Annotated in this window: 141 protein-coding genes, 3 tRNA genes and 1 pseudogene; 70 read left to right on the forward strand and 75 right to left on the reverse strand. The window is 69.6% G+C overall.

Annotated features, from left to right (window positions below; genetic code table 11):
* Positions 1-405 precede the first annotated feature (405 nt).
* The 3 genes from ldtR to MKK54_RS13645 form a co-directional block, all read right to left on the reverse strand.
* Positions 406-918 carry a transcriptional regulator LdtR gene (gene ldtR / locus MKK54_RS13635; protein WP_244011559.1) on the reverse strand — a complete coding sequence of 171 codons (513 nt, stop codon included), beginning with the start codon at positions 916-918 and terminating at the stop codon, positions 406-408.
* A 164-nt stretch (positions 919-1,082) separates the two neighbouring features.
* Positions 1,083-1,550 (reverse strand): DUF6163 family protein, encoded by a 468-nt coding sequence (locus MKK54_RS13640; protein WP_279597358.1) that lies wholly within the window; start codon positions 1,548-1,550, stop codon positions 1,083-1,085.
* Complete coding sequence (locus tag MKK54_RS13645) at positions 1,538-2,617, reverse strand: enoyl-CoA hydratase/isomerase family protein (protein WP_244011561.1); 1,080 nt, start codon at positions 2,615-2,617, stop codon at positions 1,538-1,540. The genes MKK54_RS13640 and MKK54_RS13645 overlap by 13 nt, the downstream gene beginning before the upstream one ends.
* A 222-nt stretch (positions 2,618-2,839) precedes the next feature.
* On the opposite strand from MKK54_RS13645, the gene hemB reads away from it, so the two are divergent.
* The 4 genes from hemB to MKK54_RS13665 all read left to right on the forward strand — a co-directional run bounded on the left by hemB (position 2,840) and on the right by MKK54_RS13665 (position 5,851).
* On the forward strand, positions 2,840-3,910 hold the full coding sequence (gene hemB / locus MKK54_RS13650) for a porphobilinogen synthase (RefSeq protein WP_244011563.1): 1,071 nt from the start codon (positions 2,840-2,842) through the stop codon (positions 3,908-3,910).
* Complete coding sequence (locus tag MKK54_RS13655) at positions 3,907-4,317, forward strand: hypothetical protein (protein ID WP_244011565.1); 411 nt, start codon at positions 3,907-3,909, stop codon at positions 4,315-4,317. The genes hemB and MKK54_RS13655 overlap by 4 nt, the downstream gene beginning before the upstream one ends.
* 90 nt (positions 4,318-4,407) lie before the next feature.
* Entirely contained in the window at positions 4,408-4,896 is a 489-nt protein-coding gene (locus tag MKK54_RS13660; RefSeq protein WP_244011567.1) for an RDD family protein, read from the forward strand.
* A gap of 208 nt (positions 4,897-5,104) precedes the next feature.
* Positions 5,105-5,851 (forward strand): arginyltransferase, encoded by a 747-nt coding sequence (locus MKK54_RS13665; protein WP_244011569.1) that lies wholly within the window; start codon positions 5,105-5,107, stop codon positions 5,849-5,851.
* Between the two features lie 17 nt (positions 5,852-5,868).
* Here the strand turns inward: MKK54_RS13665 and MKK54_RS13670 are convergent, their stop codons facing one another.
* Positions 5,869-8,010: a TonB-dependent receptor gene (locus MKK54_RS13670; protein ID WP_244011570.1), complete on the reverse strand. Its 2,142-nt coding sequence runs from the start codon at positions 8,008-8,010 to the stop codon at positions 5,869-5,871.
* A 528-nt stretch (positions 8,011-8,538) separates the two neighbouring features.
* Between MKK54_RS13670 and purB the strand changes: the two genes are divergently transcribed.
* From purB to MKK54_RS13695, 5 genes are all read left to right on the forward strand, one after another.
* Positions 8,539-9,846: an adenylosuccinate lyase gene (gene purB, locus MKK54_RS13675; protein ID WP_244011572.1), complete on the forward strand. Its 1,308-nt coding sequence runs from the start codon at positions 8,539-8,541 to the stop codon at positions 9,844-9,846.
* A 58-nt stretch (positions 9,847-9,904) separates the two neighbouring features.
* Positions 9,905-10,765 carry a D-amino-acid transaminase gene (locus tag MKK54_RS13680; protein ID WP_244011574.1) on the forward strand — a complete coding sequence of 287 codons (861 nt, stop codon included), beginning with the start codon at positions 9,905-9,907 and terminating at the stop codon, positions 10,763-10,765.
* 253 nt (positions 10,766-11,018) lie between these two features.
* Positions 11,019-11,366 (forward strand): hypothetical protein, encoded by a 348-nt coding sequence (locus MKK54_RS13685; RefSeq protein WP_244011576.1) that lies wholly within the window; start codon positions 11,019-11,021, stop codon positions 11,364-11,366.
* A 158-nt stretch (positions 11,367-11,524) separates the two neighbouring features.
* On the forward strand, positions 11,525-12,817 hold the full coding sequence (locus MKK54_RS13690) for an adenylosuccinate synthase (protein WP_244011578.1): 1,293 nt from the start codon (positions 11,525-11,527) through the stop codon (positions 12,815-12,817).
* Positions 12,818-12,977: 160 nt separating this feature from the next.
* Positions 12,978-14,474 carry a histidine kinase gene (locus tag MKK54_RS13695; RefSeq protein WP_244011580.1) on the forward strand — a complete coding sequence of 499 codons (1,497 nt, stop codon included), beginning with the start codon at positions 12,978-12,980 and terminating at the stop codon, positions 14,472-14,474.
* 104 nt (positions 14,475-14,578) lie between these two features.
* On the opposite strand, the gene rpoH is transcribed toward MKK54_RS13695, so the two are convergent.
* The gene (gene rpoH / locus MKK54_RS13700) at positions 14,579-15,469 is read right to left on the reverse strand and encodes an RNA polymerase sigma factor RpoH (RefSeq protein WP_244011582.1); all 891 of its coding nucleotides are present in this window, start codon (positions 15,467-15,469) and stop codon (positions 14,579-14,581) included.
* 236 nt (positions 15,470-15,705) lie between these two features.
* Positions 15,706-16,674, reverse strand: coding sequence for an RluA family pseudouridine synthase (locus MKK54_RS13705; RefSeq protein ID WP_244011811.1), 969 nt, complete (start codon positions 16,672-16,674; stop codon positions 15,706-15,708).
* A gap of 227 nt (positions 16,675-16,901) precedes the next feature.
* On the opposite strand from MKK54_RS13705, the gene MKK54_RS13710 reads away from it, so the two are divergent.
* Positions 16,902-16,976: transfer RNA gene (locus MKK54_RS13710), tRNA-Glu, on the forward strand.
* A gap of 324 nt (positions 16,977-17,300) precedes the next feature.
* A complete protein-coding gene (locus MKK54_RS13715; protein WP_244011584.1) occupies positions 17,301-17,459 on the forward strand; it encodes a hypothetical protein in 159 nt (52 codons plus the stop codon).
* Between the two features lie 45 nt (positions 17,460-17,504).
* On the opposite strand, the gene MKK54_RS13720 is transcribed toward MKK54_RS13715, so the two are convergent.
* Both MKK54_RS13720 and MKK54_RS13725 read right to left on the reverse strand, forming a co-directional pair.
* Positions 17,505-18,404 carry a metallophosphoesterase family protein gene (locus tag MKK54_RS13720; protein ID WP_244011586.1) on the reverse strand — a complete coding sequence of 300 codons (900 nt, stop codon included), beginning with the start codon at positions 18,402-18,404 and terminating at the stop codon, positions 17,505-17,507.
* 88 nt (positions 18,405-18,492) lie between these two features.
* Positions 18,493-18,972, reverse strand: a pseudogene (locus MKK54_RS13725) (VIT1/CCC1 transporter family protein); the annotation flags it as partial.
* 304 nt (positions 18,973-19,276) lie between these two features.
* Between MKK54_RS13725 and MKK54_RS13730 the strand changes: the two are divergent.
* The 3 genes from MKK54_RS13730 to lpxK all read left to right on the forward strand — a co-directional run bounded on the left by MKK54_RS13730 (position 19,277) and on the right by lpxK (position 22,437).
* A complete protein-coding gene (locus MKK54_RS13730) occupies positions 19,277-20,026 on the forward strand; it encodes a lysophospholipid acyltransferase family protein (RefSeq protein WP_244011588.1) in 750 nt (249 codons plus the stop codon).
* A gap of 5 nt (positions 20,027-20,031) precedes the next feature.
* Positions 20,032-21,339: a 3-deoxy-D-manno-octulosonic acid transferase gene (locus MKK54_RS13735; RefSeq protein ID WP_244011590.1), complete on the forward strand. Its 1,308-nt coding sequence runs from the start codon at positions 20,032-20,034 to the stop codon at positions 21,337-21,339.
* Positions 21,340-21,453: 114 nt separating this feature from the next.
* On the forward strand, positions 21,454-22,437 hold the full coding sequence (gene lpxK, locus MKK54_RS13740; protein WP_244011813.1) for a tetraacyldisaccharide 4'-kinase: 984 nt from the start codon (positions 21,454-21,456) through the stop codon (positions 22,435-22,437).
* Positions 22,438-22,460: 23 nt separating this feature from the next.
* On the opposite strand, the gene MKK54_RS13745 is transcribed toward lpxK, so the two are convergent.
* Complete coding sequence (locus MKK54_RS13745) at positions 22,461-22,682, reverse strand: DUF2093 domain-containing protein (RefSeq protein WP_244011592.1); 222 nt, start codon at positions 22,680-22,682, stop codon at positions 22,461-22,463.
* Between the two features lie 153 nt (positions 22,683-22,835).
* Here MKK54_RS13745 and MKK54_RS13750 point away from each other — a divergent pair, with 153 nt between their 5' ends.
* Genes MKK54_RS13750 through deoA form a run of 4 tightly spaced genes read left to right on the forward strand, consistent with a single transcriptional unit; the run spans position 22,836 to position 26,134 of the window.
* A complete protein-coding gene (locus tag MKK54_RS13750) occupies positions 22,836-23,255 on the forward strand; it encodes a cytidine deaminase (RefSeq protein ID WP_244011593.1) in 420 nt (139 codons plus the stop codon).
* The gene (locus MKK54_RS13755; protein WP_244011595.1) at positions 23,248-24,078 is read left to right on the forward strand and encodes a purine-nucleoside phosphorylase; all 831 of its coding nucleotides are present in this window, start codon (positions 23,248-23,250) and stop codon (positions 24,076-24,078) included. Before MKK54_RS13750 ends, MKK54_RS13755 begins: the two co-directional genes overlap by 8 nt.
* Positions 24,078-24,824 carry a deoxyribose-phosphate aldolase gene (gene deoC, locus MKK54_RS13760; RefSeq protein ID WP_244011814.1) on the forward strand — a complete coding sequence of 249 codons (747 nt, stop codon included), beginning with the start codon at positions 24,078-24,080 and terminating at the stop codon, positions 24,822-24,824. The genes MKK54_RS13755 and deoC overlap by 1 nt, the downstream gene beginning before the upstream one ends.
* Positions 24,821-26,134, forward strand: coding sequence for a thymidine phosphorylase (gene deoA, locus MKK54_RS13765; protein WP_244011597.1), 1,314 nt, complete (start codon positions 24,821-24,823; stop codon positions 26,132-26,134). Before deoC ends, deoA begins: the two co-directional genes overlap by 4 nt.
* Positions 26,135-26,187: 53 nt before the next feature.
* On the opposite strand, the gene MKK54_RS13770 is transcribed toward deoA, so the two are convergent.
* From MKK54_RS13770 to dnaK, 4 genes are all read right to left on the reverse strand, one after another.
* The gene (locus MKK54_RS13770; RefSeq protein ID WP_244011599.1) at positions 26,188-26,529 is read right to left on the reverse strand and encodes a hypothetical protein; all 342 of its coding nucleotides are present in this window, start codon (positions 26,527-26,529) and stop codon (positions 26,188-26,190) included.
* Positions 26,530-26,658: 129 nt separating this feature from the next.
* Positions 26,659-27,294, reverse strand: coding sequence for a class I SAM-dependent methyltransferase (locus tag MKK54_RS13775; protein WP_244011601.1), 636 nt, complete (start codon positions 27,292-27,294; stop codon positions 26,659-26,661).
* A gap of 179 nt (positions 27,295-27,473) precedes the next feature.
* A complete protein-coding gene (gene dnaJ, locus MKK54_RS13780; protein ID WP_244011603.1) occupies positions 27,474-28,634 on the reverse strand; it encodes a molecular chaperone DnaJ in 1,161 nt (386 codons plus the stop codon).
* A gap of 145 nt (positions 28,635-28,779) precedes the next feature.
* A complete protein-coding gene (gene dnaK, locus MKK54_RS13785) occupies positions 28,780-30,693 on the reverse strand; it encodes a molecular chaperone DnaK (RefSeq protein WP_244011605.1) in 1,914 nt (637 codons plus the stop codon).
* A 495-nt stretch (positions 30,694-31,188) separates the two neighbouring features.
* On the opposite strand from dnaK, the gene MKK54_RS13790 reads away from it, so the two are divergent.
* A complete protein-coding gene (locus tag MKK54_RS13790) occupies positions 31,189-32,157 on the forward strand; it encodes a hypothetical protein (RefSeq protein WP_244011607.1) in 969 nt (322 codons plus the stop codon).
* Positions 32,158-32,202: 45 nt separating this feature from the next.
* Here the strand turns inward: MKK54_RS13790 and MKK54_RS13795 are convergent, their stop codons facing one another.
* Positions 32,203-32,811, reverse strand: coding sequence for a YqgE/AlgH family protein (locus tag MKK54_RS13795; protein ID WP_244011609.1), 609 nt, complete (start codon positions 32,809-32,811; stop codon positions 32,203-32,205).
* A 209-nt stretch (positions 32,812-33,020) separates the two neighbouring features.
* Here MKK54_RS13795 and MKK54_RS13800 point away from each other — a divergent pair, with 209 nt between their 5' ends.
* The gene (locus MKK54_RS13800) at positions 33,021-33,503 is read left to right on the forward strand and encodes a peroxiredoxin (RefSeq protein WP_244011611.1); all 483 of its coding nucleotides are present in this window, start codon (positions 33,021-33,023) and stop codon (positions 33,501-33,503) included.
* 276 nt (positions 33,504-33,779) lie between these two features.
* Here MKK54_RS13800 and thrB read toward each other — a convergent pair whose 3' ends face one another.
* The 3 genes from thrB to MKK54_RS13815 all read right to left on the reverse strand — a co-directional run bounded on the left by thrB (position 33,780) and on the right by MKK54_RS13815 (position 37,414).
* Entirely contained in the window at positions 33,780-34,751 is a 972-nt protein-coding gene (gene thrB / locus MKK54_RS13805) for a homoserine kinase (RefSeq protein ID WP_244011613.1), read from the reverse strand.
* An 88-nt stretch (positions 34,752-34,839) separates the two neighbouring features.
* Entirely contained in the window at positions 34,840-35,841 is a 1,002-nt protein-coding gene (gene ispH / locus MKK54_RS13810) for a 4-hydroxy-3-methylbut-2-enyl diphosphate reductase (RefSeq protein WP_244011615.1), read from the reverse strand.
* Positions 35,842-35,968: 127 nt separating this feature from the next.
* The gene (locus MKK54_RS13815) at positions 35,969-37,414 is read right to left on the reverse strand and encodes a PLP-dependent aminotransferase family protein (RefSeq protein ID WP_244011617.1); all 1,446 of its coding nucleotides are present in this window, start codon (positions 37,412-37,414) and stop codon (positions 35,969-35,971) included.
* 131 nt (positions 37,415-37,545) lie between these two features.
* Between MKK54_RS13815 and MKK54_RS13820 the strand changes: the two genes are divergently transcribed.
* From MKK54_RS13820 to MKK54_RS13830, 3 genes are all read left to right on the forward strand, one after another.
* Positions 37,546-37,902 (forward strand): DUF1127 domain-containing protein, encoded by a 357-nt coding sequence (locus MKK54_RS13820; RefSeq protein ID WP_244011619.1) that lies wholly within the window; start codon positions 37,546-37,548, stop codon positions 37,900-37,902.
* 177 nt (positions 37,903-38,079) lie between these two features.
* Positions 38,080-40,005 carry a monovalent cation:proton antiporter-2 (CPA2) family protein gene (locus tag MKK54_RS13825; protein ID WP_244011621.1) on the forward strand — a complete coding sequence of 642 codons (1,926 nt, stop codon included), beginning with the start codon at positions 38,080-38,082 and terminating at the stop codon, positions 40,003-40,005.
* Positions 39,998-41,434, forward strand: coding sequence for an MATE family efflux transporter (locus tag MKK54_RS13830; protein ID WP_244011623.1), 1,437 nt, complete (start codon positions 39,998-40,000; stop codon positions 41,432-41,434). The genes MKK54_RS13825 and MKK54_RS13830 overlap by 8 nt, the downstream gene beginning before the upstream one ends.
* Before the next feature lie 19 nt (positions 41,435-41,453).
* On the opposite strand, the gene MKK54_RS13835 is transcribed toward MKK54_RS13830, so the two are convergent.
* Entirely contained in the window at positions 41,454-41,741 is a 288-nt protein-coding gene (locus MKK54_RS13835) for a hypothetical protein (RefSeq protein ID WP_244011625.1), read from the reverse strand.
* Positions 41,742-42,155: 414 nt separating this feature from the next.
* On the opposite strand from MKK54_RS13835, the gene MKK54_RS13840 reads away from it, so the two are divergent.
* Positions 42,156-43,139, forward strand: coding sequence for a hypothetical protein (locus MKK54_RS13840; RefSeq protein ID WP_244011627.1), 984 nt, complete (start codon positions 42,156-42,158; stop codon positions 43,137-43,139).
* Between the two features lie 37 nt (positions 43,140-43,176).
* On the opposite strand, the gene MKK54_RS13845 is transcribed toward MKK54_RS13840, so the two are convergent.
* A complete protein-coding gene (locus MKK54_RS13845; protein ID WP_244011628.1) occupies positions 43,177-43,380 on the reverse strand; it encodes a DUF2934 domain-containing protein in 204 nt (67 codons plus the stop codon).
* Between the two features lie 358 nt (positions 43,381-43,738).
* Between MKK54_RS13845 and MKK54_RS13850 the strand changes: the two genes are divergently transcribed.
* Together MKK54_RS13850 and MKK54_RS13855 are read left to right on the forward strand one after the other, a co-directional pair.
* Entirely contained in the window at positions 43,739-44,989 is a 1,251-nt protein-coding gene (locus tag MKK54_RS13850; RefSeq protein ID WP_244011630.1) for an efflux RND transporter periplasmic adaptor subunit, read from the forward strand.
* A gap of 28 nt (positions 44,990-45,017) precedes the next feature.
* Positions 45,018-48,188: an efflux RND transporter permease subunit gene (locus MKK54_RS13855; RefSeq protein ID WP_244011632.1), complete on the forward strand. Its 3,171-nt coding sequence runs from the start codon at positions 45,018-45,020 to the stop codon at positions 48,186-48,188.
* A gap of 117 nt (positions 48,189-48,305) precedes the next feature.
* Here the strand turns inward: MKK54_RS13855 and mutL are convergent, their stop codons facing one another.
* Positions 48,306-50,243 carry a DNA mismatch repair endonuclease MutL gene (mutL, locus tag MKK54_RS13860; protein WP_244011634.1) on the reverse strand — a complete coding sequence of 646 codons (1,938 nt, stop codon included), beginning with the start codon at positions 50,241-50,243 and terminating at the stop codon, positions 48,306-48,308.
* Positions 50,244-50,321: 78 nt separating this feature from the next.
* Positions 50,322-51,350, reverse strand: a complete 1,029-nt coding sequence (locus MKK54_RS13865) for an SIS domain-containing protein (protein WP_244011636.1) — start codon at positions 51,348-51,350, stop codon at positions 50,322-50,324.
* A 300-nt stretch (positions 51,351-51,650) separates the two neighbouring features.
* On the opposite strand from MKK54_RS13865, the gene MKK54_RS13870 reads away from it, so the two are divergent.
* A complete protein-coding gene (locus MKK54_RS13870; protein ID WP_244011638.1) occupies positions 51,651-53,414 on the forward strand; it encodes an outer membrane beta-barrel protein in 1,764 nt (587 codons plus the stop codon).
* 28 nt (positions 53,415-53,442) lie between these two features.
* On the opposite strand, the gene MKK54_RS13875 is transcribed toward MKK54_RS13870, so the two are convergent.
* The 5 genes from MKK54_RS13875 to MKK54_RS13895 form a co-directional block, all read right to left on the reverse strand.
* A complete protein-coding gene (locus MKK54_RS13875) occupies positions 53,443-54,045 on the reverse strand; it encodes an AprI/Inh family metalloprotease inhibitor (protein ID WP_244011641.1) in 603 nt (200 codons plus the stop codon).
* 195 nt (positions 54,046-54,240) lie between these two features.
* A complete protein-coding gene (locus MKK54_RS13880) occupies positions 54,241-55,485 on the reverse strand; it encodes a cytochrome P450 (protein ID WP_244011643.1) in 1,245 nt (414 codons plus the stop codon).
* On the reverse strand, positions 55,482-56,774 hold the full coding sequence (locus tag MKK54_RS13885) for an NAD(P)/FAD-dependent oxidoreductase (RefSeq protein ID WP_244011645.1): 1,293 nt from the start codon (positions 56,772-56,774) through the stop codon (positions 55,482-55,484). Before MKK54_RS13885 ends, MKK54_RS13880 begins: the two co-directional genes overlap by 4 nt.
* The gene (locus tag MKK54_RS13890) at positions 56,771-57,067 is read right to left on the reverse strand and encodes a ferredoxin (protein ID WP_409564181.1); all 297 of its coding nucleotides are present in this window, start codon (positions 57,065-57,067) and stop codon (positions 56,771-56,773) included. Before MKK54_RS13890 ends, MKK54_RS13885 begins: the two co-directional genes overlap by 4 nt.
* 139 nt (positions 57,068-57,206) lie before the next feature.
* Positions 57,207-57,980, reverse strand: a complete 774-nt coding sequence (locus tag MKK54_RS13895) for a DUF3750 domain-containing protein (RefSeq protein WP_244011648.1) — start codon at positions 57,978-57,980, stop codon at positions 57,207-57,209.
* A 181-nt stretch (positions 57,981-58,161) separates the two neighbouring features.
* On the opposite strand from MKK54_RS13895, the gene MKK54_RS13900 reads away from it, so the two are divergent.
* Both MKK54_RS13900 and MKK54_RS13905 read left to right on the forward strand, forming a co-directional pair.
* Entirely contained in the window at positions 58,162-60,300 is a 2,139-nt protein-coding gene (locus MKK54_RS13900) for a TonB-dependent receptor (RefSeq protein WP_244011649.1), read from the forward strand.
* A gap of 139 nt (positions 60,301-60,439) precedes the next feature.
* A complete protein-coding gene (locus MKK54_RS13905) occupies positions 60,440-60,694 on the forward strand; it encodes a hypothetical protein (RefSeq protein ID WP_244011651.1) in 255 nt (84 codons plus the stop codon).
* Between the two features lie 110 nt (positions 60,695-60,804).
* Here the strand turns inward: MKK54_RS13905 and MKK54_RS13910 are convergent, their stop codons facing one another.
* Positions 60,805-61,179: a DUF6481 family protein gene (locus tag MKK54_RS13910; RefSeq protein ID WP_244011653.1), complete on the reverse strand. Its 375-nt coding sequence runs from the start codon at positions 61,177-61,179 to the stop codon at positions 60,805-60,807.
* Positions 61,180-61,392: 213 nt separating this feature from the next.
* Entirely contained in the window at positions 61,393-61,602 is a 210-nt protein-coding gene (locus MKK54_RS13915; protein ID WP_055952791.1) for a cold-shock protein, read from the reverse strand.
* 616 nt (positions 61,603-62,218) lie between these two features.
* Between MKK54_RS13915 and MKK54_RS13920 the strand changes: the two genes are divergently transcribed.
* Positions 62,219-64,171, forward strand: coding sequence for an autotransporter assembly complex protein TamA (locus MKK54_RS13920; protein ID WP_409564183.1), 1,953 nt, complete (start codon positions 62,219-62,221; stop codon positions 64,169-64,171).
* Between the two features lie 47 nt (positions 64,172-64,218).
* Positions 64,219-68,577 (forward strand): translocation/assembly module TamB domain-containing protein, encoded by a 4,359-nt coding sequence (locus MKK54_RS13925; RefSeq protein WP_244011655.1) that lies wholly within the window; start codon positions 64,219-64,221, stop codon positions 68,575-68,577.
* A 3-nt stretch (positions 68,578-68,580) separates the two neighbouring features.
* On the opposite strand, the gene MKK54_RS13930 is transcribed toward MKK54_RS13925, so the two are convergent.
* Entirely contained in the window at positions 68,581-68,769 is a 189-nt protein-coding gene (locus tag MKK54_RS13930; protein ID WP_244011656.1) for a hypothetical protein, read from the reverse strand.
* Positions 68,770-68,904: 135 nt separating this feature from the next.
* On the opposite strand from MKK54_RS13930, the gene MKK54_RS13935 reads away from it, so the two are divergent.
* The 3 genes from MKK54_RS13935 to MKK54_RS13945 all read left to right on the forward strand — a co-directional run bounded on the left by MKK54_RS13935 (position 68,905) and on the right by MKK54_RS13945 (position 70,225).
* Positions 68,905-69,408, forward strand: a complete 504-nt coding sequence (locus tag MKK54_RS13935) for a peptide deformylase (protein ID WP_244011657.1) — start codon at positions 68,905-68,907, stop codon at positions 69,406-69,408.
* A gap of 113 nt (positions 69,409-69,521) precedes the next feature.
* On the forward strand, positions 69,522-69,929 hold the full coding sequence (locus MKK54_RS13940; RefSeq protein ID WP_244011658.1) for a hypothetical protein: 408 nt from the start codon (positions 69,522-69,524) through the stop codon (positions 69,927-69,929).
* Positions 69,926-70,225 (forward strand): hypothetical protein, encoded by a 300-nt coding sequence (locus MKK54_RS13945; RefSeq protein ID WP_244011659.1) that lies wholly within the window; start codon positions 69,926-69,928, stop codon positions 70,223-70,225. Before MKK54_RS13940 ends, MKK54_RS13945 begins: the two co-directional genes overlap by 4 nt.
* A 223-nt stretch (positions 70,226-70,448) precedes the next feature.
* Here MKK54_RS13945 and MKK54_RS13950 read toward each other — a convergent pair whose 3' ends face one another.
* From MKK54_RS13950 to MKK54_RS13995, 10 genes are all read right to left on the reverse strand, one after another.
* Positions 70,449-70,658: a hypothetical protein gene (locus MKK54_RS13950; protein ID WP_244011661.1), complete on the reverse strand. Its 210-nt coding sequence runs from the start codon at positions 70,656-70,658 to the stop codon at positions 70,449-70,451.
* A gap of 192 nt (positions 70,659-70,850) precedes the next feature.
* A complete protein-coding gene (locus tag MKK54_RS13955) occupies positions 70,851-71,525 on the reverse strand; it encodes an HAD family hydrolase (protein WP_244011663.1) in 675 nt (224 codons plus the stop codon).
* Positions 71,526-71,620: 95 nt separating this feature from the next.
* Positions 71,621-71,908: a hypothetical protein gene (locus MKK54_RS13960; protein ID WP_244011666.1), complete on the reverse strand. Its 288-nt coding sequence runs from the start codon at positions 71,906-71,908 to the stop codon at positions 71,621-71,623.
* Positions 71,909-72,113: 205 nt separating this feature from the next.
* Positions 72,114-72,641: a DUF2934 domain-containing protein gene (locus tag MKK54_RS13965; protein ID WP_244011668.1), complete on the reverse strand. Its 528-nt coding sequence runs from the start codon at positions 72,639-72,641 to the stop codon at positions 72,114-72,116.
* 79 nt (positions 72,642-72,720) lie between these two features.
* A complete protein-coding gene (locus tag MKK54_RS13970) occupies positions 72,721-72,981 on the reverse strand; it encodes a hypothetical protein (RefSeq protein WP_244011670.1) in 261 nt (86 codons plus the stop codon).
* 162 nt (positions 72,982-73,143) lie between these two features.
* Positions 73,144-73,545, reverse strand: a complete 402-nt coding sequence (locus MKK54_RS13975; RefSeq protein WP_244011672.1) for a hypothetical protein — start codon at positions 73,543-73,545, stop codon at positions 73,144-73,146.
* Positions 73,542-73,955, reverse strand: coding sequence for a hypothetical protein (locus tag MKK54_RS13980; RefSeq protein ID WP_244011674.1), 414 nt, complete (start codon positions 73,953-73,955; stop codon positions 73,542-73,544). Before MKK54_RS13980 ends, MKK54_RS13975 begins: the two co-directional genes overlap by 4 nt.
* A 234-nt stretch (positions 73,956-74,189) precedes the next feature.
* On the reverse strand, positions 74,190-74,633 hold the full coding sequence (locus tag MKK54_RS13985; protein ID WP_244011677.1) for a hypothetical protein: 444 nt from the start codon (positions 74,631-74,633) through the stop codon (positions 74,190-74,192).
* Between the two features lie 65 nt (positions 74,634-74,698).
* Entirely contained in the window at positions 74,699-75,967 is a 1,269-nt protein-coding gene (locus MKK54_RS13990; protein ID WP_244011679.1) for a class I SAM-dependent RNA methyltransferase, read from the reverse strand.
* Positions 75,964-76,710: a TlyA family RNA methyltransferase gene (locus MKK54_RS13995; protein WP_244011680.1), complete on the reverse strand. Its 747-nt coding sequence runs from the start codon at positions 76,708-76,710 to the stop codon at positions 75,964-75,966. Before MKK54_RS13995 ends, MKK54_RS13990 begins: the two co-directional genes overlap by 4 nt.
* A gap of 248 nt (positions 76,711-76,958) precedes the next feature.
* On the opposite strand from MKK54_RS13995, the gene MKK54_RS14000 reads away from it, so the two are divergent.
* On the forward strand, positions 76,959-78,503 hold the full coding sequence (locus MKK54_RS14000) for a CHAD domain-containing protein (protein ID WP_244011682.1): 1,545 nt from the start codon (positions 76,959-76,961) through the stop codon (positions 78,501-78,503).
* 18 nt (positions 78,504-78,521) lie between these two features.
* On the opposite strand, the gene rlmB is transcribed toward MKK54_RS14000, so the two are convergent.
* A complete protein-coding gene (rlmB, locus tag MKK54_RS14005) occupies positions 78,522-79,349 on the reverse strand; it encodes a 23S rRNA (guanosine(2251)-2'-O)-methyltransferase RlmB (protein ID WP_244011684.1) in 828 nt (275 codons plus the stop codon).
* A 160-nt stretch (positions 79,350-79,509) separates the two neighbouring features.
* Between rlmB and MKK54_RS14010 the strand changes: the two genes are divergently transcribed.
* A tRNA-Glu gene (locus MKK54_RS14010) sits at positions 79,510-79,585 on the forward strand.
* A gap of 391 nt (positions 79,586-79,976) precedes the next feature.
* On the opposite strand, the gene MKK54_RS14015 is transcribed toward MKK54_RS14010, so the two are convergent.
* From MKK54_RS14015 to MKK54_RS14025, 3 genes are read right to left on the reverse strand one after another with little or no spacing between them, the layout of a single operon-like run.
* On the reverse strand, positions 79,977-80,714 hold the full coding sequence (locus MKK54_RS14015) for a haloacid dehalogenase type II (protein WP_244011687.1): 738 nt from the start codon (positions 80,712-80,714) through the stop codon (positions 79,977-79,979).
* A gap of 28 nt (positions 80,715-80,742) precedes the next feature.
* Positions 80,743-82,269: a cation acetate symporter gene (locus MKK54_RS14020; protein ID WP_244011690.1), complete on the reverse strand. Its 1,527-nt coding sequence runs from the start codon at positions 82,267-82,269 to the stop codon at positions 80,743-80,745.
* Positions 82,266-82,643, reverse strand: coding sequence for a DUF485 domain-containing protein (locus MKK54_RS14025; protein ID WP_244011692.1), 378 nt, complete (start codon positions 82,641-82,643; stop codon positions 82,266-82,268). The genes MKK54_RS14020 and MKK54_RS14025 overlap by 4 nt, the downstream gene beginning before the upstream one ends.
* Positions 82,644-82,844: 201 nt before the next feature.
* On the opposite strand from MKK54_RS14025, the gene MKK54_RS14030 reads away from it, so the two are divergent.
* Positions 82,845-84,479, forward strand: coding sequence for a sigma-54 interaction domain-containing protein (locus MKK54_RS14030; RefSeq protein ID WP_244011694.1), 1,635 nt, complete (start codon positions 82,845-82,847; stop codon positions 84,477-84,479).
* A 42-nt stretch (positions 84,480-84,521) separates the two neighbouring features.
* Here the strand turns inward: MKK54_RS14030 and MKK54_RS14035 are convergent, their stop codons facing one another.
* The 11 genes from MKK54_RS14035 to MKK54_RS14085 all read right to left on the reverse strand — a co-directional run bounded on the left by MKK54_RS14035 (position 84,522) and on the right by MKK54_RS14085 (position 99,390).
* Positions 84,522-86,474 (reverse strand): aconitate hydratase, encoded by a 1,953-nt coding sequence (locus MKK54_RS14035; RefSeq protein ID WP_244011696.1) that lies wholly within the window; start codon positions 86,472-86,474, stop codon positions 84,522-84,524.
* Positions 86,475-86,627: 153 nt separating this feature from the next.
* Entirely contained in the window at positions 86,628-87,950 is a 1,323-nt protein-coding gene (locus tag MKK54_RS14040) for an MFS transporter (protein ID WP_244011698.1), read from the reverse strand.
* A 166-nt stretch (positions 87,951-88,116) separates the two neighbouring features.
* A complete protein-coding gene (locus MKK54_RS14045) occupies positions 88,117-89,037 on the reverse strand; it encodes a hydroxymethylglutaryl-CoA lyase (protein ID WP_244011700.1) in 921 nt (306 codons plus the stop codon).
* A complete protein-coding gene (locus MKK54_RS14050; RefSeq protein ID WP_244011702.1) occupies positions 89,034-90,251 on the reverse strand; it encodes a CaiB/BaiF CoA transferase family protein in 1,218 nt (405 codons plus the stop codon). The genes MKK54_RS14045 and MKK54_RS14050 overlap by 4 nt, the downstream gene beginning before the upstream one ends.
* A 114-nt stretch (positions 90,252-90,365) precedes the next feature.
* Entirely contained in the window at positions 90,366-91,280 is a 915-nt protein-coding gene (locus tag MKK54_RS14055) for a LysR family transcriptional regulator (protein WP_244011703.1), read from the reverse strand.
* A 233-nt stretch (positions 91,281-91,513) separates the two neighbouring features.
* The gene (locus MKK54_RS14060) at positions 91,514-92,410 is read right to left on the reverse strand and encodes an FkbM family methyltransferase (RefSeq protein WP_244011704.1); all 897 of its coding nucleotides are present in this window, start codon (positions 92,408-92,410) and stop codon (positions 91,514-91,516) included.
* A gap of 112 nt (positions 92,411-92,522) precedes the next feature.
* Positions 92,523-94,349: a glutamine--fructose-6-phosphate transaminase (isomerizing) gene (gene glmS, locus MKK54_RS14065; RefSeq protein ID WP_244011706.1), complete on the reverse strand. Its 1,827-nt coding sequence runs from the start codon at positions 94,347-94,349 to the stop codon at positions 92,523-92,525.
* An 83-nt stretch (positions 94,350-94,432) separates the two neighbouring features.
* Entirely contained in the window at positions 94,433-95,344 is a 912-nt protein-coding gene (locus tag MKK54_RS14070) for an NAD-dependent epimerase/dehydratase family protein (RefSeq protein WP_244011708.1), read from the reverse strand.
* A gap of 4 nt (positions 95,345-95,348) precedes the next feature.
* Positions 95,349-96,095 (reverse strand): sugar phosphate nucleotidyltransferase, encoded by a 747-nt coding sequence (locus tag MKK54_RS14075; protein ID WP_244011710.1) that lies wholly within the window; start codon positions 96,093-96,095, stop codon positions 95,349-95,351.
* Between the two features lie 433 nt (positions 96,096-96,528).
* Entirely contained in the window at positions 96,529-97,851 is a 1,323-nt protein-coding gene (locus MKK54_RS14080) for an SLBB domain-containing protein (RefSeq protein WP_244011712.1), read from the reverse strand.
* Positions 97,852-97,938: 87 nt separating this feature from the next.
* The gene (locus MKK54_RS14085) at positions 97,939-99,390 is read right to left on the reverse strand and encodes a hypothetical protein (protein ID WP_244011714.1); all 1,452 of its coding nucleotides are present in this window, start codon (positions 99,388-99,390) and stop codon (positions 97,939-97,941) included.
* Positions 99,391-99,764: 374 nt separating this feature from the next.
* Between MKK54_RS14085 and MKK54_RS14090 the strand changes: the two genes are divergently transcribed.
* From MKK54_RS14090 to MKK54_RS14170, 17 genes are all read left to right on the forward strand, one after another.
* Positions 99,765-104,771, forward strand: coding sequence for a putative Ig domain-containing protein (locus MKK54_RS14090; RefSeq protein ID WP_244011716.1), 5,007 nt, complete (start codon positions 99,765-99,767; stop codon positions 104,769-104,771).
* Between the two features lie 414 nt (positions 104,772-105,185).
* Positions 105,186-105,965 carry a LuxR family transcriptional regulator gene (locus MKK54_RS14095; RefSeq protein ID WP_244011718.1) on the forward strand — a complete coding sequence of 260 codons (780 nt, stop codon included), beginning with the start codon at positions 105,186-105,188 and terminating at the stop codon, positions 105,963-105,965.
* Between the two features lie 308 nt (positions 105,966-106,273).
* Positions 106,274-107,239, forward strand: a complete 966-nt coding sequence (locus tag MKK54_RS14100; RefSeq protein ID WP_244011720.1) for a hypothetical protein — start codon at positions 106,274-106,276, stop codon at positions 107,237-107,239.
* Entirely contained in the window at positions 107,236-108,150 is a 915-nt protein-coding gene (locus MKK54_RS14105; protein ID WP_244011722.1) for a hypothetical protein, read from the forward strand. The genes MKK54_RS14100 and MKK54_RS14105 overlap by 4 nt, the downstream gene beginning before the upstream one ends.
* A complete protein-coding gene (gene pelF / locus MKK54_RS14110; protein ID WP_244011724.1) occupies positions 108,147-109,703 on the forward strand; it encodes a GT4 family glycosyltransferase PelF in 1,557 nt (518 codons plus the stop codon). The genes MKK54_RS14105 and pelF overlap by 4 nt, the downstream gene beginning before the upstream one ends.
* The gene (gene pelG / locus MKK54_RS14115; protein WP_244011726.1) at positions 109,691-111,091 is read left to right on the forward strand and encodes an exopolysaccharide Pel transporter PelG; all 1,401 of its coding nucleotides are present in this window, start codon (positions 109,691-109,693) and stop codon (positions 111,089-111,091) included. Before pelF ends, pelG begins: the two co-directional genes overlap by 13 nt.
* Positions 111,084-112,010, forward strand: coding sequence for an endo alpha-1,4 polygalactosaminidase (locus MKK54_RS14120; protein ID WP_244011728.1), 927 nt, complete (start codon positions 111,084-111,086; stop codon positions 112,008-112,010). Before pelG ends, MKK54_RS14120 begins: the two co-directional genes overlap by 8 nt.
* A 125-nt stretch (positions 112,011-112,135) precedes the next feature.
* Positions 112,136-113,134, forward strand: a complete 999-nt coding sequence (locus MKK54_RS14125; RefSeq protein WP_244011730.1) for a GDP-mannose 4,6-dehydratase — start codon at positions 112,136-112,138, stop codon at positions 113,132-113,134.
* Positions 113,135-113,231: 97 nt separating this feature from the next.
* Complete coding sequence (locus MKK54_RS14130) at positions 113,232-114,116, forward strand: MipA/OmpV family protein (RefSeq protein ID WP_244011732.1); 885 nt, start codon at positions 113,232-113,234, stop codon at positions 114,114-114,116.
* A gap of 147 nt (positions 114,117-114,263) precedes the next feature.
* Complete coding sequence (locus tag MKK54_RS14135; RefSeq protein WP_244011734.1) at positions 114,264-115,418, forward strand: SDR family oxidoreductase; 1,155 nt, start codon at positions 114,264-114,266, stop codon at positions 115,416-115,418.
* Positions 115,415-115,741, forward strand: coding sequence for a DMT family transporter (locus tag MKK54_RS14140; protein WP_244011736.1), 327 nt, complete (start codon positions 115,415-115,417; stop codon positions 115,739-115,741). The genes MKK54_RS14135 and MKK54_RS14140 overlap by 4 nt, the downstream gene beginning before the upstream one ends.
* Before the next feature lie 410 nt (positions 115,742-116,151).
* Positions 116,152-117,435 (forward strand): efflux RND transporter periplasmic adaptor subunit, encoded by a 1,284-nt coding sequence (locus tag MKK54_RS14145; protein ID WP_244011738.1) that lies wholly within the window; start codon positions 116,152-116,154, stop codon positions 117,433-117,435.
* A gap of 49 nt (positions 117,436-117,484) precedes the next feature.
* Entirely contained in the window at positions 117,485-120,646 is a 3,162-nt protein-coding gene (locus tag MKK54_RS14150; RefSeq protein WP_244011740.1) for an efflux RND transporter permease subunit, read from the forward strand.
* Between the two features lie 111 nt (positions 120,647-120,757).
* Positions 120,758-122,326, forward strand: coding sequence for an efflux transporter outer membrane subunit (locus MKK54_RS14155; protein WP_244011742.1), 1,569 nt, complete (start codon positions 120,758-120,760; stop codon positions 122,324-122,326).
* An 89-nt stretch (positions 122,327-122,415) separates the two neighbouring features.
* On the forward strand, positions 122,416-122,625 hold the full coding sequence (locus MKK54_RS14160) for a hypothetical protein (RefSeq protein WP_244011744.1): 210 nt from the start codon (positions 122,416-122,418) through the stop codon (positions 122,623-122,625).
* A 191-nt stretch (positions 122,626-122,816) separates the two neighbouring features.
* The gene (locus MKK54_RS14165; RefSeq protein ID WP_244011746.1) at positions 122,817-123,326 is read left to right on the forward strand and encodes a ferritin-like domain-containing protein; all 510 of its coding nucleotides are present in this window, start codon (positions 122,817-122,819) and stop codon (positions 123,324-123,326) included.
* A gap of 286 nt (positions 123,327-123,612) precedes the next feature.
* A complete protein-coding gene (locus MKK54_RS14170) occupies positions 123,613-124,869 on the forward strand; it encodes a hemolysin family protein (RefSeq protein ID WP_409564184.1) in 1,257 nt (418 codons plus the stop codon).
* A 21-nt stretch (positions 124,870-124,890) separates the two neighbouring features.
* Here MKK54_RS14170 and MKK54_RS14175 read toward each other — a convergent pair whose 3' ends face one another.
* The 3 genes from MKK54_RS14175 to argC form a co-directional block, all read right to left on the reverse strand.
* Complete coding sequence (locus MKK54_RS14175; protein WP_244011748.1) at positions 124,891-126,045, reverse strand: MFS transporter; 1,155 nt, start codon at positions 126,043-126,045, stop codon at positions 124,891-124,893.
* A gap of 435 nt (positions 126,046-126,480) precedes the next feature.
* On the reverse strand, positions 126,481-127,023 hold the full coding sequence (locus tag MKK54_RS14180) for a MucR family transcriptional regulator (RefSeq protein ID WP_244011822.1): 543 nt from the start codon (positions 127,021-127,023) through the stop codon (positions 126,481-126,483).
* Between the two features lie 1,041 nt (positions 127,024-128,064).
* Positions 128,065-129,009: an N-acetyl-gamma-glutamyl-phosphate reductase gene (argC, locus tag MKK54_RS14185; RefSeq protein ID WP_244011750.1), complete on the reverse strand. Its 945-nt coding sequence runs from the start codon at positions 129,007-129,009 to the stop codon at positions 128,065-128,067.
* A gap of 213 nt (positions 129,010-129,222) precedes the next feature.
* On the opposite strand from argC, the gene MKK54_RS14190 reads away from it, so the two are divergent.
* Positions 129,223-129,726, forward strand: a complete 504-nt coding sequence (locus tag MKK54_RS14190; protein WP_244011752.1) for a hypothetical protein — start codon at positions 129,223-129,225, stop codon at positions 129,724-129,726.
* A 15-nt stretch (positions 129,727-129,741) separates the two neighbouring features.
* Here the strand turns inward: MKK54_RS14190 and MKK54_RS14195 are convergent, their stop codons facing one another.
* The 4 genes from MKK54_RS14195 to MKK54_RS14210 form a co-directional block, all read right to left on the reverse strand.
* Positions 129,742-129,993 carry a hypothetical protein gene (locus tag MKK54_RS14195; RefSeq protein WP_244011754.1) on the reverse strand — a complete coding sequence of 84 codons (252 nt, stop codon included), beginning with the start codon at positions 129,991-129,993 and terminating at the stop codon, positions 129,742-129,744.
* An 81-nt stretch (positions 129,994-130,074) separates the two neighbouring features.
* Positions 130,075-130,554 (reverse strand): 30S ribosomal protein S9, encoded by a 480-nt coding sequence (gene rpsI, locus MKK54_RS14200; RefSeq protein ID WP_244011756.1) that lies wholly within the window; start codon positions 130,552-130,554, stop codon positions 130,075-130,077.
* A 2-nt stretch (positions 130,555-130,556) separates the two neighbouring features.
* On the reverse strand, positions 130,557-131,018 hold the full coding sequence (rplM, locus tag MKK54_RS14205) for a 50S ribosomal protein L13 (RefSeq protein WP_056184577.1): 462 nt from the start codon (positions 131,016-131,018) through the stop codon (positions 130,557-130,559).
* 229 nt (positions 131,019-131,247) lie between these two features.
* Positions 131,248-131,688: a PaaI family thioesterase gene (locus tag MKK54_RS14210; RefSeq protein ID WP_244011758.1), complete on the reverse strand. Its 441-nt coding sequence runs from the start codon at positions 131,686-131,688 to the stop codon at positions 131,248-131,250.
* A 44-nt stretch (positions 131,689-131,732) separates the two neighbouring features.
* Here MKK54_RS14210 and MKK54_RS14215 point away from each other — a divergent pair, with 44 nt between their 5' ends.
* Positions 131,733-132,155: a CoA-binding protein gene (locus MKK54_RS14215; protein WP_244011760.1), complete on the forward strand. Its 423-nt coding sequence runs from the start codon at positions 131,733-131,735 to the stop codon at positions 132,153-132,155.
* A 208-nt stretch (positions 132,156-132,363) separates the two neighbouring features.
* On the opposite strand, the gene MKK54_RS14220 is transcribed toward MKK54_RS14215, so the two are convergent.
* Positions 132,364-134,490 carry an ATP-dependent nuclease gene (locus tag MKK54_RS14220; protein ID WP_244011762.1) on the reverse strand — a complete coding sequence of 709 codons (2,127 nt, stop codon included), beginning with the start codon at positions 134,488-134,490 and terminating at the stop codon, positions 132,364-132,366.
* Between the two features lie 305 nt (positions 134,491-134,795).
* Positions 134,796-136,136, reverse strand: coding sequence for an MFS transporter (locus MKK54_RS14225; RefSeq protein ID WP_409564182.1), 1,341 nt, complete (start codon positions 136,134-136,136; stop codon positions 134,796-134,798).
* A 209-nt stretch (positions 136,137-136,345) separates the two neighbouring features.
* On the opposite strand from MKK54_RS14225, the gene MKK54_RS14230 reads away from it, so the two are divergent.
* The 4 genes from MKK54_RS14230 to MKK54_RS14245 all read left to right on the forward strand — a co-directional run bounded on the left by MKK54_RS14230 (position 136,346) and on the right by MKK54_RS14245 (position 139,692).
* Entirely contained in the window at positions 136,346-137,626 is a 1,281-nt protein-coding gene (locus MKK54_RS14230) for an O-acetylhomoserine aminocarboxypropyltransferase (RefSeq protein ID WP_244011764.1), read from the forward strand.
* A gap of 100 nt (positions 137,627-137,726) precedes the next feature.
* The gene (locus tag MKK54_RS14235; protein ID WP_244011766.1) at positions 137,727-137,885 is read left to right on the forward strand and encodes a hypothetical protein; all 159 of its coding nucleotides are present in this window, start codon (positions 137,727-137,729) and stop codon (positions 137,883-137,885) included.
* 62 nt (positions 137,886-137,947) lie between these two features.
* Entirely contained in the window at positions 137,948-138,352 is a 405-nt protein-coding gene (locus tag MKK54_RS14240; protein ID WP_244011767.1) for a response regulator, read from the forward strand.
* 44 nt (positions 138,353-138,396) lie between these two features.
* On the forward strand, positions 138,397-139,692 hold the full coding sequence (locus tag MKK54_RS14245) for an O-acetylhomoserine aminocarboxypropyltransferase/cysteine synthase family protein (RefSeq protein WP_244011769.1): 1,296 nt from the start codon (positions 138,397-138,399) through the stop codon (positions 139,690-139,692).
* A gap of 68 nt (positions 139,693-139,760) precedes the next feature.
* On the opposite strand, the gene MKK54_RS14250 is transcribed toward MKK54_RS14245, so the two are convergent.
* From MKK54_RS14250 to MKK54_RS14260, 3 genes are all read right to left on the reverse strand, one after another.
* Positions 139,761-142,106, reverse strand: coding sequence for a putative bifunctional diguanylate cyclase/phosphodiesterase (locus MKK54_RS14250; protein ID WP_244011771.1), 2,346 nt, complete (start codon positions 142,104-142,106; stop codon positions 139,761-139,763).
* 36 nt (positions 142,107-142,142) lie between these two features.
* Entirely contained in the window at positions 142,143-142,928 is a 786-nt protein-coding gene (locus MKK54_RS14255) for an RNA methyltransferase (RefSeq protein WP_244011773.1), read from the reverse strand.
* Between the two features lie 61 nt (positions 142,929-142,989).
* Complete coding sequence (locus MKK54_RS14260) at positions 142,990-143,538, reverse strand: formaldehyde-activating enzyme (protein WP_244011775.1); 549 nt, start codon at positions 143,536-143,538, stop codon at positions 142,990-142,992.
* Positions 143,539-143,844: 306 nt separating this feature from the next.
* Here MKK54_RS14260 and MKK54_RS14265 point away from each other — a divergent pair, with 306 nt between their 5' ends.
* The 4 genes from MKK54_RS14265 to MKK54_RS14280 all read left to right on the forward strand — a co-directional run bounded on the left by MKK54_RS14265 (position 143,845) and on the right by MKK54_RS14280 (position 147,835).
* The gene (locus MKK54_RS14265) at positions 143,845-144,459 is read left to right on the forward strand and encodes a TadE/TadG family type IV pilus assembly protein (RefSeq protein ID WP_244011777.1); all 615 of its coding nucleotides are present in this window, start codon (positions 143,845-143,847) and stop codon (positions 144,457-144,459) included.
* A gap of 7 nt (positions 144,460-144,466) precedes the next feature.
* The gene (locus MKK54_RS14270) at positions 144,467-145,123 is read left to right on the forward strand and encodes a TadE/TadG family type IV pilus assembly protein (RefSeq protein ID WP_244011779.1); all 657 of its coding nucleotides are present in this window, start codon (positions 144,467-144,469) and stop codon (positions 145,121-145,123) included.
* 11 nt (positions 145,124-145,134) lie between these two features.
* Positions 145,135-146,484 carry a pilus assembly protein TadG-related protein gene (locus MKK54_RS14275; RefSeq protein ID WP_244011781.1) on the forward strand — a complete coding sequence of 450 codons (1,350 nt, stop codon included), beginning with the start codon at positions 145,135-145,137 and terminating at the stop codon, positions 146,482-146,484.
* A 139-nt stretch (positions 146,485-146,623) separates the two neighbouring features.
* Complete coding sequence (locus MKK54_RS14280) at positions 146,624-147,835, forward strand: NADP-dependent isocitrate dehydrogenase (protein ID WP_244011782.1); 1,212 nt, start codon at positions 146,624-146,626, stop codon at positions 147,833-147,835.
* 70 nt (positions 147,836-147,905) lie between these two features.
* Here MKK54_RS14280 and MKK54_RS14285 read toward each other — a convergent pair whose 3' ends face one another.
* The 4 genes from MKK54_RS14285 to MKK54_RS14300 all read right to left on the reverse strand — a co-directional run bounded on the left by MKK54_RS14285 (position 147,906) and on the right by MKK54_RS14300 (position 153,583).
* Positions 147,906-148,217: a plasmid stabilization protein gene (locus MKK54_RS14285; RefSeq protein WP_244011784.1), complete on the reverse strand. Its 312-nt coding sequence runs from the start codon at positions 148,215-148,217 to the stop codon at positions 147,906-147,908.
* A gap of 54 nt (positions 148,218-148,271) precedes the next feature.
* Positions 148,272-149,903, reverse strand: coding sequence for a histidine kinase famiy protein (locus MKK54_RS14290; RefSeq protein ID WP_279597361.1), 1,632 nt, complete (start codon positions 149,901-149,903; stop codon positions 148,272-148,274).
* A gap of 186 nt (positions 149,904-150,089) precedes the next feature.
* Positions 150,090-152,366, reverse strand: a complete 2,277-nt coding sequence (gene glgX, locus MKK54_RS14295; RefSeq protein WP_244011786.1) for a glycogen debranching protein GlgX — start codon at positions 152,364-152,366, stop codon at positions 150,090-150,092.
* Between the two features lie 161 nt (positions 152,367-152,527).
* Positions 152,528-153,583: a phosphatase PAP2 family protein gene (locus MKK54_RS14300; protein ID WP_244011788.1), complete on the reverse strand. Its 1,056-nt coding sequence runs from the start codon at positions 153,581-153,583 to the stop codon at positions 152,528-152,530.
* A gap of 199 nt (positions 153,584-153,782) precedes the next feature.
* On the opposite strand from MKK54_RS14300, the gene MKK54_RS14305 reads away from it, so the two are divergent.
* Positions 153,783-154,505, forward strand: coding sequence for an SHOCT domain-containing protein (locus MKK54_RS14305; protein WP_244011790.1), 723 nt, complete (start codon positions 153,783-153,785; stop codon positions 154,503-154,505).
* 54 nt (positions 154,506-154,559) lie between these two features.
* The gene (locus MKK54_RS14310) at positions 154,560-155,627 is read left to right on the forward strand and encodes a spore photoproduct lyase family protein (RefSeq protein ID WP_244011792.1); all 1,068 of its coding nucleotides are present in this window, start codon (positions 154,560-154,562) and stop codon (positions 155,625-155,627) included.
* A gap of 59 nt (positions 155,628-155,686) precedes the next feature.
* Here MKK54_RS14310 and MKK54_RS14315 read toward each other — a convergent pair.
* Positions 155,687-155,776: transfer RNA gene (locus MKK54_RS14315), tRNA-Ser, on the reverse strand.
* A gap of 301 nt (positions 155,777-156,077) precedes the next feature.
* On the opposite strand from MKK54_RS14315, the gene MKK54_RS14320 reads away from it, so the two are divergent.
* The 3 genes from MKK54_RS14320 to flhA all read left to right on the forward strand — a co-directional run bounded on the left by MKK54_RS14320 (position 156,078) and on the right by flhA (position 160,406).
* Positions 156,078-156,731, forward strand: a complete 654-nt coding sequence (locus tag MKK54_RS14320) for an ABC transporter ATP-binding protein (protein WP_244011794.1) — start codon at positions 156,078-156,080, stop codon at positions 156,729-156,731.
* 106 nt (positions 156,732-156,837) lie between these two features.
* Positions 156,838-158,082, forward strand: coding sequence for a capsule biosynthesis protein (locus MKK54_RS14325; RefSeq protein ID WP_244011795.1), 1,245 nt, complete (start codon positions 156,838-156,840; stop codon positions 158,080-158,082).
* 173 nt (positions 158,083-158,255) lie between these two features.
* A complete protein-coding gene (flhA, locus tag MKK54_RS14330; protein WP_244011797.1) occupies positions 158,256-160,406 on the forward strand; it encodes a flagellar biosynthesis protein FlhA in 2,151 nt (716 codons plus the stop codon).
* 60 nt (positions 160,407-160,466) lie between these two features.
* On the opposite strand, the gene MKK54_RS14335 is transcribed toward flhA, so the two are convergent.
* The 4 genes from MKK54_RS14335 to fliI all read right to left on the reverse strand — a co-directional run bounded on the left by MKK54_RS14335 (position 160,467) and on the right by fliI (position 164,429).
* Positions 160,467-161,177, reverse strand: coding sequence for a L,D-transpeptidase (locus MKK54_RS14335; RefSeq protein WP_244011799.1), 711 nt, complete (start codon positions 161,175-161,177; stop codon positions 160,467-160,469).
* A 194-nt stretch (positions 161,178-161,371) separates the two neighbouring features.
* A complete protein-coding gene (locus MKK54_RS14340) occupies positions 161,372-162,421 on the reverse strand; it encodes a lysylphosphatidylglycerol synthase domain-containing protein (RefSeq protein ID WP_244011801.1) in 1,050 nt (349 codons plus the stop codon).
* Positions 162,422-162,576: 155 nt separating this feature from the next.
* Entirely contained in the window at positions 162,577-162,984 is a 408-nt protein-coding gene (gene fliJ, locus MKK54_RS14345; protein ID WP_244011803.1) for a flagellar export protein FliJ, read from the reverse strand.
* 89 nt (positions 162,985-163,073) lie between these two features.
* Entirely contained in the window at positions 163,074-164,429 is a 1,356-nt protein-coding gene (gene fliI / locus MKK54_RS14350; protein WP_244011805.1) for a flagellar protein export ATPase FliI, read from the reverse strand.
* A gap of 421 nt (positions 164,430-164,850) precedes the next feature.
* Between fliI and MKK54_RS14355 the strand changes: the two genes are divergently transcribed.
* Positions 164,851-165,309 (forward strand): response regulator (locus tag MKK54_RS14355; RefSeq protein ID WP_244011807.1); only part of this gene is annotated, 459 nt, incomplete at its 3' end.

The raw sequence follows: 165,309 nt of genomic DNA on the forward strand, positions 1-165,309 counted from the left end.
GCTGCCGCGACCTCGAAGCCCAACCAGACATCCGGCGCTCCAACACACTCTGCCATTGTTGGCCACAGCCTGCCAGACCGAACTAATCAACCGCAAACGGTATCATACGGCCTCCGGTAGATTACGTCGGACAGCTGACGAGACGGAGCGCGGCTCCCCTCTCCTGGAAGGAGAGGGACAGGGTGAGGTGCGTGACCTCCCCGCAGATGGACTACACCTCACCCCAACCATCTCCTTCCAGGAGAGGGAGCCCGTCGCGATCCAGTGATCCGAAGTGATCAGCCGGAACCAGTATGAGACTGTTTCCGGTCAGTTCGGTGATGGGGTGACACGACGGGCCCCTCTCCGGGAAGGAGAGGGGCCCGTCGTGTCTGATCGTCCCGAAGGGATCGACCGGAGCCGGTCTCAGAGGCGGTAGCGGATCTGGTCGGTCCAGAAGCGCTCGAGGCGGCTCAGCGCCACGTTGAGGCGGCCGAAATCGTCGTCCGAGATGCCGCCGATCGGCTGGATGGTGCGGGCGTGCTTGTCGTACAGGGTCTGGATGATGTCGTGGACCTGGCGGCCCTTGTCGGTGAGGCTGATGCGCACTGAGCGGCGGTCCGTCTTCGAGCGGGCGTGGTGCAGGTAGCCCGCCTCGACCAGCTTCTTCACGTTGTAGGAGACGTTCGAGCCCAGGTAGTAGCCCTTGGTGCGCAGCTCGCTCGCGGTCAGTTCCTTGTCGCCGATGTTGTAGAGGAGCAGCGCCTGGACGCTGTTCACGTCCCCCCGGTCGCGGCGCTCGAACTCGTCCTTGATGACGTCAAGCAGGCGGCGGTGCAGGCGCTCCACGAGGTGCAGGGCTTCGAGATACGAGCCGTGCGCCGGGGCGGTCTCGGGAGCCGTGTTGGTTTCGCTAACCTTGGCAGCCTGGGACTTCATCATGGGCCTCGTCAGGTCTCTGTGCTTCAGGGCCGGTGTTCTTCGCCACCGCTCATGAAGCCAACCTAGGAGTCGCAGATGAAAGACGGTTTAAGCGATAGGATGAATTTGCGATTTACCTCTATGGGTAAATGCAAGATGAAGCGATCGGCGTAACGCCCCGTTTACCGGGTTTCCCGGGCCGCCAGGAAAGACAAGATAAAATACAACGCAATAATTCCGCCCTGTAGTGCCAGGTATGGCGGAGACATCGGCAGCAATTGCGGTGTCAGGACTGCGAGGGTGAGCGCGCTCGTGGCCGCCAGCAGCCAGACGACGCCGCCCCAGGCGCTGGTGAGCCAGAGCCCGACCGCCGCCATCGCGTCGATCACCGCGAAGTAGACGATGACGCTCTGGCGTCCGATCGGCTCCGATTCGAAGGGCCGGGCGCCGGGCAGCACGTCGAGGATGCTGGCCCAGGTCGCCACCGCCTTGGCCAGCCAGAACAGGGCGGTGAGGCGCATGAACCAGATCAGCACCACGTCCCAGCCGGTCTGCGGCGCCTGCGGGGCCCGCTCGATCCGGTCGCTCCCGCCCTCGCCGCCGCGCGGCCGGGCCTCGCGGGGGCCGCCCACCTTCGTCAATCCGCGCAATGCGTGCCTCCGGTGATCTCGAATCGTGGTTCGGGGCCCGCGCCCGGCGCGAAGGCCTCGGCGATGGTGCCGGGGGCGACGCGCTCCAGGGTGGCGGGGTTCCAGGCGGGCGCGCCGTCCTTGTCGATCAGCGCGGCGCGCACGCCCTCGAAGAAGTCGGGCCCGCGCATCAGGGCGCTGACCATGCGGTACTCGGTCAGCATCGCCTGCGGGAAGCTCAGGTCCGCGCCCCGGCGCATCTGCTCGCGCACCAGCACGAGGCTGGTCGGCGAGCGCGTGCGCATCAGGGCGGCCGTCTCGGTCGCGAAGGCGGACCCGTCCGCGTCGAGGCGCGCCAGGATGCCGGGGACGGTCTCGGCCGAGAAGCAGGCGTCGATGCGGCCGCGCTCCGTCACCAGCACCTCCGCCTCCGGTACCGCGCGGGCATGGGCGGCGAGCACGGTGTCGACCGCCTCGCCCGTGCTCAGCGCCTCCACGACGGCGTCGAAATCGGCCGCCGCCGCGTGGTGCGTGGCGAGCCCCACGGCGTGCGCGTCGCCCGGTCCGATGCGGGCGCCCGTGAGGGCGAGGTAGGTTCCGGTCAGGCCGGGCAGGCGCGGCAGCGCGTAGGTCATCCCGACATCGGGAAACAGGCCGATCCCGACCTCGGGCATCGCGAAGCTGTAGCTCTCCGAGGAGACCCTGTGGCTGCCATGCACCGAGATGCCGTTGCCCCCGCCCATGACGAGGCCCTCGATCAGGCTGATCACGGGCTTTGCGAACTGCTTCACGGTGGCGTCGAGGCGGTACTCGCTGCGCCAGAACGCATCCACCGCCGCGTGGTCGCCGCCCTGCGCGAAGGCGTGGATCTGGCGGATGTCGCCCCCGGCGCAGAAGGCGCGGCCGCCCCGTCCGCGCAGGATCACGCGCGTCACGTCCGCGTCGCCGGCCCAGGCCTCGAGTTGCGCCTGCATGGCCCGCAGCATCGCCAGCGTCAGGGCGTTGAGCGCGCGCGGCCGGTTCAGCGTCACGAGGCCGACCGCGCCGCGCCGTTCGAACAGGATCTCCGCTTCGCCCGGATCCGCCATCACCCCTCCCGTCCGGCAACCTCTCCCGACCGGCAACCTCTCCCGACCGGATCGTCCGCTTAGACGAGGTTTTGCCGCGCGGCGTCAATCGAGGCGATGGCGGGACCGGCGGGCGTCGCCTGCGTCCGCATCGCGGGTTTCGAAGCGTTTTGCGAATGTGATAGGCCCAGCCGGCCCGCCCGTGCCCCGGGTCCGGGCCGAGAACCATCGAGTCCGATCACGATGACCCACAATCCCGCGACCGATCCCGCGACGCCGCGGCCCCTCGCCGTCGAGACCGCGCAGGAATCGGCCCGCCCGGCGGCGCTGGGCATCACCCAGCGCCCGCGCCGTAACCGCAAGGCCGAATGGTCGCGCCGCCTCGTGCGCGAGCATACGCTCACCGTCGACGACCTGATCTGGCCGCTGTTCGTGATCGAGGGATCGGGGCGGCGCGAGCCGATCGCGTCGATGCCGGGCGTCGAGCGTCTCAGCGTCGACGAGGTGGTGCGCGACGCCGAGCGGGCCGCCCGCCTCGGCATCCCGGCGATCTCGTTCTTTCCCTACACCGAGCCGTCCTTGCGCGATCCCACGGGCTCGGAATCGCTGAACCGCGAAAACCTCGTCTGCCGGGCGGTGCGCGCGGTCAAGCGCGCGGTGCCGGAACTCGGCCTGATGACCGACGTCGCCCTCGACCCCTATACCAGCCACGGCCATGACGGCCTGCTGGAGGACGGCGCCATCCTCAACGACGAGACCGTGGCGCTCCTCGTCGAGCAGAGCCTGATCCAGGCGGAGGCCGGCACCGACATCATCGCCCCCTCCGACATGATGGACGGGCGCGTCGGTGCCATCCGGGCCGGCCTCGACCGGGCGGGCTTTCGCGACGTGCAGATCATGGCCTACGCGGCCAAGTATGCGTCCGCCTTCTACGGCCCGTTCCGCGATGCCATCGGCACCCGGGCGGCCCTCGTCGGCGACAAGCGCACCTACCAGATGGACCCGGGCAATTCCGACGAGGCCATCCGCGAGGTCGCCCTCGACATCGCCGAGGGCGCCGATTCCGTGATGGTGAAGCCCGGCCTGCCCTATCTCGACATCATCCGCCGGGTGAAGGACGAATTCGCGGTGCCGACCTTCGCCTACCAGGTGTCCGGCGAGTACGCGATGATCGAGGCCGCCGCCCGCAACGGCTGGCTCGACGGGGACCGGGCCATGGTCGAGAGCCTGCTGGCGTTCAAGCGCGCCGGCGCCGACGGCGTGCTGACCTATTACGCCCTGCGCGTCGCCGAGCGGCTGCGCGCCGGCGCGTGAGGCGCAGGCCGTCCGCCCTCGGGCCTCTGGCTCTGGTGGGCTCGCTGCTCCTGAGCCTCGCCGCCTGCGAGAGCTCGGTGGACCGCCAGCGCGCGACGATCTGCCGGCGCGTCGTGCCCGCGCTGGCGCCTCCGGACACCGCGATCCGGCTTCTCCGGGTCGGCCCCGGCCCCGGCCCGGACGCGGTGCGGGTCGATTACGCCGTGACGGGGCGGCCGGGTCAGGCCGCGCGCCAGCGCTGGGTCGCCTGCGGGTTCGGGCCGGGGGCCGAACTTCTCGGCCTCGCCACCGAGAGCGGCCCTGTCAGCGGCCCCAACCTCTATCTCCTGCGCCACTACTACCTCGACACGCCGGAAGCGGCCGCCGCCGATCCCGGAAAGGCGCCGGCCACCGGCGAGGCGCACTGACGGGCGATCTTGAGACTCGGCTGCCGCGCGCCCATCTCTGGCGTCGGAACGCAGCCGCTCCATCCCGCGAGCGTCGCCGAGGAGCGCCCCATGCGCGAGACGCAGAATCCCTACGCCGATCGTGTCCAGACCGGCTACGCCCCCCAATTCCCCGTGCCCGCCGTGCGGGGCAGTCTCGGCGCGCGCTGCGTCGCCTATTTCCTCGACATCCTGTTCATCTTCGGCTTCACCGCGCTCCTCACCCTGGCGATCACGGTGATCGGCGTCCTCACCTTCGGGCTCGGCTGGACGCTGTTCGCGATCCTGCCCGCCAGCGGCATCCTGTACAGCGCGATCACGGTGGGCGGCGCTGCCCAGAGCACCTGGGGCATGCGCATGATGGGCCTGCGCGTCGTGGCCCCCGAGAGCGGGGCCCGGGTGGACTATCTCACCGCCGCGATCCACGCGCTGCTGTTCTACGTGGCGGTCGCCTCCGCGTTCCTGCTCTGGGTCCTCGATGTCGGCATCGGCCTCGTGCGGGCCGACCGTCGCCTCGGTCACGACCTGCTCCTCGGCCTCGCCGTGGTGCGGGCCGGCTGACGCAGCCGCGAAGAGCGCGGGTCCGCCGGGGAGGCAAGGTCTCCGAAAGGCGCGCGCGCACCGTCTTGCGTGCGACCTCGGGCGCGACAAAGGTTCCGCGTGAAATCGTCTGGGATGCCGCGCGGGGTGTTGAGCCGGCCAGCGTTGCGGATACACTCAAGTCTCGGGGCGCGTTTCGCGTCCCCGCGCGCGGCGAGCGACGGACAGCGTGACGAGCCATTCCCGTGACACCCCGCAATTCTACCTGACGGCGCCCTCCGCCTGCCCCTACCTGCCGGGGCAGGAGGAGCGGAAGGTCTTCACGCACCTCGTCGGGCGCCGGGCCCGGGACCTCAACGAGATCCTCACGCAGGGCGGCTTCCGCCGCTCGCAGACCATCGCCTACCGGCCGGCCTGCGAATCCTGCCGCGCCTGCATCTCGGTGCGGGTGGTGGTGGCCGATTTCCTGCCCTCGGGCAGCCAGCGCCGCATCCTCCAGCGCAATGCCGACCTCGTCGGCAACCCGGAGCCCAACCGCCCGGCCTCCGAGCAATACGCCCTGTTCCGGCGCTACCTCGACGCCCGCCACGGCGATGGCGGCATGGTCGACATGACCGTGCTCGACTACGCGATGATGATCGAGGACAGCCACGTGGACACCCACCTCGTGGCCTATCGCCGGCGCGGACCCGACACCGCGATCAACGGGCGCGGCACCGGACCGACCGTCGCCCTCTGCCTCACCGACGTCCTCGCCGACGGCCTGTCGATGGTCTACTCGTTCTACGATCCGGCCGAGGCGCACCGCTCGCTCGGCACCTACATGATCCTCGATCACATCCGGCGCGCGGCCGACCTCGGCCTGCCCTACCTCTATCTCGGCTACTGGGTCGAGGGCTCGCGCAAGATGGACTACAAGGCCCGCTTCACCCCGCAGGAGCGCCTGATGGGGCCGGGCTGGCAGCGGGTGGACTGAGCCACCCGCCGAGCGCCTCAGAACTTGGCGATGATCTGCGCCCGGATGGTGCGGGGCGCGCCGGTCGTGATGTTCTGGTTGTTGTCCGCCGTGTAGATGTAGCGCCGGTCGAACAGGTTCTCGATGTTCACCTGCGCCCGGACCGACTCGGAGATGTTGTAGAACAATCCGAGGTCGAAGCGGGTGTAGCCCGGCAGCCGCACGGTGTCGTCGGAGGTGGCGAAGGTGTGGGTCTGGTGGATCACCCCGATGCCGATGCCGAGTTCCGGCGTGATGTCGAACTTGTTCCAGAGCGAGACGCTGTTGAACGGCACCAGCCCGACCGTGTTGCCCTTCACGATGGTGGCCGAGGTCGCGCTGTCGATGCGGGCATCCGTGAAGGCGTAGCCGCCGGCGATCTGCCACCAGTCGGTGACGTAGCCGTTGGCGCCGATCTCGGCGCCTTGCGTGTTGGTCCGGCCCGACAGGATGAAGAAGCCCGCATTGTTCGGGTCGGCGAGGCGCTGGTTGGTGCGGTCGAGGTTGTACAGGGCGCCCGTGACCTGGAAGGTCGGCGTGACGTCGTACTTCACACCGACCTCGAGGTTCTGGAACCCTTCCGGCTTGGCGATGGCGAGGCCCGGCGTGAACACGCCGATCTGGTCGCCCGAGGACGGCAGGTAGGAGACGCTGTAGCTGCCGTAGAAGGCGAGGTTGGCCAGCGGCTTGATCACGAGGCCGGCGCGCGGCGAGACGAGGTTGTCGACCCGGTCGTTGGAGAGCGCCGTCACGCGGCTGCGGGACGAGAAGTCGAAGTAGTCGTAGCGCAGGCCACCGACGATCTGGACGTACTCGTTGAGGTCGATCTGGTCCTGGGCATAGGCCGCGGCGAGGCCGAGGTCGTAGCGGAAATTGGCGTCCGTGGTGCCGTTGTTGCGGAAGGTCACCGGCGCGCGGGTGATCGGCGACATCGGGTTCACCACCACGCTGGTGACGAGGCTGTTGCCGGTGTTGAAATAGGCCGTCTGCCGGAAGGCGAGGCCTTCCTGGTAGCCGAGCTCGAAGCCGGCGAGCAGGGTGTGCTTCACGTCGCCGGTGAGGAACTTGTAGGTGAAGTCGTTCTGGTTGAAGTAGTTGGTCCGGTCGGTCTCGTTGCGATAGCCGGAGATCGGCACCTGGGTGCCGGCGGCGTTGACCGGCGCCCCCGGCAGGGTGTTGGCGTAGAAGCGGTTGTAATCGGCAAAGCGCAGCTGGTTGCGCATCTGCACGCCGGACTCGAAGGTGTGGTCGAGGGTGGCCGTGGCGATGTTGGCGTCGACGCGCGTGGTGTTGACGTCCGGGTTGCCGAAGAAGGTCCGGATGTTGTTCCGGTAATTGTACGGCCGGCCGTTCTGCGAGGGGATGCCCCGATCCGGGAAGCGGTCGTCGTGGAAGAACTCGTAGGAGAGCTTCAGGGTCGTCGCCGGGCCGAGGAGGAAGGTCATGGTCGGGTTGACGCCGTAGCGGCGCAGATCCCCGAACTGGCGGTAGGTCTGGCTGTCCTCGAACACGCCGTTGAGGCGGAAGAACACGCTGTCGCTGATCCGGTCGCCGACGTCGACGGCCACGCGCTTCTGGTTGAACTGGCCGCCGCCGGCCACGATCTGGCGCACGCGCAGGCCGTCGGCCTCCTTGAGGACGCGGTTGATCACGCCGCCGCCGCCGCCGCGCCCGAAGATCAGCGAATCCGGGCCCTTCAGCACCTCGATGCGCTCGATGTTGTAGAGGTCGCGGAAGTACTGGACATCGTCGCGCACGCCGTTGACGTAGAAATCCGCGTTGGTCTTCTGGCCGCGGATCACGACCTCGTCGCGGTTGCTCTCACCCTGCGCCGGAATCACGCCGGGCACGTAGCGCAACTGGTCGGTGAGGTTCTGGAAGTTCTGGTCCCGGATCTGCTCCTGGCTGACGATCGTGATCGATTGCGGCGTGTCGAGAAGGGGCGTGTCGGTCTTCGTCGCGCTGCGGGTGGCGCGGGTCAGGTAGCCGACCGTGTTCCCGCGCAGGCCCTCGACGCTGAGCTGGTCCAGCGTCACCGCGGTGCCGCTGGCCGGCACGATCGCCTGTGCCTGCGCGGACGTCGTCAGGGCGGTCCCGCACATCAGGGTTGCCAGGATCCTGGAGGTTGCTCCAATGTTCATCGATCGATCCGCCTGCTCGCGACACGTGTCTTGTTGATCTTGCGCTCCCGATCACGTTCAGGAGCGATGAGGCCCCTTGAACGGGAACGGAGTGGGCGAGCAAGCGGACGGAACGGGCAATACGGATGTTTAATTTCGATCGATTCTAAGAATCGATGGAAACTCGACGGCAACACGTTCCTGATGTTCAGCAAAAACGTTTCCGATTTTAGTCCTGGATTTATTCTAAATTCGGTTGATCGTGCGGGGCCTGTTGTCTTGTTGCAACAGTCTTGTAAGCGCACGGAGAACCGTACGGAGGCTGGAGAACGCGGTGCCGCCGGACGACCGGGTCTCGGCGCGGGACGCGCGACCGACGCTGCGTGGCCTTCCCGCCCGGGCGCCGTTGGCTAAGAGGACCCGCTGCGCGAACTTCGCGATCGCGGCCTTGCACGTTCCGCCGGCGTCCCGCGTTGAGCACGCCCGCCGCACATGCTAGGCGCCGACCATCCTGATTGCTTTTCCCGACGCGTTGACCCGAGGCGCCGCATGATCCCCCGCTACAGCCGCCCCGAGATGACCGCGATCTGGTCCCCCGAATCGCGTTTCCGGATCTGGTTCGAGATCGAGGCGCACGCCACCACGGCGCTCGCCGAACTCGGCGTCGTCCCGAGGGAGGCCGCCGAGGTCATCTGGGCGAAGGGCCGCGACGCCGTCTTCGACGTGGCGCGCATCGACGCCATCGAGGCCGTGACCAAGCACGACGTCATCGCCTTCCTGACGCACCTGGCCGAGATCGTCGGCCCCGAGGCGCGCTTCGTCCACCAGGGCATGACCTCGTCGGACGTGCTCGACACCTGCCTCAACGTGCAGCTCGTGCGTGCGGCCGACCTCCTGATCAAGGATGTCGACGCGCTGCTCGCCGCCCTCAAGCGCCGGGCCTTCGAGCACCGGATGACCCCGACCATCGGCCGCTCGCACGGCATCCATGCCGAGCCGGTCACCTTCGGCCTGAAGCTGGCGCAGGCCTATGCGGAGTTCGAGCGGGCGCGGGCCCGCCTCGTCGCCGCGCGGGACGAGGTCGCCACCTGCGCCATCTCGGGCGCGGTCGGCACCTTCGCCAACATCGACCCGCGCGTGGAAGAGTACGTCGCCAAGGCCATGGGCCTGACGCCGGAGCCGGTCTCGACGCAGGTCATCCCGCGTGACCGCCACGCCATGTTCTTCGCGGTGCTGGGCGTCGTCGCCTCGTCCGTGGAGCGCCTCTCCATCGAGGTGCGCCATCTCCAGCGCACGGAGGTGCTGGAGGCCGAGGAGTTCTTCTCCGAGGGGCAGAAGGGCTCGTCGGCGATGCCGCACAAGCGCAACCCGGTCCTCACCGAGAATCTCACCGGCCTCGCCCGCATGGTGCGCAGCTACGCCCTGCCGGCCATGGAGAACGTCGCCCTCTGGCACGAGCGCGACATCTCGCATTCCTCGGTCGAGCGCATGATCGGCCCCGACGCGACGATCACCCTCGACTTCGCCCTGGGCCGCCTCACCGGCGTCATCGACAAGCTGCTGATCTATCCCGAGACCATGCGGCGCAACCTCGACAAGCTCGGCGGCCTCGTCCACTCGCAGCGGGTGCTGCTGGCCCTGACCCAGGCCGGCGTTTCGCGCGAGGACGCCTACCGCCTCGTGCAGCGCAACGCGATGCCGGTCTGGCGCGGCGAGGGCGACTTCCTGGCGCTCCTCAAGGCCGATGCCGACGTGACCGCCGCGCTCAAGCCCGAACAGATCGAGGAATGCTTCGATCTCGGCTACCACTTCAAGCACGTGGACACGATCTTTTCGCGGGTCTTCGGGGAAGCCTGACCCCGATCCGCTCGGATCCCGCGTCCACCATGACCCCCGGCGAAAAGAGGTGAGCCCCGTGTCCAACGCCCGCATCGTCTACCTGAACGGCGCGTTCCTGCCCTTCGCCGAGGCGCGCGTTCCGATCATGGACCGGGGCTTCCTCTTCGCCGACGGCATCTACGAGGTCTCGGCGGTGCTCGATCGCCGCCTCGTGGACAACGAGGCCCACCTCGCGCGCCTCGACCGCTCGCTGGGCGAGATCGACATCGCCAACCCGCACACCCTGGCCGAGTGGATCGGCCTGCAGACCGATCTCGTCGCCCGCAACGGGCTGACCGAGGGCCTCGTCTACATGCAGGTGACGCGCGGCGTGTACGAGCGCGATTTCGCCTACCCGCCGGCCGGGACCGCGCCGACCGTGATGATGTTCACGCAGGCCAAGACCGTGGCGGCGAACCCGCTGGCCGAGACCGGCGCCCGGATCATCACCGTGCCGGACCTGCGCTGGAAGCGCCGCGACATCAAGTCGGTCGCTCTGCTGGCCCAGGTCCTGGCCAAGCAGCAGGCCGCCGCCGCCGGCGTCGCCGAGGCCTGGATGGTCGAGGACGACGCCGTCACCGAGGGCTCGTCCTCCACGGCCTTCATCGTCACGAAAGGCGGCGCCCTGGTCACCCGGCCGCTCTCCACCGCGCTCCTGCCCGGCATCACCCGCAAGGCCGTCCTCCGGCTGGCCGAGGAGGCCGGCCTCGCCCTGGAGGAGCGCCTGTTCAGCGTCGCCGAGGCCAAGGCGGCTGCCGAGGCGTTCTACACCAGCGCCTCCGCCTTCGTGATGCCGGTCGTCGCCATCGACGGGCAGCCGGTCGGCGAGGGGCGCCCCGGACCGCATACCCGCCGGCTGCGCGAACTCTACCTCGACCTGGCGCGCGCGGGCGCCTGATATCTGTTCCGGTTGCTTCCTTCGGGACGATCAGACGCGAAGGGCTCCCTCTCCTTCCAGGAGAGGAGACCCGCGAGTCACCCCATCACGGAACGGATCAGGCTGAAACAGTAACAGTATGAGTGGCGCCCGGACGGTGCCTGAGCGGTCCCGGAACGGGACCGCCGCGGCAGGACCATCGTCCCAGCACAGGAACGCTTCGGCGCCCGCTTCCGTTCTCCCTCCAACTTCGAATCCGAGACAGGGAGATCTCATGCGCTCGATCCTCACACTCGCGGCCGGCATCGGCCTGCTCGCCGGCGGCGCCCTCGCGCAGTCCCCCGAGGCTCCCCTGAAGGGGCGCGACACCGATCCGGCCCTGCCGCCGCCGAACCAGACCATCCCCGACAAGATCCGGCCGCAGGACGGGACCGCCGACAAGGGCGCGAGCGACAAGGGGACCCTGAGCGACAGGCTGGAGAAGAGCGACGGCGTCATCAAGCCGCCGGGCAACACGGCCCCCGGCATGGTGGTGACGCCGCCCGACCCGAATCCGGGCTCGATGCCGGTGATCAAGCCCGGCGACCTGCCCGGCCGCCAACCCGGAACCGAGGCCCGCTGAGCGGGGCCTGCCGAGACGGCATACCCGGCCGGCGGCCCCGTAGCGGGACCCTTGCTTGATTTCCGCGCACGGATCGCGGAAAGACCCGATGACAGCGAGAACGGTCCGCCCGACAGGCCGGGCCGCTTTCGCGCGGAGCACGCACGGGTCTTATGTGAATGGCAAACGTCGTCGTCGTAGGCGCCCAGTGGGGTGACGAAGGCAAGGGCAAGATCGTCGACTGGCTCTCCGAGCAGGCCGACGTCGTGGTCCGCTTCCAGGGCGGGCACAATGCCGGCCATACGCTCGTGATCGACGGCGTCACCTACAAGCTGGCGCTGCTGCCCTCCGGCGTCGTGCGCGGCGGCAAGCTCTCGGTGATCGGCAACGGCGTCGTGGTCGATCCGTGGCACCTCGTCGACGAGATCGCCCGGCTCCAGGCGCAGGGCGTCGAGATCTCGCCCCGCACCCTGCGCATCGCCGACAACGCCACCCTGATCCTGCCGCTGCACCGCGAGCTCGACCATTTCCGCGAGACCTCGAACGCGGGCCTCAAGATCGGCACGACGAAGCGCGGCATCGGCCCGGCCTACGAGGACAAGGTGGGCCGCCGCGCCATCCGCGTCGTCGATCTGGCCGACGAGACCACGCTGGAATCGAAGATCGAGCGCGTGCTCACCCATCACAACGCCCTGCGCCGGGGCCTCGGCATCGCCGAGGTCGATGCGGGCGCGCTGCTGGCCGAGCTGAAGGCGATCGCCCCGACCATCCTGCCCTACGCCGAACCGGTCTGGAAGCTCCTCGACGACGAGCGCCGGGCCGGCAAGCGCATCCTGTTCGAGGGCGCGCAGGGCGCGCTCCTCGACGTCGATCACGGCACCTATCCGTTCGTGACGTCCTCGAACATCGTCGCCGCTCAGGCCGCCACGGGCTCGGGCATGGGCCCCTCGGCCATCGGCTACGTGCTCGGCATCGCCAAGGCCTACACCACCCGCGTCGGCGAGGGCCCCTTCCCCACCGAGCTCTTCGACGAGATCGGCGAGACCATCGGCGCCAAGGGCCGCGAGTTCGGCGTCAACACCGGGCGCAAGCGCCGCTGCGGCTGGTTCGACGCCGTGCTGGTGCGCCAGACCGTGCGGACCTCCGGCATCGACGGCATCGCGCTGACGAAGCTCGACATCCTCGACGGGTTCGAGACCATCAAGGTCTGCACCGGCTATCGCCTCGAGGGCCAGGTGCTCGATCACCTCCCCGCCAACCAGGCGGCCCAGGCCAAGGTCGAGCCGATCTACGAGACCATCGAGGGCTGGTCCGGCACCACCGCCGGCGCCCGCTCCTGGGCGGATCTGCCCGCGCAGGCGATCAAGTACGTGCGCCGGATCGAGGAACTGATCGGAGCGCCGGTGGCACTGCTCTCGACCTCGCCGGAGCGCAACGACACCATCCTCATGCACAACCCCTTTGAGGACTGACGCGGTTTCTCCTTGATGGGAGCGCGGCCGCGTGAGGATGATGCGGCCGCGTCGACATGGGCCGTGCGGCGGCCCGCCGTGTCGCGCGGGGCGCCGTCCCGTGGGATGGCGGGACTGGGCGGCCCGTCGGCCGCCGACGGAAGCGCGGACCTGAGGCACGATGGCCGATTATTATCCCTTGCTGGCACGGGCGCTCGACGCCATGCCGGACCGCTCGCCGGCCCTGCGTCAGGCCGTGTACGAGCGTGCCCGCGGCGCGCTCATCGGCCAGCTGCGCTCCCTCGATCCGCCCCTGTCGGAAGACGACATCGACCTGGAGCGCAACGCCCTCGAGGCGGCGATCCTGCGCCTGGAGCAGGACCACCGGGCGCCCGAGCCCACGCCGCCCCCACCGGAGGCCCCGCCCCCGGAACCCGCGCCGTTCGTTCCGCATCCGGCGAACGACACCACGGACCTGCCGGAGCCGAGCCGGCCCGAGGTGCGTGCTCCCGAGGCCACTCCCCCCGAGGTCACGTCTCCCGAGCCTGCTGCCCTCGCTCCCGAGCCCGTCCCGACCGAGGCGAGCCTGCCCAAGGCGACGCTGCCGCCGGTCACCGCCGAACCGCCGGAGGCCCCGGCGCGGCCCGCGCTCGAACCGGCGCCGGCTCCCTCCGAACCCGTCGTCCGCATCCAGGCGCGCAAGGGCAAGGCCCCGCCCTTCGTGGCCGCCGGCCCGGCGGAGGCGGGTGATCCCGCCGGGGAATCCGGGGAGAGCGCCCCCGATGCGGCGAGCCTCGATGGGGCCGGCCAGCGCCAGCGTCCGCGCATCGACGTGGTGGCGCCGCGCGAGGGACGCTCGCGCCTGCTGCGGAACCTCGCCGTGGGCAGCGTGCTCATCCTGGTGATCGGCCTGATCGCCGTCGCGGCCTTCCTCCTGCGCGACAAGCCCGCCGACCTCCAGCCCGTCGCGACGGGGACCCAGGAGAACGCCTCGGACGGGTCGGAATCCAAGTTCGCCGATCGGGTCGGCGGCGGCGCGGCGCCGGCCGAGCGCCCGGCCCAGGCGCGGCGCTCGGCACCGGCCGCGAGCCCCACGGCCGTTCCGGCGCCGAGCGAGCCCGATCTCGCCATCGCCCAGCGGGCGCTGCTCTACGAGGAGAACGCCAGCGGGGGCGCGGGCGCTCCGCCCAACACGACGCAAGGGCGGGTGACCTGGCGTCTCGACACGGTGCCGGGTGAGCAGGGCCAGCCACTCGAGACGGTGGTGCGCGCGAACGCCGACTTCCCGGATGCCGGCCTGGCCTTGGCACTGACCCTGCGCCGGAACCTCGACGCCACCTTGCCGGCCTCGCACACGATCGAACTGGTCTTCACCCCGAGCGGAACCGCGGGCGCCCAGCGGAACGTGCAGGATATCGGATTGCTTCAGGGCAAGGACGAGGAGGGCGCGCGCGGCTCGCCCGTCTCCGGCCTGCCCGTGCGGGTCCGCGAGAACCTGTTCCTCATCGGCCTCTCCTCGCTGCCCAGCGACGTCGAGCGCAACACCGACATCCTCCTGCGCAAGAACTGGTTCGACGTGACGCTGAAGTTCAATTCGGGCCTGCGCGGCGTCATCGCCCTGGAGAAGGGCAGCGCCGGGACGCAGGTGCTCCAGAAGGCCTTCGACCAGTGGCGCTGAACCGCCGATAGTGTTTCCGCCACATCCTTGCCGCGAACGAAAAGGCCCCCGGGATCGCTCCCGAGGGCCTTTTTCATGGGGTTGTCGCCGCGTCGGATCGCGGGTCAGGCATGGGCCTCGGCGCGCGGCGCCTCGCGGCTGGCGAGGTTGCGCTTGACCGCCTCCTGGATCTTCTCGAAGGCCCGGACCTCGATCTGGCGCACGCGCTCGCGGGAGACGCCGAACTCGCCGGACAGGTCCTCGAGCGTGATCGGGTCGTCCGCCAGGCGGCGCGCCTCGAAGATCCGGCGCTCGCGCGGATTGAGCACCGAGAGGGCGTCGCGGAGGGCGGAGAGGCGGTTCTGCCCCTCCTCCTCGCGGGCGAGCACGGTCTCCTGGCTCGGGCTGTTGTCCACGAGCCAGTCCTGCCACTCGCCCTCGCCCTCCTCGCGCAACGGCGCGTTGAGCGAGGTGTCGCCGGACAGGCGGCGATTCATGTCGATCACCTCCTGCTCGGGCACGCCGAGCTTGACGGCGATCTGCGCGACCTGATCCGGCTTGAGGTCGCCCTCGTCGAGGGCCGAGATCCGGCCCTTGGCCTTGCGCAGGTTGAAGAACAGCTTCTTCTGGTTGGCGGTGGTGCCCATCTTCACGAGGGACCACGAGCGCAGGATGTATTCCTGGATCGCCGCCTTGATCCACCACATGGCGTAGGTGGCGAGCCGGAAACCCTTGTCCGGCTCGAAGCGCTTGACCGCCTGCATCAGCCCGACATTGCCCTCCGACACGACCTCGCCGATCGGCAGGCCGTAGCCGCGATAGCCCATGGCGATCTTGGCCACGAGGCGCAGGTGCGACGTGACGAGGCGATGCGCGGCGTTGCGGTCCCCCTTCTCGCGCCAGTCCTTCGCGAGCGTGAACTCCTCGTTCGGCTCGAGCATCGGGAACTTGCGGATCTCGTCGAGGTAGCGGGAGAGGCCACCCTCGGTGGCGAGCACTGGCAATGCGCCGGCCATGATCTTACCTCCTTGTATGGACCCCCGATGGGCGGTCGCAAGCGAACCGCCGCTCCCTTGAGCCGGCCGTCCGATTCCCCATCCTAGCGGGAAAGCGGTGGGCTCGGAAAGGCGACGCGCAGTACGAAGTTCTTCGTCAACGCGCGGGATCTCGCTTGGGGCCTGTCATGGCACGAAAGGCCGCAGCCGGGCGTGTCCTGGCGCACGCCCGTGCCGCCTTGACTGTGGCGGCCCCGCTACGCCCCGGCTCGCAGCTGTCCCACCAGGTCGGCCATGTCCGGCGGCAGCGGGCTCTCGAAATGCAGGGTCTCGCCGCTGCGCGGATGCGCGAAGCCGAGCACGCTGGCATGGAGCGCCTGGCGCCCGAGGGTGTCGAGGGCCGCGCGGGCTTGCGCCGACAGCCGGCTCGCCTTGGTCTTGAAGGCCCCGCCATACACCCCGTCCCCGAGGAGCGGATGGCCGCGATGGCTGAGATGCACGCGGATCTGGTGCGTGCGCCCCGTTTCCAGGATGCAGCGGACGAGGGCGACCGGCGCGGCCGAACCCAGGACCTCCTCGACGCGGTAATGCGTGATCGCCTCACGCCCCGCCTCGCCGCGCACCACCGCGATCTTCTCGCGGTTGCGCACGCTGCGCGCGAGCTTCGCCTCGATCGTGCCGAGGCGGGGTTCGGGCACGCCCCAGGCCAGGGCGAGATAGGCCCGCTCCAACGGCCCCGTGCGGCCGTGGTCGGCGAATTGAGCCGTCAGCCCCGCATGGGCGAGGTCGTTCTTGGCCACCACCAGAAGCCCGCTCGTATCCTTGTCGAGGCGGTGGACGATGCCGGGCCGCCGGACGCCGCCGATGCCCGACAGGCTCACCCCGCAATGGGCGATGAGCCCGTTCACCAGCGTGCCGGATTCGTGGCCCGGGGCCGGATGCACCACGAGGCCGGCCGGCTTGTCGATGACCACGAGGTCGTCGTCCTCGTAGACGATGACGAGGTCGAGGGATTCGGCCACCGGGTCCGGCGCCACCGCCTCCGGCATCACCACGGCGAGTTCGGCGCCCGCGCCGACCTTCACGGCGGGGTCCAGGCTGACGGCGCCGTTCCAGCGCACGTGGCCGGCGCGGATCAGGTCCTGAAGGCGCGAGCGCGAGACGTCCGGAAAGGCCCGCGCCAGGGCGCGGTCCAGGCGCTCCGGGCTCGCGTCCTCGCCGAGGATCGCGCGGCGGTCGGTTCCACCACGGTCTTCCCCACCCTGTTCGTCCGTGGCCTGCCGATGGTCTTCCGTTGCCTGCAAGGGACGGTCCTTCGATCCAAAAATGTCGGTTGGGCGACGATGGCGCGATTTCGGGTCTTGTGGCGCCGCGCGACCCTCGCTATACGATCGCCCATCGGCCGGGAAGCACGGATCGCAGCGGCGATCCCCGACACGCCTCCCACCGGTCCGCGCCCATCGTCTAGCGGTTAGGACAGGTCCCTCTCACGGATCAGACCGGGGTTCGATTCCCCGTGGGCGCGCCAACAACTCCTTTCCCATCTCTGACATGTCATCCGATTCGCGCCAAGCTGCTGCTTGGTCAGGCGCGACGGGGACCATGCGTGTTGCCGGTCGCACGGCACGATCCGGCTGTGCCCGATGCGATGCTGCGCCGCGCACGCGGCACTTGGCTGGAATGGTTCGTTGTTTTTTGAATAAGACCGATCTTCCAGACTGCGTGCTGCACTGCGAAATGCGAAAATAGTCTGCGTAGTCGCGTCGAGGACTTGCGTAGTCTCTACGTCGGGTTAAAATTTCCCCTCCGCCGAAAGATTTCACGTCTAACCTTTTTTGACAGGGTGACAGCCATGTCCAACGTGATTCGCGTGAAGCCGACCCAGGACGGCACCTACACGGTTTATCGGGGCGAATCCGTCCTCGTCAGCGGCCTGACCCGCCTCCAGGCGGAGCGCTACGAGGCCAGCCTCGCGGCGCAGGCCAACGCGCCCGCTCTCCTGGGCGCCTGACGCCCTCGCAACCATGACGCCGCGCACGCGCGCCCGCATCGGGGCTCAGGCGCGCGTGAGCCGAAGCGGCCCCAGATCCGCGATGGTGCCGGTCTCCGTGAGACCGCGCTCGACACCCGCGACGGCGTAACCCGCCGCCTCGCGGGTGATCGTATAGAGGTGGTAGCTCGCGCGGTGGTGGCGGGCATCGCCCCGGGCCGACGCGGAGGCGGCGCCCACCACGGGCACCGAGGCCCCGTTCGGACCCGGCACGAAGGCGACGCTGCGCACGTGGTTGTGTCCGTGCAGGATCAGCTCCGCCCCCACCCGCCCGATCATGGCCGTGAAGACCGCCGCGTCCTTCAACGCACGGACGGGCGTGGTGCCGCCCGGATGCGCGGGATGGTGGATCATCACCACCCGGCAGGGCGGCTCCGCCTCGGACGCCAGGGCGCTCAGCAGGGCTTCGGTCGCGGCGATCTGCTGGGGCCCGAGCCGGCCGCTGGCCGCGAAGGGCTTCGTCGGAATGGCCGAAGACAGCCCGATCAGGGCCACGTGTCCGCGTCGGCGCAGATAGGGGAAGTGCCCCTGATGGCCGTCATCGCCCGCGGTCCAGGCGCCACAGGCATGGAGCAGCCCTTCCAGCGAGCCACGCACGTAGGCGTCGTGGTTGCCCGGCACGAAGCTCACGACGTCGGGCGCGCCGAGGGCCTCCAGGAAGACCTTCGCGGTCGACCACTCGCTGGGCAGGCCGATGTTGCACAGGTCGCCCGTGCAGGCGACGTGGTCGTGCGCCTGCGCCCTGAGATCCGCCACGAGGGCGGCGAGCACTTCCATGTCGTGCGCGTCCTTGCGGCCGCGCTGCCAGTTCACGTAGCCGGTGGCGCGTTTGCTCAGGAGCTGGCGCAGGCGCGGGCGGGTCAGCGGCCCCACATGCGGGTCGGTCAGATGGGCGAGTCGGAACATCGTCCCCCATTGGAAGGTCGGCGATCGATCGGGTCGCGCCCGCCATCGCCCCAACCGGCCCCGGGGGTCAACCCGGCGGGGCCGATCCTCAGGCGCTGCCGATCGCGATTCCGGCGAGCAGAACCAGGGCACCGCCGAGCATGACCTGCAGCGCCGCCCGCCAGAACGGCGTCGCCATGTAGCGCGTCCGGATCGCCGAGATCAGCACCAGTTCCAGCACCACCACGACGATGGCCAGCCCCGTCGCGAGGCCGAAGGCGTTCGGCCAGGAATCGGGGATCGCGTAGGGCAGCGTGTGGCCGAGCCCGCCGAGCGTGGTCATGACGCCGCAGACGAGGCCGCGCATCCACGGCGTGCCGCGCCCGGTGATGGTGCCGTCGTCGGACAGGGCCTCGGTGAAGCCCATGCTGATCCCCGCGCCGATCGAGGCCGCGAGGCCGACCAGAACGGTCGCGCCGTTGCTGTGGGTCGCGAAGGCGGCGGCGAAGATCGGCGCGAGCGTCGAGACCGAGCCGTCGATCAGGCCCGCGAGGCCGGGCTGCACGTAGCGCAGCACGAAGGCGCGATGGGCCTCCTCCGGTGACAGGGGCAGGCTCTCGGACGATGGGGCAGCGGGGTTCGCGATCATGGCAAGGGTCCAGTCTGGATTCATTCCAATCTATAGATTGGAATGAATATAAACAAGACGCCGGATGCCCGTTCGGCCGCCTTTCGAGCCGCATGGCCGCCGTTGCGCGGCGGCGCCGATCGGCGCTAGACAACCGCCGGCCCCGGATTGCCCGCTCATGGGGGGCGGCGCGCGATGGCCCTCGCGGACCTCGCGGGATGCCGGCCGCGATGCCCCGTGACCTCAGCGACGCGAAAGCGAAGTGATGAGCCTCGTCAAACGCATCGGCCGCGCGCCCGCGGTCCAGCAGGTTCTCGGCATCCTGGCCGGCGCCTACCTGCGCCTCGTGCGCCGGACCAACCGCTTCACGGTGGAGCCGGCCGGGCCCGATGCCTGGCTCGACGGCCTCAGCCCGTTCATCGCCGGCATGTGGCACGGCCAGCACACGATGATCTCGTTCATGAAGCGGCCGCACGACCGCATCGCCACGATCATCTCCCGCTCGGCGGACGGCAACGTGAACACCATCGCGCTGACCCGGATGGGCGTGCGCGTCATCCGCGCCTCGGGTGCCCGTGGCCGCGTGGTCCGGGATGCCAAGGCCAAGGGCGGGGCCGAGGGCCTGCGCGCCATGCTGCGCGCGCTCAAGGCCGGCGAGAGCGTGGCCTTCAGCGCCGACGTGCCCAAGGTCTCGCGCCGGGCGGATGCGGGTATCCTCACCCTGGCGCGCTTCTCCGGCCGGCCCATCCTGCCCGTCGCGGTGGTGACAAGCCGGCACTGGCGCTTCGACAGCTGGGACCGGGCCTGCCTCGGCCTGCCCTTCGGCCGGGGCGCGATGGTCTACGGCACCCCGATCCACGTGCCCCGCGACGTGGAGCCCGAGGCCTTCGAGGCCCTACGGCGCCAGTTGGAGGCCGAGATGAACCGGGTCCACGACCGGGCCTACACCCTCGTCGGCCGGCTCGACCGCGTGGGCGGACACGAGCGCACCGCCCCGTCGGCGCTTCCCGCATGAGGTCCATGGCGAAGGCCCCTCCCCTCACGGCGATCCTCCGGGCCTATCGCTACGGCCTCTACCTCGGGGAGCCGGCGCTCGCGGGTCTGCTCGCCTGGCGCTCGCGGCGCGGCAAGGAAGACCCCGGACGGCTCGCCGAGCGGCGCGGCCTGCCCGGCCGGGCGCGGCCGTTGGGGCGCCTCGTCTGGATGCACGGGGCCAGCGTCGGCGAGGCGCTGTCCCTCGTGGGCCTCGTCGACGGCATGATCGCGCGCGGCTTTTCGGTGCTGGTCACCACGGGCACGCGCAGCGCGGCCGACCTGATCGGGCGTCGGCTGCCGGCCGGGGCCGTCCACCAGTACATGCCCCTCGACGCGCCGCGCTGGGTCGACCGCTTCCTCGACCATTGGCGCCCCGACCTCGCGCTGGTGGCCGAATCCGAGATCTGGCCCAATACCGTCGTGTCCCTGCACGGACGCGGCATCCCCCTCCTCCTCGTCAATGCGCGGATGTCGGAACGCTCGTCCCGGGGCTGGGCGCGCTCGCCGCGCACCGCCGAGGCGCTGCTGGCGCGCATCGCCATCTGCCTCGCGCAGACCGACGACGACGCCGACCGCTTCCGCCGCCTCGGGGCGCCGCGCGTCAGCATCTCCGGCAATCTCAAGTACGATTCCGAGGTGCCGCCGGCGGATGGCCAGCAATTCGCGCATCTGCGCGATCTCATCGGCGAGCGCCCGGTCTGGGTCGCGGCGAGCACGCATCCGGGCGAGGATGCCATGGCGGCCCGCGCCCATGCGCGCCTGCGGACGCGCTGGCCCGACCTCCTCACCATCGTCGTGCCGCGCCATCCCCATCGCGGCGGCGACGTCGCGGCCTGCGCCGCCACCGAGGGCTTGCGCAGCGTCCGGCGCTCGCAGGGCGGACGGCCTCATGGCGGCGTCGACCTCTACGTGGCCGACACCCTGGGCGAACTCGGGCTGTTCTACCGCCTGAGCCGGATCGTCTATCTCGGCGGCTCCCTGGTACCGCATGGCGGGCAGAACCCGATCGAGCCGACGCGCCTGCGCGCCGCCGTGCTGCACGGGCCGCACATCCACAACTTCACCCAGGTCTACCGGGCCCTCGACGCGGCCGGCGGGGCGCTGGCGGTGGCGGATGCGGACGACCTCGCCGCGACGCTGAACGACCTGCTCGCGGATCGCCCCCGCATCGAGGCCATGTACCGGGCCGGCGCGGCCGCGCTGAAGCCCTTCGAGGGGGCCGTGTCCCGCACCCTCTCGGTGCTCGATCCCTTCATCGCCCAGATGAACCTCAAGGCCATGGCCGCGTCATGACGGCCGGTCTCGCTCAGCCCGCCCGGCGTATGAGCGAAGCCCGAATCCGCCATCCCGAAGGGATCGACCGGATCTGGCATGAGACCGGCAGGATACCGGCATGAGCGCGGCCTGATGCGCCCGCCCGCCTTCTGGGACGCAGAGGCCGGCCACCCCGCCGCGCGCTTCCTCGCGCCCCTCGGCGCCCTCTATGGCCGCCACACGGCGGCGCGCATGGACCGCCCCGGCGCGACGGCGCCCTGCCCCGTGCTCTGTATCGGAAATTTCGGTCTCGGCGGCGCCGGCAAGACGCCGACGGCTCTCGCCGTCGCGGCGCTGCTGCGCGATCTCGGCGCGCATCCGGCCTTCCTGACGCGGGGCTATGGCGGGCGCCTCTCCGGTCCCCTCCGGGTCGAGCCGGGCCGTCATCGCGCGCACGAGACCGGCGACGAGCCCCTCCTGCTCGCCCGCGTCGCGCCCACCATCCTGGCGCGGGACCGGCCGGCGGGCGCCCGCCTCTGCGTGGCGCGGGGCGCCGACGTCATCGTGATGGATGACGGCCTGCAGAACCCGAGCCTGACCAAGAACCTCTCGCTCGCCGTCGTCGATGCCGGGGCCGGGCTCGGCAACGGGCGTCCCTTTCCGGCGGGCCCCTTGCGGGTGCCGCTCGCCCGGCAATGGCCGCATGTCCACGGCCTCGTCGTGATCGGCGCGGGCGCGCGGGGGGAGGCCGTGGCCGAGATGGCGCGCCGGCGCGGCTGTCCGGTCCACCGCGCCCGGCTGGTTCCGGGCGCCGATCTCGCCGGGCGGCGCGTGCTGGCCTTCGCGGGCATCGGCCGCCCGGAAAAATTCTTCGCGAGCCTGCGCGAGGCCGGAGCGGAGGTGGTCGCCACCCGCGCCTTCGCGGACCACCACCCCTACGGCGCCCGCGACACCGCCGGCCTCGCGGACGAGGCGGCGCGGCGCGGCCTCGACCTCGTCACCACGGCGAAGGACCATGTCCGCCTGGAGCCCGCCTTCGCCGCGTGCGTGTCGGTGCTGCCGGTCGCCCTGCGCTTCGCGGAGGAGGCCGCGCTCCTGGCGCAGCTTCGCGCGCTCCTGGCGCTGCGATCAGGCTGATCCTTGACGTCCGAAGACGAGTCTCAGACCGGGCGCCCGACCTCGGCGAGGCGCTTCATCACGGCCTCGGGGCTGACATAGGCCTCCTGCAGAGCGGCGCTCCAGTAGCGCAGGGCGTCGAGGTCGATCGGCTCGCCGGTGACCGCGCAGCGCACGAAGCTGCCGGGCTTGACCACCCGCATCGTGCCGTCGCCGTACTCGACCACCGCCTCGCCGGAAGCCCCGCGCTCGAAACGTCCCAACATGATCTTGCCCGCCTCTCGGCCGTTCACCCGTTCGCCCCCGTCTTAGGAGCCCGGCGCGCCGCTGTCGATCACGACACCCTCGACAGGTCCGGCGCGGGGTGCCTTAAGTCGCCCGATGCCGCAACGCCTCTCCCTCGCACGAACCCCGTTCGCATGAGCCCGGACCTGATCCGCCTGTTCGAGGCCGCGCGCGCCGCGCAAGGCCGAGCCTACGCGCCCTACTCGCGCTTTCCCGTTGGCGCGGCCCTGCGCGACGAGACGGGCGCGGTCCATGCCGGCTGCAACGTCGAGAACGCCGCCTATCCGGTCGGCACCTGCGCCGAGGCCGGGGCCATCGCCGCCATGGTGGCGGCGGGCGGCCGGGCGATCTCCGAGATGCTGGTGCTCGGCCCGGGGCCCGGCCTCGTGACGCCCTGCGGCGCCTGCCGCCAGCGCATCCGCGAATTCGCCGGTCCCGCCGCGCGGATCCACGTCGCCGATGGCGCGGGCGTGCGCGCCGCCTTCACCCTCGCGGCGCTGCTGCCGGATTCCTTCGGCCCGGAAAACCTCGGTTCCGAGGTCGCTCATGGCTGAGCCCGAGCCCGGAATCGCGGCCGCCGCCGGGCTCCTGCGGGCGCGGGGGCTCGAAGGACCGTTCGCCTGCGCCATCGTCACCGGCACGGGGCTTGGCGGCCTCGCGCGGAACCTCGAAGCGCCGGTCTCGGTGCCCTACGCGCAGATCCCCGGCTTTCCCGAGCCGGGCGTCAGCGGCCATGGCGGGCGCCTGCATGCCGGCCGCCTCGCCGGACGGCGGGTCCTGGTGTTCGAGGGCCGGGCGCATGCCTACGAGACGGGGGACGCGTCCGTGATGCGGGTGCCCCTCGGCGTCGCGCGGGCACTCGGCGCGGGCACCCTCCTCCTCACCAACGCCTCCGGCTCGCTGATGCCGGAGGTCGGGCCGGGTGCCATCGTGGCGCTCAGCGACCACATCAACCTGTCCGGCCTCAACCCGCTCGTCGGCGAGACCAGCGATGCCCGGTTCGTGCCCATGGTGGGCGCCTACGATCCGGAGCTGCGGGCCCATCTCCACGCGGCGGCGGCCGAGGCCGGCATTCCCCTGCGCGCGGGCATCTATGCCTGGTTCTCGGGGCCGAGCTTCGAGACGCCGGCCGAGGTGCGCATGGCCGGCCGCCTCGGGGCCGATCTCGTCGGCATGTCGACGGTGCCGGAGGTGATCCTGGCGCGCTTCTACGGATTGCGCGTCGCCGCGCTCTCGGTGGTGACCAATCTGGGCGCCGGCATCGGCGACGGCGACCCCCATCATGCGGAGACCAAGGCGGCGGCCGCGCGGGCGGGGGACGACCTCGCCCGCCTCGTCACCGCCTTCGTCGGCCGCCTCTCAGCGAGTGCCTCATGATGGACGAACCCGCCGTCGCCCGGCGTGCCCTGCCCCTCCTCGACCTCACCGATCTCGGCGAGGCCTGTTCGGAGGCCGCGATCGACACCCTGTGCCGCGACGCCCGCGCGAGTGCCGTGGCGGCGGTGTGCGTCTGGCCCCACTATGTCGGCCGTTCGGCCCGGCTGCTCTCCGGTTCGCCGGTGCGGGTCGCCACGGTGATCAACTTCCCCGCCGGGGGCGACGACGTCGAGCGTGCCGTGGAGGACACCGCCGAGGCGATTCGCGACGGTGCGCACGAGATCGACCTCGTGCTGCCCTATCGGGCCTTCCTGGCGGGCGACGCCGCGACGGCCCGCGCCATGGTGGCGGCCGTCCGCGAGGCCTGCGACGGCGACCGGCTGCTCAAGGTCATCCTCGAGACCGGCACCCTGCGGAGCGCGGAGGCGATCGACGCGGCGAGCCGCCTCGCCATCGCGGCGGGCGCCGACTTCATCAAGACCTCCACCGGCAAGAGCCCGGTCTCGGCCACGCCGGAGGCCGCCGAGGCCATGCTGCGGGCCATCCGCGACCGGGCGGGCGAGCGGATCGTCGGGCTCAAGGTCTCGGGCGGCCTGCGCACCGTCGCCGACGCCGCGCGCTACCTCGACCTCGCGGACCGGATCATGGGGCCGGCCTGGGTCTCACCCCGCACGTTCCGCCTCGGCGCCAGCAGCCTGCACGCGGCCCTGGTCGAGGCCGCACGGCCCTCGGGGGCCGCACGGTGAGGCTGCCGCAGGAGCTGATCCGGGCCAAGCGCGACGGAGCCGAGCTTCCGCCCGAGGCGATCGCCGCCTTCGTCGCCGGGCTCACGGACGGGCGCGTCACCGAGGGGCAGGCGGCGGCCTTCGCCATGGCGGTGTACTTCCGGGGCCTGTCCCTGGCCGAGCGCGTGGCGCTCACCCGCGCCATGACGGAATCCGGCACGGTGCTGGCCTGGGACCTGCCCGGCCCCGTCCTCGACAAGCATTCCTCCGGCGGCGTCGGCGATGCGGTCAGCCTCGCCCTCGCGCCGATGGTGGCGGCCTGCGGCGGCTACGTGCCGATGATCTCCGGGCGCGGGCTCGGCCATACCGGCGGCACCCTCGACAAGCTCGGGAGCATCCCGGGCTACGACGCGACCCCCGACCTCGACCGCTTCCGCCGCGTCACGGGGCAGGTCGGCTGCGCCATCATCGGCCAGACCCCCGACCTCGCCCCGGCGGACCGGCGCCTCTACGCCATCCGCGACGTCACCGGCACGGTGGAATCGCTCGATCTCATCACGGCCTCGATCCTCTCGAAGAAGCTCGCGGCGGGCCTCGACGGTCTCGTCATGGACGTGAAGACGGGTTCGGGCGCCTTCATGGCGGACCGGGACGCGGCGCGCGGCCTCGCGGCCAGCATCGTCGGCGTGGCCGAGGGCGCGGGCCTGCGCACGGTGGCGCTGATCACGGACATGGACTCGCCCCTGGCCTCGGCGGCCGGCAACGCCCTGGAGGTGGCCTACACCCTCGATTACCTCACCGGCCGCGCCCGCGAGCCCGCCTTCCACGCCGTGACCCTGGCGCTCGGCGCCGAGATGCTGGTGACGGGGAGGCTCTGCCCCGACGTGGCCGAGGCCTCCGCCCGCCTGGAGACGGCCCTGGCCTCCGGCCGCGCCACGGAGATCTTCGCCCGGATGGTCGCGGCGCTCGGCGGTCCGGCCGATCTCGTGGAGCGCGGCGCGCGTCACCTGGCCCCCGCGCCCGTCATCCGCGTCGTGGCGGCGGAAACGAGCGGGTTCGTCGCTTCGGTGGAAACGCGGGATCTCGGGCTCGCCGTGATCGGGCTCGGGGGCGGGCGCACGCGCCCGCAGGACGCCATCGACCCGAGCGTCGGCCTGACCGGCCTGCCCCGCCTCGGCGCACCGATCGAGCGGGGGCACCCCCTCGCCACGATCCATGCCCGCGATGAGGCCTCCGCCGACCGGGCCGAGGCGACCCTGCGCGCGGCCTACCGGATCGGCGAGACGGCGCCCGCGCAGACACCCGCGATCCTGGAACGGATCGCGGGTTAGCGGGCGCGCGGGCTGAGCGAGTCCGTCTCCGCTTCGATCAAACGGAGCCGGTCTCAGTAATCGTAGCGACCGTGCCCGCGATGATGATGATGGTGGTGATGGTGGCGATGACCCCAGCCACGATGGTGGTCCCAGCCGTGGTGGCGGCGGTGGCTCCAACCGTCGTGGCGATGGCCCCAGCCGCCGTGGCGCGGGCCGTCGTGGTGGCGTCGATGGCCCCAACCCTCGTGATCGCCCCGATACTGCACCGGCGTGATCTCGGCATGCGGGGCGGCGGCGAGGGGAAGGCCCGGCGCGGCGCTCGCGCTGCCCGAAGCGGCGAGGCCGCCCGCCAGAACCATGGCGGCCAGCAGCGCCCTGGCGCCCCGCAGCGTGCGCGTGCGTGATGTGGTCATGGGAAAAATCCCTCCTGTCCCGGTCGCCGGAAGATTCAGGCAGCGCCGGCGCGGCGCGTCCTCGGCATCCGGGATAGCGCAGGGGGACTGAACGCGGCCTGAGACCGGCCTTCAGCGGAGGTTCGGTTTTCAGGGCCGGCGATAGACCCAGACGCGGGCGGGCGGCAGGTTCAGCCAGACCCGGTTCGAGCGGCTGGCCGTGTAGGTGCCGGCATCGCAGCGGGCGGGGATCGGCGGCACCACCGCGTAGGTGAACTGCACGAAGGGCGCGCTCGGATGCATCATCGCGTGGGCGGTGTTCAGAAGGTCGAGGCGCTGCTCCAGGGGCTTGGTGAAAAGCGGCAGGCTCGACACCATGGCGGCCGCCTTCTCCGAGACCACCGACCCGAGGGTCTCGCGGATGTCGTAGGCGTCGCCGCGCACGATCGTGGCGCGCGGGAAGCGCTTGGCGAGGAGCTTGCAGAAATCCGGGTTGTACTCGACCAGGATCAGCCGCTCCTGCTCGATGCCGCGCCTGACCAGGGCCTCGGTCACCGGACCGGTGCCGGGCCCGAGCTCGATCACGGGGCCGCCCACGCGCGGATCGACGTAGGAGGCCATCGTGCGGGCGAGCATCTTACCCGAGGGCGTCACGGCGCCGGTGACGAGGGGCCGCTCGAACCAGGAGCGCAGGAAGCGCGCCTCGTCCTCCAGCGGGTCCCGTCGCGTACGGTTGGCACCGGAGGCGAGGTCGGCTTTGGCGCTGGAGCGGCGTAGCGGCGGCAAGACCCTATGTCCTCAGATCACGGGTTGGGAAGGAAAGGCTAGACGACGAAGCTCACCGGCAGTCAAGCGAGCATCCACAGAACGCGCCCGACCGCCGACCGGGATCGCGCGAGCGGTGCCGGACCGCCACATGCGATAACCGGATCCGCGACCGTTTGATCCGCGGGTCGCCACGTCGCTTATGGCCGCGCCGTGCCGCCGAGCCCATCGAAGAACACCTTCACCTTGGAGAAGAAGCCCGCGCTCTCCGGGTGATTCTCGTCCGACGCGGACTGATCGAATTCCTGGAGGAGTTCGCGCTGGCGCTTCGAAAGGTTCTGCGGCGTCTCGACGAAGACCTGGATGTAGAGGTCGCCGACGTCGCGCGAGCGCAGCACCGGCATGCCCTTGCCCTTGATGCGGAACTGCTTGGCGGTCTGCGTGCCGGCCGGGATGCGGACCTGGGTCTGGGAGCCGTCGATCACCGGAACGGTGATCTCGCCGGCGAGGGCCGCCGTCACCATCGAGATCGGCACCCGGCAGAACAGGTCCGCGCCGTCGCGCTGGAAGAACTCGTGCGGCTTGATCGAGAGGAAGACGTAGAGGTCGCCCGCAGGGCCGCCACGCAGGCCGGTCTCGCCCTCGCCGGCGAGGCGGATGCGCAGGCCGTCATCGACGCCCGCCGGCACGTTGATCGAGAGGGTGCGCTCGCGCGTGACCCGGCCGGCGCCGCTGCAGGCCGCGCAGGGATCGTCGATCATCTCGCCGCGCCCGTGGCAGTTCGGGCAGGTGCGCTCGATGGCGAAGAAGCCTTGCGCCGCGCGGACCCGGCCGTAGCCGCCGCAGGTCTGGCAGGGGCGCGGTTTCGAGCCGGCCTTGGCACCTGAGCCCGAGCAGACCTCGCAGGTGACCGAGGTCGCCATCTTGATGGTCTCGGCCTTGCCGGCGAAGGCCTCCTCCAGGGAGATCTCGAGGTTGTAGCGCAGATCCGCGCCGCGCTCGCGGCTCGGGCCACCCCGCGCGCCGCCCCGCTGCCCACCGGGCGCGGCACGGCCGTCGCCGAAGAAATTGTCGAAGATGTCCGACATGAAGTCGCCGAACTCGTTGCCGAAGCCCGGTCCGCCGCCGCCGCCCTGCTGGAAGGCGGCATGGCCGAATCGATCGTAGGCGGCCCGCTTCTGGCCGTCCGAGAGGCACTGATAGGCCTCGTTGATTTCCTTGAACTTGAGTTCGGCCTCCGCATTCCCCGGATTGCGGTCGGGGTGATAGCTCATGGCGAGCTTGCGGAAGGCGACCTTCAGTTCTCCGTCGGTCGCGGTCTTGGAGACGCTCAGAATCTCGTAATAGTCCCGCTTCGACATTCCCGTCCTCAAAGTCCCCCGGCGCGCCGACCCACCGGGACTGCGCCGTCTTCCGTCCCAATTCCGCGCGCCGAACTACGCCCGCCCGGCGTCACCGGACATGGCACGGGGCCGGATCGCTCCGGCCCCGCGTTCAGAGCAGGCCTTATGCCCGCTTCTTCTGGTCCTTGTCATCGACTTCCTGGAAGTCGGCGTCGATGACGTCGTCCTTCTTGGCCTCGCCGGCCGGCGCCTCGGCTCCGGCCTCACCGGCCTGATTGGCCGCGTACATGGCCTCGCCGAGCTTCATCGAGGCCTGCATCACGTCCGTGGTGCGCGCCTTGATGACCTCCACGTCCTCGCCCTCGAGGGCGGTGCGCAGAGCGGTGATGGCGGTCTCGATCGCGCCCTTGTCGTCGGCCGAGACCTTGTCGCCGTACTCCTTCACCGACTTCTCGGTGGCGTGGACGAGGCTCTCGCCCTGGTTCTTCACCTCGACGAGTTCGCGGCGCTTCTTGTCCGCCTCGGCATTGGCCTCGGCGTCCTTCACCATCCGGTCGATGTCGGCGTCCGACAGGCCGCCCGAGGCTTGGATGCGGATCTGGTGCTCCTTGTTCGTCGCCTTGTCCTTGGCCGTCACGTTGACGATGCCGTTGGCGTCGATGTCGAAGGTCACCTCGATCTGCGGCATGCCGCGCGGGGCCGGCGGAATGCCCATGAGGTCGAACTGGCCGAGCATCTTGTTGTCGGCCGCCATCTCGCGCTCACCCTGGAAGACCCGGATGGTGACGGCGTTCTGGTTGTCCTCGGCCGTCGAGAAGGTCTGGGACTTCTTCGTCGGGATGGTGGTGTTGCGGTCGATGAGGCGGGTGAAAACGCCGCCGAGCGTCTCGATGCCGAGCGACAGCGGGGTGACGTCGAGGAGCAGCACGTCCTTGACGTCGCCCTGGAGCACGCCGGCCTGGACCGCCGCGCCGATGGCCACGACCTCGTCGGGGTTGACGCCCTTGTGGGGCTCCTTGCCGAAGAAGGACTTCACCACTTCCTGGATCTTCGGCATGCGGATCATGCCGCCGACGAGTACCACCTCGTCGATCTCGGAGGCCGAGACGCCCGCATCCTTGAGGGCCTTGCGGCAGGGCTCGATGGTGCGCTGGACGAGATCGTCCACGAGGCTCTCGAACTTCGCGCGGCTGAGCTTGAGCGCGAGGTGCTTCGGGCCGGAGGCGTCCGCCGTGATGTAGGGCAGGTTGATCTCGGTCTGGGTCGCCGAGGACAGCTCGATCTTGGCCTTCTCGGCGGCTTCCTTCAGGCGCTGCAGGGCGAGCTTGTCCTTCGTCAGGTCGATGCCCTGCTCGCGCTTGAACTCCGCCGCGAGGTACTCGACCACGCGGTTGTCGAAGTCCTCACCGCCCAGGAAGGTGTCGCCGTTGGTGGACTTCACCTCGAACACGCCATCGCCGATCTCGAGGATCGAGACGTCGAAGGTGCCGCCGCCGAGATCGTAGACCGCGATGGTGCCGGACTTGCGCTTGTCGAGGCCGTAGGCGAGGGCCGCCGCCGTCGGCTCGTTGATGATGCGCAGCACTTCGAGGCCGGCGATCTTGCCCGCGTCCTTGGTGGCCTGGCGCTGGGCGTCGTTAAAGTAGGCGGGCACCGTGATGACAGCCTGCGTGACGGGCTGGCCGAGATGGGCTTCCGCCGTCTCCTTCATCTTCTGCAGGGTGAAGGCGGAGATCTGCGAGGGGGAATACTTCTTGCCGTCCGCCTCGACCCAGGCATCGCCGTTGTCGCCGCGCACGATCTTGTAGGGCACGAGGCCCTTGTCCTTCTGCGTCATCGGATCGTCGTAGGTGCGGCCGACGAGGCGCTTGATGGCGAAGAAGGTGCGCTCGGGATTCGTGACGCCCTGGCGCTTGGCCGGCTGGCCGACGAGCCGCTCGCCCTCGTCGGTGAACGCGACGATGGACGGCGTGGTGCGCGCGCCTTCCGAATTCTCGACGACCTTGGGCTGCGTGCCTTCCATGACGGCCACGCAGGAATTGGTGGTGCCGAGGTCGATACCGATAACTTTACCCATGGTGGGATCCCTCTGTTGTCGTTTGGTCAAGCAGACCGCCGAGCCCCGAAGCAGCTCGGCCCATGGCTGTGCAAAACTGAATGTGTGAGAACGGGGTTGGGCACCGGTTCGCACCCCGGATCGGTGCGGAGCCGGGTCTTAATCCCGCGTCTCGGCCGATATAAGAAGGGTGGTGCGGGGCCGCAAGACGAAGCGCGCCACGCGGCGCATCCGATCTCGCCTGCCCGCGTTATCCCTTTCATTCACCTGATGGAATGGGCGCCGTGCGTCCGGCATTCCCGCGCCCCGGCACGGGGCCGAACCGCCGGCGCCTCCCGATCGTCCGACCGAAGCGCCCGTCCGCCGCCCCCATCGCGGGATGGTTCACAATGATATGCCCGCCATGGCGGGATCGCTCTCACACATGGTAAGCGTGTGGTGAAAGTGCGTAAGTGTGCGGTAACGTGCTTGGCTGCGCATCCGTACGCCTCTCCTGTCACAGGCCCGAAAGTCTCGATGCGTCCGACCCGCGTGCTTCTCCTCCTGCCGGTGCTGGCCTTCGTGCCCCAACCGGCCTCCGCGCAGTCGTTCTTCGAGGAGTTGTTCGGGATCGGTCGGGCGGCCAAGCCGCCGGTGCCGCCGCGCGGCGTGCCGGGCGTTCCCACGGCGCCGCCCCCCGGCGCGCCGGGCGAGGCCCCGCCCCCGGCGGCCGAGGTCCCGAAGGCGCCGCCCGTGCCGAGGCAGCCCGTGGTGCTCAAGGCGCCGGCCGAGGACAACGTGACGGGCCAGGAACTGATGCTCAACGGGCTCACCGGCAGCCTCAAGCTGGAGAAGGCGGGGGCCGGCACCACCGCCCGGATCACCCTGCCGGGCAACAAGATCTCGCAGCCTGTCGAGGCCTGCAAGGTGCCGCTCAACGGCGGCGCGCCGGTGGCGCTCTCGTCGGAGGGGCGTCCGGAGGGGGTCGGCCGCTTCGAGGTGGCGGGCGGCGCCTGCCCGTTACGGCTCGACGTGCTCGACGGCGCCGTCCTGGTGCGGACGCTGTCCGGCGCGGTCTGCACCTTCGCGGCCGCCGATTGCGCCACGACGCCCACCGGCCTGTGGGGGCCGGCCGCCGCGACCCTGATCCCGCGCGCGGGCGAGTTCGAGGGCGCGCGCGGCGGCGCCGACCGGGCGGTGCGCGAGAACTACAAGCTGATCAGCCAGCGCGTGCGCGGGGCCGACCTGCGCCCGGTCGTCACCGAGCAGGCGGCCTTCTCGTCGGACCGCGAACAGCTCTGCCGGACCTATGCCCGCGAGGGCGCGCACGGGTTCTGCAACCTGCGCTTCACCGAGGCGCGGGCGCTGGCCCTCGCGACGCGGCTGGGCGTCAACACGAGCGTGGCGACCCCGAGCGCGTCGGCCGCGCCGCCGCGTCCGCGCCGCAAGGCCCCGGTCGAGGGCATGAACCCGGATGCCGGCGGCGCGCCGTTCACGGAGCAGTAGGACCGCGCGGACCGGTAGGATCGCAGGGCGCGCTCGCCCCGCCGCTCAGCTATGGCCGGCGCTGACCGAGAGCATCGCCAGATCGATGCCGTTGTTGCGCAGGGTCCGCTCGTACCTGGCGTCGAGGGCGGTGTGGAAGATCATGTCCGGGTCGGCCGGGCAGACCAGCCAGCCATTGGCCAGGATCTCGTTCTCCAGTTGGCCCGCCTGCCAGCCGGCATAGCCGAGGGCGAGCACGGCGCTGGCGGGCCCGTCCCCGGCCGCGATGGCCCGCAGGATGTCCACCGTCGCGGTCAGGCAGATGCCGTCGTCGATGATCAGGGTCGACTGGTCGATGTGGAAATCGTCCGTGTGCAGGACGAAGCCGCGCTTGGCGTCCACCGGGCCGCCCATCAGCACCGGCATGTGGCCGACGCGCTCGCGCAGGCGGATCGCGTCGGTCTCGCTCGCGATGTCGAGCTGGATCAGCAGGTCCGGCATGTTGAGGTCGGAGACCGGCTTGTTCAGGATGATCCCCATCGCGCCGTCGGCGGAGTGGGCGCAGAGATAGATCACCGAGCGCGAGAACCGGGAATCCGTGAGCCCCGGCATCGCCACCAGAAACTGACCGTCGAGATAGGCGGGATCACCCGCGCGGGGCCGGGAGGTCTGCATCGCGCCATGCTACGCCGGCGCGCGGCGTTGTCCAGGGCGGGACACGCTCCCGGCGACGCGTTCCGGAACATGCCGCACCCCGGAGAAGCGGCCTCCCGCAACTCGACAGGCCAACCCCCGCGAGCTAGACGCTTCGACCACAGGCTGGCGGGACTCGACCCCGCGCGGCCCCCCAGTTCGAACCCCCTACGATCTTCAGGAGACGACGGATGACCATCCAGGTTGGCGACCACCTCCCCCAGGTGACGTTTCGCGTGAAGGGCGCGGAGGGGCCGGAGCCCAAGACCACCGACGACCTCTTCAAGGGACGCCGCGTCGTCCTCGTCGGCGTGCCCGGCGCCTTCACCCCGAGCTGCCACCGCAACCACCTGCCGGGCTTCGTCGAGAAGCAGGCCGAGATCAAGGCGCGCGGCGTCGACGCCATCGCGATCACCTCGGTCAACGACGTGTTCGTGCTCGACGCCTGGCAGACGGCGAGCGGCGCCGAGGGCCTGGAGTTCCTGGCCGACGGCAATGCCGAGTTCGCCAAGGCCATCGGCCTCGACATGGACGGCGCCGGCTTCGGCCTCGGGCCGCGCTCGAAGCGCTACGCCATGCTGGTCGAGGACGGCGTGGTGCGCGTGCTCAACGTCGAGGATTCCCCGGCCAAGACCGAGATCTCCGGCGCCGAGGCCCTGCTCAAGGTGATCTGAGCCCCATATCGGCTCCCTCTCGACACCGGAGGGAGCCGGTCCGGCCAAGCGCGGCCCGGGTTTCAGACCGGCTCGGTTTGATCGCTTCGATTGGGATGGACGCGCCGCGCTCCATCTCCTTCCAGGAGAAGGGATCCGCGCTCGTCACCCGCCGAATGGTTCGCGAGCGGCGTTCGGCGACCGTGTCGTGTTCGGATTCCAGGCTCCGCCGCGCGGCCCTGGGATGACGGCGGTGGCGTGGCACCGAAGCCGTCAGCCGAACAGCCGAATAGCCTATCAGCCCGCCGCGCCCCGGCCGTAATCCTCCGCCCGCGTCGCGTTGCGGTGGAAGGTCAGCCGCCGGTCGTATTCCAGCGGGTCCTTCGGCTGCACCAGCGCCCCCGGCGGCACGTCGAGCCAGTCCACGAGACGGGTCAGCAGGAAGCGCAGGGCCGCGCCCCGGCACAGGATCGGAAGGGCCGCGACCTCCTCGGGCGTCAGCGGGCGCACCGCCTCGTAGCCGGCGATCAGGGCCGCGCCCCTGTCGCGGTCATACGTGCCGTCCGCGTCGAAGCACCAGGCGTTGAGGCAGATCGCGAGGTCGTAGGCGAAGGCGTCCGTGCAGGCGAAGTAGAAGTCGATCAGGCCCGACAAGTCGTCGCCGATGAAGAACACGTTGTCGGTGAAGAGGTCGGCGTGGATCACGCCCGAGGGCAGCCCGGCGGGCCAGCCGGCCCGGAGCGCGGCGAGATCGCCGCGCACGCGCGCGGCGAGGCCGGGCGAGACCGTGTCGGCCTGCGCTTCCGCGCCCCGGAACAGCGGGCCCCAGGCTTCCACCGAGAGGTTGTTGTCCCGGCGCATGCCGAAATCGCGGCCCGCCGCGTGCAGCCCGGCCAGCGCTCGCCCGAGGGCGCGGCAATGGTCGGCGCCGGGGCGCTTGACCGAGACCCCGTCGAGGAAGCTGACGATCACCGCCGGCCGGCCGCAGAGCTCGCCCAACGCCACGCCCGCGCGGTTGCGGACCGGCTGCGGACAGGCGAGCCCGCGCGCAGCGAGATGCTCCATCAGGTTGAGGAAGAACGGCAGGTCGTCCACCCGCACCCGCTTCTCGTAGAGGGTGAGAATGTAGGAGCCGGCGGTGGTGTGCAGGTAGAAATTAGTGTTCTCGACGCCCTCGGCGATGCCCTTGTAGGAGAGCAGTGTGCCGATCTCGTAGGCGGAGAGGAAGGCGGTCAGCGCCTCGTCGGAGACCTCGGTGTAGACGGCCACGGCGCTTCGCTTGGATTCTCGGGGGTAAGAAAAGGACAAGGGCGCCGAACGGCGCCCCTGCGATGCTTCGGGCCGTGAAGGCGGCCGATTACTCGGCCGCTTCGCTGCGCAGCTCACGCGGCAGCGGGAAGGACATGTCCTCGACCACCGTCGAGACCGTGTCCACCGTCACGGTGTAGCGGGCCGCGAAGGCATCGATGATCTCCTCCACCAGCACCTCCGGCGCGGAGGCGCCGGCGGTCAGGCCGAGCTTGCGGATGCCCTCGAAGGCCGGCCAGTCGATCTCCTCGGCGCGCAGCACGAGGCGGGTGATCGGGCAGCCGACGCGCTCGGCGACCTCGCGCAGGCGCTGCGAGTTCGAGGAGTTCGACGAGCCGACGACGATGACCGCGTCGACCAGCGGCGCCACCTGCTTGACCGCCTCCTGGCGGTTCGTGGTGGCGTAGCAGATGTCGTCCTTGTGCGGCCCGGTGATGGTCGGGAACTTCTCCTTGAGCGCCGCCACGATGTGCCGGGTGTCGTCCACCGACAGGGTCGTCTGCGTCACCCAGGCGAGGTTGTCGCGGTTCTCCGGCTCCAGGGCGGCGATCTGCTCCAGATCCTCGACCAGGGTGATCGAGCCCTTGGGCAGCTGGCCCATGGTGCCGACGACCTCCGGATGGCCGGAATGGCCGACGAGCAGCACGTGGCGGCCGCGCTTGTGGTGGATCTCGGCCTCGCGGTGGACCTTGGTCACCAGCGGGCAGGTGGCGTCGATGGTGGTGAGCCCGCGCGAATCGGCGTTGTGCGGCACCGTCTTGGCGACGCCGTGGGCCGAGAAGATCACCGGGGCGGAGCCGTCCGGAACCTCGTCGAGCTCGCGCACGAAGACCGCGCCCTTCCGCTTCAGGCTCTCGACCACGTACTTGTTGTGGACGATCTCGTGACGGACGTAGACCGGGGGTCCGTAGATGGCGAGCGCGCGCTCCACCACGTCGATGGCCCGCACGACGCCGGCGCAGAAGCCGCGCGGCGCACAGAGCAGGATCTCCAGGGGCGGCTTCACCGCGTCGCCCGGAACGGAGGTGGTCGTCAGATTCGCGTCGCTCATGATAGCCGGGATGTGGCGAGGCGGGGTCGCCCCTGTCAACCGCCTATACCGTAAAACCCGCGTGCTGGCACCCGCGCCCGCGCGAAACCGGGGTGGCGTGGCGCGCAGGCCCCGTATCGGGCGCGGGTCATGCCGCCGATCCGGCCAACCGCCCCGGCACCGGGACGCTCGCGGCCAGCGCCGCCTCCAGCAGCGGGATCATGCGCGGATCGGTGCATTGGGCCACGTTGAAGCGCAGGAAGGCGTTGCCGAGCGACGACATGCTGAAGGCCCCGCCGGGCGCCAGCACCAGGCCCCGCGCCAGGGCGTTGCGGGCGACCTCCGCCGAATCCATGCCGTCCGGCAGCCGCATCCACAGGAAGAAACCGCCGCTGGGCTCCAGCCAGGCGCGCAATCCGCACGCTTCCAGGCGGCGCAGGGCCGGCGCCATGGTGCGAGCGAGCTTTTCGCGCACCTCCGCGATGTGCCGGCGGTAGGTCCCGTCCGTGAGCAGGGTGTGCATCAGCGTCGCCGAGAGCAGGCCGCTGCCCAGGCTCATCGCGAGCTTGAGGTCGACGAGCGGCTCCACCCAATCCTCGCGCAGCACGACGAAGCCGCAGCGGATCGCGGCCGAGAGCGTCTTCGAGAAGCTGCCGACCTGGATCACCCGTTCCAGCCCGTCGAAGCCGGCCAGGCGCGGCGAGGGCTCGCCCTCGAAATCCCCGAAGATGTCGTCCTCGACGATGAGGGTGTCGTGCGCCTCCGCGAGCTTGAGGACGCGGTGCGCCACCGCCGGGGCCAGGGTCGCCCCGGTGGGATTATGGAGCGCCGAGTTGGTCAGGTAGAAGCGCGGCCTGTGCTCGGCCATGAGGTCCGCGAGGGCGCCGAGATCGGGGCCGGACGGCGTCAGCGGCACGCCGACGATCCGCGCCCGGTGCGCCCGCAGCAGGGCGTGGTAGTTGAAGTAGCAGGGGTCGTCCACCAGCACGGTGTCGCCCGGTTCGAGCAGGAAGCGGCAGAGCAGATCCACCGCCTGCGTCGCCGAATCGACCAGCACGACCTGGTCGGCCTCCGCCTCGATGCCCTTCTCGGCAAGGCGCCGGGCGATCTGCGCGCGTAAAGGTGGGAAACCCAGCGGCTGATCGTGCGCGACGAGGTTCGCCTCCGGCCCGCGCGCGAGGTGCCGCAGGCCCCGGCGGATCGCCGCGTTCGGCATCCAGGCGGCCGGGAGCCAGCCTGAGCCCGGCAGGACGAGGTCGGGGCCCGCCTGCATCGATTGCCGGGTGATCCAGAGCGGGTCCACCGCCCGGTCGAGCTGCGGCCCCACCGTCTTCAGGCAGAGCGGGCGCGTCTTGCCGGCGACGTAGAAGCCCGAGCCCCGGCGCGCCACGATGGCGCCCTCGGCCCCGAGGCGGTCATAGGCCTCCACCACGGTGGATTTCGACACGCCCATGGTCTCGGCGAAGGCCCGCACGGAGGGCAGGCGCGCGCCGGGCATGAGCGTGCGCCCGGCGATCCGCTGGGTGATCGCCGCCGCGACGGTCTCGACCAGGGTCGGCGCGGCGCCGGGTGCGGGGCGGGATGCGGCCTTCATCTGTCCTGCTCCTCGTCCCGGACAATTCTGGCCAACCGTACTGGACTGTGCCTGTCGTGGCCAGCCCGGACCGGGCATCCCATCGGACATCGGCGCCTCAGGAGATCGGGCGCCGGGCAGGGACGCACATCATGGACGCTATCACCCCATCGACGACAGAATCGAATTCCACCGGCGCCGGCCGTGCCGTGCTGGCGCGCGCCAAGGCTCGGCTCAAGCGCTGGATGGCGGCCGCCGCCGAGGGTATGTCGCGCGCCGCGATCAACCGGCGCGTGGTCCGCCAGCTCTCCGCGATGTCCGACCGCGAACTCAAGGATATCGGCCTCGTGCGCCAGGATGTCCTCGATTCCGAGACGCTCCTGCTGGAGGGCGACGCGTCGAGCTTCCTGATCGGCCGCCGCGAGGAGCGCCGGTCGGGGCGCCGCATCCCGACCGGGCAGTGGCCGCCGCGAAGCCCCGCGGACCAGTGGCCGCCGCGAACGCGTTGAGGTGCTGATTCGCACGACGGGACTCGACCGTCGGAGTTGTCGGGGCTCGCCGACGTGACGGGCGGGCCCCCTATGGTTAAGAAGGGGCCGCCCGGCATACTGGATCGGATTCGATCGACCTCGGCCTTCCCGGCCCCGAACCCCTCCAGCCTTCGGATTTCCAAGCCCCGGATCGTCATGGCGAGCGCTGCGACCCACGTCAGCTTCCTTCCGCCCGTGCTGACGTTCCTGTCGGCGGCGGTGATCGGCGTGCCGATCTTCCGCCTCATCGGTCAGAGCGCGGTGCTCGGCTACCTCGTGGCCGGGGTGGTGATCGGCCCGTTCGGCTTCTCGCTGATCGCCGAGCCCGAGACGGCGGCGAGCGTCGCCGAACTCGGCGTCGTCCTTCTGCTCTTCATCGTCGGGCTCGAACTCCAGGTCTCGCGCCTCGTCTCGATGCGGCGCGACATCTTCGGGCTCGGCACGGCCCAGCTCCTCGTCTGCTCGGCGGCGCTCGCGGGGGTCGGCATCCTGATGGGCGCCAAGCCCTCGGCCAGCCTCGTCATCGGCATCGCGCTGGCGCTCTCGGCGACCGCGGTCGCCCTGCAACTCCTGGAGGAGCGCGGCGACATGGGCACGCCCTATGGCGGGCGGGCCTTCGCGGTGCTGCTGTTCCAGGACATCTCCGTCGTCGCCATCCTGGCCCTGATGCCGCTCTTCGCCTCCTCCGGCGGCGGGGGCGGCGACGGCTGGCTGCTCGCGGCCCTGCAATCGACCGGCACGGTCGGGGCCGCGATCCTCGCGGTGGTGCTGGTGGGGCGCTACGGCCTCAACCCGTTCTTCGGCCTGCTCGCGGCCAGCGGCGCCCGCGAGGTGATGACGGCGGCGGCCCTCCTCGTGGTGCTCGGCACCGCGATGCTGATGGAGCATGTCGGCCTGTCGATGGCGATGGGGGCGTTCCTGGCCGGCGTGCTGCTCGCGGAATCGAATTTCCGCCACCAGCTCGAGGCCGATATCGAGCCGTTCCGCGGCATGCTGCTCGGCCTGTTCTTCATGAGCGTGGGCATGTCCATCGACGGCGGCCTGCTTCGGGCCGAGTGGCCGACCCTGCTCGGGGCGACGGCGGGCGCGATCCTGCTCAAGGTCGCCCTGGTGGCCGGCCTGTTCCGCCTGTTCGGCTCGCCCTGGCTCGACGCGGTGCGCGGCGGGGCCATCCTGGCGCCGGCGGGCGAGTTCGCCTTCGTGCTGCTGCCGGCCGGCGGCGAACTCGGCCTCGTCGATCCGGCGAGCACGCGCTTCGCCGTGGCCCTCGCGGCCCTGACCATGCTGGTCGGCCCCGTGGCGGCCAAGGCCCTCGACACCGTGCTCGCCCGGCGTCCCGAGGGGCCGGAGGCGACGCCGGAGGCGATCGAGAGCACGGAGGCCCGCGTCCTCGTGGTCGGCTTCGGCCGTTTCGGCCAGATCCTGACCCAGGTGCTGCTCGCGGAAGGCATCAGCGTCACGGTCATCGACAAGGACGTGGAGCAGATCCGCAGCGCCTCGCGCTTCGGCTTCCGCATCTATTACGGCGACGGCACGCGCCTCGACGTGCTGCGCGCCGCCGGCATCGGCCGGGCCGAACTGCTCTGCATCTGCGTCGACGACGGTGAGGCGGCCCTCAAGATCGTCGACATCGTCCACGAGGAATTCGCGAGCGTGCGCACCTACGTGCGGGCCTACGACCGCATGCACGCCGTCGAGCTGATGAACCGGGACGTGGATTTCCAGCTGCGCGAGACCGTCGAATCCGCCCTCGCCTTCGGGCGCGCCACCCTGGAGGGCCTCGGCCTCGGCGCCGAGGCGGCGGCCGCCACCGCCGAGGACGTGCGCAAGCGCGACGTCGCCCGCCTCGTGCTGCAGCAGGCCGGCGCCCTGCCCGAGGCCATGGCCTGGGCGCGCGGCGTCTCCGAGATCAAGCCGGAACCGCTCACCGAGCCGCAGCGCCCCTCCCGCGCCCTCAACGCCGAGACCCGCGACATCATCGGGTCGAAGACGCGGGAGGCGGCCACCCGCACCCTCGAAGCCCAAGGCGCGCATCCGGGCCCCCATCGAGGCGCCCACGAGGACGCCGCGTCGGATGCCTGAGGCGACCCGAGATTCCGCCCGCTTCGTGCAGGGTTCGATCCTGCGCCACGTGGTGACGATGAGCGCCACCGGCTCGGTGGGGCTGATGGCGATCTTCGTCGTCGACTTCCTGTCGCTGCTCTACGTCTCGAAGCTCGGCGACCCGAGCCTGACCGCGGCGGTGGGCTTCGCCACCATCGTCCAGTTCTTCGCGATCGCCATCAACATCGGCCTGATGATCGCGGCCGGCGCCCTGGTCTCCCGCGCCGTCGGCGCCGGGGACGCGGAGGGCGCCCGGCGACTGGCCACCTCCGGCACCCTCCACGGCATCGTCGTCTCGGGGTTCCTCGTCCTGGCGATGCTGCCCGTCCTGCCGAGTTTTCTCGGCTGGATCGGCGCCGATGCCGAGACCCTGCCGGTGGCGACCCGGTTCCTCTGGATCACCCTGCCCTCGAACCTCCTGATGGGACCGGGCATGATGTTCTCCGGCCTGCTGCGCGCCGTGGGTGCCGCGCGCCAGGCCATGTACGTCACCCTCGGGGGCGCGATCGTCACCGCCGGGCTCGATCCGCTGCTGATCTTCGGGGCGGGGCTCGGGGTCGACGGGGCCGCCATCACCACCTGCGTCGCCCGCGCCACCTTCGCCCTGGTCGGCCTCTGGGGCGTGCGCCAGCACCGTCTGCTCGCCCGCCCGAACCTCGCCCACGTCGTCGCGGACGCGCCCGTGATGATGCGCATCGCGCTGCCCGCCGTGCTCACCAACCTCGCGCCCTCGGTGGCCAGCGCCTTCATCGCCCATGCGCTGGCGAAGTTCGGCGCGGTGGCGGTGGCCGGCAACGTTGTCGTCGACCGGCTCACCCCCGTCGCCTTCGGCGGCCTCTTCGCCATGTCGGGCTCCATCGGCCCGATCCTCGGCCAGAACTGGGGCGCGGGCCGCTTCGACCGGATGCGCGGCGTCCTGCGCGACGGCACCCTGGTCACCGCCGCCTACGTCCTGGTGGTGTGGCTCGCCCTGGCCCTCGGGGCCGGCCCGCTGACGCGGCTGTTCGCCCTGGATGGCGTGGCGGCAGAACTCTTCGCGTTCTTCTGCCACGTGAGCGGCGGGGTCTGGTTCTTCACCGGGCTGCTGTTCCTGGCCAACGCCTCGTTCAACAACCTCGGGTTTCCGTTCTATTCCACGGCCCTGAACTGGGGCCGCGCCACCCTCGGGACGGTGCCGCCCGCCCTCCTGGGCGCGCATCTCTACGGCCCGAAGGGCGTCATCGCGGGGGTGGGCTTCGGCTCCGTCCTGTTCGGCCTGACCGCCATCGTGCTCGCGTTCCGGACCGTCGCCACGCTGGAGCGCCGCGCGGTGCCGCCCGCAGAGGCGATCGAGGCTGCCGAGACGCCGAACCCCGGTCCCGATGCGGCCCGGGCCGCCGCCCCGGCGCAGTCGGGCGCCCTGGTCTGAACCCGGGCGCCGCGATCCGTCAGTAGCTGTAGCTGCGGCGCGACGGTCCCTGCGCCGGGCCGTACCCGGTGTCGCGCTGCTGGACCCGCGAGCCGTAATCGATCTCGCGCTGGCGCCGGGCCTGCCGGTTCGCGAGGTAGCGGCCGCCGAGGCACCCGGCCACCGCGCCGACGACGCCGCGCTCGGCGAGGTAATGTCCGGCGATCCCCCCGATGATGGCGCCCTTGATGCAGCCCTTGGCCTCCGCCGCGCCGACGCTGCCGAAGGTGAGGAGGGCGAGGGCCGAGGCTGTCGCGATGATCCGCATGGTGTTCTCCCGATCTGATGCGTGGAGAGAACATCGCCCCGTCCGCCGCGTTCCCCCGACCGGACCGCTCCCACCGCGCGATGGCGCGCCGGCCGGGATCCGGGCTCGCCGTCGCGCTTAGCGTCTCTCACAAAACTCCCGCTGCGCTGCCGTGCCCAGAGTGAGGGCCGACGGTGGTCGGGAGTTTTGTGAGGCACTCTTAATCCGGGAATTGCCGAATTCTCCCGCCCTGTGTCGGAAGCGCAGCAGCGGAGCCGTGCATCCGCGTGTCTAAGTGTCTCTCACGAAACGCCCGCTGCGCCGCCGTGCCCGGAGTGAGGACCGGCGGCGGTCGGGCGTTTCGTGAGGCACTCTTCAGAGGGCATGGACGGACGGTCAGTCGCCGACCGACGGTGCACGACAGGAAGTCTTCCCATGTCTTCGAGCTGCGTGCCTCAGGTCGGGTTCCGACTGCGCTGGATGACGTTCGGCCTCGTCATGGTGCTGGCCGGCCCGGCATGGGCGGGCGGGCAGGACGGCTCGAAGGGCCAGGACAAGCCGGCCGCGTCCGAGGCCGATCGGGGTGGATCGGGCGGGGCGTCGAAGGATGTCGACACGGAGCACCTGTTCGGCTTCACCGAGGGGGCGGATGCCGGCGAGAAGGGCGAGCAGGAGGTCGTGGTCGACACGATCTCGCGCCTCGGCAAGCGCGCGGCCGGTCCCGGCTCGCGGTACCAGGTGCTCGACACCAAGCTCGGCTACCAGTTCGATCCCATCGACCGGCTCAGCATCGAGATCGGCGCCTTCGGCAACCTGCGGCGGGTCCGCAGCGTCGTGGATCTCGACGACAAGTCCTACGGCACCTTCGACGGCGTCTCGCTCGAGGTGAAGTACCAGTTCCTGAAGGGCTCGCGGGACCAGCCCGTCGGGTTGGCGGTGGAACTGCGTCCCCGCTTCAGCCGTGTCCTGCCGATCGAGGGCAACGGCGCCGACATCTTCGACATCGAGAGCGTCCTGCAACTCGACGTCCAGCTGGTGCCGGACAAGCTCTGGTACGGCGGCAACCTCAGCTTCGAGCCGGCGGCCGGGCGCCAGCGCGGCGGCGGCCCGGGCTACCGCTCCTCGACCGTCCTGTGGTCGAACGCCCTCGTCGGGCGGGTCGGGGAGAACACCTATTTCGGGCCGGAGGTGCGCTACCAGCGCGGCTACGACGGCACCTTCCTGAACCAGCTTGAGGGCGAGGCGCTCTTCGTCGGACCCGCCCTCCATCATCGGTTCACCGAGAAGGCCTGGCTCACGCTCGCCTATTCCGGCCAGGTCTGGGGCCGCGACACCGGTCCGGCCCTGGCCGGACGCGCGCTCGGCCTGAACCAGTTCGAGCGCCACAACGTCCGGGTCAAGTTCGGGATGGAGTTCTGACCCCGGTTCCGGTTGATCGAAGCGGAGACGGGATCGCTCAGGCGTTCGGCGCCGCATCCGGATCGGGCGGCCGCCCGGTCTCCGGGTTTCGGTCCGCCCGGCCCTCGCGCTGCGCTCGCAACTCCCGTTCGGCCATCAGCCAGAGTTCGATGCTGAAGCCCTCCGGCCGATGATGGCGCTCCCACAGGTCGTAGGCCCGCTCCCGGATCTCGTGAAAGGTGATCGTCTCTGAGGAAAGCATGGAACTCGACCCTGGCGGGCCAGCCGCACGGAGAATTGATCCGATCGTCGAGCGGAGCGGCGGCGTCGCACCGGCCGGATCGGACCCATCCCATCGCACGAGGACCGGGCCGTTTCCTTCACACAGAGCAACCCGTTCCGTCTCGCACGGGTCCCGCCCGGCCGGAGACAGGCCCCGCGATTTGTCGCCGTGGCGCCTTGTTTTCGACGACAACCTTCATCAATGCGTCAGACACGGACGTTAATCCCCGACTGTCATCCCCCTCCTGGAGCCATCAGGCCGTACGGCATCGATCTGGAATGCGGCCCGCTCCGCAGCCGGTCGAGGCAGGTCGCGGAGGCTCGCGAGACCTCGTCGCATGCGTGAAACCGACCGTTCGCTTGTCCCGCTCTCCGGTCTCAGGAAGCGCACGCAAGTCGTGATTCTGTCGGCCCTCGCGCTGGCGGTCGGCGCCGGCGCCTTCTGGCTGCCGGGCACCTTCGCGCAAGCCGTGGCGCCCACCAACGCGGCCGGTCCCCCGTCCGCGCCGGATTCCGCCTTCGTCCTGACGCCGGACCAGCTCGCCGCCGTCACCGTGGTGCCGGTGGAGCAGCGCCTGTTCTCCGAGGAGATCGGCACCGAGGGCAAGATCGGCGTCGACGAGTACCAGGCCACCCCGGTCTTCTCGCCCTATCCGGGCCGCGTGGTCTCGATCTTCGCGCGCACCGGCGAGCAGGTGAAGCAGGGCCAGCGCCTGTTCTCCCTCCAGGCCAACGAGATGGTGCAGGCGCAGAACGACTATCTCGCGGCCCTGAACGCCCTCAACAAGGCCCGCTCGCAGCTCGCGCTCTCACAGGCCGCCGAGAAGCGCCAGCGCGACCTCTACGAAACGCGCGTGACCACGCTGCGCGAGCTCCAGGCCGCGCAGAACGACCTGACCTCGACGACCAACGACGCCCGCACGGCGGAGGTCGGCCTGGAGGCCGTGCGCAACCGCCTGCGCATCCTCGGGCTGCGCGACGAGGAGGTGGCCAACCTCCAGAAGGGCTCGATCAACCCCGAGACGACGATCAACGCGCCGCTGAACGGCACCATCATCCAGCGCAAGATCGGCCCCGGCCAGTATGTCGGCAGCGGCGGCGGCGACCCCTCCTACATCATCGGCGACCTCTCGAAGGTGTGGCTGATCGCGCAGTTGCGCGAGCCGGACGCGGCGCGGGTGGACCTCGGGGACCGGATCAAGTTCCGCGTGCTCGCCTTCCCCGAGATCGTCTTCGACGGCCAGATCAACTTCATCGGGGCCTCCGTCGATCCGGCCACGCGACGCATCACCGTGCGGGCCGACATCGACAACACCCGGGGCCTCCTGAAGCCCGAGATGTATGCCAGCGTGCGCATCATCAACGAGCGCGAGAGCCTCTCGCAATCGGTGCCCCGGGCCGCCGTGGTGCTGGAGGGCGCCAAGGCCAGCGTCTGGGTGCTGGGCCCCGGCAACGCGGTGGAGAGCCGCCGGGTCCGGACCGGCATCATCGACGGCGGCAACATCGAGATCCTCCAGGGGCTCGCGGTCGGCGAGCGGGTGATCTCGCGCGGCTCCCTGTTCATCGACCGTATGTTGACGCGCGGCTGATCCGTCGCCACGCGGGGAAAGACCCTTCATGAACGGCTTCGTGAACCTCGCCCTGCGCCAGCGCGCGCTGGTGGTGCTCGCCTTCGTGCTGCTGCTCGTCTGCGGGCTGGTGGCGTTCCGCAGCCTCAACATCGAGGCCTATCCGGACCCGACGCCCCCGATGATCGACGTGATCACGCAGGCGAACGGACTCTCGGGCGAGGAGATCGAGCGCTACGTCACCGTGCCGATCGAAGTCATCACCTCGGGCCTGCCCAACCTGAAGCAGGTCCGCTCGGTCTCCCTCTACGGCCTCTCGGACGTGAAGCTGCAATTCGGCTTCGAGTTCAGCTACCGCGAGGCCGAGCAGCAGGTGCTCAACCGCCTCGCCCAGCTCGACGCCCTGCCCAACGGCGCCAAGCCGACCATCTCGCCGGTGAGCCCGATCGGCGAGATCTTCCGCTATAAGATCACCGCGCCGGCGGGCTACAGCGTGCTGGACCTGAAATCCCTGCAGGATTGGGTCCTGCGCCGCCGCTTCCGCGCCGTGCCGGGCGTGATCGACGTGATCGGCTGGGGCGGCAAGACCAAGACCTTCGACATCGCCGTCGACCTCGACCGGCTGATGGCCTACGGGCTCACCCTCCAGGGGGTCGTGAAGACCCTCAACGACAGCAACCTCAACGTCGGCGGCAACCGCATCAACCTCGGCACGCAATCGGCCGTGGTGCGCGGCGTCGGCCTGATCCGCTCCACCGACGATATCGGCGAGACGGTGCTGACCCAGTCCGGCGGCGCCCCCGTCCTGGTGCGCGACGTCGCCACCGTGACGATCGGGCACCAGCCGCGCCTCGGCATCGCGGGCATGAACGACGACGACGACATCGTGCAGGGTATCGTGCTGATGCGGCGCGGCGAGGAGAGCACGCCGACGATCGAGGCCGTGCAGGCGGAGGTGTCGCGCATCGAGGCCATGGGCCTCCTGCCCCCCGGCGTGCGGATCGAGCGGATCTACGACCGCGCCGACCTCATCGCGGTCACCACCCACACCGTCCTGCACAATATGCTGGTCGGCATCGTGCTGATCCTCATCGTGCAGTGGCTGTTCCTGGGCAACCTGCGCAGCGCCCTCATCGTGGTGGCGACGATTCCCTTCGCGCTGTTCTTCGCCGTCATCATCCTCGTGGTGCGGGGCGAATCCGCCAACCTCCTGTCCGTCGGCGCCCTTGATTTCGGACTGATCGTCGACGGCACCGTGATCATGGTCGAGGCGATCTTCCGGCGCCTGTCGGGCCACGGCGCGCCGGCCGGCGAGGTGCCCGCGCCGGGCCTGGCCGGAAAGCTGAAGCGCATCGTCCTGGCGTCGGGCGACGTCAGCCGCTCGATCGTGTTCGCCGCGATCATCATCGTGACGGGATTTCTCCCGCTCTTCACGCTCACGGGCGTCGAGGGCCACATCTTCGGGCCGATGGCGCAGACCTACGCCTACGCCCTGCTCGGCGGCCTGATCGCGACCTTCACGGTGACGCCCGTCCTGTCCGCCTACCTGCTGCCCGACCATGTCGAGGAGGTCGAGACGATCCTGGTGCGCACCCTGGAGCGGCTCTACCGGCCGGCGATCCGGGCGGCGCTCGGCAACCGGCTCCTCACCCTCGGCCTCGCGGCGATCCTGACCGTGGGCGTCGGCCTCGCCGGACGTCAGCTCGGCCTCGAATTCCTGCCCAAGCTCGAGGAGGGCAATCTCTGGCTGCGCGCCACGATGCCGGCGACGATCTCGCTGGAAGAGGGCAACCTCTACGTCAACCGCATCCGCCGCATCATCGCCGCCGTGCCGGAGGTCGAGAGCGTGGTCTCGCAGCACGGCCGGCCCGACGACGGCACGGACGCGGCCGGTTTCTTCAACGGCGAGTTCTTCGCGCCCCTGAAGCCCGCCGAGGCCTGGCGCCCGGGCGTGACCAAGGACCGGATGGTCGGCGACCTCCTCGACAGGCTGCGCGTGGAGTTCCCCGGCGTCGAGTTCAACGTCTCGCAATATCTCCAGGACAACGTCGCCGAGGCGGTCTCGGGCATCAAGGGCGAGAACTCCTTCAAGGTGTTCGGGCCCGACCTCGAAACTCTCACGGAGGTCGCCAACCGGGTGGAGGCGACGTTGCGCAAGGTGCAGGGCGTGACCGATCTCGGCGTGTTCACCTCGCTCGGTCAGCCGACCGTGCAGATCGACGTCGACCGCATCCGCGCGGCGCGCTACGGCCTGACCCCGGGCGACATCAACGCGACGGTCCGCACCGCCATCGGCGGCGACAGCGCCGGCGACCTCTACGACAGCGGCTCCGACCGCCACTATCCCATCGTCATCCGCCTCGCCGAGCAGTTCCGGCAGAGCGTGGCCTCGATCCGCGCCCTGCGCATCTCGGGCCAGGGCCCCAACGGCACGCTGATGCAGGTGCCGCTCAGCGAGGTCGCGCAGGTCGCCCTCGTCTCCGGGCCGGCCTACATCTACCGGGAGGGCCAGGAGCGCTACCTCCCGGTCAAGTTCAGCGTCCGCGACCGCGATCTCGGCAGCGCGATCCTGGAGGCGCGCGAGCGCGTGGCCCGGGAGGTGACGCTGCCGCGCGGCTACCGGCTCGAACTCGTGGGCGAATTCAACAACATGCAGGGCGCCCTGGCGCGCCTCTCCGTGACGGTGCCGATCGCCATCGGGCTGATCGCGATCCTGCTGTTCGTGAATTTCGGCTCCGTGATCGACATGCTGCTGGCGCTCAGCGTCATCCCCATGGCGGTGGCGGGCGGCGTGCTGGCGCTCGTCGTCACCGAGACGCCGTTCAGCGTCTCGGCCGCGATCGGCTTCATCGCGCTCCTCGGGATTGCGGTGATGGATGGGATCATCGTGCTCTCGCACTACAACGGCCTGATCGCCGAGGGCGAGGCGCGCCTGCGGGCGATGATGCGCACCTGCCTGACCCAGATGCGCCCGGTGGTGATGACCTGCGTGGTGGCGGGCGTCGGCCTCCTGCCGGCGGCCTTCTCCAACGGCGTCGGCTCGCAGGTGCAGAAGCCCCTGGCGCTGGTGGTGGTCGGCGGTATGAGCCTCGCGCCGCTGCTGATCCTGCTGATCCTGCCGGTCCTGATCGTGACCTTCTCCCGGCGGCGCCCCGCGACCGACGGGGTCGAGACCGCCGGGGCCGGACATGACGTCCGGCCGGCGCACGTTCCGGTCTGATACGATTTCCGCCTGATCAGTTCGGTGTGGGGTGCCTCGCGGGCTCCCTCTCCTTCCAGAAGGGGAGCCCGTCGCGTCTGATCGCCCCGAAGGGAGCAACTGGATTTGATCTGAAGGCTAGCGCCGGCCGAACAGCCGCTCGATGTCGTGGAGCTTCAGCTCCACGAAGGTCGGGCGGCCATGGTTGCAGGTGCCCGCCAGCGGCGTCGCCTCCATCTCGCGCAGGAGCGCGTTCATCTCCTCCGGGCGCAGGCGGCGTCCGGCCCGGATCGAACCGTGGCAACTCATGCGCGACAGGATCGCGTCCAGGCGCCGCCCGAGAGGGCCGCCGCCCGCATCGGTCCCGTCCGGGCTGTCATCCTCGAGTCCGCTCTCGTCGAGCGCGTCGAGGATGTCGGTGACGAGGGTCCGGATCGAGGCACCCGCGAGCGCCGCCGGCACCTCCCGCACCAGCACCGCGCCGGTGCCGAACGCCTCCAGGGTGAGGCCGAGGCGGTCGAGGTCGGGGGCCGCTGCCACCAGGCGCTCGGCATCGCCCGGCGCCATCTCCACCACGTCGGGAATCAGCAGGCCCTGGCGGGCGATGCCGCCCCGTGCCCGCTCGCGCTTCAGGCGCTCGTAGACGAGGCGCTCATGCGCCGCGTGCTGGTCGACGAGGACGAGCCCGTCCGCGGTCTGGGCGACGATGTAGGTCTCGTGAAGCTGTGCCCGGGCCGCGCCGAGGGGGTGGGCGCCGGTCTCGGTCGATTCCGGCTCGGCCTCCGGGCGGACATCCGCCGAGGGGCGCGCGAAGTCGGCGCGCGCGCCGGCGTGGTGCGAGAAATCATGTTGGAAGGCCGCCTGCGGCGTCTCGGCGAGGCCCGCGAAGGCGGGCGCGCGCGACGGCGCTTGGCGATCGTTGGACGGCGCGCCGAAGGAGGGCAGTCCCCGGGGCGGGCTGGGGGCCGGAGCCGGATAGGCGCCCGCACCCGTGTGGACCGCGAATCCCGCCGGCCGAAGGGCGTCCAAGGTGCGGGCGGCGCCGGTGGTGGAGCCGCGCAGACCCGCCTGCCGCAGGGTCTCGTGGATCGCGCTGACGATCAGCCCCCGGATCAGGCCGGGGTCGCGAAAGCGCACCTCGGTCTTGGCAGGGTGAACGTTGACGTCGACGAGGGCCGGATCGCACTGGATCGCCAGGGCCAGCACGGGATGGCGGTCCGAACTCATCGTGTCCGCGTAGGCGCCGCGCACGGCCCCGAGCAGCAGCCGGTCGCGCACCGGGCGCCCGTTGACGCTGAAGTGGATCTGATTGGCCGCGCCCCGGTGGTAGCTCGGCAGGCCGATATGCCCGGACAGCGCGAAGCCCTCGCGCGCCATCGCCAGGGCCAGGGCATTGGCACCGAAATCCGCGCCGAACACGCCCGTCAGCCGGCGCAGGGTCGCTGCGGGACCCGGATCGGCCTCGGCGGGGAACACCTGGGGGCTGCCGCTCTCGGTCCGCAGCACGAGCCGGATCCCCGGCTGCGCCACCGCGAGGCGGCGCAGGATGTCGCCGATCGCGGCGGTCTCGGCGCGGTCGGATTTCAGGAACTTCAGTCGCGCGGGTGTGGCCGAGAACAGGTCGGACACCTCGATGCGGGTGCCGCGCGCGCTCGGGGCCGGGCGGACCTCGCCCTTCACGCCGGCATCCACCGTGAGGGTGGCGCCCGCGTCGGCCTGCGCCGTCCGGCTGGTGAGGGTCAGGCGCGCCACGGCGCCGATCGAGGGCAGCGCCTCGCCGCGAAAGCCGAGGGTGTCGATGCGGGTGAGGTCGCCGCCGGGCAGCTTCGAGGTGGCGTGGCGCTCCACCGCCAGGGTCAGGTCCTCGGCGCTCATGCCGGCTCCGTCGTCGACGACCCGGATCAGGCGGCGGCCGCCGCCCTCGATCGTCACCTCGATGCTGCGCGCGCCCGCATCGATGGCGTTCTCCACGAGCTCCTTGACGGCGGAGGCGGGCCGCTCGACCACCTCGCCCGCCGCGATGCGGTCGACGAGGATCGGGTCGAGGCGGCGGACGGGGCGGGAGGCTGCGGACATCTGCCGGAGAGTATAGGCGCGGGCGCCCTCACCCGGAAGGCGCCGGTCGAGCCTGTGCGCGCCGATGCACCGGTTCCGTCAGGCGACGCCCGAGCGCAGGAGGTCGTGATAATGCACGAGGCCCACCGGGCACTCGTTCTCGACCACGATCAGGGCGGTGATCTTCATCGATTCCTGGATCTCGAGCGCCTTGGCGAGCAGCGTCTCGGGCGCGACGGTGCGGGGCCTGGCGCTCATCAGCGCCTCGACCGCGAGGCTGTCGAGGTCGCTGCGGAAGACGTTGCGGCGCAGGTCGCCGTCGGTGAGGATGCCGGCGAGGCGCCCGTCCGCCTCCACCACCAGCACCGAGCCGAAGCCCTTGGCGTCGATCTCCGCGATGGCCGCGCGCATCGGGGTGCCGCGCGCCACCACCGGCAATTGCGCGCCGGTATGCATGACCTCGCGCACCTGTCGCAGGGATGCGCCGAGGCGTCCGCCCGGATGGTAGATCGAGAATTCCCGGGCGGAGAAGCCGCGATGCTCCAACAGCGCCACCGCGAGCGCGTCGCCCAGCGCCAGCTGCATCGCCGTGGAGGTCGTGGGCGCGAGCCCGTTCGGGCAGGCCTCGCGGGCCTTCGGCAACGTCAGGCAGACATCGGCCTCGCGGCCCAGGGTCGAGGCGGCGTTCGAGGTGATCGCGATCAGGCCGACGCGGTAGCGCTTGGCGTAGCCGATGATGTCGGCGAGTTCCGTGGTCTCGCCGGACCAGGACAGGGCGACGACCACGTCCTCGGGCTGGACCATGCCGAGGTCGCCGTGGCTCGCTTCCGCCGGATGGACGTAAAGGGCCGGGGTCCCGGTGGAGGCGAGCGTCGCGGCGATCTTGCGGCCGATATGGCCGGATTTGCCCATGCCGGTGAGGATGGCGCGGCCCTTCGCGCCGGCGATGCGCGCCACGGCGGCCGTGAAGGCCTCGCCGAGGCCGTTGCCGATGGCCTCCATCAGGCAGGCGAGGCCGTCCCGCTCCGTCTCGATGGTGCGCAGGGCGGAGGCCACCGCCGGTGCGGTTTCGGTCTCGAGGCTCGGGAAGTTGTGGCGCTGCGCCAGGGCGTTGTCTGCTGGAGCCATTCCGGCCCGTATCCTTCTCGTCGCGCGCGGGCCCGTGAAGGCTCGCGGAATCGAGAGCCTATGGACAGCGAATGTGGTCGGATGGCGGCTCACACCCCGCCCGGCTTCCGTCCCGCACCGCCTCGGCCCCCGTCCCCGCCGCCGTTGACGCCGCGTTAACCCTGTCGGTTGTAGCCCAGTTAACCATGGCGCCCCGCTCCTCCCCGGAGAAACGGAGCGCCCGCCATGCGCGCATCCGCGCCGATGGCTCACGTCCCGACGCGCCCCACGGCGCGAAGCACAGCGGAAAGATCCCGATCCGTGACGCGTGCCGCGCCGAACGCAGGTAGGTCGAACCGGAGCCTCGCCGGGCTCGCGGTGACGGCCGTCCTGGTTCTCGGCCCGGGCACGGTCTCGGCCCAGGTGCAAGGCACGGATCCGGGTTCGGGCACGAGCTCGGGCTCCGGCACGACCTCGGGCAGCGGCGATCCCCGAACGGAATCGGGGGCCGGGACCGGCCTTTCGTCCGGCAACGGCTTGCGGGGCAGCGCGCTTTCCGGCGGCGCGTCCAGCCCTTCCCTGAGCAGCAGCACGGCCGGTTCGTCCACGACGGGCGAGACCTCCGGCGGCGCCGCCTCCACCACGCGCCCGCTCGCCGGCTCGCGCTCGGGCAGCGCCCTCACCTTCAGCGGGACCAGCGGCGCCAACAACCGCGCGCCGACCAACCTCCTGCGCCTGCGCGCCGCCCCGCCGCGCCGGTTCGGCTCGGCCACGGTCAAGCCCATCCGCGCGGTGACCCAGACCAATTCCTACGACCTGCGCCTCACCCCCGTGGTGCGCAATCCGGTGATCGGCGTGCCGTTGCCGACCCTGCTGCCCCTCGCCGGGGTTCAGACCCCGGGCTTCTTTCTCGGGACCGCCCTGCGCCGGCCGCTCACCGTCGACGAGGCCTACGCGCCGCTGGGGATCAAGGTCGGCACCTTCACCATCCTGCCAGCGCTCCAGCAGAGCGTCGGCTACGACACCAATCCCGACCAGATCACCAATCGCCTCGCCAAGCCCTCCCTCGCCCTGCGCACCGATGGCGAGGTGACCTTCCGCAGCGACTGGTCGTCGAGCGAGCTCACCGGCGACCTGCGCGGCGGCTACATCGATTATCCCGACAACGACGGTGCCAGCCGGCCCAACGGCTCGGGCGTCACCCGGCTGCGGATCGACGCCAACCGCGACACGCGCATCGACGTCGAGGGCCGCTTCGTCCTCGACACGCAGCGCGCCGGAACGCCCGACCTCGCGGCGGCCGTCGCCACCCGGCCCCTGGTCACGAGCTACGGCACCACGGTCGGCGTCACCGAGCGCTTCAACCGGGTGCAGGTCTCCGTGCGCGGGCTCTTCGACCGGTCCGAGTTCGAGGATGCGCAACTGTCCAACGGCACGATCCTGCGCCAGAGCGACCGCAACCTGAACCAGTACGGGCTTCAACTGCGCGCCGGCTACGAGATCTCGCCCGTGATCACGCCGTTCGTCGACGTGCTGGCCGATACCCGCGTCTACGACCTGCGGGTGGATTCCACGGGCATCCGCCGCAATTCGGACGGCCTGACGCTGTCCGGCGGCGCAAGCTTCGCGCTCACCCGCTTCGTCACCGGCGAGATCTCCGGCGGCCTCCAGCACCGGACCTATGCCGACCCGACCCTGCGCGACGTCACGGCGCCCATCCTCAGCGCCTCCCTGATCTGGACCGCGAGCCCGCTCACCACCGTGCGCCTCAACGCGGCCACCGGCGTGACCGAGACCACCGTGGCGGGATCGGGCGGCGTGCTGACCCAGACGGCGACGCTGGAGGTGCAGCACGACCTCCTGCGCAACCTCTCGCTCATCGGCGGGATCAGCTACCTGTCGAACGACTACGACCGCGTGAACATCACGGAGCGCGGCTTCTCGGCCACGGCCCGCCTCGACTACCGCTTCAACCGCTGGCTCGCCCTGCGCGGCAGCTACATCTACCAGCGCATCGACAGCTCGGTGGCCGGGTCGAGCTTCAGCGCCAACACCTTCCTGCTGGGGATGCGGATCAACCCCTGACCGGGGCCGGCCCGAACCCGCCGACCGCTCAGCGCACCATGGCGAGCGAGGCGCCGGACTTCGAGAGGGCGCCGTCGAGGGCGCCGCCGCCCTGGCGCAGGCGGGCCGTGACGGTGCCGCCGGGCTGGTATAGGTAGACCTCGCCGTCGCGGTAATCCCAGGCGGTGACCTTGGCCAGATCCTTGTTCGGGCAGCTCGAGGCGCTGGCCTTGTAGAGGTCGAGGGCGGGCGCGCTCGACAGCGAGACCTTGCAGCTCGCGCCCGTGGCGTCCTTGGCGTTCCAGCTGCCGACCACCGAGGAGCGCCCGCTCGCCACGATCGGCGGCGGCGCCACCGGGGCGATGCCCGGACCCAGATCGGGCACGATCACCGGCGTGGACGGCGCGACGGCGACGTTGGCTCCGACCGGCGGCGGCAGGTCGGCCGGCGCGGCGGTGGCGCCCGGCGGCGGCGCAAGTGGCGCCGAAGTCACGGGACCGGAGGGCATGGCCGGCGCGATCGGCTCCAGCGCCGCCTGGGGGCCGAGGCTGCCCCGCCCGCGCGCAGGCCCGTCGAAACGCTGCGAGGCGCAGGCGCCGAGGCCGGCGGCGAGCGCGAGGATGGCGACTGTCGAGGAGAGCGAACGCGGCATCGGTGGCTAAATCCCGAACAGGGGCAGGGTCGGGGCGTCGCGCCCCTGGTTCGGGTCTGGGTCACCGGCAATTGCGCTGGCGGCAAGGCATCGCGCGCAGCCCGCGCGGGTTTTGGCGGTACGGCGGCGCATTTGCCGGCCGGTGTGGCGCGCGCGCCTCAGCTCCGGTGAGGACCGGCTCCGTTCGCCCGTGGATCAGGGATCGATGCCGTCGATGGCGAGGCGCAGGTGCTTGGGTCCGCGCAGGGCCGAGCCCGGCCGGTAGGGCGGCGGGTCCGCGATCAGCCGAGGGTTCCGCAGACGGCGGGCGAGCGCCGTCAGGGCGGCCTCGACCTCGAACCGGGCCAGCGGCGCGCCGACGCAGTAATGCAGGCTGCCGCCGAAGCCGAGATGGCGGTTGTCGATCCGGTCCGGATCGAACCGCTCCGGCTCGGCATAGACCTCCGGGTCGCGATTGCCGGCCGCGAGCAGCAGCACCAGGGGCGCGCCCTCCGGGATCGTCACCCCCGCCAGCGTGATCGGGCACAGCGCCTTCCGCGTCCGGAACTGCACCGGTGGATCGAAGCGCAGCAACTCCTCGACCACGCGCGGCGCGCGCTCCGGATCGTCGCGCAGCCGCCGCAACTCCTCGGGATGGCGCAGCAGGGCGAGCATGCCGTTGGTGATGAGGTTGACCGTGGTCTCGTGACCCGCCACCAGCATGAGGATCGCCGTGGCGATCAGGTCGAAGTCGCCCATGCGCGGCGCGCCGCCGGGCTCCTCGGTGGCGAGCCCCGAGAGCATGTCGTCCTTCGGGTGCTTGCGCTTCTGCGCGATCAGACCCTGCATGTACTCGGAGATCGCATCGAAGGTGCGGCTGTTCTCGGCCCGCGCCGCGCCGTCCTGCAGGGTGTCGGGTTCGAGAGCGGTGGCGAGCTGCGTCGCCCAGGCGTGGAACCGGGCCTCGTCCTCGGGCGGGATGCCCAGCAACTCGCAGATCACCGTCACGGGGAGCGGATAGGCGAGGTCGTCGACGATATCGATCGTCCTCGCATCCCCGAGACGATCGAGGATCTCGTCCACCAGAACGTGCGAGCGCGCCCGCATTGCCTGGACGCGTCGCTGCGTGAATTGCCGCATGACGGCGGCGCGCAGGGTGTCGTGGTCCGGCGGGTCGCGGAAGATGAAGGGCCGGTGCGTGTCGGTGATGTGGTCGCGCAAAGGCTTCACCAGCCAATCCTTGAACGGATTGCCGGTCTTCGGCCGGTCGGCCGGCGGCAGGGTCTCCGAACTGACGCGCGGATCGTGCAGCAGGCTCTCGATCGCCGCGTGGGTCGCGGCCACGTAGGTGCCGTCCTCCTGGCGCGAGACCGGGCATTCCCGGAGCGCCGCGAAGAGCGGGTACGGGTCCGGCCGGGCGGCCTCGTCCTTCACCTGCGCGAACAGGGTGTCGTCGCTCATGCCGCGTCCTCGTCTGCGGGTTCGGGAAAGGCCGGCGGGAGCACGCGCATGGGCCCGGCATCGACCCCGCCCGGTTCCGGCGGGAACGGCGCCCGCGCGGCGATCCGCTCGGCATAGGCCGGGAGCCAGCGCGCGCAGTCGAAGGCGACGGCCGCGATGCAGCGGCCCTCGCGGCCATAGACCGCCAGGAAGCGCCCCTCCTTCGGGTCGCCTCGCGCGATCACGAGGCCGTCCGCGCCCGCCGTGAGGCCCACCGACTTGATCGTGATCCCGCCCTGGCTCGACCAGAAGGCCGGCACCTCGGCATAGGGGGCCTCCGGCAACCCGGCCAGCCGCCGCCCGGCCCGGACGCCCTGCGCCACCGCGTGACCCCAATGCTCCAGGGCGATGGGTTTGCCCGGATAGAGCGGGTGGGGAAAACGCGCGACGTCCCCGGCGGCCACGATGCGGGGATCGGGCCGCCCGTCCTCGTCGAGGGCGTCGCCGTCGGCATCGCAATCGAGCCCGCCCGCGTCGAAGGAAAGGCCGGATCCCGAGAGCCACCCGGTGTTGCGCACCGCGCCGAGGGCCACCACCACCACGTCGGCCGGGATTGCCGTCCCGTCGGCGAGCCGCGCCCGCACGACCCGGCCGGTGCCGTCGTCCTCCAGGGCCACGACCTTGGTGCCGCTGCGGATCGTGACCCCGCGATGGGCGTGCAGAGCCTCGACCACCGCGCCGAGATGCGCACCCAGCACTCCGGCGAGCAGGGTCGGCCCGGTCTCCACCAGGGTCACGGGCAAATCCAGCGTCCGGCAGGAGGCCGCGACATCGCAGCCGATGAAGCCGCCGCCGATGACGAGGACATGCTTCGGCCCCGCCGCGAGGTCGCGCCGCAGGGCGTCGGCGTCGTCGCGCCCGCGCAACGTATGAACGCCCGCGAACCGCCCCTGCGCGGCATCCGGCCAGGTCCGGGCGGAAGCGCCGGTGGCGATGAGGAGCCGGTCGTAAGGCAGGGCTTCTCCGGTCTCTACGGTCACGGTGCGCCGGGCGCGGTCGAGGCGGGTCGCCGGGGTGCCGAAGCGCCAGTCGGCGTCGAGGTCGACGAGGTTCGGCAGGGCGGTCGCATCCGCTCCGACCTCCCCCGTGAGCACCCCCTTGGACAGGGGCGGACGGTCATAGGGCCGATGCGGCTCGGCGCCGACGATCGTCAGGTGTCCGGTGAAGCCCGAGCGCCGGAGGCTCTCGGCGCCGCGCAGGCCGGCGAGCGAGGCGCCGACCACGACGATGCGCGTCTCGGCATCGCTCATCGGCGCGCGGCCCCGGCATCCTCGACGCGAATGGCCTGGACCGGGCATGCGATCCGGGCCCGCTCGATGTCGCCGCGCACCGATGCCGAGGGCGCCGGATCGTAGTGCAACGCTTCGCGTCCCCTCAGGACGAAGTGGTCCGGGGCCGCGTAGCAGCACTGGGCGTAGGCTTGGCACAGGTTGAGGTCGACGCTGACCCTCAGGCCACCGGCCGAGCGTCGCGCATCGGGACTCGGCGCATCGGGACTCGGCGCGGCGAGACGCGGCGCGGACGGATCGGGTCTGTCGGACATGCTTGCGCAATGTTCCGGCTTCCCCCTCGGTTCCGCCCAGGCCGCGCGGTCACGGGGACGCGGGGCAACACCGCGACGCCGACGCGGCGCGCGGCGGCACGTGCCCGGCAGCCCTCCGCCGGCCGTGTCGTCGGTCCCTTCAGGCCGCCCGCCCCCAGTCGGGCCCGATCCGTCCCCATCCGGGGAGCTTCAATGCGGGCCGGCGCAGGTCGAAGCCCGTCACCAGTCCGAGAAAGTTGATCTCGACCCCCTCGACCCAGCCGATGGTGAGGCCGGCATAGCCGCCGAGGCTGAGGCGCAGGCCCGTGCCGCTCGGCGTCCGCGCGACGAGGCGACCGGGCGGCGTCCAATCCTTGCCGAGGGCGGTCGGCGGCAGCGTATCCGTGACCCCCGGAATGCTGGCGAGGATGTGGGCCGCGAAGGTGTTCGAGTTGGGCCCCGGCCAGACGATGTAGGAGCCGAGCGCCCGGTGTGGATACGATGCCACCGCCGCGCGGATGCGGGGAATGGCCCGGCCGGCGGCATCTCCGTCGAGGGCGAGCACGGTCTCGGGCAGGTTGCCGAACCAGCGCCCGTCGGCGGCCCAGCCGTCGGTCCGGACCGGCAGGCCCCAGCCCACCACGTCGTACCGGGTGTAGCGTGCGGCGCCGGCCGGCTTGAGGACGATCCAGCTGTGGTGCGCGAAGATCCCGCGCCAGCGCCCGACCCGTGCGGCATAGACGCGAACCAGGGCGGGGTCGTCGGCGGTGGGCGCCTTCAGAAGGCCCGCGCTCGACCAATCCGCCACCGCCCAATCGGGCGCGCGCGCACCGCGCGCCATCCACCACAGGGCATGCGTGCCCAGCGGCAGGAAGAACAGGACCAGGATGGTGAGGAGGAGACCGCGCAGGGCGGCGAGAACGAAGAGGAGCACGGACATTCCGCTCGCCATGTCAGGGGCGGTGTCCGGTCCCGCAAGCGGCGTCACGGTCGCATGCGCGGAGTGGTGCAGCGCGGCAACACGGCCGAAAGAAGGCCGTTTCTCGATCGGGTCTCTCTTGTAACACTATAACATCTGCGTCACGAAACATTATAACGTGTTTCTGAGAGGCGTGATGCGGAATCGGCGATCCAGGGGGCTTTGGACGGTTGCCGTCCTGACGGGAACGGCGCTCGCTCCGGTGCCGGCCGGGGCGCAGCAGGCGCGGGCGACGCTGGAGGAACTCAGCGTCACCTCGCCGAGCCCGATCGCCACCGCACCGGTCACGATTCCGAGTGTGGGGCCGCCGATCGGCGTCCTGCCGGTGGTGACGAACACCTTCTCGCCCGTGACGGTGGTCACGGCGGAGCAGATCGCCCGCGACCAGCCCCGCACCCTGGGCGACGCGCTCGCCGACCGTCCCGGCATCTCGGCCTCGACCTATGCGCCGGGTGCCGCGAGCCGCCCGATCATCCGGGGCCTCGACAACAACCGGGTGCGCATCCAGGAGAACGGCGTCGGCATCCAGGACGTCTCCGAACTCGGCGAGGACCACGGCGTCCCGATCAACCCGCTGGTGGCCAACCGCATCGAGGTGATCCGGGGACCGGCCTCGCTCCGGTTCGGGTCGCAGGCCATCGGGGGCGTGGTCAGTGCCGAGAACAACCGCGTACCGACCTACATCCCGGCACGGGGGATCTCCGGCTCGGCCACGACGGGCTACTCGTCCGTCGACAACGGCCGGCTCGGGGCGGTCACGGTGGATGCGGGCGCGGACAACGTCGCGTTCCACGCGGACGGCTTCAAGACCGCCGCCGACAGCTACGCGACGCCCGCCGGCATCCAGCGCAACTCCGCCAACGAGAGCCAGGGCGGCGCGGTCGGCATGTCGTTCATCGGCGATCGCGGCTTCGTCGGGCTGTCCTACAGCCATTACGACGCGCTCTATCAGATTCCCGGCGGCGAGGCTGCCGAGAGCCGCACCCGCCTCGATCCGCGCCAGGATCGGCTCCTGGCGCGCGGCGAGTACCGTCCCGTCGATGGTCCGATCGCGGCGGTGCGGTTCTGGCTCGGCGGCTCGGTCTACCGCCACGACGAGATCGGTCTCGACGACCAGGGCGTCAGCGGCATCCGCGCCACCTTCAAGAACCGCGAGGCGGAGGGGCGCGTCGAGTTCCAGCACGTGCCCGTCGCCCTCCCCTTCGGCACGCTCACCGGAGCGCTCGGCCTCCAGGCGGGTCGGCGCACCCTCGGCACCGCCGGCGAGGCCGGCGGCCTGCTCGCGCCCACGGATTCCCGCAGCAACGCCGTCTACCTGTTCGAGGAACTCGCGCTCGGCGGCGGCCTGCGCCTCCAGGCGGCCGGACGCATCGAGGGCGACCGTTCCACCGGCACCGCCACGGCCTTCCCGGGCGACTTCCTGCCCATCGACGGCGAGGAGCCCCTCGCCTCCGGACGGCGGCGCAAGTTCGCTCCGAAGAGCGCCAGCTTCGGGGTTCTTCAGGATCTACCCTACGGCTTCGTCGCGAGCCTGAACGGCTCTTTCGTGGAGCGCGCGCCCACTGCCTTCGAACTCTACTCGCGCGGGGCCCACGACGCGACGGAGACCTTCGAGATCGGTGACGCCAACCTGAAGAAGGAACGGGCGCGCACCGTCGAGGCCAGCATCCGCCGGGCGGAAGGCCCGTTCCGCCTCGATGCCACGGGCTACTACACCCGCTACACCGGCTTCATCTACAAGCGCGACACCGGCATCCGTTGCGGCGACGACTTCGCCTCCTGCGGCAGCGACGACGAATTGCAGCAGATCGTCTACTCGCAGCGCAATGCCACCTTCTACGGGGCCGAGATCGGTGCCCAGCTCGACCTCATCCCGGTGGGTAACGGCTTTGCGGGTCTCGACGCGCAGTACGATTTCGTCCGCGCCCAGTTCGACGACGGCACCTTCGTGCCGCGCATTCCGCCGCATCGCCTCGGAGGCGGCGTCTTCGTGCGTGCCGACGGCTGGTACGCCCGGGTGAACCTGCTCCACGCCTTCGCGCATACGGAGGTCGCCCCGATCGAGACGGTGACGCCCGGCTTCGACGACCTGCGCGCGGAGGTGAGCTACACCAAGCCCCTGGATCCGGCCGTCTACGGCATGAGCGAGGTCACGCTCGGCCTGCAGGGCCGCAACCTGCTCGACGACCGCATCCGCAACTCGGCCTCGTTCAAGAAGGACGAGATCCTCCTGCCCGGACGCAACGTCCGCCTGTTCCTGACCGCGCGCTTCTGACTGAATGCGACGCGGCGCCGGACAAACATCCGGGTCCGGCGCCGCACGGGTAAGATAAAGGCCGACGCCGCCACCGGGGTATGCTAGGAGGAGCCCACCCCGCACGACCCCGTGCCCTGGGCAACTCCATGAGGCCCAAGTGGCAAACGCGTTCAAGAGCGGTGCATCCCAGTCGCGCTCGACCAATGATTTCAACGAGCGTGCCAAGCTTTTGTCCGAGCGTCTCGGCGCCATCGAGAAGCCGATCCAGGTGAAGCGCGGAAACGCGCCGCGCCGCACCTTCAAGGCCGGCCCGCGTCCCGAGGACGAGTCCAGCCCGGCCACGGAGCCGCAGGCCGAGGGCCACGAGGCCGCGGAATCCGAAGCCGAAGCCGAGACCAGCACCGAGGCCTGATCGCTTTTCGGCTGCGCCACCGCACGAAAAAGGGCCGACGAAGATCGCCGGCCCTCATCGATCCCGAGCGTTCCGTCTCACGGGTCGCGTTTCGAAACCCGTGAGAGATTTCAGCGCCGGGCCTTGGCCTTGCGGGCGGCGTAGCGCGCGTCGCGCTGGGCCTTCTTCTCGGCGAGATCGGCGGCCTTGCGCTCGGCGGCGGCCAGGGCCTCCGCTTCCTCGCGCGCGATCTGCGCGGCCAGTTCGGCCTCCTCACGGGCACGCTTCTCTTCCGCCGCTGCCTTCTCGGCAGCGATCCGGGCGGCCTCGCGCTCGCGAGCGCGCTCTTCACGGGCGCGGGCGACTTCCGCACGGGCTTGGGCCTTGGCGATCATCTCCGGATCGTCCGCCGGAGGGCGGGCCTTGAATTTTTCCAGCAGCATCTGCTTGGCGCTGAGGGAGTTCTTACGGCGATCGTCGAAATTCCTGTAGTCGAAGGCGCCCATCTGACCTTTCTCATGTGGTGTGTCGCTCGCGTCCGGCGTTGAGCACGCGCGGCGCGGGGCCGTGGAGGGAATCAAAAAAACGGGTGGTCTTGCATCGCAGCAGCCCCATGCCTCACCGACCGCGCGGAAGCAACAGAAGCCGCCCTTCGGCGAACGGCTTCTTGCGACATGTTGAATCGATGCCTCAGCGATCGGACATCGGCGAGGCCCGAATCAGGCCGCCTGGAGATTGCCGGCCGATTGCTTGCCGGTGCGGCGGTCGTTCTCGATCTCGTAGGAGACCTTCTGACCCTCGATCAGGTTGCGCATCCCGGCGCGTTCGACCGCCGAGATGTGGACGAACACGTCCTTGCCGCCGTCGTCCGGCTGAATGAAGCCGTAACCCTTGGTCTCATTGAACCATTTCACGGTGCCCGTGCTCATGGTGTTGTCCTCCTCGGAGCGTTGTCTGGCCTGCCATCGCCTGCCCGGAAACCGCTTGAAAACACGCGGCCGACCGTGGCGCAGGGTCGTCGGAATGGGATGGGATCGAAGCCACGCCCGTGACGACGGTCTGCTGGGCAGCCCTGACGTACGGCACGTATGCAACCCGGATGAATACCGGCCATGGAGCGATGGTGGCTATCTGGGAATCCTGCGACGCGGAGACAAGGCGCCAATCCGAGCCCGGGTTCCCGGACGGCGACGGGAAATGAAACCCGCCTCGGACGGGCCGGCCGCACGCACGTCCGGCATGGGCGCGTGCGGCAGGGATGTGCGGGACATGCGCCCGCGTGGCCGCCACGGTTGCGGGCACGCGGGCCGATCGATAGTCTCAAGCCCGACACAACCGGACACGCAGAGGCTTAACGCCTTCGACACGGCCCGGCCGGATCATTGCCGGATCATGGCGCCGGGACGAGGACGGGGATGGTATGACGGAACCTAGGAAGCGTCGGCGGAGCGGCCGAGGGCCGGGACCGATGCGGGGACGTTTCCGCCGGAACGCGCATTCGTGAGGTGGATCCGGGGGCGGGTTCGCGACACGTCGGGGCTCGGGATCGCGCGGGCGGCCTGGCCGCTCGCCATCGCCTTGGCCGGCGGCGGGCTGGCGGCCGGGCCGGCCGCGGCCTTCGATCTGTTCGGCCTGTTCGGCTCCGAGGAGGAGCCGCCTGCGCCGAGTGAAGGGGCCCTGCCCTACACGGTGAAATTCCAGGGCGTGGACGATGACGACGTCCTGCGCGCGCTCCAGGATACCTCGACGCTTCACCGCCTGCGCCAGGAGGCCCCGCCCGACGGCGAGGGGCTGGTGCGCCGGGCCGAGGCCGACCTGCGCCGCCTCGCCGACGTGCTGTCCGGCTACGGCTATTACCAGGGCCGGGTCACCATCCGCATCGACGGCATCGTGCTGGCGGGCGAGGGCACCGTGGTCGCCGCCGCCCGGGCGGCGGAGGCGTCCCGCGCGCGCGCGCTCGTTCCCGTCAAGGTCGTGCTCGATCCGGGCCCGCTCTACACGTTGCGCTCCGTGGCGGCGCGCGATCCCCGGGGCAACCCGTTCCCCGAGGAGGTCCTGCCCGAGCGCTTCGTCCGTGTCGGTGAGGCGGTGCCGGCCCGCTCGGCCACCGTGCTCGCGCGCGAGGCCCGGATCGTCGATCGCTTCCGCGCGCTGGGCCATCCCTTCGCCAAGGCGGTGACGCGCGATCCGGTGGTGGACGATGCCGCCCACGTCATGGACGTCACCTACACCATCGATCCGGGGCCGATCGCCGGCCTCGGCGAGGTGGCGGTCCGTGGCACTCAGGGGATCGATCCGGCGGTGGTGCGCTCGTTCATCTACGCCGAGCCGGGGGACCCGTACTCGCCCAAGGCCGTGTCGGACATCCGCCGCTCGGTGGCCAAGGTCGAGGGCCTCGGCTCGGTCCGGGTGCGCGAGGGAGAGGCCCTGGACGGCGCCGGCAACCTGCCGATCTTCGTCGATGTCACCGAGCGCGAGCGGAACCTGATCGGCGTCTCGGCTCGCTACTCCACCGTCGATGGGCCGGGCATCCGGGCCTATTACGCCAACCGCAACCTGTTCGGCGGCGGCGAGACCTTTCGGGTCGATGCCGACATCTACTACCTCGGCAACGATCTCTACGCGAAGCAGCGCAAGGCCGCCGGCATCGAGTCGAACGGGCTCGGCGGCCGGCTCTCCGCCACCTTCGTCAAGCCGGCCCTCTGGGGCACCCGCAACGACCTCGTCGCCAACCTGTTCGTCGGGCGCGAGGCGCAGCAATCCTATGTCAGCGATGCGGCCGGCGGTACGGTGGCCATACGGCACCGCTTCTCCGACACGTTCTTCGCCCAGATCGGCGTCGACGGGCAGGCCGGGCGCTCGCAGGACGCGCTCGGCAAGGTCGATTACCGCCTGATCGGCGTGCCGGTCTCTGTCTCCTACGATTCCACCGACAACCTGCTCGACCCGACGCAAGGCGTGCGCCTCACCGCCTCGGCGACGCCCTATGCGGGGTTCCTCGGCTCCGATCCGTCGATCTTCGTCGCCAAGGCGCAGGGCTCGACCTACTACGCCTTCGACGACGAGGCCCGCTACATCCTGGCCGGCCGCATCGGCTTCGGTTCGATCTCGGGGGCCAACCTCGACGAGATCCCGGCCAATATCCGCTTCTTCGCGGGCGGCGGCGGATCGGTGCGCGGCTTTCCCTACCGCACGCTGGGGCCGCGCGGCCCCTTCAACCTGCCGATCGGCGGCCGCAGCCTGCTCGAAGCCTCGGTGGAGGCGCGCATCAAGGTCACGGACACGATCGGCGTCGTGCCGTTCATCGATGCCGGCACGGCGTTCGCCGGCAGCCTCCCCGATTTCGACGAGCGCATCCGCTACGCGGTCGGCCTCGGCCTGCGCTACTACACCGGGATCGGACCGATCCGCGTCGACGTCGCCTTCCCGATGGACCGCATCAAGGGCAATCACGAGCGCCCCGTGGCCCTCTACATCAGCCTGGGGCAATCCTTCTGATGCGGTTCTTCGGTTTCTTGAGCGCGCGCGGTCGGCGTGATCCCCGGATGGCGCGGGGCGGTCTGGTCCGATCCCGTGGGATTTCCGCGAAGGGCACCCTCCCGGCTCTCGTCCTCGCCGCGACCCTTCTTCTCCCCCTCGGCGGCGCCACCCTCACCCGCGCGGACGAGGGCGAGAAGACGGTGCTCGGCGGCCTGCTCTCGAAGGCCCTCTCGACGCCGGGCTCGCGCGTCGCCATCGGCGCCGTCGACGGCGCCCTGTCCTCCGACGCCACCATCCGCGACGTGGCGATCAGCGACGCCGACGGCGTCTGGCTGAAGCTCGACCGGGCGCGCCTCGTCTGGCGCCGCCTCGCCCTGCTCTCCGGCCGCCTCGAGGTCGAGAGCCTGGAGGTCGGGCGCCTCGAAGTCCTGCGGCGTCCCCGCCCCGCCCCGGTCTCGGCGACGCCCGAGCCCGACGGCTCGCTGCTGCCGGACCTGCCCGTGAAGGTCGAGGTCAAGGCCTTCCGGCTCGCCGAACTCGTCCTCGGCGAGGCCCTCGCGGGGCAGCCGGCACGCCTCTCCGCCGAGGGCCGGGCCAAGCTCGGCGCTCCCTCCGAGGGGCTCGACCTCGACCTCACCGTGCGCCGCCTCGACGCCGAAGGCCGCTTCGGCGCCCGCCTGCTGTTCGTGCCCAAGGGCGAGACGCTCGAACTCAAGACCACGCTGGTGGAGCCCGCGGGCGGCCTGCTCTCGAAGGCCGCCAACGTGCCCGGCACGCCGCCGATCAACCTCGACCTCGACGGGCGCGGCACCCTCGATGCCTGGAACGCGCGCCTCGACCTCGATGCGGGGCCGGAACTCGGCGCCAAGGGCACCGCGCGCATCTCGCGCATCGGCGCCGAGCGTCGCCTGACGCTCGATCTCGCCTCGCGGATCGAGGCGCTGCTGCCCGGCCCGGCCGCGGCGATCTTCTCCGGCACGACCAAACTCGACGGTGGGCTGCGCTTCTCCGACAGCGGCGCCTTCGGCATCGACCGGCTCGAACTCACCTCCCGCACGGCCCGCCTCGACGCGCGCGGGACGCTGAGCGCCGAGCGGATCGCGGATTTCCTCATCGCGGCTCGTGCCGTTCCGACCGAGGGCGGCGTGACTAAGGCCGCCGATGCCGAACTCGACAGCCTCGTCTTCGACGGCAGCCTGAAGGGGCCGATCGCCCGCCCCACCGTGAACGGCACGCTCAAGGCCGCCGGATTGCGGGCCGATGGCAGCGCGCTGGAGCGGATCGACGCCAGTCTGGCGATGATGCCGGCGGGCGCCGAGCCGGGTGCTGCCCGCTTCGCGCTCTCGGCCGACGCCAAGGTCGACGGCTTGCGCCTCGCCGACCCCGCCCTGCGCCGGGCGATCGGCTCGCGGGCGGCGCTGACCTTCCGGGGCACGCTGCAGCCCGACGGCATCGTCGAGGTGGCCAAGCTCGATCTCGACGGCCCGACCGCCCGCGCCTCCTACGCCGGCAAGGTCGGCCAGAACACCCTGACCGGCACCGTCGACGCCGCGCTCTCGGACCTCGCGGCCTTCTCGGAGATGGCCGGGCGCCCGCTCGCCGGAGCGCTCACGGCGCGCGCCGTCCTGAGCGGCGATCCGGCGCGCAAGGCGGTCTCGGCGGATGTGGACGTGCGGACCAGCGGCCTCGCGCTCGCCTCGGCCCCCCTCGATCGCACCCTCGGCAGCGCGCCGCGTTTCAGCGGCCGCCTCTCGCAGGTCTATGACGGCTACGCCTTCGAGGGCGCTCGGCTGGAGGGCGCCGCGATCGTCGGGCGCCTGGAGGGCCGGGCCACCGCGCGCCTTGCCGATGCCAAGCTCGTCGTCGACCTGAAGGACCTCTCGGCCCTCGATCCGAAGCTCGCCGGCCGCGCCCTGCTCGACGGCCGCCTCACCGGCACGCTGGAGAAGCCCGATCTCACCGCGACGCTGACCGCCGGTGACGCGCGCGCCCTCGGCCGTCCGCTGCGCGACCTTCGGGTCGACATGGCGATGACGGATCTCACGGGGGCCCTCGACGGAACCCTGCGCCTGTCCGGCGACATCGGCGGCAAGCCCCTGCGGGGCGACGCCCACCTCGCGCGGCCCTCCGCCGATGCCTGGTCCCTCGACCGGCTCGCCTTCCGGCTCGGCTCCGTCTCCCTCGACGGCCGCGCCGCCCTCGACGCCCGCACGCTTCTCACACAGGGCGCGCTCACCCTCGCGGCGGGTAATCTCGACGATCTCTCGCCCCTCGCCCTGACGCCGCTCGGCGGCAATCTCGACGCTGCCATCACCCTCTCGCGCGAGGGTGGGCGGCAGGACGCTGCGGTGAAGGCCAGGGGGGCTTCGCTCCGCGCCGGGGAATTCGGACTCGCGCGGCTCGATGCCGACCTGACCGGACGCGACCTGACGGGCCGGCCGGTGATCGACGGCCGCGTGAACGCCGACCGCCTGATCGCGGCCGGCGAGAGCCTCGATACGGTCCGCCTCGCGGCCGTCGGCGCGCCGAACGCGAGTGACATCACCCTGTCGGCCAAGGCGCGCGGCTTCGACCTCGACGGTGCCGCCCGCCTCGTGCCGGGCGAGCGCACCCGCATCGAACTCGCCCGGTTCTCCGCCGCGCGTGGCGGCGACCGTCTGGCGCTCGCGGGGCCCGCCAGCGTGACCCTCGACGGCGGCACGGCGCTCATCGACAACCTCGTGGTGGCCGCCGGCTCCGGCCGCGTCAGCCTGTCGGGCCGGGCCGGACAGGTCCTCGACCTCAAGCTCGGCATCCGGGCCCTCCCCCTGGCATTGGCCCGCATCGCGTCCCCGAGCCTCGCGCTCACCGGAACCCTCGACGGCGAGGCCGACCTGCGCGGATCCACGAACCGGCCGGAGGGCCGCTACGCCTTCACCGTCGCCCGCCTCGTCACGCCGGAGACGCGCAAGGCCGGCTTGCCGCCCATCGAGGCCCGGGCCAGCGGAACGCTGAGCGACGGACGCGCCGGGATCGAGGGCCGGGTCTCCGCCGGGCGCGGCGCCGAGATGAACATCAGCGGCTCGTTGCCCGTGGCGGCGGGCGGCGCCCTCGCGCTGAAGCTGCGCGGCACCCTCGACGCCGCCCTCGCCAATTCTCTCCTCAGCACCGGCGGCCAGCGCGTCGCCGGGCGCATCGCCATCGATGCCGGCGTCACCGGAAACCTCGCCGCGCCGCGCGCCGAGGGGAGCGCCACCCTGGCGAACGGGGCCTTCACCGATCCGCTCCAGGGCATCCGCCTCACCCAGATCGAGGGGCGCGTCACCGGGCGCGGCGACACCCTGGTGGTCGAGCGCCTCACCGCCCTGACCCGCAACGGCGGGACCCTGCGCGGCGACGGGCGCGTCGCGCTGGATCCGGCCGCCGGCTTTCCCGGCACCCTCCGGGTCTCGGCCGAGCGGGCCGAACTCGTCTCCAGCCCGCTGATGACGGCGGTGGCGAGCCTCAACCTCGCGCTGACCGGCCCGCTCGCCCGCACGCCGAAGGTGGCCGGGCGGATCGACCTCGTCTCCGTCGACGTCTCGGTGCCGGACCGCCTGCCCGCGACGGTGCAGCCCCTGCCCGAGATCCGCCGGGTGAACACGCCGCCGGAGGTGCGGGCACGCCTCGACGCGCGGGCCGACCGGCGTGCGAAGATCGCGGCGCTCGGGCGCAAGGGCCGGAAAGGCGCCGCGCCCTTCGACGCCACGCTCGACGTCGCGGTGAACGCGCCGAACCGGATCTTCGTGCGCGGCCGCGGCATCGATGCCGAACTCGGCGGCGCGCTGCGCCTCACCGGCTCCTCCCGCGACCCCGTGGCGACGGGGGCCTTCGAGATGCGGCGCGGCCGCCTCAGCGTGGTCGGCCAGCGCCTCGACTTCACCCGAGGGCGCCTGACCTTCGGCGGCGAGATCGCGGCCCCCGACCTCGACTTCGTCGCCGAGACCAAGGCGGCCGAGGTCACCGCCCGCATCGCCGTCACCGGGCCGGCCAACCAGCCGAGCTTCCTCCTCACCTCCGATCCGAGCCTGCCGCAGGACGAGGTGCTCTCGCGCCTGCTGTTCAAGAAGGCATCCGGTGGCCTCTCGCCCTTCCAGGCCCTGCAACTGGCGCAGGCCGTGGCGCAGTTCTCGGGCGGCGCCGGCGGCGTCGACGTGTTCGAGCAGGCGCGCAAGGGGCTCGGGCTCGACAGCCTCGATGTCTCGACGGGGGCGAGCGGCGGGCCCGCCCTCGGCGCATCGCGCTATCTCAGCGATCGCCTCAGCGTCGGCGTGAAGGCCGGCGCCAAGCCCGCCGACACGGCCGCCACCGTGGATTACGACGTCTCGCGCCGGGTCAAGATCCAGGGCGAGGCCGGCAGCGACGGCCGCACCGCCGTGGGTGTCGGGGCCGAGTGGGAATATTGAGCCTCAGCGCGTCAGCCAGAGCGACTGGCCGACCTGGCTCAAATGGCCGTGGAAATGGGTCACCAGCACAATCGCCCAGAGAAGGCCGAGGAGGGTCGCCAGCGTCAGCAGGATGACCTCCCCGGACCCGCGCAGGTCACGGGGCTTGCCGATCGCGGCATCGCGGCGGGCTTCGGAACGACGATCCGTCATTGCGTCTCCGGAACGAGTTTGCTCTGTGTGAGCGACCGACGCCGCAAGGCGCGGGCCAAAGCACGGATCAGGGGATCGCGCCCGATCCATCGCGGCCCGCGCGCGGTCTGACCTCCCCTCGCTCGGAATCACCCGGTGTCCTCCGCATCCCTCCTGATCTATCCCGACCCGCGCCTGCGCCTGACGGCCGCCCCCGTCGTGACCTTCGACGCAGCCCTGCGGGACTCCGTGCGCGACCTCGAAGCGGTCATGCGCTCCGTGTCGGCTCTCGGCCTGACCCTGCCGCATATCGGCCGGCCGCAGCGCGTCGTGCTGCTCCGGATGGAGCCGGGCGAGCCGACGACGGCCTACGTGAATCCCGAGATCGTCTGGGCTTCGCCCGAGCGCGGTCCCCAGGAGGAGGGCAGCGTCTCCATGCCGGGCGTCATGGAGATGGTCGACCGCGCCGCGCGGATTCGGCTTCGGTTTCAGGATCTGGACGGTGTCGAGCAGGAGGAGGAAGCGGAGGGGTTTCGCGCCGCCTGCCTCCAGCACGAGATCGACCAGCTCGACGGCATCTTCTGGATCGAGCGGCTCTCGCGCTTGCGCCGCGACCGCGCCGTGAAGCGCTTCGCGAAGCTGCGGCGCGGCGCCGCGTGACGGGACGTGCGCGAGCGTCCCCTCCCGTCGCGCCGTTTCGTGCCCTAAATCCCGTCACAGCCGGAGGGGTTTTGTGAGAGACACTTAAGTCCGCCCCTCGCGAAAGGTGCCCGATGTCCCCGCTCCGTCTCCTCGGTCTCTGTCTGGTCCTCGGCTTCGGGGCCCCGGTCCCCGCGACGGCGGCGCCCGGGCCGATCATCGGCTGCCCCTCCCTGGTCAACCTGCGCATGCTGATGCGGCAGACGAAGGCGGATGCCGGCGGCGCCGCGGCGATCCTCGGCAACGACCAGGCGGATCACCTCGGTTGTGTGGTCCTTGCCCGCGAGGCGGTCACGGCGCTGCAGGAGCACCTCACCCTGAGCGGGAACGCCTACGATTGCCTGACCCTGCGCAACACCGGAATTTGTCACTGGGTCGTGGCCGGCACCGTCGACCTCGCCGAACCGCCGGCCAAACCGCGACCGGGCCCGAAGGCGGGATCCGGCGACAAATCCGGCGCCCCCGAGAAGGCACGCCGATGACGGGATGGCTCCGCACCCTTGGCCCCGCGCTCGCGATCGTGTTGATCGGCGCGAATCTCGCCCCGCTGAGGGCCGAGACGGCAGTCGTCGCCTGCGAGACGCTGGTGCAGCTGCGCGTGCTGATGGCGTCCGGCGACCGGGTCGCGGCGGAGGCCGCGCTGCCGGGACATCCGGGCTGCCGTACCATTCCGCGCGGGCGGATCGGTGCCGCCGAGCATCGAGCGATGGTGGGAGGCGCGCCGTTCGAGTGCCTGGCCGTTTCGGGTGAGAGCGCCTGCGCCTGGGTATGGCCCTGAACCGTGGGGCGGCCCCCAGGGGTTTGATCGGGGGCGTCCGTCCCGGCACGATGGAACGACCGAGGTCTCCTCGACGCCCGATCCGCGTGGCCTCGGGCTCTACGCGATCGGGCGGCAGATCTCCTTCGCCTGCATGAAGCGCTCGCAGGGCGGCTCGCGCCGCGCGACACCGGGCTCTCGCCCGTCCTGATCCTGCGCACGGGACCGAGGGCGGTTCAGGAGGTCAGACGCTGAGCGGTGCGCCGATGCGGGCGCGGAGCATGTGACGGAGGTTCTGGTTCGCGGTCGCGTCCGCGTCGAGCGCCGACATCAACCGCAGCAGCCGGCTGATCGGCGTGGTGCGGTCCTCGACCGCCGAGCGGATCTGGACCTGCAGCGGGGGCTGCTCGGCCGAGATCTCGGTTTTCAGGTTCGTTTGGGCCGGCTGGGGCATGGTCCGCGGATCCGTGGCGTGATCAGGCGCGATCACGGGCGGCTCGCTACGCCATGAATCGCGCCCGCGCCAGAGTTTTTTGCCATCTATCCATAGCCGGCACGCAATCCTGTCCTGCGCGCGGGAACAAAACGGGTTCTCGTCAAGAATGTGGGGACGACCCCGTTTCCCATCCGGATGGTGAGGGCCGCGTTAGCGCGCGAGGGGAGAATCGCGGTATCCGTCGAGGATGTCCTGCGGGTCCTGGTAGAGCGCGACGCAGCCCGCGCCGTTGAGGTCCGCTTCGGGAAAGCCGCCGCAGAGCACGCCGATGGTTCGGATCCCGGCCTTGGACGCCGCCTCGGCGTCGTAGGGCGTGTCGCCGATCACGATGGCGGCCGCTGCGCCGATCGGGGCGAGCTTCTCGAGGGCCGCCGCGAAGATGTCCGGGAAGGGCTTCGAGCGCTCGACGTCGTCGGAACTCACCACCACGTCCGCCAAGCCCTCGATCCCGAGAAGCTTCTGATATTGCTCGACTTCCTTCGCCTTGCCGGAGGAGGCCAGCGCCACGGTCAGGCCCTCCGCGCGAAGATGCCGAAACAAGGCAGGCACGCCCGGAAACGGCTTCACCTTCGACAGGTAGTCGCGCTTGAACAGGTCGGAGCGGTAGGCCTCGATGCGCTCGCCCTCGCGCGCGATGCGCGATTCGTCGAGGAACACCGGGAGCAACTGGTCGCCACCCTTGCCGATCTGGCTCCGGGCATCCGCATGGGAGACCGTCACCCCGAAATGCGCGAAGGCATCGACCCAGGCCCGGGCATGCAGGTCGACGCTGTCGAGCAGGGTGCCGTCGATGTCGAAGATCACCGCCTGAACGGTCTTTGCCATGGTCCTGTCCCGTGCCCGTTGCGGCGCGGGGCTGCGGCCCCGTCACCCGTCCCAGGCGAACGGCCGGACGGCACGGCCGTTCCAGCTTCGAGCGCTCAGCGCGGGAAGATGTGGAATCCGTCGTCGGGCAGCAAGTTGCGGGCGGGGCCGCCGGTCTGCTGTCCGCGCCCCTGCTGATAATAGGGCAATTCGGGACGGCGATCGTTGTCGCTTCCCGAATCGTATTCCCAGCTGCGGCTCCACGGCGCGCGGCCACCCACGCCGCCGGTCGCGTCGACATCGACGATCACCGGCGCGCCGCGCGGTGCGCCGGGGCCCGCCACGGCGCCGATGGGTAGCCCGGCCAGGCTGAGGGCGAGCAAGGTGGAGATCGTGGTCTTCATGACGGCCTCGCGGGGAAAGCATCGGCGGCGCGCTCGCGCGGGGCCGCGCAGGACTGGGAGCTGGTCTGTCAACCGCCAAGGTTCGGCTTCGTTCCGAACCCGCGCGGGCGACGCTAGGCTCTGAAGCCAAAGGAAAAGCCCGCTTCCCTGTCTCGGGGAAGCGGGCTTTTTCGGATCGGCGGCAGGACGGATCGCGGGGCTGCGATCAGTGAACCGTGGCGACGGCTTCGGCGGCACGCGGGCGCGCGGCGGCCTTCGGCGCCTTGGCGACGGCGGTCTTGGCGGCGACGGGCTTGGCAACGGCGGTCTTGCTCGCGGCAGGCTTCGCGGTTGCCGCCGCCTTGGCCGCCGGGGCGGACTTCGTCGCAGGTGCCGCGGTCTCGGTCGCAGCGGTCTTGGTCGAAGCGGTCCTGGTCGCGGTCGATTTCGCCGCCTTCGGCGCCGGCTCGGCCGTGGTCCTGGCGGCGGCCTTGACCTTGGCCTCGACCTTGGCGGTCACGCCACGGGCGCGGCTCGGCTTGGCCTTCAGCGACTCGCCGAGGATCTCGGCGGGGTTCGCCGAGCGCGTCAGGCTCGGGGCCACGGCCTCGACCAGGACGGGCGCCGGGCTCAGGCTCGCGTGCAGCTCGGTCTCGGCGCGCAGCCAATGCTCGTCGGCCCGGCCGAACACGCGGCCCTCGCCTTCCCAGATGTAGTAGGCGCGTTCCCGCACCTGATGTTCGAAGTGGGTCATCACACGCTCCTTGTCCTCGCGGTCCGACGGTCCGGGAGACGATGAAAGCGTATGGTTAAGAGCTGGTTAAAACGGGCGGCTAGCGCTTCGACAGGCGCCGGGCGTTCGCCCGCACCTTGCGCCGGTAATCGGCGACGACGCGGGCGGTGGAGCCGCCGGCCGCGATGAGCAGGGCCGCCTCACTGGCCGCCGTGATCTTCTCGGTGACCATGCGCTGGGCCTCGGCCTGCGCCGCGGAGCCGCCCGCGGACAGCATCGCGAGCCGCATCCCGATGACCTGCTGCGATTCCATGGCGAGCATCGTCGCATCCATGCCGAGCTTCCACCACGCACCGAACATGCAATGTCACTCCGAAACCAGGGTCAGGTTCAGCGAAAGGCCACGGTTCCCGCGCGGGTGCAAGTCAGACCGGCTGCTCCCTTCGGGATGGCGGATCTGGGCTTGGCCCAGGCGCCGCGCGTGCGGGGGCTTCGGCACGGCGCCTCCGTCGGGAGCCCGCTCTCAGTCGAACAGGCGGTTCTTCGCGCCGGAGCCGCCGAGGCTGATCTTCTTCGTCCCCGAGCCGCCGAGGCTGATCTTCTTCGGAGGGGCCGCGGCGGGGGTCGGCGTGGCGGGGCGGGCCGGCTTCAGGCGGGACTGGCCGTAGACCACGGAGCCGATCTCGTCGGCCACCCGGACCAGATCCTCGCGCTCGCATTCGCGCGCCACCCGAAGGCCGAGCTGGTGCATGTGGCTCTTGCCGTAGAGGTAGACGGCGAGGCGCGCCCGCGTCGTCGTCGACATCGCGGCGAGGATCTCGGGCAGGTCGTCCTCGTCCGCCCGGTAGACCTGGCCGAGGAGATCGAGGGAGACCGGGCAATCCGGATCGGGAACGGCGCCGCTGGTCGGATGGGCCTGGGTCATGGGAGGTGTGCCTCTGCGAGGGGCGAGATCGGAACGGCCGTGGACTCGGCCGCGACGGGGGTGACGCCGTCCGCGTCCGGATGGACCGGAGCCGGCGGCGTCGATTTCGGGCTGGGCTCGGCCGCACGGGATGCCACGAGGCATCCGGTACAGACCGACGCGATGGCGATGCGGGACCGCTGCTCGGCGCGTTGCCACACCGCTTCGCTCCGCGCCCGGGCGGCCCGGGCGATGTCCTCGTCCGAGGGGCCCGCGCCGCCGAGGCCGGCGGGCGTATCCCCGGCGGGGCGAATGCGCAAGAACAACGGCTCCTGTGCCCGCGCGGCCACCGTCGCGCAAGCCGCGATCGCGGGCATGAGGCCGATCAGGCGTCCGGCGACGGCGAGGACAGGGCGGATGGAACGGCGCATCGGCTCCTCGGATGGATGATCGGCGAGCCGGAACGTTCGACCCGGCATGGTTAACGCGGACTGAAGCGAACGCGATGCCGCAGCGTCAGAGGGTCGGCTCGACCCCTCGCGGCGGCGCACCTAAGCCGACGCCATGGAACCGAACGCCTACCTCCTGATGGCCGCCGCCCTCGCCTATTCCGGCTACATGCTGATCGCCATGCGATCCTAGAAAACGGGCGATCGTGCGTCCGCTCAGCGGCGGTCGTCCTTGTCGATCACCGCGCAGGCCGTGACCGGACTGCCGTTGTATGTCGAGACCGAGCACGTCACGAGCGCCGCGCCCGCGTCCACGTTGCTGTGGCGGGTGATCATCGCACTGTCGCGCGCCTTCATGCCGGCCTCTGCGATCGCCTCGGCGGAAATGCCCGTGGTCGCGTGCCCGGCCCGGCCGAACAGGGGGAAGTAGCCGGCGGGCAGCGTCGCCCCCCGGTACTGCACGCCCACCGCCGAGAGGTCGCCGCAGGCCAGCGTCAGGCCGATGCCGTCGCTGGCCGAGAATTCCGCGAAGTCCGCGGTTCGCTTCACCAGGCTGGCCTGCGTGCCCGCCACCACGCGGTCGATCAGGTCGCCGCAGGCATCCGCCGCGGCGGGGCCGGCACAGGTGAGGAGGCCGAGGGCGAGAATGAATGCGCGCATAGCCCGTCACTTAAGGGCCGGGCGCGCTTTGTCGAGACGCCCCGGAGGCTCTTGGTCGAGCCGCCCTACAGGCGCTTGCGCGGCGGGCGCGGGCGCCGGAACACGCCCACCACCTCCACATGGCCCGAATAGGCGAACTGGTCGACGGGCGTGACCGTCTCCAGCGTGTAGCCGCCCGCCACCAGGGTGGCGGCGTCGCGCGCGAAGGTGCCGACGTCGCAGGCCACGCCGACGACCAGCGGCACCTTCGACTCGGCGATCCGCGTCGCCTGCGCCCCCGCCCCCGCGCGGGGCGGATCGAACACCACGGCATCGTAGGCATCGAGTTCCAGGGGCAGGAGCGGGCGACGGAACAGGTCCCGCCGCTCGGTGGTGACCCGGCGCAGGCCCGGCACGGCCCGCACCGCCCGGTCGAGGCTCGCGAGAGCGGCGGCTTCCCCTTCCACGGCGTGGACGTCGCGGGTCCGCGCCATGGCGAGGGTGAAGGGGCCGCTGCCGGAGAACAGGTCGACCACCCGCTTCGTCCTCTTGTCGAGGGCGGCGAGGACGGTGGCGGCCAGCACCGCTTCGCCGGCCTCCGTGGCCTGAAGGAACCCGCCCGCCGGCGGAACGAGGCGCAGGCCCGAGGTCGAGATCGCGGGGGCGCGGCGCTCCACCAGGACGTCGCCGTGCAGGGCGAGGCGGGCGAGGTCCCACTCGGAGGCGAGGCGCACCAAGGCGGCGCGCACGCCCTCGGCCGCGGGGCCGTGCCCCCGGATGTCGACATCGAGCCCGGCCTCGGTGGCGGTGAAGGCGACATCGAGGGGCTTGCGGCCGTGGCCGAGCGGTGCGCTCAGGGCCTCGGCGATCCGGGGCGCGGGGTGCAGCATCGGCACGGTGATGGGGCAATGGTCGATGGCCACCAGATCGTGGCTGCGCGCGGCCATCAGCCCCGCCTCGGCCCGACCCTCCACGGCGCGCACGTGCAGGGTCAGGCGCCGGCGCCCCTCCCCCCGCGCATCGATCATCGGCCCCGGCTCCGCCGCGAGCCGCGCCTGGGACAGGGCCTGGACCAGCTGGCCGCGCTTCCAGGCGGCGTAGGGTTCGGGCGCGAGGTGCTGCACGGCGCAGCCGCCGCAGGTGCCGAAATAGGGACAGAAGGGATCGATCCGATCCGGCGCGGGCCGCTCGACCGCCAGGAGGTGCCCGCGCGATCCCTCCCGCCGGATGGTGACGCGCTCGCCCGGCAGGGCGAGCGCCACGGCGGTGCCGTCCTCCGCCATGCCGTCGCCGCGCGCCCCGAGGCGCCGGATCTCGACGGTCTCGGCGGGGATGTCCATCTTCGTCTCGGTCATCGTTCGGAATCCAGGCGAGCCCCGATCAGGAATTCGCGGTTGCCGTCGCCGCCGGTGACGGGCGACGGAATCAGCCCGAGGATCGTCATCCCCGCGCCTTCGAGGACATCGCGGACCCCGTCGCAGACCGCCGCGTGGACCGCCGCGTCGCGCACGATCCCGCCGCGCCCGACCCGCTCGCGCCCGGCCTCGAATTGCGGCTTGATCAGCGCCGCGAGCGCGGCTCCGGGCGCCAGCAGCGGCAGGATGGCCGGCAGGACGAGGCGCAGGGCGATGAAGCTGACGTCGATGGCGCAGAGGCCGGGCGCCACCGGAAGGGCGTGCCGGTCGAGGGTCCGTGCATCCCGGCCCTCGAGGCTGGTGACGCGCGGGTCGTCCCGAAGGGAGGCATGGAGCTGGTCGCGGCCGACATCGACGGCGTAGACATGCGCGGCCCCGCGTCCGAGCAGGACGTCGGTGAAGCCGCCCGTCGAGGCTCCGACGTCGAGGCAGGTCCGGCCCGCCGGGTCGAGGCCGAAGGCGTCGAGGGCGGCCGCCAGCTTGAGGCCGCCGCGCGAGACGAAGGGGTGGGGGGCGCTGGCGGTGATGCGCGCGTCCCGGTCGAGGAGGTCCGAGGGGCGCGTGACCGGGCGTTCGTCGGCCCGCACCAGCCCGGCGGCGATGGCCGCCTGAGCCCGCGCCCGGCTCTCGAAATGGCCCTGCTCCACCAAGAGGCGATCGGCCCTGAGCCGGTCCCGATTCATGACCCCGTCCGACGATAGTGCACTCAAGGGCCGCAGCCCGACGCCCTCCGCTACACCACAACACCCCGGGGGCGAACGCATTTCGCAAAGATTTCGGTCGCTCCTGAGGCCGGGGCTGCGCCATACAGGGGGTTGGAGCGCGGCCGATTCCACACGGAACGGTCGCGCCGCGTCCGGCTTTCCCCCGGACGGAGGGGCCGACCGATTCATCGAGCCCGATGGATCGGGGCCGACGGTTAGGACGAGACATGGACGCGCCGCGGGAAATCGAATTGAAGCTGCAATGCGAGGCGGGCGACCTCGCCGAACTCGCCCGCCACCCGTTCCTGCAGGCCGCGTCGCACGAGCAGTCCGCCTTCCTGACCTCGACCTACCACGACACCCCGGACGGCGATCTGCGCAAGGCCGGCCTGACCCTGCGGGTCCGCCGCGCGGGCGACGCCTTCGTCCAGACGGTCAAGGTCGCCTCGAAGGCGGCCGGTCTGTTCGATCGGGCGGAATGGGAAGGCGCGATCCCGGGCGATCGGCCCGACCTCGCGCAACTCGGCGAAACCCCGCTGCCGGCCCTCCTCGAAACCGTGTCCGACCCGTCCCTGGTCCCGGTCTTCGCGACCCTGGTCGAGCGCCGCTCGCGCAGCGTCAGCTACGGGGCATCCCGCATCGAGGTCGCCTTCGACGAGGGCCGGATCCAGACGCCGAGCGGCGACGCGCCGCTCTGGGAACTGGAACTCGAACTCAAGGCGGGCGAGCCCGAGGACCTCTTCACCCTGGCCCAGGCGCTTTCCGAAACCGTGCCGCTGCGCCTCGGCGCCCTCAGCAAGAGCGCGCGCGGTTTCAGCCTGATCGACGGCACCCTGCGGCGCCCGAGCAAGGCCGGCCCCGTGCATCTCGGCCCCGAGGCCACGGCTGGAGACGCCTTCCGCGCCATCGCGCAGGCCTGCACGGTACAGCTGCGCCTCAACGAGGACGTGTTCCTTCACGATCACGATCCGGAGGCACTGCACCAGTTGCGCGTCGCCTTGCGCCGCCTGCGCTCCGCCTTCACGCTGTTCAAGCCGGTCCTGGCGGGCGACGCGACGGCGGGACACCTGCGCGAGGAGATCAAGCGCATCACCGAGCCGTTCGGCCACGCGCGCAACCTCGACGTCTTCCTCGGCGAGACCCTGCCGGCGGAAGTGGCCAGACGCCCCGACGAGCCCGGACTGGACGACCTGCGCGCGCGCCTGGAGGCCGAACGGTCCCGCGCCTACGACGCGGTGCTCTCGACCCTGGAATCCCCAGAATGGCGCGGCCTCGTCCTCGAACTCGCGAGCTGGCTGGAGACGGGGACGTGGCGGACGCTGGAGGCCCCGGAGCGCGACCGGGCGGCGGCCGATTACGCCGCCGACGTGCTGGACAAGGCGCGCAAGCGCATCCGCAAGCGGGGCCGCCATCTCGACCGGCTCGATCCGGAGGCGCGCCACCGGGTGCGGATCGAAGCCAAGAAGCTGCGCTACGGCGCCGATTTCTTCGCGAGCCTCTTCACCGACAAGGCGTCGCGCAAGCGGCACAAGGCCTTCGCCTCGGCCCTCTCCGACCTGCAGGACCATCTCGGCGCGCTGAACGACCAGGCGACCGCGCACGCCGTGCTCGCCAGCCTGACCGTCACCCCGGATCATCCGCCGGTGCCGAGCGAGACGCTGTTCGCGGCCGGGCTCGCGGCCGGCGACAACGAAGCGAACGCCCGCAAGCTCCTGAAGGCCGCCGCCGAGGCCCATGGCGAGCTTCTCGACGTCAAGCCCTTCTGGCGCTGAGGGCGCCGAGGACGTCCCTCAGCCCCGCGGGCTGAGGGCGTAGAGCGTGATCGCGGCGGCGTTCGAGACGTTGATGCTGCGGATCTCGCCGCTGAAGGGAATCCGGGCCAGCACGTCGCAATTGTCGCGCGTGCGCTGGCGCAGGCCCTTGCCCTCGGCCCCGAGCACGATCACCGCCGGGCGCTTCGGGCCGATGCTGGCGAGGTCGGTCTCGGCGTCCGAATCGAGGCCGATGCGCGTGAAGCCGCGCTTGCCGAGGTCGACGAGCGCATCCGAGAGGTTGCGCACCACGATCAAGGGCACGTGCTCCAGGCCGCCCGAGGCGGACTTGGCCAGGACGCCGGTGGCGTTCGGCGAGTGGCGCGCCGTGGTGACGATGCCCGCGACCCCGAAGGCGGCCGCCGTGCGCACGATGGCGCCGACATTGTGCGGATCGGTGATCTGATCGAGGGCGAGCAGCAGCACGTCGTCGGGCAGGTCGTCGAGGTCCGGCCCCGGCAGCGGATCGGCCTCGAGGTAGAGCCCCTGATGCACCGCGTCGGGCCCGAGCAGGGCGTTGATCGCGCTGGGGCGCACGAGTTCGGGATCGATGCGCAGGGGCCCGATCTCCTCGGTCAGCCGCGCCATGGCGTTCTCCGTCGCCAGGAGCCGGTGCAGGATCCGGCCCTCGTTGGCGAGCGCCTGCGCCACCGGGTGCCAGCCATACAGCACCACGTGGTCGCCGGAGGCGGCCGCGACGCTGGCCGCGCCGCGCTGGTTCTGGGCCGGTCCACGCCGGAAGGGACCCCGCGTGTAGCCGGGCTTGCTGGTCCTCGGGCCCGAAGGGCCGTCACGTCGCGTCGTCATGAATCACAAGGTCCGCTCTCCGGCCGCCGACGAGATGGCCGGGCCGCCGATCAAGAAACCGACAAACCGGCCGGCGCCCCATTCGTCAAGCGACAAACGAGTTGGCGAACCCCCGTTGCCCCCGCGAACGAAGCCGCATATAGAACCCCTCGCCGCAGCAGCGCCCTTCGTCTAGCGGTCCAGGACGTCGCCCTTTCACGGCGAAAACACGGGTTCGATTCCCGTAGGGCGCGCCATCTCCACGCTCAGTCATTGCGTTGGCGGGAACTCTCCTCAAATCGGTGCCTTGTCGACCGCCGGTCATCCATTCCGTCGGGACACGTTCGATGGCGCCGATGACGTATCCGATCTGTGAGCCGCGGCTGGTGTTGCGGACACGCGGTTGAGCGACCTGCGGTTGCCGGCCGAGGTCGGTGCGGACCTCGCGCTCCTACGGGGCGTGATTGCGACGCCGCCGGGCCGATGGTCCCGGTCCCGTCCCTGGGCCGCCCCGGAGGCCTGCCGCCATACCGGGCCGATCCAGGAAATCTCACCCTGTCGGCCACGACGTGACCCGGCTCGTTGCCCGCCGAACGAGGGCGGAGAGCAGCCATCGGGACCGGCAGGCGGCGAGCTGGCGCGCGCGCGCTAAAGGTGCTCCGCGAGCACTGCCAGTTCGCTCAGCGATCCGACGGTGATGTCGGGCTCGTAGCCCAACCTCTCCGTCTGCATGCGCAGGGATTTGAACAGGGTCGCCGGTCCGATCACTCCGTCCGCCGCGAGTTCCCGGGTGAGCGCCGCCGGCGCGACCCGCTCGATGCGTGCCACGCGGAAGCCGAAGCTCTTGGCCCCGGCGACGTCGAAGCCGTTCGACGACACGAAGACCACCTCGTCGGGTCGAACGCCCAAACGCTCCTCGACGAGTTCGTAAGCGCGTGCATCCGGCTTGAACACGCGATGTCCATCGACGCTGATCGTCGCCTCGAGATGCCGCCCGAGCCGCGAGTTGCTGACCAAAGCCGCCAACATGTCGGGGCTGCCGTTCGAAAGGATCGCGCGACGGTAGCCCGAGAGCGCCCCGAGCGCGGCCTCGGCGTCCGGATAGGGCGTCAAGTGGTTGTAGGCCTCGGCCACATCCTCGAACAGGCGCTCGTCCGGGGTCAGACCCAGCGTCCCGAGGGTGTAGGCCAGTGACTCACGCGTGACCGTCCAGAAGTCCTCGTATCGTCCCATGAGGGAGCGCAACCAGCTGTATTCGAGCTGTTTCAGGCGCCAGACCTGAGTGATGTAGGCGCCGTGGCCGGGGAAGGCGGCGTCGGTCACGGCCTCGACCGATTGCACGTCGTAGAGCGTTCCGTAGGCGTCGAAGACGAAGGCTTTGATCATCGGATGCGATTCCTCGTTCAGGGGCGGGTCAGGCGGGCGCGCGCCCGGTGTGGGCCTGGAACAACACGGCGTCGAAGTGGGCGTCGGCGTCCGGCTCGCGCTTGCCGATGAAGGCGCACAGCACCGCACCGAGGAACCCGAGCGGCATGCTCAGGATCGCCGGGTTCACGATCGGGAAGACGGCCGCAGGGCCCAGGAAGGCCGGTCCGAGCAGCGCGAGGGCAACGGACGAGATCAGCCCCGTCGCCATGCCGCCGATCACCCCAGCCGTGTTGAACCGCCTCCAGAACAGCGACAGCACGATGACCGGGAAGTTCGCGCTCGCGGCGATGGAGATCGCCAGGATGACGAGCACGGCGACGTTCACGCCCTGTGCAAGGAGGCCGAGCAGGACCGCCGCGAGGCCGACTCCGATGGTGGCTCGGCGCGCCACCCGGACCTGGTCGGCCTCGCTCACCTGCCCCCGGCGGATCACATTGACGTAGATGTCGTGGGCGATCGCCCCCGACGTCGAGAGCGTCAAGCCGGCGACGACGGCCAGGATCGTGGCGAAGGCGACCGCCGCCACGAAAGCCAGGAAGGCCTGTCCCCCGATGCTGTCCGGTCCCCCGCCGAGGTATTGCGCCAACAGGGGGAGAGCGAGGTTCCCGCCCCTGTCGGCCGCGCGGATCGCATCCTGGCCGACGAGCACGGCGGAGACGAAGCCGATCAGGGTCGTGACGAGGAAGAAGGCACCGGCCAGGAACATGACCCAGATGACCGACCGCCGCGCCGCGCGTGCGTCCGGGACCGTGTAGAAACGGGTCATCACGTGTGGCAGTCCAGCCGTGCCGAGCACGAAGCTCAGACCGAGCGAAAGCTGATCCAGCGGGTTCTTGAGATAGTTTCCGGGAGCGAGGATCTGCTCGCCGTATCGGGCCTCCATGGCGGCGAGCACGTTGAGCGGATTGAAGTCGAACCGCGCGAGGATCAGGACGACGAGGATCACCGCCGTCCCGAGGAGCAGGACCGCCTTGACGATCTGCACCCAGGTCGTCGCGATCATGCCGCCGAAGGTCACGTAGACGATCATGCCGAGGCCCACGATCGCCACCGAAACGCCGTAGGGAATCCCGAGCAGGAGCTTGATCAGCGCGCCGCCGCCGGCCATCTGCGGGATCAGGTAGGCGAGGCTGACGACGATGGTGCCCAGCACCGCGCCGAGGCGCGCGGAGGGGCGCCGCATCCGGAAGGCGATGACGTCGCCCAGCGTGTATCGGCCGGTGTTGCGCAGTGGCTCGGCCACCAGAAGCAGGATCGGCAGGAAGGCGACGAGCGCGCCGACCGCGTAGAGCGTGCCGTCCATGCCGTAGAGCGCGGCCAGGCCCGTGAACCCGAGGAAGGCGGCCGCGCTCATCCAGTCGCCGGCGAGCGCGAATCCGTTCTGGAGCGGGGTGAGTCCGCTGTCGGCGGCATAGAAGCTCTCGACCGTCTTGGTCCGGCGCGCCGCCCAGTAGGTGATGAGCAGCGTGATGCCGACGATCACCGCGAATATGGCGAGGGCGAGGGCCTTCATGACCGCGCCTCCCGCTCGGCGATGGCGCGGGCGGCCTGGGGATCGAAGCACGTCTCGGCCAGGAAGGCGTACAGGATCGCGAGCCCCCAGCACATGGCGTAGACCCCCAGCACCAAGCCGTAGCCCAGGTTGAGCGGCCCCGCGATCTTCTCGGCCATGAGCGGTCTTGCGAAGCCGGCCAGCGCGAGGGTGACGAGAAAGAAGCCCAGACCGCCCGCGAGCATGGGTCCGACCACGCGCCGCTTGAGCCTCAACAGGCGCTGGAATTCGACGCCATCGATGATCCGGGCGTCGGCGACGGAACGGGCGGGGTGCGTCGGGCGCCGGGGCTCGCCGGCGTACGGGGGATGCGATGCGGCGACGGGGGCTGCCATGGCGTTTCCTGCTGGTGTTCTTGGCGCCCGTCGTGATCGCGGGCGCAGGGTCCTGGCGCAATTGGGATGCCAGCCCGCGCGGGTCCGGTTTCCCTATGATCGTCAGATCTTTAGCGGTAAGGGCACCAGGGCGCGGCGATGCATGTCTGCTGCAAGTGATGCATAATCGGTTCAATCATGCTTGGCCGACCAGGATTGCCCATGCCCGCCGACGACCCGCGTACGATTCTGGATGCGCTGCCGCTCTGTATCGAGATCTCGGGGGATGACGGCACCGTCTACGCGAATGCCGAGGCTCGGCGGATCGGACTCGGCCCGACCTCGTCGCCGGAAGGTCGGACCCCGAGCGGCGCGCATCCATCGCAACGGGCCGCGTCGGACGGCGCTCCGTACCGGGTCGTGGCTCTCGCACTGGGCGACGGTCGGACTTTGCGCCTCGGGATTCCGCCGGCCTTGTTCGCGGACGCGGAGCCCTGTCCTGTCGAGGCGCAGCGGCTCGCCGAGGACTTCCAGGAGATCTTCCGCAATTCCTTCGACGGCATCTTCGTGGCGGACGGGGCTGGCCGCACCCTGATGGTCAACGCGGGTTGCGAGCGCAACTACGACCTCTCCGCCCGCGAGATGATCGGTCGCCACGTCTCCGAGTTCGAGGCCCTCGGCCTGATCCGGCCGGTCATCGCCACGCAGGTGATCACCACGGCCGAACGCGTCACGGCGGTACAGACGACCCACAAGGGCAAGACCATCATGGTGACGGGCATTCCGCTGTTCGACGAGGACGGCGCGGTCCGGCGCGTGGTGATCAACTCACGCGACACCACGGAGCTGACACAGCTCCAGGCGGAACTCGCGCGAATACAGGCGCACCTCGCGCGGGTGGAAGGCGAGGTTGCCCATCTGCGCCGCGACCGGTTCAAGCTCGACGGCATCGTGCTTCAGAGCACCGCGATGCGCCGGGTCGCCGAAATGGCCACGCGCGTCGCCAGAGTCGATGCAACCGTCTTGATCACCGGCGAGTCCGGGGTGGGCAAGGAGGTCCTGGCCCGCCTGATCCATCGGGAGAGCCCGCGCGCCAAGGGCCCATTCATCAAGATCAATTGCGGGGCGATTCCGCGCGAACTCCTGGAATCCGAGCTGTTCGGTTATGAGGGCGGCGCCTTCACCGGGGCGCGGAGCAAGGGCAAGCCCGGCCTCGTCGAACTTGCCGACGGTGGGACATTGTTTCTCGACGAGGTCGGCGAACTGCCGCTCGACATGCAGGTCAAGCTCCTGCACGTCTTGCAGGATCGCACGACGACGCGCGTGGGCGGGACGCAATCGGTCAGGATCGACGCTCGGATGGTCGCGGCCACGAACCGCGATCTCGCGCAGATGGTCGAGGCCAGGAGCTTCCGCGAGGACCTGTTCTACCGTCTGAACGTCGTACCGATCGAGATTCCTCCCCTGCGGGAGCGGCGGGACGACATCCTGCCGCTCACGGTCCAGGCGCTGGCCGAGATCAACAGCCGGTACCGGACAGCGCGGCGGCTGACTCCGTCCGCCCTGGCCAAGCTGATCGAACACGACTGGCCCGGCAACGTGCGCGAGTTGCGCAACCTGATCGAACGCCTGGTGGTGATCGCGCAGGACGATACGATCGGGCTCGACGGCCTTCCGCAACTCCCGAGCCGGCGCTGCAAAGACGGCAACCTGCTCGCCAGCGTCGAGGCCTACGAGCGGCGCCTGGTGGCGGAGGCGGTGGAGCGGTTGGGCAGCACGCGCGCGGCCGCGAAGTCTCTCGGCATCAGCCAGTCGAGTGTCGTACGCAAGCTGAAGAGGCCGCTCCTGTCCCGCTAAGCAGGGCTGCGCCGCCTCCGCTTCGATCAGGCCGAGACGGCGTCAGGCCGCGATCCGCGTGCGGACCCAGTTGATGACGCCCCCCTCCAGCAGCACCTCGATCTGGCGCGGCGACAGGTCGTGGCGCAGCCGGATCCGCGCCTTGCCGCCGCGCAGGGTGGCCTCGATCTCGGGACCTCCGGCGAGCGCGCCGGGCACATCCGCGATCTCGATCACGTCGCCGAGTTCGAGCCGGTCGTAGTCGGCGGGATCCACGAAGGTCAGCGGCAGGACGCCGAAATTGACGAGGTTCTGCCAGTGGATGCGGGCGAAGCTCTTGGCCAGCACCGTTTCCAGCCCGAGATAGCGCGGCGCCAGCGCGGCGTTCTCGCGGCTCGAGCCCTGGCCGTAATTGGAGCCGCCGACGATGGCGTGCCCGGCGCGCTCCCGGCCGCCCTGCCTGGCGCGCTTCGGGTAGGTGTCGTCGATGGGCTCGAAGGTGAATTCCGAGGTCTTGGGGATGTTCGACCAGTAGGGCATCACACGGGCACCGGCCGGCATGATGTCGTCGGTGGAGATGTCGTCGCCGGTCTTCAACATCACCGGCACGCGGATCGAGGTGCCGAGCTTGCCGAGTTCGGGCAGCGTCGTGATGTTGGCGGATTTCTCCAGGGCGACATCCCGCGCCTCCGCCTCGGACAGGGGCGCCACCAGCATCGCGGCGTTGCCCGTCACCATGCGCGGGGGCGCGACCCGCGGATAGGGGATGCCGAGGGTGCGCGGATCGGTGATCACGCCGGTCAGCGCCGAGGCGGCGGCGGTCTCCGGGCTGCACAGGAACACGCTGTCCTCGCGGGTGCCCGAGCGGCCGGGGAAGTTGCGCGGCACGGTGCGGAGCGAATTGCGCCCCGAAGCCGGGGCCTGGCCCATGCCGATGCAGCCGTTGCAGCCGGCCTGATGCACCCGCGCCCCGGCGTGGATGAGGTCGGTGAGCTGTCCGTCGCGGATCAGGGTCTCCAGGACCACGCGGGTGGAAGGGTTGATGTCGAACGACACCCGGTCGTGGGCTTGGGCGCCCTTCACGATGGCGGCGGCCACGGCGAAGTCGCGGAATCCGGGATTGGCCGAGGAGCCGATATAGGACTGATAGATCTCGGTGCCGGCCACCTCCGAGACCGGCACGACGTTGCCGGGACTCGACGGTTTGGCGATCATCGGCACCAGGGTGGAGAGGTCGATCTCCTCGTGGTCGTCGTAGGCGCAGCCCGCATCGGCGCTGAGCGGCACCCAGTCCTCGCGCCGGCCGACGCTGTCGAGGAACGCTTTCGTGGCGGCGTCCGAGGGGAAGACGCTCGTCGTGGCGCCCATCTCGGCGCCCATGTTGGCGATGACGTGCCGGTCCATGGCGGTGAGGTGATCGAGGCCGGGTCCGTGATACTCGATGATCCGTCCGAAGCCCCCCTCGACGCCGTGGCGCGCGAGCATCGTCAGGATCACGTCCTTGGCGCTCACCCAGTCGGGCAGCCGTCCCGTCAGCCGCACGCCCCAGACGCGCGGCATGCGCAGGTTCAGGGGCTGGCCCGCCATGGCGAGCGCCACCTCGACGCCGCCGGCCCCGAAGGCGAGCATGCCGAGCGACCCGGCGGCCGGCGTGTGGCTGTCGGAGCCGACCAGGGTCTGTCCCGGCTTGCCGAAGCTCTGCATGTGCACGGGGTGGCTGATGCCGTTGCCGGGCCGCGAGTACCACACGCCGAAGCGGCGGCAGGCCGAGCGCAGGAACATGTGCTCGTCGGCGTTGAGGTGGTCGTTCTGGACGAGGTTGTGATCGATGTACTGCGCGGCGAGCCCGACCTTCACCCGCTCGACGCCCATGGCTTCGAGTTCGAGCATCACGAGCCCGCCGAGCACGTCCTGCAGCAGGGTCTGGTCGATCCGGAGGGCGATGTCGCCGCCGGGCGTGAGGTCGCCCTCGGCGAGGTGGGCCTGGACGAGCTTCTGCGTGAGGTTCAGAGCCATATCGGTCTCCCGGTCTCCTGTTCGAGGGCAAAGGAATCCCGCCGAGGCAAGGGCCCCGATTGGGCAAGGGCGTCGCTAGGGCGAGCGACCCCGGCGGGCGCCTCCGCTAGAGGCGACCGGCGCTGGGGCCGCGTCTGTCGGGTGTGGGACGGATCAGACCCTGCGGTCGCTGCGGCGCAGGCTCTCGGGCATCGCGAAGAGCGCGAGCCCGGCCGCGATGAGGCAGACGATGCCGATGGCGTAGAGCGCCGGAGTCGTCGAACCCGTCAGGTCCTTGATCCAGCCGACCGCCACGGGGCTGACGATGCCGCCGAACTGGCCCAGCGTGTTGATGAGGGCGATGCCGCCGGCGGCCCCCGCCCCGGTGACGAGCTTGGCCGGCAGGGTCCAGAAGGTCGGGATCGAGGCGACGATGCCGGCCCCGACCAGGGCCAGGGCGAACATCAGCGGCACGATCTGCCGGTCGAACAGGCCGGCGGCGAAGAAGCCGATGGCCGCCGCGATGGCGAGGCCCGCTACGAATTTCGGCCGCTCGCCGGAGGCGTCCGACAGGCGCCCGACCACGATCATGCTGATGGCGCCGCAGACGTAGGGGATCGCCGTGAGGAAGCCGATGGAGGCCGCCGTTCCGCCGGTGGCGGTCTTGATCAAGTCCGGCCCCCAGAAGTTCAGGCCGTAGGAGCCCACCTGGAGCAGGAAGTACACCAGCGCGATGAGCAGGAAGCCCGGCTGCTTGATCGCGCCCCAGAGGGAATGGTCGCCGATGTCGCGGTTGTGGTGGGCGATCTGCGCGGACAGGAGGTCCTTCTCGCGCTGGTTGAGCCAGCGCGCATCGGCGATCCGGTCGTCGAGGCGGAAGAACACCATCGCGCCGAGCACGAGGCAGGGCAGGCCGCCGGCGAGGAACAGCCACTGCCAGCCGGCGAGGCCCGCCACCCCGTTGAGGCCGCCGAGGATGAGGCCCGCCACCGGTGCGCCGAAGATGCCCGAGAAGGCCGAGGCCACGAACATGAACGAGGTCACGCGCCCCCGGAACGAGGCCGGAAACCAGAGGGTCAGGTAGTACAGGATGCCCGGCGCGAAGCCCGCCTCCATGGCGCCGATGATGAAGCGCAGAACGTAGAAGTGCCACTCGGTGGTGATGAACACCATCAGCGCCGTGGCGATGCCCCAGGACACCATGATGCGGGCGATCCAGCGCCGCGCCCCGACCCGGTAGAGGAACAGGTTCGAGGGCACCTCGAAGATCACGTAGCCGACGACGAACATGCTCGCGCCGAGACCGTAGGCGACGTTGCTGAAGCCGAGGTCGCTCTGGAGCTGGAACTTGGCGAAGCTGATGTTGATCCGGTCGAAGAAGGCGAACATGTAGCAGACCATGATCAGCGGCATCAGCCGCCACGCGGCCTTGCGGACCACGCTGGCCTCGGTGACGGTGTCTTCGCCCGCGAGCGGGCCGGTCGTGGCAGCGGTCATGGTTTCCTCCTGGGCATGTTTTTTGGGATGGGGACGACCCGTGGCATGCCGCTCCGCTCGGCGCGGGCGGGTTCACGGGGAGGACGGAGCCCCTTCTGGCGAGGGCTTCCGTCCGGGATCGAGACTGGGGGCGCCCGGGAGCCGGAGCGTCCGTCGGGGCCCGGCGTCAGGCCGCCCGCGGCACCGGATGCAGGTCGCAGGGGCGGCCGGCCTTGGCGACCTGTCCCGGCACCTCGTGCTGGACGAGGCGTGGCAGGTCGCGGGACAGGCGGATCAGGGCGTCGAGGTCGAGCCCCGTCTCGATGCCCATCTCGTGGGCCATGCTGACGAGATCCTCGGTGCAGATGTTGCCCGTGGCGCCGGGCGCGAACGGGCAGCCGCCCAGGCCCCCGAGCGCCGCATCGAACCGGCGCGCGCCCACGCGATGGGCGGCGAGCACGTTGGCGAGCCCGAGCCCGCGGGTGTTGTGGAAGTGCAGGGTCAGGCGCTCGGCCGGCACGAGGCTCAGCGCGCGCGCGACGAGCCGCTCGACCTGGCGCGGGTTGGCCATGCCGGTGGTGTCGGCCAGCGTCACTCCCTGGATGCCGAGGGCGAGGTAGCGCTCGACCTGGGCCATCACCGTGTCGGCGTCCTGGTCGCCCTCGAACGGGCAGCCGAAGGCGGTGGCCACCGTGGCGTTGGTCGAGACGTCGGCCCCCCGCACCGTCTCCATAATCCGGGCGAACCCCTCGATGGAGGCCGCCGGGCTCATGCCCATGTTGGCGCGGTTGTGGGTCTCGCTCACCGAGGCGACGAGGTTGATCTCGTCGACCCCCGCCGCCAGCGCCCGCTCCGCGCCCTTCGGGTTCGGCACCAGCGCGACGTAGACCGTGCCGGGCCGCCGCCGGATGCCGGCGAAGACCTCGGCCGCGTCGCGAAGCGCCGGGACGGCCTTGGGCGACACGAAGGACGAGACCTCGATGCGCGAGAACCCGGCCGCCGAGAGCGCATCGATCAGCGCGATCTTGTCGGCGGTCTCGACGTATTGGGCTTCGATCTGAAATCCGTCGCGGGTGGCGACTTCCTGGATCAGCATGGTCTCGGTCATCCGATGGCTCCCTCGCGGCGCAGGCGTTCGATCGTCTTGGCATCCCGGCCCAGATCGGCGAGAACCGAATCGGTGTGCGCGCCCAGGGCCGGTCCCTGCCAGTGCACCGCGCCGGGGGTGCCCGAGAGCTTCGGCACGATGCCGGGCATCTTGACCCGCGTGCCGCCGGGAAGCTCCGCCTCCAGGATCATGTCGCGGGCGGCGTAGTGCGGGTCGGCCACGATGTCGGCCACCGAATAGATCCGGCCCGCCGGAACGTCCGCCGCGTCCAGCGCCGCCAGGGCCTCGTCCACCGTGCGCGCCTTCGTCCAGTCCCCGATCACGCCGTCGAGCATCGCGGCCTCGGCGGAGCGGCCGTCGTTTCCGGCAAAGCGCGGCGCCTCGGCGAGATCGGCCCGGCCGATCACGGTCATCAGGCGGCGGAAGATCGGGTCCGAATTGCCCGCGACGACGACGAAGCCGCCATCCTTCGACGGGTAGGTGTTGGAGGGCGTGATTCCCGGCAGCGCCCCGCCGGTGCGCGTGCGGACCTCGCCGAGGAGGTCGTATTCCGGCACGAGGCTCTCCATGACGTTGAACACGCTCTCCACGAGCGAGACGTCCACCACCTGCCCCGCGCCGCCGCCGGTCCGGACATGCAGGAGGGCCATCAGGGCGCCGATCACTCCGTGGAGCGAGGCCAGGGTGTCGCCGATGCTGACGCCGACGCGGGCGGGCGGGCTGTCCGGGCTGCCGGTGGTGAAGCGGATGCCGCCCATGGACTCGCCGATGGCGCCGAAGCCCGGCCGGTCGCGATAGGGGCCGGTCTGGCCGTAGCCCGAGATGCGCACCATGACGAGCTTGGGGTTGAGGGCCGAGAGGACGTCCCAGCCGAGACCCAGTTTCTCCAGGCCGCCGGGACGGAAGTTCTCGACCACCACGTCGGCGCTCTGCGCCAGATCCTTCACGAGCGCGAGGCCGTCGGGCGACTTCAGGTTGACGGCGATGGATTTCTTGTTGCGCGACTGCAGGTACCACCAGAGCGAGGTGCCCTCGTGCATCTTGCGCCACTTACGCAGAGGATCGCCGTCCTTCGGCGACTCCACCTTGATCACCTCCGCGCCGAACTCGGCCAGGATCTTGGTCGCGAACGGCGCGGCGATGAGCTGGCCGAGTTCGAGAACCCGGATCCCGGCGAGCGGGCCGGCGACCGGAGCGTCGGCAGGGCTGTGCATCGGCGTTTCCTCCATTTTTGTTGGAGGAGGAGATATTGTTCCGGTCTTCCGAAGTCCAAACGTAATCCGCCATCGGGCATTCTCGGTCGGAGAACGCCGGCCGGACCACACCGGTCACGAAGCGTCGTGGAGATGATCGAGGAGGAGGGACGCGGCCGGGGACAAGGGGCCGGGCCGGACGACCAGGTTCAGGGTGCGCCGGGCCCAGGGGTCGGTCAGCGGGACGGCGACGAGATTCATCTGCGGGCCGAGGAGGGCGTGGACGCCTTCGGGCACGACGCCGAGCCCCATCCCGACCTGGGCCATCCGGCAGATGGCATCGAAGCTCGGCACGTGGATGCGCAGGCGCAGGGGCCGTCCGAGGCGCTGGGCCTCGTCACGCAGGGCCGCGTAGATCGAGCTCTCTTGGTGCAGGCCGACATGGTCGTGATCGAGGGTCTCCGACAACGCGATGGCGTCCCGGTCCGCCAGCGGATGGCCGGCGGGCACGACCAGAACGAGCCGGTCGCCGCGATAGGGACGGGCGACGAGCGAGCGGGCGTCGGTACTGCCGGCACAGATGCCGAGATCGGCCGCCCCCTCCTCGACGCCCGCCACCACGCCGCCGCTCGGCCGCTCCTCCAGGTCGATCCGGATGTTCACCTGGACCGCAAGGAAGGCCTGAAGGTCCTCGGGGAGGAACTGCACGATCGCCGACAGGTTGGCGAGCACGCGCACGAAACCGCGCACGCCCCGGGCGTGCTCGGCGAGTTCGAGGGTGATCTGCTCGGCGCTCGCGAGCATCCGCCGGGTGTGGTGCAGGAGGGTTTCCCCGGCGGGTGTCGGGCGCATTCCCTTGGGATCGCGGGTGAGCAGTTCGCAGCCCAGCACGCGCTCCAGTTCGGCAAGGCGCTTGCTGACCGCCGAGGGCGCGATCGCGGCACGCCGGGCCGTGCCGTTGAGCGTTCCCTCCTCGCAGACGGCCGCGAACAGGCGCAGGGACTTGAGGTCGAGGCGGTTCAGGATGGCTGGCGTTTGACATTCCGGCATGGCCGCTCCGTCTGCGACCCGTCGATCCGAACGGACGGCGCAAATCTGAACGGGCTTGTTCTTACCTCGACTTTGCGCCGCCGAGGTCAACGGTCCGCCGGCTCTCGACCGGGGTCATATCCGAGTGAGGAGAGTCGCGGTCCGAATTCCCGCGCCGTGAAGCGCGGCCATCGAGCGATGTCGGCCGAAGCCCTGGATCGAGTGCCCTTCGCGTGGCGCGCCGGTCTCCGGGGTCACTTCGCGGCCGTCGCCGACGCGATGCCGGCGAGCCAACGCTTGATCTTCCGCATCCCGGATGTCCATGGCCCGGGGGGCTTTCGTTCCAAGGGTGGGTAGGGCGGATAAACGAGGTCGATCCGATCCGCGCAGGCGAGGAAATCGGCCGTCGGGGCCGTCGTCGGCAGGAAGGGGAAGAACCAGAGCAGCTTGTCCTTCTGCGGAATATTCGGATGGTCGTGGACGGTGGGATACAGCGTCCGCGACGGGGACGGGACCACCGTCGAGGTCTTCACGAAGGACAGTTCGAGCAGGTTCGAGACCGGCACGCCGTCGACGACATGGAAGCGGTTCGGGCCGTCGCAATTGTTGGCGTGGACGTGGAAGAGGGTGAAGTGCCGGTTCAGGTTCCGCATCATCGTGCCGAACGCCGCGCGGTATCCCGGATCGGACAGGTTCTTCAGGTCGTGGATCTCGACGACGATCTGCTCGAAACGTGCGAGGGTCTCCGGCGAGGCCAGGCCGAGCGCCTCGAATTCCGCCCCCTCCACGTCCATCTTCAGGATCATGCGGTCGCCGGTGATCCCATGCCTGCGCAGATGGTCCTCGATGGAAAACAGGCTGTCCCCGGGGCGGGACGTGCCCGATACGCCCTCCTTGAACCAGTGCATCCGGGCGTTCGCCAGGGGCACACCCGTGATGGTGTGATCGAACATGTAGACGTCATGGCCGTTCTCGGCCATCAGCGTATCGAAGCGGTATTCGCCCCCGATCCCGTAGCTCAACACGGTCTGATCACTGGTGATGCTGTCTACGAAGACGTAGCCTCCGTCCGAATGCGGCCCGATGCGGGTCTTGGGACGATCCATATCGAAGGGGGTCAACAGGGACAGCGCTTCGACAACGGCGTTCATGGTTTCGGCGTCTCGCGGACAGAAACGGGCCGTGCCGTAGGTCGAGCGTAGTTCGCCCCCGAGTATTTGCAAACTCGGAGGCTTCCGCCCACCTCGGCGTCGGCCTGCCGGCTCACTCGACGGTGACGGATTTCGCCAGATTTCGCGGCTGGTCGACGTCTTTCCCCATGATGGCGGCGGTGTGGTAGGCGAGGAGCTGGATCGGCATTGCGTAGAGGATCGGCGCCACGGTCGGGTCGATCTCCGGCATCGTCAGGGTCGCCAGGGTCTCGAGCCCGTGCTCGGCCGCGCCGGCGGCGTCGCCGATGAGGACGATCCGGCCGCCGCGCGCGGCGACCTCCTGCATGTTGGAGACCGTTTTCTCGAACACCGCGTCGTGGGGGGCGATGACGATGACCGGCATCGCCTCGTCGATGAGCGCGATCGGCCCGTGCTTGAGCTCGCCGGCCGCGTACCCTTCCGCGTGGATGTAGGAGATCTCCTTCAGCTTCAGGGCGCCTTCGAGGGCGAGGGGATAGGCCGTGCCGCGGCCGAGATAGAGCACGTCCCGGGCCTTGGCGATCTCCTGCGCGAGGGTCTGGATCTCGCCCTCCTGCTTGACGGCCCGCGCCATCAGGCCCGGCACGGCGATCAGGGCGTCGACGAGACGGTGCTCTCCGGCGGCATCGAGATGGCCCCGCGCGCGCGCCGCCGCGATGGCGAGGCAGAGCAGCACCGTGAGCTGGCAGGTGAAGGCCTTGGTGGAGGCGACCCCGATCTCGGGCCCCGCGAAGGTGGGCAGCACCGCGTCGGATTCCCGCGCCATGGTCGAGGTCGGCACGTTGAGCACGGCGAGGACGTGCTGCCCCTGGGCACGCGCGTAGCGCAGGGAGGCCAGGGTGTCGGCAGTCTCGCCCGATTGCGAGATGACCAGGGTGGCCTCCCCGGCGGCAAGGGGCGCCTCCCGGTAGCGGAACTCGGAGGCGACATCGACCTCCACCGGAAGCCGGGCCAGGTGCTCGAACCAATACTTGGCCACGAGCCCGGCATAATAGGCGGTGCCGCAGGCCGTGATGGAGAGGCGCGTCAGGTCCGCGAAGCCGAAGGGCAGCGCCATGGGCAGCCGCACCCGGCTCGTCGCGAGATCGACGTAGTGGGCGAGCGTGCGCCCCACCACCTCCGGCTGCTCGTGGATCTCCTTGGCCATGAAGTGGCGGTGATTGCCGCGATCGACCAGGAAGTTGTGGGTGACGATCGTCTGGCGCATCCGCGCGGCGGGCGCTCCGTCCGCTTCGCGAATCTCGGCGCCCTGGCGTGTCAGCACGGCCCAGTCGCCGTCCTCCAGGTAGGTGATCGAATCGGTCAGCGGCGCCAGGGCCAGGGCATCCGAGCCGAGATAGGTCTCGCCCTCGCCGAACCCCACCGCGAGCGGCGCGCCGTGCCGGGCGCCGATCAGCAGGTCGGTCTCGCCCGCGAACAGGAAGGCGAGCGCGAAGGCGCCGCGCAGCTGCGGCAGCGTGGCGGCCACGGCCTCGACCGGATCCATCCCGCATTCCATGTTCCAGCTCACGAGCTGGGCCACCACCTCGGTGTCCGTCTCGGTCTCGAACACGATGCCCTCCGCTTGCAGGCGCCGTTTCAGACTCCGAAAATTCTCGATGATGCCGTTGTGGACGACCGCGAGGCGCGTGGTGGCGTGCGGATGGGCGTTGGTCTCGTTCGGCCGCCCATGCGTCGCCCAGCGGGTGTGACCGATGCCGATGGCGCCCCGCAGGGGCGACTGGACCAATTTCAATTGCAGGTTGACGAGCTTGCCCTCCGCTCGCCGCCGCTCCAGGCGGCCCGCCTCCAGGGTGGCCAGCCCGGCGGAATCGTAGCCCCGGTATTCCAGGCGGCGCAACGCCTCGACCACGGGACCCGCCACCGCCTCACGGCCGACGATACCGACGATTCCGCACATGGGGACCTCCTTCGGGGCACGATTTGCAAGGGGGACGGCTTGCAGGGGGACGATTTGCTTTGGACGAGGCGCGCGTTGCGCGGTCAGGCGGCGCGCGCCGGGGCCGTGAGCATTCCGGCGGCCGCCCGGCGCAGGTCGCGCAAGGGCGGCTGCGCGCCGAGGGTCGCGAGGACGATCGAGGACCCGACGATGATCCGGCGCTCGCCGCCGCGTAGGCGTGCCGGATCGCGCGTGACGGTGATCGGCTTGCCGGAGGCGGCGATCATGCTGTCCAGGAGATCGCGCAGGCGGGTCGGCACCCCGGTGCAGAGGTTCACCACCCCGCGCGCCTTCGGATTGCCGGCGAGTTCGGCGAGCGCCCAGGCGAGATCGTCGACGTGGAGCATGTCGCGCCAGACCTCGACGTCGCCGGTGGCCAGGGCCCCGCCCGCCGGACCGATCCCGTCGATCTGCGCCGCGAAGTCGCCGAGCGCGAGGTGGCGCGGCAGCCCCGGCCCGATCGGGTTGAAGATCCGGGCCACGAGCACGCGCAGATCGGTCTCGGAACCGAAGGCCAGGGCGGCCCGCGTCTGGGCGAGCTTGCTCTGGCCGTAGGGGGTTCGCGGCGCGCAGGGTGCATCCTCCCGGACCGGGACGCCGTCGATCACCGCCTCGCCGTACTCGGCCGCGCTGCCGGCCAGGATCAGGGCGGGGCGCTGGCCCGTCCGGCGCAGAGCGCCGAAGAGATCCCGCGCCAGGTCGACGTTGACGGCCTGGAGCGTCTCGGGGGAGCCCTGGACGGTGCCCGCGAGGTGGAACACCACCTCGGGCCGGACCTGATCGAGGACGCTCTCCCACTCCGCGACGCCCCAGGGGCCGGGCGCCACATTCCAGTGTCCGGCCCGCTCCGACGGGCGCGTGCCGATCGTGGCGACGGGCAGGCCGCGCCCGTCGAGATGCGCGGTCAGGGCCCGCCCGATGAAGCCCCCTGCCCCGCTGACCAGGATGCCGGGCATGGGATCACGACGCCAGGAACAGGCTGCGATCCGAGACGAACATCTGCTGGGCCAGCGCGAAATCGTCCGGGCGCCCGATATCGAGCCAGACGCAATCCTCGTGGAAGCAGTTCACGTCCCCGCCGCAGGCCTTCACCTTCGAAATCAGGTTCGGCATGTCGAGGTATTCGTTCGGCACCAGGTGCCGGCGCACCGCCTCGCGCGACAGGGCATAGACCCCCATGCTGACGAAGTGCGTGCTCCTGGGCTTCTCGCGATAGGCCGTCATGCGGCTGCGCTCGTCGATCTCGATCAGCCCGAAATCGATCTTCACCTCGCGCTCGAACACGCCGATGGAGATGTCGGCGCCGGCATCGGCGTGGGCCGCCATCATGTGCTTGAGGCTCAGGGTCGTCAGCAGGTCGCCGTTCGTGACGAAGAACGTCTCGTCGAGGTCGTCCATCATGGCGCCGAGGGCGCCCGCCGTCCCGAGGGGCCGGTCCTCCAGCCGGTAGCGGATGTTGAGGCCGAGCCGCTCGCCGTCGCGGAAGAACGCCTCCAGCAGGTGGCTGAGGTGGTTCACGGCCAGGATCACGTCGGTGATGCCCGCACACTTCATCTGGCGCAGCAGGAGTTCGAGCACCGGCATGTCGTTGAGCGGCATCAGGGGCTTGGGAAACAGGGCCGAGTAGGGATGCAGCCGCGTGCCCTTGCCGCCCGCCATGACAACGGCCTGCTTGATGGCCGGTGCCGCGCTGATCCGTGGCTGCATAAGCTCGGACGTCGAATCGTACAGATGCAGGGCACGCGCCGGATCGGAAGAATTCGGATGATGATTCGGACGCTCGGAAAGGACTTCAAGCATTGCATCCTCCTGGTCGAGTCTTGCGTTGTCTGATCTCGAAACGACGATCATCGATCTCCGCAGGAACAAGTAACGGATTTTTAAGATTTCGAGGCAAGCGACAAGGTAGCCTTAGTCTTGCTATGCGGGGGGAGTGGTGGGCTAACACCGACGCGGTACAGAGTTGGATCGGCACGGGATCGTTCGATCGGCCGGCTCGAAGCGGCCGCCCTGCGCGCTGGTCTGACCGGGCATCCCGCGATGCCGCTCTTGGTGCCGAATACCGGCGCGCCGCGCCGGCCTCGCGGCCGGCACGGTGTCGCGCTTCGATCCTGACGTGAGGGCGTGACGGCGCCCGACTTCAGCGCGGCGTGGCGTCGGCGCCTCGCAGGGCGGCGTCGCCCGCGCCCTCCCGTCCGCGCTCGCCGGGGCCCGGTTCGAGCACGACCTTGAGCACGTCGCCCGGTTCGAGCGTGTCGGTCTCGGCCGCCGGCAGGCTCTGCGGGCCGGCCTGCGTGCTCCGGACGATCCGATAGGCGAGCGCCGGGTCGCGCGACCAGCCGGCGCTCATCGTCGCGCCCACCACCGAGGCCGTGGCGAGGGCGCGCTCGGCGGCCACGATCTCCGCGTCGACGAGGGCCACCTCGCGCTCGGCGGCGAGCCGATGCTGCGCGCTGCCCTGCTCCACCGCCTCGCGGGTCAGGCGCTGGCGCAGCTCCGCCTGGAGGACGCTGACCTCGTATTCCCGCCGGCGCCCCTCCATGTCGACGAAGTCGCGGCGCACGTCCGCGACGCGCTCGCTCTCCACGACCTGGCGCGAGAACAGCGCCTCCATGGTGCGCAGGCGGTCGCCCCGAGCCGCGATCTGGACGCCGTAGGTCTCCAGGCGCTTGCGCAGCAGGTCGACCTCGCTGACGGAGGCCTCGGCCGCCGCCCTGCGGCCCCCCTCCTCCCCGGCCTGCAGGTTCGTCTCCAGGCGCACCACCTTCGCCTCCGCCGCCACGAGGGCGCTGGCTTCCTCGGCCCCCGCGAGGGCGCGCAGCCGCTCGAGCGCGCCTCCCGGCGCCTGTCCGGCGCGTCCGGCCGCCAGCGCGGCCCGGCGCGCCAGGGCGCGCTTGAGCCGGGCGCGGGCCGTCTCCTCCCGCTCGCGCTCGCGCAGGGATTCGACCACGCCCGCGAGGGTGGCCGGGTCCTTGTCGCGGCCGCCGGCGAGGGCGATCGCCTGCAGCACGATCATCCCGCCCGTATACGGATAGGCGCCCGGGTTGCGGACGGAGCCGACGACGAAGACGGGCGCGCGCTGGAGCAGCCCCACCGTCACCCCGCCGTGCCGGCCGAAGGCGGTCTCGAAGACGCCCATCAGATCCGTCCGCAGGGTCTCCAGCGGCTTGCCGGCCGCCGGCACGAAGCCGAAGAACGGCAGCGAGAGCGTCCCGCCCTGCTCGATCGCGTAATCGCCCGACAGGTCGATCCGCTGGTAGAAGGTCTGGATCACGGCGGCGGCCCCGGCGGCCGGCCCCTTGTCGCCCTGCGCCGGGTTCGGGAGCTCCATGGTCTCGTAGAAGGTGATCTTGAGCCGGTCGCCGGCGCGAAGGACCGGACCGCCCTCGGCCCGGGCCTCAAGACCCCGGGCGACCAGACCCGACAGGACGACGAGCAGCGCGGCGGTGCGTGATCTCAGCATGACCTTGTCTCCTGGGGATGGTTGAGCCGGTGGCCTCTGCGGCGCGGATGAGGGGGCGGGCCGGCGCGGGCCGGCATCGGCGGCGGGTCACTGCGTCCTCCGGGCGCCCGGCTCCACGTCGGCCTGTGCTCGGGTCTGCACTCGGGCCTGCGCCGCGATCGGTGCCGGGCTCTGGGTCCGCCGCCGCAACGCGTTCAGGCCGAGGTGCTGTTCGGCCGCGTTGCCGAGGCGCTGCGCCAGCCGGAGCTGATTCGGGATGAGGTCGGTGGGCAGCCGGTCCCGGCGCAGGAGGTCGCCCAGCGTCGCCAGGGCCGCCTCGTCCCCGGCGATGAGGCCGAGAAGCGCGAGCCATTCGGGCCGCGCCGCTCCTGCGAGCCGAGCCGGATCGACGCCCTCGATGAGGTGCCGGGCCAGCAGAGGGTTGCCCTCGTGCAGGGCAAGGCGCGCGGCGAAGAGCGGCTGCCGGCGCAGGGCCTCGAAGGACAGGCGCGGCCGCAGGGGCGCGATCGCATCGAGCCCGTAGCGCAGGGACAGGGCCTCGGCGATCGCCACATGGGCCTCGAACCATCCGGGCCGGGACAGGATCAGCGACGCCTTGCGCCACAGGGCCAGCGAATCGCCGACCACGTGGGCCGCCGCCACGTAGCCGGCGACCTCGTCGGAGGAGGGCTCGGTCGCGCCCTGCGCCCAATCGTCGAGGAGCGCGGTGGCGACACGCCGGTTCCCGTCCTCGGCCACCACCCGGGCGAGGTAGAAGCGCGTTCCGGGGCTGCGCGCGATGACCTGCGCGCCGAGGGCCAACGCGGAGGCCGGGTCGCCGCGGGCGGCCATGCGGCGCACCACGTGAACGCCGAGCCAGGGCTTGTCGCGCCAGACCTCGATCCAGCGGCCCGCCCGCTCGGCGGCCTCCGTCCCCTGGCCGGTCGCGAGGAGGAGGTCGTAGAGCACGATCCGGCCGGTCTCGTGCCCGGCGGGCATCAGCGCATCGGCGCGGCGCAGGGCGGCGAGGGCGGCGTCACGCTCCCCGGCCCAGGACAGCAGGATGCCGAGGCGCTCGATGTCCCCGGGGCGCAGCATCGCCTCGTCCCCGATCGATTTGAGGAGTTCGCGCTCCTCGTCGATGCGTTCCTGGGTCCGGTAGAGGTCGAGGAGCGCCGACAATCGTGCGCGGGTCGGCTCGATCGCCACGAGGATTTGCAGGGTGCGGGTGGCCCCCGGCCGGTCGTCCGAGGCCTGGTAGAGGCCGGCGAGCCAGTCGAGCGCCTGAACGTCGCCGGGCCGCTCCAGGAGGTAGCGCTCCAGCAGGTCCTCGGCGAGCACCCGGTTGCCGGTGGATTCGAGGGCCCGGGCCGCGGCGGCCAGGAAGGCGGGGTCGCGCCGGCCGAGCGCCAGCAGCCGCGCCAATTCGCTCGCCGCCTCGCTGCTGCGCCCGTCCCGCGCCAGCATCGCGAGCTGCTCCTCCGAGCCGGGCGAGAGGGCGTAGCCGGTCGCGGCGGCCGCGAATGCCCAGAGCGCCAGGAAGCGCCAGTCGGTCTTCATGACGGCCCCGCCCCCCGCGCGCGCGGACGCCCGTGACGAAGGCGGGCCGACCGGAAGCCACACGCCGCAACCATGAAGACCCGCCCGTGCTCGATCTCGGTTCCGCGCCATGGAAGCAAGTAAAAATTCAAAACACAAGGATTGATCTTCAATACAATGTTGAACATCATCGGCTGCAAGGTTCGATCGATGGCGTCTATAATGCCAAGGTAGTACGTGTATCCGCTATTTTATTAAGTGGATGTACGAACGAAGATGTTCGCACGGGTGAGAACTGCTTTTCCGGGTCAGCCGAGCGGCGACCGACGCACGAGACACCGAGGTCAGCGACAGATGTCCCACCGGCCAGCGGCGGGCATGGGAGGAATTCCGACATGATCATCGACGGACTTCTCGACGATTGGAGCGAAGCGGACCGGCTCGACTCGTCCCAGACGGGCATTCCGGGCTGGCAGGTCTATGGCCGGGTCCAGGACGGGCAGTTCCTCTTCGCCCTGCACGCGCCGACGGGCATCGCGATCGGCGCGGGGACGACGTTCTGGCTCAACACCGACCGGAACGCCGCCACGGGCTACCAGATCTTCGGCTTCGTCGGCGGGGCCGAGTACAACGTGAACGTCTACTCGGACGGCAAGCCCTATCTGTACACCGGCGCGGCCGGGGAGAACTACGTCTCGGGCCCGGTGCAATACGCCTACGGCGCCGACAACCAGACCCTCGAGATCGCGGTGCCGACCGCGGCCGTCGGCGCGACGGCGAGCGCCGCCGACGTCCTCATCGACGTGAACAACGCCGTTTTCCTGCCCGGCGACTATTCGGGCGGCGGCTACACCGTGGCGCCCGCGCCGGTGACGCAGCCGAGCCCCGTGATCGGCCCCATCACCCTCGACGGCAGCCTTTCGGACTGGACGAGCGCCGACCGGATCGACCATCCGGGCGCGCGTCAGGCCGGCTATGAACTCTATGGCCGCTACGTCGGCGACAACTACGTGGTCGCCATCTCGTCCGCCGTGGCGATCGGCGCCAACACCACGATCTGGCTGAACACCGACCGCGACGCGAAGACCGGCTACCAGATCTTCGGCACGGGCGGCGGCGCCGAGTACAACGTCAATTTCGGCAATAACGGGATGCCGGCCCTGTACACCGGGGCCTCCGGCCAGACCCTCGTCGGTCAGGTCGCCTACGGCACGTCGAGCGACCATCGGGTCGTCGAGATCGCGATCCCGAAATCGGCGCTGGCGGGGGCCCCGAGCGCGATCGACATGCTCCTCGACATCAACGACCAGGCCTTCCTGCCGAACGATTACGGGTCCTACCGCTATACCATCACGGACCCGGCCACCCTGCCGGCGGTCGCGAATCACGGCGTGAAGGTCGGCATCGTCTTCTCGGAATCGAGTGCCAAGACCTATTTCAGCACGACGGCCTATTCACAGCTCTTCATGGCCGCCCAGAACCAGGCCGCCATGGCGGGCGTGCCGTTCGATCTTCTCACCGAGAGCGACCTGACCGACATCGCCAAGATCTCGCAGTACAAGTCGCTGATCTTTCCCTCGATGAGCGCGGTCGCGCTCGACAAGCTCGGCGCCGTCGAGAACACGCTCACCGATGCGGTCTACCATTACGGCGTCGGGCTGGTCACGGCCGGCAACTTCCTGACCAACGACGCCACGGGCGCGCTTCTCCCGGGGGACCCCTATTCCCGCATGAAGAGCCTGCTCGGGCTGACCCGGGATGACGGCGCGGGGCTCGGCGCCGTCAAGGTCGAGGCCGGGGACATCAGCCATCCGGTGATGGCCGGTTACACCGCCGGGGAGGACATCCGCGACTACGCCGCCCTCTCGACCTCCTGGTTCACGCCCGTCGACGGCAGCGCGACGACGCTCGCGACACAGACCACGTCCGGGGGAACCCACGCGGCGGTCCTGGCGACGCATACGGGGGGCAACAACGTCCATTTCGCCAACGAAAACCTGCTCGGCGACAACAACATGCTCGGCCACGCCCTCGATTGGTCGGCCGGCCTGTCGAACGGCCCGTCCGTCAGCCTGCAGATGAGCCGGCAATCGGCGCTGTTCGCCTCGCGCACGGACATGGACCAGTCGCAGGAATCCTTCGACGTCAGCCCGGAAGGTGGCGGACCGGGGATCTACGACAAGCTGCTGCCGATCCTGGCGCAGTGGAAGGCCGACTACAACTTCGTCGGATCGTACTACGTCAACATCGGCAACAACCCGCCCGATCAGACCACGGACTGGACCCGGTCCCTGCCCTATTACCGGCAGATGATCGCCATGGGCAACGAGATCGGAACGCATTCCTACACCCATCCGGAGGACACGAACGTCCTCACCCCAGCGCAGATCCAGTTCGAGTTCGAGCAGTCGAAACTCGTCCTGCAGGACAAGCTCGGCATCCCCGTCACGGGGGCGGCGGTTCCCGGCGCGCCGGAGACCCTCGCCACGGCGCGGCTGATCGACCCCTACTTCTCCTACATCAGCGGCGGCGCCTCCCTGGCCGGGGCGGGCTATCCGGGCGCCATCGGCTACCTGTCGCCGGACGACAAGAATTCCGTCTACATCGCGCCCGACACGTCCTTCGACTTCACCCTGGTGGGCTTCCAGGGCAAGACGGCGGCGCAGGCCTCCGCCGCCTGGGCGGCCGAGTGGGCGGCCCTGAAGGCCCATTCCGACCTGCCGGTGGTGGTCTGGCCCTGGCACGATTACGGACCGACCGCCTGGCAGACCGACGCGCCGGCCCTGTCGCCCTACAACGCCGACATGTTCACGAGCTTCATCCAGACCGCCTACCAGGCGGGCTCGGAATTCGTGACCCTCGACGACCTCGCCCGGCGCGTCGCCGCCTTCGAGCAATCGACGCTAGATTTCAGCTTCAACGCGACGAACAACGTCCTCACCGCCACGGTGGGGTCGGGCGCCGCCGGCAAGTTCGCCCTCGACCTGGAGGGGGGCGCGGCGATCCGCAGCGTCGCCAACTGGTACGCCTACGATTCGGATAGCGTCTTCGTCGCCAGGACGGGGGGAACCTACACGATCGACCTCGGCCCGATCCCCGACGACGTGACCCACATCACGGCCCTGCCGTCGCGCGCCGACCTCGTCTCGGTCACCGGTGACGGGACGAAGCTCGCCTTCTCGGTGGTGGGCGAGGGCAACGTCCTGATCGACCTCGTCGATCCGGCCGGGCGAACGCCGCAGGTCACCGGCGCCACCGTCAAGAGCCTGAACGGCGACAAGCTCGAACTCGTCCTCACCGGCACCGGCGAGCACGACGTCACCGTGGGATTCGCGAACCGCGCGCCCGTCCTCGCCCACGCGATCGCCGACCAGACCACGAACGAGGACGCGCCCTTCGTCTTCGCGGTGCCAGCCGGCTCCTTCACGGACGATCCCGGCGACACCCTCGCCTACGCGGCGACGCTGGCGAGCGGCGCCGCGCTGCCGGCCTGGCTCCACTTCGATGCCGCGACGCAGACCTTGTCCGGGACGCCCCTGAACGCCGATGTCGGCACGCTCGCGCTCAAGGTCGCCGCGACCGATCCCTCCGGCGCCAGCACGTCCGGCCTCTTCGCGCTGACCGTGATCAACACCAACGACGCGCCCACCCTCGCGGTGCCGATCCCCGATGCCACCGCCGCCGAGGGCACGCCCTTCAGCCTGACCGTGGCGGCCAACACCTTCGCGGATGTCGATGTCGGGGATACGCTGCGCTACGCGGCGACCCTGGCCGACGGGTCGGCGCTGCCGGCCTGGCTCAGCTTCGATGCGATCGCGGAGCGCTTCTCGGGCACGCCGCCCGTGGGAGGCCCCGCGTCGCTGTCCCTGAAGGTCACGGCGACGGATAGCGGCGGGCTCACCGCGAGCGATACCTTCGATGTGGCCATCGCGGCCAGGAACCTCGTCCTCACCGGAACCACCGGCAACGACACCCTCACCGGCGGGCGCGGCAACGACACCCTGAACGGGCTCGCGGGGAACGATGTCCTCGACGGCGGCCCCGGCGCCGACACCATGACGGGCGGTGCGGGCAACGACACCTACGTGGTCGACAATGTCGGCGACCGGGTCGTCGAGGCCGCGGGCGGCGGCACGGACCTCGTGCAGACGACGCTCGGCGCGTACACGCTCCCGGTCAATGTCGAGGCGCTCGTCTTCACCGGCACGGGCGACTTCACCGGCACCGGAAACAACCTGGCCAATACCATCACGGGGGGCGGCGGCACCGACGTCCTCGACGGCGGCCTCGGCGCCGACACGCTGATCGGGGGTGCGGGCAACGACACCTACATCGTCGACAATGCCGGCGACCGGGTGGTGGAGGCGGCCGGCGGGGGCATCGACACGGTGCGCACCGCCCTCGCCTACGTGCTGCCGGCGGAGGTGGAGAACCTGATCCTCACCGGCACCGCGAACCGGCAGGGCACGGGCAACGCCCTCGACAACACGATCACGGGCAATGCGGGCAACAACGTCCTCGACGGGGGCGCCGGCGCCGATACGCTGATCGGGGGTGCGGGCAACGACACCTACATCGTCGACAATGCCGGCGACCAGGTCATCGAGGCCGCAGGCGAAGGCACCGACGGGGTGCGGACGAGCCTCTCCGCCTACACCCTGACGCCCAACGTCGAGACCCTCGCCTTCACGGGGACCGGCGACTTCCACGGCACCGGCAACGCCCTCGCCAACACCATCACGGGCGGGGCCGGCAACGACGTCCTCGACGGAGGCCTCGACAGCCTCGCCGACCGGCTCGTCGGCGGGCTCGGCAACGACACCTACATCGTGCGGGCGGGAGACATCGTCGTGGAGAGCGCCGGGGGCGGCAACGACGTCGTGATGACGGACCTCGCGGCCTACACCCTGACGGCCAATGTCGAGACCCTGGTCTTCACCGGCACGGGAGCGTTCACCGGCACGGGCAACGCCCTCGACAACGTCATCGTCGGCGGAGGCGGCGACGACGCCCTGCTGGGCAATGCCGGCAACGACCGCCTGGAGGGCGGTGCCGGGCACGACACCCTGACGGGCGGCGCGGGCGCCGACATCTTCATCTTCGACGCACCGAGCGGCACCAGCGCCGACCGGGTGATGGATTTCCGCGTGCTCCAGGGCGACAAGCTCGCCGTCCACGGCTCGGATTACGGGTTGGGGACCGGCCTGCTCCCCGCCGATTATTTCGAGACGGTCTCCACGCCCGGCGGTCTCGCCACGAAGGCGCATGCGGAGTTCCTGTTCAACAGCGCGTCCCAGACCCTGCTCTGGGACCCGGACGGGTCCGGCGCGGCGGCCGCCGTCTCGGTGGCGAGCTTCGCCACCAAGGTCGTGCTGCACGAGACGGACTTCGTCATTCTGTAGGACCGTCCCGGCCTGCTCGCGCGCCGGCATCGCGATGGTCCCATCGCGGTCCGGCGCCGGAGGCCGTGACATCCTCGGACCGGGACGATCCCGCGTCGCGCGAATCATCCCGGCGGGGTGCATCGCGCGTGGCGCCGGGCGCCTTCCCGGACGCCTCGGACCGCGCGACTTCTTGCAATGCGATATCGATTTACTGATTTTAGCGTGATCGACAAGTGACACAATCCGGCGTTTCAAGCATTCGCGCCGACATCGTTTTCAACAAAAGTTAAGTCTGTGAAATTTTTACAATGATTACTTGTAATTTAGAATACGTCGCTGTAACTGAACAAAACGTCGCAGTCTCGTGATCGACCTGTATCGCGACACTACCGACCCAGAAAATTGCAATGATCGCTACGGGAGGTATCGACTATGTCACTCGTCGCAATGGAGTCGAGCCTTTCGGCGACGGAGAGCGACCCATCCACCGTGGTCATTGTCGACCCGCGCGTCTTGTTCCGGGAGAGCCTGATCTTCCAAATTCAGAAGAACGGCGGCGCTCCGAACGTGCTGGGCTTCTGCACCGTCGCACAATGGCAGGCCGTTGCACGGGAGAGAGCGCCCGCATCCGTGATCGTGATCGCCGCCACCCACCGCAGCATCGCGCAGATGGAGTGCGAGCTGGATCTGCTCGCCGCCGTCAGCCCCGGCGTCCCCGTCGTGCTGCTGTCCGAACTGGAGGATTACCATCAGGTCGCCGAAGCGATGCGGCGGGGCCTGAGCGGGTTCATCCCGATGACGAGTTCGGTGAAGGTGGCCCAGAGCGCCATCGCGCTCGTGCTGGCGGGAGGCTGCTTCATTCCCTCCGGCATCGTCTGCACGCGCGACGCGGCGCCCGCCGCGAAGGGACAGGCGAGCGGATCGGTCCGGCTCACCGAGCGGGAGACCGCCGTGCTCGGCGCCTTGCAGATCGGCAAGCCGAACAAGGTGATCGCCTACGAACTCAACATGTGCACCAACACCGTGAAGGTTCACGTGCGCAACATCATGAAGAAGCTTCAGGCCAAGAACCGCACCGAACTGGCCTACCTCGTCAACACCAAGGGGGTGGTATCCTGGGGGCCGCGGATCGGCGGCGCCTGGTTCCACGCGCTGCCGGCGGTCGATCATGGCGCCGCGATGCAGCCCCTCGCCGCTTCGCCCCTGGCCTGAGCGAGGCCCCTCGCCGCCGCGACCCTCGCCGCCGGCGGGGGGCAAGGGATTCGCATCGTCTGGCAGTCGTTCATTCCGGGGCCGCCGAGGGGCTTGCGAACGGCCGGGGATCTGGCGGATCGGGAACCGCCGCTCACGCGGACTAACGCCGACGTGTTAGCGCATTCTTCCCCAAGTAATGCAGAGTGATTACAGCACGCATTACGTATTGCAAGGTAAAACCTTGTCCTGTCAGATGCTTCTGAAGACGTCGCGCGGAACGACGCCTCGCACCGGAACGGACGGCGATCGAGTCGGGGGAGCAGGCGGTGAGGGCAGCTTCGGGGCAGGCGTTGGGAACGGCGGGCTCCGAGCAGTCCGCCCTCCTGCTGGGCTGGCGCCGCTACGTTCCGGAGGCGATCGGGCTCGTCCTCTTCCTGGTCCTCGTGGATCATCTCTATTTCGACGGCACCCGCTTCGCCTGGATCGCGCCCCGCCCGTTCTGGATTCCCATCATCCTGATCTCGGCGCAGTACGGTCTCGCGGGCGGCGTCTTCGCCACCCTCGCGTCGACGCTGGCCCTGTACAGTTCCGCGCTGCCGTCGCAGCTCGCGACGCAGGATTACTATGCCTATTCGCGGCTGGTGGTGGCCGAACCGACCGCGTGGCTCGCCTGTGCGCTGGTCCTCGGCGGCTTGCGCAGCCTCCACATCTTCCACGCCGCGGAGTTGCGCCAGCAGCGGGACGACGCGCTGCAGGAGGGCGAGATCCTCGGTCGCGGCCTCTCGGACGCGATGGCGGAGATCGCCCGGCTCGAATTGCGGATCGCGAGCGAGACGCAGACCCTCGGCGCCGTGGCCCAGGCCTTCGGGCGCCTCGACGCCGGGGACGCGCCTCGGCCGGCCGCGAGCCTCGCCGAACTCGGCCGCCTCCTTATCGGGGCGAGCGCGATCACGCTCTACGGGCATGGCCCCGAGGGCTTCGCGGCCCTGGCCGTCGCCGGGGACGGCGCATCGCGCGACCACGTCGGCATCCCGCCCCTCGACGACGGCACGGTGCAGGCCCTGCGCCAGACCCCAGACCTCGTCTGGCGGCGCGACCGCGTGGCCGATGCCGAGCGGATGCCCGCCGGAGCGATCCTCGCCATCGGCATCCCCGCACCCGACCGCTCCGGCCCGCTCGGCCTCATCCTGGTGGAGCGGCTCCTGCCGAGCCGGACCCTCGCCGCCGCCGCTGCGCAGGCCCGGGACGTGGCGCGCGGCGTGGCCGGCCTTCTCGGGCGGGTGGAGCGATGATGATCGACGCGGAACCAGGCGGCGTCGCCGCGAGCGCCCGGACCGGCTGGGTCGTCGGCGGCCTCACGCGGACGCCGCCGATCTGGATCGCGCTCGCCACGGCTCTCGGCGAGGTCGCCCTCGCCCTCGCGCTGGTGAAGGGACTCGCCGGGCCGGCGCCGGTGCTGGCGGGCCACCTCGCCCTTTGCCTTCTCCTCGGCCTCCGCGCGGCGCAGGACGCGGACGCATCGGCATCCCTCGCCCACCTGACGCTCTGGACCTTCGTGGCCGGCCCGCTCGGCAGCCTCGTCGCCCTCGGGCTCGCGATCCTCGACGGGGTGGCGGGCAAGCCCGCCCTGGCTCGGGATTTCGGGAGCTGGGTCGAGGCGGAGGGCGCCCTGGAGCCGACCACCGCCTGCCGTCGCCTGAGCAGCGACCTGCGCGATGGCCGCCTCCGGGTCGGCAATGCCGGCGCGGTGCCGGCCCTGGCCGATGTCCTCGCGACGGGGCCCAAGGAGGCGAAGTTCGAGGCGCTGGCGATTGTCGGTCGCCGGTTCGATCCCGCCCTCACCCACGTCATCCGCGCGGCGATCCAGGATGCCGATCCCTCCGTGCGGGTCCTCGCCTCCACGGTGCTCGCCAAGCTCCAGACGCGCTTCACCCGCGACCTCATCGCCCTGGAGGAGGCCGCCGCGCGATCCCCCGACGACGCGGCGGCCTGGATCGCCCTCGCGCGGGCGCGCCGGACTTACGCCGAATCGGGACTGACCGAACCTCTTCAGGCCCGCGCGGAACGCGAGGCGGCCCGCCTCGCCGCCGGCCGGGCCGTGGCGGCGGAGCCCCGGAACGCCGCCGCGCAGATCCTGCTCGCGGAGATCGATGGCGCCGACGGTCGGCCCGCGGATGCGCCTCGACCGGAGACCGGCTCATGACGGCGCGCGGCACGGCAGCACCGTCGGACGTCTGCCTGCTGGTCGAGGGCGGCTATCCCTATCTTCTCGGGGGCGTCTCGTCCTGGACCGACAGCTACATCCGCAGCTTTCCGCACAAGCGCTTCAGCATCGTGGCCTTCACGGTGTCGAGCCAGGACCGCACGCCGAAATTCACGCTGCCGCCGAACGTCGACAGCGTCACCGACGTCCTCATCGATGCCTGTCCTCCCGGACGTCTGCCCATTTTACGCGGGCGCGACCGGGTCGCGCCGATGATCGAGAGTCTGCGCACGGTGCTGACCGAGGGCGACGGGGCGGCCTGGGCCGCCTGCGTCCGCGCCTTCGCGGCCCGCGGCCTCGGACAGCGGGCGCTGCTCGACTCGCGTGCCGCCTGGACCGCCCTGGAGCGGATCTACGAGGCGATGCTTCCGGGCGCGCCCTTCGTCGATTTCTTCTGGACCTGGCGCTTCCTGGCCCGCAGCCTCATCGCGGTGGCCACCGCCCCGATCCCGCCGGCTCGGATCTACCACGCGCTCTCGACGGGGTATCCGGGCCTGTTCGGTGCTCGCGCGCGGATTCTGACCGGCAGGCCCTTCGTCGTGACCGAGCACGGCATCTACACGAACGAGCGCCGGATCGAACTCTCCGTCGCCGACTGGATCTACGATTCCGGCGCGGGCGGGTTCGACGTGAGCGGCGCCACGCCCGAGTTGCGCCGGGTCTGGCTGAACGCCTTCAACGGCATGGCGCGGATCAGCTACGATTCCGCGGACCGCATCACGACCCAGTTCCGGACCAACCAGCTCTACCAGATCCAGGACGGCGCCCCGGAGGCGAAGCTCCGCGCCATCCCGAACGGCATCCGGCTCGACGAGTTCGCCGCGATTCCTCCGGGGCCGCTGCCGCGCCGCCCCACCGTCCTGCTGGTCGGCCGCGTCGTGCCGATCAAGGACATCCGCACCTTCATCCAGGCCGCCGGCTTGCTGCGCCGGCAGGTGCCGGAGGTCGATGCGATCATCGTCGGGCCGGAGGACGAGGACCCGGCCTACGCGGCCGAGTGCCGGGGCCTCGTGCGCCAGCTCGGCCTGCAGGACACGGTCCGCTTCCTCGGCCGGGTCCGGGACGTGCGCGCCTATTTCGGCCAGACCGACGTCGTCGCGCTCACCAGCATCAGCGAGGCGCAGCCCCTGGCGATCCTCGAGGCCGGCGCGGCCGGCGTGCCGGCGGTGGCCACCGATGTCGGCTCCTGCCGCGAGATCCTGGAAGGCCCCGGCGGCCCTGGCTCAGACACCGTCGGCGGCTACGTGGTGCGGGCCTGCGATCCCCAGGCCACCGCCGACGCTCTCGCGCGAATCCTGCGCGATCCCGCCTTGCGCGACCGCCTGGGGCGGAATCTGCGGGCCCGCATCCATGCCGTGTTCGATCAGGACCGCGTCGTCGGGCTCTACGAGGCGCTCTACGCCTCCCTGGCCCCGGCGCCCGAACCACCCCAGGGGCGCCCCGACACCGTCGCGGATCCCCCGACACCGTCGAGGGTCCCATGGCCGGCCTAGGCTTCGCGCTGGAGCGCATGACGCAGGGACGCTCGCTGACCAGCACCGCCGGCGCCTACGTCTACGCGGCGCTTCTGGTCGCCGGCCCCTGGATCTTCACGGTGCTGGCCATCGGCGGCATCGACCTCGCCGCCTGCCCCGGTGGCGACTGCCCCGGCTTGCCCGTCTTCCGGTCGATCATCATCTACAACGCACTGGTCTCGGCGATCCTGACCGGCCCCATCGCCTTCGTCTGCACCCGCTTCGTCTCGGACCGGATCTGGCTCAAGCGCTACGAGAGCGTCACCTTCGCGTTCGTGGTCGCCCAATCCGTGTTCGCCGGCACGGCGCTGGCGATCGCGGCACCCTTCTACCTGTTCGCGGCGGATCTGCCCGCCCCCGATGCCCTGGCGGGGTTGCAGAACCTGATGCTGATGGGGGCGGCCTGGCTCCTCATCCCGTTTCTCGGGGCGATCCGGAGCTACGTCGCCGTGGCCATCGCCTTCGCGGCCGGCGCGGGCCTCATGGTGGCGCTGATCGCGGTGGCGCCGCGCAGCGATCCCCTGCACCTGCTGACCGCCTTCAACGTCGGCCTGACCGTCATCGACCTGCTCCTCGCCCGGCGTCTCCTGCGGGAATACGGCATGGCGCTCGTCCCCGACGGCGCTCTGGCCCGCACGCTGCGCACCCACTGGGACCTGCCCTTGATCGGGCTGACCTGCGCCCTCGGGCTCTGGGTCGACAAGCTGATCATGTGGTGCGCGGCACCCGTCGGCGTCACCATTGTGGGCGGCGCCTTCCGGACCATGCCGAACTACGACACGCCGATGTTCTGGGCGCAGCTGGCCTCGATCCCGATCCTCGCGGTGTTCTTCGTCCACGTGGAGACGAACTTCTTCCGCCTCAGCCGCGCCTTCTACGGCAGCCTCGCCAACGGGGTCAGCCGGCGGGACCTGACCCGCATGATGGCGCGGCTGTCGCATTTCGTGATGGCCAAGCTCGTCGGGCTGTTCATCGCCCTCTCGGCCGTCGCCCTCATCGCGATCCTGATCTCCTTCGTGGTGATCGAGCCCCTCGGCCTGCGGGCGAGCCAGATGGGCATCCTGCGCGCGGCCCTGGCCGGGATGGTGTTCCAGACCAGCTCCTCGTTCTGCTTCATCTTCCTGCTGTACTTCGACCTGCGCCGGCACGCGCTCGCGGTCTCGGGGACGTACTTCATCCTCAACGGCACGCTGACGGCGGCCCTCCTGCCCCTCGGCTTCCCGTATTTCGGCTACGGCAACCTGCTCGCCTCGGCGCTCACCTTCCTGCTCGCGGTATTGATCCTCGCCCACGAACTGCCCTGGCTGCATTTCCACGCCTTCGTGACCAACAACACCTCCCTCCGAGCGAGTCCGAGCGATGGATAGCGGTCCCAAGCACCCGTCCCCGGGCCTCCCGCCCCCGACGCTCCCGCGCCGCAGCGTGCTGGGGCTGCTCGGCGGCCTCGGCGCCGCCGGTCTCCTCGACCGTCCGGCCCGGGCCCAGCACTGGCTCGCGCGTCCGGGCCTGTCCTGGACCCTCTTCTACGGCGAGGACCTCGATCCCGAGGAATTCGAGGAATTCGACATCGCGGTGCTCGATCCGGGCTTCAAGCGCCCGGTCGCGTCGGTGACGGCCCTCGGCACGCAGGCGCTGGGTTACCTCAGCCTCGGCGAGATCAAGCGCACGAGCCCGTTCTTCCCGCGTCTGAACGATCCCGACACCCTGCTGTCCGAGAATCCGAACTGGCCCGACACCGTCCTCTGCGACGTGCGCCGCCCGGCCTGGCGCGCCCTGGTCCTCGACGTGGCGATTCCGGCCCTGCTGGAGCAGGGCTTCTCCGGCCTGTTCTTCGATACCCTCGATACCCCGCCCCACCTCGAACAGACCGACCCCGAGCGCTTCGCCGGGATGCGCGAGGCCGCCATCGACCTCGTGCGCACGATCCGCCAGCGCTTTCCCGGCCGGACGCTGCTGATGAACCGCGGCTACGCCCTGCTGCCCGAGCTGACGGACGCCGTCGACGGCGTCGTCGCCGAGAGCCTGCTGACGACCTATGACGGGCGGGCGAACGGCTATCGCTGGATCGAGGAGACCGAGCGCGATCAGCACCGGCAGGCCCTGCAGCCGCTGCGCGACGCCTCACCGCCCGTGCCGATCCTCAGCCTGGATTACTGGGACCCGGAGGATGCGGACACGATCCGCGAGATCTATGCCCGCGAGCGTGCCCTCGGGCATCGGCCCTACGTCGCGCAGGTCCTCCTCGACAAGATCATCCGCGAGCCCGTCGCAACCGCGCAGAGATGAAGTCCATGCGTCTGGTCCCGGCTGCTGTCGGATGGTGTCCTAATCCTTTCGTGTCAATTGCGCCGAACGGGTGTGTCCTGTGAACTGATCCGCGTTGTGCTTGGAAAAAGCCTCGGGGGCATACGATGGACAGCAATATGTGGCAGGCAAAGCGCGTCGCCGTCACCGGGGCCGGCGGCTTCATCGGCAGTCACCTCGTCGATGGCCTCGTCCGGGCGGGTGCCGAGGTCACCGCGATCGTCCGCTACAATTCCGGCGCGCGGATGGGCAACCTCGACTTCCTCGACCCCGAGGTGCGGGCCGCGACGACGGTCGCCTTCGGAAACATCGAGGACAGCGACTTCATCTACCAGACCCTCGAGGGCAAGGACGTCGTCCTGCATCTCGGCGCCCTGATCGCGATCCCCTATTCCTACGAGGCCCCGCGAAGCTACGTGCGCGCCAACATCGAGGGCACGCTGAACGTGCTCCAGGCCGGGCGCCGCGGCACGATCGGCCGGATCGTCCACACCAGCACCTCGGAGGTCTACGGCACCGCCCTGCGCGCGCCCATCGACGAGACCCACCCCCTCCAGGGGCAATCCCCCTACTCCGCCTCGAAGATCGCGGCCGACAAGCTCGCCGAGAGCTTCTGCCGCTCGTTCGACCTGCCGGTGGTGACGCTGCGGCCCTTCAACACCTACGGGCCGCGCCAGAGCGCGCGCGCCTTCATCCCGACGATCATCTCGCAGGCCTGCGCCCGCGACGAGATCCGCCTCGGCTCGCTGACGCCCGAGCGCGACATGACCTACGTGTCCGACACGGTGGCGGGCTTCCTGGCGGCCGGCGTGCAGCCCGGCATCGAGGGCATGACCATCAATCTCGGCACCGGGGAGACCCACTCGGTCGGATGGTTCGCGCGCCGGATCCTCGACCTGATGGGCGTGGACAAGCCCATCGTCACGGAGGCGCAGCGCCTGCGCCCCGAGCAGAGCGAGGTGCTCAAGCTGATCTCCGACAACAGCCTCGCCCGCAGGGCCATGGGCTGGACCCCCCGGATGAGCATCGACGACGGACTCTGCCGGATGATCGACTTCGTGCGCTCCAATCCCGGCTTCTACGCCACCGACCGCTACGTCACCTGAGGGCCGTGGCGCGCCCGGTCCGGCGGCGCGGGATGCGTGAGGGAATTCCCGGATTGACTCGCGCGCGTGCTTGCGGTTTCCGATGGTGGCCGGGCCGATGACGAACGGGGCCGGCCCGGAAGGCGACGTGACGATGAGGGCGCCCGAGCGATGGGCCGGTGGGGCCGGGACGGCGGCGCGGCGATCGGCGCGCGCGGCGCTGGCGGTCGTGCTCCTGCTGGCCGGCGGCGCCTCGCGGGCGCGTGCGCAACCCGACGACGTCTCGGCGCTGTTCGCGCCCGGAACTGTGTTCTCGGTCGGGGCGCTGTCCGGGGTCGGTCCGCGCTTCCAGGGGGCGAACCGGGCCTCGCTCTGGGGCCTGCCCTACCTCTCGTTCCGACGTCCCGGCGAAGCGCCGGAATGGTGGTCCCCCGACGATGGCCTCGACGCCGACCTCGTCGAGACGGGTCCGTTGCGGGTGGGCCCCGTGCTCGACCTGCGCGACGGGCGTTCCGCCCGGGACACCCGCCACGTTCCCGATCTGCCGACGGTGCCGCTCACGGTCGGCCTCGGCCTGTTCGGCGAAGTCTGGCTCGAGCGGGACACGCTGCGCCTCCGGGCCGAGGTCACCCAGGGCGTGCGGGCGCATGACGGCGTGCTGATCAAGCTCGCGGGCGATGCGATCCACCGGTTCGGGCGCTTCACGCTCAGCGGCGGCCCGCGGCTCGTCCTCGCCGACGCGGCCTCCCAGCGAATCGATTTCGGCGTCCCGGACCGTGCCCTTGGCCTGAAACCCTACGACCCGCGAGGCGGCCCGCGTTCGGCGGGTCTGGCGGCGGCCCTGGCCTACGACTGGTCCGACGATTGGCAGACTCTCGTCTACGGCCGCTACGACCGGCTGCTCTCCGCCGCCGCCGCGAGCCCGATCGTCCGGCGGTTCGGAACGGTCAACCAATTGTCCGCGGGCGTGGGCGCGATCTATTCTTTCCGCAGCCCGCCGTGACGGACCCGATCACGCCAACGTCAAACACGAATTCGTGATCGAGTGATGTAAATTTGCATCGCGCTCCGCGAATGTCGTTTTGCGCAGTTTTCGTCCGGATTATTTCTGAATTTGTCTGGCACACCGTCTCCAACGAGGGGGCGGAATTTGAAACGCGTATTGCTCACCGGCGCGACCGGTCTGATCGGCGGAGCCGTGCTCCACCATGCTCTCGACCGGGACGACGCCACGGAGTGGGTCTGCCTCGTCCGTTGCGGCAGCATCGAGCAGGGACGCCAGCGCGTCGCCGCCAGGCTCGCCCGCTTCACCGATCCGTTCACCGCCCAGCGCCTGGCCCGCAAGATCGAGATCGTGCCCGGCGACTTCACCCGCGCCGACCTCGACATGGACCCGCGCCTCGACGGCCTCACCCACATCCTGCACCTGGCCGCCGACACCTCGTGGTGGGGCGACGAGCGGGTCAACCGGACCAACCACGACGGCACCCTGGCGCTGGCCCGCCGCGCCCGCGCGATGTCGGGGCTGCAACGCTTCCTCCACGTGGGAACCGCGATGATCTGCGGGGCCAACGCGCCGCATCACGTCGAGGAGGCCGCCTATCCGGCCGCCGATGCCCGGCATCTCGTCGCCTACACGGTGTCGAAGGCGGCGGCGGAATCCTCCCTCGCCGAGCACTTCTCGGACCTGCCGATCGTCGTGGCCCGTCCCTCGATCGTCGTCGGGCACTCCGTCCTGGGCGCCGGCCCGAGTTCCAGCATCCTGTGGGTGGTGCGCGCGGCCGACCGCCTGCGCATGCTGCCCTGCGCGCCCGAGAGCAAGGTGGACATCGTCCCCTCCGACTGGGTCGCCGAAACCCTGCACGGCCTCCTGTTCAAGCCGAGCCTCGCGCACCGGCTCTATCACGTCTCGGGCGGTGCCTCGGCGAGCACCTCCTGGGCCGACCTGATGCGGGCCTTCGAAGCGGCCGAGCCCAGTGACGGCATCCGCGCCTTCACCCGCTTCGATCTGGCCGATCGCGCCACCCTGCGCGCCCGCTTCGCGCAGGTCTTCGGGCTCGACGGTTCCCTGAAGCAGGCGATGCTGCGCGCGACCCGCGCCTATTACGCGTTCTGCTCCCTCGATCTCAGCTTCGACAACACCCGCCTGCTGGCGGAGGGCTTCGCGGCACCGCCGCCGCTGCCGGCCTATCTCGGCACCTGCCTGGCGAACTCGGCCGAGATCGTCGACCAGTTCGCCGACGATCTGGAGATGTTCACCGCACCCGCCCCCAGCCAGCCCGCGGCGCTGACGGCCATCGCATGAACCCGTTCCTCATCCTCTCCCTGGCGATCGGCGCGGAGATCACCGCCACCCTCGCCCTGAAGGCCGCCGACGGCCTGACCCGGCCGGTGCCGACCGTCCTGGTGGCCCTGGGCTACGGCACGGCCCTGTGGCTGATGTCGACCAGCATGGACATGCTGCCGATCGGCGTCGTCTACGCCATCTGGGCCGGCGTCGGCATGGTGGGCGCGGCTCTGGGCGGCGCGCTCCTGTTCGGCGAGCCGGTCAGCCCGACGATGATCGTCGGGATCGGCGTGATCGCCCTCGGGGTCGCGATCCTGGCCTCGGCGCAGGTGAGCCACTGAGACCGCGCGGCGCCTGAGCGAAGCCCAAATCCGCCATCCCTCAGGGATCGCCGGAAGGGATCGACCGGCCGGCGGGCGATCCGCCGATGCGGGGCGGCCCGGCTGCGGCTGCCTCGAATTCGACACGCCGTCGCGTAACCTGCACGGAGCGTGGCTGTGGGAGTCCTGCGGCCTCGCGGATTTTTGCGTTGCGCGCGAAACGATGTCACGCAAATCGCATGCGGATCGCGTATTGCAGCCCGCGATACGTCGGCGACCGCCGGACCCGTTCTGGAATCGTCGCCCGACGGGGTTGGACGGCGCTTCCACGTCGCGATTCGCATGATGGCCTCATCCGGCGTGTCGTTCGCGTAAAACCGCGGATCCGCCGGATGCCGCTCCACGACCAACCCGAATCGAAGTTACGCCTGATGAATGGGACAAAGCGTTCGATCGCCAGGATCGTCATTCCGCTCGGCCTGCTGATCTGCGCGATCGTGGCCGCGAGCATCTGGACCGGCCCGACCCTGGGGTTCCTCACCTGGGCGGCCGCCTCGATCCGGGAGCGATTCGCCGCGACGGAGACCGCCGGGACGGACGAGTCCGGGGCGCGCCCGGCCCCGGTGGCGCGCGTCTTCCGTCCCACCCCGGCGCAGCGCGCCGCCCTCGACATCGTCACCGTGAAGGCGGTGGGCTTTCGCCCCGAGGGCATGGCGGAGGGCCGTATCGCCCTCAACGAGGACGACAACGTGCCCGTCACCTCGCCCTATGCGGGCCGGGTGACGAAGGTGCTGGTCCGCGCGGGCGACGAGGTGAAGGCCGGTGACGTCCTCCTCACCCTCGAGGCCACCGACATGCTCCAGGCCCAGAGCGACTACCAGGCGGCGCTCAACACCATCGCCAAGGCGGCCGCCCTGCTGAAGCTCGACCAGACCATCGCGGCCCGGCAGCAGGAGCTGTTCCAGGCCAAGGCCGTCGCGCTCAAGGATTATCAGGCGGCCCAGAACGACGTGATCGGCGCCCAGAGCGACCTGCGCACCGCCGAGGCGAGCCTCGATGCGGTGAAGAACCGCCTGCGCCTCCTCGGCAAGACGGATGCCGAGATCGCCGCCTACGAGCGCAAGGGCACCCTCAGTTCGGAGACCCAGATCCGCGCCCCGATCTCCGGCACCATCGTCCAGCGCAAGGTCGGCCTCGGCCAGTACCTCTCCACGTCGAGCGACCCGGTCTTCGTGATCGGCGACCTCTCGACGGTCTGGCTGGTGGCCAACGTGCGCGAGAGCGAGATCCCCAAGATCCGCATCGGGCAGGAGGTCCAGGCGACGGTGGCGGGCTTCGGCGAGCGGCTCTTCAAGGCGCGGGTCGACTACATGTCGGCGAGCCTCGATCCGGCGACCCGGCGTCTGGCCGTGCGCAGCGAGGTCGAGAACCCCGACCGGGTCCTGAAGCCCGAGATGTTCGCCAGCTTCACGATCTTCACCGGGCCCGAGCGATCGGCGCCGGCCGTGCCGGTCGCCGCCATCGTCTACGAGGGCGCGCGGGCGCATGTCTGGGTCGCCCGCCCCGACGGCGCCATCGAGGCCCGCGACGTGAAGCTCGGCCTGATCACCGCCGGCATGGCGCAGGTGACGGAAGGGATCTCCGACGGCGAGGACATCGTCACGCGGGGCGCCGTCTTCATGGATCGGGCGACCAGCGGCGACAAGGCCTCCTGAGCCACCGCGCCCCACCCATCGTCGAGGCCAGCGCCGAGAACCACGTCCGATGAACAGCCTGATCGTCTTCGCCCTGCGCCAGCGCGTCCTGGTGTTCCTGCTGTTCGTGGTCATGCTCGCGCTCGGCTACGCGAGCTACACGCAGCTCAACATCGAGGCCTATCCCGACCCGGTGCCGCCGCTGGTCGACGTCATCACGCAGAATCCCGGGCAATCCGCCGACGAGATCGAGCGCTACATCACGATCCCCCTGGAGGTGCAGCTCGCCGGCATCCCCAACGCCACGGTGGTGCGCACGATCTCGCTGTTCGGCCTCTCCGACGTGAAGGTCCAGTTCTCCTACGCCTTCACCTACCAGCAGGCCCTGCAGCGGGTGCTCAACCGCCTGTCGCAGCTGCCGCCCCTGCCCAACGGCGCCCAGCCGCAGATCTCGCCCACGAGCCCGGTCGGCGAGATCATGCGCTACAAGGTGACGGGGCCGAAGGGATACACCTCGACCGAACTCAAGACCCTGCAGGACTGGGTGCTTCAGCGGCGCTTCAAGGCGATTCCCGGCGTCACCGACGTGACGGCCTTCGGCGGCCGGACCAAGGAATACGAGATCGCCGTCGATCTCACCCGGCTCCAGGCGCAGGGGCTGACCCTGGTCCAGCTCGTCACCGCGCTGAACAATTCGAGCATCAACGTCGGCGGCCAGACCCTGAACGTCGGCGAGCAATCGGCCGTGGTGCGCGGCATCGGCCTCATCCGCGACATGGACGACATCCGCGACACGATGCTGACCCAGGTCAACGGCGTGCCCGTGCTGGTGCGCGACGTGGCCGAGGTGCGGGTCTCGAACGCGCCGCGCCTCGGCATCGTCGGCCATGACGGCGAGAACGACATCGTCGAGGGCATCGTGCTGATGAGCCGCGACGGCGAGAGCCTGCCGACCCTGCGCCTCGTCAACGCCGAGATCGACAAGGTCAACGCCAGCGGCATCCTGCCCCCCGGCGTGAAGGTGGAGCGCATCTACGACCGCAGCGGCCTCATCCACACCACGACCCACACGGTGATGCACAACCTCGTCTTCGGCGTGGTGCTGGTCTTCGTGGTGCAGTGGCTGTTCCTGGGCTCGCTGCGCAGTGCCATCATCGTGGCGGCCACGATTCCCTTCGCCCTCGGCTTCGCCATCCTCATCCTGGTCCTGCGCGGGGATTCGGCCAACCTCCTGTCGCTCGGCGCCATCGATTTCGGCCTCATCGTCGACGCCACCGTCATCATGGTCGAGAACGTGTTCCGGCATCTGGCCGAACCGGAGCACGGCGAGGGTCAGGCGCCGCCGGGCGGGCTGACCGGGCGTCTCGGCACGATCGCGATCGCGGGCGCGGAGGTGAACCGGGCGATCTTCTTCTCGGCGACCATCATCATCGTGGGCTTCCTGCCGCTCTTCACGCTCACGGGCGTCGAGGGCCACATCTTCGGGCCGATGGCCAAGACCTACGCCTACGCGCTGCTCGGCGGCCTCATCGCCACCTTCACGGTCTCGCCCGCCCTGTCGGCGCTGATCCTGCCCAGGCACATGGAGGAGCGCGACACCCTGGTGGTGCGCCTGCTGCGCTTCGGCCACGTGCTGATCCTGCGCTTCGGCCTGCGCAACAAGGTGCTCTCGCTGCTGGTGCTGGTCGCCCTGCTCGGCGCTTCCGCCATCGCGGCGCGCACGCTGGGCCTCGAATTCCTACCGAAGCTCGAGGAGGGCAACCTCTACATCCGCGGCACCATGCCGGCCTCGATCTCCCTGGAGGCCGGCAACGCCTACGTGGAGCGCCTGCGCGGGATCATCGCCGACGTGCCCGAGGTGGTGACCGTGCTCTCGCACCAGGGCCGCCCGGACGACGGCACCGACGCCACCGGGTTCTTCAACGTCGAGATCCTGGCGCCGCTGAAGCCCTTCGACACCTGGCGCAAGGGCCTCGACAAGGAGGGCCTGGTTCGCGACCTCTCGGCCAAGCTCGACGAGGCCTTTCCGGGCATCGAGTTCAATTTCTCCCAGTACATCGAGGACAACGTCCAAGAGGCCGCGTCCGGCGTGAAGGGCGAGAACTCGGTCAAGATCTACGGCAACGACCTGAACGAACTCACCCGCACGGCCGAGGCGATCAAGGCCACGCTGTCGCGGGTGCCGGGCGTAGCCGACCTCGCGGTGTTCGCCTCCCTCGGCCAGCCCACGGTGCGGATCGACATCGACCGGCGCAAGGCCGCCCGCTACGGCCTCTTGCCGGGGGACGTGAACACCACCGTCCAGGCGGCGATCGGCGGCCAGACGGCGGGCGACCTCTACGAGTACGGCTCGGACCGGCATTTCCCGATGCGGGTGCGCCTCGCGCCGCAATACCGCAGAAGCCTGGAGACCATCCGCAACATCACCGTCGGGGCGACGAACCCGGCCGGCGGGGTGATCCAGGTGCCGCTCTCCGAGATCGCCAGCGTGGAACTCGTCTCGGGCGCGGCCTTCATCTACCGCGAGAACCAGGAGCGCTACATTCCGGTGAAGTTCTCGGTGCGCGGGCGCGACCTCGGCGGCGCCGTCTCGGAGGCGCAGGCCCGGATCGCCCAGGAGGTGACGCTGCCGGCCGGCTTCCACCTCGAATGGGTCGGGCAGTTCACCAACCTCCAGGACGCGGTGCAGCGCCTGTCCATCGTGGTTCCGGTGACGATCGCGCTGATCGCCCTGCTGCTCTACGTGAACTTCAGTTCCGTGACCGACATGGTGCTGACGCTGAGCGTGATCCCCATGGCGATGATCGGGGGCATCTTCGCATTGTTCCTGACGCTGACCCCGTTCTCGATCTCGGCGGCCATCGGCTTCATCGCCCTGTTCGGCATCTCCACCATGGAGGGCGTGATCCTGCTCTCGTACTACAACCAGCTCCTCGACGAGGGCTGGGGCCGGGCGGAGGCCGTGTGGCATGCCGCCAACGTCCGCATGCGCCCGGTGATGATGACCTGCGTCGCCGCCTGCGTCGGCCTGCTCCCGGCGGCGGTCTCCACCGGCATCGGCTCCCAGGTGCAGAAGCCCCTCGCCCTGGTGGTGGTCGGCGGCATCATGCTCGCCCCGAACCTGATCCTCGTGGTGGTGCCGATCCTGATCGCGCTGTTCTCGCGCCGGACACCGGCCGTGAACGCGACGCCCCCCGCGGCCCGCGCCGTGGCGCAGGCCGAGCACGCGTGACGTGGCGGGCACATGCGCGATAAGCCGCGTGCGCAACCGATCCGCCGCGTTGACTTCGGTGACGTCCCGACGCCTCTACGGCCTCGGACGGCGACAGGATTCTCCGGCACCATGACGGTTTTTCACCCCCATCAGGCTCCGGCCGGCAGGACGCCGCGTCGATCCGCGCCGATCCGCGCCGGCGTGCTCGCCGCCGCCCTGAGCGCGCTCGGCGGCTGCATGGTCGGGCCGGATTTCGTGCCTCCCGCCGATCCGCCCGTCGGCCGCTACACCAGCGAGCCCCTGCGCAACCCGAGCGCCTCGGACAACATCCGCACCGCCCATGGCGGCTCGGCCGACCAGAGCTTCGTCTCGGGCGCCGACGTGCCGGGGCAATGGTGGACTCTGTTCCACTCCCCGGCCCTCAACCGCCTCGTGGACGAGGCGCTCGCCAACAATCCGAACCTCGACGCGGCCCAGGCGGCCCTGCGGATCGCGCAGGAGAACGTCGAGGCGCAGCGCGGCACGCTGTTTCCGGTGGTCACCGCCAACGGCCTCGGCTCGCGCCAGAAGGCGCCGGGCGGGGCCCTGCAGGGGCCGCTCAACGACCCGCGGCAGCTCTTCTACAGCCTCTACACGCCGCAGGTGACGGTCTCGTTCACCCCCGACGTGTTCGGCGGCAACCGGCGCGAGATCGAGTCGCTGGAGGCGCAGGCCGAGAACCAGCGCTACCAGCTCGAGGCGACCTACCTCACGCTGACCGCGAACGTGGTGCTGGCGGCGATCCAGGAAGCGTCCCTGCGCGCCCAGATCGACGCCACCCGCAAGGTGATCCAGGCGCAGACCGACGTCCTCAACCTCTACAACAAGCAGCTGTCCCTCGGGCAGATCGCCGGCGCCGACGTGGTGGTGCAGCAGGCCGCCCTGTCGGTCTCGATGCAGCTGCTGCCGCCCCTGGAGAAGCAGCTCGCCCAGCAGCGCAACCTCCTGACCGCGCTGGTCGGCCGCCTGCCGAGCGAGGAGATCAGCCAGACCTTCACCCTGGCCTCCCTGCGCCTGCCGACGAAGCTCCCGGTCAGCCTGCCCTCCAGCCTCGTGCAGCAGCGCCCCGACGTGAAGGCGGCGGAGGCCAGCGTGCAGCAGGCGAGCGCGGCGGTCGGCGTCGCGGTCGCCAACCGCCTGCCGCAGTTCAACATCACCGCCAATGGCGGTGCCAGCGCGGTTCGGATCGCGCAGCTCGCGGCCTCCAGCGCCTCGTTCTACGGGATCATCGGCACCGTGGCGCAACCGATCTTCGACGCCGGAACCCTGTTCCGGCGCCAGCGCGCGGCGGAGGAGACGCTGACCCAGGCCCAGGCGCAGTACCGCGCGGTGGTGATCGGCGCCTTCCAGAACGTCGCCGACACCCTGCGGGCGCTCCAATCCGACGCCAAGGCGGTGGCGGCGGCCTCTGCCGCCGAGCGGGCGACGGGCGAGAGCCTCGGGCTGATCCGCAAGCAATACGCGGCGGGGGCCCTCAACAGCACGCAGGTGCTGATCGCGCAGCAATCCTACCTCTCGGCCCTGGTGACTTCGGCCGGCGCGCGCGCCAACCAGTACGCCGACACCGCCGCGCTCTTCCAGGCGCTCGGCGGCGGCTGGTGGAATCGCTCCGACGTGAGGCCGGCCCCGCCCAGTCGGGATCCCGCCAAGTTCCTCTGAGGTTCGGCGCCGAGCCCTTTGCCTGAGCTTGACCCCGGCGCCACGGCGCGGGAAGGCACGGGACCAACCGGATTCGAGGAATTGCCACGATGGCCACGCCCCGCGACCTCAAGGTGCAGATGGCCGGCGAGACCCGCGCCCGCGAGCGCGCGCAGGCCCTGGCGGCGACCCAGGGCGCGCGCGCAAAGAACGCCGAGGCCGCCGCGCGCGCGATGGAGGCCGACCGCGACGCCTGGAAGGCGCGCGCTTTGAGCGCCGAAGCCGAACTGGCGCGTCTCAAGGGCGACGCTTCGACCTAAGTCGCGGCAAGCATCACCGCGCCGGGTCGGGTCGAACAGGGTGCGCCGGCCGGCGTGAGACGCCGGGCCAGGGTGGTGACACGGGCCAGGACGACGATGCGTGCCGGCACCCGTCACGGAACAGGGGTTCCGCCGATGATCTTCTCGTCACGACAGCGAATGCGTTGGCGACAAAACGGGAGAGCTTCGACGTGACCACGGATACGCGCGAAATCTATGTGACGGCCCTGAAGAACACGCATGCGCTCGAGATGCAGGCGCTCCAGATCATGGAGCGGCAGGTCGAGCGCATCCAGCGCTATCCCGAGATGGAGGCGGCCCTGCGCCGGCACATCGAGGAGACCCACGGCCAGCGCACCCGGATCGAGGAGGCCCTGCACAGCCTCTCGGAGAGCCCGTCGGCGATCAAGGAGGGTGTGCTCGGGTTCGTCGGCAACATGATGGCCCTCGGCCACGTCCCGGCTCAGGACGAGATCCTGAAGAACGCCTACGCCAACCACGCCTTCGAGAACTTCGAGATCGCGGCCTACGAATCGCTGATCGCCATCGGCGAGGCCGCCGGGCAGCAGACGGCGCTCACCGGTTTCCAGCAATCGCTCCGTGAAGAAGAGGGGATGGCCCGCAAGGTCCGCGAACTCATCCGGCCCACCACCCTGCGCTACATCGACCTGACCACCTCGGGCGAGAAGGCCGATCGTTGATCGGCCGCTCCGCCTCGACGCGCCGATGCATCACGGCCGGCCTCGCGCCGGTCGTGATGCCGCGTGTCTCCGAGCGCGTGTCCGCCCCTCGCCTTCGGCGCCACCCCGCTGTGTCCCGCGCCCGCACCGCCACACCCCGTCCGGCCGGTCTCCCATGATGCTTCTCCGGGATCGCTGTGGCTCGGACCCGGCGTAGCTGTTAGAGATCCGGCGCTGACCAGGGGAGACGACGATTTTCGACGATGCATGGGCGACCGGCTTGGGCCTCGTTGCCGTCTTCGCCCTCGTGCTGGCCAACGGGTTCTTCGTGGCCGCCGAGTTCGCCATGGTCTCCGTGCGCAGGAGCCGGGTCGCCGAACTGGTCTCCGAGCGTCGGACCAACGCCAAGCCGCTCCAGCGCGCCACCGATCAGCTCGATGCCTACCTCGCCGCGACGCAGCTCGGCATCACGATCTCGTCCCTGGCGCTCGGCTGGGTCGGCGAGCCGGCCCTGGCGCACGTCATCGTGCCGGCCCTGAGCTTTCTGCCGGAGCCGGTCGGCACCACCGCCGCCCACACCATCGCGGTGGTGATCTCCTTCGTCATCATCACGTCGATGCACATCGTGCTCGGCGAACTGGCGCCGAAGAGCCTCGCGCTCCAGCGCAGCGAGCGCACGGCGCTGGCGGTGGTCCGCCCGCTCGGCGTCTTTCTGTTCGTCTTCCGCCCCGCCATCCTGTTCCTCAACGGCCTCGGCAACGGCATCGTGCGGATGTTCGGGCTCCAGGCGGGCCACGGCGAGGGCTCGCTGCACTCCACCGCCGAACTCAACCTCCTGGTCCAGGCGAGCCAGGAGGCGGGCCTGATCGGCGAGGCCCAGCAGGAGGCCGTGCAGCGCATCTTCTCCATCGGCGAGCGCCGGGTGCGTGACATCATGACCCCCCGTCACGAGGTGGAGTGGGTCGATGCCGACGAGGAGCGGGAGGCGATGCTCCGCTCCGTGCGCGAATGCGACCACGCCCAGCTGGTGGTGAGCCGCAGCGAGGTCGATGAGATCGTCGGCGTGGTGCGCAAGCAGGACCTGCTGAACCAGCTCCTCGACGGCAAGAGCGTGGACGTCCTGGCCGTGACCCAGGCCCCCATCGTGGTCCATGAGAGCATGTCGATCCTCGCCGTCCTCGAGACGTTCCAGGCCAAGCCGGTGCGGATGGCGGTCGTCGTCGACGAGTACGGCAGCCTCGAGGGCATCGTCACCCAGACCGACCTGCTGGAGGCGATCGCCGGCAACATTCCCGAGGTCGGCGACGAGCCCAGCGTGGTGGAGCGGGAGGACGGCTCCCTGCTCATCGACGGCATGATGCCGGCCTCGCAGGCCTTCGACCGGCTCGCCTTCGCGGAGCGGCCGGATTCCGACGATTTCACCACCCTGGCGGGCTTCGTGATCTTCCGCCTCGGCCGCATCCCGGCGACCGGCGACAGCTTCGAATCGAACGGCTGGCATTTCGAGGTCGTCGACATGGACGGCCGGCGCATCGACAAGGTGTTGGCCTCGCCCCGTCCCTGACGCCCCGTCGCCCATGCGGCGTCAGGCTGCCAGCGGCTCTCCGCCCCGGCGGGCCGTCAGGGTCAGGACGAGGGCCAGGAGCGCCACGCCGGCTCCGAACCACGGCAGGCTGCCGTAGCCGAAGCCGGCGGTGACGATGCCGCCTCCCAGGGCCGCGCCGGTGGCGTTGCCGAGGTTGAACGCGCCCTGGTTCAGGGTCGAGGCGAGGTTGGGCGCATCGGTGGCCGCTTCCACGACCCAGATCTGCAGGGGCGAGACCAGGGCGAAGACGAGCGCTCCCCAGACCGGCAGGGTCAGGACGGCGGGGATCGCGGCCTGCGCCGTGAAGGCGAACAGGGCCAGCACCGCGACCAGGGCCGCGAAGGCACCGATGACGGTGGCCATCAGGCGCCGGTCGGCGAGGCGCCCGCCGATGAGGTTGCCGAGGGTGAGCCCCACGCCGAACAGGAGCAGCGCGCCCGTGACCTGGGTCGGCGTCAGGCCGCTGACATTCTCGAGCAGCGGCGTGATGTAGGTGAAGACCGTGAACAGGCTCACCGAGGCCAGGGTGCTGATCAGCATCGGCAGGAGCACCGCCCAGCGCCGCAGGGAGCGGAACTCGCCCGCCAGCCCCCCGCGCGAGCCGGCCATGCCGCCGGGGACGAAGGCCAGGATGGCGGCGGCCGCCACGACACCCAGGGCGACCACCGCCCAGAACGTGGCGCGCCAGCCGGCGACCTGTCCCAGGGCGGTTCCGAACGGAACGCCGAGGACGTTGGCCAGCGTGAGGCCCGCGAACATCAGCGCGACGGCCTGGGCGCGCTGTTCGCGCGGCACCAGGCCGCTCGCCACCACCGCCCCGATGCCGAAGAAGGCGCCATGCGCGAAGGCGGTGACGATGCGGGCGATCATCAGAAGGTCGTAGCTCGGGGCGAGCGCACAGCCGACATTGCCGAACAGGAAGACCGCCATCAGCGTGAGGAGGGCGGTCTTTCGCGGCAGACGGGCGGTGGCGATCGCCACGATGGGCGCGCCGATGGCGACCCCGAGTGCGTAGCCCGACACCAGCAGCCCGGCGCGCGGGACGCTGACCCCGAAGCTCTCGGCCACCTCGGGCAGAAGCCCCATGATGACGAATTCCGTGGTGCCGATGCCGAAGGAGGCCGCGGCCAGGGCGAGGAGCGGTCGGGAGAGCATGAAGCGCCTGGGGCTGGAGCCGGCCTCCCGCCTTCTGCGGCGCGAGGCGGTTATGCTGCAATGCAGCGCGGTCCCATAGGGCTAACACGACGGAGCCGAATCAGCGTTGCGTCGGGCTCGGGGAGCCTGCGCGCGCGTCGTATGCCCATCGAACAGGGCTTCGGCCACGTCCGCCGAGGTCTTGAGGATAATCTTTTGTGCCGGCGTGACGTCTCATCCCAAATCCCTTTGATCCCTTCGGGATGGTGGATTTGGGCTTCGCTCAGGCGCCGCGCGGGCTGAGCGAGACCGTCTCCGCTTCGATCGAGCGGAAGACGGTCTCAACGAAGAAAGCCGGGTGGTCTCTCCGATGCGTCATCGGAGAGCCCACCCGGCGGGATGCGGGCGAAACGTCCGCCTCGATCCCCGGCTCGGCCGGGGGCACGGGGTCGACGCTCAGGCGTCGACCTTCTTGCGGGGGCCGCGCCGCTTCTTCTCGGGCTCCGGAGCCTCGTCGCGGGGCTCGGCCTTGGCTTCCGGGGCGGGCTCGCTGACGGTCTCGTCGGCGGCGCTGCGCGCGACGCCCTTGCGACGCTGCTGGCCGAGGCCGAGGGCGCGGGCGAGCTCCGAGCGCTGCTCGGAATAGCTCGCCGAGGTCATCGGATAATCGGGCGCCAGGCCCCATTTCGCGCGATACTGCTCGGGTGTCAGGCCGCGCAGGGTCAGGTGGCGGCGCAACGTCTTGTACTGCTTGCCGTCCTCGAAGCTGATCAAGTAATCCGGCGTGATCGAGCGGCGGATTTCCTGCGGCGTCGCCTTGGGCGGGCCGGCATCGGCCACCGGCGCACCGGCGGCGGTGACGCTGCGGATCGCCTCATGAACATCGCTCAGCAGCTTCGGTAGCTCGGCGCTCTGGACATGATTGTTGCTGACATAGGCCGAGACGATATCGGCCGCGAGGGTGATGAGCCGGGCTGCGTCGTTGTCTGTTTCATTCATGAGGCGATGCCGATCTGCATAAGTGTTGATGTTGTTTACTAGCGTAGGCCCACTTATTTTCTCAATCAAGATGTTCTTAGGCTGGTCAAGCGTTTTTTCCTCTCCGCGCTGTGGATCATTCATCAACTTTTCGCGCATCGCCTGCACGAGATCGAACAATCGCTCTCCGGTTGCCCGAAAAAACGATGGACCCACCTATGGCGGTGAAAGGATTGGCTTGTCCGAAAGTCTTTTCTTGGAAGATCGTCTGTTTTTATGAAGCGAACCGCGCTGTTCGACGGATCTGCTCACCGTATCGGGAGGAGGCTGCCGACGCAGCGGCGACTGTTCCCGTCCACGAACACCGTTCGATCCAGATTCCGATCAGGCTGCCGGCGATGGGCGCCGCCTCTCGGATCCGGACAACCCCGCCTCAATCGGAGTAATGCACTTTGATGGTCTTCGCAATCAGTCAGTCATGAAATAACGGTGGCATCAGCAAGATGTTCACTGATCAGATCGGGGATACCATTCCGGTCAGACGCACTGAATGGGTCGTCGTCACGCTATCCGGAGTCCGAGCGGGCGTATGTTCTTGCGGTGGGTGGCCGGCGGGGCGGGTATGTGATCCGGCCGTGCAGAGTTCGGGCCAAGCGGCTGACGAAGCTTCACATCCGGCTCGCGATGCTTTGTCGATGCAGGTGCGATCCGCGTCCTATACAGCGTCGCGGGGGACCCGCCCGCCACCGCTTCGTCGCGCGGATGGACCTCGATCGCGGCCGAACCCATCGCGGTGCGGCGTCCTTCGGTGCGGGATCGGAGGTCTCTGCGGCGCAACGCCGCGCGAGGGGGGCGGCTCGGGCCGTCGCCGCGCCACGACCGACCCCGGATCGATTGGTTCTCGCTAGGTGCAGCGAAGGCGCCGGGCCACGGGCGGCGCGTGCCGGACAAGACTTGGCCGGACAAGACTTGGCCGGACAGGACTTGGCCGGATCACGCGCGGCCTATGCCTGGATCGCGTGATCCCGTGGCGACCGGCGGCGGGTCGCCGCCGGCGTCCGGTCAGTCGAGCCCCAGCATCAGGCCGATATTCTGCACGGCGGCACCGGAGGCGCCCTTGCCGAGATTGTCGAGGCGCGCCACGAGGACCGCCTGCCGGACGCTCTCGTTGCCGAAGACACGCAGTTCGAGGCGGTCGGTGTCGTTCAGGGCCTCGGGCTCGATCCGCTCGGCGCCGTCGCCCCGGACCACCTGCACCAGGTCCTGGCCCTCGTAATAGGCCGCCAGCGCGGCTTCGAGATCGGCGACCTTCGGCGATCCCGGCAGGGTGTCGAGGTGGAGCGGCACGCTGACCAGCATGCCCTGGCGGAAATTGCCCACCGACGGGATGAAGATCGGCCGGCGGGTGAGGCCCGCATAGGCCTGCGTCTCCGGCAGGTGCTTGTGCGCGAAACCGAGGCCGTAGAGCAGGAACGGCTCGCCCTGCCCGGCCTCGTAGGTCTCGATCATGCTCTTACCGCCGCCGCTGTAGCCGCTGACCGCGTTGATGCTGAGCGGATGGTCGGCGGGAACCAGCCCCGCCTCGACCAGCGGGCGGATCAGCGCGATGGCGCCGGTCGGATAGCAGCCGGGATTGGCGACCCGCCGGGACTGCCGGATGGCCTGCGCCTGCCCCGGTTCGAGTTCGGCGAAGCCGTAGACCCAGGCCGGGTCGACCCGGTGCGCGGTGCTGGCGTCGAGGATGCGCGGACCGCCGCCGGCAAGGCCGTCGGCGAGCGCCACCGTCTCCTTGGCCGCCCCGTCGGGCAGACAGAGCACGACGAGGTCGACCTCCTGCAGCAGCGTGCGCTTGACGGCGACGTCCTTGCGGCTCTCGTGCGGGATGCTGCGCAGGGCGACGCGGCCCTCGCGCTCCAGGCGCTCGCGGATGCCGAGCCCGGTGGTGCCCGCCTCGCCGTCGATGAAGACCGTGGGCCGCCGCCCCGCGCCGTGCTCGCTCTCAGACATCGTCCATATCCTGTTCGTCGAACCACCGCGTCGTCCGCGATGATACGGTGCGGGCCACGTGACCAGGCCGCCTCTGCAAGTCAACGTCTTCGCGCAGGACCGACAAGGCTTGATGACGGCGCGACTGACCTGTGCATCGCGCAAGGCTGCCCGGAACGGGGCCCGGCGCCGACCGGTTGTCGCCGCAACGGACGCGAATACCCGGAGACGACGATGTCAGGCAGTGCGGAGAAGACCGACCCGAAGCTTTGGGACAAGGTGAAGAAGCGGGTGACCGAATCGGACAAGGGCGGCAAGCCGGGCCAATGGTCGGCGCGCAAGGCGCAGGCCGCGACCAAGGCCTACAAGGATGCCGGCGGCGGCTACGAGGGCGGCAAGTCGAAGGACAACCACCTCAAGCAATGGACCGACGAGGAATGGGACACCAAGTCCGGCCAGAAGAGCGGCGAGACCGGTGAGCGCTACCTGCCGAAGAAGGCCCGCGATGCGGTCTCGCAATCCGAGTACGACCGCTCGACGAAGAAGAAGCGCGCCGATTCGGCCAAGGGCAAGCAGTTCTCGAAGCAGCCGGCCGACGTGGCGAAGAAGACGGCCGCGGCGCGCAAATCCGGTTCGACTAAGACGAAGGCTGACCTGATGAAGGCGGCGCGGGACAAGAACATTCCCGGTCGCTCGAAGATGTCGAAGGGCGAGCTGGAGCACGCCCTGCACGCCTGACGGCGGCCGTCGCCGTCAGGCGACGAGCTCGCCCCAGGACGGCTTCCAGAGGTTCTGGGGATCGATCACCACGATCTCCCGGCCGCTCTCGTTGGCCACGTGGACGGCGATGCCGAAGGCCTGGGCGATAGGCATCGTGCCGGTGGTGCTGAACAGACGGCCATCGGCGAGCTTGACCTCGCCGGTCGTCGCGCCCTCGGCCTCGGCGAGGCAGAGGGTGACGGCGGAGGCGTCGGGCTCGCGAACGCGCCGGAAGGGTTTGGCCATCGTGGGGGCGTCTCTCTCGCGGGGGTGACAAAAAGAAAGGGCGGCCGAAGCCGCCCTGTCCTGATTCCGTATCGGTTCGCTTCAGCGCTTCGAGAACTGGAAGCTGCGGCGGGCCTTCTTGCGGCCGTACTTCTTGCGCTCGACCACGCGGCTGTCGCGGGTGAGGAAGCCCTCGCGCTTCAGCGGCGCGCGCAGCTCCGGCTCGTAGTAGGTCAGCGCCTTGGAGAGGCCGTGGCGCACGGCGCCGGCCTGGCCCGAGAGACCGCCACCATGCACCGAGACGGTGATGTCGTACTGGTCGACGCGGTTGGCGATGGTGAGCGGCTGGCGCAGGATCATGCGCAGCACGGGGCGGGCGAAGTAGGTCTCGACCGCGCGGCCGTTGACGACGACCTTGCCGGAGCCGGGCTTGATCCAGACGCGGGCGACCGCGTCCTTGCGCTTGCCGGTGGCGTAGGCGCGGCCCTGGGCGTCGAGCTTCTGAACGTGGACGGGGGCCGCGTTCTCGGGGTTCTCGACGTTGGCGCGGTTCAGGTCGGAGAGGGACTGGAGGGTCGCCATGATCAAGCGCTCACGTTCTTGCGGTTGAGGCTGCCGACGTCGAGCGCCTGCGGCTGCTGGGCGGTGTGGGGATGCTCGGAGCCCTTGTAGACCCGGAGGTTGCCCATGATCTGGCGGAAGAGCGGGCCGCGGGGCAGCATGCGCTCGACGGCCTTCTCCACGACGCGCTCGGGGAAGCGCCCGTCGAGGATGAACTTGGCCGTGCGCTCCTTGATGCCGCCCGGGTAGCCGGTGTGGTGGTAGTACACCTTCTGCTCGCGCTTGCGGCCGGTGAACTTCACCTTCTCGGCGTTGATGACGATGACGTTGTCGCCGCAATCGACGTGGGGCGTGTACGCGGGCTTGTGCTTGCCGCGCAGGCGCATGGCGACGATGGAGGCGAGCCGGCCGACGACCAGGCCCTCCGCATCGACGATGATCCACTTCTTGTCGACGTCGGCGGGCTTCAGAGAAAAGGTCTTCATCCCGTGGCGTTCCGTATGATGTCTGAATTCAAAACGATGCGCCGCCGCGTGGCGGACGCGGCGGCGTTGCCGGGTCTCTAGGGGCTGGCGGGCGCGCCGTCAAGGGAGAATGCGGTTTCGGAAACCGAAAACCGGAAAAGCGCAACGATCGGAAAGGCTTCGGTGAAGTGGTATCAGAATACCGCAATCGCGACCGCCCTCCCCCGTGGCGGGGGCAGGGCTCGCCGCGCTACCGCTCCGGCGGGATCGCGTAGGTGCCGGTGGCGTGGCAGACGAGGCTGTCGCCGTCCGGCGTGGTGATGTGGACCTCGCCCACCGCGAGGCGCCGGCCGAGCTTGAGCAGGCGCGCCGCGGCGACGAGGCCCGCCGGGCCGGGCCTGCGCAGGAAGTTGAAGCTGAGGCTGGTGGTGACGGCGAGCGCCACCGGGCCGAGGGTGGCGAGGATCGCCGCATAGAGCGCGTAATCGGCGAGCGCCATCATGGACGGGCCGGAGACCGTGCCGCCGGGGCGCAGGTGGCGCGTGTGGTGATCCATCCGCATCCGCGCGAGGCCGGGGCCGACCTCCACGAGATGATAGGTGCGCCCGCCCGCATCCATCTGCGGAAAGGCCGATTCGAGGAAGGCCACGGTCTCGGAGAGCGACAGGGCCTGCGGCAGGGTCTCGGACATGCCTCACCTTGCAGCATGGCCGGTCCTGCCCGACAAGAGCAGGCATGCGCGCCCACGATGCCTACGACCCCGCCCTGATCCGCCGCGTGCTCACCGAGACTAAGCACATCGCCCTTGTCGGCGCCTCGGCGAACCCGGCCCGGCCGAGCCGCCACGTCATGGAATTTTTGCTGGGGCGCGGGTTTCGCGTGACTCCGGTCAATCCGGGGCTCGCCGGGCAGACGCTCCTTGGTCAGCGGGTGGTGGCCCGCCTCTCCGACCTGCCCGAGCCCGTCGACATGGTGGAGATCTTCCGGAGTTCGGATGCGGCGGGTGGGGTGGTGGACGAGGCGCTGGCCTTGCCTTGGACGCCGCGCTTCATCTGGATGCAGGTTGGGGTGCGGGATGCCGCCGCCGCCGCAAGGGCGGAGGCGGCGGGAGTTATGGTGGTGATGGATCGGTGTCCGAAGATTGAATTTTTTTGGTAGTCTAGGGTACTATTTATTTTGCGTGGCGATGGAACCTATTATCTATGAATAATCAGCTTGGTGGGCGTGTTGATATTTTAAAGTGCAAAACAACGAACAAATTTTTAATAAGCTTCTGAAGCGATCCAGATAGTTAAAGGTGGTTGTCCTTCTGGGTTTTTAATGAGCTCAAAGGCGTACTATTTTAGATATCGACAATCGATCGTTATCAATGATTGGCTTCGCGAGATCGGAACAGCTCCGTGAAGATTTCGGTTAATTCACAGGCGCGGCCTTCCTCTAAAGGGCGGCTTATTGGAGAAAGATCCTCTTTAGTTTTAATTAAATCAACGGCTAGCAATGCGCGTTGAGGTTTTTGTCCATGTTCCGCTCCATCAGGATAGTAATCCTCGATTGCACCGCGCGACAATACGCAGATACCGGCAGCCCGAAGTCCATCTAGAAGCGGTAAGAGATGTTGTCTTGATTTATCGTCTTCACGACAAGCATTAATGCGCGCTATATCTTGCTCCCATGTAAATAGCTCATCAAAAATCTCAATTTCTTCTGGTCGGATATGTCCAGTTTTTTGAACTTCTCGAAGTATAAGTTTGGCCTTGTTGTATCTGATCTTAAAATTCTCGGTATGAACCTTGTCTTTTATTTTACGAGCGTTGGGCTCGGCAGAGATTTTAAGTTCCTTGACGCGAGCATCAATATTCATAACTGCCGTTGATCTGATATCATTCAGATCGGCCGGTGCGCCTAGATGTTGGTATCCGTCGAATATTGCGTCAAGATCAGCGACAATCTTAACTGGCAGACCAAATGCTTCATAGAAACGTCTAAATTTCGCAAAATTTCCCTTGCCAGAGACTCTCACTAAAGAGACACACTTGCTGTCAAAGCACCATTCTTCGTTCAAAATTTTTGCTGTATGTTTGCAATAGAAATCATCTGATTCCCCCTCAAATAAAATTATGCCACGACTAAAAAATGCTGCATCTGTGTTTTCGAACTTGGTCAGTCGAAATACTTCAGCATTGTCCGGGTCTAGTTTTACACTAATTGGATATAGCCGGCCTACAGATTTTGGCCGAGCCGTTTCTTTAGATACTCTAATAAAACTGGCAGTTACTCCGGGTTCGAAGAAAATAGGAGAATGAGTTGTCACTATCACTTGGTTAGAAATACTGATTTTTGCCAAAGTTTTGAATAAGATTCTCTGAGATCGAGGATGAAGATAAAGCTCTGGTTCTTCGAAGAGAAACATCAATGGTCGACGAGATGGAGAAACTTCGGCCATTTCTAATTGCGCGGTTTCAGTTTTGTCGCGGTGCTGAACGTAAGTTTGAAGCAAAGCAAATGTAAGAGATCGTTTTATACCATCACCCTTGTTGTCAATTAAGTCTCTCGATCCATCGTCAACATATATTTGGGCTGCGCTCAAGATTGTTTTGATTTCTGGCGGCGGAACATTTAGTTCCAGTTTGATTGACGGGAAGTTATCTTGCAAAAACCCTTCAATTGTTTCCTCTAATTTTTTCACAGTGTCGTGACGCCCATCTACGGTGTCTCCTTCAATATCTATGCGGTTTAATAGTCGATTAAGTGAAGTAAGGGATTCTTGTATGTTTGAGAGTTCTGAGTTAAGACCTTCAAGCAAAAGTCCCATGAGTCGACCAAAAGGGGTTGACTGAGTGGTCTTTAGGTCATCAATAAGGTTTTTGACTGCAGGAATGTAAATTGGCTCAGGCAAAAGATTAGTTATTGAAGAGCTGATACCGGTGGGGAGAGGGCATTCGGTTAACTCATGCTGATCTTCAGGTAAGGCTGAAATGCATGCTTTTAGAAATGCTTTCGCCGCTGTTGCGGTTGCGCCTTGGGGGAGGTCGGCAGCAAATTCTGGATAGTTCTCTTGAACAGCTTGTATAACGCTAGCCCCTCGCTTTCCTTGTAAGGTTGCGGCAATTTGAGGCTCACGCAACCGCTCGTCTCGTGCAGTTCTGCGAAGGACGAGTGTCTCACACTTTTCATTGGGAGGAAATTTAACTCTTAGCTGAAGTTTGCCATCAATAATAAGATCTTGAATTTTATCCCTCTGCTCAAGAGATAATCGCAGCAAATCGCGACTATCTATTTCGATGAAAACGAGATTGAATTCTACTATAGTATTTTGGTCATAATATAAAGCAGTTGGAAGTGTGCCTGATCGCCCTAATGCCCAGACGACACTCTGTAGTACGGATGATTTCCCAGAGTTATTTTCACCAACAAGACAATCAAAACTATCAAATTTCACTTCAGCTTTCTTCAAGCCTTTAAAATTCGAGATATGAAGTTGTTCGAGCTTCACGGCTTTCCACCCCCTGATTCGTTTGCTTATTGACTGGGATGGTAGCTTAGCGTTTGCGATACATGCAACCGCAGCCTGACTGAATTTATGCTTGAGTATTTATAGTTGATTATGTGATGAAGTTGCAGTGACTTGCTGCCTTAGTTTGTTCAACAATGCTTCTTTTTTGAGAATTTAGCATGAAAAATATTTTGATATTGTCAGTAAAAACGTCGATGGAATGGATGATTTTATATTCGCAGAACGTTGCCTTTTTGTATAATATTTGTATTAATTATAGATGCTTTTTAATCGATTTATGTAAATTATAAATCATTAAAAGATATTTCGGTTTGTTTAGTCTCCTCCATCAGCGCCACAGCCACGAAACTAACCCCAGCGGCAACCGCCAAATACAACCCCACCCAACCGATACCACCCCACTCCGACAATCGCTGCGCCAAGTACGGCGCAGCGGAGGCTCCCAAGATCCCCGCGAGGTTGTAGGTCACGGAGGCCCCGGTGTAGCGCACGCGGGTCGGGAACAGTTCCGGCAGCAGCGCTCCCATCGGCCCGAACAGCCAGCCCATCGCGAACAGGCCCAGACACAGGAAGCCGAGCACGGGGCCGCCCTGACCGCTGCCGAGCATCGGACCCATCAGCAGGCCGAGGCTCGCGGTGAAGATCAGGCCGGAGAGGAGGACGGGGCGGCGGCCGTAGCGGTCGGCGGCCCAGCCTGAGAGCGGGATGCCGAGGCCCATGAAGAGCACGGCCACGCACTCGAACAGCAGGAAGGTCGGCCGGGTGAAGCCCAGCGTCGAGACGCCGTAGCTCAAGGCGAACACGGTGGAGAGGTAGAACACCGCGTAGCAGGCCACCATCGCGAAGGTGCCGAGCAGCGTCGCGCGGATGTACTTGGTGAAGATCACCGCGAGCGGCACGCGCTCCGGGGCGGCCTTTTCCAGGGCGGCCTTGAAGACCGGGGTCTCGGTGAGCTTCAGGCGGACGTAGAGCCCGACGCCGACGAGCGCGGCCGAGGCCAGGAACGGGATGCGCCAGCCCCAGGCCTGGAAGTCGGCCGGGCTCAAGGCCAGCGCCAGCCCGAGGAAGCCGAGATTGGCGGTGATGAAGCCCACCGGCGCCCCGAGCTGCGGGAAGATGCCGTAGAGCGCGCGCCGGCCCGGCGGCGCGTTCTCCACCGCCAGCAGCGCCGCCCCGCCCCACTCGCCGCCGAAGCCGACGCCCTGGCCGAAGCGCAGGACGCAGAGGAGGAAGGGCGCCCACCAGCCGGCGGTGGCATAGGACGGCAGGCAGCCGATCAGCACCGTCGACAGGCCCATGATCATCAGCGAAGCGACGAGTGTCGCCTTGCGCCCGACCCGGTCGCCGAAATGTCCGAAGAACGCCGCGCCCATGGGCCGGGCGATGAAGGCGATCGAGAAGGTCGCGAAGGCCGCCAGCGTCTGCACCGCCGGATCGCCGGGCGGGAAGAAGATCGGCCCGATCACCAGCGCGGCGGCGGTGGCGTAGACGTAGAAGTCGTAGAACTCGATCGCGGTGCCGACGAAGCTCGCGATGAGGATGCGCCCGGCCGGCACGGGCTGCGGCGTCGTGCTCTGGCGGATGGCTGTCGGGCGGCTCGCTGTCTGGCTCATGGCCGGGGCCATAGCGCAAGCGTGACCGGCACGATAGCGCCGGTTTTACGGGCCGCCTCCGACAAGGAGGAAGGAGGCGTTCCGCCTGCCTTGACCCTCGTCTTCGTCCGCCATAAAGAACCATCGTTCGTTTCAGCGGATGGCCTGCTCTTCCGCCGACCCCCGTCCGGGGGTTATGAGGACGGGCATGCGCGGGCCCGGCGGCCCGGGAGGATTTCTCGATGACCGATCGTCTGCCCGGCTTCAACACGCGCGCCATCCATGCCGGCGCGGCGCCCGATCCGACGACGGGCGCGCGCGCCACGCCGATCTACCAGACGGCCTCGTTCGTGTTCGAGGATGCCGAGCACGCCGCCGCGCTGTTCGGGCTCCAGGCCTTCGGCAACATCTACTCGCGCATCACCAACCCGACCAACGCGGTGCTGGAGGAGCGCGTCGCCGCGCTGGAAGGCGGCACCGCCGCCGTGGCGGTGGCCTCGGGCCACGCCGCCGAGTTCCTGGTGATGCACGCCCTGATGCAGCCGGGCGACGAGTTCATCGCGGCCGACCGGCTCTACGGCGGCTCGATCAACCAGTTCAACCATTCCTACAAGAACTTCGGCTGGAACGTGGTCTGGGCCCGGACCGATGACCCGGCCTCGTTCGAGCGGGCGATCACGCCCCGCACCAAGGCGATCTTCTGCGAGTCGATCGCCAATCCGGGCGGGGTCATCACCGACATCGCGGCGCTCTCCGAGATCGCCAAGCGCCACAACATCCCGCTCATCGTCGACAACACGATGGCGAGCCCGTACCTGATCCGGCCCTTCGAGCACGGCGCCGACATCGTGGTGCACTCGGCCACCAAGTTCCTCGGGGGGCACGGCAATTCCATCGGCGGCCTCGTGGTCGACGGTGGCACCTTTGCGTGGGCGGGCGACGCGCGCTTCCCCATGCTATCGGCGCCCCGGCCGGAATATGCCGGCGTCGTCATCGCCGAGACCTTCGGCAACTTCGCCTTCGCCATCGCGATCCGGGTGCTGGGCCTGCGCGACCTCGGGCCGGCGCTCTCGCCCTTCAACGCCTTCCTGCTGCTCTCGGGCATCGAGACGCTGCCCCTGCGGATGCAGCGCCACTGCGACAACGCGCTCGCCGTCGCCACCCACCTGCACGACCACCCGGCGGTGGCCTGGGTCAGCTATCCGGGCCTGGAGAGCGACCGCTACCACGCGCTCGCCCGGCGCTACACGCCGAACGGGGCCGGCGCGGTCTTCACCATCGGGCTCAAGGGCGGCTACGAGGCCGGCGTGAAGCTGGTCTCGAACCTCACCCTGTTCTCGCATCTGGCCAATATCGGCGACACCCGCTCGCTCGTCATCCACCCCGCCTCCACCACCCACCGCCAGCTCACCGATCCGCAGCGGATCGCGGCCGGGGCCGGGCCGGAGGTGGTGCGCCTCTCGATCGGTCTCGAGGATCCACAGGATCTGATCGAGGATCTCGACGCCGCTCTCACGGCCTGAAACCGGGCCGTGTTAACGCTTTCTTCACCACGTTCGGGCGAGGCTCCTTCGCGCGGACGGGATCCGCGAAGGGCTTCGTCCACGGTCGTGGGAGGGCACGATGTCGGTCTTGCGCTGGATGGGACAGGTCGACGAGGCCGTGCTGGTCTGCCTCGTCCTGGCGACCCTGATCGCCGTGGCGGTGGCCTGCGCGCCGACGATCCCGCCCCGCCGTCTTCCCGCCCTGGCGAAACGAATGCGCGACACCGGCCGTTATTGACGGCACCGTCGGGCGGGACTAGGCCCCGACCCTCCCCGTATCGCGAGATCGTCCGGCCGCCGATGACGCAAGACAAGCCAGACCTTCAGGACCAGGCAGACCTGCCCGTCGTGCTCCTCGTGGAGGATGACGGACTGCTCCTGATGGAGGCGGCCGACACCCTCGCGGATGCCGGCTTCGCGGTGGTGGAGGCGAGCCACGCGGACAACGCCCTGACGGTGCTGGAGAGCCGCACCGATGTCGGCGTGCTGATGACCGACGTCGACATGCCGCGCGGCTCCATGGACGGCTTCGCCCTGGCCCGCCTCGTGGCCCATCGCTGGCCCGGCATCCCGGTCCTCGTGGTGTCCGGCATGGGCACGCCGGGCCCGAACGACATGCCCGAGGGCGCCCGCTTCATCCCGAAGCCCTACGAGCCCTCGACCCTGGTCCGGACCCTGCGCGCCTTCGTCCGCCGCGCCGCCTGACCCCTCCGCACGCACCTCACGCACTCCACGCACGGGAGGCCCGCATGGCCACCGATACCAGCACCCACCGCTTCGCGACCCAGGCCATCCATGCCGGTGCCGCGCCGGACCCCGCCACCGGCGCGCGGGTCCAGCCGATCTACTTCACCAACGGCTTCGTGTTCGAGGACACCCAGCAGGCCGCCGACATCTTCGCGATGCGGCGCACGGGCTACTCCTACTCGCGCGGCTCGAACCCCACGGTCGCCGCCCTGGAGCGCCGCGTCGCCGCGCTGGAAGGCGCCAAGTCCGCCGTGGCGGTGGCCTCCGGCCAGTCGGCGGTGCTGATGGTGCTGATGACCCTGATGAAGAGCGGGGACGCCTACGTGGCCTCCTCGCGCCTGTTCGGCGGCTCGCTCGGCCTGATGAACCGCCTCGACGGGCGCTACGACCTCAAGCCGCAATTCACCAAGGGCCTGACGCCGGCCGATTTCGAGGCGCAGATCACGCCCGAGACCCGGGCGATCGTCTGCGAGTCGATCGTCAATCCGTGCGCCACCGTGATGGATCTGGCCGGCATCGCCGAGGTGGCGCGCCGTCACGGGCTCCCGCTCGTCGTCGACAACACCCTCGCCTCCCCGGCCCTGATCCGGCCGATCGAGTACGGCGCCGACATCGTCATCCACTCGACCTCGAAGTTCCTCGGCGGCTCGGGCCAGACCATCGGCGGCGTCATCTGCGATGCCGGCCGCTTCGATTGGGCGGCGGTGCCGGGGCGCTACGACCTGATGAGCGAGCCCTGGGCCGATTACGACGGCCTCGTGCTCACCGAGCGCTTCCCGGACTTCGCCTTCGCGGCGGCCTGCCGCGTCTTCGGCATGCGCGAACTCGGCCCCGGCCTGTCGCCGATGAACGCCTTCCTCACGCTCACCGGCATCGAGACCCTGCCGCTGCGCATGGAGCGGCATTGCGCCAACGCCCGGGCGGTGGCGGCCTTCCTGCGGGACCAGCCGGCGGTGGCCTGGGTGAGCTATCCCGCGCTCCCCGGCCAGGAGGGTGAGGCCATGGCCGCCCGCTACGTGCCGCAGGGGCCCGGCTCGATCTTCACCGTGGCGCTCAAGGGCGGCGAGCCGGCGGCGATCAAGTTCATCATGAGCCTGAAGCTGATCTCGCACCTCGTGAACATCGGCGAGATCAAGTCGCTGGCGATTCACCCCGCCACCACGACCCATCGCCAGCTCGCCCCCGCCGACAAGGCGGCCGCCATGGTCGGCCCGGAGACGGTGCGCCTGTCCATCGGTCTGGAGAACGCCGAGGACCTGATCGCCGACGTCGCACAGGCCCTGGCCCAGCTCGGCTGAGGCCGGGACGCAACGCGGGTCCGTTGGCGGAGTGGGGTCATCCGGCGCGCGGGTTCCGGCCAACCCGCTCAGGCGATGCGCCGGATCGGGCCGATCTCCATGTCGCCGCCGAGCAGGTCCGGCCGGTTGCGCAGGAACCAGGGCACGCGGTTCGCCGGGATCGGCTTGCTGTAGAGGTAGCCCTGCACATGCGTGCAGCCCTCGTCCGCGAGGAACGTCGCCTGCTCCGGCGTCTCGACGCCCTCGGCGGTGACGTCGAGGCCGAGACTGCGCCCGAGCTGCAGCACGGCCGTGACGATGGCGGCGTCGTTGGCGTCGCGTTCGAGGTCCCGGATGAAGCTGCGGTCGATCTTGATCTCGTCGACCGGGAACTGCTTGAGGTGGGTGAGCGAGGCGTAGCCGGTTCCGAAATCGTCGAGCGCGACGCGGATGCCGGCCACGTGGAGCGCGTCGAGGACGGCGCTCACCCGGTCGCAATGCCCGCCGAGCAGGACGGTCTCGGTGACCTCCACCCCGATCCGGTCGCGCGGCACGCCGGCCGCATCGACGTCGCCGAGGAGAGTTCCCGCCAGGTCGCCCTGCGCGAACTGGGCCGATGACAGGTTCAGGAAGACCCGGCCCGGGTCGAGGCCCTGGCCGATCCAGGCCACGACGTCGGCGAAGATCTGGCGACGCAGGGACGCGCCCACCGCGATGCCGATCTCCGGATCGTCGAACACGGCCGCAAAGGCGCCGGGCGCGAGGAGGCCGTGCTTGGGGTGCTGCCAGCGCGCGAGGGCCTCGAAGCCGATGACCGCTCCGGAAGCCAGATGGATCTTGGGCTGATAGTACGGCACCAGCCCGTTCCCCTCCTCCAGGGCCGCCCGCATCTCGCGCGTCACGGTCACGCGCGCCTCGATGTCCGCGCGCAGCGCCGGCACGAACATCGTCGCGCAGTTGCGGCCCGACGCCTTGGCGGCATAGAGCGCGAGATCGGCGTTGGTGAACAGGTCGGCGGCATTGTCGGCATGCGCCGGGTACAGCGCGAGGCCGAGGCTGGCCCGGGGGAGCACGACCCGCCCGCCGATCGACATGGGCTGACGCAAGACCTCCAGGATTCGCTCCGACAGGGCGGAAATTGCGCAGGCCGCGGGTCGTCCGACGCGGTTCCGTCTGGAGATGATCACGAATTCATCGCCGCCGAGACGCGCGACGAGATCGTTCGGATCGACCGCGCTCAGCAGGCGCCGGGCGACCTCCTTGAGGAGCGCGTCGCCGGAATCATGCCCGAGGGTGTCGTTGATCTCCTTGAAGGCATCGAGGTCGAGCAGGATCAGGCCGAACTCGGTCCCGTCCTGGCCCGCCAGGACGAGGTTGGCGTCCAGGGTCTGATGGAACAGGGCGCGGTTCGGCAGGCCCGTCAGCACGTCGTGGTGCGCCGCCACCCGGATCTGCTCCTCGGCCGCCTTGCGGTCGGTGATGTCGACGAGGCTGGAGATGAGGCAGGGCGCGCCCTCCACCTGCACCGGCTCGATCGACAGCAGGACGTCGCGACGTTCGCCGGACAGGACCACGATGATCGCCTCGTGATCCCGGATCGCGCCGTTCGCCTCGAGGAGCCGCTGCATCTCAGCGCGGTCGGACTTCGCGACGAAATCCTGATTTCGGTAATTCGCCAGGGAATCGCCGGGCGGCACGCGGAAGAAGCGGTTGCCGGCATCGTTGGTGCTGATGACCCGGCCATCCGCGATCTGGGAGACCACGATCGGCACCGGCACCCCGCGGAACATCGTCTCGAACAATTCCCGGCTCTCGGCGAGTTCGAGATTCGCCCTCCGCTCCGCCTGGGTCGCCTCCCATTCGAGGCGCCGCAACCGGTTCGAGCGAATCACGAAGAGCAGGGTCGCGGTGTTGGCGATGCAGGCCGCCATCACCATGCCCAGCGCGGTCGGCGGCAGCGGCAGGGGCAGGAGATATGCGGCGAGCAGCACGATGGCGCTGAAGGCGCCCGATCGTACCGTCCAGACGAAGCTCGTCGGGAGCAGCAGCATGTACACGGCCGGCAGCATCAGTGCCACGAACAGCGCGATGTCGGAGCGGGACGTGCAGAGATAGCCCACGGCCAGCGCCGTGATGGTCTGCCAGACCACCACGACCCGCTGAAGTTGATGGAAGGTCTCCGTGCGGCGCAGCGCCAGGACGCACACGAAGCTCAAGGCCACGATGCTGAGGCGGGCCGCCACGATCTCGACGAAGTGACTCGAGTGGGCGAAGCGCGCGTCGCTGAGCAGGAACATCAGGTTCAGCGCGATCCCGATCTGGAAGGTCAGCCGGGTGTGACGCAACGTCTCCGGGAGCCGCTCCGCCTGGAACTTGGCTTCCCGCGCAGCGGAGGTGAATTCGCCTCCGAAGGATTTGAGACGTTGAAGCGACATGATGCGCGACTGTGCCACGCAAGTATGGCGCAGGTGTTAAGGCTGACCGGACGTGTTTCGGCGCGGGCGGCGGAGGGTCAGGGCGCGCAGGGCGCCCCGCATCGTGCGCACGTCCTGCTCGGTCATCGCCATGCGGTGCAGCATGTCGCGCATGTTGCGGGCGATGATGTCCCGCTTCTCCGGCGGGTAGAAGCCGGCACTCCCGAGGCTGTCCTCCAGCGTCGCGAACAGCGAGCCCATCGCCTCGCGGGTGGCCGGCGGCGACAGCATCTCGCCGGTGAAGGGCAGGACCGATAGGCCCGCCGCGCGGCGCCACTCGTAGCTCATCAGGAGAACGCCCTGCGCGAGGTTGAGCGACGAGAACCGGGCATCGACCGGAAAGGTGACGATGGCATCGGCGAAGGAGACCTCGTCGTTGTCGAGGCCCGCGCGCTCGCGGCCGAACAGGATTCCGGTGCGCTGTCCGGCGCGGGCGACGACGTCCCGCATGGCGGCGTCGGGAGCGAGGACGCGCTTCATCTGGCCGCGCTCGCGCGCCGTGGTCGCCAGGACGTAATGAAGGTCGGCGATCGCCTCGGCCAGGGTGGCGTGGACGCTGGCCCCGTCGAGGACGTGGGTGGCGCCCGAGGCCGCTTCGCGGACGCCCTTCTTCGGCCAGCCGTTCTTGGGGGCCACCAGGCGAAGCTCGGACAGGCCGAAATTCGCCATGGCGCGGGCGGTCATGCCGATGTTCTCGGCCAGTTGCGGCTGGACCAGGATGATGACGGGGCCGGCGGGGGATGCGCTCTGGATCATGGTGTCGTGGAGATCTGCGGAAGACATCCCCGCCCTCTCGCATGGCGCGCCCGCCACGGCAAAGGCCGCCTGGCGGACGCGTCCGGCGTCAGATCTTACCGTCGAGGCCCATCTGATAGTACTTGTGAACGATCTTGTCCTGGTTCTCCAGGAGCCAGTCGATCGAGGGTTCGTTGGCCATCGCCTTGCGGATGGCCTCCGTCATGCCCTTGCGCTGGATCTCGAACAGCGCCTTGTGGTCCACGCTCTCCGCCTCGATCACCCCCGGGCTGAGCCAGACCGAGCAGATGATCCCGAGGTCGTTGGCCTTCTCCCGCGGGATGTAGCCGGCGCGCACGGCATCGAGCACGCCGTTGGCGATGGCGAACTGCACCGTGCCCATCAGGATCGAGGTGTATTTGGAGGTCTCGACACTGACCTTGGAGACGCACAGGGTCACGGGACGGACCATGATGTCCGTGTTGAGAAGGGCGAAGACCCGGCTGTGGCCGACGACCTGATCGCCCGTGAGGGTGGCGAGCGCGGTGCCGACCGGCCCGTCGAGTTCGCCGATGATGACCTCGGGCTCGGAGGCGGTGTTGGGCGGGCCGCCGGCGACCAGGGCCTCGCCGGCCCGAAGGATGATGCGTTCGCTCATGAGGATCTCTCCGGTTTCGTCCCCTCGGACGTTCTGCGCTGGATCGGACTTCACCGGCACGCGCCCGATGTCCACCCCGCGCGCGGTGCTTTTCGTCGCGCCGGCCCACAAATCCCGCCGGACGGGCCTTCGACGTCGGCGCGGCGCGAGTCCTCCCGCCTTCGCGCATTGGGAGTAAGCCGACCTTAAGGCCCGACATGCATCAATAGCGGGGACGAGGGACGGCCTCGGCTCGCGGAAACGAGCGCAAGGGAACCCTCGGGACGGAATGCGATGGCGATGCCGGTGGACCCCAACGAGAGGACGTTGACGCGGCGGCGTCCGGTTTTCCGGTCCTGGTCGCGCGCCCAGGGACGGGTTCGCCGGTTCGGCCGGACATCCGGTGGTGCCACGGCCGTCGAGTTCGCGCTCGTCATGCCGCTGTTCATGCTGGTCTTCGTCGAGATCCTGCAGGGGGGCCTCTACATCTTCTGCTATGCGGCGATCGAGAAGGCGACCTTCGACGCGAGCCGTTCGGTCATGCTCGGTGCGCTGACGAGCGCGGCCTCCACCTCCGATGGATTCCGCAACTCCGTCGTGTGCGCGAACCTGATCGCGGGCCTGTCGTGCACCAACGTCGTCGTCAGCCTCCAGACGACGATGCTGACCGGCACGGGGACCGGATATTCCGGGTTCGTCAACGCCGACGAGACCGGCCTCGCCACCGTTGCAATGGACAACAGCCAGACGCAATACTGTACCGGCGCGCCCGGGACCTACGGCTACCTTCAGGTCTTCTATGCGGTGCCGGTCTTCAGTCCCATCTGGATAGCGCTCGGAAACGTCACGAAATTTCGAGGCTCCTCCGTCGTCTTCACGCGGGCGGCCGTGGCGTTTCGCAACGAGCCCTTCACCACCACCAGCGTCTCGACGGGGTGCTGAGGCCGCCATGCGTCGCTCCGGTCTCACCCGTTTCGCCCATGATCGGCGCGGCATCGCCATCGTCGAGTTCGCGATCATCGTTCCGGTCCTGATCCTGCTCTCGGCCGTCACCTTCGATCTGGTTCGCTACGTGATCTTCATGCGCAAGATCGAACTCGTGGCCAGCACGATGGCGGATCTCGTCGCGCGCAACGATACCGGGACGATCACGCAGGCCGATATCCTGTCGATCTCGCGCGCGCAGCTCGTGATCTTCCCGGAAGCCATGGCGCTGGCGCGGGATTCCAACGTCTCCGTCTGGACGCTGCTGAAATGGTCGCTCTCCGGTGTCCAGTTCAGGACGACCGTCGGCTGCACGTCGGGATGCACCTACGTTCCGACGGTGTCTTGGACCTCGGGTCAGAAGCGGCCCTGCAACGTGCCCTTGGCGGCGGCGCCGAACACCGCCAATCCCAGCGCCACGACCCTGCCGAGCGATACGTTCGGCCCCGGCTTCCTCGTCGTGGCCGATGTGGTGTTCAGCTACAAGCCGCTGATCGCGCAATCGGTCGTCGGATCGATCGACATCGCGAAGTCCTTCTACTTCGCCCCGCGCTACGTCTCGGTCATCGCGTTCGACGCGAGCGGAGGCACGACCTCCGCCAATGCCTGTCCCTTGAAATGAGGCATTCTCCCATGACCGCCCAACCCGCACTCCGGCTCGCGCGGATCCGGCGACGGCTTCGGACCCTGCGCGACGCGCGGGGCGGCAACGTCCTGATAGTCTTCGCGCTGGCCCTGATTCCCCTGATCGGCCTCGTCGGCGTCGGTGTCGATTACGTTCGGGGCATCAACTACCGCGCCCATTTCGACCGCGCCGCCGATGCCGCGACGATCACCGCGATCGCCACGGCGCGGGATTACATTTCGGCGAATCCGAACAACGAGTCCAATCCGACGGCGTCCGCGCTGACGCTCGGCCAGACGCGCGGCCTCTCGGCGTTCCGCGTCAACGCCGGCGCGATCCTGAACAGCTTGCCGCTCACGCCCAGCCTGACCGTGACCCGGACCGGTAACGTCGTCACGGCGACGGCGACCTACGCGTCGACCTTTTCCTCGCCCTTCAGCCGCGTCTTCAGCGACGTGACGGCGATCGCGGTGTCCGGCAAGTCGAGCTCGAGCCTGACGCTGGGGAGCTACTCCGATTTCTACCTGCTCCTCGACACGTCGGGGTCGATGGGGTTCCCGACCTCCAGCGCCGCTCAGGTGGCCTTCGCCAAGATGAACCCGGACATGGCCGATTGGCTCGGCAACAACTGCGCCTTCGCCTGCCACTTCTCCGGCTACAAGGGGTTCGATCTCGCCAAGGCCAACAAGATCGAGTTGCGGATCGCGACGGTGAGCAACGCGGTTCAGAGCCTGATCAGCAAAGCCCAGTCCAATCAGACCCTGATCAACCAGTATCGGATCGGCCTCTACCCGTTCGTCAGCTACCTCGAGACCGCGGCCGACATCACGACCAACCTGTCGTCGCTCACCTCTGTCAATCTCGAGAACTACATGGATATCGGTGATTCGACCGTTCCGCGCGGCAGTGGCGGCACGCATTACGAGAACGTGTTTGCGACGATCGCTTCCAAGATCAAGTATGTGGGCGACGGCTCCAGCGCCAGCAGCCCGCTTCCTTTCATATTCCTCGTCACGGACGGTGTGGGAAACAACCAGTACTGGTACAACAAGACGGGCTGGACGGGCTCTCAGGCCAAGCTGCTCGATCCGACGCTCTGCAAGGCACTGAAGGACAAAGGCGTGACGGTGTCGGTGCTCTACATTCCGTATGTTCCGCTCGCGACCCCATTCAACAGCAATGTCGGCTACGAGAACATCGTGGTGAACAACCTCATCCCCAGCGTGCCGACCACGCTCCAGACTTGCGCGTCCTCGGGCTATTTCCGGACGGCGAGTTCGGCCACCGAGATTCAGGAAGCGCTGAATTCGATGTTCGATCAGGCGACGCGCAAGGCACGCCTGGTGGCCGGTCCCTGACAGCCCGCTTCGTTTGTCATGGGGCTAGTCCGCGCGGCCCGCTTCCGCCTCGGGACCGCGCGGGCTAAGGACGGCGCGAGATCGGCACCCGCCTTGCGTGGGGCCGATGGACATCCTGGCTCAGGAAGGCGTGCTTCAGATGGACAAGATCAAGGTTGCGAACCCGGTCGTCGAACTCGACGGCGACGAGATGACCCGGATCATCTGGAGCGAGATCAAGAACAAGCTGATCCACCCCTACCTCGACCTGAACCTCGAATATTACGATCTCGGCGTCGAGCACCGCGACGCCACGAACGATCAGGTCACCGTCCAGGCGGCGGAGGCGATCAAGCGCCACGGCGTCGGCGTGAAATGCGCCACCATCACCCCCGACGAGCAGCGGGTGAAGGAGTTCAACCTGAAGGAGATGTGGAAGTCGCCCAACGGCACGATCCGCAACATCCTCGGCGGCGTGATCTTCCGCGAGCCGATCATCTGCCAGAACGTGCCCCGCCTCGTGCCGGGCTGGACCCAGCCCATCGTCGTCGGCCGCCACGCCTACGGCGACCAGTACAAGGCCACGGACTTCAAGGTGCCGGGCAAGGGCCGCCTGACCATCAAGTTCGAGGGCGAGGACGGCACGGTCATCGAGAAGGAGGTCTTTAAGTTCCCGAGCGCCGGCGTCGCCCAGGCGATGTACAACCTCGACGACTCGATCCGCGACTTCGCCCGCGCCTCGATGAATTACGGCCTGAACCGCAAGTACCCGGTCTACCTCTCCACCAAGAACACCATCCTCAAGGCCTATGACGGCCGGTTCAAGGACCTGTTCGAGGAGGTCTTCCAGAACGAGTTCAAGGCCAAGTTCGATGCCGCCGGCATCACCTACGAGCACCGCCTGATCGACGACATGGTGGCCTCGGCCCTGAAATGGTCCGGCGGCTACGTCTGGGCCTGCAAGAACTACGACGGCGACGTGCAGTCCGACACGGTGGCGCAAGGCTTCGGCTCGCTCGGCCTGATGACCTCCGTGCTCCTCACCCCCGATGGCCAGACCGTCGAGGCCGAGGCCGCCCACGGCACCGTCACCCGCCACTACCGCGAGCACCAGAAGGGCAAGGAGACGAGCACCAACTCCATCGCGTCGATCTTCGCCTGGAGCCGTGGCCTCGCCCACCGCGCCAAGCTCGACGACAACGCGGCCCTGGCCAAGTTCGCCACCACGCTGGAGACCGTCTGCATCGACACCGTCGAGGCCGGTTTCATGACGAAGGACCTCGCCCTCCTCGTCGGCCCCGACCAGAAGTGGCTCTCGACCACGGGCTTCCTCGACAAGGTCGACCAGCACCTGAAGGCCGCGATGGCCTGAGCCGTTCGACCGGCCCAGCCGGGCGCCCGGCGGACAGGATGCCGGCTTTTCCGCATCCTGTCCGCCTGTGTCACGAAGCGTGGCGTCCCGCCTCGGCGTTTCGCTTGCGGGTCGCTACCGCTTTCCTGGCCGAGGCCGAGCGTTCCTCGGCCGCTCGCGAGGCTGAGACCTTGCCGCCGCGATGCACCGCCGGATGGTCGCTCGCTCGGCCCCGGCCCGAGCCGCCGGGCTTCTTGCCGCCGCCATCGTCCTTGTTGACGGTGGCCCAGGCCCGCGCCTCGGCCTCCTTCGCCGGCACCCCGCGCGATTCGTAGGCTTCCGCGATGTGCTCCGCCTTGCGGCGCTGCTTGCCGGTGTATTTCGACTTGTCGCCCTGGGCCATGCCGCGCACTCCGAGTCCCGCCTCGTCCGAGGCCCGAGTCCGGCCGCCTGTCCGTCAGCCGGCTAGAATCGGTCCGTCGAGGACCGCCCGGACGCGCCGGATCAGGTCCGTACGGCGATAGGGCTTGCTCAGGAGATCGAACTCCGAACCCCCGGCATCGGTTCGCTCGAGGCTGGCCTCGGCGTAGCCGGTGGTGAGCAGCACCCGCAGGCCGGGGCGCCGGGCCCGGGCCTCACGGGCCAGCACGATCCCGTTCATGCCTCCGGGCATGATCAGGTCGGTGAAGAGCAGGTCCACCGTGCCGCTGCCCTCCAGCACGTCCAGGGCCTCGCGCCCGTTCCGGGCCATGAGCGTGGTGTAGCCGAAGTCGCGCAGGATCGTCCTGGCGAGTTCGGCCACATCCTCGCGGTCGTCGACGATCAGGACGGTCTCCGACCCCGTGCCGTCCTCGACCGGAGGGGGCGCCGGGCTCGCATCCGCCTCGGCGTGCTCGGTCGCCGGGAAGGACAGCCGCACGACGGTCCCCTCCCCCAGGATCGATTCGATCCGCGCGGCGCCGCCCGACTGCTTGGCGAAGCCGTAGACCATGGAGAGCCCGAGGCCGGTGCCCTTGCCCTCCTCCTTGGTGGTGAAGAACGGGTCCATCACGCGGGCGAGCACGTGGGCCGGGATGCCGCTCCCGGTGTCGGTGATGCTGACGGTGACGTAGCGGCCGGGCGTCAGGCCGCCCGCGAGGGCCGGCGTGATGGTGTGGTTCTCGGTGGCGATGGTCAGCCGGCCGCCGTCGGGCATCGCGTCGCGGGCGTTGATGAACACATTCAGCAGGGCGACCTCCGCCTGGGTCGGGTCGATCCGGCAGGTCCAGAGGTCGGGGGCGAGCGCGAGTTCGACCGTGATGGCCTCCCCGAGGGTGCGCACGGCCATGTCGCTCATGCCCTGCACGAGGTCGTTGAGGTTCACCGAGCGCCCTTCCAGGCGCTGCTTGCGGGCGAAGGCCAGCAGCTGCTGGGTCAGGGTGGTCGCCCGGTCGGCGGCGGTGCGGATGTTGTCGGTTGCGCGCCGCAGGCGGCCCCGGTCAGATTCGTGGTTGTCGAGGCCGGCGCTGAGGATGTCGACGTAACCGACGATCACCTGCAGCAGGTTGTTGAAGTCGTGCGCGATGCCGCCCGTGAGCTGGCCGAGCGCCTCCATCTTCTGGGCCTGGCCGAGTGCCTCCTCCGCGTCGCGCCGGCGCGAGACGTCGAGCTGCGAGGCGAAGAAGTACACCAATGTCCCGTCGCCGTCGTAGATCGGGGAGATGAACAGCGCGTTCCAGAACGGTGTGCCGTCCTTGCGGTAATTGATGATTTCGGTGGCGACGTTCTCGCGCGCCGCGATGGCGCGCGCGAGTTCGCGCACGGCGTCGCGGTCGGTCTCGGGCCCCTGCAGGAAGCGACAGTTGCGGTCGAGCACCTCGTCGCGGGCATAGCCCGTCATCGCCAGGAAGGCGTCGTTGGTGAGGATGATCGGATTGTCCGGCCGGCGCGGGTCGCTCACCACCATCGGCATGCGCGAGGCCATGACCGAGGCGAAGAAGAAGGCGGTGGCCGGGTCGGCCGAGACCGGATCGACGGCGACGGGGGCCGGCGGGGCGGGTGCTGGCTGTCCGGGCTGGCCCGTCGGCGGGGCGTTCGGCGTCTCGATCATGCGCGCAATCAGACAATCAATGGGCCGCGCGGACCGGCGGCCCTCGCGGGACACCGGCAGGCCTTACGGTGTCCGCCGACATGGATCAAACGCGCGGGTGCATGATGGTATCCCGCATGACACCCGCGAAGGCCATGGTGCCGCGGTCCGCCGCGCGCCTCTCGGTCGCGCGGCGGGCGCGAGCGCTCAGCGCAGCTCGGTCTCGAAGCGCACGCTGTGCACGTTGGCCCGCTCGAAGGCCTGCATCACGTGCTGGTAGGAGCGCTCCATGTCGCTCGCCTCCACGCCGTCGATCTCCTCGGGCTTGAGCACGAACATCAGCATCGAGCGGCCGGTGACGTCGTAGGTCGCGCCGATCGGCTTGCTCACCACGTCCTGGCTGTCGGGCAGGTTGGTGTCGAGGAGGCGGGTCCAACCCACGCCACCCACCGATTCCGGCAGGGTGAACGACACGAGGTCGTGGTAGGCGTTGTAGAGCAGAAGCAGGGTCGCATCGCCGCCGCGCTGGTGGATGCCGGACGCCTGGGCGCGCCCGTCGAGGAGCACCGCGATGGCGCGGGCATCCCCTTGCGTCCAGTTCTCGGGCGACATCTCGCCGCCGTCGGGACGCAGCCAGGTCACGTCCTTGACGCCGAACTCTTCGTCGTAGGTGCCCGTGAGGAAGCGCCCGCGCGTCAGGATCGGCAGCGCCTCGCGCAGGAGCGTGAGCCGCTGCGTGAACTCGGCGAGATCCCGTTCCTCGGGACCGACCGCTTCCCAGTCGAGCCAGGAGATCTCGTTGTCCTGGCAATAGGCGTTGTTGTTGCCGTTCTGGGTGCGGGCGAACTCGTCGCCGGCCAGCAGCATCGGGGTGCCGCGCGAGAGGAACAGCGTCGCCAGCATGTTGCGCATCTGGCGAAGGCGGATCGCGCGGATCTCGGGATCGTCGGTCGGCCCCTCGGCGCCGTAATTGTTCGAAAGGTTGTGCGAGTGGCCGTCGCGGTTGTCCTCGCCGTTGGCCATGTTGTGCTTCTCGTTGTACGACACGGTGTCGCTCAACGTGAAGCCGTCATGGGCGGTGAGGAAGTTCACGGAAGCCCAGGGCTTGCGTCCGCGCTTGTTGAACTTGTCGGCAGAACCGGTGAGGCGGGCGGCGAGGTCCGGCAGCTTGCCCTCGTCCCCACGCCAGTAGCCGCGCACGTCATCGCGGAAGCGGTCGTTCCACTCGGCCCAGCCCGGCGGGAAGCCGCCGACCTGGTAGCCGCCCGGACCGCAATCCCACGGTTCGGCGATGAGCTTGACCTTGTTCAGGATCGGATCCTGCCGGCAGGTGTCGAGGAAGCCACCGCCCTCGTCGAAGCCGTGCGGCTCGCGCCCCAGGATGGTGGCGAGATCGAAGCGGAATCCGTCGACCCGCATCTCCGTGGCCCAGTAGCGTAGGGAATCGGTCACGAGTTGCAGCACGCGCGGGTGCGACAGGTTGAAGGTGTTCCCCGTGCCGGTGTCGTTGATGTAGTAGCGCGGCTCCTTGGGCATCAGGCGGTAGTACGAGGCGTTGTCGACGCCCTTGAACGACAGGGTCGGGCCCTTCTCGTTGCCCTCGGCGGTGTGGTTGTAGACTACGTCCAGGATGACCTCGAGGCCGGCGCCGTGCATGCGCGCCACCATCTCCTTGAACTCGGAGAAGGCGAAGTCCGGCACCGCCGAATAGCGCCGCGCGGGGGTGAAGAACGAGATCGTGTTGTAGCCCCAGTAATTCACCAGCCCCTTCTCCTGCAGGTAATCGTCCTGCACGAAGGCGTGGACCGGCAGGAGTTCCACCGAGGTGACGCCGAGGCTCTTGATGTAGTCGAGCACCGCCGGGGTGCCGAGGCCCGCATAGGTGCCGCGCAGCTTCTCCGGCACGGCCGGGTGCAGCTTCGTGAAGCCCTTCACGTGGGTCTCGTAGAAGATCGTCTTCTCCCACGGCACGTGCGGCTTGCGGTCCCGGCCCCAGGTGAAGGCCGGGTCGATCACGCGGCTGCGCCGGGTGAAGGGCGCGGAATCGCGCTCGTCGAAGGTCAGGTCGTCCCCGGTCTCCATCTGGTAGCCGAACAGGGCCGGGTTCCAGGTGATCGAGCCGACGAGCCCCTTGGCGTAGGGGTCGATCAGCAGCTTGTTGTGGTTGAAGCGGTGGCCGGCCTTGGGCTCGTAGGGGCCGTGGACGCGGTAGCCGTAGATCGTGCCGGGCCGCGCGTCGGGCAGGTAGCCGTGCCAGATCTCGTCGGTGTACTCGGGCAGCTCGATCCGCTCGATCTCGGTCTCGCCGGCATCGTCGAACAGGCAGAGCTCAACCTTGGTGGCGTGCGCCGAGAACAGCGCGAAATTGACGCCGAGGCCGTCCCAGTTGGCGCCGAGGGGATAGGGCGAGCCTTCCTTGATGCGCGAACGCTTGGCGCGATTCTGAGGGCTCGCGCGGTCGGCGGGAGAGGTCGTGTCGGCCATTTGGGCTCCGAAGGCATTCTCAGCCAGAATCCGGGCGTCGGCGAGGCCCGGGGCTCAGCAAAAATCACCACGGCAACGCTCACGCTTCCTCGGAAGGTCCCGGCGCGACCAAACTTTTTGCGCTGCGCAAGACGCGTGGAGCCCGGCCCTCGCGCCGTCGCTCAGGCCAGCGCTTCGCCGGCTTCGACGGCGCGGGCGGCCGGCCGCCGGCCGGCCCGGTCGGCGCTCCGGTCCACCGCCCGATGGCAGAGCGGAAAGGCGAGCGCGGCCAGTCCGAGGCCGCCCGCGCAATCGGCGAGGTAATGCGCCCCGTGCGTGACCGCCGAGAGGGTCATCGCACCGTCGAGCAGGAGCATCGGCGCCCGCGTCCAGCGCAGTGGCCACAGGGCCGCCACCGCCAGATAGGCGGCCGCGCAGTGGAAGGACGGGAACGAGATCAGGCCATAGAGCGACCCGGAATCGACGAGGCGCAGGGAGCCGTCGCGCAAGGGCAGGTAGTGGGCGAGGTGCGTCGCGCCCGGCGTCGCGTCGGCCACGCTCGCGAACCCGTCGAGGCTGACGCCGCCCATGCAGGGCCAGACGGCACTCACGAAGCAGGCCACGAATTCGCAGGCGATCACGGCGGCCAGGAAGGCTTCCGTGCGCCGCGCCCGGCCGCTGGCCAGGAGCAGGGCCGGCACCAGCGCGAACTGCACGCCCAGGGAGGCGTAGGCCTGGCCCAGGAGCCCGTCGAGGGTGGGTAGGGCCAGCACGGCACGGCGGAACGCGAGCCAGTCGAAACCGAGGGCGCGGTCGATCCCGAGGAGGACGGCGTCGGTGAGCGGCAGGTCGGTGGCGAGCAGCGCGTAGGACAGCGTCACGGCCGCGAGGGATTGCACGCCGAACAGGACGTAGACGAGGCAGCCGAGCGTCAGCGCCGGCATGCGCCCGGCGAGCGCGCTGTCCCGCAGAAGGAACAGGATGACGCCCGCGGCCGCCGCGCAAGCGACGAGTTGCGGCGGCACCAGGAGGGTGAACCCGAAATGCCGGACCGCCACGGTCGTGGCGGCGAGCAGGATACCGAACAGCGCCCAGGTAAAGGGCGTCAGCCGCCGCGCATCGAGTGGACGCGTGAACCGGCCGGCGAAGCCTTGCAGGCCCGCGCGCGCCTTCCGGTGGGCAAGGGCATGCGTGAGGGCGGGAGCATGGGGCATGGAGGAGCGCGCGGTCTGCTGCATCGAACGCTCAAGCTTTGACGCCGAACGATTCGCGCGCTCTTAACGCGCGTGTTCTTTGACGTGCCGATGCCGCGCGTCGTTACGGAAGCGTTGCTCCGATGCCGATGCCGCTTGCGCGATGTCTTTCACGGCGTCCTGGCATGCGGCATGAATGGGAGGCGGCACCCGTTGCGGGACGGGCGCGCGAGGAGACCGTCGCATGACCGAACAGCCCAATGCCCTGCAGAGCATCGCCGACCGCTACGGCGTCGGCGTCGATGCGGTCCGGCACCTCGTCCGGGCGCTGGAGGCCGGTCACGGGCGGATGGCGCAGTTCAACCATCCCGATCTCGGGGGCTTCGGGCAATGGTCCGGCAGCGGCATGACGATGATCGGCGACATGTTCAACGGCGGCCTCAAGGCGCGGGTGGACGCCCTCTGCACCGAACTCGCGAACGCCCTGCCGGCGGCGGGATGGGCCGATGCGCCGAGCGCCTCCTCCGGCTGGCCCCGGGATTGGGGCTTGCCCGCGACCTCGGGCTCGCAGAACGGGACCCGGTACGCGTATTTCCCGGCTCGCAGGCGTCTCGCCGTCGAGGCCGACGGCCACGTCACCCTCTACGATACCGGCGAGCACGACATCAGCGGTGTCTCGCAACAGCAGGGCGGCGGGACGAGCCTCCGCTTCTCCGGACGGGGCGGCGACGTCGATCTCGCCAGCCTGCGGCGCCTCGACGCGACCGAAACCGTCCCTTCGGATGAGGTCGTTCCCGAACCCGCCCCGGAGGCCCGGCCCTCCGAGACCGCTCGGGCGCCGGCGGCCGCCAGTGCGGCGGGCGATCTCCTCGGCACGATCGAGCGCCTGTCCGACCTCAGGCGGAAGGGCATCCTGACGGAGGCTGAGTTCGCGGCCAAGAAGGCCGAGTTGCTGGCCCGTCTCTGACCTCGGAGGTCGGCAAGACTTGTCCTGCTCCCCGATCGCCCGATCTGTCAGGGGATGGCCCGACCGCGCGATCTCCTCGACATCACCACCCTCTACCACGAGCCGGCGGTGCCGGAATTCCCGCGCGGGCGCGCGATCCTGGAGCGGTTCCCGGAGGCGGAACGCATCGTCGTGCCCTCGCACTGGAACATCCCGAGCCTGCACGGCAATGCCGGCTCGGTGGAGGACTGGGTGCGGATCAAGCGCTCCACCCTGGTGCTCGGGGTGAAGAAGGGGCTGGCGATGCGGCCGAACGGGCGCAGCGCCCACTTCATCGCGCCCTCGACCTCCAACGGCTGCGCGATGGCCTGCGCCTATTGCTACGTGCCCCGCCGCAAGGGCTTCGCGAACCCGATCTCGGTCTTCGTCAACGTCGAGGCCATCGGTGCCGCGATCGAGCGCCACGCGGCCCGCCAGGGCCCGCTGCCGGAGCCCGACACCATCGATCCCGCGCTCTGGGTCTACGACATCGGCGAGAACGGCGACCTCTCCGTCGACGCGATGGTGAGCGACACCGTGCGGGACCTCATCGCGCTGTTCCGGCGCATCCCCAATGCGAAGGCCTCCTTCGCCACCAAGGCGGTGAACCGCGAACTCCTCGCCTACGACCCGCAGGGCAAGACCCGCATCCGGTTCTCGCTGATGCCCGAGCGCATCGCCCGTGTCGTCGACGTGCGCACGGCGCCCATCCCGGAGCGCATCGCGGCGATCGACGACTTCGTCGCCGCCGGCTACGAGGTCCACCTGAACTTCTCGCCCGTCATCCTCTACGAGGGCTGGGAGGCGGATTGGCGGGCGCTGTTCGACGCGATCGACGGCACCATCGGAGCGGCCGCCCGCGCGCAGATCAAGGCCGAGATCATCCTGCTCACGCACAACGCCGACCTGCACGCGGTCAATCTCGGCTGGCACCCCAAGGCCGAGGACCTGCTGTGGCGCCCCGACCTGCAGGAGGCCAAGGTCTCCGAGGGCGGCGGCGCGAACCTGCGCTACCGCACGGGCTGGAAGGGAACCTGGCTCGCCCGGTTCAAGGCGCTGCTCGCCGAGCGGATGCCGTACTGTACGGTGCGCTACGCATTCTGAGCACTCGCGCGCAAGAAACACGGCGACGTGCGTTATTCACTCAGGGAGTTTTGTTCAGCTGGCGGAGGGAGCGGGATTCGAACCCGCGATACCGTTTCCGGTATACACACTTTCCAGGCGTGCGCCTTCAACCACTCGGCCACCCCTCCGGTCCCGTCGCCGCGTTCCGCCATCGCCCGCAAGGGCGACGGGGCTTCGCAAACGCGTCGGGAGGCGTCGTGTACAAGCCGCACCGGCGGCGTGCAAGCGGTGCGAACCGCAAAGCTGACGATTCCGGCCGGAATCTCGGCGGATCGAGGTTGGCGGTCGCTCCGTATCGCATCGCGGCAGGATGCGGGTTATCCTCAGATTCGCCGCTTTCCGCGTGCATCGCCTTTTCCGTGTCCGTCACGCCGGCTCGCCGATTTCGGCGCTGGGCCCCGGGGGGACACGAAGGAGCAAACAGCCGCCGTGATCCGCTTCGACAACGTCACCAAGGTCTACCGGACGGAAGGACACCGGCGCACGATCCTCGAGCGCGTTTCCTTCACCCTGAAGCCGGGCATCAGCTACGGCTTCCTCGGGATCAACGGCGCCGGCAAGTCGACCACCCTGCGCATCCTCGCCGGAACCGAGGCCCCGACCAAGGGCCGCGTCATCCGGAACCGGCGCGTTTCCTGGCCCCTGGGCTTCGCGGGCGGCTTCCATCCGCTGATGACGGGCCGCGACAACATCATCTTCGTGGCACGGATCTACGGTGAGGACCCGCGCCGCGTGTTGGAATTCGTCGAGGATTTCTCCGAGCTCGGCAGCTACCTCGACGTGCCGATCCGGACCTACTCCTCCGGCATGGGTGCCCGGCTCGCCTTCGGCATGAGCATGGCCATCCCGTTCGAATGCTACCTCATCGACGAGACGACGTCCGTCGGGGACGGGCGCTTCCAGAAGCGCTGCGAGGAGGTGTTCAGTGCACGGCGTGCCCATGCCGACGTGATCATGGTCTCGCACGCGATGGATACGCTCCGGAACTGGTGCCAGCAGGGCATCGTGCTGATCAACGGCCGTGCGATCGTCTACGAAGACATCGACGACGCCATCGAGGTCTATCGCCGCCTGAACACCTGAACGTCCGGCGTCGCGGGCGGTGGCGGTCATGGTTTCGCCGTGCCCGTGAGGCAACGGTCGCGAAGGGTCGGCGCGAATCCGCCGGATGCAAGGGAACACGGGGTTCATGTCCGTCGAGATCCGTACGCCTCAGGGGCAGCCGCTCACCACCGCCGACCGGTCGAACGCCGTGGCGGAATCCCTGCGGCAGATCGCGCGCGTCTCACGCTTCGCCGATCGCAAGAAGGGCATCCGCTCGTATCAGAGCCATGTGAAGTCGGATCCGCTGATCCCGCTGCTGTTCTGCGTCTGCTTCCTGATCCCCTCGCTCATCGGCGTCGCCTATTACGGCTTCATCATGTCCGACCGCTTCGTGGTGGAGGCGCGCTTCGCGCTGCGCCCGGCGCTGGGCAGCGTGGACAAGGCGGCCCCGGACCAGGTCGGCACGAATTCCGGTTCGGTCTCGCAGCAGATGGTGGCGCAGGACAGCCTCATCACCACCAACTACATCCAGAGCCGGCCGATGGTCGAGGCGATGGAGAAGGCCATGCCGTTGCGCGAGATGTTCTCGCGGTCGGACATCGACTACTTCTCGCGCTTCAAGACGGACAAGCCGATCGAGAAGCTGGTCAAGTTCTGGCACGAGCGGGTGCATACCGCGATCGAAGCCGGGTCCGGCATCATCAGCCTGACCGTCAACACCTTCGATCCGCAGGAATCCCTCGACCTCTCGAAAGCGGTCCTCGCCGAGAGCGAGCGCATGGTGAACGCCCTCAGCGCCCGCGCTCGCGAGGACGCCGTGGCCGAGAGCCTGCGCGAACTCAAGCGCGCCGAGGAGCGGATGACGAAGATCCGCGTCGCCGTGGCCGCCCTGCGCAACAAGGACGGGGTCCTCGACGCGCAGAAGACCAACGAGAGCAACCTGAAGGTCATCGCGGAACTGCGCTCGGCCCGCATCAACCTCGCCGTGCAGCTGATCCAGGGGCAGCGCGACCTCTCGCCCGAGACCCGGCGGATCCAGGACATGAAGGCGCAGCTGAAGGACCTCGACGACAACATCGCCAAGATCGAGCGCCAATCCGCGAGCGAGGACCCGGAGCAGCGGCGTATCCTGGCCGATTCCTTGACGCGTTTCGAGGCCTTCGACGCCGAGCGGACCGATGCGGAGAAGTACTTCGCCAAGGTGCTGGTGGCGAACGAGCGCGCCCGCATCATGGCCGAGCGTCAGGTGGAATTCTTCACCATGATCGTCCAGCCGGTGAAGCCTGAATCCTCCCAGCAGCCGCGCCGCATGCTGATGATCTCCCTCATCGCCGGTGGCGCCGCCGTGGTCTTCGCCGCCACCGTGGTCACCCGCAAGTACCTCGCCTGACCGGATATCGCGGCCCGGGCGCGTTCGGGCCTCGGCACGGCGCGCCGGTTCGCCCGCGCGCGGTCACGACGCCGGCCTCGATCGAGACGACGGGGCCGGCACGTTAACCTTTCGCTAACGCTATACCCGGCAAATCTTGCCGGGCCCCTGTCCTCGGGGCGACGGGGTTCACGATGAGCGAGACGGCCGTTGCCACGGCGGCGGGGGGGAGCTTCGGGCAGTTCGCGCGCTTCGCGGTTCCCAACCGGGCGAACCTGAACGCGCTCTCGAAGCGCACGGACCTGTTCTTCGCCACCGCCGTGATGGGCATCCTCACGGTGCTCATCTTCCCGCTGCCGGCGTTCCTGCTCGACCTGCTGCTCGCGGTCTCGATCATCATCTCGGTGCTGATCATGATGACCGGGCTGTTCATCGACAATCCGCTCGAGTTCACGGTCTTCCCGACCCTGCTCCTCGTCGCGACGCTCTTGCGCCTCGCCCTGAACCTCGCCTCCACCCGCCTCATCCTGGGCCATGGCCACGAGGGCACGGCGGCGGCCGGGCACGTCATCGAGGCCTTCGGCAACTTCGTGATGGGGGGCAACTTCGTCATCGGGATCATCGTGTTCGCGATCCTGATCATCGTAAACTTCGTCGTCATCACCAAGGGCTCGGGCCGCATCGCCGAGGTGGCGGCCCGCTTCACCCTCGACGCCATGCCCGGCAAGCAGATGGCGATCGACGCCGACCTCTCGGCCGGTCTCATCGACGAGAAGGTGGCCAAGGCCCGCCGCGCCGCCCTGGAGGAGGAATCCTCGTTCTTCGGCGCCATGGACGGCGCCTCCAAATTCGTGCGCGGCGACGCCATCGCGGCCCTGCTGATCACATTCATCAACGTCATCGGAGGCATCATCATCGGCGTCGCCCAGCAGGGCATGCCGTTCATGGGAGCGGCCAAGAGCTACACCCTGCTCACCATCGGCGACGGCCTCGCGAGCCAGGTGCCCGCCCTCATCGTCTCGACGGCGGCCGGCATCCTGGTCTCGAAGGCGGGCGTGAAGGGCTCGGCCGACAAGGCGCTCGGCAAGCAGCTCGCGAACTACCCGAAGGCGCTCGGCATGTCGGCCGGCGTCATGGTGCTCATCTCGTTTCTGCCCGGCATGCCGATGCTGCCCTTCCTGGGCCTGGCCGGCGCTTCCGGCTACGCCGCCTGGCACTTCGCCAAGGTCGCCCGCGAGGCCCCGCCCCTCGACGCCGCCGGCGCGCCGATGGACGCCGCGGCCGTGGCGGCGGCGCAGGCGGCCAAGGAGGAGACCGTCACGGACCTCCTGAAGCTCGACGATCTCAAGCTGGAGATGGGCTACGCCCTGCTCGCGCTGGTGAACGGCCCCGAGGGCCAGGACCGCCTCACCGACCAGATCAAGGCCCTGCGCCGCCAGCTCGCGGCCGAGCTCGGCTTCGTGATGCCCTCCGTGCGCATCCTCGACAACGTGCAGCTCGATGCCAACGCCTACGTGGTCCGGGTCAAGGAGATCGAGGCCGGCACGGGCCAGATCTTCCCCGGCCAGTTCATGGCCATGGATCCGATGGGCGGACAGGTGCAGTTGCCCGGCCAGCACATGCTGGAGCCGACCTTCGGCCTGCCCGCGACCTGGATCGACGCGAGCCTACGCGACCAGGCCCAGCTCAAGGGCTACACCGTGGTGGATGCCGCGACCGTGGTCTCGACGCACCTCACCGAGATCATCAAGGCCCACGTCTCGGAGCTCCTCAACCACGTCGAGGTGCAGAAGCTCCTGCGCGAACTCTCCAAGGAGCACGGCGAACTCCTCAAGGAGGTCATGCCGAGCCAGATCGGCACCACCGGCATCCAGCGCGTGCTGCAGTTCCTGCTGGCCGAGCGGGTCTCGATCCGCGACCTCGGGGCCATCGTCGAGGGCATCGCCGAGGTCGCCGGCCACGTGAAGAACCCGCGCGACATCGTCGAGCACGTGCGCGCGCGGCTCGGCCGCCAGATCTGCGCCCAGTACCAGGGGCCGGACGGCATGCTGCCGATCATCACCCTGTCGCCGGCCTGGGAGCAGGCCTTCCTCGAATCGATCGCGGGCGAGCGCGAGGAGCGCTACCTCGCGATGCAGCCCTCCAAGCTCTCCGAATTCGTGAGCACGGTGCGCGACCGTTTCGAGACCGCCGCCCGGATGGGCGAGATGCCGGTCCTCGTCACCTCGGTCCAGGCCCGGCCCTTCGTGCGCTCGATCATCGAGCGCTTCCGGCGCGAGACCCCGGTGATGAGCCAGGCCGAGATCCATCCCCGCGCCCGCCTGCGCACCGTGGGCTCGGTCTGAGCACGGCTGGCGAAGGCCTCTCGCGGGATGGCGGCGCGCGCATCCGGCCGGCGGGTCCCCTCACGCGGGCAGGACGACCACCTTCGTCTTGACCGGCGTGCGCGCGTAGAGGTGGATCATGTCCTGGCTGAGCAGGCCGACGCAGCCGCTCGTGATGCCGGTGCCGATCGATTCGGGCTCGCTGCTCGCGTAGATCGTGTAGAGCGTATAGGCGCCGTTCTGGTAGAGATGCAGGGTGCGGGCGCCCAGCGGGTTGTCGAGGCCGCCCGGCATGCCACGGGCGTATTTCGCGGCCTCGGGCTGGCGCCGGATCATCTCCTTGGGCGGTGTCCAGGTCGCCCATTCGGACTTGCGGCCGACATAGGCGTCCCCGTTCCAGAGGAACCCGTCGCGGCCGACATTGGCGCCGTAGCGGGTGGCGGACCCGTCGCCCTCGACGCGGTAGACGTAGAAGTTGGCGGGATCGACGATGATCGTGCCGGCCGCTTCCTTGGTCTCGTAACGGACCGTCCGGCGGTAGTATTTCGGATCGACCTTGCTGATGTCGGTGGCCGGAATCGGGAATTTCTCGTCCGGCATCGGTCCGTAGATCTTCGCGGCCTCGGCGAGGACCGTGCCGTCGGATGTCACGCACCCGGCGAGCCCCAGCGCGCCGAAACCGGCGGCCGAGCCGGCCAGGAACGACCGGCGGCTGAGACCGCCCGCCCGATGCCCGGGGAGCCGCGCCTCATCCGTCGCGCCGGCAGCGGCGCTGCGACCGTCCGTGATCATCACTCTGGACTTCCCCTATCCCGTGGCCCGGCGGAAGAACGTCGCGGCCCGCGCCGGTCGAGCCTCCGGCCAAGCTGAGAGTGCCGCTCCCCGGCCCGGCTGGCAAGCTTGGTTTCCGTCGCGCGGCGACCTCGATCAGGACCCGCCGGTCGCGGCGCCGATGGAAACCGCCCCCGGCGCGGGGGCCGACCCGATCAGACCGTCTTCTTCTCCATGCGGCGCTCAAGGGCGTGCGCGTCGAGGCCGGGGGCGGTGAAGGGCGCCTCGGGGGCGCTGGTGTCGGTCGGCTGGCCCTTCAGGGCCGAGGCGAGGCGGTTGCGCTCGTAGAGCAGGACCACCACGACGGAGATCAGGAAGGGCAGCCAGAAGTAGAACAGCCGGAACACGAGCAGCGCCGCGATGACCGAGGGGCGCGCGATGTCGGGCATCGCCACGACGAAGACGAGTTCGAACACGCCGAGGCCGCCGGGGGCGTTCGAGACCAGGGCCGCAGAGAACGAGGCGAGGAACACCGCGAGCACCACGAGGAAGCCCGGGTTCCCGGCCTCGGGCAGCGCGAAGTAGATGATGCCGGCCGCGCCCAGCAGTTCCAGGGGAGCGGCGATGAGCTGGCGCACCATGATGCGGGGGCGCGGATATTCGAGCTTGAACTTGCGGATCGTCAGCGGCTTGAGGTGCAGCAGCGAGCCGATCACGTAGAGGGCGACGAAGCCGAGCAGGCCGGCGCCGAGGATGCGGGCGGTGGCGGGGTCCGTCAGGATCGCCGGCAGGTAGCCGTTCAGGCGCGTCAGGGTGTCGGGCAGGACCGTCAGCACGAAGCCGCCGAGCAGGATGGTGCCGAGGCCGAAGGTGAAGGAGCAGAGCGCCACCAGCACCGCGACCTGGGCCGCCGACAGGCCCTTGGCGGTGTAGGCGCGGTAGCGCACCACGGCGCCGGAGAACACCGAGGCGCCGATGTTGTGCGAAAGCGCGTAGGTGGTGAAGGAGCAGACCGAGACGAAGAACCACGAGATGTGGCGGATGCCGAGATGCAGCAGGGCGATCCGGTCGTACCAGGCGAGCGCCGCGTAAGCGACCAGGGTCGAGAGCGCCGCGAGCAGGAAGCGATGCAGGGGAATCGCCGCGAAGCTGCCCTTGATCTCGGCCATCGAGATGCCGGCGAGCTCCTTGTAGAGCAGGTAGCCCGAGACGATGACGGCACCGAGGCCGATGATCGGCCAGATGAAATCGCTGATCTTCTTCATGGTGGTTCGGACGAGCCCCTTCGTTCGGGCCCTCCCTGCACGACGATGCGCGGCATCGCAAGCAGGGTTCCAACCGGTCCCGTCGGGAACGGCTCATCCCACGGGATCATGACGGTTTCGTGCCGGCCCCCTCTCGGCGGCCGGCGCGAAGGGGCTCAGGCACGAATACGCGAGAGGCCGATGCCGTCCATGGCGGCCTGGTCGCGGGCGGCCTCGGCGGCGCGCTCGGCGGTGCGCTCGCGGTCGTCCAGGATCTCGATCTTCTTGAGGTCCTCGAAGGCCTCGCCGAGCTCGGCCTTCGCCTCGGCGAGCTGGCCCTCCAGGGCGGCGGCCGACTGGCGCATGTTGTCCCGGCGGGTCGCGGCGGCGCGGGCATAGGTCGGGTAGGCGAAGTGGGCGGGATCGGTGATGCCGGCGCGGCTCTCCTCGTGCGCGACCTCGCGGTCGAGCTCCAGCGCCATGCGGGTGAAATCCGCCTTCATCATCTCGATCTGCGTCACGCGCCGACGCTTCTCGTCGACCTGGAAGCGTCGCAGCCGGATCAACGTGTCACGGGATTTCATGGACGGTTTCACTCCACGCAACGCACGGCTTGCCGGAACGCATCACCCACGTCCCGAGCCCGGCATCGGCGAGACGTCGGGGCGTCCCCTCACGGGGCGCCGACGATCTCTGCCAGGCGAAGATAACCCTCGCCGATCGAAGTTGCTTCTTCCTTACCCTGACCCAGAAAAGCCTCCATTTCGGGCATCAGGGCCACTGCCTCGTCCACTTCCGGCGACGCGCCGGCCCGGTAGGCGCCGAGCCGGATCAGTTCCTCCATGTCCGCGTAGGTGGAGAGCAGGCGCCGCGCCCGCCGCACGGTGGGCAGGTGGGCCGGGTCGCAGGCGCGCGGCATGGTGCGCGAGACCGAGCGCAGCACGTTGATCGCCGGGTAGCGCCCGCGCTCGGCGATGCCGCGCTCCATCACGATGTGCCCGTCGAGGATGCCCCGCACCGCGTCGGCCACGGGCTCGTTGTGGTCGTCGCCCTCGACGAGCACGGTGAACAGCCCCGAGATCGCCCCCTGCCCCGTTCCGGGCCCGGCGCGCTCGAGGAGGCGCGGCAATTCGCTGAACACGGTCGGGGTGTAGCCCTTGGCCGTGGGTGGCTCGCCGGCGGCCAGGCCGATGTCGCGCTGGGCCATGGCGAAGCGCGTGATCGAATCGATCATGCACAGCACCTGCGCGCCCTGGTCGCGAAAATATTCGGCCATGGCCAGGGTGACGTAGGCGGCGTTGCGGCGCATCAGGGCCGGCTCGTCGGAGGTGGCGACGATGACCACCGAGCGCGCGAGGCCGGCCGCGCCGAGATCGTCCTGGAGGAATTCCTGCACCTCGCGGCCGCGCTCGCCCACGAGACCGATCACGGCGACGTCGGCGGCGGTGTAGCGGGCCAGCATCGAGAGCAGCACGGACTTGCCGACGCCCGAGCCCGCGAAGATGCCCATGCGCTGGCCGGCGCACATGGTCAGGAAGGTGTTGATGCAGCGCACCCCGAGGTCGAGGGGCGGCCCGACGCGGCGGCGCGCATGGGCCGGCGGCGGATCGGCGCGCAGGGGATAGATCACGGGACCGGCCGGAAGAGGCCCGAGGCCGTCGATGGGGCGGCCGAGGGCGTCGATGGTGCGTCCGAGCCAGGCGGCGGAGGGCCGGACCGCCCCGGCGGCCTCGTCGCGGACCATGGCGGGGCAGCCGCGCCGCACGCCCTCCAGGGAGCCGAAGGGCATCGCCAGCGCCCGGTCGCCCTGGAAGCCGATGATCTCGCAGGGTACGGCGCCGAGCCCGTTCTCGACCGCGATGTCGAGGCGGCCGCCGAGTCGCATGGCCGCCACGGGCCCCGCCACCTCGACGAGGAGGCCCCGGATCGCGACGACGCGCCCGTAGGTCTCCAGCACCTGCACGTCGGTGAGCGCCGCGCGCGCGCCAGCCAGGCGCAAGCGAGCGAGGCTAGGGTCGCTGTCGGTCATTCGCGGCTCTCTCAACCATTCGTTTACCTCCCTCCTTAACACTGCGTGCATCGGGCTTGTAGCAGGCCGCCGGCTCCGGCCGGGACATCACAAATCGCCGTGCGGTCCAAGACATTCCGATGTCGTGGCGCCACGGTGACAGCCTGCGATAAGCCCTGACGGGTCAGGTACTTAAGTGGAGTTTCGGCGGTTTCGCCCTCGATTCCGGGACGGTCTTACGAGAACAGACCGTCAACGGTTCGGAGCGTGGCCGGAAGTCGGGTCCAATTGCGTGCTTGCGTCCGTGAATCAGGTTTTGTTAACGATTAACGAATAGCGTTTCACGTCAATGACGAGGGAGCGTCCGCCACGGGCCGGTGGCGGACGAACGGCGGGGGCTTGCCCGTACGCTGCACACGGCCGGCTGGGCTGGGGACCGACGATGCGGGTACTTCTGATCGAGGACGACAGCGCGACCGCGCAGAGCATCGAACTGATGCTCAAGTCCGAGAGCTTCAACACCTACACCACCGACCTCGGTGAGGAGGGGATCGATCTCGGCAAGCTGTATGATTACGACATCATCCTGCTCGACCTGAACCTGCCCGACATGTCGGGCTACGAGGTGCTGCGGAACCTCCGCGTCGCCAAGGTGAAGACCCCGATCCTGATCCTGTCCGGCATGGCCGGCATTGAGGACAAGGTGAAGGGCCTCGGCTTCGGCGCCGACGACTACCTCACCAAGCCCTTCCACAAGGATGAACTCGTCGCCCGCATCCACGCGATCGTCCGCCGCTCGAAGGGTCACGCCCAGTCGGTGATCACCACCGGCGACCTGATCGTGAACCTCGACCAGAAGACCGTCGAGGTCTCGGGTTCGCGGGTCCACCTGACCGGCAAG

Source organism: Methylobacterium sp. J-068 (assembly GCF_022829445.1).
Taxonomy (GTDB): domain Bacteria; phylum Pseudomonadota; class Alphaproteobacteria; order Rhizobiales; family Beijerinckiaceae; genus Methylobacterium.

Bases quoted from the DNA above. Each gene is read 5' to 3' on its own strand.
- MKK54_RS13960 (WP_244011666.1), bottom strand. From the start codon at position 71,908: ATGAAGACCACGATCTCCACCTTGCTCGCCCTCAGCCTGGCCGGGCTA.
- MKK54_RS13900 (WP_244011649.1), top strand. From the start codon at position 58,162: ATGCGGAATCGGCGATCCAGGGGGCTTTGGACGGTTGCCGTCCTGACG.
- MKK54_RS13685 (WP_244011576.1), top strand. From the start codon at position 11,019: ATGCGCTCGATCCTCACACTCGCGGCCGGCATCGGCCTGCTCGCCGGC.
- MKK54_RS14175 (WP_244011748.1), bottom strand. From the start codon at position 126,045: ATGCTCTCCCGACCGCTCCTCGCCCTGGCCGCGGCCTCCTTCGGCATC.
- rpsI (WP_244011756.1), bottom strand. From the start codon at position 130,554: ATGGCGACCCTCCAGTCCCTCTCCGACCTGAACCGCGCCAACGTCGAG.
- MKK54_RS13815 (WP_244011617.1), bottom strand. From the start codon at position 37,414: ATGAAGGCCGCATCCCGCCCCGCACCCGGCGCCGCGCCGACCCTGGTC.
- MKK54_RS13830 (WP_244011623.1), top strand. From the start codon at position 39,998: ATGCCTGAGGCGACCCGAGATTCCGCCCGCTTCGTGCAGGGTTCGATC.
- MKK54_RS13980 (WP_244011674.1), bottom strand. From the start codon at position 73,955: ATGCGCCGTTCCATCCGCCCTGTCCTCGCCGTCGCCGGACGCCTGATC.
- MKK54_RS14190 (WP_244011752.1), top strand. From the start codon at position 129,223: ATGTCAGGCAGTGCGGAGAAGACCGACCCGAAGCTTTGGGACAAGGTG.
- MKK54_RS14325 (WP_244011795.1), top strand. From the start codon at position 156,838: ATGTCCGTCGAGATCCGTACGCCTCAGGGGCAGCCGCTCACCACCGCC.
- rplM (WP_056184577.1), bottom strand. From the start codon at position 131,018: ATGAAGACCTTTTCTCTGAAGCCCGCCGACGTCGACAAGAAGTGGATC.
- MKK54_RS14285 (WP_244011784.1), bottom strand. From the start codon at position 148,217: ATGGCCCAGGGCGACAAGTCGAAATACACCGGCAAGCAGCGCCGCAAG.
- MKK54_RS14230 (WP_244011764.1), top strand. From the start codon at position 136,346: ATGACCGATCGTCTGCCCGGCTTCAACACGCGCGCCATCCATGCCGGC.
- MKK54_RS14160 (WP_244011744.1), top strand. From the start codon at position 122,416: ATGGCCACGCCCCGCGACCTCAAGGTGCAGATGGCCGGCGAGACCCGC.
- MKK54_RS13955 (WP_244011663.1), bottom strand. From the start codon at position 71,525: ATGGCAAAGACCGTTCAGGCGGTGATCTTCGACATCGACGGCACCCTG.
- MKK54_RS14125 (WP_244011730.1), top strand. From the start codon at position 112,136: ATGGACAGCAATATGTGGCAGGCAAAGCGCGTCGCCGTCACCGGGGCC.
- MKK54_RS13865 (WP_244011636.1), bottom strand. From the start codon at position 51,350: ATGGCTCCAGCAGACAACGCCCTGGCGCAGCGCCACAACTTCCCGAGC.
- deoC (WP_244011814.1), top strand. From the start codon at position 24,078: ATGGACGAACCCGCCGTCGCCCGGCGTGCCCTGCCCCTCCTCGACCTC.
- MKK54_RS13770 (WP_244011599.1), bottom strand. From the start codon at position 26,529: ATGACCACATCACGCACGCGCACGCTGCGGGGCGCCAGGGCGCTGCTG.
- MKK54_RS13875 (WP_244011641.1), bottom strand. From the start codon at position 54,045: ATGCCGCGTTCGCTCTCCTCGACAGTCGCCATCCTCGCGCTCGCCGCC.
- MKK54_RS14105 (WP_244011722.1), top strand. From the start codon at position 107,236: ATGATGATCGACGCGGAACCAGGCGGCGTCGCCGCGAGCGCCCGGACC.
- MKK54_RS14130 (WP_244011732.1), top strand. From the start codon at position 113,232: ATGACGAACGGGGCCGGCCCGGAAGGCGACGTGACGATGAGGGCGCCC.
- MKK54_RS13855 (WP_244011632.1), top strand. From the start codon at position 45,018: ATGAACGGCTTCGTGAACCTCGCCCTGCGCCAGCGCGCGCTGGTGGTG.
- MKK54_RS14095 (WP_244011718.1), top strand. From the start codon at position 105,186: ATGTCACTCGTCGCAATGGAGTCGAGCCTTTCGGCGACGGAGAGCGAC.
- MKK54_RS13990 (WP_244011679.1), bottom strand. From the start codon at position 75,967: ATGACCGAGACGAAGATGGACATCCCCGCCGAGACCGTCGAGATCCGG.
- MKK54_RS14270 (WP_244011779.1), top strand. From the start codon at position 144,467: ATGCGTCGCTCCGGTCTCACCCGTTTCGCCCATGATCGGCGCGGCATC.
- MKK54_RS13975 (WP_244011672.1), bottom strand. From the start codon at position 73,545: ATGACCCAGGCCCATCCGACCAGCGGCGCCGTTCCCGATCCGGATTGC.
- MKK54_RS14210 (WP_244011758.1), bottom strand. From the start codon at position 131,688: ATGTCCGAGACCCTGCCGCAGGCCCTGTCGCTCTCCGAGACCGTGGCC.
- MKK54_RS13750 (WP_244011593.1), top strand. From the start codon at position 22,836: ATGAGCCCGGACCTGATCCGCCTGTTCGAGGCCGCGCGCGCCGCGCAA.
- MKK54_RS13645 (WP_244011561.1), bottom strand. From the start codon at position 2,617: ATGGCGGATCCGGGCGAAGCGGAGATCCTGTTCGAACGGCGCGGCGCG.
- MKK54_RS13835 (WP_244011625.1), bottom strand. From the start codon at position 41,741: ATGCGGATCATCGCGACAGCCTCGGCCCTCGCCCTCCTCACCTTCGGC.
- MKK54_RS13995 (WP_244011680.1), bottom strand. From the start codon at position 76,710: ATGAATCGGGACCGGCTCAGGGCCGATCGCCTCTTGGTGGAGCAGGGC.
- MKK54_RS14275 (WP_244011781.1), top strand. From the start codon at position 145,135: ATGACCGCCCAACCCGCACTCCGGCTCGCGCGGATCCGGCGACGGCTT.
- MKK54_RS14120 (WP_244011728.1), top strand. From the start codon at position 111,084: ATGGATAGCGGTCCCAAGCACCCGTCCCCGGGCCTCCCGCCCCCGACG.
- MKK54_RS13840 (WP_244011627.1), top strand. From the start codon at position 42,156: ATGTCTTCGAGCTGCGTGCCTCAGGTCGGGTTCCGACTGCGCTGGATG.
- fliJ (WP_244011803.1), bottom strand. From the start codon at position 162,984: ATGAAATCCCGTGACACGTTGATCCGGCTGCGACGCTTCCAGGTCGAC.
- MKK54_RS13795 (WP_244011609.1), bottom strand. From the start codon at position 32,811: ATGCAGACCTCCCGGCCCCGCGCGGGTGATCCCGCCTATCTCGACGGT.
- MKK54_RS13915 (WP_055952791.1), bottom strand. From the start codon at position 61,602: ATGAGCACGGGCACCGTGAAATGGTTCAATGAGACCAAGGGTTACGGC.
- MKK54_RS13660 (WP_244011567.1), top strand. From the start codon at position 4,408: ATGCGCGAGACGCAGAATCCCTACGCCGATCGTGTCCAGACCGGCTAC.
- MKK54_RS14055 (WP_244011703.1), bottom strand. From the start codon at position 91,280: ATGCCGGAATGTCAAACGCCAGCCATCCTGAACCGCCTCGACCTCAAG.
- MKK54_RS14255 (WP_244011773.1), bottom strand. From the start codon at position 142,928: ATGTCTTCCGCAGATCTCCACGACACCATGATCCAGAGCGCATCCCCC.
- MKK54_RS14140 (WP_244011736.1), top strand. From the start codon at position 115,415: ATGAACCCGTTCCTCATCCTCTCCCTGGCGATCGGCGCGGAGATCACC.
- MKK54_RS14145 (WP_244011738.1), top strand. From the start codon at position 116,152: ATGAATGGGACAAAGCGTTCGATCGCCAGGATCGTCATTCCGCTCGGC.
- MKK54_RS14090 (WP_244011716.1), top strand. From the start codon at position 99,765: ATGATCATCGACGGACTTCTCGACGATTGGAGCGAAGCGGACCGGCTC.
- MKK54_RS13970 (WP_244011670.1), bottom strand. From the start codon at position 72,981: ATGTTCGGTGCGTGGTGGAAGCTCGGCATGGATGCGACGATGCTCGCC.
- MKK54_RS13800 (WP_244011611.1), top strand. From the start codon at position 33,021: ATGACCATCCAGGTTGGCGACCACCTCCCCCAGGTGACGTTTCGCGTG.
- MKK54_RS14250 (WP_244011771.1), bottom strand. From the start codon at position 142,106: ATGTCGCTTCAACGTCTCAAATCCTTCGGAGGCGAATTCACCTCCGCT.
- MKK54_RS14070 (WP_244011708.1), bottom strand. From the start codon at position 95,344: ATGCCCGGCATCCTGGTCAGCGGGGCAGGGGGCTTCATCGGGCGGGCC.
- MKK54_RS13890 (WP_409564181.1), bottom strand. From the start codon at position 57,067: ATGTCCGACAGACCCGATCCGTCCGCGCCGCGTCTCGCCGCGCCGAGT.
- MKK54_RS13720 (WP_244011586.1), bottom strand. From the start codon at position 18,404: ATGTTCCGACTCGCCCATCTGACCGACCCGCATGTGGGGCCGCTGACC.
- glmS (WP_244011706.1), bottom strand. From the start codon at position 94,349: ATGTGCGGAATCGTCGGTATCGTCGGCCGTGAGGCGGTGGCGGGTCCC.
- MKK54_RS14340 (WP_244011801.1), bottom strand. From the start codon at position 162,421: ATGAAGAAGATCAGCGATTTCATCTGGCCGATCATCGGCCTCGGTGCC.
- MKK54_RS14045 (WP_244011700.1), bottom strand. From the start codon at position 89,037: ATGACCGAGACCATGCTGATCCAGGAAGTCGCCACCCGCGACGGATTT.
- MKK54_RS14225 (WP_409564182.1), bottom strand. From the start codon at position 136,136: ATGGCCCCGGCCATGAGCCAGACAGCGAGCCGCCCGACAGCCATCCGC.
- MKK54_RS14235 (WP_244011766.1), top strand. From the start codon at position 137,727: ATGTCGGTCTTGCGCTGGATGGGACAGGTCGACGAGGCCGTGCTGGTC.
- MKK54_RS14050 (WP_244011702.1), bottom strand. From the start codon at position 90,251: ATGCACAGCCCTGCCGACGCTCCGGTCGCCGGCCCGCTCGCCGGGATC.
- MKK54_RS14195 (WP_244011754.1), bottom strand. From the start codon at position 129,993: ATGGCCAAACCCTTCCGGCGCGTTCGCGAGCCCGACGCCTCCGCCGTC.
- MKK54_RS13690 (WP_244011578.1), top strand. From the start codon at position 11,525: ATGGCAAACGTCGTCGTCGTAGGCGCCCAGTGGGGTGACGAAGGCAAG.
- dnaJ (WP_244011603.1), bottom strand. From the start codon at position 28,634: ATGTCGAAGCGGGACTATTACGAGATTCTGAGCGTCTCCAAGACCGCG.
- MKK54_RS13930 (WP_244011656.1), bottom strand. From the start codon at position 68,769: ATGACGGATCGTCGTTCCGAAGCCCGCCGCGATGCCGCGATCGGCAAG.
- fliI (WP_244011805.1), bottom strand. From the start codon at position 164,429: ATGACCGACAGCGACCCTAGCCTCGCTCGCTTGCGCCTGGCTGGCGCG.
- mutL (WP_244011634.1), bottom strand. From the start codon at position 50,243: ATGTCCGCAGCCTCCCGCCCCGTCCGCCGCCTCGACCCGATCCTCGTC.
- MKK54_RS14305 (WP_244011790.1), top strand. From the start codon at position 153,783: ATGACCGAACAGCCCAATGCCCTGCAGAGCATCGCCGACCGCTACGGC.
- MKK54_RS14260 (WP_244011775.1), bottom strand. From the start codon at position 143,538: ATGAGCGAACGCATCATCCTTCGGGCCGGCGAGGCCCTGGTCGCCGGC.
- MKK54_RS14335 (WP_244011799.1), bottom strand. From the start codon at position 161,177: ATGATCACGGACGGTCGCAGCGCCGCTGCCGGCGCGACGGATGAGGCG.
- MKK54_RS14155 (WP_244011742.1), top strand. From the start codon at position 120,758: ATGACGGTTTTTCACCCCCATCAGGCTCCGGCCGGCAGGACGCCGCGT.
- MKK54_RS14040 (WP_244011698.1), bottom strand. From the start codon at position 87,950: ATGACCGCTGCCACGACCGGCCCGCTCGCGGGCGAAGACACCGTCACC.
- glgX (WP_244011786.1), bottom strand. From the start codon at position 152,366: ATGGCCGACACGACCTCTCCCGCCGACCGCGCGAGCCCTCAGAATCGC.
- pelG (WP_244011726.1), top strand. From the start codon at position 109,691: ATGGCCGGCCTAGGCTTCGCGCTGGAGCGCATGACGCAGGGACGCTCG.
- purB (WP_244011572.1), top strand. From the start codon at position 8,539: ATGATCCCCCGCTACAGCCGCCCCGAGATGACCGCGATCTGGTCCCCC.
- MKK54_RS14080 (WP_244011712.1), bottom strand. From the start codon at position 97,851: ATGCTGAGATCACGCACCGCCGCGCTGCTCGTCGTCCTGTCGGGTCTG.
- dnaK (WP_244011605.1), bottom strand. From the start codon at position 30,693: ATGGGTAAAGTTATCGGTATCGACCTCGGCACCACCAATTCCTGCGTG.
- MKK54_RS14290 (WP_279597361.1), bottom strand. From the start codon at position 149,903: ATGATCGAGACGCCGAACGCCCCGCCGACGGGCCAGCCCGGACAGCCA.
- MKK54_RS13910 (WP_244011653.1), bottom strand. From the start codon at position 61,179: ATGGGCGCCTTCGACTACAGGAATTTCGACGATCGCCGTAAGAACTCC.
- ldtR (WP_244011559.1), bottom strand. From the start codon at position 918: ATGAAGTCCCAGGCTGCCAAGGTTAGCGAAACCAACACGGCTCCCGAG.
- MKK54_RS13825 (WP_244011621.1), top strand. From the start codon at position 38,080: ATGGCGAGCGCTGCGACCCACGTCAGCTTCCTTCCGCCCGTGCTGACG.
- MKK54_RS13885 (WP_244011645.1), bottom strand. From the start codon at position 56,774: ATGAGCGATGCCGAGACGCGCATCGTCGTGGTCGGCGCCTCGCTCGCC.
- MKK54_RS14215 (WP_244011760.1), top strand. From the start codon at position 131,733: ATGCGCGCCCACGATGCCTACGACCCCGCCCTGATCCGCCGCGTGCTC.
- MKK54_RS13945 (WP_244011659.1), top strand. From the start codon at position 69,926: ATGACGGGATGGCTCCGCACCCTTGGCCCCGCGCTCGCGATCGTGTTG.
- MKK54_RS13755 (WP_244011595.1), top strand. From the start codon at position 23,248: ATGGCTGAGCCCGAGCCCGGAATCGCGGCCGCCGCCGGGCTCCTGCGG.
- MKK54_RS13925 (WP_244011655.1), top strand. From the start codon at position 64,219: ATGGCGCGGGGCGGTCTGGTCCGATCCCGTGGGATTTCCGCGAAGGGC.
- lpxK (WP_244011813.1), top strand. From the start codon at position 21,454: ATGCGCCCGCCCGCCTTCTGGGACGCAGAGGCCGGCCACCCCGCCGCG.
- MKK54_RS13985 (WP_244011677.1), bottom strand. From the start codon at position 74,633: ATGCGCGCATTCATTCTCGCCCTCGGCCTCCTCACCTGTGCCGGCCCC.
- MKK54_RS13850 (WP_244011630.1), top strand. From the start codon at position 43,739: ATGCGTGAAACCGACCGTTCGCTTGTCCCGCTCTCCGGTCTCAGGAAG.
- MKK54_RS13950 (WP_244011661.1), bottom strand. From the start codon at position 70,658: ATGCCCCAGCCGGCCCAAACGAACCTGAAAACCGAGATCTCGGCCGAG.
- MKK54_RS13735 (WP_244011590.1), top strand. From the start codon at position 20,032: ATGGCGAAGGCCCCTCCCCTCACGGCGATCCTCCGGGCCTATCGCTAC.
- MKK54_RS14000 (WP_244011682.1), top strand. From the start codon at position 76,959: ATGGACGCGCCGCGGGAAATCGAATTGAAGCTGCAATGCGAGGCGGGC.
- MKK54_RS14240 (WP_244011767.1), top strand. From the start codon at position 137,948: ATGACGCAAGACAAGCCAGACCTTCAGGACCAGGCAGACCTGCCCGTC.
- MKK54_RS13730 (WP_244011588.1), top strand. From the start codon at position 19,277: ATGAGCCTCGTCAAACGCATCGGCCGCGCGCCCGCGGTCCAGCAGGTT.
- MKK54_RS13880 (WP_244011643.1), bottom strand. From the start codon at position 55,485: ATGAGCGACGACACCCTGTTCGCGCAGGTGAAGGACGAGGCCGCCCGG.
- MKK54_RS14180 (WP_244011822.1), bottom strand. From the start codon at position 127,023: ATGAATGAAACAGACAACGACGCAGCCCGGCTCATCACCCTCGCGGCC.
- MKK54_RS13965 (WP_244011668.1), bottom strand. From the start codon at position 72,641: ATGACCCACTTCGAACATCAGGTGCGGGAACGCGCCTACTACATCTGG.
- MKK54_RS14150 (WP_244011740.1), top strand. From the start codon at position 117,485: ATGAACAGCCTGATCGTCTTCGCCCTGCGCCAGCGCGTCCTGGTGTTC.
- MKK54_RS14075 (WP_244011710.1), bottom strand. From the start codon at position 96,095: ATGCAGCCACGGATCAGCGCGGCACCGGCCATCAAGCAGGCCGTTGTC.
- MKK54_RS13745 (WP_244011592.1), bottom strand. From the start codon at position 22,682: ATGTTGGGACGTTTCGAGCGCGGGGCTTCCGGCGAGGCGGTGGTCGAG.
- MKK54_RS14085 (WP_244011714.1), bottom strand. From the start codon at position 99,390: ATGAAGACCGACTGGCGCTTCCTGGCGCTCTGGGCATTCGCGGCCGCC.
- MKK54_RS13845 (WP_244011628.1), bottom strand. From the start codon at position 43,380: ATGCTTTCCTCAGAGACGATCACCTTTCACGAGATCCGGGAGCGGGCC.
- MKK54_RS13670 (WP_244011570.1), bottom strand. From the start codon at position 8,010: ATGAACATTGGAGCAACCTCCAGGATCCTGGCAACCCTGATGTGCGGG.
- rlmB (WP_244011684.1), bottom strand. From the start codon at position 79,349: ATGACGACGCGACGTGACGGCCCTTCGGGCCCGAGGACCAGCAAGCCC.
- MKK54_RS14015 (WP_244011687.1), bottom strand. From the start codon at position 80,714: ATGATCAAAGCCTTCGTCTTCGACGCCTACGGAACGCTCTACGACGTG.
- MKK54_RS14030 (WP_244011694.1), top strand. From the start codon at position 82,845: ATGCCCGCCGACGACCCGCGTACGATTCTGGATGCGCTGCCGCTCTGT.
- pelF (WP_244011724.1), top strand. From the start codon at position 108,147: ATGACGGCGCGCGGCACGGCAGCACCGTCGGACGTCTGCCTGCTGGTC.
- MKK54_RS14310 (WP_244011792.1), top strand. From the start codon at position 154,560: ATGGCCCGACCGCGCGATCTCCTCGACATCACCACCCTCTACCACGAG.
- ispH (WP_244011615.1), bottom strand. From the start codon at position 35,841: ATGAGCGACGCGAATCTGACGACCACCTCCGTTCCGGGCGACGCGGTG.
- flhA (WP_244011797.1), top strand. From the start codon at position 158,256: ATGAGCGAGACGGCCGTTGCCACGGCGGCGGGGGGGAGCTTCGGGCAG.
- MKK54_RS13940 (WP_244011658.1), top strand. From the start codon at position 69,522: ATGTCCCCGCTCCGTCTCCTCGGTCTCTGTCTGGTCCTCGGCTTCGGG.
- MKK54_RS14060 (WP_244011704.1), bottom strand. From the start codon at position 92,410: ATGAACGCCGTTGTCGAAGCGCTGTCCCTGTTGACCCCCTTCGATATG.
- MKK54_RS14025 (WP_244011692.1), bottom strand. From the start codon at position 82,643: ATGGCAGCCCCCGTCGCCGCATCGCATCCCCCGTACGCCGGCGAGCCC.
- MKK54_RS14020 (WP_244011690.1), bottom strand. From the start codon at position 82,269: ATGAAGGCCCTCGCCCTCGCCATATTCGCGGTGATCGTCGGCATCACG.
- MKK54_RS14245 (WP_244011769.1), top strand. From the start codon at position 138,397: ATGGCCACCGATACCAGCACCCACCGCTTCGCGACCCAGGCCATCCAT.
- MKK54_RS14280 (WP_244011782.1), top strand. From the start codon at position 146,624: ATGGACAAGATCAAGGTTGCGAACCCGGTCGTCGAACTCGACGGCGAC.
- hemB (WP_244011563.1), top strand. From the start codon at position 2,840: ATGACCCACAATCCCGCGACCGATCCCGCGACGCCGCGGCCCCTCGCC.
- MKK54_RS14035 (WP_244011696.1), bottom strand. From the start codon at position 86,474: ATGGCTCTGAACCTCACGCAGAAGCTCGTCCAGGCCCACCTCGCCGAG.
- rpoH (WP_244011582.1), bottom strand. From the start codon at position 15,469: ATGGCCGGCGCATTGCCAGTGCTCGCCACCGAGGGTGGCCTCTCCCGC.
- MKK54_RS13715 (WP_244011584.1), top strand. From the start codon at position 17,301: ATGTCCAACGTGATTCGCGTGAAGCCGACCCAGGACGGCACCTACACG.
- MKK54_RS13820 (WP_244011619.1), top strand. From the start codon at position 37,546: ATGGACGCTATCACCCCATCGACGACAGAATCGAATTCCACCGGCGCC.
- MKK54_RS13790 (WP_244011607.1), top strand. From the start codon at position 31,189: ATGCGTCCGACCCGCGTGCTTCTCCTCCTGCCGGTGCTGGCCTTCGTG.
- argC (WP_244011750.1), bottom strand. From the start codon at position 129,009: ATGTCTGAGAGCGAGCACGGCGCGGGGCGGCGGCCCACGGTCTTCATC.
- MKK54_RS13695 (WP_244011580.1), top strand. From the start codon at position 12,978: ATGGCCGATTATTATCCCTTGCTGGCACGGGCGCTCGACGCCATGCCG.
- MKK54_RS14300 (WP_244011788.1), bottom strand. From the start codon at position 153,583: ATGCAGCAGACCGCGCGCTCCTCCATGCCCCATGCTCCCGCCCTCACG.